Source organism: Sphingomonas sp. BK036 (assembly GCF_004216825.1).
GTDB lineage: Bacteria > Pseudomonadota > Alphaproteobacteria > Sphingomonadales > Sphingomonadaceae > Sphingomonas.
Window position 1 is genome coordinate 284,592 of the sequence record NZ_SGXR01000006.1, and the last position, 227,294, is coordinate 511,885.

General features: G+C 67.0%; 217 protein-coding genes, 1 tRNA gene and 2 pseudogenes (2 of these 220 cut by a window edge). 117 read left to right on the forward strand and 103 right to left on the reverse strand.

The genetic code is table 11. From position 1 onward, the window contains the following. Both EV283_RS14535 and EV283_RS19580 read left to right on the forward strand, forming a co-directional pair. Window positions 1–1,253 carry the 3' portion of a dihydrolipoamide acetyltransferase family protein gene (locus EV283_RS14535; RefSeq protein WP_130326534.1) on the forward strand. The gene continues 70 nt to the left of window position 1, outside the view, so the window shows 1,253 of its 1,323 coding nt (coding positions 71–1,323); its start codon lies beyond the left edge, outside the window; its stop codon occupies window positions 1,251–1,253. Continuing rightward, window positions 1,243–1,365 (forward strand): hypothetical protein, encoded by a 123-nt coding sequence (locus EV283_RS19580; RefSeq protein WP_278044227.1) that lies wholly within the window; start codon window positions 1,243–1,245, stop codon window positions 1,363–1,365. Before EV283_RS14535 ends, EV283_RS19580 begins: the two co-directional genes overlap by 11 nt. Window positions 1,366–1,371: 6 nt before the next feature. On the opposite strand, the gene EV283_RS14540 is transcribed toward EV283_RS19580, so the two are convergent. The 5 genes from EV283_RS14540 to pgi form a co-directional block, all read right to left on the reverse strand. Beyond that, on the reverse strand, window positions 1,372–2,148 hold the full coding sequence (locus EV283_RS14540; protein WP_130326536.1) for an SDR family oxidoreductase: 777 nt from the start codon (window positions 2,146–2,148) through the stop codon (window positions 1,372–1,374). 156 nt (window positions 2,149–2,304) lie between these two features. Further along, window positions 2,305–3,501, reverse strand: coding sequence for a thiolase family protein (locus EV283_RS14545; protein WP_130326538.1), 1,197 nt, complete (start codon window positions 3,499–3,501; stop codon window positions 2,305–2,307). A 72-nt stretch (window positions 3,502–3,573) separates the two neighbouring features. Continuing rightward, a complete protein-coding gene (gorA, locus tag EV283_RS14550; RefSeq protein ID WP_130326540.1) occupies window positions 3,574–4,929 on the reverse strand; it encodes a glutathione-disulfide reductase in 1,356 nt (451 codons plus the stop codon). A gap of 107 nt (window positions 4,930–5,036) precedes the next feature. After that, a complete protein-coding gene (locus EV283_RS14555) occupies window positions 5,037–5,414 on the reverse strand; it encodes a DUF4174 domain-containing protein (RefSeq protein ID WP_130326542.1) in 378 nt (125 codons plus the stop codon). Between the two features lie 175 nt (window positions 5,415–5,589). Next, window positions 5,590–7,080: a glucose-6-phosphate isomerase gene (gene pgi, locus EV283_RS14560; RefSeq protein ID WP_130326544.1), complete on the reverse strand. Its 1,491-nt coding sequence runs from the start codon at window positions 7,078–7,080 to the stop codon at window positions 5,590–5,592. Between the two features lie 125 nt (window positions 7,081–7,205). Here pgi and lepB point away from each other — a divergent pair, with 125 nt between their 5' ends. The 4 genes from lepB (at window position 7,206) to lgt (ending at window position 10,813) form a co-directional block, all read left to right on the forward strand. Next, window positions 7,206–8,015, forward strand: a complete 810-nt coding sequence (lepB, locus tag EV283_RS14565) for a signal peptidase I (RefSeq protein ID WP_130326546.1) — start codon at window positions 7,206–7,208, stop codon at window positions 8,013–8,015. After that, window positions 7,952–8,674 carry a ribonuclease III gene (gene rnc, locus EV283_RS14570; RefSeq protein WP_130326548.1) on the forward strand — a complete coding sequence of 241 codons (723 nt, stop codon included), beginning with the start codon at window positions 7,952–7,954 and terminating at the stop codon, window positions 8,672–8,674. Before lepB ends, rnc begins: the two co-directional genes overlap by 64 nt. Before the next feature lie 158 nt (window positions 8,675–8,832). After that, a complete protein-coding gene (era, locus tag EV283_RS14580; RefSeq protein ID WP_130326552.1) occupies window positions 8,833–9,774 on the forward strand; it encodes a GTPase Era in 942 nt (313 codons plus the stop codon). A gap of 196 nt (window positions 9,775–9,970) precedes the next feature. Beyond that, the gene (gene lgt, locus EV283_RS14585; RefSeq protein WP_130326554.1) at window positions 9,971–10,813 is read left to right on the forward strand and encodes a prolipoprotein diacylglyceryl transferase; all 843 of its coding nucleotides are present in this window, start codon (window positions 9,971–9,973) and stop codon (window positions 10,811–10,813) included. Here the strand turns inward: lgt and EV283_RS14590 are convergent, their stop codons facing one another. Then, window positions 10,814–11,515, reverse strand: coding sequence for an NAD-dependent deacylase (locus EV283_RS14590; RefSeq protein WP_130326556.1), 702 nt, complete (start codon window positions 11,513–11,515; stop codon window positions 10,814–10,816). It lies immediately after the preceding gene. 63 nt (window positions 11,516–11,578) lie between these two features. On the opposite strand from EV283_RS14590, the gene EV283_RS14595 reads away from it, so the two are divergent. From EV283_RS14595 to EV283_RS14600, 3 genes are all read left to right on the forward strand, one after another. Further along, the gene (locus tag EV283_RS14595) at window positions 11,579–13,096 is read left to right on the forward strand and encodes a fumarate hydratase (protein WP_130326558.1); all 1,518 of its coding nucleotides are present in this window, start codon (window positions 11,579–11,581) and stop codon (window positions 13,094–13,096) included. Continuing rightward, window positions 13,093–13,767, forward strand: coding sequence for a hypothetical protein (locus EV283_RS19190; protein ID WP_165391794.1), 675 nt, complete (start codon window positions 13,093–13,095; stop codon window positions 13,765–13,767). Before EV283_RS14595 ends, EV283_RS19190 begins: the two co-directional genes overlap by 4 nt. 82 nt (window positions 13,768–13,849) lie before the next feature. Then, window positions 13,850–14,326: a DUF2501 domain-containing protein gene (locus EV283_RS14600; protein ID WP_165391795.1), complete on the forward strand. Its 477-nt coding sequence runs from the start codon at window positions 13,850–13,852 to the stop codon at window positions 14,324–14,326. A 539-nt stretch (window positions 14,327–14,865) separates the two neighbouring features. Here the strand turns inward: EV283_RS14600 and EV283_RS14605 are convergent. Further along, window positions 14,866–15,444, reverse strand: coding sequence for a hypothetical protein (locus tag EV283_RS14605; protein WP_242615988.1), 579 nt, complete (start codon window positions 15,442–15,444; stop codon window positions 14,866–14,868). Between the two features lie 112 nt (window positions 15,445–15,556). On the opposite strand from EV283_RS14605, the gene EV283_RS14610 reads away from it, so the two are divergent. After that, on the forward strand, window positions 15,557–15,931 hold the full coding sequence (locus EV283_RS14610; protein WP_130326561.1) for a PRC-barrel domain-containing protein: 375 nt from the start codon (window positions 15,557–15,559) through the stop codon (window positions 15,929–15,931). Window positions 15,932–15,982: 51 nt separating this feature from the next. On the opposite strand, the gene uvrB is transcribed toward EV283_RS14610, so the two are convergent. Further along, window positions 15,983–18,181, reverse strand: a complete 2,199-nt coding sequence (gene uvrB / locus EV283_RS14615; RefSeq protein WP_107957827.1) for an excinuclease ABC subunit UvrB — start codon at window positions 18,179–18,181, stop codon at window positions 15,983–15,985. Window positions 18,182–18,485: 304 nt separating this feature from the next. On the opposite strand from uvrB, the gene EV283_RS14620 reads away from it, so the two are divergent. Then, window positions 18,486–19,316: a ferredoxin--NADP reductase gene (locus EV283_RS14620; RefSeq protein ID WP_130326563.1), complete on the forward strand. Its 831-nt coding sequence runs from the start codon at window positions 18,486–18,488 to the stop codon at window positions 19,314–19,316. A gap of 207 nt (window positions 19,317–19,523) precedes the next feature. After that, the gene (locus EV283_RS14625; RefSeq protein ID WP_130326565.1) at window positions 19,524–19,910 is read left to right on the forward strand and encodes a VOC family protein; all 387 of its coding nucleotides are present in this window, start codon (window positions 19,524–19,526) and stop codon (window positions 19,908–19,910) included. A gap of 209 nt (window positions 19,911–20,119) precedes the next feature. Here the strand turns inward: EV283_RS14625 and EV283_RS14630 are convergent, their stop codons facing one another. Continuing rightward, window positions 20,120–21,283 (reverse strand): MBL fold metallo-hydrolase, encoded by a 1,164-nt coding sequence (locus tag EV283_RS14630; RefSeq protein ID WP_130326971.1) that lies wholly within the window; start codon window positions 21,281–21,283, stop codon window positions 20,120–20,122. A 118-nt stretch (window positions 21,284–21,401) separates the two neighbouring features. On the opposite strand from EV283_RS14630, the gene EV283_RS14635 reads away from it, so the two are divergent. Further along, window positions 21,402–22,982 carry an amidase gene (locus EV283_RS14635; protein ID WP_130326567.1) on the forward strand — a complete coding sequence of 527 codons (1,581 nt, stop codon included), beginning with the start codon at window positions 21,402–21,404 and terminating at the stop codon, window positions 22,980–22,982. Between the two features lie 137 nt (window positions 22,983–23,119). On the opposite strand, the gene EV283_RS14640 is transcribed toward EV283_RS14635, so the two are convergent. Both EV283_RS14640 and EV283_RS14645 read right to left on the reverse strand, forming a co-directional pair. Further along, window positions 23,120–23,512: a DUF4345 domain-containing protein gene (locus tag EV283_RS14640; protein WP_130326569.1), complete on the reverse strand. Its 393-nt coding sequence runs from the start codon at window positions 23,510–23,512 to the stop codon at window positions 23,120–23,122. Beyond that, on the reverse strand, window positions 23,509–23,967 hold the full coding sequence (locus EV283_RS14645; RefSeq protein WP_056416547.1) for a DUF2721 domain-containing protein: 459 nt from the start codon (window positions 23,965–23,967) through the stop codon (window positions 23,509–23,511). The genes EV283_RS14640 and EV283_RS14645 overlap by 4 nt, the downstream gene beginning before the upstream one ends. A 93-nt stretch (window positions 23,968–24,060) precedes the next feature. Between EV283_RS14645 and EV283_RS14650 the strand changes: the two genes are divergently transcribed. Beyond that, window positions 24,061–25,155, forward strand: a complete 1,095-nt coding sequence (locus EV283_RS14650) for a GNAT family N-acetyltransferase (protein ID WP_130326571.1) — start codon at window positions 24,061–24,063, stop codon at window positions 25,153–25,155. A 9-nt stretch (window positions 25,156–25,164) separates the two neighbouring features. Here EV283_RS14650 and EV283_RS19585 read toward each other — a convergent pair whose 3' ends face one another. Then, the gene (locus EV283_RS19585; protein WP_130326573.1) at window positions 25,165–26,601 is read right to left on the reverse strand and encodes a methyl-accepting chemotaxis protein; all 1,437 of its coding nucleotides are present in this window, start codon (window positions 26,599–26,601) and stop codon (window positions 25,165–25,167) included. Window positions 26,602–26,624: 23 nt separating this feature from the next. Continuing rightward, window positions 26,625–27,968: a methyl-accepting chemotaxis protein gene (locus EV283_RS14660; RefSeq protein WP_130326973.1), complete on the reverse strand. Its 1,344-nt coding sequence runs from the start codon at window positions 27,966–27,968 to the stop codon at window positions 26,625–26,627. A 266-nt stretch (window positions 27,969–28,234) separates the two neighbouring features. Here EV283_RS14660 and sdhC point away from each other — a divergent pair, with 266 nt between their 5' ends. Genes sdhC through EV283_RS14680 form a run of 4 tightly spaced genes read left to right on the forward strand, consistent with a single transcriptional unit; the run spans window position 28,235 to window position 31,105 of the window. Continuing rightward, on the forward strand, window positions 28,235–28,645 hold the full coding sequence (gene sdhC, locus EV283_RS19480) for a succinate dehydrogenase, cytochrome b556 subunit (protein ID WP_278044228.1): 411 nt from the start codon (window positions 28,235–28,237) through the stop codon (window positions 28,643–28,645). After that, window positions 28,645–29,031 carry a succinate dehydrogenase, hydrophobic membrane anchor protein gene (sdhD, locus tag EV283_RS14670; protein WP_130326577.1) on the forward strand — a complete coding sequence of 129 codons (387 nt, stop codon included), beginning with the start codon at window positions 28,645–28,647 and terminating at the stop codon, window positions 29,029–29,031. The genes sdhC and sdhD overlap by 1 nt, the downstream gene beginning before the upstream one ends. Next, the gene (gene sdhA / locus EV283_RS14675) at window positions 29,031–30,833 is read left to right on the forward strand and encodes a succinate dehydrogenase flavoprotein subunit (RefSeq protein WP_056016680.1); all 1,803 of its coding nucleotides are present in this window, start codon (window positions 29,031–29,033) and stop codon (window positions 30,831–30,833) included. Before sdhD ends, sdhA begins: the two co-directional genes overlap by 1 nt. After that, window positions 30,833–31,105 carry a hypothetical protein gene (locus tag EV283_RS14680; protein ID WP_107957841.1) on the forward strand — a complete coding sequence of 91 codons (273 nt, stop codon included), beginning with the start codon at window positions 30,833–30,835 and terminating at the stop codon, window positions 31,103–31,105. Before sdhA ends, EV283_RS14680 begins: the two co-directional genes overlap by 1 nt. 88 nt (window positions 31,106–31,193) lie before the next feature. On the opposite strand, the gene EV283_RS14685 is transcribed toward EV283_RS14680, so the two are convergent. Then, window positions 31,194–31,484, reverse strand: coding sequence for a type II toxin-antitoxin system RelE/ParE family toxin (locus EV283_RS14685; RefSeq protein WP_242615989.1), 291 nt, complete (start codon window positions 31,482–31,484; stop codon window positions 31,194–31,196). Further along, complete coding sequence (locus EV283_RS14690; RefSeq protein WP_130326581.1) at window positions 31,471–31,719, reverse strand: type II toxin-antitoxin system prevent-host-death family antitoxin; 249 nt, start codon at window positions 31,717–31,719, stop codon at window positions 31,471–31,473. Before EV283_RS14690 ends, EV283_RS14685 begins: the two co-directional genes overlap by 14 nt. Window positions 31,720–31,816: 97 nt before the next feature. Between EV283_RS14690 and EV283_RS14695 the strand changes: the two genes are divergently transcribed. From EV283_RS14695 to EV283_RS14745, 11 genes are all read left to right on the forward strand, one after another. Further along, the gene (locus tag EV283_RS14695; RefSeq protein WP_130326583.1) at window positions 31,817–32,398 is read left to right on the forward strand and encodes an ATP-dependent Clp protease proteolytic subunit; all 582 of its coding nucleotides are present in this window, start codon (window positions 31,817–31,819) and stop codon (window positions 32,396–32,398) included. Window positions 32,399–32,528: 130 nt separating this feature from the next. Beyond that, a complete protein-coding gene (locus EV283_RS14700) occupies window positions 32,529–33,323 on the forward strand; it encodes a succinate dehydrogenase iron-sulfur subunit (protein WP_130326585.1) in 795 nt (264 codons plus the stop codon). Window positions 33,324–33,584: 261 nt separating this feature from the next. Then, window positions 33,585–34,061 carry a PaaI family thioesterase gene (locus EV283_RS14705; protein WP_130326587.1) on the forward strand — a complete coding sequence of 159 codons (477 nt, stop codon included), beginning with the start codon at window positions 33,585–33,587 and terminating at the stop codon, window positions 34,059–34,061. Window positions 34,062–34,183: 122 nt separating this feature from the next. Continuing rightward, on the forward strand, window positions 34,184–35,278 hold the full coding sequence (gene zapE, locus EV283_RS14710; RefSeq protein ID WP_130326589.1) for a cell division protein ZapE: 1,095 nt from the start codon (window positions 34,184–34,186) through the stop codon (window positions 35,276–35,278). A gap of 240 nt (window positions 35,279–35,518) precedes the next feature. Next, complete coding sequence (gene mdh / locus EV283_RS14715) at window positions 35,519–36,481, forward strand: malate dehydrogenase (RefSeq protein ID WP_130326591.1); 963 nt, start codon at window positions 35,519–35,521, stop codon at window positions 36,479–36,481. Window positions 36,482–36,553: 72 nt separating this feature from the next. Further along, entirely contained in the window at window positions 36,554–36,850 is a 297-nt protein-coding gene (locus EV283_RS14720; RefSeq protein ID WP_130326975.1) for a GIY-YIG nuclease family protein, read from the forward strand. A gap of 54 nt (window positions 36,851–36,904) precedes the next feature. Next, window positions 36,905–37,789, forward strand: a complete 885-nt coding sequence (sucD, locus tag EV283_RS14725; RefSeq protein WP_055873333.1) for a succinate--CoA ligase subunit alpha — start codon at window positions 36,905–36,907, stop codon at window positions 37,787–37,789. Between the two features lie 157 nt (window positions 37,790–37,946). Further along, window positions 37,947–40,883 carry a 2-oxoglutarate dehydrogenase E1 component gene (locus tag EV283_RS14730; RefSeq protein ID WP_130326593.1) on the forward strand — a complete coding sequence of 979 codons (2,937 nt, stop codon included), beginning with the start codon at window positions 37,947–37,949 and terminating at the stop codon, window positions 40,881–40,883. A 163-nt stretch (window positions 40,884–41,046) separates the two neighbouring features. Further along, window positions 41,047–42,294 (forward strand): 2-oxoglutarate dehydrogenase complex dihydrolipoyllysine-residue succinyltransferase, encoded by a 1,248-nt coding sequence (gene odhB / locus EV283_RS14735; protein WP_130326595.1) that lies wholly within the window; start codon window positions 41,047–41,049, stop codon window positions 42,292–42,294. Between the two features lie 127 nt (window positions 42,295–42,421). Continuing rightward, window positions 42,422–43,816 (forward strand): dihydrolipoyl dehydrogenase, encoded by a 1,395-nt coding sequence (gene lpdA / locus EV283_RS14740; protein WP_130326597.1) that lies wholly within the window; start codon window positions 42,422–42,424, stop codon window positions 43,814–43,816. Between the two features lie 863 nt (window positions 43,817–44,679). Continuing rightward, entirely contained in the window at window positions 44,680–45,822 is a 1,143-nt protein-coding gene (locus tag EV283_RS14745; RefSeq protein ID WP_130326599.1) for a GGDEF domain-containing protein, read from the forward strand. Window positions 45,823–45,984: 162 nt separating this feature from the next. Here EV283_RS14745 and EV283_RS14750 read toward each other — a convergent pair whose 3' ends face one another. Further along, on the reverse strand, window positions 45,985–46,470 hold the full coding sequence (locus EV283_RS14750) for a hypothetical protein (protein ID WP_130326601.1): 486 nt from the start codon (window positions 46,468–46,470) through the stop codon (window positions 45,985–45,987). A gap of 187 nt (window positions 46,471–46,657) precedes the next feature. On the opposite strand from EV283_RS14750, the gene uvrA reads away from it, so the two are divergent. Next, entirely contained in the window at window positions 46,658–49,558 is a 2,901-nt protein-coding gene (gene uvrA, locus EV283_RS14755) for an excinuclease ABC subunit UvrA (protein WP_130326603.1), read from the forward strand. Window positions 49,559–49,570: 12 nt separating this feature from the next. Here uvrA and EV283_RS14760 read toward each other — a convergent pair whose 3' ends face one another. Next, a complete protein-coding gene (locus EV283_RS14760; protein WP_130326605.1) occupies window positions 49,571–51,067 on the reverse strand; it encodes a hypothetical protein in 1,497 nt (498 codons plus the stop codon). 284 nt (window positions 51,068–51,351) lie between these two features. Here EV283_RS14760 and EV283_RS14765 point away from each other — a divergent pair, with 284 nt between their 5' ends. The 7 genes from EV283_RS14765 to EV283_RS14795 all read left to right on the forward strand — a co-directional run bounded on the left by EV283_RS14765 (window position 51,352) and on the right by EV283_RS14795 (window position 55,307). Continuing rightward, window positions 51,352–51,684: a hypothetical protein gene (locus EV283_RS14765; protein WP_107957866.1), complete on the forward strand. Its 333-nt coding sequence runs from the start codon at window positions 51,352–51,354 to the stop codon at window positions 51,682–51,684. 151 nt (window positions 51,685–51,835) lie between these two features. Next, window positions 51,836–52,105 carry a hypothetical protein gene (locus EV283_RS14770; protein ID WP_130326607.1) on the forward strand — a complete coding sequence of 90 codons (270 nt, stop codon included), beginning with the start codon at window positions 51,836–51,838 and terminating at the stop codon, window positions 52,103–52,105. Next, entirely contained in the window at window positions 52,102–53,433 is a 1,332-nt protein-coding gene (locus tag EV283_RS14775) for a hypothetical protein (protein WP_130326609.1), read from the forward strand. The genes EV283_RS14770 and EV283_RS14775 overlap by 4 nt, the downstream gene beginning before the upstream one ends. Before the next feature lie 115 nt (window positions 53,434–53,548). Further along, entirely contained in the window at window positions 53,549–53,992 is a 444-nt protein-coding gene (locus EV283_RS14780) for a DUF3597 domain-containing protein (protein ID WP_130326611.1), read from the forward strand. A 77-nt stretch (window positions 53,993–54,069) separates the two neighbouring features. Further along, complete coding sequence (locus EV283_RS14785; RefSeq protein WP_207223147.1) at window positions 54,070–54,483, forward strand: glycine zipper 2TM domain-containing protein; 414 nt, start codon at window positions 54,070–54,072, stop codon at window positions 54,481–54,483. Window positions 54,484–54,761: 278 nt separating this feature from the next. Further along, entirely contained in the window at window positions 54,762–54,974 is a 213-nt protein-coding gene (locus tag EV283_RS14790) for a cold-shock protein (protein WP_031394996.1), read from the forward strand. Window positions 54,975–55,076: 102 nt separating this feature from the next. Continuing rightward, window positions 55,077–55,307, forward strand: a complete 231-nt coding sequence (locus tag EV283_RS14795; RefSeq protein WP_056060610.1) for a hypothetical protein — start codon at window positions 55,077–55,079, stop codon at window positions 55,305–55,307. A gap of 101 nt (window positions 55,308–55,408) precedes the next feature. Here the strand turns inward: EV283_RS14795 and EV283_RS14800 are convergent, their stop codons facing one another. From EV283_RS14800 to hemW, 8 genes are all read right to left on the reverse strand, one after another. Then, the gene (locus tag EV283_RS14800; RefSeq protein WP_130326613.1) at window positions 55,409–56,407 is read right to left on the reverse strand and encodes a cell wall hydrolase; all 999 of its coding nucleotides are present in this window, start codon (window positions 56,405–56,407) and stop codon (window positions 55,409–55,411) included. Window positions 56,408–56,577: 170 nt separating this feature from the next. After that, the gene (locus EV283_RS14805) at window positions 56,578–59,415 is read right to left on the reverse strand and encodes a pitrilysin family protein (protein ID WP_130326615.1); all 2,838 of its coding nucleotides are present in this window, start codon (window positions 59,413–59,415) and stop codon (window positions 56,578–56,580) included. An 8-nt stretch (window positions 59,416–59,423) separates the two neighbouring features. Next, window positions 59,424–59,621 carry a hypothetical protein gene (locus tag EV283_RS14810; protein ID WP_056416621.1) on the reverse strand — a complete coding sequence of 66 codons (198 nt, stop codon included), beginning with the start codon at window positions 59,619–59,621 and terminating at the stop codon, window positions 59,424–59,426. Continuing rightward, window positions 59,618–60,766, reverse strand: a complete 1,149-nt coding sequence (tgt, locus tag EV283_RS14815) for a tRNA guanosine(34) transglycosylase Tgt (RefSeq protein ID WP_130326617.1) — start codon at window positions 60,764–60,766, stop codon at window positions 59,618–59,620. Before tgt ends, EV283_RS14810 begins: the two co-directional genes overlap by 4 nt. A gap of 4 nt (window positions 60,767–60,770) precedes the next feature. Continuing rightward, a complete protein-coding gene (locus EV283_RS14820) occupies window positions 60,771–61,226 on the reverse strand; it encodes an EF-hand domain-containing protein (protein WP_242615990.1) in 456 nt (151 codons plus the stop codon). Between the two features lie 8 nt (window positions 61,227–61,234). Then, window positions 61,235–62,260 carry a tRNA preQ1(34) S-adenosylmethionine ribosyltransferase-isomerase QueA gene (gene queA, locus EV283_RS14825; RefSeq protein WP_130326621.1) on the reverse strand — a complete coding sequence of 342 codons (1,026 nt, stop codon included), beginning with the start codon at window positions 62,258–62,260 and terminating at the stop codon, window positions 61,235–61,237. A gap of 7 nt (window positions 62,261–62,267) precedes the next feature. Then, complete coding sequence (locus tag EV283_RS14830; RefSeq protein WP_130326623.1) at window positions 62,268–62,990, reverse strand: peptidylprolyl isomerase; 723 nt, start codon at window positions 62,988–62,990, stop codon at window positions 62,268–62,270. A 110-nt stretch (window positions 62,991–63,100) separates the two neighbouring features. Beyond that, window positions 63,101–64,267 (reverse strand): radical SAM family heme chaperone HemW, encoded by a 1,167-nt coding sequence (gene hemW / locus EV283_RS14835; RefSeq protein ID WP_130326625.1) that lies wholly within the window; start codon window positions 64,265–64,267, stop codon window positions 63,101–63,103. 43 nt (window positions 64,268–64,310) lie between these two features. Between hemW and EV283_RS14840 the strand changes: the two genes are divergently transcribed. Next, complete coding sequence (locus EV283_RS14840) at window positions 64,311–64,868, forward strand: CAP domain-containing protein (protein WP_130326627.1); 558 nt, start codon at window positions 64,311–64,313, stop codon at window positions 64,866–64,868. A gap of 159 nt (window positions 64,869–65,027) precedes the next feature. Continuing rightward, a complete protein-coding gene (locus EV283_RS14845; protein WP_130326979.1) occupies window positions 65,028–65,738 on the forward strand; it encodes an EAL domain-containing protein in 711 nt (236 codons plus the stop codon). A gap of 81 nt (window positions 65,739–65,819) precedes the next feature. On the opposite strand, the gene rdgB is transcribed toward EV283_RS14845, so the two are convergent. Beyond that, complete coding sequence (gene rdgB / locus EV283_RS14850; RefSeq protein WP_130326629.1) at window positions 65,820–66,455, reverse strand: RdgB/HAM1 family non-canonical purine NTP pyrophosphatase; 636 nt, start codon at window positions 66,453–66,455, stop codon at window positions 65,820–65,822. Beyond that, window positions 66,452–67,168, reverse strand: a complete 717-nt coding sequence (gene rph, locus EV283_RS14855) for a ribonuclease PH (protein WP_056416653.1) — start codon at window positions 67,166–67,168, stop codon at window positions 66,452–66,454. The genes rdgB and rph overlap by 4 nt, the downstream gene beginning before the upstream one ends. 218 nt (window positions 67,169–67,386) lie before the next feature. Between rph and hrcA the strand changes: the two genes are divergently transcribed. The 4 genes from hrcA (at window position 67,387) to EV283_RS14875 (ending at window position 70,745) form a co-directional block, all read left to right on the forward strand. Continuing rightward, window positions 67,387–68,430: a heat-inducible transcriptional repressor HrcA gene (hrcA, locus tag EV283_RS14860; RefSeq protein WP_107957883.1), complete on the forward strand. Its 1,044-nt coding sequence runs from the start codon at window positions 67,387–67,389 to the stop codon at window positions 68,428–68,430. 25 nt (window positions 68,431–68,455) lie between these two features. Next, window positions 68,456–68,995, forward strand: coding sequence for a nucleotide exchange factor GrpE (gene grpE / locus EV283_RS14865; protein ID WP_056416658.1), 540 nt, complete (start codon window positions 68,456–68,458; stop codon window positions 68,993–68,995). A 179-nt stretch (window positions 68,996–69,174) separates the two neighbouring features. Further along, window positions 69,175–70,398, forward strand: coding sequence for a threonine synthase (locus EV283_RS14870; RefSeq protein ID WP_130326631.1), 1,224 nt, complete (start codon window positions 69,175–69,177; stop codon window positions 70,396–70,398). Window positions 70,399–70,505: 107 nt separating this feature from the next. Then, window positions 70,506–70,745 carry a hypothetical protein gene (locus EV283_RS14875; protein ID WP_056416663.1) on the forward strand — a complete coding sequence of 80 codons (240 nt, stop codon included), beginning with the start codon at window positions 70,506–70,508 and terminating at the stop codon, window positions 70,743–70,745. A gap of 142 nt (window positions 70,746–70,887) precedes the next feature. Here EV283_RS14875 and EV283_RS14880 read toward each other — a convergent pair whose 3' ends face one another. Together EV283_RS14880 and EV283_RS14885 are read right to left on the reverse strand one after the other, a co-directional pair. After that, a complete protein-coding gene (locus tag EV283_RS14880) occupies window positions 70,888–71,307 on the reverse strand; it encodes a vgr related protein (RefSeq protein WP_107958167.1) in 420 nt (139 codons plus the stop codon). A gap of 56 nt (window positions 71,308–71,363) precedes the next feature. After that, window positions 71,364–71,801 carry a copper chaperone PCu(A)C gene (locus EV283_RS14885; protein ID WP_207223148.1) on the reverse strand — a complete coding sequence of 146 codons (438 nt, stop codon included), beginning with the start codon at window positions 71,799–71,801 and terminating at the stop codon, window positions 71,364–71,366. Window positions 71,802–71,968: 167 nt separating this feature from the next. On the opposite strand from EV283_RS14885, the gene dnaK reads away from it, so the two are divergent. From dnaK to EV283_RS14900, 3 genes are all read left to right on the forward strand, one after another. Beyond that, on the forward strand, window positions 71,969–73,876 hold the full coding sequence (gene dnaK, locus EV283_RS14890) for a molecular chaperone DnaK (RefSeq protein ID WP_056416669.1): 1,908 nt from the start codon (window positions 71,969–71,971) through the stop codon (window positions 73,874–73,876). 121 nt (window positions 73,877–73,997) lie between these two features. After that, a complete protein-coding gene (gene dnaJ, locus EV283_RS14895; protein ID WP_056416672.1) occupies window positions 73,998–75,134 on the forward strand; it encodes a molecular chaperone DnaJ in 1,137 nt (378 codons plus the stop codon). Window positions 75,135–75,181: 47 nt separating this feature from the next. Then, entirely contained in the window at window positions 75,182–75,625 is a 444-nt protein-coding gene (locus EV283_RS14900; RefSeq protein WP_130326633.1) for a hypothetical protein, read from the forward strand. Between the two features lie 64 nt (window positions 75,626–75,689). Here EV283_RS14900 and EV283_RS14905 read toward each other — a convergent pair whose 3' ends face one another. After that, window positions 75,690–75,923, reverse strand: coding sequence for a hypothetical protein (locus EV283_RS14905; RefSeq protein WP_130326635.1), 234 nt, complete (start codon window positions 75,921–75,923; stop codon window positions 75,690–75,692). Window positions 75,924–76,032: 109 nt separating this feature from the next. Then, window positions 76,033–77,331, reverse strand: coding sequence for an adenylosuccinate lyase (gene purB, locus EV283_RS14910; RefSeq protein WP_130326637.1), 1,299 nt, complete (start codon window positions 77,329–77,331; stop codon window positions 76,033–76,035). Window positions 77,332–77,712: 381 nt separating this feature from the next. Here purB and EV283_RS14915 point away from each other — a divergent pair, with 381 nt between their 5' ends. After that, window positions 77,713–78,033: an EF-hand domain-containing protein gene (locus EV283_RS14915; RefSeq protein ID WP_242615991.1), complete on the forward strand. Its 321-nt coding sequence runs from the start codon at window positions 77,713–77,715 to the stop codon at window positions 78,031–78,033. An 18-nt stretch (window positions 78,034–78,051) separates the two neighbouring features. Here the strand turns inward: EV283_RS14915 and EV283_RS14920 are convergent, their stop codons facing one another. After that, window positions 78,052–78,315 (reverse strand): hypothetical protein, encoded by a 264-nt coding sequence (locus tag EV283_RS14920; protein ID WP_130326641.1) that lies wholly within the window; start codon window positions 78,313–78,315, stop codon window positions 78,052–78,054. Between the two features lie 55 nt (window positions 78,316–78,370). Continuing rightward, window positions 78,371–79,075 (reverse strand): annotated as a pseudogene (gene radC / locus EV283_RS14925) (DNA repair protein RadC). Between the two features lie 85 nt (window positions 79,076–79,160). Here radC and EV283_RS14930 point away from each other — a divergent pair. The 10 genes from EV283_RS14930 (at window position 79,161) to EV283_RS14975 (ending at window position 89,614) form a co-directional block, all read left to right on the forward strand. Further along, window positions 79,161–82,316, forward strand: coding sequence for a YdbH domain-containing protein (locus tag EV283_RS14930; protein ID WP_130326643.1), 3,156 nt, complete (start codon window positions 79,161–79,163; stop codon window positions 82,314–82,316). Window positions 82,317–82,360: 44 nt separating this feature from the next. After that, window positions 82,361–82,540, forward strand: a complete 180-nt coding sequence (locus EV283_RS14935; protein ID WP_082445295.1) for a YnbE family lipoprotein — start codon at window positions 82,361–82,363, stop codon at window positions 82,538–82,540. 1 nt (window position 82,541) lies between these two features. Next, window positions 82,542–82,922 carry a YdbL family protein gene (locus EV283_RS14940; protein ID WP_056416692.1) on the forward strand — a complete coding sequence of 127 codons (381 nt, stop codon included), beginning with the start codon at window positions 82,542–82,544 and terminating at the stop codon, window positions 82,920–82,922. Between the two features lie 280 nt (window positions 82,923–83,202). Then, entirely contained in the window at window positions 83,203–83,523 is a 321-nt protein-coding gene (locus tag EV283_RS14945; RefSeq protein WP_055873233.1) for an AtpZ/AtpI family protein, read from the forward strand. 70 nt (window positions 83,524–83,593) lie between these two features. Further along, the gene (locus tag EV283_RS14950) at window positions 83,594–84,352 is read left to right on the forward strand and encodes a F0F1 ATP synthase subunit A (protein WP_056417298.1); all 759 of its coding nucleotides are present in this window, start codon (window positions 83,594–83,596) and stop codon (window positions 84,350–84,352) included. A 40-nt stretch (window positions 84,353–84,392) separates the two neighbouring features. After that, the gene (locus EV283_RS14955; protein WP_055873230.1) at window positions 84,393–84,620 is read left to right on the forward strand and encodes a F0F1 ATP synthase subunit C; all 228 of its coding nucleotides are present in this window, start codon (window positions 84,393–84,395) and stop codon (window positions 84,618–84,620) included. Between the two features lie 57 nt (window positions 84,621–84,677). Next, window positions 84,678–85,172, forward strand: coding sequence for an ATPase (locus EV283_RS14960; protein WP_107957899.1), 495 nt, complete (start codon window positions 84,678–84,680; stop codon window positions 85,170–85,172). Beyond that, window positions 85,165–85,782: a hypothetical protein gene (locus EV283_RS14965; RefSeq protein WP_130326645.1), complete on the forward strand. Its 618-nt coding sequence runs from the start codon at window positions 85,165–85,167 to the stop codon at window positions 85,780–85,782. Before EV283_RS14960 ends, EV283_RS14965 begins: the two co-directional genes overlap by 8 nt. Before the next feature lie 156 nt (window positions 85,783–85,938). After that, entirely contained in the window at window positions 85,939–86,259 is a 321-nt protein-coding gene (locus tag EV283_RS14970) for an SMR family transporter (protein ID WP_056416700.1), read from the forward strand. A gap of 436 nt (window positions 86,260–86,695) precedes the next feature. Continuing rightward, window positions 86,696–89,614, forward strand: coding sequence for a TonB-dependent receptor (locus EV283_RS14975; protein ID WP_130326647.1), 2,919 nt, complete (start codon window positions 86,696–86,698; stop codon window positions 89,612–89,614). Between the two features lie 114 nt (window positions 89,615–89,728). Here EV283_RS14975 and EV283_RS14980 read toward each other — a convergent pair whose 3' ends face one another. Next, window positions 89,729–92,476 (reverse strand): [protein-PII] uridylyltransferase, encoded by a 2,748-nt coding sequence (locus EV283_RS14980; RefSeq protein ID WP_130326649.1) that lies wholly within the window; start codon window positions 92,474–92,476, stop codon window positions 89,729–89,731. Between the two features lie 91 nt (window positions 92,477–92,567). On the opposite strand from EV283_RS14980, the gene EV283_RS14985 reads away from it, so the two are divergent. Then, window positions 92,568–93,857, forward strand: coding sequence for a homoserine dehydrogenase (locus tag EV283_RS14985; RefSeq protein WP_130326651.1), 1,290 nt, complete (start codon window positions 92,568–92,570; stop codon window positions 93,855–93,857). A gap of 223 nt (window positions 93,858–94,080) precedes the next feature. Here the strand turns inward: EV283_RS14985 and EV283_RS14990 are convergent, their stop codons facing one another. From EV283_RS14990 to EV283_RS15010, 5 genes are all read right to left on the reverse strand, one after another. After that, entirely contained in the window at window positions 94,081–94,545 is a 465-nt protein-coding gene (locus EV283_RS14990; RefSeq protein WP_130326653.1) for a hypothetical protein, read from the reverse strand. 13 nt (window positions 94,546–94,558) lie between these two features. Continuing rightward, a complete protein-coding gene (locus EV283_RS14995) occupies window positions 94,559–94,930 on the reverse strand; it encodes a hypothetical protein (RefSeq protein ID WP_130326655.1) in 372 nt (123 codons plus the stop codon). 67 nt (window positions 94,931–94,997) lie between these two features. Then, window positions 94,998–95,333, reverse strand: coding sequence for a hypothetical protein (locus EV283_RS15000; RefSeq protein WP_130326657.1), 336 nt, complete (start codon window positions 95,331–95,333; stop codon window positions 94,998–95,000). Between the two features lie 55 nt (window positions 95,334–95,388). Next, window positions 95,389–95,820, reverse strand: coding sequence for a CoA-binding protein (locus EV283_RS15005; protein WP_130326659.1), 432 nt, complete (start codon window positions 95,818–95,820; stop codon window positions 95,389–95,391). 98 nt (window positions 95,821–95,918) lie between these two features. Next, window positions 95,919–96,869 carry an Mrp/NBP35 family ATP-binding protein gene (locus EV283_RS15010; RefSeq protein ID WP_130326661.1) on the reverse strand — a complete coding sequence of 317 codons (951 nt, stop codon included), beginning with the start codon at window positions 96,867–96,869 and terminating at the stop codon, window positions 95,919–95,921. A gap of 70 nt (window positions 96,870–96,939) precedes the next feature. Here EV283_RS15010 and EV283_RS15015 point away from each other — a divergent pair, with 70 nt between their 5' ends. The 5 genes from EV283_RS15015 (at window position 96,940) to EV283_RS15035 (ending at window position 103,760) form a co-directional block, all read left to right on the forward strand. Further along, on the forward strand, window positions 96,940–98,082 hold the full coding sequence (locus EV283_RS15015) for a protease modulator HflK (RefSeq protein ID WP_056416729.1): 1,143 nt from the start codon (window positions 96,940–96,942) through the stop codon (window positions 98,080–98,082). Next, window positions 98,079–98,945, forward strand: coding sequence for a protease modulator HflC (locus tag EV283_RS15020; protein WP_234422781.1), 867 nt, complete (start codon window positions 98,079–98,081; stop codon window positions 98,943–98,945). The genes EV283_RS15015 and EV283_RS15020 overlap by 4 nt, the downstream gene beginning before the upstream one ends. 101 nt (window positions 98,946–99,046) lie before the next feature. Continuing rightward, a complete protein-coding gene (locus tag EV283_RS15025; RefSeq protein WP_130326663.1) occupies window positions 99,047–100,600 on the forward strand; it encodes a Do family serine endopeptidase in 1,554 nt (517 codons plus the stop codon). A 111-nt stretch (window positions 100,601–100,711) separates the two neighbouring features. Further along, on the forward strand, window positions 100,712–102,355 hold the full coding sequence (locus EV283_RS15030) for a helicase HerA-like domain-containing protein (RefSeq protein ID WP_130326665.1): 1,644 nt from the start codon (window positions 100,712–100,714) through the stop codon (window positions 102,353–102,355). A gap of 175 nt (window positions 102,356–102,530) precedes the next feature. Further along, window positions 102,531–103,760, forward strand: a complete 1,230-nt coding sequence (locus tag EV283_RS15035) for a M20 family metallopeptidase (RefSeq protein ID WP_130326667.1) — start codon at window positions 102,531–102,533, stop codon at window positions 103,758–103,760. 154 nt (window positions 103,761–103,914) lie between these two features. Here the strand turns inward: EV283_RS15035 and EV283_RS15040 are convergent, their stop codons facing one another. Further along, the gene (locus tag EV283_RS15040) at window positions 103,915–105,027 is read right to left on the reverse strand and encodes a serine hydrolase (RefSeq protein ID WP_130326669.1); all 1,113 of its coding nucleotides are present in this window, start codon (window positions 105,025–105,027) and stop codon (window positions 103,915–103,917) included. A 118-nt stretch (window positions 105,028–105,145) separates the two neighbouring features. After that, entirely contained in the window at window positions 105,146–106,723 is a 1,578-nt protein-coding gene (gene nadB, locus EV283_RS15045; RefSeq protein ID WP_130326984.1) for an L-aspartate oxidase, read from the reverse strand. Between the two features lie 183 nt (window positions 106,724–106,906). Here nadB and EV283_RS15050 point away from each other — a divergent pair, with 183 nt between their 5' ends. Further along, window positions 106,907–107,575 (forward strand): DUF1275 family protein, encoded by a 669-nt coding sequence (locus EV283_RS15050; RefSeq protein ID WP_130326671.1) that lies wholly within the window; start codon window positions 106,907–106,909, stop codon window positions 107,573–107,575. A gap of 14 nt (window positions 107,576–107,589) precedes the next feature. Here the strand turns inward: EV283_RS15050 and EV283_RS15055 are convergent, their stop codons facing one another. Beyond that, complete coding sequence (locus EV283_RS15055; protein WP_130326673.1) at window positions 107,590–108,528, reverse strand: ABC transporter ATP-binding protein; 939 nt, start codon at window positions 108,526–108,528, stop codon at window positions 107,590–107,592. Window positions 108,529–108,808: 280 nt separating this feature from the next. On the opposite strand from EV283_RS15055, the gene EV283_RS15060 reads away from it, so the two are divergent. Continuing rightward, a complete protein-coding gene (locus EV283_RS15060; protein WP_130326675.1) occupies window positions 108,809–109,042 on the forward strand; it encodes a zinc-finger domain-containing protein in 234 nt (77 codons plus the stop codon). 18 nt (window positions 109,043–109,060) lie between these two features. After that, entirely contained in the window at window positions 109,061–110,488 is a 1,428-nt protein-coding gene (tldD, locus tag EV283_RS15065; protein ID WP_130326677.1) for a metalloprotease TldD, read from the forward strand. On the opposite strand, the gene EV283_RS15070 is transcribed toward tldD, so the two are convergent. Next, entirely contained in the window at window positions 110,485–110,775 is a 291-nt protein-coding gene (locus EV283_RS15070; RefSeq protein WP_130326679.1) for a CcdB family protein, read from the reverse strand. The genes tldD and EV283_RS15070 overlap by 4 nt on opposite strands. Beyond that, on the reverse strand, window positions 110,776–111,021 hold the full coding sequence (locus EV283_RS15075; protein WP_130326681.1) for a type II toxin-antitoxin system CcdA family antitoxin: 246 nt from the start codon (window positions 111,019–111,021) through the stop codon (window positions 110,776–110,778). It abuts the gene before it with no gap. Window positions 111,022–111,070: 49 nt separating this feature from the next. Here EV283_RS15075 and EV283_RS15080 point away from each other — a divergent pair, with 49 nt between their 5' ends. Beyond that, entirely contained in the window at window positions 111,071–111,631 is a 561-nt protein-coding gene (locus EV283_RS15080; protein WP_130326683.1) for a pyridoxamine 5'-phosphate oxidase family protein, read from the forward strand. A gap of 230 nt (window positions 111,632–111,861) precedes the next feature. Here EV283_RS15080 and EV283_RS15085 read toward each other — a convergent pair whose 3' ends face one another. From EV283_RS15085 to EV283_RS15140, 12 genes are all read right to left on the reverse strand, one after another. Continuing rightward, window positions 111,862–113,190, reverse strand: coding sequence for a sorbosone dehydrogenase family protein (locus EV283_RS15085; protein WP_130326684.1), 1,329 nt, complete (start codon window positions 113,188–113,190; stop codon window positions 111,862–111,864). A gap of 237 nt (window positions 113,191–113,427) precedes the next feature. Beyond that, a complete protein-coding gene (locus tag EV283_RS15090) occupies window positions 113,428–114,327 on the reverse strand; it encodes a hemolysin family protein (protein ID WP_130326686.1) in 900 nt (299 codons plus the stop codon). Window positions 114,328–114,335: 8 nt separating this feature from the next. Next, a complete protein-coding gene (gene ybeY, locus EV283_RS15095) occupies window positions 114,336–114,845 on the reverse strand; it encodes an rRNA maturation RNase YbeY (protein ID WP_130326688.1) in 510 nt (169 codons plus the stop codon). 122 nt (window positions 114,846–114,967) lie between these two features. Beyond that, a complete protein-coding gene (locus tag EV283_RS15100; RefSeq protein WP_056409148.1) occupies window positions 114,968–115,972 on the reverse strand; it encodes a PhoH family protein in 1,005 nt (334 codons plus the stop codon). Between the two features lie 411 nt (window positions 115,973–116,383). Continuing rightward, window positions 116,384–117,703, reverse strand: a complete 1,320-nt coding sequence (gene miaB, locus EV283_RS15105; protein WP_130326690.1) for a tRNA (N6-isopentenyl adenosine(37)-C2)-methylthiotransferase MiaB — start codon at window positions 117,701–117,703, stop codon at window positions 116,384–116,386. A gap of 284 nt (window positions 117,704–117,987) precedes the next feature. Further along, on the reverse strand, window positions 117,988–118,674 hold the full coding sequence (locus tag EV283_RS15110) for a lysophospholipid acyltransferase family protein (RefSeq protein WP_242615992.1): 687 nt from the start codon (window positions 118,672–118,674) through the stop codon (window positions 117,988–117,990). Between the two features lie 31 nt (window positions 118,675–118,705). After that, on the reverse strand, window positions 118,706–119,128 hold the full coding sequence (locus EV283_RS15115) for a Fur family transcriptional regulator (RefSeq protein ID WP_056047123.1): 423 nt from the start codon (window positions 119,126–119,128) through the stop codon (window positions 118,706–118,708). A 74-nt stretch (window positions 119,129–119,202) separates the two neighbouring features. Next, window positions 119,203–119,691: a GNAT family N-acetyltransferase gene (locus tag EV283_RS15120; protein ID WP_130326695.1), complete on the reverse strand. Its 489-nt coding sequence runs from the start codon at window positions 119,689–119,691 to the stop codon at window positions 119,203–119,205. Beyond that, complete coding sequence (gene tsaB / locus EV283_RS15125; protein ID WP_130326697.1) at window positions 119,691–120,308, reverse strand: tRNA (adenosine(37)-N6)-threonylcarbamoyltransferase complex dimerization subunit type 1 TsaB; 618 nt, start codon at window positions 120,306–120,308, stop codon at window positions 119,691–119,693. Before tsaB ends, EV283_RS15120 begins: the two co-directional genes overlap by 1 nt. Before the next feature lie 139 nt (window positions 120,309–120,447). Then, window positions 120,448–121,035, reverse strand: a complete 588-nt coding sequence (locus tag EV283_RS15130) for a malonic semialdehyde reductase (protein ID WP_130326699.1) — start codon at window positions 121,033–121,035, stop codon at window positions 120,448–120,450. Next, complete coding sequence (locus tag EV283_RS15135; RefSeq protein WP_130326701.1) at window positions 121,035–121,607, reverse strand: NifU family protein; 573 nt, start codon at window positions 121,605–121,607, stop codon at window positions 121,035–121,037. Before EV283_RS15135 ends, EV283_RS15130 begins: the two co-directional genes overlap by 1 nt. 100 nt (window positions 121,608–121,707) lie before the next feature. Continuing rightward, window positions 121,708–122,571, reverse strand: coding sequence for an aspartyl/asparaginyl beta-hydroxylase domain-containing protein (locus tag EV283_RS15140; RefSeq protein WP_242615993.1), 864 nt, complete (start codon window positions 122,569–122,571; stop codon window positions 121,708–121,710). Window positions 122,572–122,717: 146 nt separating this feature from the next. Here EV283_RS15140 and EV283_RS15145 point away from each other — a divergent pair, with 146 nt between their 5' ends. Further along, the gene (locus EV283_RS15145) at window positions 122,718–125,636 is read left to right on the forward strand and encodes a M16 family metallopeptidase (RefSeq protein WP_130326703.1); all 2,919 of its coding nucleotides are present in this window, start codon (window positions 122,718–122,720) and stop codon (window positions 125,634–125,636) included. 159 nt (window positions 125,637–125,795) lie between these two features. On the opposite strand, the gene EV283_RS15150 is transcribed toward EV283_RS15145, so the two are convergent. Together EV283_RS15150 and trmB are read right to left on the reverse strand one after the other, a co-directional pair. Next, window positions 125,796–127,583: an AMP-dependent synthetase/ligase gene (locus EV283_RS15150; RefSeq protein ID WP_130326705.1), complete on the reverse strand. Its 1,788-nt coding sequence runs from the start codon at window positions 127,581–127,583 to the stop codon at window positions 125,796–125,798. Between the two features lie 136 nt (window positions 127,584–127,719). Next, a complete protein-coding gene (gene trmB, locus EV283_RS15155) occupies window positions 127,720–128,400 on the reverse strand; it encodes a tRNA (guanosine(46)-N7)-methyltransferase TrmB (RefSeq protein WP_130326707.1) in 681 nt (226 codons plus the stop codon). On the opposite strand from trmB, the gene EV283_RS19485 reads away from it, so the two are divergent. Beyond that, window positions 128,384–128,890: a hypothetical protein gene (locus EV283_RS19485; RefSeq protein WP_242615994.1), complete on the forward strand. Its 507-nt coding sequence runs from the start codon at window positions 128,384–128,386 to the stop codon at window positions 128,888–128,890. The two genes, trmB and EV283_RS19485, sit on opposite strands and share 17 nt — an antisense overlap. Here EV283_RS19485 and EV283_RS15165 read toward each other — a convergent pair. The 4 genes from EV283_RS15165 to EV283_RS15180 all read right to left on the reverse strand — a co-directional run bounded on the left by EV283_RS15165 (window position 128,881) and on the right by EV283_RS15180 (window position 132,535). Next, entirely contained in the window at window positions 128,881–129,156 is a 276-nt protein-coding gene (locus EV283_RS15165; RefSeq protein ID WP_130326709.1) for a hypothetical protein, read from the reverse strand. The two genes, EV283_RS19485 and EV283_RS15165, sit on opposite strands and share 10 nt — an antisense overlap. A 58-nt stretch (window positions 129,157–129,214) precedes the next feature. Then, complete coding sequence (locus tag EV283_RS15170) at window positions 129,215–130,069, reverse strand: helix-turn-helix domain-containing protein (protein WP_165391798.1); 855 nt, start codon at window positions 130,067–130,069, stop codon at window positions 129,215–129,217. A gap of 214 nt (window positions 130,070–130,283) precedes the next feature. Continuing rightward, window positions 130,284–130,874 carry a response regulator gene (locus EV283_RS15175; protein ID WP_130326713.1) on the reverse strand — a complete coding sequence of 197 codons (591 nt, stop codon included), beginning with the start codon at window positions 130,872–130,874 and terminating at the stop codon, window positions 130,284–130,286. After that, window positions 130,871–132,535: a sensor histidine kinase gene (locus tag EV283_RS15180; RefSeq protein WP_242615995.1), complete on the reverse strand. Its 1,665-nt coding sequence runs from the start codon at window positions 132,533–132,535 to the stop codon at window positions 130,871–130,873. The genes EV283_RS15175 and EV283_RS15180 overlap by 4 nt, the downstream gene beginning before the upstream one ends. 180 nt (window positions 132,536–132,715) lie before the next feature. On the opposite strand from EV283_RS15180, the gene EV283_RS15185 reads away from it, so the two are divergent. The 4 genes from EV283_RS15185 (at window position 132,716) to EV283_RS15200 (ending at window position 137,482) form a co-directional block, all read left to right on the forward strand. Continuing rightward, window positions 132,716–133,513 carry a hypothetical protein gene (locus EV283_RS15185; protein WP_130326715.1) on the forward strand — a complete coding sequence of 266 codons (798 nt, stop codon included), beginning with the start codon at window positions 132,716–132,718 and terminating at the stop codon, window positions 133,511–133,513. Window positions 133,514–133,619: 106 nt separating this feature from the next. Beyond that, the gene (locus EV283_RS15190) at window positions 133,620–134,132 is read left to right on the forward strand and encodes a sigma-70 family RNA polymerase sigma factor (protein ID WP_130326717.1); all 513 of its coding nucleotides are present in this window, start codon (window positions 133,620–133,622) and stop codon (window positions 134,130–134,132) included. A 33-nt stretch (window positions 134,133–134,165) separates the two neighbouring features. Next, window positions 134,166–135,110 carry a FecR domain-containing protein gene (locus EV283_RS15195; protein WP_130326719.1) on the forward strand — a complete coding sequence of 315 codons (945 nt, stop codon included), beginning with the start codon at window positions 134,166–134,168 and terminating at the stop codon, window positions 135,108–135,110. Between the two features lie 2 nt (window positions 135,111–135,112). Beyond that, the gene (locus tag EV283_RS15200) at window positions 135,113–137,482 is read left to right on the forward strand and encodes a TonB-dependent receptor (protein WP_130326721.1); all 2,370 of its coding nucleotides are present in this window, start codon (window positions 135,113–135,115) and stop codon (window positions 137,480–137,482) included. A gap of 36 nt (window positions 137,483–137,518) precedes the next feature. On the opposite strand, the gene EV283_RS15205 is transcribed toward EV283_RS15200, so the two are convergent. Next, complete coding sequence (locus EV283_RS15205) at window positions 137,519–138,004, reverse strand: hypothetical protein (RefSeq protein ID WP_130326723.1); 486 nt, start codon at window positions 138,002–138,004, stop codon at window positions 137,519–137,521. A gap of 137 nt (window positions 138,005–138,141) precedes the next feature. On the opposite strand from EV283_RS15205, the gene EV283_RS15210 reads away from it, so the two are divergent. Further along, on the forward strand, window positions 138,142–141,348 hold the full coding sequence (locus EV283_RS15210; RefSeq protein WP_130326725.1) for an autotransporter outer membrane beta-barrel domain-containing protein: 3,207 nt from the start codon (window positions 138,142–138,144) through the stop codon (window positions 141,346–141,348). A 46-nt stretch (window positions 141,349–141,394) separates the two neighbouring features. On the opposite strand, the gene EV283_RS15215 is transcribed toward EV283_RS15210, so the two are convergent. The 5 genes from EV283_RS15215 to EV283_RS15235 form a co-directional block, all read right to left on the reverse strand. Next, complete coding sequence (locus tag EV283_RS15215) at window positions 141,395–142,795, reverse strand: TolC family protein (RefSeq protein WP_130326727.1); 1,401 nt, start codon at window positions 142,793–142,795, stop codon at window positions 141,395–141,397. A gap of 10 nt (window positions 142,796–142,805) precedes the next feature. After that, window positions 142,806–145,982, reverse strand: coding sequence for a multidrug efflux RND transporter permease subunit (locus EV283_RS15220; RefSeq protein ID WP_130326729.1), 3,177 nt, complete (start codon window positions 145,980–145,982; stop codon window positions 142,806–142,808). A 137-nt stretch (window positions 145,983–146,119) separates the two neighbouring features. After that, entirely contained in the window at window positions 146,120–147,298 is a 1,179-nt protein-coding gene (locus tag EV283_RS15225; RefSeq protein WP_130326988.1) for an efflux RND transporter periplasmic adaptor subunit, read from the reverse strand. A 95-nt stretch (window positions 147,299–147,393) separates the two neighbouring features. Next, window positions 147,394–147,792 carry a hypothetical protein gene (locus tag EV283_RS15230; protein WP_056416841.1) on the reverse strand — a complete coding sequence of 133 codons (399 nt, stop codon included), beginning with the start codon at window positions 147,790–147,792 and terminating at the stop codon, window positions 147,394–147,396. Between the two features lie 399 nt (window positions 147,793–148,191). Continuing rightward, window positions 148,192–148,806 (reverse strand): TetR/AcrR family transcriptional regulator, encoded by a 615-nt coding sequence (locus EV283_RS15235; protein WP_107957971.1) that lies wholly within the window; start codon window positions 148,804–148,806, stop codon window positions 148,192–148,194. Between the two features lie 132 nt (window positions 148,807–148,938). Here EV283_RS15235 and EV283_RS15240 point away from each other — a divergent pair, with 132 nt between their 5' ends. Next, window positions 148,939–150,831 carry a gamma-glutamyltransferase family protein gene (locus EV283_RS15240; RefSeq protein ID WP_130326731.1) on the forward strand — a complete coding sequence of 631 codons (1,893 nt, stop codon included), beginning with the start codon at window positions 148,939–148,941 and terminating at the stop codon, window positions 150,829–150,831. Window positions 150,832–150,900: 69 nt separating this feature from the next. On the opposite strand, the gene EV283_RS15245 is transcribed toward EV283_RS15240, so the two are convergent. Next, on the reverse strand, window positions 150,901–152,202 hold the full coding sequence (locus EV283_RS15245; RefSeq protein ID WP_130326733.1) for a UDP-glucose/GDP-mannose dehydrogenase family protein: 1,302 nt from the start codon (window positions 152,200–152,202) through the stop codon (window positions 150,901–150,903). Window positions 152,203–152,377: 175 nt separating this feature from the next. Between EV283_RS15245 and EV283_RS15250 the strand changes: the two genes are divergently transcribed. Beyond that, a complete protein-coding gene (locus tag EV283_RS15250) occupies window positions 152,378–152,824 on the forward strand; it encodes a phasin family protein (RefSeq protein WP_235516908.1) in 447 nt (148 codons plus the stop codon). A 247-nt stretch (window positions 152,825–153,071) separates the two neighbouring features. Further along, complete coding sequence (locus EV283_RS15255) at window positions 153,072–153,383, forward strand: PilZ domain-containing protein (RefSeq protein WP_056416852.1); 312 nt, start codon at window positions 153,072–153,074, stop codon at window positions 153,381–153,383. A gap of 75 nt (window positions 153,384–153,458) precedes the next feature. On the opposite strand, the gene EV283_RS15260 is transcribed toward EV283_RS15255, so the two are convergent. From EV283_RS15260 to EV283_RS15300, 9 genes are all read right to left on the reverse strand, one after another. Then, window positions 153,459–154,373, reverse strand: a complete 915-nt coding sequence (locus tag EV283_RS15260; RefSeq protein ID WP_130326735.1) for an SDR family NAD(P)-dependent oxidoreductase — start codon at window positions 154,371–154,373, stop codon at window positions 153,459–153,461. Between the two features lie 97 nt (window positions 154,374–154,470). Beyond that, entirely contained in the window at window positions 154,471–154,824 is a 354-nt protein-coding gene (locus tag EV283_RS15265) for a hypothetical protein (protein WP_130326737.1), read from the reverse strand. A 128-nt stretch (window positions 154,825–154,952) separates the two neighbouring features. Next, a complete protein-coding gene (phoB, locus tag EV283_RS15270; protein WP_130326739.1) occupies window positions 154,953–155,645 on the reverse strand; it encodes a phosphate regulon transcriptional regulator PhoB in 693 nt (230 codons plus the stop codon). A 5-nt stretch (window positions 155,646–155,650) separates the two neighbouring features. Then, window positions 155,651–156,334: a phosphate signaling complex protein PhoU gene (phoU, locus tag EV283_RS15275; RefSeq protein WP_130326741.1), complete on the reverse strand. Its 684-nt coding sequence runs from the start codon at window positions 156,332–156,334 to the stop codon at window positions 155,651–155,653. A gap of 14 nt (window positions 156,335–156,348) precedes the next feature. Further along, window positions 156,349–157,128 (reverse strand): phosphate ABC transporter ATP-binding protein PstB, encoded by a 780-nt coding sequence (gene pstB / locus EV283_RS15280; protein ID WP_130326743.1) that lies wholly within the window; start codon window positions 157,126–157,128, stop codon window positions 156,349–156,351. After that, window positions 157,128–158,426: a phosphate ABC transporter permease PstA gene (pstA, locus tag EV283_RS15285; protein WP_130326745.1), complete on the reverse strand. Its 1,299-nt coding sequence runs from the start codon at window positions 158,424–158,426 to the stop codon at window positions 157,128–157,130. Before pstA ends, pstB begins: the two co-directional genes overlap by 1 nt. Continuing rightward, entirely contained in the window at window positions 158,419–159,795 is a 1,377-nt protein-coding gene (pstC, locus tag EV283_RS15290) for a phosphate ABC transporter permease subunit PstC (RefSeq protein ID WP_130326747.1), read from the reverse strand. The genes pstA and pstC overlap by 8 nt, the downstream gene beginning before the upstream one ends. 268 nt (window positions 159,796–160,063) lie before the next feature. After that, window positions 160,064–161,122 (reverse strand): substrate-binding domain-containing protein, encoded by a 1,059-nt coding sequence (locus tag EV283_RS15295; protein ID WP_130326749.1) that lies wholly within the window; start codon window positions 161,120–161,122, stop codon window positions 160,064–160,066. A gap of 46 nt (window positions 161,123–161,168) precedes the next feature. Continuing rightward, entirely contained in the window at window positions 161,169–162,395 is a 1,227-nt protein-coding gene (locus EV283_RS15300) for an ATP-binding protein (protein WP_130326751.1), read from the reverse strand. A gap of 189 nt (window positions 162,396–162,584) precedes the next feature. Between EV283_RS15300 and EV283_RS15305 the strand changes: the two genes are divergently transcribed. Genes EV283_RS15305 through EV283_RS15320 form a run of 4 tightly spaced genes read left to right on the forward strand, consistent with a single transcriptional unit; the run spans window position 162,585 to window position 165,166 of the window. Further along, window positions 162,585–163,049, forward strand: a complete 465-nt coding sequence (locus tag EV283_RS15305) for a hypothetical protein (protein ID WP_234422595.1) — start codon at window positions 162,585–162,587, stop codon at window positions 163,047–163,049. 4 nt (window positions 163,050–163,053) lie between these two features. Next, entirely contained in the window at window positions 163,054–163,329 is a 276-nt protein-coding gene (locus tag EV283_RS15310; RefSeq protein WP_130326753.1) for an HPr-rel-A system PqqD family peptide chaperone, read from the forward strand. Then, window positions 163,326–164,186 carry an HprK-related kinase A gene (locus EV283_RS15315; RefSeq protein WP_130326755.1) on the forward strand — a complete coding sequence of 287 codons (861 nt, stop codon included), beginning with the start codon at window positions 163,326–163,328 and terminating at the stop codon, window positions 164,184–164,186. The genes EV283_RS15310 and EV283_RS15315 overlap by 4 nt, the downstream gene beginning before the upstream one ends. Beyond that, entirely contained in the window at window positions 164,183–165,166 is a 984-nt protein-coding gene (locus EV283_RS15320; protein WP_242615996.1) for a nucleotidyltransferase family protein, read from the forward strand. The genes EV283_RS15315 and EV283_RS15320 overlap by 4 nt, the downstream gene beginning before the upstream one ends. A 10-nt stretch (window positions 165,167–165,176) precedes the next feature. Here EV283_RS15320 and EV283_RS15325 read toward each other — a convergent pair whose 3' ends face one another. Continuing rightward, window positions 165,177–165,536 carry a hypothetical protein gene (locus EV283_RS15325; RefSeq protein ID WP_130326759.1) on the reverse strand — a complete coding sequence of 120 codons (360 nt, stop codon included), beginning with the start codon at window positions 165,534–165,536 and terminating at the stop codon, window positions 165,177–165,179. Beyond that, entirely contained in the window at window positions 165,533–166,201 is a 669-nt protein-coding gene (locus EV283_RS15330) for an HAD-IA family hydrolase (RefSeq protein ID WP_130326761.1), read from the reverse strand. Before EV283_RS15330 ends, EV283_RS15325 begins: the two co-directional genes overlap by 4 nt. Window positions 166,202–166,263: 62 nt before the next feature. On the opposite strand from EV283_RS15330, the gene glmU reads away from it, so the two are divergent. From glmU to glmS, 3 genes are read left to right on the forward strand one after another with little or no spacing between them, the layout of a single operon-like run. After that, complete coding sequence (gene glmU / locus EV283_RS15335; protein ID WP_130326763.1) at window positions 166,264–167,655, forward strand: bifunctional UDP-N-acetylglucosamine diphosphorylase/glucosamine-1-phosphate N-acetyltransferase GlmU; 1,392 nt, start codon at window positions 166,264–166,266, stop codon at window positions 167,653–167,655. Then, window positions 167,652–167,900 (forward strand): hypothetical protein, encoded by a 249-nt coding sequence (locus tag EV283_RS15340; RefSeq protein ID WP_130326765.1) that lies wholly within the window; start codon window positions 167,652–167,654, stop codon window positions 167,898–167,900. The genes glmU and EV283_RS15340 overlap by 4 nt, the downstream gene beginning before the upstream one ends. 17 nt (window positions 167,901–167,917) lie before the next feature. Beyond that, window positions 167,918–169,741, forward strand: coding sequence for a glutamine--fructose-6-phosphate transaminase (isomerizing) (gene glmS / locus EV283_RS15345; protein WP_130326767.1), 1,824 nt, complete (start codon window positions 167,918–167,920; stop codon window positions 169,739–169,741). 204 nt (window positions 169,742–169,945) lie between these two features. On the opposite strand, the gene EV283_RS15350 is transcribed toward glmS, so the two are convergent. After that, entirely contained in the window at window positions 169,946–170,554 is a 609-nt protein-coding gene (locus tag EV283_RS15350; RefSeq protein ID WP_056416898.1) for a DNA starvation/stationary phase protection protein, read from the reverse strand. Between the two features lie 189 nt (window positions 170,555–170,743). On the opposite strand from EV283_RS15350, the gene EV283_RS15355 reads away from it, so the two are divergent. The 3 genes from EV283_RS15355 to EV283_RS15365 all read left to right on the forward strand — a co-directional run bounded on the left by EV283_RS15355 (window position 170,744) and on the right by EV283_RS15365 (window position 175,563). Then, window positions 170,744–171,658 carry an ROK family protein gene (locus EV283_RS15355; RefSeq protein WP_130326769.1) on the forward strand — a complete coding sequence of 305 codons (915 nt, stop codon included), beginning with the start codon at window positions 170,744–170,746 and terminating at the stop codon, window positions 171,656–171,658. 94 nt (window positions 171,659–171,752) lie between these two features. Next, a complete protein-coding gene (locus EV283_RS15360; RefSeq protein WP_130326771.1) occupies window positions 171,753–173,654 on the forward strand; it encodes a GGDEF and EAL domain-containing protein in 1,902 nt (633 codons plus the stop codon). A 25-nt stretch (window positions 173,655–173,679) separates the two neighbouring features. Further along, entirely contained in the window at window positions 173,680–175,563 is a 1,884-nt protein-coding gene (locus tag EV283_RS15365; protein ID WP_242615997.1) for a CHASE4 domain-containing protein, read from the forward strand. Between the two features lie 25 nt (window positions 175,564–175,588). On the opposite strand, the gene dinB is transcribed toward EV283_RS15365, so the two are convergent. Continuing rightward, window positions 175,589–176,671, reverse strand: a complete 1,083-nt coding sequence (gene dinB, locus EV283_RS15370) for a DNA polymerase IV (protein WP_130326773.1) — start codon at window positions 176,669–176,671, stop codon at window positions 175,589–175,591. A gap of 100 nt (window positions 176,672–176,771) precedes the next feature. Between dinB and EV283_RS15375 the strand changes: the two genes are divergently transcribed. After that, window positions 176,772–178,199: a phospholipase D-like domain-containing protein gene (locus EV283_RS15375; RefSeq protein ID WP_130326775.1), complete on the forward strand. Its 1,428-nt coding sequence runs from the start codon at window positions 176,772–176,774 to the stop codon at window positions 178,197–178,199. A gap of 69 nt (window positions 178,200–178,268) precedes the next feature. Here the strand turns inward: EV283_RS15375 and EV283_RS15380 are convergent, their stop codons facing one another. The 3 genes from EV283_RS15380 to EV283_RS15390 all read right to left on the reverse strand — a co-directional run bounded on the left by EV283_RS15380 (window position 178,269) and on the right by EV283_RS15390 (window position 180,393). Next, window positions 178,269–178,970: a response regulator transcription factor CtrA gene (locus EV283_RS15380; RefSeq protein ID WP_056416917.1), complete on the reverse strand. Its 702-nt coding sequence runs from the start codon at window positions 178,968–178,970 to the stop codon at window positions 178,269–178,271. 175 nt (window positions 178,971–179,145) lie between these two features. Next, window positions 179,146–179,325 carry a hypothetical protein gene (locus tag EV283_RS15385; protein WP_130326777.1) on the reverse strand — a complete coding sequence of 60 codons (180 nt, stop codon included), beginning with the start codon at window positions 179,323–179,325 and terminating at the stop codon, window positions 179,146–179,148. 168 nt (window positions 179,326–179,493) lie between these two features. Continuing rightward, a complete protein-coding gene (locus EV283_RS15390) occupies window positions 179,494–180,393 on the reverse strand; it encodes a LysR family transcriptional regulator (protein WP_130326779.1) in 900 nt (299 codons plus the stop codon). Between the two features lie 120 nt (window positions 180,394–180,513). Between EV283_RS15390 and EV283_RS15395 the strand changes: the two genes are divergently transcribed. Together EV283_RS15395 and wrbA are read left to right on the forward strand one after the other, a co-directional pair. Next, complete coding sequence (locus EV283_RS15395) at window positions 180,514–181,233, forward strand: pirin family protein (RefSeq protein ID WP_130326781.1); 720 nt, start codon at window positions 180,514–180,516, stop codon at window positions 181,231–181,233. 123 nt (window positions 181,234–181,356) lie between these two features. Continuing rightward, window positions 181,357–181,959: an NAD(P)H:quinone oxidoreductase gene (wrbA, locus tag EV283_RS15400; protein ID WP_056416931.1), complete on the forward strand. Its 603-nt coding sequence runs from the start codon at window positions 181,357–181,359 to the stop codon at window positions 181,957–181,959. Window positions 181,960–182,007: 48 nt separating this feature from the next. Here the strand turns inward: wrbA and EV283_RS15405 are convergent, their stop codons facing one another. Further along, the gene (locus EV283_RS15405; RefSeq protein ID WP_130326990.1) at window positions 182,008–183,258 is read right to left on the reverse strand and encodes an arsenic transporter; all 1,251 of its coding nucleotides are present in this window, start codon (window positions 183,256–183,258) and stop codon (window positions 182,008–182,010) included. A gap of 91 nt (window positions 183,259–183,349) precedes the next feature. Continuing rightward, entirely contained in the window at window positions 183,350–184,507 is a 1,158-nt protein-coding gene (locus tag EV283_RS15410) for a metallophosphoesterase (RefSeq protein WP_130326783.1), read from the reverse strand. 260 nt (window positions 184,508–184,767) lie between these two features. Here EV283_RS15410 and EV283_RS15415 point away from each other — a divergent pair, with 260 nt between their 5' ends. Then, complete coding sequence (locus tag EV283_RS15415; protein WP_130326785.1) at window positions 184,768–186,045, forward strand: MFS transporter; 1,278 nt, start codon at window positions 184,768–184,770, stop codon at window positions 186,043–186,045. Between the two features lie 33 nt (window positions 186,046–186,078). On the opposite strand, the gene EV283_RS15420 is transcribed toward EV283_RS15415, so the two are convergent. Then, entirely contained in the window at window positions 186,079–186,957 is an 879-nt protein-coding gene (locus tag EV283_RS15420) for a LysR family transcriptional regulator (RefSeq protein WP_130326787.1), read from the reverse strand. Between the two features lie 90 nt (window positions 186,958–187,047). Here EV283_RS15420 and EV283_RS15425 point away from each other — a divergent pair, with 90 nt between their 5' ends. The 6 genes from EV283_RS15425 to EV283_RS15450 are packed head-to-tail and all read left to right on the forward strand — an operon-like array spanning window position 187,048 to window position 193,303. After that, entirely contained in the window at window positions 187,048–188,220 is a 1,173-nt protein-coding gene (locus EV283_RS15425) for an acyl-CoA dehydrogenase family protein (RefSeq protein ID WP_130326991.1), read from the forward strand. Then, window positions 188,220–189,830, forward strand: a complete 1,611-nt coding sequence (locus tag EV283_RS15430) for a carboxyl transferase domain-containing protein (RefSeq protein WP_130326789.1) — start codon at window positions 188,220–188,222, stop codon at window positions 189,828–189,830. Before EV283_RS15425 ends, EV283_RS15430 begins: the two co-directional genes overlap by 1 nt. Before the next feature lie 5 nt (window positions 189,831–189,835). Next, window positions 189,836–190,111: a barstar family protein gene (locus EV283_RS15435; protein WP_130326791.1), complete on the forward strand. Its 276-nt coding sequence runs from the start codon at window positions 189,836–189,838 to the stop codon at window positions 190,109–190,111. 2 nt (window positions 190,112–190,113) lie between these two features. Continuing rightward, window positions 190,114–192,003, forward strand: coding sequence for a biotin carboxylase N-terminal domain-containing protein (locus tag EV283_RS15440; RefSeq protein ID WP_130326793.1), 1,890 nt, complete (start codon window positions 190,114–190,116; stop codon window positions 192,001–192,003). Further along, a complete protein-coding gene (locus EV283_RS15445; protein WP_130326992.1) occupies window positions 192,003–192,455 on the forward strand; it encodes a MaoC family dehydratase in 453 nt (150 codons plus the stop codon). The genes EV283_RS15440 and EV283_RS15445 overlap by 1 nt, the downstream gene beginning before the upstream one ends. After that, window positions 192,452–193,303 (forward strand): CoA ester lyase, encoded by an 852-nt coding sequence (locus tag EV283_RS15450; RefSeq protein WP_130326795.1) that lies wholly within the window; start codon window positions 192,452–192,454, stop codon window positions 193,301–193,303. The genes EV283_RS15445 and EV283_RS15450 overlap by 4 nt, the downstream gene beginning before the upstream one ends. Window positions 193,304–193,445: 142 nt before the next feature. Here EV283_RS15450 and EV283_RS15455 read toward each other — a convergent pair. The 5 genes from EV283_RS15455 to EV283_RS15475 form a co-directional block, all read right to left on the reverse strand. Then, window positions 193,446–193,520: transfer RNA gene (locus EV283_RS15455), tRNA-Glu, on the reverse strand. Between the two features lie 61 nt (window positions 193,521–193,581). Further along, window positions 193,582–195,333, reverse strand: coding sequence for a single-stranded-DNA-specific exonuclease RecJ (gene recJ / locus EV283_RS15460; protein ID WP_130326797.1), 1,752 nt, complete (start codon window positions 195,331–195,333; stop codon window positions 193,582–193,584). A 175-nt stretch (window positions 195,334–195,508) separates the two neighbouring features. After that, window positions 195,509–196,192: a 2OG-Fe(II) oxygenase gene (locus EV283_RS15465; protein ID WP_242615998.1), complete on the reverse strand. Its 684-nt coding sequence runs from the start codon at window positions 196,190–196,192 to the stop codon at window positions 195,509–195,511. A 100-nt stretch (window positions 196,193–196,292) separates the two neighbouring features. Next, the gene (locus tag EV283_RS15470) at window positions 196,293–197,279 is read right to left on the reverse strand and encodes an RcnB family protein (RefSeq protein WP_130326801.1); all 987 of its coding nucleotides are present in this window, start codon (window positions 197,277–197,279) and stop codon (window positions 196,293–196,295) included. A gap of 396 nt (window positions 197,280–197,675) precedes the next feature. Then, on the reverse strand, window positions 197,676–198,221 hold the full coding sequence (locus EV283_RS15475; RefSeq protein ID WP_130326803.1) for a (2Fe-2S)-binding protein: 546 nt from the start codon (window positions 198,219–198,221) through the stop codon (window positions 197,676–197,678). Between the two features lie 104 nt (window positions 198,222–198,325). Between EV283_RS15475 and EV283_RS15480 the strand changes: the two genes are divergently transcribed. Beyond that, window positions 198,326–199,618: a sugar MFS transporter gene (locus tag EV283_RS15480; RefSeq protein ID WP_130326805.1), complete on the forward strand. Its 1,293-nt coding sequence runs from the start codon at window positions 198,326–198,328 to the stop codon at window positions 199,616–199,618. A gap of 79 nt (window positions 199,619–199,697) precedes the next feature. Here the strand turns inward: EV283_RS15480 and EV283_RS15485 are convergent, their stop codons facing one another. From EV283_RS15485 to EV283_RS19200, 4 genes are all read right to left on the reverse strand, one after another. Next, window positions 199,698–200,834, reverse strand: coding sequence for a CaiB/BaiF CoA-transferase family protein (locus tag EV283_RS15485; RefSeq protein WP_130326807.1), 1,137 nt, complete (start codon window positions 200,832–200,834; stop codon window positions 199,698–199,700). A gap of 76 nt (window positions 200,835–200,910) precedes the next feature. Beyond that, complete coding sequence (locus EV283_RS15490) at window positions 200,911–202,095, reverse strand: acyl-CoA dehydrogenase (protein ID WP_130326809.1); 1,185 nt, start codon at window positions 202,093–202,095, stop codon at window positions 200,911–200,913. A 78-nt stretch (window positions 202,096–202,173) separates the two neighbouring features. Next, window positions 202,174–202,494, reverse strand: coding sequence for a hypothetical protein (locus EV283_RS15495; protein WP_130326811.1), 321 nt, complete (start codon window positions 202,492–202,494; stop codon window positions 202,174–202,176). A 2-nt stretch (window positions 202,495–202,496) separates the two neighbouring features. Then, the gene (locus EV283_RS19200; RefSeq protein WP_165391799.1) at window positions 202,497–202,673 is read right to left on the reverse strand and encodes a hypothetical protein; all 177 of its coding nucleotides are present in this window, start codon (window positions 202,671–202,673) and stop codon (window positions 202,497–202,499) included. Between the two features lie 91 nt (window positions 202,674–202,764). On the opposite strand from EV283_RS19200, the gene EV283_RS15500 reads away from it, so the two are divergent. Next, window positions 202,765–203,397 carry a S24 family peptidase gene (locus tag EV283_RS15500; RefSeq protein ID WP_242615999.1) on the forward strand — a complete coding sequence of 211 codons (633 nt, stop codon included), beginning with the start codon at window positions 202,765–202,767 and terminating at the stop codon, window positions 203,395–203,397. Between the two features lie 208 nt (window positions 203,398–203,605). Here EV283_RS15500 and EV283_RS15505 read toward each other — a convergent pair whose 3' ends face one another. Then, on the reverse strand, window positions 203,606–203,803 hold the full coding sequence (locus EV283_RS15505; protein WP_130326813.1) for a hypothetical protein: 198 nt from the start codon (window positions 203,801–203,803) through the stop codon (window positions 203,606–203,608). Between the two features lie 144 nt (window positions 203,804–203,947). Here EV283_RS15505 and EV283_RS15510 point away from each other — a divergent pair, with 144 nt between their 5' ends. The 3 genes from EV283_RS15510 to EV283_RS15520 are packed head-to-tail and all read left to right on the forward strand — an operon-like array spanning window position 203,948 to window position 211,133. Continuing rightward, on the forward strand, window positions 203,948–205,942 hold the full coding sequence (locus EV283_RS15510) for an autotransporter assembly complex family protein (RefSeq protein ID WP_130326815.1): 1,995 nt from the start codon (window positions 203,948–203,950) through the stop codon (window positions 205,940–205,942). Next, window positions 205,939–210,084, forward strand: coding sequence for a translocation/assembly module TamB (locus EV283_RS15515; protein WP_130326817.1), 4,146 nt, complete (start codon window positions 205,939–205,941; stop codon window positions 210,082–210,084). Before EV283_RS15510 ends, EV283_RS15515 begins: the two co-directional genes overlap by 4 nt. Before the next feature lie 38 nt (window positions 210,085–210,122). Next, entirely contained in the window at window positions 210,123–211,133 is a 1,011-nt protein-coding gene (locus EV283_RS15520) for a glycoside hydrolase family 3 N-terminal domain-containing protein (RefSeq protein ID WP_130326819.1), read from the forward strand. Window positions 211,134–211,151: 18 nt separating this feature from the next. Here the strand turns inward: EV283_RS15520 and EV283_RS15525 are convergent, their stop codons facing one another. Beyond that, window positions 211,152–213,044, reverse strand: a complete 1,893-nt coding sequence (locus EV283_RS15525) for a HAMP domain-containing methyl-accepting chemotaxis protein (RefSeq protein WP_130326821.1) — start codon at window positions 213,042–213,044, stop codon at window positions 211,152–211,154. Window positions 213,045–213,137: 93 nt separating this feature from the next. Between EV283_RS15525 and EV283_RS15530 the strand changes: the two genes are divergently transcribed. The 6 genes from EV283_RS15530 to tatC are packed head-to-tail and all read left to right on the forward strand — an operon-like array spanning window position 213,138 to window position 217,361. Beyond that, window positions 213,138–214,319 (forward strand): carbohydrate porin, encoded by a 1,182-nt coding sequence (locus EV283_RS15530; protein ID WP_242616000.1) that lies wholly within the window; start codon window positions 213,138–213,140, stop codon window positions 214,317–214,319. 56 nt (window positions 214,320–214,375) lie between these two features. Continuing rightward, window positions 214,376–215,101 carry a ScpA family protein gene (locus EV283_RS15535; protein WP_130326823.1) on the forward strand — a complete coding sequence of 242 codons (726 nt, stop codon included), beginning with the start codon at window positions 214,376–214,378 and terminating at the stop codon, window positions 215,099–215,101. After that, window positions 215,098–215,688 (forward strand): SMC-Scp complex subunit ScpB, encoded by a 591-nt coding sequence (scpB, locus tag EV283_RS15540; protein WP_130326825.1) that lies wholly within the window; start codon window positions 215,098–215,100, stop codon window positions 215,686–215,688. The genes EV283_RS15535 and scpB overlap by 4 nt, the downstream gene beginning before the upstream one ends. Before the next feature lie 35 nt (window positions 215,689–215,723). Next, entirely contained in the window at window positions 215,724–215,969 is a 246-nt protein-coding gene (locus EV283_RS15545; RefSeq protein WP_056416986.1) for a Sec-independent protein translocase subunit TatA, read from the forward strand. 38 nt (window positions 215,970–216,007) lie between these two features. Next, a complete protein-coding gene (gene tatB / locus EV283_RS15550) occupies window positions 216,008–216,523 on the forward strand; it encodes a Sec-independent protein translocase protein TatB (RefSeq protein WP_130326827.1) in 516 nt (171 codons plus the stop codon). Between the two features lie 43 nt (window positions 216,524–216,566). Continuing rightward, the gene (tatC, locus tag EV283_RS15555) at window positions 216,567–217,361 is read left to right on the forward strand and encodes a twin-arginine translocase subunit TatC (RefSeq protein ID WP_130326829.1); all 795 of its coding nucleotides are present in this window, start codon (window positions 216,567–216,569) and stop codon (window positions 217,359–217,361) included. Window positions 217,362–217,424: 63 nt separating this feature from the next. Here tatC and EV283_RS15560 read toward each other — a convergent pair whose 3' ends face one another. The 3 genes from EV283_RS15560 to EV283_RS19490 form a co-directional block, all read right to left on the reverse strand. Continuing rightward, complete coding sequence (locus tag EV283_RS15560; protein WP_056055798.1) at window positions 217,425–217,559, reverse strand: entericidin A/B family lipoprotein; 135 nt, start codon at window positions 217,557–217,559, stop codon at window positions 217,425–217,427. 326 nt (window positions 217,560–217,885) lie between these two features. Next, on the reverse strand, window positions 217,886–219,415 hold the full coding sequence (locus EV283_RS15565) for a sensor histidine kinase (RefSeq protein ID WP_056416992.1): 1,530 nt from the start codon (window positions 219,413–219,415) through the stop codon (window positions 217,886–217,888). Between the two features lie 107 nt (window positions 219,416–219,522). Then, the gene (locus EV283_RS19490; RefSeq protein WP_056416995.1) at window positions 219,523–219,702 is read right to left on the reverse strand and encodes a NepR family anti-sigma factor; all 180 of its coding nucleotides are present in this window, start codon (window positions 219,700–219,702) and stop codon (window positions 219,523–219,525) included. A gap of 283 nt (window positions 219,703–219,985) precedes the next feature. On the opposite strand from EV283_RS19490, the gene EV283_RS15570 reads away from it, so the two are divergent. The 3 genes from EV283_RS15570 to EV283_RS15575 all read left to right on the forward strand — a co-directional run bounded on the left by EV283_RS15570 (window position 219,986) and on the right by EV283_RS15575 (window position 221,831). Continuing rightward, window positions 219,986–220,789 (forward strand): response regulator, encoded by an 804-nt coding sequence (locus tag EV283_RS15570; RefSeq protein WP_130326831.1) that lies wholly within the window; start codon window positions 219,986–219,988, stop codon window positions 220,787–220,789. A gap of 120 nt (window positions 220,790–220,909) precedes the next feature. Then, entirely contained in the window at window positions 220,910–221,047 is a 138-nt protein-coding gene (locus tag EV283_RS19210; protein WP_056417000.1) for a hypothetical protein, read from the forward strand. A gap of 130 nt (window positions 221,048–221,177) precedes the next feature. After that, on the forward strand, window positions 221,178–221,831 hold the full coding sequence (locus EV283_RS15575; RefSeq protein WP_056417352.1) for a sigma-70 family RNA polymerase sigma factor: 654 nt from the start codon (window positions 221,178–221,180) through the stop codon (window positions 221,829–221,831). Between the two features lie 60 nt (window positions 221,832–221,891). On the opposite strand, the gene EV283_RS19215 is transcribed toward EV283_RS15575, so the two are convergent. Next, window positions 221,892–222,065: a hypothetical protein gene (locus tag EV283_RS19215; protein WP_165391800.1), complete on the reverse strand. Its 174-nt coding sequence runs from the start codon at window positions 222,063–222,065 to the stop codon at window positions 221,892–221,894. A gap of 76 nt (window positions 222,066–222,141) precedes the next feature. Between EV283_RS19215 and EV283_RS15580 the strand changes: the two genes are divergently transcribed. The 6 genes and pseudogenes from EV283_RS15580 to xth form a co-directional block, all read left to right on the forward strand. Next, entirely contained in the window at window positions 222,142–224,826 is a 2,685-nt protein-coding gene (locus EV283_RS15580) for a bifunctional [glutamine synthetase] adenylyltransferase/[glutamine synthetase]-adenylyl-L-tyrosine phosphorylase (RefSeq protein ID WP_130326833.1), read from the forward strand. Continuing rightward, complete coding sequence (locus EV283_RS15585; protein ID WP_130326835.1) at window positions 224,819–225,271, forward strand: peroxiredoxin; 453 nt, start codon at window positions 224,819–224,821, stop codon at window positions 225,269–225,271. Before EV283_RS15580 ends, EV283_RS15585 begins: the two co-directional genes overlap by 8 nt. A 17-nt stretch (window positions 225,272–225,288) precedes the next feature. Continuing rightward, window positions 225,289–225,441 (forward strand): hypothetical protein, encoded by a 153-nt coding sequence (locus EV283_RS19220; protein ID WP_165391801.1) that lies wholly within the window; start codon window positions 225,289–225,291, stop codon window positions 225,439–225,441. Between the two features lie 298 nt (window positions 225,442–225,739). After that, window positions 225,740–226,330: pseudogene (locus EV283_RS15590) on the forward strand (M23 family metallopeptidase); the annotation flags it as partial. 171 nt (window positions 226,331–226,501) lie between these two features. Beyond that, a complete protein-coding gene (gene erpA / locus EV283_RS15595; RefSeq protein WP_130326837.1) occupies window positions 226,502–226,840 on the forward strand; it encodes an iron-sulfur cluster insertion protein ErpA in 339 nt (112 codons plus the stop codon). 7 nt (window positions 226,841–226,847) lie between these two features. After that, window positions 226,848–227,294, forward strand: the 5' portion of a protein-coding gene (xth, locus tag EV283_RS15600) for an exodeoxyribonuclease III (protein ID WP_130326839.1). Its footprint extends 324 nt past the window's final position; only the first 447 of its 771 coding nucleotides appear in the window; its start codon is at window positions 226,848–226,850; its stop codon lies off the right edge, out of view.

A 227,294-nucleotide genomic window follows, 5' to 3' on the forward strand; every position in this document is an offset into this window, starting at 1 on the left:
ACGTCGCGATCGGCGACCGGGTCGAGGAAGATTCGCCGATCGCCGACATGATGACCGACAAGGCCACCGTCGAGATGGAGTCGCCGGTGTCCGGCGTCGTCGTCGAACTCGCGGGCGAGGTTGGCGACCAGGTGTCGATCGGCGCTGCGCTGGTCGTGATCGAGACGGATGCGGTCGAAGTGGCGGACGAGGTGGTGGCCGCGCCCCTGACGTCGGCGCAGGCCGAAACCGCCGAGCAATACGAAGCCGAGAACCCAGGCGTCGAAAAGGTCGCACTAGAATCTCCCCTCCCGCTCGCGGGAGGGGTCGGGGGAGGGGCGTCGATCACGCCCGCAACGCCGGCCGTCGACGCACCAACCCCTCCCCCGACCCCTCCCGTAAACGGGAGGGGAGAAGCGGCGCTCGCATCGCCCGCGGTCCGCGCCCGCGCGCGCGATCTCGGCATCGACCTCGCCTCGGTAAAGACCGACTCCGACCGAGTCCGCCACGCCGATCTCGACGCGTACCTCCGCTACGGCTCCGGCGAGGGCTATCACCCCCCGCACGCCAGCCGCGCCCGCGAAGATCAGCCGATCAAGGTCATCGGCATGCGTCGCCGCATCGCCGAGAACATGGCCGCGTCGAAGCGCGCCATCCCGCACTTCACCTATGTCGACGAGATCGACGTCACCGCGCTCGAAGCCATGCGCGCCGACCTCAACGCCAACCGCGGCGGCCGCCCCAAGCTGACGATGCTGCCGCTGATGATCGTCGCGATCTGCAAGACGATCCCCGACTTCCCGATGCTCAACGCACGCTACGATGACGAAGCGGGCGTGGTGACTCGCCACGGCCAGATCCACCTCGGCATGGCCGCGCAGACCGACGCGGGGCTCACCGTCCCCGTGATCCGCGACGCACAGGACCGCAACGTCTGGCAGCTCGCAACCGAGATCACGCGCCTCGCCGAAGCCGCACGCGCGGGCAAGCTCGCCCCCAGCGAGATGGGCGGCGGCACGATCACCGTCACCTCGCTCGGCCCCCTCGGCGGCATCGCGACGACCCCGGTCATCAACCGCCCCGAAGTCGCGATCATCGGCCCCAACAAGATCGTCGAACGCCCCGTGTTCAAGGGTGACGAGATCGTACGCGCCAAGCTGATGAACCTGTCGATCAGCTGCGATCACCGCGTCGTCGACGGCTGGGATGCGGCCAGCTTCGTCCAGGGGCTTAAGAAGTACCTCGAAACCCCCGTCCTCCTGTTTGCAGACTGAGACGCGGGGGAAGCGCACGCACTGCGCTGCGCTGACGATCAAAGTCCGGTTCGACGCGATGCTTCAGGGCATCGCGATCGCACCGGCCGTCACCGAGTTCGCCGACCGCTGACTCGCCTCAGTCGCGCGCCTTCTGCAACGCGCCCGCGATCCGCCGCGCGAGGCTTCTCGGGGTAAAGCGTATCCCCTCGGCCATCGCGAAGTTCAGTGCGCCCGACACCTTCACCGCCCGGTTCGCGGCCAGCGCCGCCAGCCCGTCGCGCACCACCGCGCCCGGGTCGCTCGCCAGCCGTTCGAACAGCGCGGTGTCGCCCAGCCCCGCGATATCGGCGAACTCGGTGCGCGTGGGGCCGGGGCACAAAGCGGCCACCCGCACGCCCTTGGCCTTCACCTCCTCGTGCAGCGCCTCGGAAAAGCTCAACACGAACGCCTTGCTCGCATAATAGACCGCCATCCACGGTCCCGGCTGGAACGACGCGACCGAGGCGAGGTTGAGGATCCCGCCGGACCCGCGCGCGATCATCTGCGGCAGGACCGCATGCGTCAGCGCCACCAGTGCGCGGCAATTGAGATCGATCATCCCCAGTTGCAGCGCGCTGTCGAGGTCCGCGAAATCCCCCCGCGCGCCGAACCCGGCATTGTTGATCAACACGTCGACCGGCAGCGCGGCGGCCGCGATCGCCGCGATCAGCGTCGTCGGGCCGTCCGGGTCCGCGAGATCGGCGGCAAAGACATGCACCGTAACGCCGTGCGCCGCGCGCAGTTCGGTCGCGAGCGACTCGAGCCGCTCCACCCGCCGCGCGGTGAGGATCAGCGTGGTCCCCTCGGCGGCCAGCGCGCGCGCAAAGCCTTTGCCGAGCCCCGCCGATGCGCCGGTGATCAATGCCGTCGTCATAGCCCAGCGTCCCCATCGAGAATGCGCAAACCTGCGCCCGGCTCAGGACGTTGGCAATGCCCCGCACGCGCATCTCCCTCTCCCATCAGGGAGAGGGAAGGGGCCCGCGGCGTCTTCGCCGTGGGAAGGGTGAGGGCCGCCCGCGCCGGTCCAACCTCAAACGATCTCGAACAACCCCGCGGCGCCCATCCCGCCCGCGGTGCACATCGACACCACGACATAGCGCACGCCGCGCTTGCGCCCCTCGATCAGCGCATGCCCGACCAGCCGCGACCCGGTCATCCCGAACGGGTGCCCCACCGCGATCGCGCCGCCATTGACGTTATACTTCTCCGGATCGATGCCGAGATGGTCGCGGCAATAGAGGCACTGCGACGCGAACGCCTCGTTCAGCTCCCACAGCCCGATATCGCCGACCGACAGCCCCGCGCGCTCGAGCAGCTTCGGGATCGCGAAGATCGGCCCGATACCCATCTCCGCCGGGCTGCATCCCGCCGCCTGGAATCCGCGATAGATACCGAGGATGTCCTTGCCCTCGGCCTCCGCGGTCCTGCGATCCATCAGCAACTGCGCGGACGCGCCGTCCGACAACTGGCTGGCATTGCCCGCGGTCACGCTCGTGCCGGGGCCCGAAAATTCGCCGCCCGCCCACACCGTCTTCAGCCCGCGCAGGCCCTCCAGCGTCGTTCCCGCGCGGATGCCCTCGTCCTGCGACAGCGTAACGCTCTCGATCCCCGCGTGATTGCCCTGCTTGTCGAACAGCGCCTTCTCGACCGTGATCGGCACGATCTCCTCGGCAAACGCGCCGCTCGCGAGCCCGGCTGCGGCGCGCTGCTGGCTCATCGCGGCATAGGCATCCTGCGCCTCGCGGCTGATGCCATAGCGCTCGGCGACGATCTCCGCGGTCTCGATCATCGGGATATAGGCGGCCGGCTCCTTGGCGATCACGCTCGCATTGACGTAGCGCGGCGCGTCCTTGGTGACGGTGTAGCTGATCGACTCCATCCCGCCAGCCAGCGCGACATCGGCCTCGTCGCAGATGATCGTCCGCGCCGCCATCGCCACCGCGGTCAGGCCTGATCCGCATTTCCTGTCGAGCGTGAACGCCGGCACGGATTGCGGCAATCCGCCCGCGAAGATCGCCATGCGTCCTGCGTTACCGCCTTGCGTGCCCCACTGGTTGCCGATGCCCCAGAACACCTCGTCGATCCGCGCCGGATCCACCCCGGCGCGCTCGACGACCGCGTTCATCACATGCCCCGCCAGCACCGGGGCTTCGGTCGCATTGAACGCGCCGCGATAGGCTTTGCCGATAGCGGTACGGGCGGTCGATACGATGGCGGCTTCACGCATGCTGGAACCTTTCGAGGATCGGGTATGCGCCCGATCTACCGAATTGCGCGCAGGACGCAAAGCCCGAAGGCGTTACTTCATCAGCACGAGCTCTTCCGCCATCGTCGGATGCAGCGCGACCGTCGCGTCGAAATCGGCCTTGGTCAGCCCTGCCTTTACCGCCACCGCGGCCGATTGCAGGATCTCGGGGCAGTCGGGCCCGATCATGTGGATGCCGACCACCCGGTCGGTCTCGCCATCGCAGATCATCTTGTAGAGCGATCGCTCGTTGCGCCCCGCCAGCACGTTCTTCATCGGCCGGAAGTCAGACGTGTACACCTTTACTGACCCGAGCGCCTGCTTGGCCTGCGATTCGGTCATGCCAACGCCGGCCATCGGCGGGTGGCTGAACACCGCAGCGGGCACGTTGGCGTAGTCGACGCGAGTCGGCTTGTTGCCGAAGAAGGTGTCGGCGAACGCCTGCCCTTCGCGGATCGCGACCGGGGTCAGCTGGATCCGGTTGGTGACGTCGCCGACCGCGAAGATGCTGTCGCAGCTCGACCGGTTGTCCTCGTCGACCACGACCGCGCCCGCCGCGTCGAGTTCGACGCCCGCGCTCTCGAGTCCGAGCCCCTTGGTGTTCGGCAGGCGCCCGGTCGCGAACATCACGAGATCGACGACGATCGGCTCATGCCCGTGCGTGTGCACGGTCAGGCAGCCATTCTCGCCCTTCTCGATGCGCTCGAACGCGGCGTTGAAGCGGAAATCGATGCCCTTGCTCATCGAGATCTGGAGCAGCCGGTCGCGGATCGACTCGTCATAGCCGCGCAGGATGACGTCGGTGCGGTTGACCAACGTCACATGCGATCCGAACTGGTGGAAGATCCCGGCGAATTCATTGGCGATATAGCCCGCGCCCGCGATCAGCACGCGCTTCGGCACGTCGTCGAGGTGGAACACTTCGTTCGAGGTGATGCCGTGCTCGGCACCGGGAAACTCGGGCACCAGCGGGTGCGCGCCGACCGCGATCAGGATCTTCGCCGCGGTCTTCTTGCTGCCATCGGCGAGCGTGACTTCGTTGGGCCCTGAGACGACCGCGCGCTGGTGGATGATATCGACATGGTTGTTCTCGAGCGTGGTCGTGTAGGCGCCGTTGATCCGGTCGACCTCTTCCATCACGTTGTCGCGCAGCGTCGGCCAGCTGAACGCGCAATTGTCGGGCACCTGCCAGCCGAAGCGTTTCGCGTCCTTCAGATCCTCGGCGAAATGTGCGCCGTAGATCAGCAGCTTCTTGGGCACGCAGCCGCGGATGACGCAGGTCCCGCCGACGCGATATTCCTCGGCGACCGCGACGCGCGCACCATGCGCGGCGGCGACGCGCGACGCACGCGTACCGCCCGAGCCGGCGCCGATGACGAAGAGGTCATAGTCGAATTGGGTATCGGTCACGGGCTATCCTTGTACGTCGCGCCGCCGCGCTGCGGCTTTGGGTGCCATCTGGGGCAGGGGGGATGCGCGGACAAGCCCGGCGCGGCGATCAGGGTGATCGGCCGGCTCTATCGCCGACCCGCCCTGCGCATCGGCATCGCGTCGATCGTCTGCTCCAGCACGGCAGTGGGGAAGGGCTTGGCGCTGCGCAATTTCTCACCGCCGTCCTTGCCGATGAGGATCGCGGTGAAGGTGGCGGTCAGGTGGAATCTGCGGCGCAGCGCGGGAGCGGTGTCGCCAGCGCCGCGGACCTGATCGCCGACGACCTCGACGATGGTGAGGTCGCGCTCGTCGCCCTTCGCGGTCCAGCTGCCGAGGATGCGGCGCTGTTCGGCGAGCGCCGGATCCTGCGGGAAGGGGGCCGCTACGATCAGCACCCGCCGGTCCCACTTCATCTGCGCGAGGGTGGGAGAGGCGGCGAGCACTGCGGCTAAGAGGATGGACATGGAGGCGTAACGCAGAAGGTGCGGGCGCGCTCCCTCTCCTACCACCCCGGCGAAGGCCGGGGCCCAATTGGCAAGGCGTTCGTTTGGGAAACCACGGTTCGCCCAATTGGGCCCCGGCCTTCGCCGGGGTGGTGCAAGGTTGAGGTTGGGGGAAGCGCGTTCCCCCAGACCCAGCTTACCCGAACGCGCGCGTGATCAGGTCATCCGTCGAAGGATCGAACGTCTGTCCGCCCTTCTCCGCGGCCTTCGCCATCTCCTTGCCCAGCTCCACCCCGAACTGATCGAACGAGTTGATCCCCAGCAGCACGCCGTTCACGAACACGCGGTGCTCGTAGAACGCGATCAGCGCCCCCAGCGTGCGCGCATCCAGATCGTCGAGTAGCAGCGTCGACGATGGCCGGTCACCCGAATAGCTCCGCGCCGCATCCTCGACCTGCTTGCCCGCCATCAGCGCCGCACCCTGTGCAAACGCGTTGAGCAACAGCGCCTTGTGATGCTCCTCGGGCAGCGTGTCGCCGGCCTCGATCGACGCGACGAACTCGACGGGCACCAGATGCGTGCCCTGGTGGAGCAGCTGGAACACCGCATGCTGCGCCTCGGTGCCGACCCCGCCCCAGGTGATCGCCGCCGACGGCCGCCCCAGCGGCTCGCCGTCCGCGGTCACCGACTTGCCGTTCGACTCCATCTCCAGCTGCTGGAGATAGCTCGGCAGCAGCCGCAACCGCTCGTCATAGGCGAACGTCGCGCGCGTCTCGGCATGGCGGATCTGCGTGTAATACAGGTCGGCGAACGCCGCGAGCGCGGGCGCATTCTCGTGCAGCGCGGCGAGGCGGAAATGGCGATCCATCTCGGCCGCCCCCTCGAGCAGCTCCTCGAACCGGTCCCAGCCGAGCGCGATCGCGGCCGGGAACCCGATCGTCGACCACAGCGAATAGCGCCCGCCGACGCTCTCGGCGAACGGCAGGATGCGAGTCTCGTCGACGCCCCATTCCATCGCCTTTTCGGGCGCCGCAGTCAGCGCGATCACGCGACCGTACGGATCCTCGACATTATGCTCGGTCATCCACTGCAGCACCGCCTCGGCGTTCATCAGCGTTTCGGTCGTGGTGAAGGTCTTCGACGCGACCACCAGCAACGTCGCGGCCGGATCGAAGCGTTCGAACACGTCCTCCAGCGCGACGCCGTCGACATTGGCGACGATCCCGACATCATAGCGCTTGTCGTCACGCCCCAGCGAGTCGACCAGCAGCTGCGGCCCCAGCGCCGATCCGCCGATGCCGACGTGCAGGATATGCCGGACCGGCCCCAGCGCATCCGCCTCGATCGCGTCGATCAGCGTCCGCATCCGCGAATGGCTCGCCTGCGCGATCGCGACGCTCTCGGGCTTGCCCTCGCCGCGCTCGGCGGTGTGCTCGACCGCGCGACCCTCGGTGACGTTGACGACCTCGCCCGAGAACAGCGCCTGGCGCTTGCCCGACAGGTCCTGCGCCTTGGCCATCTGCTCGAACGCCGCAACCATGTCCGGGGTCAGATGCGTCTTCGACCAGTCGAAATGGATACCCGCGACGTCGAGGCTCAGCTTCGAAAGGCGCTCCGAATCCTGCGCGAACAGGTCGGTCAACTTAGTTGCGGGCAGGGCTTCGATCTTGGACCAGTCGGCGGTCATGCTACTTCTCCGAATAGACGTGCGCGCCGGTCATGCTGCAAGCGCGAGACCGCGACAACGCTCTTTCGGTGACAGGTATCCCGCGCAAGCTTGACGACGCGCGCCGTCTGCGCAAACCCGCAGACATGGCAAATGACGTGAAGACGAAACCCAAGCGGTCTGAAACGGCAGAGACGTTCCGCTTCCTGCTGAAGCTCGCGGTGGTCGTGCTGATCCTGCGCAGCTTCATCTTCGCGCCGTTCAGTATCCCGTCCGAATCGATGCTGCCCCGGCTGCTGATCGGCGACTATCTCTTCGTGTCGAAATGGAATTACGGCTATTCGCGCTGGTCGCTCCCCGCCGGCGTGCCGCTGATCCCGGGCCGCATCCTCGGCAGCACGCCGACGCGCGGCGACGTCGTCGTCTTCCGCGCGCCCGAGGTGCTCGATCACGACGTCATCAAGCGCGTCATCGGCCTGCCCGGCGAGACCGTCCAGATGCGCCAGGGCGTCGTCTATCTCAACGGCAAGGCGATCCCGAAACTCCGCATCGCCGACTTCACGATCCCGCTCACCGCCAATTTCGACGCGGAGAAATGCGGCGCGCCGTTCGTCGACGTCGCGAACGGCGTCCAGATCTGCCGCTACCCCCGCTTCCGCGAGACGCTGCCGGGTGGCCGCAGCTACGAGGTTCTCGACCAGGCCGAACTCCCCGATCGCGACGATACCGGGCTCTACACGATCCCCGCCGGCCACATCTTCGTGATGGGCGACAACCGCGACGACAGCGGCGACAGCCGCTTCCCCGCGCCGAGCGGCATGGGCTACGTCCCGCTCGAGAATGTCGAGGGCAAGGCGGTCGTCAACTTCTTCTCGACCGACGGCAATGCCGAATGGCTGAAGCCCTGGACCTGGGTCAGCGCCGCGCGCTGGAGCCGCATCGGGGAAGGCTTTTGAGCGACCTCGCCGGCTGGCTGAAGACGCTCTTCGGCCGCACACCCGCCAACCTCGCCCCCTATGAGCGCGCACTGACGCACGGCAGCCAGGCTGCGGCGAACTACGAACGACTCGAATTCCTCGGCGATCGCGTCCTCGGCCTGATCATCGCCGAGTGGCTGTACGAGCTGTTCGCGACCGACCCCGAGGGCTCGCTGTCGAAGCGTCTCAATGCGCTCGTCACCGGCCCCGTCTGCGCCGACGTCGCCCGCGAACTCGGCGTCCGCCCGCACCTCAAACTCGGCAAACAGGCGCGCGACGACGGCGCCAGCGACAGCGACAACGTGCTCGGCGACGTGATGGAGGCGCTGATCGGCGCCTGGTATCAGGAGGCCGGCCTCGACGCCGCACGCGCCTTCGTCCGCGGCGCCTGGGGCGACCGCGTCCAGGCCGGCGCCAAGGCCCCGCAGCACCCCAAGTCCGCGCTCCAGGAATGGGCCGCCGCGCACAACCGCAAGCCCCCCGAATACACCGTCGTCGAACGCTCCGGCCCCGGCCACGCGCCCAAGTTTACGATCCTCGTCTCGATCGGCAAGCTCGCGGAAGCGACCGCCATGGGATCAAGCAAACAGGAGGCCGAAACCGCAGCAGCCAAGGCGTTGTTGGAAAAGCTCGGCTGACCCGACCCTCTCCGTCATCCTGACGAAAGTCAGGATCCAGAGCCAAAAGCGACACCCTGCGTGACCCTGGATCCTGACTTTCGTCAGGATGACGGATGCGGCGGGTGCGGGAATGACGGCCGCGCGTTTTATCTGTATGACCGGCGCCGAATATCCCGATGCCGAAAAGAACCTGCGTGACCGAACCCACCACTTCCGAGACGTCCACCCCCAAGCATTGCGGCCTAGTCGCCATCGTCGGCGCCCCGAACGCCGGCAAGTCGACGCTCGTCAACGCGCTCGTCGGCCAGAAGGTCGCGATCGTCAGCCCCAAGGCGCAGACCACGCGCGCCAAGCTGATGGGCGTCGCGATCGAGGGCGACACGCAGATCCTGCTCGTCGACACCCCCGGCATCTTCGAGCCCAAGCGCCGCTTCGACCGCGCGATGGTCGCCGCCGCCTGGGGCGGCGCGGAAGGGTCGGACATCATCGCGCTGGTGGTCGACGCCAAGGGCGGAATCGGCGGTAAGGTCACGACGATCGTCGAGTCGCTGGTCGGTCGCACCGAGCCGATCTGGCTGATCCTCAACAAGGTCGATCTCGCCGACAAGACCAAGCTGCTGATCCACGCCGAAAAGCTGAACGCGCTGCTCCCCTTTGCCGAGACGTTCTTCATCAGTGCCGGCACCGGCGACGGCCTTGCGCACTTCAAGACGCAGCTCGCCAAGGCGATGCCCGAAGGCCCGTGGCATTATCCCGAAGACCAGGTGTCCGACTCGACCGAGCGCGCGCTCGCGTCCGAGGTGACTCGCGAGCAGCTCTACCTCCAGCTCCACGCCGAGCTCCCCTATGCGAGCACGATCGAGACCGAGCAGTATATCGAGCGTCAGGACGGATCGTTGGAGATCCACCAGCAGATCCTCGTCGAACGCCCGACGCAGCGCGCGATCGTGCTCGGCAAGGGCGGCGTCCGGATCAAGGAAATCGGCGCGCGCTCGCGCATCGAACTCGCCAGCATCACCGGCAAACCCGTCCACCTCTACCTGCACGTCAAGGTCAAACCCGGCTGGGACGAAGACCGCGAAACCTACCGCGACATCGGCCTCGACTGGGTCGACTGACCCGCGAGCTCACTAACCGCACTACCCTGTTCCCCCGCGAAGGCGGGGGCCCAGCCTGGGCTCCCGCCTTCGCGGGAGAACAGATTTTGGCCCGGCAATTGGCAACGCCTATGCCTATTGTATCAAACCCACGACGTCCTGAAATCTATTGATGCTATCACAGACCTCGCCCGCTGAGCGGCACGAGGATCACGCGATGCAGACCCTGATCGATGCGACGTCCGCGATCCGCTACGACCAGCTTCATCTATCCCCGGTGGCGCTGGATCTTGGCCTGTTCCAGCTCCGATGGTACGCGATCAGCTATGTCGCGATGATCGCGCTGGGCTGGTGGTATCTGCGGAAAATACTCCGCCGGTCCGGCGCGCCGATGGCGGCGGAGCATGTCGACGATCTCGTCTTCTACCTGACGCTCGGCATCATCATCGGCGGCCGCCTCGGCTATTGCCTGTTCTACCGGCCCGAGATCTGGCGCGCGCCGCTCGACGTGCTGAAACTCTGGCAGGGCGGCATGTCGCTGCACGGCGGGTTCCTCGGGGTGATCGTCAGCCTGATCCTGTTCGCGCGGCGTCACCGGCTGCGGCTGCTGCGCGTCTGCGACTATGTGGCGTGCGCGACGCCGTTCGGCCTCGTGCTGGTGCGGATCGCCAATTTCGTGAACGGGGAATTATGGGGCCGGCCGAGCTCGCTGCCCTGGGCGGTGATCTTCCCCGGCACGCAGGACGGCATCCCCCGCCACCCGAGCCAGCTCTACGAAGCCGCGCTCGAGGGCGGGCTCAGCATGATCGCGCTGGCCTATCTGTTCTGGCGCACCGACGCGCGGCTGCGTCCCGGACACCTGCTCGGGGCGGGACTGATCCTGTACGGCACCGCGCGCGTCCTGCTCGAATTCGTCCGCCAGCCCGATGCCGGGCTCGACCATCTGTGGTGGGGGCTGACGATGGGGCAGACGCTGAGCGTGCCGATGATCGGTGCCGGCATCTGGTTCTATGCCCGGTCGCTCGGGGGATCCCGCGTCGCGACCGTCCCCGCGGCATGATCACCCGCCCAGCACCTCGCTGACCCAGGCAGGCACCAGCACCCCGGCCGCCCCGATCCGGGTCTCCTCGAAGAACACGCTCCCCATCGACGGATCGAGGTTCAACTCCAGCGTCTGCGCGCCGTGATACGCCGCGGTCTGCACGAACCCCGCCGCCGGATACACCGCCCCCGACGTCCCGATCGACACGAACAGATCGGCGCGCGCCAGCGCCGCCTCGATCCGCTCCATCTGGTACGGCATCTCGCCGAAGAACACGATGTCGGGCCGAAGCGCCGCCGCGCCACACGCACCGCACACCGATCCCTCGGGCAGCGCGCCCGCCCAAGGCTCGCGGCGCCCGCAAACGCCACACAAGGCCGAGAGCAACTCGCCGTGCATGTGCAGCATCCGCGTCGCCCCCGCGCGCTCATGCAGGTCGTCGACATTCTGCGTGACGATCAGCAGCTCGCCGTCCCAAGCCCCATCCAGTCGCGCCAACGCCCGATGCGCCGCGTTCGGCTCGACCGCCGCCAACGCCGCGCGGCGAAGGTCGTAGAACCGGTGCACCAGCTCCGGATCCGCAGCGAGCGCCTCGGGCGTGCAGACGTCTTCGACCCGGTGCCCCTCCCATAACCCGCCGGGTCCGCGGAACGTCGCGATCCCGCTTTCTGCCGAAATGCCAGCGCCCGTCAGCACCACGATGGTCCGAATATCCTGCATGACCTTCAATAACCCGGCCGGGCACGGTAAGGCACCCCATACCCGCATCTGCAAAGGCGTTGCATGACCGTCATCACCGAAGCCGACCTGATCGAAAGCGTCGCCGACGCGCTCCAGTTCATCAGCTACTATCACCCGATGGATTACATCCGCGCGCTCGGCGTCGCGTACGAGGCCGAGCAGAGCCCCGCCGCCAAGGACGCGATCGCGCAGATCCTCACCAACAGCCGGATGTGCGCCGAGGGCCACCGCCCGATCTGCCAGGATACCGGGATCGTCACGATCTTCGTCAAATGGGGCCAGGATTGCCGTCTCGACTCGACGCGCTCCTTGCAGGAGGTCGTCGATGAAGGCGTCCGGAAAGCCTATCTCAACCCCGAGAACAAGCTGCGCGCCTCGATCCTCGCCGATCCCGCCTTCACCAGGCGGAACACCAAGGACAACACGCCGAGCGTGATGCATGTCGAGATGGTGCCCGGCAACACCGTCTCGATCGACGTCGCGGCCAAGGGCGGCGGCAGCGAGAACAAGTCCAAGTTCAAGATGATGAACCCGTCCGACTCGATCGTCGACTGGGTGCTCGAGATGATCCCGCAGATGGGCGCCGGCTGGTGCCCGCCGGGAATGCTCGGCATCGGCATCGGCGGCACCGCGGAAAAGTCGATGATCCTCGCCAAGCAGTCGCTGATGGGCGCGATCGACATGGCGCAGCTGAAGGAACGCGGGCCGAAGAACGACATCGAGGCGCTGCGGATCGAGATCTACGACAAGGTCAATGCGCTCGGCATCGGTGCGCAGGGGCTGGGCGGGCTATCGACCATCCTCGACGTCAAGATCTTCGACTGGCCGACTCATGCCGCGTCGAAGCCGGTCGCGATGATCCCCAACTGCGCCGCCACGCGCCACGCGCATTTCGTGCTCGACGGCTCGGGCCCGGTCTATCTCGAAGCGCCGAAGCTCGAGGAATGGCCGGATGTGAACTGGACGCCCGACAAGGCCGCTATCCGAGTCGATCTCGACACGCTGACGCCCGAGGTGGTCCAGACTTGGAAGCATGGCGACCGCCTGCTGCTGAGTGGCAAGATGCTCACCGGCCGCGACGCCGCGCACAAGCGGATCGCCGACATGCTGGCCAAGGGCGAGGAGCTCCCCGTCGATTTCCGCGGTCGCGTGATCTATTATGTCGGCCCGGTCGATCCCGTCGGCACCGAGGTGGTCGGCCCCGCGGGCCCCACCACCGCGACGCGGATGGACAAGTTCACGCGCATGATGCTCGACCAGGGCCTGCTCGCGATGGTCGGCAAGGCCGAGCGCGGCGGCGACGCGACCAAGGCAATCGCGGAGGCCAAGTCGGCCTATCTGATGGCGGTCGGCGGTGCGGCGTATCTGGTCGCGCGCGCGATCAAGGGATCGAAGGTCGTCGGTTTCGAGGATCTCGGCATGGAGGCGATCTACGAGTTCGAGGTCGCCGATTTCCCGGTGACCGTCGGGGTCGATTCGGCGGGCGAGAACGTCCACCAGCTCGCCCCGCTCGTCTGGCGCGAGAAGATCGCGCGTGAAGGGCTGCTCACCCCCGCATGATCACGCGCGCGGGCAGGAGGCGGGTTGGCCCCGTCGGGTGGACGCTTGCCGCGCTCCTCCTGCTCGCGCTCATGCTGGCCTATGCGCCGCAGGTCCTGGCGTTTCCGTTCAGCCAGCGGGTCGGCGACGTCACCGTCTATGCCGAGCGCCCGATCGACGCGCGGATCGTCGACGAACTGTCGCGCGCGGAAACGCTGTTGCGATCGAGCCCGATCTACCCGGGCCCCGTGCGCCGGTCGCTGTTCCTGACGAACGGCGGCTGGCGCTGGCGCGTACTCGCGCTCCAGTCGCCGCACGTCTTCGCGTTTCGTCGACCGTTCGGGTCGGCGATCGTCTTCAATCGGAGCGATATCGCCGCCGACCGCGTGACGACCGATCGCGACATCGGCAACACGCGGACGCTGACGGGCGTGATCGCGCACGAGACGACGCACATCATGATCGCCGACCACCTCGGCGAACTGCGCGCGGCGCTGCTCCCGACTTGGGTCGCGGAAGGCTATGCCGATCATGTCGCGGCCGAAAGCAGCCTCACCGATGCCGAAGCCGGGCATCTGCGGCGGACCGATCCCCATGCCCCCGCGCTGGCCTATCACGACGCGCGCCATCGCGTGGCGACGGTGCTGGCGAACACTGGCGGATCGGTCGACGCGCTGTTTGCGCAGCGCTGAGCCGGGGCTACCATACGGCAACGCATCGGAACGGGGCAGGCGCTCTACCGTTGGTCAACCGAACCCATCGGAGTTGCGTATCATGAAAACCGCCATCGCTCTTGCCGCCGCGCTGAGCCTGACAACAGGCGCCGCCGCGCAGACGGCCGCATCCCAGACCGCCGCACCGCAAACGGAGCGCGGGGCGCAGGGTGGTTTTGGCGGGCTTAGCAGCCTTGGTGGCCTGCTCGGTGGCGGGTTGCCGAATGTCGGGTCGGTCGGGGCTGGCAATGCGGCGGGGTTGCTCGGCTATTGCCTCAAGAACAGGCTGCTCGGGCAGGGCGGCATGCTCGGCGGCTTGACCGGCGGCCAGACCGGCACGCAGGCCAGCGGCGCGCAGTCGATCCTACAACAGCTGACCGGACGCAAGGACGTCCAGACCTCGCCGGGCTATGCCGCGGGGCAGGCGGGGCAGGTCCAGGCCGGCAATGGCCAGACGCTGTCGCTCGGTAATCTCGGCGGCCAGGTGAAGACGCAGCTCTGCAACGTCGTGCTCAAGCGCGCGAAGGCGTTCCTGTAACGCTCGCCCGCGTTCAACGCTCTCCGTCATCCTGACGAAAGTCAGGATCCAGGGTTAAAAGGCGCGTCGTTGTGGCTCTGGATCCTGACTTTCGTCAGGATGACGGAGGGTGTGGTGAGGGTAGCTGTGCCTTCGAAGATCACCAGCGCCATTCGCGCCCGCACCACCCACAAAAAACCGCCCCAAAATGAAAAGAGGCTGCCGGCTCGTCTCCCGACGAACCGACAGCCTCCTGACATGGTCAGCGGCCGGAGAGCTCCAGCCCGGAGGACCATGCGTACCACCTATCCTATGGCTCACGTGTTGACTGGGAGAGGATACTCCCCACGCAAACCGGCGGAATTAGCGGTGCGTCCCCCGAACGAACCGAACCGAACTCACTGCTGAACCATGAGACATCGGATCACCTCCTTTCGCTTGTGGAAAAAAACGCGGCCAAGCCTGACCGCAACGCCAATGTGTGCCGGACGGCGACGCGATACAAGCCTTGTTTTACAGAAGTTTTCGGGCAATCGTTCAAGGCTGTCGTTTCGTCGATTTCAGCCGCGGCAATCCTCGGTGACGCGCTCGATCTCGGCCCAGGCGGGCACCACCAGCGGCGGCAGACCGGCCTGCTGGACGACGAACCGCCCACGACTGAACCCCATCGCCTCCAGCAGCGAATCGTTCGGCATCAGCGCCGCGGCGACATAGGCGGGCGTGCTGCCCGTCGGCTGGACCGGCACGGCGCGGGTCACGCTCGACGTCCGGATCGTCAGCGGCGTCGCCGTGCTGCCCGCGCGCGACAAATAGATTTGCCGTGCGCCGGTATCGCAGCGCACCGTCAGCGCGGCGTCGGCATTGGCCGGCCCGAACAACGCGATCGAGCCGCGCGCGTCGCGCCGATACACCCAGGTCCCCGGCGAATAGGGCCAGTCGCGCCAGTCGGCGGCGATCGGCACGGGGCGCGGGGCCGGGGCGGGCGCCGGGGCCTCCGTGCGCGGCGGCGGTGCCTCGGCGCGCGGCGGCGGGACGCAGCCGGCGATCGATGCGAGCGTCGCCAGACCGGCAAGTCGCGCCAGGACGATGGGGCTGGCAAGCGATCGCAAGCCGACGGAACGGGGGGACTGGGTACGCATCGCATCGCTATGCGGCACGCCCGGCGGCGGCTCAAGCACGACGAAGCGCGCTAGCCGGGAACCGCCGCACGGTGATACCGGTTCAGCGACGGAAGATATCAGGAGAATGTTCATGTCCGACGCCGCCCAGACCCCGACCCAGCTGCTCGTCCAGGCGAGCGTTTCCGGCACGATGAAGGTCGAGAGCCGCGACGGCGATACTGTCGGCTCGGTCCACGCCTTCATGGTCCACAAGGGCACCGGCCGCGCGACGCATGCCGTGCTCAGCCTCGGCGGTTTCCTCGGCATGGGCAAGAGCTTCTACCCGCTGCCGTTCGCGCTGCTCCAGTTCGACGCGGTCCGCGACCTCTACGTCGTGACGATCGACAAGCGCGTCCTCGAAGGCGGCCCGAGCTGGGCGAACAACGCCCCCGTCTTCGACCAGGCCTATGCCGACCGCGTCGCAAGCTATTACGGCTCGAACAGCGAAGACCTCGTCGTCGGCTGATCACCAAATCGTCGGGTGCGCGTGGATCACACGCACCCGACGCCCGGCGCTTCAACGCGAGCGCGAACCGCCCATCCGCATCTTCTGGCTCTTCCCGTAGCGCGTTTTCCGCGTCCCCGGCTTGCCCTCGTTCGAGCGGCCCATGACCGGTGCCTTTTGCTGGTCCACCGGCAGCCCCAGTTCCTCGTTCTCCAGCTGGCGGATCTCGTCGCGCAGCCGCCCCGCAGTCTCGAATTCGAGATCGCTCGCCGCCTTGCGCATCTGCTTTTCCAGATCCTCGATATACGCGCGCAGGTTATGCCCGACCATGTGCGGCCGGTCCTCGTCGATCGGGATCGTCACCTGATCCTGACTCGCCACATGTGCGATGATGTCGCCGATGTTGCGGCGGATCGTCGTCGGCGTGATGCCATGCTCGGTGTTGTACGCGACCTGCTTCTCGCGACGCCGCGCGGTCTCGTTCATCGCGCGCTCCATAGAGCCCGTGACGCGATCGGCGTACAGGATCACGCGGCCATCGACGTTACGCGCCGCACGACCGATCGTCTGGATCAGCGAGGTCTCGGAGCGCAGGAACCCCTCCTTGTCCGCATCGAGGATCGCGACCAGCCCGCATTCGGGGATGTCCAACCCCTCGCGCAACAGGTTGATGCCGATCAGCACGTCGTACACGCCGAGCCGCAGATCGCGGATCAGTTCGATACGCTCGAGCGTCTCGACATCGCTGTGCATGTAGCGGACCTTGATCCCCGCCTCGTGCATATATTCGGTCAGATCCTCCGCCATCCGCTTCGTCAGCGTCGTGACGAGCGTGCGATAGCCGAGCGCCGTGGTCTTCCCGACCTCGACGATCAGGTCCTGCACCTGCTCCTCGACCGGCTTGATCTCGACGGGCGGATCGATCAGCCCGGTCGGGCGGATGACCTGTTCGGCGAACACGCCGCCGGTCTGCTCCATTTCCCAGCTTCCCGGCGTCGCCGAGACATAGGTCGTCGGCGGGCGCATCGCGTCCCATTCGTTGAAGCGCAGCGGCCGGTTGTCGATCGCCGAGGGAAGGCGGAAGCCATATTCGGCCAGCGTCAGCTTGCGGCGGTGATCGCCGCGCGACATGCCGTTGATCTGGCCGATCGTGACGTGGCTCTCATCAACGAACAGCAAAGCGTTGTCGGGCAGATATTCGAACAGCGTGGGCGGCGGCTCACCCGGCATGCGGCCGGTGAGGAAGCGCGAGTAATTCTCGATCCCCGCACAGCTGCCGGTCGCCGCGATCATCTCGAGATCGAAGTTCGTCCGCTGCTCCAGACGCTGCGCCTCGAGCAATTTGCCCTCGAGCACCAGCTCCTTCAGCCGCTCGGCCAGCTCGTGCTTGATCGCCTCGCCCGCCTGTTTCAGCGTCGGGCCGGGCGTCACGTAATGCGAGTTCGCATAGACGCGCACCGAGTTGAGCGACGCGACCTTCTTGCCGGTCAGCGGGTCGAACTCGGTGATCTCCTCGATGTCGTCGCCGAAGAACGAGATGCGCCACGCGCTGTCCTCGTAATGCGACGGGAAAATCTCGAGCGTGTCGCCCTTCACGCGGAAATTGCCGCGCTGGAACGCCGCGTCGTTGCGCTTGTACTGCAACGCGACGAGCTTGCGCACGATCTCGCGCTGGTCGACCGTCGTGCCCTTTTTCAGGTCGAAGATCATCGCCGAATAGGTCTCGACCGAGCCGATGCCGTACAGGCACGAGACCGACGCGACGATGATCACGTCGTCGCGTTCGAGCAGCGCGCGCGTTGCCGAATGCCGCATCCGGTCGATCGACTCGTTGGTCGACGATTCCTTCTCGATATACGTGTCCGACCGCGCGACATACGCCTCGGGCTGGTAATAGTCGTAGTAGCTGACGAAATATTCGACCGCGTTGTCGGGGAAGAACGACTTCATCTCGCCGTAGAGCTGCGCCGCGAGAATCTTGTTCGGCGCCAAGATCAGCGCAGGCCGCTGCACGCGTTCGATCACGCTCGCCATCGTGAAGGTCTTGCCCGAGCCGGTAACGCCGAGCAGCACCTGGTCCTTCTCGCCCTCGCCGATCGCGGAGACGAGTTCGGCGATCGCGGTCGGCTGGTCGCCCGCAGGGGCGTAGTCGCTGACGAGCTTGAACCGCTTGCCGCCCTCGACCTTGGCAGGCCGCGCGGTCGGGCGGTGCGGGACGAAGCTTTCGCCGGTTTCGGGCTCGGCGAGACTGGTGCGGATCTGAATGGCCATCGAGGGGGAATATGGGGAACAGCCATGGCAACGGCAACGGCGTTGGATGCTCCATCATTCCACTAACCACCCGTCATCCCCGCGCAGGCGGGGATCCATAACCTACGCCGTCAGCAATTTAAGGGAGAGCGTTGCCAGTCTGGATTCCCGCCTGCGCGGGAATGACGAGCGTTTTGATGCACCGCCGCTTTGTGCCCCCCCAAGCTTTGCTGTTGTTGACCCATACCCCGCGCGCCAATAATGCGACCGTTTCGCAAGCCATCGATCCGCCGACGCTCCGCCGCGCAGGCCAAGGAAAAGACGCATGACCGCCCCTATCGTCGCCGAAACCCGCGCGCCCGCGCTGATCCCCGAAACCCCCGCGTTCCTCAACGCCAAGGTGCTCTGGGTCCGCCACTGGAACGAACATCTGTTCAGCTTCGCGATCGAGCGCCCGTCGAGCTTCCGCTTCCGCTCGGGCGAGTTCGTGATGATCGGCCTTCCCCAGGAGGGCGGTAAGCCGATCATGCGCGCCTATTCGATCGCGTCCCCGCATTATTCCGAAGAGCTCGAATTCCTCTCGATCAAGGTCGAGGACGGCCCGCTGACCTCAAAGCTCCAGCTGATCCAGCCGGGCGACGAGGTGTATCTCGGCAAGAAGCCGACCGGCACGCTCGTGCTCGACGCGCTGCTGCCGGGCAAGCGCCTCTTCATGTTCTCGACCGGCACCGGCCTTGCGCCGTTCCTCAGCCTGATGCGCGATCCCGACGTCTATGCGGCCTATGAGCAGGTCATCGTCGTGCACAGCGTGCGCCGCGTCAGCGATCTCGCTTATCATGACGAGATGGTCGGGCTGCTCGCCGAGGATCCGCTGATCGCCGACGAGGCGCAGACGCAGTTCCACTATATCCCGACCGTGACGCGCGAGCCGTTCCGCACCACGCGGCGGATCGGCGCGCTGATCGAGGATGCGTCGCTGTTCGGCCACCCGGTGCGCGGCGATCAGAGGCTCAACCCCGAGACGGACCGTGCGATGCTGTGCGGCTCGACCGAGATGATCAAGGAATTCGCGGTTATGCTCGAGGCGAACGGTTTCGAGGAGGGCGCGAATTCGAAGCCCGGCACGTTCGTTATCGAGCGCGCCTTCGTCGGCTGACCCCCCGTCATCCTGACGCCCCCCCCGTCATCCTGACGCCCCCCGTCATCCTGACGAAAGTCAGGATCCAGAGCCACATAGCGCGAGCATCGTGGCTCTGGATCCTGGGTCGAGCCCAGGATGACGGACTGGGTGGCGGGCCAAGCGCATTGTCTCCGCCGCAGAACCGTGTCGATATGCCTCCTCAACCCCCAAGAGGAGAGAGTGATGATCGGCTACGCAACGCTCGGCACCAACGATATCGACGCCGCGCTCACCTTCTACGACGCGCTGCTCGCGACCGCCGGCGGCAAGCGCCTCATGCAGATGCCCGACGATCGCAAGCTGACCTTCTACGGCGCCGCCGCGGCCAAGCCGATGCTGGCGATCGGCAAGCCCTATGACGGCCAGGCCGCGACCGCCGGCAACGGCACGATGGTCGCGCTGGCGGCGGACTCGCGCGCGCAGGTCGACCAGGTCCATGCCAAGGCGATCGAACTCGGCGGCGCGGACGAAGGCGCCCCCGGCATGCGCGGGCCGGAGGAAATGGGCTTCTACGGCGCCTATTTCCGCGATCTCGATGGCAACAAGCTCTGCGTGTTCAAGATGGGGTGAACGGCACGATCGAGCGATTACCGCTCCGCCTCAATAGCACCCCGGCCTAATATACCACCCCGGCGAAGGCCGGGGTCCAGTTGGAAAGGTAGCAGTAACGAAGCGCTGTTCCCTGCCAGCAGCCGCCCCCAACTGGACCCCGGCCTCCGCCGGGGTGGTGGCTCTATCGGTGCGATGACGCGCCAAGCCTTTGAGACAAATACCCCGGCCTACCGCAGCGCCCGAACCGCTGCCGTATCGAGGCACGTCAACAACGCCGCCCGCGGCATCGGCGTCCCCGTCGCCGGCTTCACATACCCAGCAACCTCCACCGGCCGCCCGATCGCCACCGGCGCGAACCCACTCTGCCCAGTACACCGCATCGCCGCCGCGAGCAGCTTGGGCGGCGTGTCATACCCCTCGAACGACAGCCGGAACGTCCCCCAGTGGATCGGGATCGCATGCGCCGCGCCCAGCCGGCGATAGACCTCGACCGCATCGACCGGCCCGATATGGCTGCCCGACTCCATCTGCCCGTCGACGAACCGGAACGCGCCGATCGGGATCAGCGCCAGCCGGATCGGGCCGAGCGCCGCAGCCTCCACCGGCCATTGCCCGTCGCCCATCCCCGTATCGCCCGCAAAGAACACGTTCCCCCCCGGCAGCGTCACCACGAAGCTCGACCACAAGGCCCGGTTCCGATCGCTGAACCACCGGCTCCCCCAATGATGGTTGCGAGTCACGCTGACCGACACGCCCGGCTTGATCGCCACGCGCTGCCCCCAATCGAGCGCAGTCGCCGTCGCGCCGGTCTGGCCGATCACGCTGTCGTTCCCCAAACTTGTGACGATCCGCGGCCGATCGCGCTGCCAGAGCCGACCAAGCGTCGCCTTGTCGAGATGGTCGTAATGATCGTGGCTGACCAGCACGAGATCGATCTTCGGCAGCGCATCGAACGCGATCCCGGGCTCGGCGACCCGGCGCGGCCCCGCGCCGAGCGGCCCCGCCTTCTCCGCCCAAACCGGATCGGTCAGGATGTTGAGCCCCTGCGTCTGGATGAGAACACTGGCATGGCCGACCCACGTCACGACCATCCGCTCGCCCTCCACGCGCGCGGGCGGCGCGATCGGTCGCACCGCCACCGACTTAGGCCAGGCCGGCCGCCCGTCGCTGCCCGTGAAATAGTGCCAGAAGAAGCTGGCCCGACCGCCCCCCGCCGGCTGGATCTGCTGCGTATCGGCGTCATTGTCGGGGTTCGCGAAGCGCTCGCCGTCGAAGTGCGCCGTCGCCGGCCCGCGATAATAGATCCGGTCGAGGAACCTCGGGACGATCGTCACGGCCAGTGCGACGACCACGATCGTCAGCAGCACGACACCCCCGACGATCTTCAACACCAGCCGCACGTCGTTCCCCTATCCGTTGCCGGTGCGTAACGCATCGTCGCGGCCATCGTTCAGACCGCTTGGCGCGAGGCTGCAACCTCGATAGCCTCGCGCCAAAGGGGATTCCAAAATGCGTAAGCTTATCATCGGGCTATTGCTCGCGACCGCGATTCCAACGGCGGCATATTCGAAGACGGTCATGGTCGAGGAACAGTCGATCGACCAGCTCCAGGCGATGATGACCGCGGGCAAGGCCAACAGCGTCGATCTCGTCCGCGCCTATCGCGCGCGGATCGCGGCGATGGACCGCACCGGCCCGGCGTTGCGCAGCGTGATCGCGCTAAACCCGGACGCGGAGGCGCAGGCCAGGGCGCTCGACGCCGAACGCAAGGCGGGGCGCCTCCGCGGTCCGCTCCACGGCGTGCCCGTGCTGATCAAGGACAATGTCGAGACCGCCGACGCGATGCCGACCACCGCGGGCAGCCTCGCGCTCAAGGACAACATGACCCGCCGCGACGCACCCGTGGTGGCGCAGTTGCGCGCGGCAGGCGCGGTGATCCTCGGCAAGACCAACCTTAGCGAATGGGCGAACATCCGCTCGACCCGGTCGATGAGCGGCTGGAGCGCGGTCGGCGGTCTGGTGCGCAACCCCTATGCGCTCGATCGCACCGCCTGCGGCTCGTCGAGCGGCTCGGGCGCCGCGATCGCGGCGAGCTTCGCGGCGGCGGCGATCGGCACCGAAACCGACGGCTCGGTCGTCTGCCCGTCGTCGATCAACGGGCTCGTCGGGCTGAAGCCGACGCTCGGCCTCGTCAGCCGCACGCACGTCGTGCCGATCAGCCACAGCCAGGATACGCCCGGCCCGATGGCGCGCAGCGTGCGCGATGTCGCGACGATGCTCTCGGCGATGATCGCGGCCGACCCGGGCGATCCGGCGACCGCGGGGGCAGGGGCCTATCAGCGCGACTATGCCGCAGCGCTCTCGACCAGCGCGCTGTCGGGGCTGCGCGTCGGCGTGCTCCGGCCCGAGATGACCGCGGACGTCGCCGCCAGATACCAGACTGCGCTCGACGTGCTGAAGGCTGCGGGCGCGGTGCTGGTCGAGGTCAAGCAGCCCAAGCTGGACGGTCTCGGCGAGGCCGAGTTGTTCGTCCTCCAGACCGAGCTGAAGGCCGACCTCGACACCTATCTCGCGACCACCCCCGCGGCGGTCCGCACGCGCTCGCTCGACCAGGTGATCGCGTTCAACACCGCGAACGCCGCGACCGAAATGCCGTTCTTTGCGCAGGAAACGTTCGACGCGGCGGCAAGGACCAAAGGCCTGAACGACCCCGCCTACAAGGCCGCCCGCGCGAAATCGCTGCGTCTGGCAGGTGCGGAGGGGATCGACGCGATGCTCAAGAGCGCCGGCGCGACCGTGCTTGTAGAGCCGACCTACGGCCCCGCCTGGCTCAGCGAACCCGTCTACGGCGATCAATATGGCGGCCCGAGCTCAAGCGAACTGCCAGCGGTCGCAGGCTATCCGAACCTGACCGTGCCGATGGGTCTGGTCCGCGGCCTGCCGGTCGGCCTGTCGTTCATCGCCACCAAATACGGCGACGCGGCTGTGCTCGGCGCCGGCTATGCCTATGAGCAGCGCGCAAAGGCCCGCGTCGCCCCCCGCTACCGACCGACCGCCGACGTCGGCCCCGGCTTGGAAGCGGTCCGCTAGCCTCGCAAACCTACCGTCATCCTGACGAAAGTCAGGACCCAGAGTAAAGAGCGTGGCGCCAATGGCTCCGAGTCCTGACTTTCGTCAGGATGACGGGTGGGGGACTGTGTGCGTCGAAGCGGACGGGGGAAAAGGGTTCAGCTCGCCCGCCGCGCGAAATTCCACTGCCACAGCATCAGCAACGGCACGACCACCGTCTCCATCACCAGCCCGAGCACATGCCCCTGCGACGGCACCCCCACCGCCAGCAGCGAAACCCCGCGCGACAGTCCCCCGACGAAGATCAACCCGCCCAGCAACCGGAACCGCGCGCCCTTGCGCTCGACATCCGGAATGCAGCTGACGAACCCCAGCCCCGTCGCGAAGAAGATCCCCGAGATATAGCGGAAATGGCTGTCCAGATCGCGCGGCACCTCGGTCAGGTGCCCGAACGGCGCAGGCCCATGCAGCACGCCCTGGCCGCCGACGATCAGCGGCAACAGGCACGCGACCGCGATCACCGCCTGCAACAGCCGCTTTTCGACGATCACGACAGGTCCTTCAGCAATTCCGGCCGGATCCGGAACGCGCGCAGCGAGATCCGCACCTCGACGATGAACGACACGAGCGCCGCGATCAGCAGGATCATCGCGAGGATGAAGCACAACGCGACCGCGGTGCCGAAATGCAGCTTGGCGAGCTCGGCGATGAACAGCAGCGCGATCAGCACGCAGGTCATGATCGCGCTCGACACCGCGAGGAACAGCGCGGCGTTGATGATCGTCATCCGCCGGTCGAGCAGGCGAAGCTCCCAGACGTAGCGATGATGGTCGGGCCCGGTAATGCTGCCGTGCATCAGCTCGAGCTTCCGCGCGCGGTCGATCACGCGCGACAGGCGCCCCGCCAGCACGTTGAGCAGCTGCCCGATCCCCGCCAGCATGAACACCGGGGCAAGCGAGAGCTGGATCGTCTGGGCGATGGTCGAGATGGCTGGGATCGTCGGCATGATGCCACCATGGTGGGGAATGCGCGCGATTGCAAAAGGCCGCATCAGCAAAAGAGCATGCAATCGTAACCTTCTGCGCGGTATCCAGGGGCCATGTCCAAGCCGATGCTCCTGGCCGACTTCGTCCGGCTGCCCCCCATCGTCCGCGGCGACGTGGTCGAGGGGCTGGCCGCCGCGATCGATATCGTCGCCGAGCGCGGCGCGCAGAGCCACCGCTTCCTCCGCTTCGGCTGGTACGCCGCCGCGCTCGCCGCCTATGGCGGGCAAGCGCGGACGCTGGTGGTCGAGCAGGAGGACGCGCCCGTATTGGCGCTGCCGTTCGTGCCGCTCGGTCCTCGCCTGTTCCGGCTGGCGACGATCCCCGGCTGCTACTGGCCGTTCCGCAGCTTCTGCCTCGCGCTCGACGCCGGCGAGGCTGCGCTCAAGACCGCGCTGTCGACGCTGGGGGCACACGTCAACGGCCTGCGGATCGGCCCCGTCCATGACGACGACCCCGCCGCCACCGCGCTGGTCGCGGCGGCGCGCGCAAGCGGCTGGGCCGCGATCGACCGGCCGATCGGGCAGAACTGGTCGCTCGATCTCCGCCCCGCCGCCGACGGCCAGCCCTGGCCGCGCAATTCGACGCTGCGCAAGAATCGCTCGCACGAAAAGCATCTCGCCGAGCATGGCGCGCTCGACTGGCGCTTCTTGTCGGGCACGGACTGGCCCGCCGCGTTCGCAGACCTCGGCGCGGTCGAGCAGGCAAGCTGGATCGCGCACGCCACCGATCGCACCGACATGAAATTCACCACCGACGGCCATCTCGCCTTCTGGCAGGCCGCGGTCGCCGACCCGGTGCTGGCGGGCATGTTCCGCGCCGCGCTGCTCAGCGTCGAGGGCGTGCCCGCCGCCTTCTCGTTCGACATCGATACCGGCGCGCTGCTGTACGCGATCGCCAACAGCTACGATCCGCGCTTTGCCAGGCAGTCGCCGGGCAAGCTGCTCTACTGGCGCAACCTGGTCGCCGCGCAGGCCCGCGGCATCCAGCGGGTCGACTGGGGCGCGGGCGACAGCGGCTACAAGCAGGTCATCGGTGCCACCGCCGGCGCGCCGATCCGCGACTGGATCCTGTTGCGCCCCGGCCTGTCCGCGACGATCGGCCGCCTGCTCGGCTGGCTATGGCGCCGGAGCGGCCAGCACGCTCGTTAAAGCGCGCGCTTACCCCACGCTCGCCGAGAACCCGTCCGCCGCCCCGCGCAGCACGCCGAGCTGGTCGTCGACATCGCCGAACGCATGCCCCAGCTGGTCGATCTCGGTCGCCACCGCTTCGGTCTCGACCCGGATCGTCGCGATCGTCGTCGACATCAGGTCCGCCGCCAGCGCGGTCTCGTCGACCGCGGCGGTGATCGCGGCGGCGGTGCGGGCCTGTGCCTCCATCGCGTGGCGCAGGCGTTCGGCGCTGTGCTGCACCTCGGTCACCGTCGTCTTGATCAGGGCATTGGTCGCGACCGTCGCCGCGGTCGCCGACTGGATCGCGGCGATCTTGGCGGCGATATCGTCGGTCGCGCGCGCAGTCTGGTTGGCGAGGCTCTTCACCTCCTGCGCCACTACCGCGAAGCCACGCCCGGCGTCGCCCGCGCGCGCCGCCTCGATCGTCGCGTTCAGCGCGAGCAGGTTGGTCTGCCCGGCGATGCTGCGGATCAGCCCCAGGATCGATTCGATCGATTGCGCATGGTCGCTCAGCACCCTGGACACGCCCACCGCCTCGCCGGTCTGCGTGCAGGCGCGGTCGGCGATCGCGGCGGCGGCCTCGACTTCGGTCCGCGCATCCTCGATCGCACGGATCAGCCCGGCGGTGGTCCGCGCGGTTTCGCGCATCGCCACCGCGGACTGCTCCGCCGCCGATGCGACTTCGCTCGCCTTGCCGAGCATCCCGCGCGTCGAGTCGGAGGCGCCCGCCGCCTGCACGCGGATCCGCGCGCCCAGCGCGGCGGTCTGCTCGATCGACGCGGCGATGCTCCCGCGAAAGTCGGTCGCCCTGGTCTGGCGTTCGACCCGCGCGGCTTCGGCATCGCTGGCGCCGAGATGCGACGCCATGATGTCCGCCTCGATCAGCGCCAGCCGCTGCACCACGTCGCTCAATGTCCGCATCGTCGCCATGTCGGTGCCCAGCCGATCCGCGACCAGCGTCAGCGTGACGCTGTGCGCAAAGGCGAGCGACGAGAGCAGGGCGGGCAGGGGGATTCCCGATCGATACGAATCCTCGGCATGGCTGATCGCCATCGCCTTCCACGCATCGTCGGTGGGGTCGCCGTAGCGCAGCCGGACATAGTCCGCGCTCGAGGCGATTCGCCGTTCGATCGCCTCGGGCGTGAGATGACGCACGATATGCCGCGCCGACTCCAGCGACAGGTAATGCCGCCAGAACGTCTCGGCGATCTGGCGGCAATCGGCGGGCGTGAGCAGCACGCCCAGCGTCGCGCAGGCGGGGCCGATCGCCCCGTCCCAGTCGTAATCATGCACGCGGTCGCGCAGCGGCCGCTGATCCGCGCCCCAGTTCCGGGCGGGATTGCGCGTGGCCCGGCTGGCTTCGGAACCGGTCTGTGGCCCCCCGTCTTTGACGGGTCGGCCGGATATCCCCTCCTGATACTCCATTATTGCCCCCTCCTGAGGGTCCGTTATGCAGCGACCTTCGCGACGAACACGCCCGCGCTGGTCTTGAGATTGCCGAGCCGCGTATCCAGCACGTCGAACCCGCGCCCGACGCCGTCGATCTCGGTCGCGACCGTCTCGGTATCCTCGCGGATCGCGGCGATCGTGGTCGACATCGAATCGGCCGCCAGCGCGGTCTCGTCGACCGCCGCGGTGATCGCGGTCACCGTCTGCGCCTGCGCTTCCATCGCATAGCGGATCCGGTCGGCGCTCTCCTGCACCTCGGCGACGGTCGCCTTGATCGACGCGTTCGTATCGACTGTCGAGCGCGTGGCGGCCTGGATCGCGGCGATCTTGGCGGCAATATCGTCGGTCGCGCGCGCGGTCTGGTTGGCGAGGCTCTTCACCTCCTGTGCCACCACCGCGAAGCCGCGCCCGGCATCGCCCGCGCGCGCCGCCTCGATCGTCGCGTTCAGCGCGAGCAGGTTGGTCTGCCCGGCAATGTCGCGGATCAGCCCCAGGATCGACTCGATCGACTTGGCATGATCGCTCAGCGTCTCGGACATGCCAACCGCCTGGCCGGCCTGCGCCGATGCGCGGTTGGCGATCTCGGCCGCGGCCTCCACCTCGGTGCGCGCATCCTCGATCGCGCGGATCAGCCCGGCGGCGGTCTGCGCGGCCTCGCGCATGGCGACCGCGGATTGCTCGGCGGCGGCCGCGACTTCGCTCGCCTTGCCCAGCACCACGCGAGTCGATGCCGAGCTCCGCAGCGCCTGTTCGCGCAGGATATGGCCTTCGTCGGTCGCGGTCTCGACCATCGCCGCGATCCCGTCGCGGAACTCCGCCGCCAGCGTATCGCGTGCAACCCGCGCCGAATGCGTCCGGTACGCGCTGTAGATCGCCACGGTGATCTCGCCCTCCAGCGCCGACAGCCGCATCAGCGTGTCGACATAGGCCGGCAGCCGGGCATCCGACCGGTCGACCCTGCGCATCAGCACCTCGAGCGCGGCACGGTCGCTCGCGCTGATCATCGACAGCAGCGCCATCGGCGAGACGTCGGCGACATAGGCCGCAGCGACCGCTCGCTCGACCGACTCGACCCAGGCGCGCCCGCTCGTCTCGAGGAACCGGTTGCGCAGGAACGTGCAGCCGACCTCGATCATCCGCTCGGTCTCGTGCGGCGCCCAGATCCGTTCGTCGGAGAAGCAGCGCAGCCACTGCTCCCAATAGGCCTTCGACACATGCGTGATCTCGGGCGCGAGCGCAGCCCATACCTCGCGGCTCGCGCTGGCAAGGCTGCCGTCGAAATCGAAAACCCGCAGCCGTGCCGCCAGGTCGACAGAGGCGGCAATCGTGCCGGGAACCGGCAGGTCGGTGGTGGTCAAGATGCTCGGCTCCGGTTCGGGAATACCCGTCCAGCGCTACAGCCTATGTCTTAAGGGCTGGTTAGGGATCGGGGGTACCCGCTGGCGCCGCCGCAGAATCATTTCCGGCCCGGCTATGCGGTGTCATGGGTTATCGGACCGGCCCCAATGGGTTGCATCGCAGCACGCGCTGGCTAATAGGTCGCCCGATATATATTTTCCGGACCAAGACCGTTTTTGGTTCGTCATCTTCTGGTTCGAGGACTCCGCCCTTGGCATCGCGCAACCCGGCACGCCCGCTCTCTCCCCATCTGCAGGTCTATAAATGGGGCCCGCACATGCTGGTCTCGATCCTGCACCGCGCGACCGGCAGCGGGATGGCGACCGTCGGCAGCCTGCTGCTCGTCTGGTGGCTCGCCGCCATCGCGTCGGGCGATCAGGCCTATGCCACCTTCGTCGACGTGTTCACGCGCGATACCGGCGGCCTCAACATCCTCGGATACATCGTTGCGGTCGGCCTGACGCTCTCGCTGTTCCAGCACATGATGACCGGCATCCGCCACATGGTGCTCGATATCGGCGCGGGCTACGAACTCAAGCGGAACAAGATGGGCGCGATCGCGACGATGGTCGCAAGCGTGGCGCTCACGGTCGTGTTCTGGCTCTACATGGGGATCAAGTAATGGGTAGCGGTACGGCAGTCGGTCGCGTCCGCGGCCTCGGCAGCGCCAAGCACGGCACGCTTCACTGGTGGCGGCAGCGGCTGACCGCGGGATCGAACCTGTTCCTGATGCTCTGGCTGATGATCTCGGTCGCGCGGATGCCCGGCTATGACTACGCCGCGGTCCATATGTGGCTGCAATCGGCCTGGGTCGCGGTGCCGATGGCGCTGCTGATCGCGTCGGTCTTCTATCATTTCCGTCTCGGTCTTCAGGTCGTGATCGAGGATTACCAGCATGGCGAGAGCCGTGTCGTGGCGATGATCCTGCTCAACCTGTTCACCTTCACGCTGGGCGGCATCGCCCTGTTCGCGATCCTGAAGGTCGCCTTCTCCGGAGCCCCTGCGTAATGTCAGCTGCCTACAAGATCATCGATCATACCTATGATGCGGTCGTCGTCGGGGCCGGCGGCTCGGGCCTGCGCGCCACGATGGGCATCGCCGAGAGTGGCCTGAAGACCGCGTGCATCACCAAGGTCTTCCCGACCCGCTCGCACACCGTCGCAGCGCAGGGCGGCATCGCCGCCTCGCTCGGCAACAACTCGCCGGATCACTGGACCTGGCACATGTTCGATACCGTCAAGGGCTCCGACTGGCTCGGCGACCAGGACGCGATCGAATATCTGTGCCGCGAGGCCCCGCAGGCGGTGTACGAGCTGGAACATGCCGGCATGCCGTTCAGCCGTAACGAAAACGGGACGATCTATCAGCGTCCGTTCGGTGGCCACATGCAGAACATGGGCGAAGGCCCCCCGGTCCAGCGCACCGCCGCTGCCGCCGATCGCACCGGCCACGCGATGCTCCACGCGCTGTATCAGCAGAGCCTGAAGTACAATACGGACTTCTTCGTCGAGTATTTCGCGCTCGATCTGATCATGGAAAACGGCGTCTGCCGCGGCGTGATCGCCTTGTGCATGGAAGACGGCTCGATCCACCGCTTCCGCAGCCACCAGACCGTGCTCGCGACCGGCGGTTACGGCCGTGTCTATTTCTCGGCGACCTCCGCGCACACCTGCACCGGCGACGGCAACGCGATGGTGCTCCGCGCCGGCCTGCCGCTCCAGGACATGGAGTTCGTCCAGTTCCACCCGACCGGCATCTACGGCGCCGGCGTTCTCATCACCGAGGGCGCACGCGGTGAGGGCGGCTACCTGACCAACTCCGAAGGCGAGCGCTTCATGGAGCGCTACGCCCCGTCGGCAAAGGACCTCGCCTCGCGCGACGTCGTCAGCCGCTCGATGGCGCTCGAAATGCGCGAAGGCCGCGGCGTCGGCAAGAACGGCGACCACATCTTCCTGCACCTCGATCACATCGATCCCAAGGTGCTCGCCGAGCGCCTGCCGGGCATCACCGAGACCGGCAAGGTCTTCGCGGGCGTCGATCTCACGCGCCAGCCTTTGCCCGTCACGCCGACCGTCCACTACAACATGGGCGGCATTCCGACCAACTTCCACGGCGAGGTCGTCAACCTCGTCGACGGCAACCCCGACGCGGTCGTCCCCGGCCTGTTCGCGGTCGGCGAAGCGGCGTGCGTCTCGGTCCACGGCGCCAACCGCCTCGGCTCGAACAGCCTGATTGATCTCGTGGTGTTCGGCCGCGCGACCGGCCTGCGCATCAAGGATACGCTGAAGCCCGGCACCGCGCATGCGCCGCTGCCCAAGGGGTCGGAAGATCTGGCGCTCACGCGTCTGGATCATTTCCGCAACGCGAGCGGCGGGTCGCCGACCGCGCAGATCCGTCTCGACATGCAGCAGACCATGCAGAAGCATTGCGCCGTGTTCCGCGACACCGAACTGCTCAACCAGGGCGTCGAGAAGATGGCCGGGATCTACAATCGGATGACCGACGTCGCGGTGAAGGATCGCAGCATGATCTGGAACACCGATCTGGTCGAGACGATGGAGCTCGACAATCTGATCGGCCAGGCGGTCGTGACGATGAACTCGGCCGCCAACCGCACCGAGTCGCGCGGCGCGCACATGCACGAGGATTTCCCCGAGCGTGACGATGCCAACTGGATGAAGCACACCATCACCACCTTCAACGGCTGGGGCGGCAAGGGCGGCGAGACCAAGATCGATTTCCGCCCGGTGCACGACTACACGCTCACCGACGACGTCGACTACATCAAGCCCAAGAAGCGGGTATATTGATGATCTGGGCCATCATCGCGATCGGGTTCCTCGTGCCCGTCGCGGTGGGGCTCCTGACGCGCTTCCCACCGATGATCGCCGGCTTTCTCTGGCCGGCGCTCGTCGCGATCCTGACCGCGATCTACGTCTTCGGGATAGAAACCCCCGGCGCCGGCGAAGAACCCCAAAAGATCGCGATCACCTTCTACGCGCTCTTCTCGCTCGTCGGCGGTGTGCCCGGCGGGCTGGTAGGCTGGATCCTCCAGCACAAGCGCACGAACCGAAAGATCTAACGTCCCTGCTTGTTCTCCCGCGAAGGCGGGAGCCCAGTCTGGATCCCCACCTTCGCGGGGAAACAATTTTCGTGCGAGACGTCGGTGATTACTCCAATCGCCCCGCGGCGATCTTGTACACTAGGTTCCGGTCCCGCCGCCCGACCGCCACGACGATCACCGTCACCAAGCCGTCATCGACGCGGTACACCAGCCGATACCCCGCCGCCCGCAGCTTGATCTTGTAGCACCCGGTCATTCCGCTCAGCCGCGCGCTGGCGATATGCGGCTCCTCCAACCGTTCGATCAGCTTCGTCTTGAACTGCGCACGGACATTGGCACCCAGCTTCTCCCACTCCCGCAGCGCGCTCGGCAGGAACGCGAGGCTATAGGTCGCCAAGCGACACCGCGACCGGCGTCTCATCGGCACGCGCACGCACCAGCTCCGCCAGCTCGACGTCCTCCAACCGGTCCATCAGCTCTTCCCACGCCGCAGCGGGGACAAGATACGCGGCGGGCGTATTGCGATTGAGCACCGCCACCGGAAATCCGCCCGCGGCCTCGATCACGCCCGATGGGTTCTTTTTCAGGTCGCTGATGCTGACCGTTGCGCCTGCATGGATTGTCTCGATCATGACTGTTTAATAGCACGTCGAAGAGGTCGTTCCAATCGTGCTGCTGATCTGCAGTAACCCGTCTGGAACCCCCGGCGCGGCGATCGGTTTGCCGCGCATGACCGACACATCCCCCACCTCGAACGCGCGCAACTACCCGTTGCTCGCCGTCCCCCATATCCAGATTCACGGCCCCGTCGACGACGCGATGTACGACAATTTCACGTCGCAGCTCGTCGCCGCCCCCGCCGATGGCCCGCTCGTCGTTTCGATCACCACGCTCGGCGGCGATCCCGAGGTCGCGCGCGCGATGGGCGACAATATCCGCCTGCTCCGCGACTATACCGGCCGCGAGACGCTCTTCCTCGGCAAGGTCGCGGTCTATTCCGCTGGCGCGACCTTCATGTCCGCCTTCCCGGTCGACAGCCGCTTTCTCACACGCGGCAGCCGGATCATGATCCATGAGCGCCAGATGCAGAGCACGATCCAGCTCAACGGCCCGCTCAACACGCTGTCCTACGCACTGAAAGCCAAGCTCCACGAGATCGAGGACTCGATCAACATCCAGGAGGAAGGCTTCCGCGCGATCGTCGAGGGCTCGAAGGTGTCGCTCGAGGAGCTGAAGGAAAAGGCCCCCTCCAACTGGTACATCGAAGCCGAGGAAGCGCGCGACCTGGGCCTCATCCTCGACATCATCTGACGGCGCGCTTCGGCAGTGGCGGGCAGGTGTGACGCATGTTGCACCTGCTAAGCTAAGGGTTTGCGGGGAGGGCCGCTGTCATGTATCGGCTCTGACAACCTATCATCACACCACGGACGGACCGCTCGCAATGGCCGAATTCTCGCTCCCGAAGAACAGCGTCGTCAAGAAGGGCGTCAAGCACGCCCCGGTGACCCATGGGACCAGCGGGGGCCAGCGTCTGAAATCCTTCAAGGTCTATCGCTACGATCCGGACTCGGGCGAAAACCCGCGCTACGACACGTTCGCGCTCGATCTCGACGAGACCGGCCCGATGGTGCTCGACGCGCTGATCAAGATGAAGAGCGAGCAGGACAGCTCGCTCACCTTCCGTCGTTCGTGCCGCGAGGGCATTTGCGGCTCGTGCTCGATGAACATCAACGGCAAGAACGGCCTGGCCTGCACGACCGCGATCGAGGATTGCAAGGGCGAGGTCCAGATCACGCCGCTGCCGCACATGGACGTGATCAAGGACCTCGTCCCCGACTTCACGCATTTCTACGCGCAATATTCGTCGATCAAGCCTTGGCTCCAGACCGTCACCCCGCCGCCCTCGGGCAAGGAGCGCCTCCAGTCGCCTGCCGACCGTTCGAAGCTCGACGGCCTGTACGAGTGCATCCTATGCGCCTGCTGCTCGACCTCGTGCCCGAGCTATTGGTGGAATTCGGACAAGTTCCTCGGCCCGGCGATCCTGTTGCAGGCCTATCGCTGGCTCGCCGACAGCCGCGACGAGATGACCGGCGAGCGGCTCGACGAGCTCGAGGATCCGTTCCGCCTCTATCGTTGCCACACGATCATGAACTGCGCCAACGCGTGCCCCAAGGGCCTCAACCCCGCCAAGGCGATCGCCGAGATCAAGAAGATGGAAGCCGAACGGGTCGTCTGACCCTGGGAAGGGGCGGGGGCGAACCTTCCCCTGACCCAATCCTTCCCCCCGCCCCCAACCCGTTCGTGCTGAGCGAAGTCGAAGCACCGCTCGGGGGGGAGCGGGGGTGCCTTCCCCCAGTCCCGTTCGTGCTGAGCGCAGTCGAAGCACACGCCAGGGGCGCGGGGCACATCCGCCAAGGTCCTTCGACTTCGCTCAGGACGAACGGGGTGGGGGACGGAACAGGAAACGGTGGTCTTGGAAGCTTCAAAGGACGTGCCGTTGACCACCCCCCATTTCGTCGAAGCCGAAGACCCGGCCAACCCCGGCTGGCGCAGCTGGTCGCTCTCCGACCCGACCCGCTTCAACACGCTCCTCGGCCCCATGCTCTACCGCGTCGACGGCGAGATCGTCCGCGTCCGCATCACCCCCGAGCATCGCCACTCCAACCTCCAGAACAACGTCCATGGCGGCGCGCTCCTCGCCTTCATCGACGTTGCGCTGTTCGCGGCCGCGCGCGGCTTCGGCCTGATCACCGCCGGCACCGCGGTGACGCTCGATCTCAACACGCAGTTCATCGGTGGCGGCCGCATCGGCGAACCGATCGAGGCGCAGGTCGAGGTGCTGAAGGAAACCGGCCGCCTCTTGTTCCTGCGCGGCCTCGTGGTGCAAGGCGACGACGAAGCAAAGATCGCCGCCTTCTCGGCCACGATCCGCAAGCCGTCCGGCAAGCTTTCAAGCGCCGGCACCGCCGCATAACACCACCCCGGCGAAGGCCGGGGCCCAATTGGGACACGATCATTGTTCAACCGCCCCGCTCCGTTATCGAAGCCTTCCCAATTGGGCCCCGGCCTTCGCCGGGATGGAAAAGCGGTGGCGGCATGACCGTCCTCGCTGCCTACGACGCCCTCGTAGCCTCAGGCGAACTCCGCCCCGACCCCGAGCAAGCCGCCGCCGCCGCGCGCCTGAACACGCTCGCCACCGAACTCGCCACCCCCAAGCCCACCGGCTTTTTCGCCCGCCTCACCGGCAAGAAGGCCGACCCTCGCGGCGTCTACCTTTGGGGCGGAGTCGGCCGCGGCAAGTCGATGCTGATGGACCTGTTCTACGAGAACGCCGCGGTCGAGAAGAAGCGCCGAGTCCATTTCGGCGAGTTCATGCTCGAGGTGCACGCGCGCATCGCCGCCGAGCGTCGCAAGGAGGTCGGCGACCCGATCGTCCCGGTCGCCACCGCGATCGCCGACGAGACTCGCCTGCTCGCGTTCGACGAGATGATGGTTACCAACAGCCCCGACGCGATGATCCTGTCGCGGCTCGTCACCTCGCTGCTCGACTCGGGCGTGACGATCGTCACCACGTCCAATCGCCCGCCCGCCGATCTCTACAAGAACGGCCTCAACCGCGAGCATTTCCTCCCCTTCATCGCGACGATCGAACAGCGCCTCGACGTCCTCCCCCTCAACGGCCCCGTCGATTACCGCCGCGACCGGCTCGGCAGCCAGGACACCTGGCTCGTCCCCAACGGCGCCGAGGCGACCGCCCAGCTCTCCGCCGCGTTCTTCCGCCTCACCGACTTCTCGACCGACGACAGCGAGCACGTCCCCTCCGAAGACCTCGTGGTGCAGGGCCGCACGCTCCGCGTCCCCAAGTCGCTCAAGGGCGTCGCGGTGTTCAGCTTCAAGAAGCTGTGCGGCGAGGCGAGGGGGGTGGCCGACTACCTCGCCATCGCGCGCAAATTCCACACGATCATCCTCGTCGGCATCCCCAAGCTCGGCCCCGACAGCCGCAACGAGGCCGCGCGCTTCGTCGCGCTGATCGACGCGCTTTACGAACACAAGGTCAAGCTCCTCGCCGCCGCCGACGCGCAGCCCGGCGACCTCTACGAAACCGGCGACGGCCGCTTCGAATTCGACCGCACGATCAGCCGTCTCGAGGAGATGCGCTCCGAGGACTATCTCGCCGAGGGGCATATTTAACCCCTCCTCTCCGTCATCCTGACACCCTCCCGTCATCCTGACGAAAGTCAGGATCCAGAGCCTCAGGCGGTACCGATTGTTACCCTGGATCCTGACTTTCGTCAGGATGACAAGGTTATTGCTCTTGCGAACGAATTGCAATAACACCCTTACTTTTCCGCTTTAGAGGTTGCCGTAAGGGCATAATGCGCGTAACCGGCGTCACCAATCACCCCGCACATCAGACGGAGACGGATTGGAATGGCTCGCAAGAAGATCGCGCTGATCGGCGCCGGTAACATCGGCGGCACGCTCGCGCACCTCGCAGCCCTCAAGGGCCTTGGCGATATCGTCCTGTTCGACGTCGCCGAGGGCATCCCCCAGGGCAAGGCACTCGATCTGTCGCAGTGCGGCCCGGTCGAAGGCTTCGACTCGCAGATCACCGGCTCGAACGACTATGCCGACATCGCCGGCGCAGACGTCATCATCGTCACCGCCGGTGTCGCGCGCAAGCCCGGCATGAGCCGCGACGACCTGCTCGGCATCAATTTGAAGGTCATGAAGGCCGTCGGCGAGGGCATCGCTGCCAACGCACCCGACGCATTCGTGATCTGCATCACCAACCCGCTCGACGCGATGGTTTGGGCTTTGCGCGAATTCTCGGGTTTGCCGCACCACATGGTCGTCGGCATGGCCGGCGTGCTCGATTCGTCGCGCTTCAGCCATTTCCTCGCCGACGAGTTCAAGGTCTCGGTCAAGGACGTCACCAGCTTCGTGCTCGGCGGCCACGGCGACACGATGGTCCCGGTCATCTCCTACTCGACCGTCTCGGGCATCCCGGTTCCCGATCTCATCGCGATGGGCATGTCCACGCAGGAGAAGATCGACGCGATCGTCAAGCGCACGCGCGGCGGCGGCGGCGAGATCGTCGCACTGCTCAAGACCGGCTCGGCCTATTACGCGCCCGCCACTAGCGGCATCGCGATGGCCGAAGCGTATCTCTACGATCAGAAGCGCGTCCTGCCGGCAGCGGCCTATGTCTCGGGTGAGTATGGCCTCAACGATCTGTACGTCGGCGTGCCGGTGGTGATCGGTGCCGGCGGCGTCGAGAAGATCGTCGAGATCAAGCTCGACGACGAAGCCAAGGGCAACCTCCAGGTCTCGGTCGACGCGGTCAAGGAACTGATCGTCGCCTGCAAGGGCATCGACGGTAGCCTGAACTGATTTGAGGAACTGAACTGAGGTAGCGAATACCACCCCGGCGAAGGCCGGGGCCCAATTGGGAAGGCCCCCGTGATGGAAGACCAAGCGTGCGTCTACATCATGGCAAGCGGGTATAACGGTACGCTCTACCTCGGCTCGACGGTGAACCTGGCGAAACGCGTGTGGGAACACCGCAACGGCGTCGTCGCAGGGTTCACGAAGAAGTACGACTGCAAGCTACTCGTCTGGTACGAATTGCTCGGCAGTTGGGAAGCCGCCCGGCAGCGCGAGCTGCACATGAAGGAGTGGAAACGGGACTGGAAATTGCGAGAGATCAACGGTTTCAATCCCGCCTGGGACGACCTTTACGATCGCATCGCACGACCATGACCGCTTTCCCAATTGGGCCCCGGCCTTCGCCGGGGTGGTAAGGAACGAGACAAGATGAGCATCCTCGTCGACAAGAACACCAAGGTCATCACGCAGGGCATGACCGGCGAAACCGGCAGCTTTCACACCAAGATGGCGCTGGAATACGGCACGCAGATGGTCGGTGGCGTCACCCCCGGCAAGGGCGGCACGACTCACCTCGACCTCCCCGTCTACAACACCGTCGCCGAAGCCAAGGCGATGACCGGCGCGACCGCGTCGGTGATCTACGTGCCGCCCCCCTTCGCCGCCGACTCGATCCTCGAGGCGATCGACGCGAACATCGAGCTGATCGTCGCGATCACCGAGGGCATCCCGGTGCTCGACATGGTCAAGGTCAAGCGCGCGCTGTCGGGCTCCAAGTCGCGCCTCATCGGCCCGAACTGCCCCGGCGTGCTGACCCCCGGCGAGTGCAAGATCGGCATCATGCCCGGTTCGATCTTCAAGAAGGGCTCGGTCGGCGTTGTCAGCCGTTCAGGCACGCTCACCTATGAGGCGGTCTTCCAGACGTCGAACGCAGGCCTTGGTCAGACGACCGCGGTCGGCATCGGTGGCGATCCGGTCAACGGCACGAACTTCATCGACGTGCTCGAGCTGTTCCTGGCCGACGACGAGACGCAGTCGATCATCATGATCGGCGAAATCGGCGGCGACGCCGAGGAGCAGGCCGCGCAGTTCCTGATCGACGAGGCCAAGCGTGGCCGCAAGAAGCCGATGGCCGGCTTCATCGCGGGCCGCACGGCGCCTCCGGGTCGTCGCATGGGCCATGCCGGTGCGATCGTCTCGGGCGGCAAGGGCGATGCCGAGAGCAAGATCGCGGCGATGGAAGCTGCCGGGATCCGCGTTTCGGAAAGCCCCAGCCTGCTCGGCGAGACGCTGCTGAGCGTGCTGAAGGGTTAAGTTACTACCCCTCTCCCCCCGGGGAGAGGGAAGGAGCTGCCACTTGGCAGCGGAAGGGTGAGGGCACGTGACCGCCCGTGCCCTCACCCTCCCACCCGCAAGTGCGGGCGGGCCCCTCCCTCTCCCCCGTGGGAGAGGGAATTTGAGGATCGAGACGATGGGCTACGAAGGCCAGGATTTCAGCGATATCGCAGCCGGCGTCAGCCCGGCGTTCGTAGAGACGCTCTACGCCAAGTTCACCGCCGATCCGGCCTCGGTCGAATCCGGCTGGCGGACGTTCTTCGAGGATCTCGAAGGCTCCGCGCAGGGCCCGAGCTGGGAAAGCGCGCGCTGGCCGCTGACCACCACGGACGACCTCACCGCAGCACTCGACCCCACCCAGATGGAGCCCGCGCCCAAGCCCGCAAAGGGTGGCAAGCCCGCCCCCGCAGCCGCCGCGCCCGCGCCCGTCTCGAAGGATGAGATCGCCAAGGCCGCGGCCGACGCGATCCGCGCGCAGATGCTGATCCGCACCTACCGCGTCCGCGGTCATCTCGCCGCCAATCTCGATCCGCTCGGCCTCTCGAAGCGCGAGATGCCCGAGGATCTCAAGACCGAATATCACGGCTTCTCCGACGCCGATATCGACCGGAAGGTCTATCTCGGTGGCACGATGGGCTTCGAATGGGCGACCATTCGCGAGCTCGTCGACACGCTGCGCAAGAATTATTGCGGCAATGTCGGCCTCGAATATATGCACATCGCCGATGTCGAGGAGCGCCGCTTCCTCCAGGAGCGCATGGAAGGCCAGGACAAGGCGATCGAATTCTCCGTCGACGGCAAGAAGGCGATCCTCAACAAGGTCATCGAAGCCGAGCAGTGGGAGAAGTTCCTCGGCAAGAAGTATGTCGGCACGAAGCGCTTCGGGCTCGACGGCGGCGAATCGATGATCCCCGCGCTCGAATCGGTGATCAAGTACGGCGGCCAGATGGGCGTGCGCGAGATCGTCATCGGCATGGCGCATCGCGGTCGTCTGAACGTGCTCGCCAACGTGATGGCGAAGCCCTTGCGCGTCATCTTCCACGAATTCGCCGGCGGTTCGGCCAACCCCGATGACATCGGTGGCTCGGGCGACGTGAAGTACCACCTCGGCACCAGCACTGATCGCGAGTTCGACGGCCACAAGGTTCATATGAGCCTCGTCGCCAACCCGTCGCACCTCGAGGCCGCCGACCCCGTCGTGCTCGGCAAGACGCGCGCGATCCAGACGCTCAACAACGACCTCAAGGACCATGTCGCCTCGCTCCCCGTGCTGATCCACGGCGACGCGGCGTTCGCAGGGCAGGGGATCGTCTGGGAGTGCCTCGGCTTCTCGGGCATCCGCGGCTACAACACCGGCGGCTGCGTCCATTTCATCATCAACAACCAGGTCGGCTTCACGACGAGCCCGCAGTTCGCGCGCTCGTCGCCTTACCCGTCGGACGTCGCCAAGGGCGTCCAGGCGCCGGTCTTCCACGTCAATGGCGACGATCCCGAGGCGGTGACCTTCGCCACCAAGATGGCGATGGAATTCCGCCAGAAGTTCCACCGCGACATCGTCATCGACATGTGGTGCTATCGCCGCTTCGGCCATAACGAGGGCGACGAGCCCTCCTTCACGCAGCCGCTGATGTACGACATCATCCGCAAGCATCCCGGCGTCAGCTCGGTCTATGGCAATCGCCTGATCAAGGAAGGCGTGATCGACCAGCCCTGGATCGACGAGAATGTGAAGCAGCTCACGCTCCGTCTCGAGGGTGAGTTCGAAGCGGGTTCGTCGTACAAGCCGAACAAGGCCGACTGGTTCGGCGGTCGCTGGACCGGCCTCAGCGCGCCAACCGATGGTGCGTCCGCGCGCCGCAACGTCGAGACGGGCTTGAGCCAGAAGCTGTTCGACTCGCTCGGCCGCACGCTGACGACGGTTCCCGACAGCGTGAAGATCCACAAGACGCTCGCGCGCGTGCTCGATGCCAAGCGTGAGATGTTCAAGTCGGGCAAGGGCTTCGACTGGGCGACCGGCGAGGCGCTCGCGTTCGGCGGGCTGCTCTCCGAAGGATACGGCGTCCGTCTGTCCGGCCAGGACTCGGGCCGCGGCACCTTCTCGCAGCGTCACGCGGTCTGGGTCGACCAGACCGACGAGCACAAGTACGTGCCGCTCCAGGAAATCGAGCACGGCAATTTCGAAGTGCTCGACAGCCCGCTTAGCGAATATGGCGTGCTCGGCTTCGAGTACGGCTACGCGCTCGCCGACCCGAAGACTTTGGTCCTCTGGGAGGCGCAGTTCGGCGATTTCGTCAACGGCGCGCAGATCATGATCGATCAGTTCATCACGTCGGGCGAGTCGAAGTGGCTCCGCGCCAACGGCCTCGTGATGCTGCTCCCGCACGGCTATGAGGGGCAGGGGCCGGAGCATAGCTCGGCGCGTCCCGAGCGCTTCCTCCAGTCGTGCGCGGACGACAATATCCAGGTCGCGAACTGCACCAGCCCGGCGAACTATTTCCACCTGCTCCGCCGGCAGATGCATCGCAACTTCCGCAAGCCGCTGATCGTGATGACCCCCAAGTCGTTGCTCCGTCACAAGCTGGCCGTGTCGAACGCCGAGGACTTCCAGGGCGACAGCCACTTCCGTCGCCTCCTGTCCGACACCAACGGTGCGGCGGACGTCGATACGAAGCGTCTCGTCCTGTGCACCGGCAAGGTCGCCTATGACCTGATCGAGGCACGCGATGCGGCGGGCGACACCGACACGCAGATCGTCCGCGTCGAACAGCTCTATCCCTTCCCCGGCAACCCGATCGCCGAGCGCGTCGCGAAGATGCCGAACCTGGAAGAGATCGTCTGGGCGCAGGAAGAGCCGAAGAACAACGGCTACTGGTTCTTCGTCGAGCCGCTGATCGAGGAGGCGCTGGCCAGCGTGAATTCGCCGGTCAAGCGTGCACGCTACGCCGGGCGCAGCGCCTCGGCCTCGCCCGCGACCGGCCTGATGAAGCGTCACCAGGCCGAGCAGGGCGCGCTCGTCGCCGACGCGCTCGGCCACAGCGTCCGCGACGAAATCCGCCGCACCCGCGCGAACTGAACCTTTTCTACCACCCCGGCGAAGGGGCACCCATCAAAGTAATACTTTGATGGGACCCAAGCCGGGGCCCAGTTGGGATGGTAGATATAATTGAGCGAAACGCCGGCCAATCAGCGTTTCGTAACTGGACCCCGGCCTACGCCGGGGTGGAGGAACCGAGAAAATGGCAACCGAAGTCACCGTCCCCGTCCTGGGTGAATCGATCACCGAAGCCACCCTCGGCGAGTGGCTGAAGCAGCCCGGCGATCCCGTCGCCGTCGACGAGCCCATCGCCAGCCTCGAGACCGACAAGGTCTCGGTCGAGGTGCCCTCGCCGGTCGCCGGCGTCATGGGCCAGCACGCGGTCGCGGTCGGCGACACGGTCCAGGTCGGCGCGATGCTCGCCACGATCGACGCCGGTGACGGCGCGGCCGCTGCGCCTGCGAAGGCCCCCGAGCCCGCCGCAACCGCAACGCCCGCGGCACCCGCCAAGGACGAGTCCGGCGCAGGTTACGGCGACCAGCCCGGCGCCGGCACCAGCGACTCGCCCGCAGCCCTCTCGCCGTCGGTCCGCCGCGCGGTGCTCGAGCACGGCGTCGACCCCGGCACCGTCAAGGGCACCGGCCGCGACGGTCGCATCACCAAGGAAGACGTGACCGCCGCCGCCTCGAGCAAGCCCGCGCCTGCCGCAGCACCTGCGCCCGCACCGGCCGCAGCCCCCGCCGCCTCGGGCCGCGGCGAAGAGCGCGTCCGCATGACGCGCCTGCGCCAGACGATCGCCAAGCGCCTCAAGGAAGCGCAGAACACCGCCGCGATGCTGACGACGTTCAACGACGTCGACATGACCGCGGTGATCGAGGCGCGCGCCAAGTACAAGGACCTGTTCGAGAAGAAGCACGGCGTCCGCCTGGGCTTCATGGGCTTCTTCGTGAAGGCCGCCACCATGGCGCTGCGCGACATCCCGTCGGTTAACGCGTCGATCGACGGCGACGACATCGTCTATCACGACTATGCCGACATCTCGGTCGCGGTCTCGTCGCCGGGCGGCCTCGTCGTCCCCGTGATCCGCGATGCCGATCAGATGTCGGTCGCGACGATCGAGAAGACGATCGGCGACTTCGGCAAGCGCGCCAAGGACGGCGCGCTCAAGATGGACGAGATGAAGGGCGGCACGTTCACCATCTCGAACGGCGGCGTGTTCGGCTCGCTGATGTCGACCCCGATCATCAACCCGCCGCAGTCGGCCGTGCTGGGTCTTCACCGCATCGAGGAACGCCCGGTCGCGATCAACGGCCAGGTCGTCATCCGCCCGATGATGTACCTCGCACTCAGCTACGATCACCGCCTGATCGACGGCCGCGAAGCCGTGACGTTCCTCGTCGCGCTCAAGAACGCAATCGAAGACCCGACGCGCATCCTGATCGACCTGTAAGTATCTAACCACCCCGGCGCAGGCCGGGGCCCAGTGGGGAAGGCCGCGATGACGAAGCGCCTCGCCCTCCCCATATATCTCCCAACTGGGCCCCGGCCTGCGCCGGGGAAGTAAGAGAGAAGCGACAATGGCTGACTATGACTATGACGTCCTCGTAATCGGTGCAGGCCCCGGCGGTTACGTCGCGGCGATCCGCGCCGCGCAGCTCGGCCTGCGTACCGCCTGCGCCGAAGCGCGCGACACGCTCGGCGGCACCTGCCTCAACGTCGGCTGCATCCCGTCCAAGGCGCTGCTGCATGCCTCCGAGCTGTACGAGGAGGCCAAGGGTGGCCACATGACCAAGTTCGGCGTCGAGTTCACCGGCGTCACCCTGAACCTCGACCAGATGCACGCCGAGAAGGCGAAGGCCGTCAAGGAACTGACCGGCGGCGTCGAATTCCTGTTCAAGAAGAACAAGGTGACCTGGCTCAAGGGCAAGGCCGCGTTCCAGGACGCGCACACTGTGGATGTCGCAGGCCAGAAGGTCACCGCCAAGAACATCGTCATCGCCACCGGCTCGTCGGTGATGCCGCTCCCCGGCGTCGAGGTCGACCAGACCACGGTCGTCGACTCGACCGGCGCGCTCGCGCTCCCCAAGGTCCCCGAGCACATGGTCGTCATCGGCGGCGGCGTGATCGGCCTCGAGCTCGGGAGCGTCTGGCGTCGCCTCGGCGCGAAGGTGACCGTCGTCGAGTTCGTCGACCAGATCCTCCCCGGCTTCGACGGCGAAGTCCGCCGCGAGAGCGCCAAGCTCTTCAAGAAGCAGGGCATGGAATTGAAGCTCTCGACCAAGGTTACCGGCGTGACCGTCGAGAACGGCGTCGCGACCGTCACCGTCGAGCCCGCTGCAGGCGGCGCGTCCGAGACGATGACTGCCGACGCAGTGCTCGTCTCGATCGGCCGCAAGGCGAACGTCGACGGCCTCAACCTCGACGCGATCGGCCTAGATCTCAATAAGCGCGGCCAGATCGAGACCGACCACAGCTTCAAGACGAAGGTCGACGGCGTGTGGGCGATCGGCGACTGCGTCCCCGGCCTGATGCTCGCGCACAAGGCGGAGGACGAGGGCGTCGCGGTGGCGGAGAACATCGCCGGCCAGACCGGTATCGTCAACGAGGACGTCATCCCGTCCGTCGTCTACACGATGCCCGAGATCGCCGGCGTCGGCCTCACCGAAGAGGCCGCGAAGGACATGACCGAGATCAAAGTCGGCAAGTTCCCCTTCGCCGCGAACAGCCGCGCCAAGACCAACCGCGACACCGACGGCTTCGTGAAGGTCATCGCCGACGCGAAGACCGACCGCGTCCTCGGTGTCTGGATCGTCTCGAGCCTCGCGGGCACGCTGATCGCCGAAGCCGCCATCGCGATGGAATTCGGCGCAACCAGCGAAGACATCGCCTACACCTGCCACGCGCATCCGACGCATGCCGAGGCGATGAAGGAAGCCGCGATGGCGGTGCAGGGCAAGCCCATCCACATCTGAGTCCGACCGCGCGAGGCCGTAGCGCAAGCTACGGCCGAGCACCCCGCGGTCGGACCGGCCGGCGGCGCTCCAGCGCCGTCCGACGACTGGGGCTTCGCCCCTGTCCGGCCAAGCCAAGGTCGAGCCGAGTTTAGGAGGGCGTCGGTGGTAACCCCACCGGCGCCCTCTCTGCGTTTGCTGGGCGCGGGCGCGGGCGCGGGCGCGGGCGAGGGTGCGGGCGCGGGCGTGACCGCGGGTGTGGCGTGGACGTGGACGGAGATAGCGGCACGAGAACGCAACCGCGCTTCGCCTCAACCGCAACCACCCTCCCAAACACCGCGAGGGACCCTCAACCCCACCCGTCATCCCGGCGAACGCCGGGACCCATGGACACGGCGGACCCGGCGATACCGTGCTGCCATCACCCGGTCCGCAACCATGGGTCCCGGCGTCCGCCGGGATGACGGGGAAGGGGTGGGGACCGAAGGCCGAGGTGGCGGGGAGTGGAGGTGGAGGTGGTCGGAAGCAAACGCGGAGATAGCGGGGAGCGAGGGCATAGGTGGCGGGGAGCCAAGGCCGAGGTAGCGGGGAGCGAAGGCGGACCTAGCGGCGTGCAATCCAACCGCGCTCCGCCTCAACCGCAATCACCCTCCCCAACCCCGCAAGGGACCCTCAACCCCCCTCCGTCATCCCGGCGAACGCCGGGACCCATGGACACGGCGCACCCGGCGATACCGTGCTGCCATCACCCCGCCCGCTACCACAGGCCCCGACGTCCGCCGGGATAACGAGGGCAGGGAAGCCACACCCCCCCCCCAAACCAAAACCAATCCTTAGCAAAGCCGCCCTAAGACGCCGCCTAACGAACCAACAAGCAGGTTGCCGTGGCGCTGGATCTTACTACTCTTTACGTCGTCGCTGGCCTCGGCATGCTGGTCGCCGGTTTCATCCACCTCATCCCGCTCGCGACCGGTCGGTTTGGCGCATGGGCCGGGCTATGGGGCACGGGCCATCTGATCGCCGGTTGCGGGGCGCTGATGGCGGTGCTGAACGATCGGATCGGTCTTGCCTGGCTGCCCAGCATCGGCAACCCCGCGGTGGTGATCGGCTATGCGTTGATCGCGGGCGCGGTGATGCGGTTCAGCCGCCCCGACGCGCGCGTGATGCCGTTGCTCGGGATCGCCCTGGTCTGCGGACTGCCCTTCTGGGGCATCCGCGACCCCGCGCAATTCCACCTCCGCGTCGCCTATCTCAGCGTCATCCGTGCCGCGTTCGACCTCGTCGTCGTCATCGTCGCGATCCGCATGGCGCGCCGCGAGTCTCTCCAGACCGGCTGGATCGTCGCCGCGCTGTTCGCCATCACCGTCCCGATGTTCCTCGCCCGCGGGTGGCTCGCCTATGGCGACCGGATCGGCACGCGGCTGACCGGCGTCCACGACGATATCGGCGCGTGGTTTGCCGCCGGCCAGATCGCCTTCATCATATTCCGCGCCTTCTCGTTGCTGATCCTCCAGGCGGAGCGCGGCCAGAATGCGCTGCTCGACCAGATGGAGCGCGACTGGCTCACCGGCGCGCTCAACCGCGCCGGCCTAGACCGCGTCGCGCGCACGCTCGCGGACAGCGGGCGCGTGTCGGTGATGATGATCGACGTCGATCGCTTCAAGATGCTCAACGACACGCAGGGCCACGCCGCCGGCGACGCCGCGCTGCGCATGCTCGCCGACATCGTCCGCGACGTCCTCGGCACGCAGGGCCATCTCGCCCGTTGGGGCGGCGACGAGTTCGTCTGCCTGCTCCCCGGCATCCCCGTCGAGCAGGCGAGCGCACTCGGCACCCGCATGGCGACCGCGTTCGCGCAGAGCATGACGCATCACGTCCCGGTCGGCATCGCCCCCAGCATCAGCGTCGGCCTCATCGAGGACGCCGCCACCACGCCGCTCGCCACGCTCATCGCCCGCGCCGACCAGGCGATGTACGCCGTCAAGAGCGACCGTCGCGCACCAAGGCTCCTCGCCAAGGTCGCCTGACCAGATCGCGCGCCAATCCCGGCCCAAACGATCCTCCCCCGCCAGGGGGAGGTGGCAGGCGCCAGCCTGACGGAGGGGGCGGCAGGCGACGCACTATGTTGCGCGTCCTCCCCGTCGCCTAACCGCGCCACCTCCCCTTGGCGGGGGAGGGTTCAACTCCGGTCAGGCTTTCGGCGAGTCCGGCTTGGCGGGCTTGGTAAAGCCGGCGGCGAAGCGCTCGATACCCGCAGCGACCGAATCGATCACCTTGGACAATTCAGGCGGCAGCGCGGGAGCCTCGCTTTTCGGCGGGGTGCCGGTGTCGCCGGCGAAGGGCCCGGTCGCCGCAGACTCCCGCGGCGATTGCGAGGGCGACTCCGGCGTCGCCGCAGGCTTTGGCGGCTCCGGAGGGCGCGGCGCGGCGCCACGCGCGTCCTTCGCGGTAATCGCGTTGGCCGCCATCATCAGCCCGGCCGCGATCACCTGCCGCCCCGCCGGCGTTCCCATCTGCCGTGTCAGCGCCGCCGCAATCCCAGCGAACGGAGCAGCGCCACCATGCTTGTGCTTCCCATGCTTGTGCGAGTCATGCGTGTGCTCGCCGCCCGCAGCCTGCGCCGTCCGCTCGGCCTCGCGTTCGCGCCGCTTTCGCTCGTCCTTCTTCTTGCCCATGCCGGCCTCCAAAGCTGTATTGTATATCCAATACACCATGTAAGTATCGCGCCGACGCACGACAATGCCCCCTTTCGCCGGCCGCCGACGTTACCCATCTCAGCACCCGATCGAATGGCGCCGCGCAGGCGTCGCTGCGCGCGAACACGTCTTGCCGCACGCGAACAAATATGGAACAGACCGCCTTATGCTGACCAAGATTTCCGTACGCGGCGCGCGCGAGCACAACCTCAAGGACGTCGACATCGACATCCCCCGCGACACGCTGACGGTGATCACCGGGCTGTCGGGCTCGGGCAAGTCGAGCCTCGCGTTCGACACGATCTACGCCGAGGGCCAGCGCCGCTACGTCGAGTCGCTCAGCGCCTATGCGCGCCAGTTCCTCGAACTGATGCAGAAGCCCGATGTCGACCACATCGAAGGCCTCTCGCCCGCCATCTCGATCGAGCAGAAGACGACGTCGCGCAACCCGCGCTCGACCGTCGCGACGGTCACCGAGATCTACGATTACATGCGCCTGCTCTGGGCGCGCGTCGGCATCCCGTACTCCCCCGCGACCGGCGAGCCGATCGCCGCGCAGACCGTCAGCCAGATGGTCGACCGAGTCATGGCGCTCCCCGAGGGCACGCGCCTCTATTTGCTCGCGCCCGTCGTCCGCGGCCGCAAGGGCGAGTATCGCAAGGAACTCGCCGAGTGGCAGAAGGCGGGCTTCACCCGCGTCCGCATCGACGGCACGATCCACGACATCGACGAGGCGCCCGCGCTCGACAAGAAGTACAAGCACGACATCGAGGTCGTCGTCGACCGCCTCGTCGTCGGCGGCGAGATCGCCACGCGCCTCGCCGAGAGCTTCGAAACCGCGCTGAAGCTCGCCGAGGGCCTCGCCTATGTCGACCCCGCCGACCCGGTCGAGCCGCACACGCCAAAGTCGGAAATTCTCGGCAGCAACGCCCCCGACGGCCGCATCGTCTTCAGCGAGAAGTTCGCCTGCCCGGTCAGCGGCTTCACCATCTCCGAGATCGAGCCGCGCCTGTTCTCGTTCAACGCCCCGCAAGGCGCGTGCCCGGCCTGCGACGGCCTCGGCGAGAAGCTGCTGTTCGACGAAGACCTCGTCGTCCCCAACCACATGCTCAGCATCAAGAAGGGCGCGGTCGTCCCCTGGGCAAAGTCCAACCCGCCGAGCCCCTATTACATGCAGGTCCTCGGCAGCCTCGCGCGCGAGTACAAGTTCGACATCGAGACGCCCTGGTCCGACCTCCCCGAAGAGGTCCAGCGAGTCATCCTGCACGGCTCGAAGGGCAAGCCCGTCACGCTCACCTTCATCGACGGCAAGAAGAAATACGACGTCTCCAAGCCGTTCGAGGGCGTCATCGGCAACCTCAACCGCCGCCTGCTCCAGACCGAGAGCGCGTGGATGCGCGAGGAGCTGAACAAATATCAGTCCGCCGCCCCGTGCGAGGTCTGCGCCGGCGCGCGCCTCAAACCCGAAGCGCTTGCGGTCAAGATCGCGATGAAGGACATCAGCTACGCCACGCACCTGTCGGTCGTCGACGCGCTCGAGTTCTTCACCGACATGCCGCAGCATCTCGGCGACCAGCAGAACGCGATCGCCGAGCGCATCCTCAAGGAAATCGTCGAGCGCCTCGGCTTCCTCAACAATGTCGGGCTCGACTATCTCAACCTCGATCGCACGAGCGGCACGCTCAGCGGCGGCGAGAGCCAGCGCATCCGCCTCGCGTCGCAGATCGGCAGCGGCCTGTCGGGCGTGCTCTACGTCCTCGACGAGCCCTCGATCGGCCTGCACCAGCGCGACAACGACATGCTCCTCAAGACGCTGCGCCGCCTGCGCGATCTCGGCAACACCGTGCTCGTCGTCGAGCATGACGAGGATGCGATCCGCACCGCCGATTATATCATCGACATGGGACCCGGCGCGGGCGTCCGCGGCGGCCAGGTCGTCGCGCAGGGCACGCTCAAGCAGATCCTGAAGTCGAAGGGCAGCATCACCGCGGACTATCTCAACGGCACGCGCGAAGTGCCCGTCCCGGCCACGCGTCGCAAAGGCAACGGCAAGAAGCTCACCGTCCACAACGCCACCGCGAACAACCTGACGGGCGTCACCGCGAGCTTGCCCCTCGGCACCTTCACCTGCGTCACCGGTGTCTCGGGGTCGGGCAAGTCGAGCTTCACGATCGACACGCTCTACGCCGCCGCCGCGCGCGAGCTGAACGGCGCGCGCATCGTGCAAGGGAAACACGACAAGATCACCGGCCTGCAATATCTCGACAAGGTCATCGACATCGACCAGTCGCCGATCGGCCGCACCCCGCGCAGCAACCCCGCCACCTATACCGGCAGCTTCACGCAGATCCGCGACTGGTTCGCAGGGCTCCCCGAAAGTCAGGCGCGCGGCTACAAGCCCGGCCGGTTCAGCTTCAACGTCAAGGGCGGCCGCTGCGAGGCGTGCCAGGGTGACGGCGTGCTCAAGATCGAGATGCACTTCCTCCCCGACGTCTATGTGCAGTGCGACGTCTGCCACGGCGCGCGCTACAATCGCGAGACGCTCGAGGTGAAGTTCAAGGGCCACAGCATCGCCGACGTGCTCGACATGACCGTCGAGGACGCCGCCGAGTTCTTCAAGGCGGTCCCCCCGATCCGCGACAAGATGGCGATGCTGGTCGAGGTCGGTCTCGGCTACGTCAAGGTCGGCCAGCAGGCGACGACGCTCTCGGGCGGCGAGGCGCAACGCGTCAAGCTCGCCAAGGAACTCTCGCGCCGCGCCACCGGCAACACGCTCTACATCCTCGACGAACCCACGACGGGGCTGCATTTCGAGGACGTCCGCAAACTCCTCGAAGTCCTCCACGCGCTGGTCGAGCAGGGCAACACCGTCGTCGTGATCGAACACAATCTCGACGTCATCAAGACCGCGGACTGGGTGCTCGACCTCGGCCCCGAAGGCGGCGTCAAGGGCGGCGAGATCGTCGCCGAGGGCACGCCGGAGAAGGTCGCCAAGGCCAAGGGGAGCTTCACGGGGAAGTATCTGGCGCCGTTGCTGGAGAAGAAGGTGGTGGTGGCGCCGGGATAAAACCTTCTCGGTTTATGCAGGCGATCCGTCTGCCAGTTCGGTCGGCTCTTCCGATTGATCCGCCAAGAATGGTGAGTTCTCTAGTGATTCCTGTTTTGGAAAATCTATTGGGGTAAGTGGTTCTCCAAAAAGGTTTTGATACTGTTCAAGGAAGTCGGCGTTGTCTCTCAGCGCATCAAAGGCGGGCCATTCACGAAAATTATCTGAGTTCATACTTCCCGATTTTACTGCAGGTTCCATGAGTTCCACTACTCGGGATATGTCGTTTCGTATTGCAGCTATACATATACTGTAGTCTAGGGATACGGCCGACCAGTCTGTATCTGCGAGAACCTTTTCAGCCTCGTCTTTTTTATTGAGTCTAAACAAGCCGTTTGCAAGGTTTACCGTTGCCATCTTGCGGCTCTGATCTTTGAATCTTGAAGACTTAATCTTTATAATATAGGATAAAATCCTAGTAGAGGCTAAGTTTCGATTTTCCGATATAGCCTTAGTGCTTATGATGTTGACCCAATCGAAGGAAGACTCTTCGCTTGATTTTAAATGCTTTCTCCAAAGGGAGAATATCAACAATACCCCATACTCAAGAAGAATGTCTGAAGACTGTCGGAGGTATTTAGATGTAATTTGTATTTCGCTGCCGACTATGCCGGCGTTGGTTATTTTCTTGTAAACGGTGAGCTTCGAGGCGTACCGAGCAGTATATAGTTTTTCTCCATGAGCGATTAGATTTCTTCTTTCAAATAGCTCAATAAAATCACCGTAGCGAGGCCAGTCGGTCTTTATATCTACGTCTAGCTTGTCTTTTACAAAATCGGTTTGCTCGTCGTGACTGCCCCGCATAAGTTCAAATAATTCGTCCTTGATTATGCTATCTATTAACGCGTCTACGCTTCCAAGTTCGATAACTCGGCTAACTGCAATTTCGGTGGACTGATTCGAAAACCGCTGTGGATATAACTTGAGGAAAAAGTATATTATCTCGGCAAAAATTGAGTCAAAGCTGGCAACAATTGACAGAAACGAGGCATTAGGAAGAGCAGATAGTCCTCTTTCTAAAGACCAAAAACTAGCAACCTTTTTGTTAACCATCGCTATTGCCGCTGCGTTTAGTTCAAAGACCTCGCCAATGTCCGACTTGTGTACGCTAGGGAACATCGACCTGGCGGGTGTAACGAGACTTGTGTCTATGGAAGCTGCGGTTATTGGCGCTTTGAGAGTCGTACCGATAGCGATCAACGGGTAAAATGAGAATACGAGATTTACATATCGTAGCATTAGGGCAATGACTTGGTCTTCCAGACCCTCATCTGTTACACTTTTTTCTAGGGAAGTGTCTGCCTGAGTGGCGGCGTCTTCTGTGTAAGGTGAGCTGTCTTTCGAAGGTTTTGTAGGGTTGGGATCTAAAAAGTTGATCGCTTCTTCTCTGGTCTTTAAAACGCTAAATCCCATGGCTAGCGTTCCCGTTGTTTGCCTTACCGCGAGGTATGCCTTTGTGTGACCCGTCACGCCTATCTTCCTACTGTTATGTACCGCTACCTTTCATGGCTCGCGTTTCAGATCAACAGAGCTGTCGTTGATCAATATCAGGTGGCTGCAAGGATTCCTTTGAGTAGCGCCCTTGCATTCCGGCTCGGGCCGCCGGGGCGGAATCGATCGTCACGCGGGAAAGGTCTGCGAAAGTCATCCTCAGCGAGGTCTTGAGCACGGTTGTCCTTCTCAAGCACGGCACCGGAACACGCCAGCGCCCCGACCCGTTGAGCCTCCCGAGCCAACAACACCGGACCAACCGCATGCCCAAATTCGACCACCGCCACCCCCACCAGCCTGACCGCAAGCCCAAGCCCAAGACGTTCGGCCGCAACGCGCTCTCGATCGGCGCCGCCGCGATCGGGCTCGGCGGTGCGTTGCTCGCCGTCTTCCTGCGATCGAAGAAGAATCCCGCCGAGCATGCCGCGCCCGATCTCGCGCTCGACAAGCCCCGCCCCGGCGCGGACGATCGCGCGCCCGACGCGTTCCGCCCCGATCCCACCGCGGTCCCGACTAAGGCTGAGCGCGAGTCGCTCCGCCCCGCCACCGGCCCCGCGCCGTCGTTCGCGGCCGATCGCGGCTCGACGCTCGGCTGACGTCGCCGGCGGCGGATCCAGGCGTCACCGAGCGATCCTCCCCCGCCAGGGGGAGGATTGGAAAGGGCGCGCCCCCGTTAAAAACCGCTGTCCTACACACCCCGACCCGGCATATCTGATCGGTCCTCTTCGCACAGCAGGAGGATCGATCATGGCGAACGCACCCACCGCCCCGCAACCGCCCCGCGCGCAAACCGAACCGCCGATCCCTGCGCCGCCACCCCAGCCAGCGCCGCCACCGACGCCCCCACGCGCGCCCGAACGACCGATCCCCGATCACGTCGCCGAGGAGGTCCGCCACGTCCTCGCCTGGATGGCGCATGTCGACGCAGGCCGGATCGGCCACCGCATCCCGGTCTCGCCCGAGATCGCCGCCAACCGCGATGCCTCGACCGCGCTGTTCCGGCGCCTGCGCAAGTGACCGCCGCCCTCGCACCCCTCGGCGCCAGCGACGCACCCCCACACGCCACCCCCACGCCCCCGCAAACCGCCGCCCAACCCGAAACCGCCACCCCGCCAGACGCCGCGCCCCTCCACGGCTACGCCCCGGCCACGCCCGCGCGCTACAGTCAGCGCAGCGACGGCTGGACGCCCGATCGCCAGCGCGGCTTTCTCGAACGCATCGCCGAGGGCGCCACCGTCGACGAGGCCAGCGCCAACGTCGGCCTCTCGTCCGGTGCCGCCTATGCGCTGCGGCGTCGCGCGGCGGGCGCGGCGTTCGCGCTCGGCTGGGACGCCGCCAGGCTCGTCGCGCGGCCGGTCGTCGCCGAGACGCTCTTCCTCCGCGCGATCGCCGGCCAGACCGAGCGGGTCACTCGCCCCGACGGCGAGGTGATCGAGCGCCATCGCTATGACAACCGCCTCGCCATGTCGCTGCTCAACCGGCTCGATCGACACGCCAACGCGAGCGAGACCGCGACCGCCGCCACGCGCATGGTCGCCGCCGAGTTCGACGCGTTCCTCGACATCATCGCGCGAGACGCCGGCCCCGCCCGCGCCGGCCTGTTCCTCGGCGAGCGGCTCGACGCCGACGCGATGGCGGCACTCCAAGGCGACGGCGAGCGGGCAGGGGAGCGCCCGGGGGAGCGCGCTACGGCCGCGGAGGCGGCGATGGCGCCGATCGTCGCGCTCGCCCGCGCGGACCGCTGGTTGCGCAGCGCCTCGGGCGTCGCGTCGGGGATCGTCGTCGCCGATCTCGATCCCGCCGCCCGCGCCGGCTGGACCGCCGAGCAATGGACGCGTGCCGAGGCCGCCGGGCTGCTCCAGCTCGCGCCCGATCCCGTGGCCCCACCCGTGCCGGACCCCGCGCCGGACCCCGCGCCACCCGCCGACGACGCGCCGCACGATGCTGCGCCAGCGTCTGCACTTCCTATACTTCACTCGGGGGTGGAGGAGGGCCGCAACCCCGATTGCCCGGTCTGGTACGATCATGGCGCGGACCGCTGGCGCACCTGCTTCCCGCCGCCGCCGGGCTTTTTCGGCTCGGAATCGGGCGTCTTCGGCGACGACGACTATAGCCGCGAATGTTCGGACGAGGAGGGGATCATCCTCGAGGCGCCGCGCGACCGCGAGATCGCCGAACGTCTGGTTGCCGAGGGCGCGGACCGCGACAGCTGGTTCGTCGGCTATGCGGTCGATGCGGGGCTCGTCGACGAAGCGGGGGCGGCGGCGGTCGGCGACACCGACGCGGATCGCATCGCCGGGCTCGCCTGGACGTTCGATCCACTGCGCGCCGACCCTCCCGTTTAGCCCGCCCGTCTAGCCGCACCCCGCGGCCAATCCGTCGCAGCGGTCGTGGCGGCTGCACCCAAATCCCGCACCGGACGTTCTGCCGCCGTAGTTCACGACAACGACGGAGCCTCCCATGAGCATCTTCAGCAAGATCAAGTCCGCCATCTTCGGTGAAAAGGGCCCGCTCGGCAGCGGCCATTTCGGCACGCCCAAGCCCGAGGCAGCGCCTGCACCGGCCCCGCAGACCACTGCCGCCCAGCCCGCGCCGACGCCCGCACCGGCCGCGCCTGCGCCGACTCCGCAGGCTGCCCCCGCCCAGTCGGTCGACGTCGAGGCTGTCCTCTCGGGCATCGCGTCGAAGAAGGGCTCCGACCTCAACTGGCGCACCTCGATCGTCGATCTGATGAAGCTGCTCGATCTCGATTCGAGCCTCGCCAACCGCAAGGAGCTTGCCACCGAGCTCGGCTATACCGGCGCCAAGGACGGCAGCGCGGAGATGAACATCTGGCTGCAAAAGGCCGTGATGCGCGAGCTTGAGAAGAACGGCGGCACCGTGCCGGCGAACCTGAAGGATTGAGGCTATTTCGGCGCCGGCAACCAAACCCTGGCGCCGATCATTACGCTTTCAGTATCAACCCCCTGAAAGGACACGAAATGCGCGTTGCGATGCTGGGCCTGCTGGCCGCCTCGACCCTGGTTGCCGGCTGCGTTGGCGACGGAGGCAGCCGCTACGGCGTCGACCCGCGCTACCGTGCCTATGACTATAACGCGCCCGACCCGTCCTATGGCGGCTACGACGCCGGCCGCTACTACCGCGACGACCGCCGCTATCGCGAGCGCCGCCTGTCGCGAAACGACCGCGTCTATCGCGGCAATGACGGCCGCTATTACTGCCGCCGCAACGACGGCACGACCGGCCTGATCGTCGGCGGAGTCGCCGGCGGCGTGCTCGGCAACGTCATCGCGCCGGGCGGCTCGGGCCTGCTCGGTACCGTGCTCGGTGCAGCCGGCGGTGCGCTGGCCGGGCGTGCGGTGGATCGCTCGAGCAACGACACCCGCTGTCGCTAAATCCCTCGACCGGCGTTGAAATATCGGCGCCGGTCGACCCAAGATTTTTCCGCGCCGAACCGCGGTTCCGAAAATATCCTATGTGATATTCGATGTAATTCTGGACCGATTTTTCCGGCAAGATTTGCAATTCCGCCGGTCTTGGCCCATATAGCGCTCAGCTACAGTCGCACATCGACGGTTCTTGGCGCTTTGCGGCACCTTTCTCCTTCTTTCCCTGCTCCGCGGCACAGGGTCGCTCGAACGTCGGGTTACCCATACTAAGAAGGAGCCAATTCATGGCTATCACCGGAACCGTCAAGTTTTTCAACGCCGACAAGGGCTATGGCTTCATCGCGCCGGATGGCGGCGGCAACGATGCATTCGTGCACATCACCGCGGTTGAGCGCGCCGGCATGCCGACGCTGAACCAGAACCAGCGCGTCACCTACGAGCTCGAGCCCGACAAGCGTGGCAAGCAGTCGGCCGTGAACCTCCAGCCAGCTGATTGATCTCGTCGGCGGAGCAATTCGCCACCTGATCTCGGTTGCGGTGCGGCGGTCTTCGGATCGCCGCACCAACTCTTTCTCTACCTCCCGCAGGAGCGCATCAGCATGGCCGATAATCCAGAATTTTACCGGGCCCGCGCTGATGAAGAGCGTCGCAACGGCGATGCCGCCCTCCTCGACAACGTCCGCGATCGCTGCCGCCGCGCCGAAAAGGCCTGGGACGACATGGCATCGCGCGCCGAACGCACGCAGATCCTCCGCGCCGCTCGCGAAGCCGCCCCTCCCGGTGGCGAACGCATGATGATCGGCACCCCGTCGATGGTCCCCGCGGAATAAATTCAGATCAGCCCGCGCTCAGTAAGCTGACAGCAACCGAAACCCGGACGGCACCGCCTCCGGGTTTTGTTGTGTCTGGCGTCCGAGGTTGGATCGGCGCGCTATTTCAGCGGCTTGCCGGAGTCCTTCCACCGGTCGAGGATCTGCGATTCCGGCGGCAGCATGTCCGTGACGACTGCCGCTGCGGGTTTCGAAGGCACCGGACTGGACTTGGCTACCGCAACCGGCACGCTCGGTGTCACGGCGGCCGTCTCGCCAGCCGAAGCGGCCGCTACCGCCGCAGCCCCGGCCGCCGCAATCATCTCCGGCGTCGGCGGCGCCAATGGCTGGATGTCCCGATGCGGTCCCGGCACCGGCTCGCCGCCGACATAACGCTGGTTGAACGCCGCGCTCGTGCCCCAATAGCCCTTCCACCGGTGGAAGAAATGCGCACCCACGACATCGGTCATCACCAGGCTGCGGTTCCACGCCGGGGTCACCGCATAGGTATGGTAATGCGTGGCGAGCCCGACGGGTGCGTAGACATAGCCAGCCAGCGCCATCCCGGCAGCCCGCGCCGCCCGAACCCATGCCGCCCGCGCCGGCACGCGAGCCATCGCCCCGTCACAAGCGAAGCTGAACTGGCAACCCGCATGCTCCGATCCCTGGTACACCACGCCGCACACGGTGCCGGGGAATGCCGGATGCCGCGCGCGGTTGAGGATGACCTGCGCAACCGCCTGTTGCCCCGCATCAGGTTCCGACGCCGCCTCGTAATAGATCGCGGCGGTCAGACATTGCCGCGCCCGGTCGCGGTCGATCGCCGAGGCGCCCGCCATCGAGAAGGGCCGTGCAGGCACGACGCCGGAATCGAGAGCCACGCCCGCGGGGATCGGCAAGTCGGGCAGGTCGATCGTCCCCGTCACGCCGGCTGCAGGCGCTGCGGTTTCCTGGTCGGCGAAAACCGTGGAGCCAAGGGCGGCCGCCCGCGCATCCGCCGCGACCATGGCGCGATCCCGCGCCGCGTTCCGTTCGGAGATCACGCGCAGAGCAGCGTGCGCGGACATGCCGGCGCCGATCACCAGCAACACGGCAACCATCGCAAGCCAGATGCGGCGCATCAGTCGAACCGTCTGCAACCGAACGCGCAACGCTGTTACCTTCTACCTGCTCCGGGGCAAGACTGCCGCAAGGACCATGAACGTCGCGCATAGCCGATTGGACGCGCACGATCCTCCACCGAATCCGTCCGTCCCAGCACGGGACGACACGGCACCCTAACAGGCATGGCTTACCGCAACGTTGCCGTGTCGAGCTTCAACGCGGCTTCGGGGATCACCTCGACCGACGGATAAGCCTTGCGCAGCGGTTCGATGAACTGCTTCGCATCGCCGACCACGACGATGCTCGCTTCCTTCGGATCGAGCAGCGCGGTGGCTGCCGCCTGCACCGCCGCCGGATCTACGGCGCCGACCGCGCCCGTGTACCGCTGCAATTCACCGAGTGGCACGTCGTTCTGGACATAGGCTCCGAGAATGCCGGCGACACCGGACGTGGTCTCGATCCCGCGTCCGAAATTGCCGACGAGCACCGCCTTGCGCGTGTCGAGTTCGGCGGTCGGGACGGGCGCCGATCCAAGCCGCGTCATCTCGGCAGCGATCAGCGTCACGACCTCGGCCGCCGTGGGATTCTTGGTCTGCGTCCTCGCGGCGATCGTGCCCTGCGTCTTGCCCGCGTCCAGACCGCTGCTCGCGCCATAGGCCAGCCCCCGCTTGATGCGGATCTCCTGGTTCAGTCGCGATGAAAATCCACCGCCAAGCACCGTGTTACCGACCGCGAGCGGATAATAGCGCGGGTCGCGTCGCGCGATCGCCGGCCGGGCCACGACGACGCCAGCCTGACCCGCCTCGGGCATGTCGACGACGATGACACGAGGCTTCGGGTACACGACGGCGGGCGCCGTGGCCGCCGCTACGCCGGCAGATTTCCAGCCACCGAACCTTGCCTCCGCCAAGGCCTTTGCGCGCGCCGTGGTGACGTCGCCGACCATAATGAGCGTCGCCTGACTCGGCTGGAAACTCCGCGCATAGGCAGCGAGAATGTCCGGACGGGTGATCGCCCGCAACGACAGCGGCGTACCCCCGGTCGGCGCGCCATAAGGCGAGGCGCCGAGCACCGCACGATCGGCCACGAGCCCTGCGACCTGCGCCGGGTCCTTCAACGCCAGCGTGACCGCGTCGATCTGCTGCGTCCGGGCGCGCTCGATCTCGTCGGGCGCGAAGGCGGGGTTTACGGCAACGTCCGCGAGGATCGCCATCGCCGGATCGAGCTGGTCCGACTTCACCGTCACCGCGACCGACGCGCCGTCGCTCCCTGCGTCGCTGCCGATCGCGCCGCCAAGGCCTTCGATAGCGCGCGCGATCTGCGTCGCGGAGCGCGTCTTGGTACCCTTGGTCATCAACTCGGCGGTCAGGTTGCTCACGCCGGGGCGGTTAGCCGGATCGGTCGCTGCACCGCCGGCGGCTACGAGATAGGCGGTGACGATCGGCAGGTCGTGCCGCTCCACCGTGACCAGCCGCATACCGTTGGCGAGCCGGACCTCGACGGGCTGCGGGATCGTCGGCGATACGGGTGCGCTAGGGGCAGGGGGCTGGACGCGTTGTCCGTCCGGCGCAGGCGTCACGATCGCGACATTGGCCGGCGCCGTCAGGTCGGCAACCCGTACGGTCGGCGCCACCGCGATCGTATCGGCGACCGCACCGGCGGGCTTGTCGCCGATCGGCAGATACCGGATCGTCGCCGACTGCGTGTCGCCGAGATATTTCCGCGCGACCCGCTGGATATCCGCCGCGCTGACCTGGGCGATCGCTGCGAGCTGCTTGTCCGCCGCCTGTGGATCGCCATCGATCAGCACCGCGGCCGCCAACGTGCTCGCCTTGCCCTCCGCGGTCTCGCGCGACTCGATCGACTGAGTGAGGATCTCGTTCTTCGCCTCGGCCAGTTCGGCGGCGGTTACCGGGGCATCGCGGAACCGGGCGATCTCGCGCTTCAGCGCTGCTTCCCCGGCCTCGGCCGTCTTGCCGCTTGCGAGGATCGCATAGACCACCAGATTGCCGGTCGCCTGCTTCGTATCGAGGAAGGCTTCCGCGGACTGCGCGAGCTGATCGCGGTACACGACGCTCTCGTACAGCCGCGAACTCTCGCCCGTCGCCAGCACCGCCTTCAGCACCGTCAGCGCAGCGATGTCCGCATCGCGATCCGCGGGGACATGGTAGCTGACCAGTACCGCAGGTAGCGGCGTGTTGGGCTCGTACACGGTACGCGTCACCGCCTTGGTGCGCGCAGGCTCGGCCACCGTTACCCGCGGGATCGCCACCGATGGCTGCTTGATCCCCGCGAAATACTGGTCGACCCAGCCGTTCAGCTGCGCAGGATCGAAATTGCCGGACACGACCAGGATCGCATTGTCCGGCCGATAGTAGGTTGCATGGAAGGCACGTACGTCGTCGATCCCGGCGGCTTCGAGATTTTCAAGGCTGCCGATCGTGCCCCGCGCATAGGGATGCGCCGTGTAGGCAAGCGCCGGATAATAGAGCGAGAACAGCTTGCCATAGGGCCGCGAGAGCGTGCTCTGGCGCAGTTCCTCTTTCACGACGTCGCGTTCCGAGCCGAAGCTCTTGGGCTCAACGACAAGGCTCGCCATCCGGTCGGCTTCTGCGAACAGCAGCCGCTGGAGATGATTGGCGGGGATCACCTCGTAATAATTCGTATAGTCGTCGTTGGTCGACGCGTTGTTGTAGCCGCCGACGTCCTCGGTCAGCCGGTCCATCTGTTCCGACACCAGGTTGCGCGTCGACTTGAACATGAGATGTTCAAACATGTGCGCGAAGCCGGACTTGCCCTTGGGGTCGTCCTTCGATCCGACATCGTACCATACTTGCACCGACACGTTCGGCGTGCCGGTATCGCGGATCGCATAGACGCGCAGCCCGTTCGGCAGCGTGCGCTGGGTATAAGCGATCGGCTTGACCCCGATCTGTCGGGGTGCCTGGCCGGGCGCAGTCTGCGCCACCGCCGCTACGGGAAAACATGCCGCGGTGAGCAGCAGAGCGGAGCGGAGGAGGCGCATCGAGGTCCCTACTTGTTGCGGTTGGCGAACAGCACCGCACCGGCGATGGCCGCAGACCCGATTCCGACGCCGAGACCGATCTTGGCGAGCGGCCAGCTCTTCGCCTTTTCGACCGCGTTGTGTGCGACCGCTTCCGCCTGCAGCTTCGCTTCCTTCGCTGCCGCGAGGATCTCGTTCGGGGTGTCGCTATCGATCGGCTTGGTCATGTCTGTTCTCCTTCACTCTTCCGCACGTACTGCGCACGGAACGCGTTCGCGAACTGCGTCAACGCACCAGCAGCGATCGCCGCCCGCAGGTCCGCCATCAATGTCTCATAAAACCAGATATTATGCTCGGTCATCAACATCGCGCCGAGCATTTCACCCGATCGGACGAGGTGATGCAGATACGCCCGGCTCCACGTCGCGCACACGGGGCAGGGGCAGGCGGGGTCGAGCGGCCCGGTATCCTCGCCGAACTTCGCGTTGCGGATATTGATCGGCCCGGTCCGTGTGAAGGCCTGGCCGGTGCGGCCCGACCGGGTCGGCATCACGCAATCGAACATGTCGATCCCGCGCTCGACCGCGCCGACGATATCGTCCGGCTTGCCGACGCCCATCAGATAGCGCGGCTTGTCGACCGGCAACTGGTCCGGCGCGAAGTCGAGGCAGCCGAACATCGCTTCCTGGCCCTCGCCGACCGCCAGCCCGCCGACCGCATAGCCGTCGAAGCCTATGTCGATCAGCGCATCTGCCGAGGATTTGCGGAACCCCTCGTTCAGCGCACCCTGCTGGATCCCGAAGATCGCGTTGTTCTCGGCATGCGCGTCGCCCGCGTCGAACGCTTCGCGCGATCGCTTTGCCCAGCGCATCGATCGCTCCATCGCCGCGGCCTGCACCTCGCGCGTCGACGTCGTCGGCACGAGTTCGTCGAACGCCATGACAATGTTCGAGCCGAGCAACCGCTGGATCTCGATCGACCGCTCGGGGCTCAGCAGATGCCGCGTCCCGTCGAGATGCGACTTGAACGACACGCCTTCCTCGGACCGCTTGGTCAGGTCGGCGAGACTCATCACCTGGTAGCCGCCGGAATCGGTCAGGATAGGCTTCGACCAGCCTGAAAACGCGTGCAGCCCGCCCAACCTCGCAACGCGCTCGGCGCCCGGCCGCAGCATCAGGTGATAGGTGTTGCCGAGGATGATGTCCGCGCCTGCGCCCACCACGTCGGCGGGCTTCATGCCCTTGACGGTGGCGGCCGTGCCGACCGGCATGAACGCGGGCGTGCGGATATCGCCGCGCTGCATCGCGATGACGCCGGTGCGCGCCTTGCCGTCGGTGGCGGAGATGGTGAAGTCGAAACGGGGACGGGTCATGATGTCAGTTTTTCTTGCGGATGCCATAGCGTTCGCCGGGGGCGGCGGCGCGGATCGTGATGAGTTCGGAGCGGGTCAGGATGCCGTCCTTGTCGCGGTCGAACCGCGTGAAGAACTGCGCGAACCGGGTCTGCAGTTCGGCGAGCGTGATCCGGTTGTCGCCATCGCGATCAACCTCGAACGGGCTCGGCAACGCGTTGCGATCGCCCAGCCAGGCCTGCGCCCAGTCGGCATAGGCAATATAACCGATCGAACCCGATGCGGCCCCCTCGGCGGTTGCATAGCTGCGCGCGACGCATGCGGTCAGCTCGGGCTGGGTGACGCGGCCATCTCCGTTCGCATCGCACGCGGCGATGAACAGCGCGGCCGGCTCGGCAAAGATCGTTGCTGGCGGCTGCGGCGTGCCTGCGGGCGGCGGCGCAGCGACGATGGCCTGAAGCAAGGCTAGAGCGAGCAGCATGCCGCCCGTCATGGCAGCAGAAGCGAGGCGTCGCCATAGCTGTAGAAGCGATAGCCGCCTGCGATCGCATGGGCGTACGCCGCTTGCATCCGCTCGCGTCCCATCAGCGCGGAGACGAGCATGAACAGCGTCGAGCGCGGCAGATGGAAATTGGTCATCAGCCCGTCGACCCCGCGAAACCGGTAGCCCGGGGTGATGAAGATCGCGGTGTCGCCGTCGAACGGCCGGATCACGTCGTCCTCGCCGGTCGCGCTCTCGATCAGCCGCAGCGACGTCGTCCCGACCGCGATCACGCGACCGCCGCTCGCGCGCACCGCGTTCAGCCGGTCGGCGGTCGCGGCATCGATCCGGCCCCATTCGGCGTGCATCCGGTGCTCGGTCGTGTCGGTCGCCTTGACCGGCAGGAACGTCCCCGCGCCGACATGCAGCGTCAGCGTGGCATGACCGATCCCGGCCGCCTCGAGCGCCGCCATCAGCGCGGGCGTGAAATGCAGCGCCGCCGTTGGTGCGGCCACCGCACCCGGTTCGGCAGCGAACATCGTCTGATAATCGTCCGCGTCGCGTTCGTCGGTCGGGCGCTTGCCCGCGATGTACGGGGGCAGGGGCATGTGACCCGCGCGTTCGAGCAGCAGTTCGACCGGCTCGTCGCCCGCAAACACCAGCGCGTAGCTGCCGTCGTCCTCGCGATCGACGGCCGCCGCGCTGACGCCGTTGCCGAAATCGATCACGTCGCCGTCGCGCAGTCGCCGCGCGTTGCGAATGAATGCTCGCCACCGCCGCGGCCCCTCACGCTTGTGCAGCGTCGCACCGATCTTCGCATCGCCGCGCCGCCCGTCGAGCTGCGCCGGGATCACGCGCGTATCGTTGAAGACGAGCATGTCGCCGCGCCGCAGCGACGAGGGCAGGTCCGCGACGCCCGCATCACGTGTGGCGTCACCTTCGAGCACCAGCATCCGCGCAGCATCGCGCGGCGCCGCGGGGCGGAGCGCGATGTTGGCAGGTGGCAGGTCGAAGTCGAAAAGGTCGACGTTCAACGGAGTCTCACTTCTTCGCAGGAGCCTTCTTGGCCGGTGCCTTGCGGGTGGCGGGCGCAAGCTTCGGCTTGGCCGCATCCGGACCGCTGGCCGTGCCCGGCAACGTCACCGGCGCACCCAGAGCTGGGGCCGGGGGACCGGCGACATAAGCGGGCGGATTGTCGGCGGCAATATAGGCATGGACGATCCGCGACGGGTTCGCCGGCGGCTCGCCGCGCTGGATCGCGTCGACATATTGCATCCCGTCGAGCACGCGCCCGAACACGGTGTACTTCTTGTCGAGGCTGAGGCGCGGCTGGAAGACGATGAAGAACTGGCTGTTCGCGCTGTCTTCCTTGTCCGATCGCGCGGCCGACACCGCACCGCGGACATGCGGCAGATAGTTGAACTCGGCCTTCACGTCGGGCAGCGTCGAGCCGCCGGTGCCGTCGCCCTTGGGATCGCCGCCCTGCGCCATGAAGCCGTCGATCACGCGGTGGAACGCCAGGCCATCGTAGAAATGCTGGCGCGTCAGCGTCTTGATCCGCTCGACCATCAGCGGCGCGACGTCGGGCCGCAGCCAGATCGTTACACGGCCGCCGGTCGAGAGATCGAGCAGCAGCAGGTTCTGCGTATCGGTCGTGAGGGGCGGCGTCGCGCGCGCGGGGGCGGCGACGACATTCTTCTGCGCCGCGACCGGCACCGTGACCAGGCACCCGAGCAACGCGAACATTCCGACGAAAAAGCGCATCAAATTCCCACTCGCAAGAGGCCCGGCGCAACCAGGCTGCCGCCACTTAGAGCAAATCCCCGCTTGCGCCAATCTGAACGTGCCGGCTCTTTGTCTCGAGCATGCCGGCGTTATGCGGTCACGATTTCCGGCAGGATCGCGTCGAGCAACAGGGCGCCTGCGTCCGTGACTCGCAGCCGACCCGGCGTGTGTTCGATCAGCCCCAGCTGTTCCAGGCGTGCCACGGCTGCCATATCGACCGGAACCACGCCGGCATTCAGCCCGGTGATCCGGTCGAGGTCGACGCCTTCGGCCAGCCGCAAGCCCATCAGCAAGGCCTCGGTCGCGCGGGTCGCGGGCGAAAGCGGGTCCTCGACTTCCATGCCATGGCCATTGCGCTCGATCGCCGCCAGCCAGTTTTCCGGCTTTTTCCGCCGTACCGTGGCCAGCCCGCCACGCCGGCCATGCGCGCCTGGTCCGATCCCGGCATAGTCCTGATACCGCCAGTAAGCGAGGTTGTGGCGGCTTTCGGACCCCGGCCGTGCGTGGTTCGACGTCTCGTAGGCGGGCAGCCCGGCTGCGGCGGTATCGGCACGCGTCGCCTCGAACAGATCGGCGGCCGAGTCGCCGTCGGGAATCACGATCCGCCCCGCCAATGCCTCGGTCGCGAACCGCGTGCCGGGTTCGATCGTCAGCTGGTACAGCGACAGATGCTCGGTCCCGAAACTCAGCGCGCGCGCCAACTCGGTTCGCCACGCGGCGAGCCGTTGCCCCGGCAGCGCATAGATCAGGTCGAAGCTCACGCACGGGAATACGCTCTGCGCGGTCGCGAGCGCGGCCTGCCCCTCGTTCACGTCATGCGCGCGTCCGAGGAACTTCAACGCCACATTGTCGAGCGATTGTAGTCCGAGCGAGACCCGGTTCACCCCGGCGCGTGCGAGATCCGCAAACCGCGCGGCCTCGACCGAAGAGGGGTTGGCCTCCAGCGTGATCTCGATCCCGTCGGCGAACCCCCAGGCCTTCTCCGCGGCCTCCAGCACCGCTGCCACCGTTGCCGGCGGCATCAGCGACGGCGTGCCGCCGCCGAAGAAGATCGACTGCAATTTCCGCCCGGGCAGTACGCGCGCCTCATGCGCAAGGTCGGTGATCAGCGCGGCGCGCCACGCGGCCTGGTCCACCTCCTCGCGGACATGGCTGTTGAAATCGCAATAGGGGCATTTCGACACGCAGAAGGGCCAATGGACGTAGAGCGCCAGATCGGACGAGCGCGGAGGGCTTGGTGTTTGGGATGCGGGCATTATCTGGCGCATATGGTCGCACGAGGCGGTCGAAGGAAGCGCTATGACGGGTCGGTTGGGTTTGGCGGTCGCCGCAGCGCTGATGGTGGCAGGGTGCGCGCAAGGCCCCGAGCGCGTGGTCGAGCGGCGCGAAACGCAGGCCCCGGCACCGCGTGGTGCGAGCCTGTTGAAGGCGGCGATGATGGACGGCCACAACGCGGCGCGTGCGGCCGTCGGCGTTGCGCCGCTGACCTGGAGCGACACGCTGGCGACCACCGCGCGCGGTTATGCGGAGGAAATGGCGAGGACGGGCAAGTTCGCCCATGCTCCCCAGCCGCAGGGCATGACCCGCGAGGGCGAAAACCTCTGGACCGGTACGCGCTACGCTTATGCCTATCCGGAGATGATGGGGCATTGGGTCGCCGAGCAGCGTGACTTCATCAACATGCCGACGCCCGGGTTCAGTCGCACCGGCAAAGTCGAGGATGTGGCGCATTATACGCAGATCGTGTGGCGCGGCTCGACCCAGGTCGGCTGCGCGATGGCGAGCAACAAGACCGACGATTATCTGGTGTGCCGCTATTCGCCGCCGGGGAACGTGTTCGGCCAGAAAGCCTATTGATCCCAATCAATATGGGTCTGATCGCTGATTGAATCGGTGGTATTTTATTAAGTCGTTCGGGGCTAACGCATATTAATGAGTTCAGTAACCCCGTCTGACGGCGCGCGTGGCGGCTGTCCCGGATGTCGCGACGGCGCCGGGTTGTCCTTTACCTTCTCGATGGCGTTCCAGCCGATCGTCGATGCCGACACCGAGACGGTGTTCGCCTATGAGGCACTTGTCCGTGGCCCCGAGGGTCAATCGGCGCAGAGTGTTCTCAGTCAGGTCGACTCGGCGAACCTGTATGCGTTCGACCAGCAGTGCCGCGTGCGCGCGATCGAGACGTCGGTGAAGGCAGGGCTACTCGATACGTCCGCGCGGCTGTCGATCAATTTCCTGCCGAACGCGGTCTATTCGCCGGCGGCGTGCATCCAGCTGACGCTGAAGACGGCGGGGGCGGTGGGGATGCCGACCGACCGGCTGATCTTTGAGTTCACCGAGAATGAGGAGATGCTCGATCCCGCGCATGTCGCCAACATCATCGCGACGTACCAGAAGATGGGCTTCGGCACCGCGCTCGACGATTTTGGCGCGGGGCATGCCGGGCTCAACCTGCTCGCGCGGTTCCAGCCGGACATCATCAAGCTCGATATGGAGCTGATCCGCGATATCGACACCAGTTCGCCGCGGCGGATCATCGTCGAGGGAATGGTGCGGATGTGCGCCGCGCTCGGAATCCAGGTGATCGCCGAGGGAGTCGAGACGCTCGGCGAATACGACGCACTCCGCGCGCTCGGCGTACGATATATCCAGGGATATCTGCTGTCGAAACCGGCGTTCGAGGCGCTACCCGCCGTCCAATGGCCGGTGCGGCAAAAGCTGGCTGTCTGAACGCTTCACGTCCGTCATCCTGACTTTCGTCAGGATGACGTAGAGGGGGTAGGCGGCGGTATGTTGTCCGCCGCCAACAGCTCAGAACACCGCGGCTTCGAGCAGCTTGAACGCCTCGTTGCGGTGGCTGATCGCGTTCTTGGTCTCGTGCGGCAGTTCGGCATAGGTCTGGTCGTAGCCGAGCGGCACGAACACCGGATCATAGCCGAACCCGACGTTCCCGCGCGGGGGCCAGACGAGCGTCCCCTCCGCACGTCCTTCGAACCATTCGACATGGCCATCGGGCCACGCCAGCGCGAGCACGCTGACGAAATGCGCACCGCGGGTCGCTTCGGGGCCCTTGGCGACCACCGCGTCCTCGACCTTCTGCATCGCCATCATCCAGTCGCGACCGTTCGGCGTCTCCGCCCAGTCGGCGGTGTAGACGCCCGGATCGCCGTTCAGCGCATCGACGCATAGCCCGCTATCGTCCGCGAGCGCGGGATAGCCCGACAGGTCGGCCGCCGAGCGCGCCTTCAGTTCTGCATTCGCGAAGAAGGTCGTGCCCGTCTCGATCGGCTCGGGCAGGTCGAGCTCGGCGGCCGAGACGACCTCCAGACCGCGTCCTTCGAGCAACGCCGCGATTTCGCGGACCTTGCCCTTGTTGTGGCTGGCGATGACCAGCTTGCCCGGCTGCAGCTTGCGGATCGCCTGCGGCTCTTTACCTTCGCCGCTCACTTGGCGACCGCCTTCGCCTGCGCGGCGAAGATGTCGGTGCAGCCGATCCGCGCGAGACGCAGCAGGCGGAGCAGCGCCTCCTCGTCATAGGTCGCGCCCTCGGCGGTCGCCTGCGCCTCGGCGATGTTGCCGTTTTCCAGCAGCACGAAGTTCGCGTCCGCATCCGCGCCCGAATCCTCGATATAGTCGAGGTCGAGCACCGGATTGCCCTGGTAGATGCCGCAACTGATCGCCGCGACCTTCTGCGTCAGCGGGTCGGCGGTCAGCTTGCCGCTCGCCAGCAACCCGTCGATCGCGAGCCGCAGCGCGACCCAGCCGCCCGAGATCGACGCGGTGCGCGTGCCGCCGTCGGCCTGGATCACGTCGCAATCGATCACGATCTGGCGCTCGCCGAGGAGCTTCAGGTCGACGACGGCGCGCAGGGAGCGCCCGATCAGCCGCTGGATTTCCTGCGTTCGGCCCGACTGCTTGCCCTTGGCGGCTTCGCGGTTGTTGCGCGTGTTGGTCGCGCGCGGGAGCATGCCGTATTCTGCCGTCACCCAACCTTCGCCCTTGCCGCGCATGAACGGTGGGACCTTTTCCTCGACGCTGGCGGTGACGAGCACCTTGGTGTCGCCGAAGCCGATCAGCACGGAGCCTTCGGCATGCTTGGTGAAGCGCGGCTCGATCGTGATCTCACGCATCTGGTCTGGGGCGCGGCCGGATGGGCGCATAGTTGGTATCCTAAAAGCGAAGTGAATGATTGTCCGCTGCCTAGCCTTTCGTCTGGTCGCTCGCCAGCCCAACTACCGCCGTCATCCTGACGAAAGTCAGGACCCAGGGTGACCGAACGGCGTCCTGTGTGGCTCTGGGTCCTGACTTTCGTCAGGATGACGGGGACGGGGGGCGCATTCCTCTTTGTACGCCCATCGATCCGCCCTAGATCAAAGCGATGGCCACGCCCCCCGTCACCGAACTGACCGACCGCGCGCGCGATATCTTCCGTGCGGTCGTCGACAGCTATCTCGCCAGCGGGACGCCGGTTGGATCGAAGACGATCGCGCAGCTGACCGGCCTGAGCCTGTCGCCCGCCTCGATTCGCGGCGTGATGGGCGAGCTCGAAGGCCTGGGTCTGCTCGCCAGCCCGCATACCAGCGCCGGCCGGATGCCGACCGATCGCGGGCTGCGGCTGTTCGTCGACGGGATGATGCAGGCGATGGAGCCCTCGTTCGAGGAGCGTCAGACGATCGAGGCGCGTGCGGGAGTCGGCGGCCCGGTCGAGGAGGCGCTGGCCGCCACCACGCTCGCGTTGTCGGGGCTCTCGGCGTGCGCAGGGCTGGTGATGGTCCCAAAGCGCGAGCTAAGACTGCGCCAGATCGCGTTCGTCGCACTGTCGCCCGAACAGGCGCTCGCGGTGCTGGTCAGCGAGGACGGCTCGGTCGAGAACCGCGTAATCGCGCTGCCCAAGGGCATGTCGCCGTCCGCATTGGTGGAGGCGGGCAACTACATGTCGGCAACGCTTGGGGGCCTCACGCTCGCCGAGGCGCGTACCAGGATCGATCGCGAGATGGCGGACGGGCAGGCGGCACTCGACGGCGCGGCGCGCGCGCTGGTCGAGCGCGGGATTGCGGTGTGGAGCGAGGATGCGGATCGCCGTCCGGTGCTGATCGTGCGCGGGCAGGGGCGGCTGATCGATGCCGCCGCCGCCGCCGATCTCGACCGGGTCCGCGACCTGCTCGACGATCTTGAGGGAAAGCAGGAAGTCGCGTCGCTTCTCGACAGCGCGCGGGCGGGGGATTCGACGCGGATCTTCATCGGTGCGGAGACGAAATTGTTCGCACTTTCAGGGTCTTCGGTCATTGCACGGCCGTTCCGTGGGCTCGACGGCCGGGTGGTGGGCGTGGTGGGCGTGATCGGCCCCACGCGGTTGAACTATGCGCGCGTCGTGCCCATGGTGGATTTCACGGCTGCAACGCTCGCCCGGTTGATGGGTTGAGCCGGCCCAACTTATAGGGAAAACTATGTCCGAGACTGATCAGAACGCCCCTGCCGACCTGCGCGAAGAAACCGCCGAGGACGCACCCGAAGTCGCTACGAACGATCGCGTCGCCGAGCTCGAGAATCAGCTCGCCGAAGCCAAGCAGAACGTCCTCTACGCGCAGGCCGAGATCCAGAACGTCCGCCGCCGCGCGGAGAAGGAAGCGCAGGACGCGCGTGCCTATGCCGCCACGGCGTTCGCACGCGACGTGCTGTCGGTTGCCGACAACCTCGCGCGCGGCCTGTCGGCGATCCCGGCGGACCTGCGTGCGGACGACAAGATGAAGGGACTCGTCACCGGGCTTGAGGCGACCGGTCGCGAGCTGGAGAGCGTATTCCAGCGCCACGGCATCACGAAGATTGCCGCCGAGGGCCAGATGCTCGACCCGAACAAGCATCAGGCGATGCTGGAAATCCCGAGCGACCAGCCGGCCGGCACGATCGTGCAGGAGATGCAGGCAGGCTACATGATCAAGGACCGCTTGCTGCGGCCCGCGATGGTGGGCGTCGCCAAGGCGGGGTAAATCCTCCCCGGAACGGGGAGGGGGACCGCCGCGCGCTTGCGCGGTGGTGGAGGGGGTTCTCTTCCGGCGTCCCCTCTGCGGCCGGAACGCCTTCGTCGAGCGTGACGTTCTTGGCGCGCCCCCTCCACCAGCTGCGCTGGTCCCCCTCCCCTTGCAGGGGAGGATTTGAAAGTCAGTCGATGAACGAGAACCTCACCACCGATCGCCAGACCTTCGTCACGCATCTCGAATGCTCGATCACTGGCGAGCGGTACGAGGCGGACCAGCTGCACGGCCTGTCACGCGCCGGCCGGCCGCTGCTCGTCCGCTACGACCTCGACGCGGTGCGTTCGGCGATTTCGCGCGACACGATCGAGGCACGGCCGACGGATCTGTGGCGGTGGCGCGAACTGCTGCCCGTGCGGCAGACCGCCAACATCGTCAGCCTCGGCGAGATCGAGACGCCGCTGGTGCCGCTGACCAAGTCCGGCGGTCCGAACGTTCTGGTCAAGGACGAAGGCCGCCTCCCGACCGGCAGCTTCAAAGCGCGCGGGCTCGTCATGGCCGTCGCGATGGCCAAGGAACTCGGCGTCACGAAGATCGCGATGCCGACCAACGGCAATGCCGGCGCGGCGCTGGCCGCCTATGCGACGCGCTGCGGGATCGAGACGATCGTGTTCTGTCCCGACGATACCCCCGAGATCAACGTCCGCGAGATCGCGATGCAGGGCGCGCGCGTCTGGCGCGTCAACGGCCTGATCGACGATTGCGGCGCGATCGTCGGCAAGGGCGCCGCCGAAGGCCGCTGGTTCGACTTCTCGACGTTGAAGGAGCCCTACAGAATCGAGGGCAAGAAGACGATGGGGCTCGAACTCGCCGCGCAGTTTGGCTGGAAACTCCCCGATGCGATCTTCTACCCGACCGGCGGCGGCACCGGTCTGATCGGCATGTGGAAGGCGTTCGACGAACTTGAGAAGCTCGGCTGGATCGGCTCGGAGCGCCCCAAGATGTTCGCGGTGCAGGCCAGTGGCTGCGCACCGATCGTCCGCGCGTTCGAGGCGGGCGAGGAGCATGCCGAGCGCTGGGAGGATGCGAGCACGGTCGCGGCGGGCATTCGCGTGCCGAAGGCGGTCGGCGACTTCCTGATCCTCCGTGCGGTCCGCGAGAGCGGCGGGCAGGCACTGGCGGTCGGCGATCCTGCGATCCTAAAGGCAGTCGAAGCCGCGGCGAAGCAGGACGGCCTGCTATTGTGCCCCGAAGGTGGTGCGACGCTCGCGGCCTATCATCAGGCGCTGAACACCAGGCTCGTCGACGAAGACGACAAGGTCGTTCTTTTCAATTGCGCCACCGGCCTGAAATATCCGATGCCCGAAGCACCGCAAGCGCTTGATAGAACACAACCTATCGATTTCGACGCGCTGTAAGCCGTGGACCGACGCGGATCTGGCAGATCGCGATCTACCAGATCCGTGGTTGAAATTGATCCATGTTGTCTGCAACGGGGCGCCCTTCATTACAAAAGGGGTCTTCAATGCAGAAAATCATTCAGGTCGTTTGCGTCGTCCTCATCGCCGCAGCGGTGATGTTCGGCGGGCGCTGGTACATGTACGTCGCGCAGGGCTCGAGCCCGTATGACGAGGTCGGCATCGCGTTGAACGGCTATGCACCGGGGCCGATGCGGGCGTGGGGCTGCCACAAGATGCAGGCGCGGTTCCCGGGCCAGTTGCCGCCATATGGATGTGGCGGGCCGGATGGTCGTAGCTGGCTCTGAGCCCGCTACCGTCATCGAATACCATCCGTCATCAAAGCGATAGCTGGGATCTCCCCGTAATAGCGCGCGCATTTGCGGCTTAAGATCCCAGCTTTCGCTGGGATGACGGTGGGAGAGCAGACCGGGGGCGGGGTGGTGGACGTCAGGCCAACGCTAACGGCGTGAACGGCAACACGCTCTCATACTGCGCAAGCGGGGGCGCACCCGCCACCGTCGCCCCCGCACGCAACAAGAACGCGTGCCGCACGATCTCGCCCTGCTGCTCGATCCCATAGCGGTGCAGCGCCACCCCCGGCCGGAACGCATAATCGTACCGGCACCACGGATGCCGGGCGAGCGGCAGGAACACCCCGCGCTGATGCTGCCAGATATGCGTCATCTCGTGGACGAACAGCCCCTGCAGCGTCAGGTTCGCGTGCGTGAAATCGTCGCACCACAAATCGCCCTTGGGATGGAAGTGGATGCACCCGCGTGGTGCCATCACCGTGTCGCGCGGCTGGAAAAACGCCCATTTGCTGCGCGACAGGCGCACTTGCGCATAGTCGATCGCGCCCCCGAACATTGACGCGGCCAGCGCCGTCTCCCCCTCGGTCAGCGCGCGCCTTGCGTTTTTGCAGGTCACTTGCCCGCAGGCGTCCCCGCAGCCACGACGTTCGCGTTGTTCAGGATCCGCGTCCCGTCCGCGAACGCAAACGTCAGCATCACGCGATCACCCGGCTTGATCCCCGAATTCATGCTGAACAGCATCACATGCCGCCCACTCGGCGCAAAGCTCACATTGGTGTTCGCCGGGATCTCGACCTTGGCGATCGGCGCCATCGTCGACATGCCGCCCTTGTCCATCGTCTCGTGCATCTCGGCCTTGATCGCGACGTCGGTCGTGACCGAGATCAGCGTCGCCGCCGCAGGCCCGCCATGCACCGTGAAATAGGCCGCCGCCGGTCGCCCCGTCACCGCGCCCAGCCGCACCCACGCGCCGTCGACCGACAGCTCCTTGGGCTGCGAGCACGACGCCAGTGCCATCGCGGCGACACCCAGTCCGAAAACGATACGCATAGGTTACTTTTCTCCGGGCCCTGCCTCTTGTGCATCCTATGGTCGGTACAATCTTGCGGCAAGCGCGAGGCCACCTATATCGCGCCCATCATCAGAAAGGTTCCACTCCCGTAACGGGGCGGATCCGATTTCGTATTTTGTTTCAAGTGAGGGGCTAATCAGAACTCATGGCTAAAGTAATCGGTATCGATCTCGGCACGACCAACAGCTGCGTTTCCGTCATGGAAGGCGGCAAGCCCAAGGTCATCGAGAATTCCGAAGGCGCGCGCACCACGCCGTCGATCGTCGCGTTCGCCAAGGACGGTGAGCGACTGGTCGGCCAGCCGGCCAAGCGCCAGGCAGTGACGAACGGCGACAACACCATCTTCGCGGTGAAGCGCCTGATCGGCCGTCGCTTCGACGATCCGATCACCAAGAAGGACACCGAGCTGGTCCCGTACAAGATCTCGCGCGGGCCGAACGGCGACGCATGGGTCTCGGCCGGCGGCAAGGATTATTCGCCGTCGCAGATCTCGGCGTTCACGCTGCAGAAGATGAAGGAAACCGCGGAGTCGTATCTGGGCGAGACGGTCACGCAGGCGGTCATCACCGTTCCCGCGTACTTCAATGACGCGCAGCGGCAGGCGACCAAGGACGCCGGCCAGATCGCCGGCCTCGAAGTGCTGCGCATCATCAACGAGCCGACGGCTGCGGCGCTGGCCTACGGCCTCGACAAGCAGGACGGCAAGACGATCGCGGTCTACGATCTTGGCGGCGGCACGTTCGATATCTCGGTCCTCGAGATCGGTGACGGCGTGTTCGAGGTGAAGGCCACCAACGGCGACACCTTCCTCGGCGGTGAGGATTTCGACAACAAGATCGTCCAGTTCCTCGCCGACGAGTTCAAGAAGGCGGAGGGCATCGACCTCGCCAAGGACAAGCTCGCACTGCAGCGTCTGAAGGAAGCCGCCGAGAAGGCGAAGATCGAGCTCAGCTCGGCGCAGTCGACCGAGGTCAACCTGCCCTTCATCACCGCGGACCAGAACGGCCCGAAGCATCTGGTGAAGTCGATCACGCGCGCCGATCTGGAGCGGATGGTCGAGGACCTCGTCAAGCGTACGCTCGAGCCTTGCCGCAAGGCGCTGGCTGATGGCGGCCTGAAGCCCGAGGACATCTCGGAAGTCGTGCTCGTCGGCGGCATGACGCGCATGCCGCGTGTCCGTGAAGTCGTGAAGCAGTTCTTCGGCAAGGAGCCGCACACCGGCGTCAACCCGGACGAGGTCGTGGCCATGGGCGCCGCGATCCAGGCCGGCGTGCTGCAGGGCGACGTCAAGGACGTGCTGCTGCTCGACGTGACGCCGCTGTCGCTCGGCATCGAGACGTTGGGTGGCGTGTTCACCCGCATGATCGATCGCAACACGACGATCCCGACCAAGAAGTCGCAGACCTACTCGACCGCGGACGACAACCAGGGCGCGGTGACGATCCGCGTGTTCCAGGGCGAGCGCGAGATGGCGGCCGACAACAAGATGCTCGGCAATTTCGATCTCGTCGGCATCCCGCCGGCACCGCGCGGCGTGCCGCAGATCGAGGTCACGTTCGACATCGACGCCAACGGTCTCGTCAGCGTCTCGGCCAAGGACAAGGGCACCGGCAAGGAGCAGCAGATCCGCATCCAGGCGTCGGGTGGTCTTTCGGACAGCGACATCGACCAGATGGTTCGCGATGCCGAGACCTTCGCCGAGGAGGACAAGAAGCGTCGTGCGGGCGCCGAGGCGAAGAACAACGCCGAGTCGCTGGTTCACACTACTGAGCGCCAGCTCGCCGATAACGGCGACAAGGTCGACGAGTCGCTCAAGACCGAGATCCAGGCCGCAATCGACGCGACCAAGGCAGCGGTCGAGAGCGGCGATGCGGATGCGATGACCGAGAAGAGCACCGCGCTCGCCCAGGTCGCGATGAAGCTCGGCCAGGCGATCTACGAGAAGCAGGCTCAGGCGGACGCATCGCCGTCGGCCGATGGCGATGCGGCGAAGAAGGACGACGATGTCGTCGACGCCGAATTCTCGGAAGTCGACGACAACCCGAAGGCGTAACCGAAACTCCCTCTCCCCCTTGGGGAGAGGGCCGGGGTGAGGGGTCGTTCCGCGCGCTGCCGCCCGGAACAGCCCCTCACCCAACCCTCTCCCCGGAGGGGAGAGGGCTAAGAGGGCCGCTATGAGTACCCAGACAGACTATTACGAACTGCTCGAGATTGAGCGGACCGCGGATGCGGGGACGATCAAGTCGTCCTACCGCAAGCTCGCGATGAAATATCACCCGGACAAGAATGCCGGCTGCAAGGATTCCGAGGCCCAGTTCAAGGCGGTCAGCGAGGCGTATGACTGTCTCAAGGACCCGCAGAAGCGTGCGGCCTATGATCGGTTCGGCCATGCCGCGTTCCAGAACGGCGGCGGCGGCGGTCATGGTGGCGGCGCGCAGGATTTCGGCGGCTTCAGCGATATCTTCGAAAGCGTCTTCGGCGAATTTATGGGCGGCGCGCAGCGCGGCGGTGGTGGCCGTAGTTCGGCACGCCGCGGCGCGGATCTGCGCTACGACATGGAAGTCAGCCTGGAAGAGGCGTATCACGGCAAGGCGACCGAGGTTACGATCGACGTCTCGGCACCCTGCGATACGTGCGACGGCAGCGGCGCACGCGCGGGCACCCGCGCGAAGACGTGCCAGCATTGCGGCGGCCACGGCAAGGTGCGTGCGCAGCAGGGCTTCTTCGTCGTCGAGCGCGCCTGCCCGGTCTGCAACGGCGCAGGCCAGGTCATCGCCGATCCGTGTCCCGATTGCCGCGGCGAGGGCCGCGTCGACAAGACCAAGACGCTCTCCATCAACGTTCCCCCCGGCGTCGACGAAGGTACGCGCATTCGCATGACCGGCGAAGGCGAAGCCGGCGCGCGCGGTGCTCCAGCGGGCGATCTGTACATCTTCCTGCACGTGACGAAGCACAATCTGTTCGAGCGCGAGGGCACGACGCTCTTCGCGCGCGCGCCGATCAGCTTCACGGTCGCGTCGCTCGGCGGGTCGCTGTCGATCCCCGGCCTCGACGGCCGCACGCACGAGATCAAGATCCCCGCGGGGATCCAGTCGGGCAAGCAGCTTCGTCAGCGCGGTGCCGGCATGCCCGTCCTGCAGGGCCGCGGGCATGGCGACCTCGTCGTCCAGATCGATGTCGAAACGCCGACTCGTCTCAGCAACCGGCAGAAGGAACTGCTCGAGATGTTCCGCGAGACCGAGACCGGCGATGAATGCCCCGAAAGCCAGGGCTTCTTCGCGAAACTCAAGGGCGTGTTCGCAGGCGAATAGGTCGGATCAGGTATCAGGGGGGCGCAATGCTGGCATGTCTTTTTACGATGATCGCATGCTGGGTGGTCATTGCCGCCTTCCCCAAGACGCCGGTCGGTATCGCCCTCCGTCACGCCCTTATCGAAAACCCGGCGGCACGGTTGCTACGCGTGACCCGCGGTGATGCCGCCGTGCTGTTCATGCTGATGATGACGGCGGCAATGGTCACGCTTGTTGGCGAAGGTGATGGCATTGGGATGTTGGCGATGGGCACGCCCGACGTCGCAGTCTGGATCACCACGTTCGAGGTGTCGGCGTATGTCGAGATCCTCATCGCTCTCGGCGCAGCCGCCTCGGGTCTCCGCCTGCGCGGTGCCATGGCGCGGTATGCAGGCATTTTTGCCCGCGGTGGCCGCGCTCGCGCGACTGGTCGTGCGCGCCGGTCGCGGAGGGTGCGCCCGTCCGCAGCCAATAATGACGACGAGCCGGGGCTGCTGGCGCACGCGGCCTGAACAAGACTAGGATCTGTGCCAGCCTAGCCGCGCCCCCTCGCAAGGGGGCGGGCGGGCCGATGCGTCAGAGGGTGGAAATGACCACCCCGACCACCAGCGCCTGAGCCGCGATCGCCAGCATGGTGCTGGACACGGTTTCGAACATGCGCATGGGAAGGTCTCCGATGCCGGAACAATATCCGGCAACCGGGATATGGATATAGTTGCGCGTTGTCGCAATTTTGTAACACGTAATCGCAATTGCGTTACGCGCACTTTGGCGGGGCCGTGCCGTGAACGTCTTTTCCCCACCCGTCATCCTGACGAAAGTCAGGATCCAGAGTACCGATACGCGGCGGTGCTTGGCTCTGGATCCTGACTTTCGTCAGGATGACGAGATTGGGTGACTGGTAGGCTAAACCGCGCTCTTACGCCGCGCCAAACACCCGCGCAAAAATCGTGTCGACGTGCTTCAGATGATAGCCGAGGTCGAACTTGTCCTCTAGCTCTGCATCCGACAGCGTCACTTCGGGATCGGCCTTGAGCAACTCCAGCAGCGACAGCGCGCCGTCTGAATCCCACACCTTCATCGCGTTGCGCTGGACGAGGCGATACGCGTCCTCGCGGCTCACGCCTGCCTGCGTCAGCGCGAGCAGCACGCGCTGCGAATGGACGAGTCCACCCATCTTATTGAGGTTCTTCAGCATCCGCTCGGGATACACGACCAGCTTGTCCATCACCCCGGTCAGCCGCGCGAGCGCGAAGTCGAGCGTGATCGTCGCGTCCGGCCCGATATAGCGCTCGACCGACGAGTGCGAGATGTCGCGCTCATGCCACAGCGCGACATTCTCCATCGCAGGCGTGACATAGCCGCGAACCATGCGGGCGAGGCCCGTGAGGTTCTCGGTCAGCACCGGGTTGCGCTTGTGCGGCATCGCCGAAGACCCCTTCTGGCCGGGCGAGAAGAATTCTTCCGCCTCGAGCACTTCGGTGCGCTGCAGATGCCGGACCTCGGTCGCGAGCCGCTCGATCGAACTGGCGATAACGCCGAGCGTCGCGAAGAACATCGCATGGCGATCGCGCGGGATGACCTGCGTCGAGACCGGTTCGACCGACAGGCCGAGCTTGCCGGCAACATACTCTTCGACGAACGGATCGATGTTCGCGAACGTGCCCACGGCACCCGAGATCGCGCAGGTCGCGACGTCGTCGCGCGCTGCGATCAGCCGCGCGCGGTTGCGCGCGAATTCGGCATGCGCCTGCGCGAGCTTCAGCCCGAACGTCACCGGCTCCGCGTGGATGCCGTGGCTGCGGCCGATCGTCGGCGTCATCTTGTGCTCGCGCGCGCGGCGTTCGAGCACCACCAGCAGCGCATCGAGATCGGCGATCAGGATATCGCTCGCCTTGGCCAGCTGCACCGCGAGGCAGGTGTCGAGCACGTCCGACGAGGTCATGCCCTGGTGCATGAAGCGCGCCTCGGGGCCGACATGCTCGGCGACGTTGGTCAGGAAGGCGATGACGTCATGCTTGGTCTCGCGCTCGATCTCGTCGATCCGGTCGACCTCGAACGCACCCTTTGCCCAGATCGCGGCCGCGGCCTCTTTCGGCACGACGCCCAGCTCGGCGAGCGCGTCGGTGGCGTGTGCCTCGATCTCGAACCAGATCTTGAAGCGCGCTTCGGGCGTCCAGATCGCGACCATGTCGGGGCGGGAATAGCGGGGGACCATGGGTTTCCTCGGGGCTGATGACGGGCGTGATGGCAATGCTGCGGTGGCGGTCTCCGTTCGGAGGTCTCGCCGATGCAGGCGGAAAACGCGGTAGCAGGACGCAGGAAAAGGTTCAAATACCCCTCACCGCGTATAAAAGTCTCGATCCGGCGCGTATAGAGATGGTGAGCGGTTCGCACCGCCGAGTATATCTCAGGCTTGGTTGCAGAGCGGCTTAGTGGATCTGTAGAACAGCATCGGAGAGACGTAATGTTGAAATATGCTATGTTGGCAGGCGCGGCTCTGATTGCTGCCCCCGTATTGGCGCAGAGCGCCACACCATCCTCGCAAGCTTCTGCGGCCGGTGGCGGTGTTGCCGCGCAGACGTCGCAGTCTGGAGCGATGACGACTCCGCAGTCCAGCGCGCCGACCGACCCGGTGCCGATGCAGTCCGCCGCGCGCGAACAGCCGGCAACGGGCAGCCAGGTCGCGCAGGTCGTCGACAGCGAGTTCCCGACCTATGACAAGAATGGCGACGGCAAGCTCAGCGCGGCCGAATTCGGCGGCTGGATGGTCGCGCTGAAGACCAAGACGGACCCGGCTACCAAGCCCGACGCGCCCGAGACGAAAAAGTGGGTGTCCGCGGCGTTCGCCCAGGCGGATGCCGACAAGAACAAGTCGCTGACAAAGGCTGAAGTCACGGGTTTTCTGACGCAAGGCTGACCGTAGCGGCACCTTGGATTATGGTGGCGGATCGACGATCGTCGGTCCGCCACCACCTGGGCGCCGTATGTCAGAGGGCCTGCGCGCCGCGCGTTCCTTCTCGACCCGCGCCTCGCCAAGCATCTGACCCTGCGCCTCGACCGCTGCCTGTAGCAGGCGCTCGGACGTCTCGACCGCCGCGTCCGGTGTCAGCGAAACGGCCACCCCGTCCGGGCCGTCGACGAGAACCTGCCCGTTTTCCGCGATCACCGTCGAGGGCTCGTCGTGAATCTTGTTGTCCATTGTACACGTCCTTCGCGGCGACAACGATGGAGCACGTAAAACGGCCCGGCCGCCGTCAGATCAAGCCTTGCGCACGCAGGCTGACATGGCCGCCAGTGCCCATCACGATATGGTCGTGGACCGTGATGCCGAGCCGCTTGCCCGCTTCGGCGATCGTGCGCGTGATCTCGATATCGGCGCGGCTCGGGGAGGGGTCGCCGCTCGGGTGATTGTGGACGAGGATGATCGACGCCGAGCCGAGATCGATCGCGCGGCGGATGACCTCGCGGACATAGACCGCGGCCTGGTCGATCGACCCCTTGCTCATCACCTCATCGCGGATCAGCATGTTCTTGGTGTTGAGGTGGAGCACGCGGAACCGCTCGATCGCATGGTGCGCCATGTCCGCGCGGAGATAGTCGAGCAGCGCCTGCCAGTTGGCGAGCACCGGGCGATCGCTGACTTGCGATTGCAGCAGGCGGATCGCGGCAGCGTGCGTGATCTTGATCGCCGCGGTCGAGATCTCGCCCATCCCCTTCACGCGGCCAAGTGCCTCGGCATCTGCGGTGAGCACCCCGCCGATCCCGCCGAACTAGCGCATCAGCGCCTTGGCGAGCGCCTTGGTGTCGCCGCGGGGAATCGCGATCGCGAGCAGATATTCGATGAGTTCATGGTCGAGCAACGCCTCGCCGCCGCCTTCGAACAGGCGTTTGCGCAAGCGTCCGCGATGACCCTTCAGATCATTCCCCAGGGCAGCGGCGTCGTCGTCCGGTTCGGCCATATCGCGATGCTAGCACATCGCTGCGCAATTGCATGACGCCCCTGCACCCGCCTATGCAGGGCTTCGACTGTAGCGGAGTGCGTGGGTGAGCGAGACGAGCGAGACAGGGGGCAACCCTCGCCGTCCTGCGACTGCCCGCCGCGTCGCGCTCGTGATCGCGCTGCTTCTTCTCGCCGGGCTGTTCGTCTTGTGGCTGGTGCGCAAGCCGATCGCCGAAGGGTTCATCGACCGCGAGCTTGCCAGGGCCGGCGTGCCGGCGCGCTACGCCATCGCCGACCTTGCGCTGGGCGGCCAGCGGTTGACCAATGTCGTGATCGGCGATCCGGCGCATCCCGATCTCGTCGCCGACTGGGTCGAGACCCGCACCGGCGTCGGCTTGTCGGGGCCCTATCTTGAGGGTGTGCGTGCGGGAAAGGTCCGGCTGCGCGGTCGGCTGGTTGACGGGAAAGTCTCGCTCGGCGCGATCGACAAATTGCTGCCGACGTCGTCGGGCAAGCCGTTTGCGCTGCCCGCGCTCGATGTTTCGGTCGCCGATGGTCGGATGCGGCTCGAGACTCCGCAGGGGATCGTCGGGCTGAAGCTGGCCGGATCGGGTAAGCTCGACGACGGGTTCCGCGGCACGCTCGCGGCGATCAGCGAGCGGCTCGATATCGGCGGGTGCGCGATCGACCGGCTGGCGGCGACCGTCAAGCTGCGGATCGACTCGGCCAAACCGACCGTCACGGGGCCGGTGCGCGTGTCGCGGCTCGCCTGCGGCAAGACGCGAGTCGACCGGCTGGTGGCAGACCTCGACGTCGGCCTCTCCGCTGCGCTCGACCACTGGCAGGGCAAGGCGACGCTCAAGACGGGCGCGGCACGGACGCCGGGCGGCACCTGGGCGGGCGCGAGCGGCACGATCGCCTTCACCGGAAGCGCGGCGGCGACCGCAGGGAAAGTGGACATTGCCGCGGATACCGTGCGCACCCTCGAAGGTGGCGTGCGACGCGTTTCGGTCGCAGGCGCCTACCGAATCGGCAAGCAGTTCGCATTCGACGGGCGCGTCCAGGCGAGCGGTGCCGCCGTGGCGCAAAAACGACTCGCTGGACTGACGGGGATCGGCGGCGCGGCCGCGGGGACGCCCGTTGCACCCTTGGCGGCCGCAGCGGCGCAGGCGATACAGAAGGCAAGTCGCGGGTTTGCGGCGGATGCCGACGTGCGCGTGCAGATCGAGGGCGGACGCGGCAAGGCTTTGCTGTCCCGTCTCGCGCTCGCGTCTGCCAGCGGTGCGCGCATGGCGCTCGGCGGCGGGAGCGGGGTCGCGCTGAGCTGGCCGAATGGCGGGGTCCGGCTCGACACGACCCTCGCGATGCGCGGCGGCGGCTTGCCCGAGGCGCGTGTGTCGCTCGCGCAGGCGAAACCCGGTGCGGCGATCCGCGGCGTGGCCACCATCGCGCCTTATGCGGCGGGGGCCGCGCGTCTGGCGCTGACCCCCGTCACCTTCAGCGCGACTCCGGGCGGCGCGACGTCGATCGCGACTCGCGTGACGCTTTCGGGACCGATCGGCGGCGGCGGGGCCGCCAACCGGGTCGACGGCCTGGCAATGCCGGTCGCCGCGCTGTGGGACGGTCGCGGGCGACTGGTCGTCAACACCGGTTGCACGCCGCTGGCGGTGCAGCGGTTCGCGCTATCCGGACTGGTGCTTGACCCGTCGCGACTGACCTTGTGCTCGGTCTACGGCGCGCTGGTGCAGGTGAAGGGCACGCTGATCGGCGGCGGTGCCCGGATCGCGGCGGCAAGCCTGACCGGACGGCTCGGCAGCACCCCGATCACGCTCGCGACCGCCGGAGCAACCGTGCGGCTCGCCGATCGCGGGTTTGCGATCGAGCGCGTGCAGACGCGGATCGGCGCGCCCGAGCGAGTCACGCGACTCGACTTCGGCACCGTCACCGGCCGCATGACCGCGCGAGGGCTGGCGGGCGCGTTCACCGGCGGCGGCGGGCAGATCGCCAACGTGCCGCTGCTACTCGGCGACGCGGCGGGCGATTGGACGCTGGTCGGCGGTGCGCTCAACCTCACCGGCGCGATGGGGGTGTCCGATGCCGCGCCGACCCCGCGGTTCAAGCCGCTCGCCGCGCGCACCGTGACGCTCGCGCTGGTCAATGGCAGCATCACCGCCGCGGGCACGCTGGTCGAGCCGACCACGAACACCAAGATCGCCGACGTCACGCTCACCCACGCGCTCGGGGCAGGGGCGGGCAAGGCCGACCTCACCGTCCCCGGAATCGCGTTCGCCAAGGACAGGCTGCAACCCGACGCGCTCACCCCGCTGACCTTCGGCGTGATCGCCGACGTCAACGGATCGGTTAGCGGCGAGGGGCATATCGCCTGGACGCCCGATGGCGTGACCAGCACCGGCGTGTTCCGCACCGCCGGCACCGACCTCGCCGCCGCGTTCGGCCCGGTCACCGGCATCGCGACCGAGATCCGCTTCACCGATCTGCTCAATCTGCAGAGCGCGCCGGGGCAGGTGGCAACGATCCGCACGCTCAATCCCGGTATCCCCGTCACCGACGGCACAATCCGGTACCAGACGCTGCCCGGCGCGCGCGTGCAGGTCGAGGGCGGCGCGTGGCCGTTTGCGGGCGGATCGTTGACGCTCGACCCGACGCTGCTCGATTTCTCCGCGGCGTCCGAGCGGCGGATGACGTTCCACGTCGCCAACATGGCCGCCGACCAGTTCCTCCAGCAGTTCGATTTCAAGAATCTCGATGCGACCGGGATCTTCGACGGCGTGCTGCCGATGATCTTCGACGAGACCGGCGGCCGAATCGAGGGCGGCGACCTGCGCGTGCGGCCGGGCGGCGGGACGCTCGCCTATGTCGGCGATCTGAGCCAGAAGGATCTCGGCATCTGGGCGAACATCGCGTTCCAGGCGCTCAAGTCGCTGCGCTATCAGTCGCTGCGAGTCGGGATGAACGGGCCGCTGGCGGGCGAGATGGTCACTGATGTGCGGTTTGCCGGGATCAGCCAGGGCGAGGGTGCGAAGTCGAATTTCATCGTCCGCCGCCTGCAAAAGCTGCCATTCGTGTTCAATATCCGCATCAAGGCGCCGTTCCGCGGGCTGCTCGATTCCGCGCAGAGCTTCTACGATCCGAAGCGGCTGATTCAGCGCAACCTGCCTGCGCTGCTCCAGCAGCAAGCCGCGCCGCCGCCTCCGAAACTCCCCACCATTCAGGCCCCGGAAAGCAGTATTGTGCCATGACCGAAACAGGATTGAAGAAGCTGGAGCAAAGGCCGATCTTGCGGATGATGACGAGGACGATCGCGATTATCGGGCTGACCGCCGCCCTGCCGGGCTGCATCAACGTGTCGGCACCCGACAAGCCGATCGAGATCAACCTCAACATCAACGTGACGCAGGAAGTGGTCTATCGTCTCGATGGCGAGGCGAAGTCGCTGATCCAGCAGAATCCAGGGATATTCTAAGATGAAGACCAAGGTCATGATGATGGTTGCCGCAGCGGTGGCTCTCGGCGGCCTTTCGGTGGCGGCCTCGGCGCAGCGCGACCCGGCCTATGCCGCGGCGCGCGCGGGCGGCGAAGTCGGCGAGCAGCCCGACGGCTATCTCGGCCTCGTCGGCGCGGCGAGCGGCGATCTGCGCGCGCTGGTCAACAACATCAATATCCAGCGCAAGTCGGCGTACACGCAAAAGGCGCAGGCGAGCGGCGCGACGGTCGAGCAGCTGGCGTTCACCAGCGGCTGCAACCTGATCCTGCAGACCAATGCGGGCGAGAAGTACAAGACGCCCGGTGGTGTCTGGAAGACCCGCACGGCGGCCGCACCGGAGCGTGATTCGCGCTGCGTATAAACGCGCTACGCTCCGACAAGCCGTCATCCTGGGCTCGACCCAGGATCCGGAGCCAGTCACGGTTCGCTGGTGGCTCTGGATCCCGACTTTCGTCAGGATGACGGCGGGGTGTATGGTGTCGAACGGCTACCAAGCGTTCGCGACCGACGACCACATTGATGACGCGCCTGTCACACCGGTTGACTTGCACCCCCCCCTTTTCTAAACGGACCGCGCCTTGGCGGGATCGCTCGTCGCTGCTTGCTTCCTCCCCGATGCGAATTCAGGTGGAGGAACGTGCGTGGCGGAGATCGAACCCGGACAGGACCCCCAGGGTGTTGACGATCCGCGACTTTCCGCGCTCGATGAGCGATTGAGAGAGGTCAAGGCTCGGGAGACGCTCGCTAAGGGGCAGAAGGGGGCGGACGCCGAGCGGGGATACTCGCAAGGCAATCGCGTCATTTCCGCCCTGATCGGGAGTCTCGTCGGCAGTGCGCTGATCGGCTGGTTGATAGACCGCTGGTTCGGTACTGGCCCTTGGGGACTGATCGTGTTGCTGTTCCTCGGGATAGCGGTCGCGTTCAGGCAGATCATTCGAATTTCAGGCGAACGCCCGGAGTAACCGGGCGTTTGTCGTATCAAGACGGCAGGGATTCCACGTGGCGGCAGAACAGGGCGGCAAGATCGATCCGATGCACCAGTTCCTGATCGAGCCGGCGTTCGGCTCGCACTGGATCGTAGGTGGTTACGACCTGTCCTTCACCAATTCCGCATTGTGGATGGTGGTGACGCTGGTCGCATTGTGGGCGTTCATGATCGGCGGGATGAAGCGCGAGCTCGTCCCCGGCCGGTGGCAGATGGCGGTCGAAGGCTTTACCGGCTTCATTTCGGGCATGCTCGAGCAGAATGTCGGCCCGGGCGGCAAGCGCTTCGTGCCCTATGTCTTCTCGCTGTTCATGTTCATCCTGTTCGCCAACATCATCGGCCTGCTGCCGTTCGGCATCGTTCCCGGCGTCCACCCGTTCACGGTGACCAGCCACATGACGGTGACCGGCGTGCTCGCGCTGATCAGCTTTGCGATCGTGCTCATCGTCGGCTTCGGCAAGCACGGGTTCCACTTCTTCTCGCTGTTCGTGCCGAGTGGCACGCCCGCGCTGATGATCCCGCTGATCTTCGTCGTCGAGCTGATGTCGTTCCTGGTGCGTCCTTTCTCGCTCGGTCTGCGACTGTTCGTTGCGATGACCGCGGGCCATATCCTGCTCAAGGTGCTGGCCGCGTTCGTGATCAACGGCCTCAACCTCGGCGGGATGTATATCGGTCTGGTGACCGCGCCAAGCATGCTGCTGATGATCGGCATCACGCTGCTCGAGCTGCTGGTCGCCGCGATCCAGGCCTATGTGTTCGCGTTGCTGACGTCGGTCTATCTGAACGACGCCGTCAACCTTCACTAAGTTTTTCCATCACCTAACTGTTTTTCAAAGGGAATTTATCATGGACGCACAAGCAGCAAAGATGATCGGTGCCGGCCTCGCAGCGATCGGCATGGGCCTCGCCGCACTCGGCGTGGGCAACGTGTTCGCTCAGTTCCTCGCCGGCGCTCTCCGCAACCCGGGCGCAGCCGACAGCCAGCAGGGCCGTCTGTTCATCGGTTTCGCAGCAGCCGAGCTTCTCGGCCTGCTCGCCTTCGTCACCATGATCATCCTGGTGTTCGTCGCCTAACCACTCGGTGATTTGGCCGGGCAACCGCGCCCGGCCGGATTAACGCAGGACAGACCAATGCCCCAGATTGCCCAGATAGCCGCTACCTACGCCTCGCAGATCTTCTGGCTGCTGCTCACCTTCGGGATCCTGTATTTCGGGATCGGCAAGGGAATGGTGCCCAAGATCGTGTCCAACGTGGACTCGCGCGAAGGCCGAATCGCCGGTGATCTGGCGGCGGCTGTCGCTGCCCGTGCGCAGGCCGATACGGTCCAGGCGAACTGGCAGGCCGAAATGGACGCAGCGCGCGCGGCAGCCCATGCCGAAACCGCCGCGGCGGCAAAGCGTGCGGCGACGGCGTTCGAGCAGCAGGTGCATGCCGCCGACGCAGAGCTAGCCGAGCGTCTGGGTCATCACGATCTCGCGGTCGCGAACGCGAAGGCCGAGGCACTCTCGAACCTTCAGGGCGTCGCCGCCGAAGCAGCACAGCAATTGGCCGCCAAGGTCGCCGGACTCCAGGTAAGCCTGGATGCGGCGAGCGACGCGGTACGCAGGACGACGGCGCATGGCTAATCCCGACGCAGCAGCCAAGGTGATCCACGAGGAGGGCATGGCGCCCGAAGGTGCGATCGACAAACAGGGCATCCAGGGTCACACGACAGCACCCGGCGGCGTCGAGCACGTCGCCGATCCCACCGCGCTCGGCCTGAGCTCCACCGGCTGGGTTGCGGTGGCGATGATCGTCGTCATCCTGCTGATGATCTGGAAGAAGGTTCCGGGGATGATCGGCAAGATGCTCGATGCGCGCATCGCCGGTATCCGTACGCAGCTCGACGAGGCTCAGGCGCTCCGTGCCGAAGCCGAGGCGATCCGCACCGAATATGAAGCAAAGGCCAAGACCGCGCATGCGGAGGCCGAGGCCATGAAGGCCCATGCGCATCACGAGGCCGCCGCGATCATCGCGAAGGCCAAGGCTGGCGCGGAAGACCTGATGACCCGCCGTGCGAAGATGGCCGAGGATAAGATTGCTGCTGCCGAGCGCGCTGCGATTGCCGAAGTCCGCGCGCGCGCAGCCGATGCCGCCGCCAAGGCTGCTGGTATCCTGATTGCCGAACATCACGACGCCGCCGCCGACCGCCTGATGGTCGACCGCTCGATCTCGGGCCTGGCGCGCTTGAACTAAGTCTTCTCCTCTCCCCTCGGGGGAGAGGAAGGGGCACGCTGCGCAGCAGCGGGACGGTGAGGGCACGTGTCCCTCCCACGCAAACATGTTTGACGGCCGTCTCTTCCCGGGTTTCCGGCGGCCGAGTCTCCAATCTGAGCCCGTTGGAGAAGAATCATGTCCTGGCTCATCCTCGCGGTCGCCGTCGTCACTGAAATCTGTTGGGCGCTCAGCCTGAAATGGGCAGCCACCATCGCCACGTGGCAGGCATCGAGCGTCCCGATCATCCTCAGCTTCGTCAACATGGGCCTGCTTGCGCTGGCGATGCGCGGCCTGCCTGCGGGCACGGCCTATGCCATCTGGACGGGGGCCGGCGCGATCGGCGTCATCATCGGCGGCGTCCTGCTCTTCGGTGACAAGGTCAGCGGTATCCAGGCCTGCTTCATGGCGCTTACCGTCGTCGGGATCGTCGGCACGAAGGTCTTCGCGCAGGCCTGACCCGGCGGCGCGGCGCTCTCTAATAGTTTGATCGTGCCTAGCGCCCTCCGCGTCTGCGGGGGGCGCTTAGTGCTGTGCGGCGTGCGCGAGGCGCCCCTACGGGGCTGATAGGCCTGCTCTGCAGCCCCCCTGGCGGACGAATGCCTGGAAGAGTTCCTGCGCCTAATGGCGGCGGCCTGTCTGCACCGTCACATTGCTACGCTCGCACGTCCCTGCAGGGTGCTTCCAGCCGCCGCACCGGCTCACGACAATCCCGTCAAACCAGTTGTGATTTGAAACTAGGGTTTGCTGTCTGTCACTCTGTGGCGGTTTTGAGACACAATGTTCAAAAATCAGTTTCCGTTTGCGGAAATTGCTAGACGTCAACAGCAGAAGGCCTCTACCTAACGTCCAAACCATAAGTTCGAAAAGTTCGAACACTCAGGAGAGAACGCCGATGCGCATGATCGCATATCTGTTGTCCGCAGCAGCAACCACGACGCTCGTCACGCCGGTCTTTGCACAGCAGGCGACGTCGACCGTCGAGGCGCAGACCACGCCGTCGCAGGGGACGGCGAATGCATCGGTAGACGGCCAGACCAACGCAGCGACGGACGCCGACACGACGCGCGCAGCCAGTGCTGCCAGCGCAGTCAGCGAGACCGGCAACTCGAGCGACATCGTCATTACCGCGACCCGCCGTTCGGAGCGCCTGTCGAACGTACCCATCGCGGTATCCGCGGTCGGCCAGGCCGCGCTGCAGAATTCGGGCGGCAGCGACATTCGCTCGCTCAACCAGCTCGCGCCGTCGCTGCTGATCTCGTCGACGGGCAATGAATCGAACGCGTCGGCGCGTATTCGCGGTATCGGTACGGTTGGCGACAATCCCGGCCTCGAAAGCTCGGTCGCGGTGTTCATCGACGGTGTCTATCGCAGCCGTACCGGCGTCGGCCTCAACGAACTCGGCGAAATCGACCGGGTCGAGGTTCTGCGCGGTCCGCAGGGAACGCTGTTCGGTCGCAACGCGTCGGCCGGTCTCATCAACATCATCACGCGCTCGCCCGAGTTCGATTGGCACGGCAATGCCGAGGCGACCTATGGCAATTATGACCAGAAGCGCATCGCAGCCGGCATCACCGGGCCGCTGATCGCCGAGAAGCTCGCCTTCCGCGTCGACGGTGTCTATGTGAAGCGCGACGGTTTCTATAAGAACGTCACTGCCGCCAACGGCACCGAAAGCCGCATCAACGATCGCGATCGCTATTTCGTTCGCGGCCAGCTGCTGTTCAATCCGACTTCCCAGCTGAGCTTCCGCGTGATCGGCGATTATTCGCATCGCAAGGAAAGTTGCTGCGGCGCGGTCTATTACAGCCAGGTCGAGACGACCGATCCCACGGCGAATGCCGCGGGCGTCGCGCCGTTCTTCGGCACCGTCAACACCGATGGCGCGGTCACGAACAATGCGAGCAACCGCATCGTCGATATCCTGCGTCGTCAGGGTGCGGTGTTCCCGCTCGCGGGCAGCAAGGCTGATCCGTTCAGCCGCCAGGTCGCGGTGACGCCGGGCCAGACCTATCGCAACACGACCAAGGATTATGGCGGCTCGGTGCAGGCCGACTGGGATCTGGGCGGCGCGACCTTCACCTCGATCACCGCATACCGCGAGTATAAGTCGGGTAATGCGAGCGACATCGACTACACCAATATCGATCTGACTAACCGTGCCGACGACGGCAACGCCTATCGCCAGTTCCATACCTTCACGCAGGAAGCGCGGCTGCAGGGCTCGCTGTTCAACGACAAGCTCGATTGGCTCGTCGGTGGCTTCTATTCGAAGGAGACTCTGAAGCTCGTCGACAACGCGAAGTTCGGTTCGCAGTATGGCCAGTTCGCCGCGTGCCGCCTCGTCGCGACGGTCAGCCCGGTTGCCGCGCTGCAGAACCAGAACAACCCGGGTTGCATGAGCGCGCTGGGGCGGGCGACGATCAACGGGGCGTTCGGCGCGGCTGGTGGGCTGATCACTTCGGCGCTCGATCGCCTGACGGGTGGTCCGGGGCTTGGCGGCGGCGTGAACAACGTTGGCGATTCGGGCTCGATCTATCGGCAGAAGAGCGAGAACTACGCGTTCTTCACGCACAACATCCTCCACCTGACCGACAAATTGTCGCTGACGGGCGGTCTTCGCTACACGCACGAAACGAAGAAATTCAACGCCAATTTCAACAACAACAACAGCGTTTGCCCGATCCAGCAGGCGGCGCTTGCGCCACTGACCCGGACGCAGAGCGGCGCGACGGCGTTCGCACAGGGCATCGTCACGCTGACCTGCACGGGCAATTCGAGCACGGCGCTGAACGGGTTGAACCTCAACGACAGCTTTGGTGACGGCGAATTCACCGGCACCGCGGTCCTGTCGTGGAAGCCGTTCACGAAGCTGCTGACCTATGCCTCCTATGCCAAGGGTTACAAGGCGGGCGGCTACAATCTCGACCGGTCCGATCTGGGCGGGGTCAACGGCGTGCTCTCGGCGCGCAGCAACGCCGATGCATCCGGCCTGCGGTTCAACGCCGAGAAGGTGAACAATTACGAGATCGGGGCGAAGTTCAACACGCGTCAGTTTACCTTGAACGTCGCTGCGTTCCGCCAGGAATTCACCGACTTCCAGCTCAACACGTTCAACGGCTCGATCTTCGTCGTGCAGAACGTCCAAGGCTGCAAGGACAACCTCAACGGTCTCGACAGCGACAACGGCTTCAACCCCGTCACCGGTGCGCAGACCGGCACGTGCACCCCGAACCGGGCGAAGAAGGCAGGCGTGATCTCGCAGGGTGTCGAGCTCGAAGCGACGATGTCGCCGATCAAGCAGGTCACCTTCACCGCGGGCTACACCTATGCCGACACGTTTGCCCGCAAGAACCTGGTCGGCAGCTCGACCACCGGCGAGGCGCTCGACCGCGCGCTCTTCCTGCTCCCGGGAAGCCAGTTGTCGAACGCGCCGAAGAACGTCGTGACCACGTCGTTCGCCTGGACGCCGGACATCGGTAAGAACGGCCTGTCGGGCTTGTTCTACGTCGATAGCCGCCTGTCGTCGGACTATAACACCGGGTCGGATCTGGCGCCGGAGAAGAAGCAGGATGGCTTCGCGGTGGTCAACGCCCGCGTCGGTCTGCGCGGCAAGGACCAGATCTGGGCACTCGAGTTCTGGGCACAGAATGTGTTCAACAAGAACTACATCCAGGTCGCGTTCAACACGCCGTTCCAGGGTGCAGGGTCGTCGGCCAACGTCGCAGCCTATGGCGGCACCGGCAACGCGCTCTACTCGGCGTTCCTCGCCGAGCCGCGCACCTACGGCCTGACGCTCCGCTCGCGCTTCTGATCGCGTAGCACTACGTGAAAAGCCGGCTCGCAGGTCTCTGCGGGCCGGCTTTTTCGTGTCTTACGCCCCGCCATTCCCGTGGGCGCGGGGATGACGGAGGATGCGCCGCGATCGCTACGCCGCGAGGTCGATATCCTCGCCCGCTGCCGCCGCGAGCAATCGCCGCTCCAGCGTCTTCAACCGCGCAGGCTGGGTGATCCGGTCGCCCGTCAGGTCGGTGATGTAGAACGTATCGACCGCGCGCTCGCCATAGGTGGCGACATGCGCGGAATGGATCGTCACCTTCGACTGGAACAGCGCATTGGCAAGCTGGTTCAGCAGCGCGGGCCGATCGCGGGCGTTGACCTCGACCACGGTGAACCGGTTCGACGCCTTGTTGTCGACGAGCGCGTTGGGGACTATGTCGAACGCCTCCGCGCGCGTGCGGGGCAGGGGTTTGGCGACCAGCCGGTCGGCAAGCTTGCCGCGGTTGGCCAGCGCATCCTCGATCGCGGTCTTCAGCCGCGACAACTGGCCGGATTCGTCGAATGGCCGCCCGAACGGATCCTGGACGAGGAAGTTGTCGACCGCCATGCCGTCGCGCGTCGTGTGGATGCGCGCGTCGATGATGTTGCCCCCCGCGACGTGGATCGCACCCGCGATGCGGTAGAACAGCCCGGGATGATCCGCCGCGTAGATCGTCACCAGCGTCGCGCCGCGCCCCGGATAGACATGCGCGTCGATCGCGAGCTGCGCATCGAAGGTGGTCGCGAGGAAGCGCGCATTGTGCGCGAGCACGTCCTCGGGCTCGGCGATCCAATAGGCTTCGGGCAGGCGGTGGACGAGCGTGGCAAACGACTCCGCGTCCCAGCCGAGCGCGTCGCGCAGATGATCCTGCTTGGCAGCGATCCGTTCGGCGCGCCCCTTCTGCTTGTGGCCCAGCCGGAGGACCTCTTCGGCGGCTTCGTACAGATCGCCGAGCAGCTGGCGTTTCCAGCCGTTCCACACACCCGGACCGACCGCACGGATATCGACGATCGTCAGCGTGAGGAGCAGCCGCAAGCGCTCCGGGCTCTGCACCACGTCGCAGAAATCGAGGATCGTCTTGAAGTCGCTGAGGTCGCGCTTGAACGCGGTCGCCGACATCAGCAGGTGCCAGCGGACCAGCCAGGCGACCGTCTCGGTTTCCGCCGGCGTCAGCCCGAAGCGCGGGCACAGCCGCCGTGCGACCTCCGCCCCGAGGATCGAATGATCGCCGCCACGCCCCTTGGCGATGTCGTGCAGCAGCACCGCGACGTACAGCGCGCGGCGCGACACGATCTGTTCGAAGATCGCGCTGGCGAGCGGATGATCCTCCTTTAGTACGCCATTCTCGATCCGCGCGAGCAGGCCGATCGCGCGGATGGTGTGCTCGTCGACGGTGTAGTGATGGTACATGTCGAACTGCATCTGCGCGACGACGCGCGCGAAATCGGGCACGAACCGGCCGAACACCCCCGCCTCGTTCATCCAGCGCAGCACGAGCTCGGGATCGCGCGGGGACGTCAGCACGTCGAGGAACAGCGCGTTGGCGGTCGGACTGGTGCGGACGTCGTCGACCAGCTTTGCATCGCGCGCGGCGGCGCGCATCGCGAGTGGATGGATCTCGACGCCGTGCTTGTCGGCAAGCTGGAAGATCTCGATCAGGCGTTCGGGATCGGCCTGGAAAAAGTCGTCGCTCGGCAGCGCGAGCCGGCCGCGATCGAGCACGAACCCGTTGAGCTTGCGCGGGGAGCGGCGGATCGTCGGCAGGCCGAAGCGCCGCCCGCGCGCGGCGAACTTCTCGTCGAGATGCGCGAGGAAGACGCCGCTGAGCGTGCCGACGGTCTTGGCCTGCAGGAAGTAGAACTGCATAAACCGTTCGACCTTCGATTTGCCGGGGCGATCGGAGAACCGCATCCGGTCGGCGATCTCGCGTTGCAGGTCGAAGGTAAGGCGATCCTCGGCGCGGCCGGTGATGCTGTGCAGATGACAGCGCACCGCCTGGAAGAAGTTGTCGGCGCGGTGGAACAGGCGATATTCGGCCTTGGTGAACAACCCGACCTCGACCAGTTCGGCCGCACGCTGGACGTCGTAGATATATTTGCCGATCCAGAACAGCGCATGGAGATCGCGCAGGCCGCCCTTGCCCTCCTTGACGTTGGGCTCGACGACGTAGCGCGTGTCGCCCATCTTGCGGTGGCGCGCATCGCGTTCGGCGAGCTTGTCGGCGATGAAAGTGCGCGCAGTGTCGGCCTGGACCTCGGTCTTGAACCGGTGCGAGGCCTGTTCGTACAGTTCGGTGTCGCCGCAGACGAACCGCGCCTCGAGCAGCGCGGTGCGCACGGTGACGTCGGCCTTGGCCTGGCGTACCATCTCGTCGAGCGAGCGGCTGGACTGGCCGAGCTTCAGGCCGAGATCCCACAGCGCGTACAGCATCGATTCGATCACGCGCTCGGCCCAGGGCGTCTGCTTGCCGGGCGTCAGGAAGCCGATATCGACGTCCGAATGCGGCGCCATCTCGGCCCGCCCATAGCCGCCGACAGCGATCAGCGTGAGCCGTTCCCCGGCGGTGGGATTGGGGAGCGGGTAAAGCCGATGCGTGGTGAAATCGAACAGGATGCGCAGCAGCTGGTCGATCAGATAGGCCTGCGCGCTGGACGCTTCGAGCCCGCGCGACGGATGTTCGACGAGGCGGCGCTCGACCTCGATCCGGCCCTTCTCGAGCGCGGCCTTGAGCAGGGTGGTCGCGTCGCGGCGGAGCGCGGTGGGATCGACGCCCTCCAGCGCTGCGATGGTTTCGGCGACGGCGCGGCGATCGATGATCGTGCGACGGTTGGGGAGGTGATCGAAGCGGCCAGACATTGCGCCCAGATAGGGCGCGCGATGCCATGCGTCATCAGGATTGCGCAAACTGCCCGCGAAACGTAACCGGACGCGCGAGTGGAGGACGAAAATGAGCGAACCATTGCGTGTGGCCCTTGCCGGGCTCGGGACCGTCGGTGGCGGTGTGATCCGATTGCTGGATGCGAACCGCGAGTTGATTGCGCGGCGGGCCGGGCGCGAGATCGAGATCGTCGCGGTCTCCGCGCGCGATCGCGGCAAGGATCGCGGCGTCGATCTGTCGCGCTTCGCATGGGTCGACGACACGACCGCGCTCGCCAAACAGCCGGGCGCCGACGTGGTGGTCGAGCTGATCGGCGGGTCGGACGGCCCGGCGCTGACGCTGGCGCGCAGCACGCTGGCGGCGGGACGCAATTTCGTCACCGCGAACAAGGCGATGATCGCGCATCACGGGCTTGAGCTGGCGCAGGCGGCCGAAGCCGCGGGGGTCGCGTTGAAGTTCGAGGCGGCGGTCGCAGGCGGGATCCCGGTCATCAAGGGCCTGCGCGAAGGCGCCGCGGCGAACGAGATCGCGCGCGTCTACGGCATCCTCAACGGCACCTGCAATTTTATCCTGTCGAAGATGGAATCCGAAGGCCGCGATTTCGCCGAGGTGCTCGCCGAGGCGCAGGCACTGGGGTTTGCCGAATCCGATCCGAGCTTCGACATCGACGGCGTCGACGCGGCGCACAAGCTGTCGATCCTGGCGGCGGTCGCGTTCGGGACTCAACCGGCGTTCGACGATGTCGCGATCAGCGGCATTCGGCACCTGCTGGGCGCGGACATCGCCGAGGCGGCGGCACTCGGCTACCGCGTGCGATTGCTCGGGCTGGCGGAGGCGGGCGCGGATGGGTTGTTCCAGCGCGTGCATCCGCATCTCGTGCCGATCGATCATCCGCTCGCGAACGTCACCGGATCGCTCAATGCCGTGGTGGCCGAGGGCAACTTCGTCGGCCGGCTGCTGTTCCAGGGCGCAGGGGCGGGCGATGGTCCGACGGCGAGCGCCGTGGTCGCCGACCTGATCGACATCGCGCGCGGTGAGTTCGGACCGCCGTTCGCGATGCCGGTCGCCTCGCTGTCGGCCGCGCCCAAGGCGGACAGCGGAGAGCGGCGGGGACGCGCCTATCTGCGCTTCACCGTGGCGGACCGGGTCGGCGTCCTCGCGGAGATCGCGGCGGCGATGCGCGATGCAGGCGTGTCGATCGAGAGCCTGATCCAACGCGGGGCGATTTCGGATGGCAGCGTGCTGGTGGCGATCGTCACGCATGAAAGCCCCGAACGCTCGATCGCGCAGGCGCTGGAGAAGTTGCGCGGGTCGCAGAGCCTCGTCGGTCAGCCGATGTGGATGCATATCCTGGATTGAGCGGGGCGGGCGGCTACCTTCATGGCCTCCACCCCGGCGAAGGCCGGCGCCCAATTGGGGGACGGTACTAAAGAAGGGCACGCGTCGTTACTGCGTCCACGCCAATTGGGCCCCGGCCTTCGCCGGGGTGGAGGACAGTAACGCAGTCTCCTGCTTGTTCTCCCGCGAAGGCGGAAGCCCAGACTGGGTCCCCGCCTTCGCGGGGATACATGGAAGGCCGAACTTACCTAACCGGTTCGTCCAGCACGATCGGGACTCGGTTCGCCTTGTCCGGCTTCTTCCGGAATTTTCGCCCGACGTCGCGGAGCAGCGCCATCGGATCCTTCCCTTCGCCATTCTCGCAACAGCTGTGCGGATCTATCAGCGCGCCGATGCCCCGGATCAGCACGACCGGGACGGTCAGCAGGTCGACCCCGGTGCAGCCACCCGGCGGGCAGACGGGGCCGGCATTGTCGAGCGCCGCGCGCGGATCGCCGGTGGGCTGGCGCGGGCGATCCTGCGGCAGGCGTTCGTCGGGGAGCGGGAGGCGTGGCGCGGGGGTACCGTTGGTACCGCAGACGACGACCTCGGACGGGCTCGAACCGGGGCAGGCGGGCGGGGTGAGGATCGACCAGCTTTGCGGCGGCGGGGCGACTATCGGGGTGGCGGATGCGGTCGCGGATGGCAGCACCAAGGCCGCCAGGATCATCGCGCGCGCCATCCTAGTTTACGGTGCCGACCGGGCCATCGAGGTCGATCGGTACGCGGCCCCGCTTGTCCGGCGCTTTCGCGAGTGCGCCCTTGATCAGCCCGACCGCCGCTTTGGCGATCGGGGCGATCGGCGGTCCGAAGCCGACCCGGCACCCCCATTGGGTGGCCGCACAGGGCGTGTTCTCCAGTTGCAGCGCGCGCACAGCGCTCAGTTCGGGATTGGAGGCGACCGCGTGGTCGGATGGCCCGCGATCGTCGCGCATCGGCAGGCGTGGCGTGGTCGTCGCCGATTTGCCGCAGACGACCACCTCGTTGCCGTCCTCAGTCTGCGTGGCGCACGGATCGACGAGGATCGAGAATCGCTGGGGGACAGGCGGCGACACGGGGCGGCAGCGGTTGCGGACAGCTGAAGCAGCGCGGACAGGACGGGAGCGAGTATGATCGGAATCCTTAGGGCGCAGGCTTGCGGAACGACGTGCCGCCCCCGCCGCCAACGGTCATGGTGACGCCCGCCATGCCGCCGCCGACCTGGAACGGGCCCAGATCGGCAAGCGGCGTGGTACGGCGGAGCAGGCGGGTGCGTTCGTCGCGGAGGCTTTCATGCGCCGGATCGCCGGGATCGTGGACGATGAAAGGAACGCGGAACCGATCGGCGGTCCGCAAACCGCAGACCGTGATGTCGGTCGCGTCCGCGCTCGGGGTACAGGTCTGCTCGGCCGCCATCCGCGCCTTGGCAACGGCCATGAGCGGGTCCTCGATCAGCATCGACAACAAGATCGCGAGCATCGGCGCCTCCCGGACAGACGCGTAGACTGAGCGCGTTCGTCGACGGGGGCAAGCGTCATTCGCCGATCGGGGCGACGCCGAGCCGTGGAATATCGATTGCGGGGCAGCGGTCCATCACGACCTGCAAGCCGGCCGCCTCAGCACGCGCAGCCGCCTCCTCGTTGATCACCCCCAGCTGCATCCACACCGCCTTCGCGCCAGCCGAGATCGCCTGGTCGACCGCGTCGCCAGCCGCGGCCGAATTGCGAAAGATGTCGACGATATCGATCGGGTCGCCGAGCTGCGACAAGTCGCGAAACACGAACTCGCCATGGACATGCTCGCCGGTAATCTGCGGATTGACCGGGATCACGCGGTACCCATGCGCCTGGAGCTTGGCCATCACGCCGTAGGAGGGCCGGTCGGGACGATCGGAGGCGCCGATCATCGCGATCGTCCGCGCGCCCTCGAGCAGCGCCTTGATGTCGGCATCGGCGGTCAACGGCATCGATGCCTCCTATCGGGGTAAACCTGGTCCGCTCGTACCGCAACTCTACGCGTCGGGTACGACCGGTAATGAGACAACGTCGATCAGCCCCGCGGGTTTCACAGTTTTCCGAGCCATGCGACGACCTGAGCGGCAATCGGCATGAATATCCGATCGTCGGGGTCCGCCGCGGGCGGCGTACCCGCGTCGGAGGCGGTGCGGATCCCGATTTTCAGCGGCACGCGGCCGAGGAACGGGATGCCCAGTTCGCGGGCCGCCGCCTCCGCGCCGCCATGGCCGAACGGGTCCGACGCCTCGCCGCAGTGCGGACAGACATAGCCCGCCATGTTTTCGACAAGGCCGATGATCGGAATCCCTGCCTTCTCGAACAGGTCGATCGCGCGGCGCGCGTCGATCAGTGCGAGATCCTGCGGGGTGGACACGATCACCGCACCCGCGGGCCGGTATTTCTGGACCATCGTCAGCTGCACGTCGCCGGTGCCGGGGGGCAGATCGAGCACGAGCGTGTCGGTCACGCCCCAGTCCGCCTCGACCAGCTGGCCGAGCGCGCCTGCCGCCATCGGTCCACGCCACGCGATCGCCTTGCCCGGCTCGACGAGCTGCCCCATCGACAGCAACGGTACGCCATAGGGCGTCGGGACCGGATCGAGCACCTTGTCCTTGGCAGTCGGGCGGGTGCCTTCGACGTTCATCAGGCGCGGCTGCGACGGTCCGTAGATATCGGCATCGACCAGCCCGACGCGGCGCCCGGCGCGCGACATGGCGATCGCCAGGTTGGCGGCGAGCGTCGACTTGCCGACGCCGCCTTTGCCGCTGGCGACCGCGATCAGCCGGCGCGTCGAGCGTTCGGCGGTGACGGCGATCCGCACCTCGGTGACGCCGGGCTGAGTCGCTGCCATGCGGACGGTCGCCTCCAGCGCATCGCGGGCCTGCGGGTCTAGCCCGGTCGCATCGATGATGATGCCTGCACGCGTTCCTTCAAGCCGGACGGTCGCCCGCTTGCCCGCCACTGCGGCAACTGCCGCCTTTACCGCTTCTAGATCGATCATCGGGGCCAGATAGGGCCGCCGGGGCCGCTTGGCACTGTTTTTCCGCCGCCGCCTACCTATAAAGGTTAGCATGACGATCTTCTCGCGCTGGTTCCAGCGCCCCGATATCCTTGCCACCGAAACACCGAAAGGCCCCTGGGGCGGCTCGGGCGACGACGGCAAGACTGGCGGCAACGGTCCGCGCAATCCATGGGCGCTCCCCCCCGGCGGACGCAAACCTGCTGCCAAGCCCACCGCGCTCGACGAATTCCTGCGCAAGGCGCGGGGCTCGGGCGGCGGCGGTGGCGGCAATGGCGGTTTCGGCGGCATGCCGTCGGGCGCCAATGCTCGTGCGCTCTGGGCGATCGGCGTCGCGATCATCGCGGTCGTCTGGATCCTGTTCACCTCGGTGCACCAGATCGGCCCGCAGCAGCGTGGCGTCGTCACCTATTTCGGAAAATATGCCGGTACGCTCGATCCGGGCGTTCGCCTGACGATGCCCGCGCCGATCGCCGACGTGACGGTGGTCGACGTCCAGAAGATCCGCACCGACAATTTCCCCGTCGGCGATGGCGAAAATCTGACGCTGACCGGCGATCAGAACATCATCGACCTTGCCTATTCGGTGCGCTGGGACATCGCCGATCCGCGCGACTATGTGTTCCAGCTTGCCGAGCCGAACGACACCGTCCGCGCCGCCGCCGAGAGCGCGATGCGCGCGGTGGTCGCGACCACCACGCTCGACCAGGCAATCGGCACGGGGCGCACGGTGATCGAACAGCGCGTCGCCGAACTCACCCAGCAAATCCTCAACGACTACAAGTCGGGCGTCCGCATCCAGGGCGTCGCGATCAAGCAGGCGGCCGCGCCCGCGCGGATCGTCGAGGACTTCAACGCCGTCACCGCCGCGCAGCAGGAGGCGATCGCCAACCTCAACCAGTCGCGCTCCTATGCGCAGCAGGTCGTTGCGCGCGCGCAGGGCGAAGCCGCGTCGTTCGACAAGGTGTACGAGCAGTATAAGCTCGCCCCCGAAGTGACTCGTCGCCGCATGTATTACGAGACGATGGAGGCGGTGCTCGCCAAGAGCGACAAGACGATCGTCGAGACGCCGGGTGGGGTGGTGCCGTATCTACCGCTGTCGAACGCCAAGCGCCTGCCGAACCCAGAGGCTGTCCAGGCGACGCCAGCGCCGGCCGCGGCGACGGCTGCCCCCCAGTCTGGAGCTGCCCAGTGAACGCCGTGAGTTTCCGCAACCCGATCGTCGCCGGCATCGTCGCGCTGCTGTTGGTCATCCTGGCCGCATCGACATTCGCGATCGTCCCCGAGACCAAGCAGGCGGTGATCCTGCGGTTCGGCCAGCCGATCCGCACGGTGAACGCGTGGCAGCCCAACACCGCGTTCGGCCAGACCGGCGCGGGCCTGATCGCGCGCATCCCGTTCGTCGACCGGATCGTCTGGATCGACAAGCGCGTGCAGGATCTCGAACTCGACAATACGCTCGTGCTGTCGACCGACCAGCTTCGGCTCGAGGTCGATGCCTATGCGCGCTACCGGATCGTCGATCCGCGCAAGATGCGTAACGCGGTGGGCAGCGAGGACCGGATCCCCGATCAACTGCGCCCGATCCTCGGATCGGCGCTGCGCAACGAACTCGGCAAGCGGCGCTTCGTCGAACTGCTGAGCCCCGAGCGCTCCGAGCTGATGGACAACATCCAGAAGGGCCTCCAGCGCGTCGCCAGCCAATACGGCGTCGAGATCGTCGACGTCCGCATCAAGCAGGCGAACCTGCCCGTCGGCCTGCCGCTCGAAAGCGCGCTCAAGCGCATGTCGAGCGCGCGCCAGCAGGAGGCGATCACGATCCGCGCCGAAGGCCAGAAGCAGGCGCAGATCGTCCGCGCGCAGGCCGACGCGGATTCGGCGAAGATCTATGCCGAAAGCTTCGGCAAGGATGCCGACTTCTACGACTTCTACCGTGCGATGCAGTCGTACCGGCACACGTTCGGCGCGGATGGCGGGGCGGCACCCGAAGGATCGACGTCGATCATTCTTTCGCCGAACAACAGCTATCTGAGGGAATTCGAGGGCCGCGGGCGTTAAGCCTGCGGAACCTTCGAACGCCGTTCATATTCAAGCATCATTCAGGACGGCGTACCTACAGGGTACCTGTTTCGATTGATGAAACGAGAGGACAACATCTAGTGCGTTACGCCTACGCCATTACCAGTGCTCTTCTCCTCGGCGGCGCGACCGCCACGCTCGCGCTTCAGCCGAGCGGTGCGCAGGTCGCGCAGAACGAGCCGGGCGCGATCCAGGCCGTCTCCCCCAAGCCCGGCGCGCCGATGAGCTTTGCCGACATGGTCGCGCGGCTCCAGCCCGCCGTGGTCAACATCTCGACCAAGCAGACGATCGTCCAGAAGCAGCAGGCCAATCCGTTTGCGGGTACGCCGTTCGGCGACCTGTTCGGCGGCATGGGCGGCGGTGGCCAGGGCGGCGCGCCGGTCAAGCGCGAGGGCGCCTCGCTCGGCTCGGGCTTCCTGATCTCGCCCGACGGCTATGTCGTCACGAACAACCACGTGATCTCGCCGGGCGCGCAGGGCGCGACGGTCGATTCGATCACGGTGACGCTCAGTGACAAGAAGGAATATGTCGCCAAGGTCATCGGCAAGGATCAGGAATCGGATCTCGCGCTGCTCAAGATCGATGCCGCCAACCTGCCGTTCGTGAAGTTCGGCGATTCGAACGGTGCGCGCGTCGGCGACTGGGTCGTCGCGATCGGCGAGCCGTTCGGCCTGGGCGGCACCGTGACCGCGGGCATCGTCTCGGCGATCAACCGCGTCACCGGTCAGGGCGGTGCGTATGACCGCTTCATCCAGACCGATGCGTCGATCAACCAGGGCAACTCCGGCGGCCCGATGTTCGATCTGAACGGCAACGTGATCGGCGTGAACTCGCAGATCTTCAGCCAGTCGGGCGGCAATATCGGTATCGGCTTCGCGATTCCGGCGGCCGTTGCCAAGCCGATCATCGCCACCTTCATGAAGGGCGGCACGATCGAGCGCGGCTATATTGGCGTCCAGCTGCAGCCGGGCGGCACGATCAACGAGGATACCGCAGCCGCACTCGGCATCGCCAAGAACCAGGGCGAGCTGATCAACGACGTGACCGCAGGTGGCCCCGCGGCGAAGGCCGGCGTCCGCGCAGGCGACGTCGTGACCAAGGTCAACGGCCAGGTCGTCACGGTCGACCAGTCGCTGTCCTATCTCGTCTCCAACGTGAAGCCGGGCCAGACCGCGCGTCTCGACATCCTGCGCAACGGCAAGCCTGTCGTGGCCAACGTGGTCGTCGTACCACGTCCGAGCGCGGACAAGCTGGCAGCGACGCTGGGCGGCGATGCACAGGGCTTCGGCACCGACGATGGCGATGACGGCGATGATGCCACCACCGCCGCACCAACGGCCGGCGCGGTGCTCGGGATCGGCGTACAGCCGCTCACCCCGGCGATTGCGCAGGCGGTTGGCGTCGAGGCGAGCACGCAGGGCGTCGTCATCGCGGTCGTTGCGCAGACCAGCGACGCCTTTGGCAAGCTGAAGCGTGGCGACGTCATCATCTCGGTCAACGGCTCGCCCGTTCGCACGGCGGCCGACCTCCAGAACGCGGTCAACACCGCGAAGGCCGCGGGTCGCCCGCAGGTCCTGCTGCAGGTCAAGCGTGGACGCAGCCCTGCACAGTTCCTGCCGGTCAAGATCAAGTAATCCACGACCGACACGACTGACCCGAAAAGGACCGTCGCTCACCCGAGCGGCGGTCCTTTTTCTTTGCAGGCTACGGGGATAGGGTCGGTGCCGGATAACGAGGACGAGAGCATGAGCGACGGCATCTTCATCGGCGCGAGCGTGGACGGCAAGCCGCAGACGCTGGCGTTGAAGCGCGCGAACCGCCACGGCCTGATCGCGGGTGCGACCGGCACCGGCAAGACGGTGACGCTGCAGGGCATCATCGAGGGGTTCTCCGCAAACGGCGTGCCGTGCTTCGTCGCCGACGTGAAGGGCGACCTGTCCGGCCTCGCGATGGCGGGATCGCCGACCGCCAAGACGCATGCGACCTTTGCCGAGCGCGCGAAGGCGATCGGCGACGATGGCTGGGCCTATGCCGACACGCCGGTGCAGTTCTGGGATCTGTTCGGCGAGCAGGGGCATCCGATCCGCACCACGATCAGCGAGATGGGGCCGCTGCTGCTGTCGCGGCTGATGGATTTGAACGACGTGCAGGAGGGCGTGCTGACGATCGCCTTCCACGTCGCCGACAAGGAGGGGTTGCTACTGATCGATCTCGACGATCTGCAGGCGATGCTGACCGAATGTGCTGGCCGTGCGGACGAGCTGACGGTCACCTATGGCAACGTGTCGAAGCAGTCGATCGGCGCGATCCAGCGGTCGCTGCTCCAGTTGCGCACGCAGGGCGCGGAGAATTTCTTCGGCGAGCCCGCGCTCGACATGAACGATTTCATCGGCGTCGATGATCGCGGTCGGGGGATCGTCAACATCCTCGCCGCCGACAAGCTGATGGCTTCACCCAAGCTGTACGCGACGTTCCTGCTGTGGCTCATGAGCGAACTGTTCGAGCATCTCCCCGAGATCGGCGATCCCGACAAACCGGTGCTGTGCTTCTTCTTCGACGAGGCGCATCTGCTGTTCGACGACGCCCCCAAGGCGCTGCTCGAGAAGATCGAACAGGTCGTCCGGCTGATCCGGTCGAAGGGGGTGGGCGTGTATTTCATCACGCAGAACCCGATCGACATTCCCGACACCGTTGCAGGCCAGCTCGGCAACCGCGTCCAGCATGCGCTGCGCGCGTTCACGCCGCGCGATCAGGCGGCGGTGCGCGCGGCGGCAGAGACGTTCCGCGCCAATCCGGGCGTCGATGTCGCCACGATCATCACCGAGCTGAAGGTGGGCGAGGCGCTGGTGTCGCTGCTCCAGCCCGACGGCGCGCCGACTCCGGTCGAGCGGACGCTGATCAAGCCGCCCGCGTCGCGCGTCGGACCGATCACGCCCGCCGAGCGGAAAGTGATGATTGAGACCGACGCGATCGGCGCGAAATACGACACTTTGGTCGATCGCGAATCGGCGGAGGAATTGCTCGCCGCCAAGACCCAGGAGGCGAGCGCCGCAGCGGCCGAGGCGAAGGCGACGACTGAGGCGGAGAAGGCCGCGGCGGCGCAGGCGAAGGTCGACGCGCGGGCGGCGAAAGAGGCGGAACGCCAGCGCGTCGCGGACCAGCGCGAGGCGGACCGCCAGCAACGTGAAGCCGACCGCGAGGCGGCGAACTCGCCCTGGACCAAGATGGCGACGTCCGCGACGCGCGCGGCAAGCTCGTCGATCGGCCGGCAGGTGGCGAACGAGATCGGCAAACAGGTGTTCGGCACGACATCGCGCCGGCGGTCGTCGAGCGGCGGCCTGGTCGGCACCGTGCTGCGCGGGGTTTTAGGCGGCCTGTTCCGGGGGTAAGCTGTTAGCGTGACCGGGGGCGGGCTGCCCTAAAAACAACTATACCACCCCGGCGGAGGCCGGGGCCCAATTGGGAAACGGAGGTAACGTCGGGAGGCGTTCCGTTACATCCACCTTCCCGATTGGGCCCCGGCCTTCGCCGGGGTGGTGGTCAAGCCGTTCAAGGAGCCAAACCATGTCCCTCGATTTTGAATCCACAACCGACTGGACCAGCATTGGCGAGGACAGCCTCGACGATGCGATCACGCTGCGCCGCGCGATCCATGCCGACCCCGAAGTCGGCCTCCACTGCCCCCGCACCTCGGACAAGGTGAAGGCCGCGCTCGCCGGCCTCCCGCTCGAGATCCGCGAAGGCACGTCGACCACCGGCTTCGTCGCGATCCTGCGCGGCGGGCGCGGCGGCACCGCCGGCGGTAACGGGCGCACCGTCCTGCTGCGCGGCGACATGGACGCGCTGCCGATGCAGGAGGAAACCGGGCTCCCGTTTGCGTCGAAGATCGACGGCGCGATGCACGCCTGCGGGCATGATTCGCACACCGCGATGCTGGTCGGCGCGGCGAAAGCCTTGTGCGCCCGCCGCGACCAACTCCCCGGCACCGTCGTCTTCATGTTCCAGCCCGGCGAGGAGGGGCATCACGGTGCCCGCCACATGATCGCCGACGGCCTGCTCGATGCGCCGCTGCCCGAGGCCGGGTTCGCGCTGCACATCTCGCCCAACATGCCGATGGGGCATGTCGTCAGCCGCGCGGGTACGCTGATGGCCTCGACCGATACGCTGCGCGCGACGATCACCGGGCGCGGTGGCCATGCCGCGATGCCGCACGACTGCCTCGATCCGCTGCCGATCGCCTGCGAGATCGTCACCGCGCTCCAGACCTATGTCGCGCGGCAGGTGGCGGTCACCGATCCCGCGGTGCTGTCGATCACCAAGCTCAACGCCGGTAGCGCGCACAACGTCATCCCGTCGACCGTCGAGATGCTCGGCACGATGCGCACGCTGTCGGAGCGGACCCGCGAACAGGTCCGCGCGGCGTTCATCCGCATGGTCGAGGGCATTGCCGCCGCACATGGCGCAGTCGGTACGCCGACGATCGAGGAAGGCTATCCGGTCACCGTCAACGACGAGCGTGCGACCGATCTGATGAAGGCGTGCGCGACCGCGATCGGCGGCGAGGGCGCCTATCAGGTGATGCCGCCGATGATGGGCGCGGAGGACTTCTCGTACGTGCTCCAGAAGCTCCCCGGCGCGATGGCGTTCATCGGCGCCGCGCCCGAGGGCAGCGACCCGCGCACCAACCCGCCGCTCCACAACACCAAGATGACGATCGACGAACGCGTGATGGCGCACGGCATCGCGATGCACTGTGCGGTGGCGGAGCGGTTCCTGACGAACGGCTTCGACTGAGCCGCTCGCCGCATCCCCCCATTCCGCGGCGTCCTCCCACTCCGTCATCCTGACGAAAGTCAGGATCCAGGGTTACGGGCGATGCCGTGCTTGGCTCTGGATCCTGACTTTCGTCAGGATGACGGGGGGTAGTGACCGGGTTCTAGGGGCGGGCTCAGTTCAACGGCCGCGTAGTCCCCGCGTAATTCGCGACCGCGGCGGCCGCGTTCTGGATCAGCTTCTGCCGCTCCGGCATCGGCCGGATCGTGTCGCCGATCATTACCGCGATCGCATAGCGCCGGCCGTCGGGCGCGGTCAGCAGGCCGACATCGTTGAAGCCCGCGTTGCGCCGGCCGAGATCCTGCCCCGTCCCGGTCTTGTGCGCAATCTCCCACCCGCCGGGCAGCGCCGCGCGCAGCCGGGCACGGCCGGTGACCGACCGGCCCATCGTATCGAGCAGGATCTTGGTCGACGTCTCGGACAGCAGATCCCCCTTCGCCAGCCGCGCAATGGCATCGGCGATCGCGATCGGCGCAGCGCCGTCGGGCGGATTGCGCACATAGGCGTCGAGCGCGGCGGCGCGCACTGCCGGCGACAGCTGGTTGCGCGCAGTCAGGAAGCCGCCATTGACGGCGTAGGAGGGCTGCCAGACGAGCCCCGCGGTCCCGCTCTGCAACAGCCGTTCGCCGGGCCCGAACCGGATCGCGCCGAGCTGCTTGCGCGCAATCATCGACCGCACCGCGGCCGACCCGCCGACGCGCGTGAGCAGCCGGTCGTTCGCGGTATTGTCGCTATGCGTCAGCGCGCGCGTGAGCAGGTCGCCGACCGTCGTGCGATAGCCATCGCCCTTGACCAGCATCGCGATCGGCTGGTGGAAGAGAGTGAGGTCCTGCGGGCGGACCACGATCGGCTCGTCGAGGCGGATCCTGCCCTGGTCGCGCAGGTCCATGACGGTCAGCGCGACCCAAAGCTTGCTGACCGATTGCTGCGGCAGCAGCTGGCGCCCGCCCGCCTCGACCGTCCAGCCGTCGTCGACCGCGCGCACCGCGATGCCTGCCTTGCCCTGGAAGCCGCTTTGTAGTTCGGAAATCGCGTTGACCAGGCTGGCAGGCGCGGGGCGCGCCGTGCGCGGCAGCGGCGGCGGCACCGGAATCGAGACGAATCCCCCGGCCTGACTCACCGGGCTGACCGCAGGCGGGGTGGGCCGCGATGCCGATCCACATCCGGCGAGCGCCACACCGAATAGGGTGGTTGCCAGAAGACGCTTGAACGCACTCGCCGATGTCATGATGGATTGAAGGCCCTGCACTGGAGCATCGATCCTTATCGGTTGCTCGGGCGCGCGAAACAGCACCTCCGCACCGCTGCGACGAAGCGCGCGGGGGTTGCGCCCAATCGCGCCGCGATCAGGGAACGAGAACCGTGTCGACCGCATCGGGCAACGTGTCGGGATAATCGAGCGTGAAATGGAGCCCGCGGCTTTCATGCCGGTGCAGCGCGGACCGGACGATCAGCTCGGCGGTCTGGAGCAGGTTGCGCAGTTCGATCAGGTCGGGCGTGACGCGAAAATGCTGGTAATATTCGGCCACCTCGTCGTTGAGCAGCTTGATCCGGTGCTGCGCGCGTTCGAGCCGTTTGGTCGTGCGGACGATGCCGACGTAATTCCACATGAATCGGCGGATCTCGGTCCAGGTCTGCTTGATCACCACCTCTTCGTCGGAATCGGTGACGCGGCTTTCGTCCCAGGGACGGATCGGCGGGGGCGGGGGCAGGCTGTCCCACGCGGCGGCGATGCTGTCCGCGGCCGCCTCGCCGAACACGAAGCATTCGAGCAGCGAGTTGGACGCGAGCCGGTTCGCGCCGTGCAGACCCGATTCGGTGCATTCGCCCGCGGCATACAGGCCGGGCAGGTCGGTCTTGCCATGTTCGTCGACGACGATCCCGCCGCACGTGTAATGTTGCGCAGGGACGACCGGGATCGGCTGCGTGGTCATGTCGATGCCGACCGTCAGCAGCTTCTCGTGGATGTTCGGGAAGTGGTGGCGGATGAAGTCGGCGGGCATGTGGCTGATGTCGAGATGGACGTAGTCGAGACCATAGCGCTTGATCTCCGCGTCGATCGCGCGCGCGACGATATCGCGGGGGGCAAGTTCCATCCGCGCAGCGTCGTAATAGGTCATGAAGCGCTTGCCCGTCGACGGGTTGATCAACCGCCCACCCTCACCGCGAACCGCCTCGGTGATCAGGAAATTCTTGACCTCCAGATTGTAGAGGCAGGTCGGGTGAAATTGCATCATTTCCATGTTTGAGACCCGCGCACCCGCCCGCCACGCCATCGCGATCCCGTCGCCGGTCGCGCCGCGCGGCGCGGTCGAGAACAGATAGGTCCGCCCGGCGCCGCCCGTCGCCAGGATCGTCGCGCGCGCCGTGTAAAGGCCAACGCGCTCGGTCTTGCGGTCGACCGCGTACACCCCCCACACATTGCCCGCGCCCGAATAGCGTAGCTCGTGCCGCCCGGTCGCGAGGTCGATCGCGATCTGATCGGGCACGAGCGTGATGTTGGGATGCGCCTCGGCCGCGCGTTGCAGCGCCTCCTGCACCGCCCACCCGGTCGCATCGGCGACATGGACAATCCGGCGATGGCTGTGCCCGCCTTCGCGCGTCAGGTGGAGCGCGTTGCCCTCGGTCTCGAACGGCACGCCGAGATGGCTGAGCCGCTCGATCGCGGCGGGGGCGCCCTCGACGACCATCTCGACGATCGCGCGGTCGTTAAGGCCGGCGCCCGCGACCATCGTGTCCTCGACATGATTCTCGAACGTGTCGCCGGGTTCGAGCACCGCGGCGATCCCGCCCTGTGCCCAGGCGGTCGACCCTTCGTTGAGCGCGCCCTTGGCCAGCACCGTCACGGTAAAGCGGTCGGCGAGGGTGAGCGCGGCGGTCAGTCCGGCGGCACCCGATCCGACGATGAGGATATCGCTGGTCATGCCGGTCGTGACGGAAGGCTGCGCATCGTCGCGCGACAAGGGGAGAAAATCCTGCATTGCGCCGCTGTGGCACAAAAGTGGGGCGACAGGACAGGCCGCGTGCGTCGATCGCTTTGCACGTCGATGCGCGAACCCGGATGCCGGGGGTCGAACATGGGTCGGATCGCGCCTAGGCTGTAGCGCGTGACGAATTATGACGCGCGCTTCTGGAGTCTCGCCGCCGGCCTGTCGGGCATGGCCGGCTATGTCGACGCGATCGGCTTTCTCAAGCTGGGTGGCCTGTTCGTCTCGTTCATGAGCGGCAATTCGACTCAGCTCGCGGTCGGTGCCGTGCTCGATCCGCCGATGGCGGCGATGGCGGGGCGGCTCGTGCTCGGGTTCATCGGCGGGGTCGTCGTGGGCACGTTGCTGTCCGAGATCGCCGGCCGCTATCGCAAGCCCGCCGTCCTGGTCTTCGTCGCCGCAGTCCTGGCGATCGCCGCGGGCATCGACGGCCGCGCCTCGATCGGCTGGACGACGACCATGATGGCAGCGGCGATGGGATCGGCGAACACCGTCTTCCAGCGCGCGGGCGAGGTCAGCATCGGCGTGACCTATATGACCGGAACGCTCGTCAAGTTCGGCCAGCGGCTGGCGGGCGCGATGATTGGCGGGCCGCGCTGGGCGTGGCTGCCTTATCTGGTGCTATGGGGCGCGCTGGTTGGCGGGGCGGTCGGCGGTGCGCTCGCCTATGCGCGGCTGGGCACCGACGGGTTGTGGATCGCCGCCTTGGTCGCGATCGCGCTGGCTGGCTATGCCGCAGCGCTCGGTCCTGCCGAACCTGCAGGCGCCCGACACCTGCCCGCGGTTTAGCACCTGCCGCGACGTCAGGCGTTGGCGGCGCGCGTCAGGCTCAGGAACACGTCCTCGAGATCGGGTTCCTTGGTCGAGACGTCGACGATGCCGAACCCGCCGCCCTGGATCGCGGCCAGGACTTCGCCGGCGTTCACGCGATCCTTCTTGTAGGTGATCTCGAGCGTGCGATCGCCCTTGAGCGTGATCTTCTCGAAGCAAACGTTCGCCGGGACATCGGTCACGTCTCGGTCGACGGTGACCGCGACGATCTTTTCCTGCGCTTTGCCGACCAGCTCACGCGTGGGTTCGTTGGCGATCAGGCGACCGTTGTTGATGATCGCGATCCGGTCGCAGAGTTCCTCGGCTTCCTCGAGATAATGCGTGGTGAGGACCACCGTCACGCCCGCCGCGTTGAGGCTGCGGACATAGGTCCAGAGTTGCTGGCGCAGCTCGATATCGACGCCCGCGGTCGGCTCGTCGAGGACGAGGACGGGGGGCGAGTGGACCATCGCCTTGGCCACCATCAGGCGGCGTTTCATGCCGCCCGACAGCGTGCGCGCATAGGCGTGCGCCTTGTCCTCGAGATGCACCGCGCGGAGCAGCTCCATCGTGCGGCGCTTCGCCTTGGGCACGCCGTAGAGCCCGGCCTGGATCTCCAGCGTCTCGAACGGCGAGAAGAACGGATCGAACAGGATCTCCTGGTTGACGATACCGATCGACGCCTTGGCGTTGCGCGGATGCTCGTCGGTGTCGAAGCCCCAGATCGCCGCGCTGCCGTCGGTCTTGTTGACCAGGCCAGCCAGGATATTGATCAGCGTCGACTTGCCCGCGCCGTTCGGGCCGAGCAGCCCGAAGATCTGGCCGCGCGGCACGTCGAACGTCACGCCGTCGAGCGCGCGCTTGGGTGCCGCCGTGCCGACGGGGGCATAGGTCTTGCAGAGATTGGTGATGGCGATCGCGGCTTCGGTCATGGTGGCGGCATAGCGGGGCGGGAAGGGCGGGTCATCCCCTCGGGTGTCGCAAAGAAGATTTGTTCGCGCGGAGGCGCGGAGACGCGGAGTTGTCGCATCCAGCCTGTCGGTCGGGAGACCCACCTCCTGTTCCGCCGTTCCTAATGTGGAGGTCGCTTCGCGATAAGCGCTACACCTCCGCGTCTCCGCGTCTCCGCGTCTCCGCGCGAACCCATTCTTCCTTCTTGCCGACACAGAAGAACCAATTGCCCGCCCCGCCCGCGCTTGCTATCGCGCCCGCATGCATCCGCCGCTCGAAATCACCCGCGTCACCCACGCCCGCGTCGCCTGCGATGGCGCCACCGACATTCCCGGCGGCGCAGCGCTCGGCCACCCGCGTGTCTGGTTGCAGATCGACGAGACCGGCTATGTCGATTGCGGCTATTGCGACCGGCGTTTCATCTTGGTTGGCGGGGCCGCCGATGGCGCGGACCAGTCGACATTGCGCGACCATGGGGATGGCGCGGGCCGCTAAGCCCCTTATATCTATCGGATGACGATAGCTGCAGACCCCCGCTCGTTCCTCTACCGCGACACGCTCGACCCCGAGCAGGCGCAGGCGCTGACCGCCAAGGCGCTCGGCAAGGCCGATGACGGCGAACTCTATCTCCAATATCGCAAGGCCGAGGCGTTCGGGTTCGACGACGGCCGGCTGAAGACCGCGTCCTACGACACGAGCTCGGGCTTCGGCCTGCGCGCGGTGTCGGGCGAGATGACCGCGTTCGCGCATTCGAACGAAATGACCCCCGCTGCGATCCGCCGCGCCGCCGAGACGATGGCACTGATTGAGCCGGGCGTCGCCGCGAAGGCGGGGCCGCCACAGGGTACCAACCGACACCGCTACACCGCCGCTGACCCGCTCGATCTCGTGCCGTTCGCGGACAAGGTGAACCTGTGCCAGACGATCGACGCCGCCGCGCGCGCGCGCGATCCGCGCGTCGCGCAGGTGTCGGTCAGCCTGTCGGGGACGTGGTCGGTCGTCGAGATCGTCCGCGCCGACGGCTTCATCGCGACCGACGTTCGGCCGCTGGTGCGGCTCAACGTGTCGATCGTCGCCGAGCAGAATGGCCGGCGCGAGACGGGCAGCTACGGGATCGGTGGCCGCTATCTTTACACCGACCTGTTCCAGCCCGAGACGTACAACCGCGCGATTGACGAGGCTCTGTCGCAGGCGCTGGTCAATCTCGAGTCGATCGCGGCGCCGGCGGGCGAGATGACCGTGCTGCTCGGCAATGGCTGGCCCGGCATCCTGCTGCACGAGGCGATAGGCCACGGGCTCGAGGGCGACTTCAACCGCAAGGGGACGTCGGCCTTCTCCGGCCGCATCGGCGAGCGCGTCGCGGCCGAAGGCGTGACCGTGGTCGATGACGGATCGCTCCAGGATCGCCGTGGATCGTTGACGATCGACGACGAGGGTACGCCGACGCGCGAGACTGTGCTGATCGAGGACGGCATCCTCAAGGGCTATATGCAGGACCGGCTCAACGCGCGGCTGATGGGCGTCGAGGCGACGGGCAATGGCCGCCGCGAAAGCTATGCGCACGCGCCGATGCCGCGGATGACCAACACCTTCATGAAGGCGGGCAACGACGATCCCGCCGAGTTGCTGAGCCGGGTCAAGAAGGGCATCTTCGCCAAGGCGTTCGGCGGCGGGCAGGTCGACATCGTGTCGGGCAAGTTCGTGTTCAGCTGTACCGAGGCGTATCTGGTCGAGGACGGCAAGCTGGGCGCGCCGATCAAGGGCGCGACGCTGATCGGCGACGGACCGAGCTCACTCACAAAGGTGCGCGGCATCGGCAACGACTTCGCGCTCGACGAGGGTATCGGGATCTGCGGCAAGGGCGGGCAGTCGGTGCCGGCCGGCGTTGGGCAGCCAACGTTGCTGGTCGACGGGCTTACGGTCGGCGGGACGGCCGCTTAATAGCCTGAGATCAGCATATCGAGTGCGGCCTTGATCTCGAACTGTGCCGCCTCGAGCGTGGTCACGATGGCTTCGATATCGCGGACGTCGATTGCGCGGGCTAGCGGCGTCGCCATCGTCAGGGCTTGGCCGTTGATTGTGAAGCTCGGTGTCAGCCTCTTGAAGATGACGGCGTCGGTTGGACGGAGCGGCACCACGAAGCGCGTCTGCAGGTCTGACAGCAGGTCTGATTGGCAATCAATGGCCAGCACGTTGCCTCGGATTCGATAGACGTCGAACTGTGCCATTCAGAGCGGCCGCAGATGCGCGAGCGGATCGCCATTCTCGTCGTACCAGCGGTTCCAGCTGTCGAGCGCTTCACGATTCTCTTCCTTCCAGCGCCGCTCCTGCTCAACCTTCGTGGCGTGCCGGATCGCTTGTTCGCTGATCTGCGAAAGGTTGAGTCCCGCTTCCCGTGCCGCCGCGACAATGCCAGTATCCAGCGACATATTGACCGATTTGCGCTTGCCGGTGGCGATGGGATCATGCTTCATGCGCACAAGTTATGCGCGTAGCTGGCGCGCGTCAATTCGGAGTCGATCGATGGAATTCTTTCCCGCGCTCACCGACGACCACCGCGCGTTCGTCGCGCGGCAACCGGTGTTCTTCGTTGCGACGGCGGCGGAGGGCGCGCGGATCAACCTCAGTCCGAAGGGGATGGACAGCTTTCGCGTGCTCGATGCGAACACGGTTGCGTATCTCGATGTCGGGGGCTCGGGGAACGAGACCAACGCACATCTGGCCGCGGATGGGCGGATCACGATCATGTTCTGCGCCTTCGATCAGCCGGCGCTGATCTTCCGCATCTATGGCACGGGTCGCCCGGTGCTGCCGCAGGATGCGGAATGGGCGGACCTGTATGCGAAGTTCACGCCTCTGCCGGGCACGCGACAGATCTTCGTGATCGCGGTGAGCGAAGTGCAGACGAGTTGCGGCTGGGGCGTGCCGTTCATGACGCTGGAGCGCGAGCGGCAGACGCTGTCGAAATATCACGCGAAGCAGACCGAGGCCGAACGGATCGAGGAATTCGCCGGCCCCGTCGCGAGCATCGACGGGTTGCCGGTTCGGCTTGCGACGGTCTTGCCGGACGGTGGCGGAGTGTGACCTCTGGCATCTGGGTGTCGGCTATATCCGTAGCAATCGCACCACCCCGGCGAAGGCCGGGGGCCAGTTGGAAAGGTCCAGGTAAACGGGGGACCGTCCGCCGTTACGTCTGTTCCCCAACTGGGCCCCGGCCTTCGCCGGGGTGGTGCTTGCTGCCGAGTGGGGACACACGCTCCCCTACGACGGCTTGGTCCCTACGACGGCTTGGCGCGATCCTCGCGGGCGTAGTCTTACCGCCCCGCGCTGACCCGCCAGATCACGTTGCCGACGTCGTCCGCCACCAGCAGGCCACCGGTCTTGTCCGTGATGACGCCAACCGGGCGGCCCTGCGCGTCGCCGTCTTTGTTCAGGAACCCACCGAGCACATCGACGGGCTTGGCGTTCGCTGTAGGGAAGCCCGTGTCGCCGAACGGCACGTAGACCACCTTGTAACCCGAGACGGGCTTGCGGTTCCACGAGCCATGTTCGCCGACGAACACCCCGTTGGCGAACTTCTCGCCGAGCTTTGCATCGGCCGAGAAGGTCAGGCCAAGTGCCGCGACATGCGGCCCCAGCGCATAGTCCGGACGCTTCGAATATTGCTGGAGTGCCGGATTCTTTGGCTCCACCCGGCTATCGGGATAGCCGCCCCAATAATACCAGGGCCACCCGAAGTTATCGCCAAATTCGACCTGCGTCATGTAATCCGGGGCGAGGTCGGAGCCAAGCATGTCGCGCTCGTTGACGACGGTCCACAGCCCGCCCGACTTGGGGTTGATCGCCATGCCATTGGGGTTGCGCAGCCCCGCGGCGTAGATCCGCCAGTTCTTGTCCTTCGGCCAGACCTGCAGGATGTTCGCGCGGTATTTCTCGGCATCCATGCCGTTCTCGGCGATGTTCGACGACGAGCCGACGCCGACATACAGCGTCTTGCCGTCCGCGGCCGTGATGACGTTGCGCGCCCAGTGGTTGCCGCCTGGGTTGAGCTTGATGACGAGCTCGGGCTTGGCGGTGATTTTCGTCGCACCGTCGGTATAGGGCACGCGGACGAGCGCGTCGGTGTTGCCGATATAGAGCTGGCCATCGAGCAGCGTCATGCCGAACGGCGAGTTGAGGCCGGTCATGAACACGGACTTCGTCTCCGCGACGCCATCGCCGTTCGCGTCACGCAGCAGCGTGATACGGTTGGCCGAGGGCACGCCGGCGCCGGCGCGGCCCATCAGCACCTTCATCACCCAGCCGGTGATCCCCCCGCCTTCGCGCGGCGGCGAGTTGGTCTCGGCGACCAGCACGTCGCCATTGGGGAGGCGGTACATCCAGCGCGGGTGATCGAGGCCGGTCGCGAATGGCTGCACCTTCAGCCCGGCGGCGGGGGTCGGCATCGCGCCGTTCTGCCAGCCGACGACCTTGGCGACCTTGACGGTGGGGATCGTCTGGATGCGCGGATCGGTGATCTTGGGCAGCTTGCCGGCGACCTGATCGACCGACAGCTCGGCCGTGTCGGGCCAGGCGAGATAGGTAACGCCCCCGGCGATCACGAGAAGGATCAAGCCGAGGACGATGAGGATGTGTTTGCGCATGAGGAGGAGATTAGGGGGGCGAGAGGGCGGGGGCAATGGTTACGGTGCCCCCGCGTTGCCCCAACACTTGCCCCCTCCGTCATCTCAGCGAAAGCGGGGATATCTACGAGGCAAATGCGGTGGCCCGAACCCGAATGTCCCAGCTTTCGCGGCGATGTTTGTCGGAGCGCCGTGGTAGCGTTGGGCGCTCTGGAACGACCATGACGGCACGGGGGTAACAGCACGGCGACACGTCCGTCAGTCGTCATCCTCAACCGGCACCACCGGCGGATGCAGGCGCAACCGATTGATGCGCCGCTCGTCCGCATCGGTGATCTCCAGCTTCCACCCGCTGGGATGATCGACGCATTCGCCGACTTGCGGCACGTGGCCGGCCAACAACGCCGCCAATCCACCCAGCGTGTCGATATCGCCATCGACCTCGGCCAGGCGCGCATCGATCAGCTCGGCTGCGTCTTCCAGCTCGGCGCGCGCGTCGACGTCCCAGGCGCCGCCTTCGATCGGTGTCATCAGGACCTGCGGCGCGTCGTCATGCTCGTCCTCGATATCGCCGACGATCTCCTCGATCAGGTCCTCGAACGTGACGAGGCCTTCGGTACCCGAATATTCGTCGAGCACGATCGTCAGGTGGACATGCTTCTGCCGCATATCGGCAAGCAGATCGAGCGCGCCACGCGACATCGGCGCGTATAGCGGCTCGCGGATCAGCCCCGCGATCGACGCAGGGTGTTCGACGCCGGTCGCCAGAATGTTGAAGACGTCCTTAATGTGGACCATGCCGATGATCGTATCGAGGTTGTCGCGGTAGACGGGCAGGCGGCTGTGGCCGGCTTCGGCGAACAGCTTGACGAGGTCGGCGAACGGGGTGTCCTCCTCGACCGCGATGATGTCGGCGCGCGGCACGCCGACATCGCCTGCGTCACGCTCGCTAAAATGCAGCAGGTTGCGGACCATCTGGCGTTCGAGCGGGGTGAGATCGCCCTTGGCATCGGGGGCGGGATCGCCCTCGTGCCGGTCGATCGCCTCCTCGAGCTGGTCGCGCAGCGATTCGTCGGGGGCGCCGAAGATCAGGCCTTTCAGCCCGCGCCAGATACTGTCGGTACTATCGCCGTTTCCGGCAGTGGGGCCATCGGCCATCGTGGTCGTCAGTCCTCTGTGATGAGATAGGGATCGTGGAGCCCGAGCGTGGCGAGCGCGTCGCGTTCGATCTGCTCCATACCCTCCGCCTCGTCGTCGTCGATATGGTCATAGCCTAGCAGATGCAGCGTACCGTGCACCATCAGATGCATCGCATGATCCTCGACCGAAATGCCGCGCTCCGCCGCCTCGGCGACGCAGACGCCGTGCGCGAGGATGATGTCGCCGAGCAGCACCTCGCCATCGTCCGAATTCTGCGTGATGGTCTCGAGCAGGTCGGCCTGCACCATCGGGAACGACAGCACGTTGGTCGGCTTGTCCTTCTGGCGATACTGCTTGTTGAGCGTGTGGACCTCATCGTCCGAGGCGAGCCGGAACGAGATCTCGACCGTGGCGGCGCTGGTCAGCAGCTGGCCGTGCGGCGTGCGCTCGATCGCCGCGGTCGCGGCGCGCTGGGCGAGGCCGTCCCAGTCCTGGTCGGGCCAGGGAGCCTCCGAAGAGAGCGCGATTTCGAGCATGCGGGTCCTTCCGGCGGAAACGTCAGGGCGAAATCATTACACATGCGGCAAAGTTCCGCACGCTTTACGGTATGCGGATGTCCGGCGGCTATCCCGGGGTCTCCGGAATAGCCGCGCGCGGATCAGGCGTCGCTGCCCTCATAGGCTTCGACCACGCGGCCGACGATCGGGTGGCGGACGACATCGCCGACGGTGAAGCGGCACATCGAGATGCTCTCGACCCCCTCCAGGCGCCGGACCGCGTCCGCCAGACCCGACGCCGCGACGCCGCCGGGAATGTCGACCTGCTTGGGATCGCCGCAGATCACCATCCGGCTGTTCTGGCCGAAGCGGGTGAGGAACATCTTCATCTGCGCGGGCGTGGTGTTCTGCGCTTCATCGAGGATCACGAACGCGTCCGCCAGCGTGCGGCCGCGCATGAACGCGATCGGTGCGACCTCGATCTCGCCGCTCGCGATGCGGCGTTCGACCTGCTCGGCGGGGAGGCAGTCGTAGAGCGCATCGTAGAGCGGGCGAAGATAGGGATCGACCTTCTCCTTCATATCGCCGGGCAGGAAGCCCAGACGCTCGCCCGCCTCGACCGCGGGTCGCGACAGGATGAGCCGCTGGACGCTGCCGGTGATGAGCTGCTGGACCGCCTGCGCGACCGCGACATAGGTCTTGCCGGTGCCTGCTGGTCCGAGCGCGAAGATCATGTCGTTGTTGGTCAGCTCGCGCATGTAATGCGCCTGGGCCGGCGTGCGGGGGACGATCGTCTTTTTCCGCGTGCGGATCATGATCGGGGGGGCAGCGCCGCCGCCGGCATCCGCGCGGATGATCCCTTCGAGCACGGGTTCGTCGGCCATCGCGATCGAGGCGTCGACGAGGCCGGTGTCGACATCCTCGCCGCGCTGGATCCGAGCATAGAGATCGTGGAGCACGTCGCGCGCCTTGGCGACCTGTTCCGCGGTGCCCTCCAGCCCGATCTTGTTACCGCGTGCGGTGATGTACACGCCGAGGCGATTTTCGAGCGCCACGAGATTCTGGTCGTACTGGCCGAAGAGCCGGACGAGAAGTTGGGGCTTGTCGAACAGCAGTTCGACTCGGGCGCGGTCACCGGACTGGGCGGGAACGGGTTTACGGCTCATGCGGTCCTTTCGGGGGCAGGCGTGTCGGATCGATGATCGGGTATGGTCGAGCCGGCACGCATCACGCCTGGGATGGCGTTCGACCAGAGATGAGCATGGGAGCCCGCGCGTTCAAGCGGCGCCGGGGCGCCTGCGTAGAGATGATTCGAGTCGCGTGGGCGAAGCTGCATCGGGGGCGAGTGTGGCAGGGGATTTGGGTGGGGGACAGCGAAATCGCGGGGGGGCTGTGGGGACGGCCGTCGGGTGTTGCCGTGGGGACTCAGTCGGAGGCTGCTTGATCCTACCCCGTAAGGGGGAGGTGGCGCCGTAGGCGACGGAGGGGGAGGATGCGCAACGGCGGTTTCCCTTTCCTCCCCCTCCGTCAGGCTGCGCCTGCCACCTCCCCCTGGCGGGGGAGGATCAGAACGCAGCTTAGGCGGCTTCGGCGATGCGTTCGATGCCGGTCAGCGAGTTGGGGCCGGCGGCGGCGAGGGTTACCTCTACCAGGTCGCCGATCGCGTGGTCGCCGATCAGGTGGACCGATTGCAGCCAGGGCGACTTGCCGATCAGCTGGCCGGGGAGCTTGCCGGGGCGTTCGAGCAGCACGGTGCAGGTGCGGCCGACCGTGGCGGCGTTGAAGGCGTGCTGGTCGCGGTTGAGCGCGGCCTGGAGGCGCTGGAGACGCTCGTCCATCACCGCCTCGGGCACCTGCTCGACGATCGACGCGGCGGGGGTGCCGGGGCGCGGGCTGTATTTGAAGCTGTAGGCCTGCGCATAGCCGACCGCGTCGACCAGGCTCAGCGTATCCTCGAACTCGGCATCAGTCTCGCCGGGGAAGCCGACGATGAAGTCGCCCGACAGCGCGATGTCGGGGCGCACCGCGCGGACTCGGTCGAGCAGGCGGAGATAGGAGTCGCGGGTGTGCGACCGGTTCATCGCCCTGAGCACGCGGTCGCTGCCCGCCTGGACGGGGAGGTGGAGGAACGGCATCAGGCTTTCGACGTCGCGGTGCGCGTCGATCAGGCCCTGCGTCATGTCGTTGGGATGGCTGGTGGTGTAGCGAATGCGCGCGAGGCCGGGGATGCGGTCGAGGTCGCGGATCAGGTCGTGGAGGCCGCGCTCGTCTTCGCTCCACGCGTTGACGTTTTGCCCGAGCAGCGTGATCTCGCGCGCGCCGGCGTCGACCAGGGCCTTGGCCTCGTCGACGATCGCCGCGAAGGGGCGGCTGATTTCGGCGCCGCGCGTGTAGGGGACGACGCAATAGGTGCAGAACTTGTCGCAGCCTTCCTGCACGGTCAGGAACGCAGACGGCGTGACTTTCCGGCGGGTCGGGAGCGCGCCGAACTTCGACAGCAGCGGCATGTCTGTGTCGAGCGACGGCGTGCCCGCGGCGGCCTTGGCGACGAGGTCGGGGAGGTTGTGATAGGCCTGCGGACCGACGACGACGTCGACCTTGGCGCGGGTGAAGATCTCCTGCCCCTCGGCCTGCGCGACGCAGCCGGCGACCGCGATCATCGGCGTCTTGCCGTTCTTGCGCAGCTGGTCCTTCCGCAGGCGGCCGATGTCCGAATAGACTTTTTCGGTCGCGCGTTCGCGGATGTGGCAGGTGTTGAGCACGACGATGTCGGCGTCGACCGCATCGGCCTGGGTCATCCCGTCGGCGGCCATCAGTTCGGCCATGCGCTCGCCGTCATAGACGTTCATCTGGCAGCCGAACGACTTGACGTGGTAGGTCTTGGGTTTCGAGGTCATGCGCGCGCCCTATCAAATTTGCGGCGGCGGGGGGAGGGGGCGTCTTCGGGGCGCGGTATCAGAGAGTACCTCCCGGCGTCAGAAGCACCGCCCCGGCGGAGGCCGGGGTCCAATTGGGGAAGGTCGCCAACCGAGGGCGGCGCTTCGTTACTGCGACCTCTCCAATTGGGCCCCGGCCTTCGCCGGGGTGGTGTTTGCGGTTTGGAGGGCAACTCGCTCCCCCCAGGTCTCCCGCGAAGGCGCGAGCCCAGCCTGGATCCCCGCCTTCGCGGGGAAGCATAGGGTCAGAGCGCTTCCATGCGGCGGCGGGCTTCGGCGGCGATGGCCTTGCGGTAGCCATAGTCCGCCGGATCGAAGTCTTTCGCGAAGTGCAATGTTGCCACGAAGCTGCCTTTGCGTTTCAGGACGCGGGCGGCGTGGTGCTGCCCGGGTTCGTCGCCGACCCAGGCGAGTTCGTGCGTCGCCGCGCCATAGTCGATGCGGACCGGCTGAATCCTGACGCCGGGCGGCGGCGGATCGAGCGCTGCCAGCAGCGCGGCCTTGAAGGGCAGGAGCGTGGTGCCGTCGCCGGTCGTGCCCTCGGGAAACAGGGTGACGGGCCAGTCCGCCGCCAGCGCGTCGCGAATTTCGGCGATCTGTGCGGTCACGGCCATGCGGTCGGCCCGGCTGACGAAGATAGTGTGGTTGAGTGTGCAGAGCCAGCCGACCAGCTTTATGCCGCGAAGTTCGGATTTCGCCACGAACGCGCTGCCGGTCGCGCCGGACAGGAGCAGGATGTCGATCCAGCTCAGGTGGTTCGAGACGAAGACGACGTCGTGGCGGAGCGGGGTGCCGGCGACACGGGCCTTGGCGCCGACGATTCGCGCGACCAGCCCCAGGAACCGCGGCGGCCAAGGTGACTTGCGACCGAACACCCGCCAGGCGCCATGCAACGGCAGCGCGACGAGCAACGCCAGCAGAAGCGCCGCCAACCGCGCGCCAAGGCGGAGCCGGCCGATCGCGTCAGTCCTTGCGGGTCAGCGCGACGCCGTAGAGTTCCATGCGGTGGTCGACGAGCCGGAAGCCGAGCTTCTCGGCGATCGCCTTTTGCAGCTGTTCGAGTTCGGGATCGACGAATTCGATCACCTTGCCACTCTCGACGTCGATCAGATGATCGTGATGTGCCTCGGGTGCAGGCTCGTAGCGCGCGCGGCCATCGCCGAAATCGTGGCGGTCGAGAATGCCGGCTTCCTCGAACAGGCGAACGGTGCGGTACACGGTCGCGATCGAGATACCGGGATCGATCTGCGACGCGCGCTCATAGACCTTCTCGACATCGGGGTGGTCGTCCGCCTCGGATAACACGCGGGCGATGACTCGGCGCTGCTCGGTAATGCGCAGGCCCTTCTCGTTGCAGAGGGCTTCCAGATCGATCTTGCGCGGCATGTGTCTTTCCCTTGTTAGGGGCCATGTAGGGCGTTCGCGCTGTTGCGAAAAGGGATAGTGACTCGCAATAAGGTTTAGCTGTTGATATCTCTCGAATATGTATGTGCGTCGTGCGCGACGCCGGTCTTGCCGCGGTAATAAGCGCGGCGTTCGCCGACCTTGGTGAAGCCGTGTGCCCGGTACAGCCCGACCGCGTCGTTGCCGGCGCGCACCTCGAGGTGAAGCTTGGCGATGTTGCCTGTCGAGCATTCGGCGATCGCGGCACGGATCAGCGAGGTGCCGACGCCGCGCCGACGCTGCGCGGGTGCGACCGCGATCAGCAGCAATTCGGCCTCGTCGGCGACCGCACGGGTCATCGTGAAACCCGCGGGGACATCGTCGACAAAGGCGAGCGTCAGCTGCACGCCGGTCAGCGCGAGCACGCCGAGACACTGGCTGCGCGTCCACCCCTCGCCATAGCGCGGGTCGAACGCCTCGGTCATCAGCGCGTCGACGATCGCGAGATCGCGTGCGTCGCCGGTGCGCAGCGCGACTGCGCGGGTCGCGACCTGACGCGTGGCCATTATTTCGGCACCGACGGCTTGGCGTCGGGCGCGCGGCCATAGATCGGGCTGGGGGGCAGCGCGGTTAGCGAATCCGGGAGCAGGATCGCCGCGGCGGCATCGGGCAGCGCCTCGGTGAGATCGAGCGCGGGATCGAGTGCGGCGAGCCAGCGGACGCCGTTGCCGACCGCGCGGCGTCCGGCCAGCGCGGCAAGCGCAGCGTCCGGCCTCAGCGACACCATGTCGGTGCGCGGCGACAGATCGGCGGAGAAGGCCTGCATGAAGACCTCGCCATGCCCGCCTTCCATGACGACCGCAATATCGTGGGTTGGTCTCTCGGAAAAAGCGGCGGCGGCGATCAGCGGGAGCGAGGAGAAGCCTGCGATCTCCGCGCCCCATCCGAGCGCGAGCCCCCGCGCGGCGGCGATCCCGACACGGACGCCGGTGAAGCTGCCGGGGCCGCAATCGACGAGGATGCGGTCGGCGCGGCCGCCATCGGGGAGGTCGGCGATCATCGGGATCAGGCGTTCGGCATGGCCGCGGCCGACAACGTCATGCGTGCGGGCGATGACCGCGCCCGCTTCGATGAGCGCGACCGAGCAGGCGGTGGTGGATGTTTCGATGACTAAGTTGCGCATGTCTATTCCGTCACATCCCAACGTCCGTCACCCCAGCGAACGCTGGGGTCTCCCGGTTGGCGGAGGCCGTGGCCAGAACCAGAAGACCCCAGCTTTCGCTGGGGTGACGGTGTTTGGCTAGCGCAGTCGGCTAGCGCGTTCAGGCTATCGTATTGAACTTCGCGAAGTCGGGGCGGGGCGAGCGGCCGTAGATCGTCGCGGGATCGCCGTGGCCGAGCGTCGAGATGAAATTTGTCCGTACTGCTGGCGTCTCGTGGAAGAACGCGGCGTCGACCTTTCCGGCATCGAACCCCGACATCGGCCCGGTATCGAGCCCCAGCATGCGCGCCGCGATGATGAAATAGGCGCCCTGCAACGTCGAGTTGCGGAATGCGGACGCCTCACGCAGTTCGGCATTGCCGTCGAACCAGGCCTTCGCATCGGCGTGCGGGAACAGCTCTGGCAGATGCTCGTGGAAATTGGTGTCCATGCCGATGATCACCGACACGGGCGCCTTGAGGATCTTGGGCTGGTTCTGTGCACTGCACGCGTCGGCGAGCTTCTGCTTGGCCTCGTCGCTGACCACCCAGATCAGCCGGGCCGGAAGCTGGTTGGCCGATGTCGGGCCCCATTTCATCAGGTCCCAGATCGCGTGCAACTCCGACTCGGCGACGGGCTGGTCGGTGTAGCCGTTATAGCTGCGCGCTTCGCGGAAGACGCGGTCGAGGACGCTATCGTCGAGGATCATCAGACGGCTCGCACTTCGGTGACTTCGGGGACGTAATATTTGAGGAGCTGCTCGATGCCGTTCTTGAGCGTGGCGCTCGACGAGGGGCAGCCGGCGCAGGCGCCCTGCAACTGGAGGAACACCTTGCCCTTGTCGAAGCCGCGATAGACGATGTCGCCGCCGTCGTTCGCAACGGCAGGGCGGACGCGCGTGTCGATCAGTTCGCGGATCTGCGCGACGATATCGGCATCGGCGGGATCGTCCGACAGCGCGGGCTCGTCCGAGGGGACCGAGAAGCCGGCGCGTGCGGGCTTGAAGAGCGGCATCGCGGCAGAGAAATGATCGAGCAGGATCGCGAGCACGTCGGGCTTCAGGTCCGACCAGGCGACGCCCGGCGCGGCGGTGACCGAGACGAAATCGCGGCCGAAGAACACGCCGGTCACGTCGCCGAGATTGAAGATCGCCTCGGCCAGCGGACTGGTCTCGGCCTCCTCGGGCGTGGCGAAGTCGCGCGTGCCGGCGTCCATGACGGTACGGCCCGGCAGGAACTTCAGCGTCGAGGGGTTCGGGGTGGATTCCGTTTCGATCAGCATGAGGTGCATGTGGCCCGGCGGACGCGGGGGATCAAGCGGCGAACGGGAAACGGTTTCTTTCGGGCGGTGTGGGGAGGGTCGCGCAGCCTGGTCTTTAACGTCAGACGTCGAGCTGTTTCACCGCGGCGTTCCAGCTGCCGATGTTGCGCACCGCGTCCTGGACGAACGCCGAACGGCGGACGATCCCGAGGAACAGGTCGGCGATCCACTTGCCCGGGTTCCGCAACGGGCGTTCGAACTGGATGAGCAACACCACGCGCGTCCCGTTCGTGTCGTTCCACACTTCGTGCTGGTAGGTGTCGTCGAATACCAACGTCTCGCCCTCCGCCCAGCGGACGGTGCGATCGTGGACGCGCATCCGGACGTCGCCGTCGCGCGGAACGATCAAGCCGAGATGACAGGTGATCAGCCCCTTGGTCACGCCGCGATGCTCGGGGATATGCGTGCCGGGCGCGAGGATCGAGAAGAACGCGCTGTTGAGCCCGGGAATGCGCGCCACCGCCGCCGCCGTGTGCGGGCAGCGCGCGAGGCTGTCCTCGATGGGGTAGCCATAGCCGTAGAGGAAGAAGGACCGCCATTTGTCGACCTCGGCGATCGAGCGATGATCGGGCGAGATCGTCGCGAGGCTGGGCGATGCCTCGCCTTGGAGCGCGACCTGCACCGCCTCGTCGCGGATCGCGGTCCAGCTTTCGCGCAGGTCCGCGGTCCAGGCAAAGTCGCGGACGTCGAGCACCGGGTCGTTCGACACCAGCGAGGATGAGGCGATCATCCGGTCGAACACGCCGCGCAGATGCTTGCCGACGCGGATGATCAGCGGGCGGTTAGCCTCCGCGACCATCGGTGCGCCGGGTTTGGGCGCGCCGGAGATGATGGTGAGATCAGGCTTGCGGGCGCTGCGCCGAGCGCTGGGTTCGCCCAAATCCCGCCACAATGACGATTGCTTCAGTTCGGCTTCGACCGTCATCTCTACCCTGCATCCAGGCGCACCGCAGCGCCGATCCCCTTGTTCCTGCACGACATACCGCCGGTGTTGGACGAAATGATGGCAGTTGCGACGGCCAGCGGGGCGCGGCGCTGGCGATGCGTGCGCGGGGGCGCTACAGATGCGCGATGGTATTCTTCCCGCGCTTGTATCGCGCTCCCGTCCTGCTCCCCCTCGTGCTCGGTCTCGCTATCCCGGCGAGCGGGCAGATGGCGACGCAGCAGGCCGCGTCCACATCTGCCGAGGGGGGGCCAAAGGAAGCGCCGACGCTTCCCGAGCTGCAGGGCGTCGATACGACCGCATGGCTCTACAAGGGCAGCGACCTCACCCGCGACCCCGAGTGGAAGTTCGGCACGTTGCCCAACGGCCTGCGCTTCGCGGTCCGCAAGAACGGCGTGCCGCCGGGCCAGGTCTCGGTGCGCGTACGGATCGATGCCGGATCGCTCAACGAAACCGACAGCGAGCGCGGCTTTGCGCATTTCATCGAGCACCTCTCGTTCCGCGGGTCCGAATACGTCCCCGATGGTGAGGCCAAGCGCGTCTGGCAGCGGTTCGGCGCGACCTTCGGGTCCGATACCAACGCGCAGACCACGCCGACCTCGACCACGTTCAAGCTCGATTTGCCGTCGGCGACCGAGGCTGGGCTCGACGAAAGCCTGAAGATCATGTCGGGAATGATGGAAAAGCCCGTCATCACCGATGCGTCGGTGACCGCCGAGCGTCCGGTCGTGCTCGCCGAGCAGCGTGAGCAGCCGGGGCCGCAGGTGCGGTTCGGCGATGCGATCCGCGCGACCTTCTTTGCCGGGCAGCCGCTCGCGGATCGTTCGCCGATCGGCAACATCAAGACGCTGGAGGCCGCGACCGGCGGCAGCGTGAAGGCGTTCCACGATCGCTGGTACCGCCCCGAGAACACCGTCGTGATCATCTCGGGCGACATGGATCCGGCGCTGTTCGGGCGGCTGATCGTCAAGAACTTTGCCGACTGGAAGGCGATCGGTCCGTTCACCCCCGCGCCCGATTTCGGTAAGCCAGATCCCAAGGCGCCCGTCTCCGCGACGATCGCCGAGCCGGCGATTCCCGCGGTGGTGACGCTCGGCGTCGTGCGCCCGTGGGAGTATAAGGACGACACCGCGATCATGAACCAGAAGCGGCTGGTCGACGTGCTGGCGACGCGGCTCATCAGCCGCCGTCTCGAGACGCGCGCGCGGGCGGGCGGGAGCTTCCTGCAGGCGGGCGTGTCGATCGACGACGTCTCGCGGTCGGCGAACCTGACGAGCGTCAACATCGTGCCCATCGGTACCGACTGGGCGGCGGCGTTGAAGGACGTCCGCGCGGTAATCGCCGACGCGCAGACCAACGCGCCGAGCCAGGCCGAGGTCGATCGCGAATATGCCGATTTCGACACGATCATGCGGACCAGCGTCGAGACCGCGAAGGTCGAGGCAGGATCGAAGCAGGCGGACGACATGGTCGGCGCGCTCGATATCCGCGAGACGGTGGCGGGGCCGGAGACGTCGTACAAGATCCTGCAGGACGCGAAGGCGAAGGGCATGTTCACCCCCGCCACGCTGCTCGCGTCGAGCAAGGCGATCTTCGAAGGCACCGCGACGCGCGCGCTCGTGAACACGCAGACGCTCGATCCGGGCGCGGCGAGCAAGCTGGCGACGGCGTTGAAGGCCGACGTCTCGGGGCTGGCGGGCAAGCGGCGTGCGCAGGCCGCGGTCGATTTCTCGAAGCTGCCGTCGCTCGGCAAGCCGGGCATCGTCGCGAGCCGCGAGAAGATCGCCGCGTTCGACATGGAGCAGGTGAACTTCGCGAACGGCACGCGCGTGCTGCTGTTCCCGAATGCCGGCGAGACCGGGCGCGTCTATGTGCGCGTGCGGTTCGGCGGCGGCTATACCGCGATCCCGTCGAACCGGCCGACACCGGCCTGGGCGGGCGATCTTGCACTCGTTGCTGGCGGTATTGGCAAGCTGGACCAGGGCGATCTCGACCAGCTGACCGCAGGGCGTCGGATCGGGCTCGATTTCGGTATCGACGACGATGCGTTCACGCTCGGCGCGATCACCTCGCCGGCGGATTATGCGGACCAGCTACGGCTGATGGCGGCCAAGCTGGCGTTCCCGGCCTGGGATCCGGCGCCCGTCGCGCGCGCGCGCGTCGCGGCGCTGGCCGGGTTTGCGGGCTATGATTCGTCGCCCGACGGCGTGTTGTCGCGCGACCTCGAAGGCCTGTTGCGCGCGGGCGATCCGCGCTGGGGGACGCCGTCCAAGGCGACCGTCGAGGCGTTGAACGCGAAGGACTTCCGCGCGTTCTGGGAGCCGATCCTGAAGACCGGGCCGATCGAGGTCTCGATCTTCGGCGACGTGAAGACCGAGGACGCGATCGCCGCGGTCGGCAAGACGTTCGGCGCGATGAAGCCGCGGACCGCGGTGAGCACGATCGGCGCGCCGGTCGGCTTCCCGGCGCACAACGCGACGCCGGTGATGCGCGCGCATACGGGCCCCGAGAATCAGGCGGCGGCGGTGATCGCCTGGCCGACCGGCGGCGGGATTGACAACATCGTCGAAGCGCGCCGCCTCGACGTGCTGGCGCAGGTGTTCAGCGATCGGCTGTTCGAGCGGCTGCGGCAGGCGGCGGGCGCGAGCTATAGCCCCAACGTGTCGAGCCAGTGGCCGGTCGGGATGAGCACCGGTGGCCGGATGGTCGCGATCGGGCAGGTGGCGCCCGACAAGGTGTCGTTCTTCTTCCAGATCGCGCGGCAGATTGCGGCAGAACTGGTGTCGACGCCGATCGCCGCGGACGAACTCGACCGGATCAAAAAGCCGATGGGGCAGTATATCCTGCGCGCATCGACCGGGAACCAGTTCTGGCTGCAGCAGCTGGGCGGGGCGACGTTCGATCCGCGCCGGATCGCCGCGACGCAGCGGATCGCGAGCGATCTGGTCGCGACGACGCCGGTCGAGTTGCAGGCGACGGCAGCGAAGTATCTGCGGCCGGAGAAGGATTGGACGATGGCGGTGGTGCCGACTGCAGCGGAGAAGTGATCGCCTAGTCCCTCTCCCCCTCGGGGAGAAGGAGGGAGGAGCCGTAGGCGACGGAAGGGTGAGGGGCGTTGGGACGGGCGGTCCGAGCCTCACATGCCCTCACCCTCCCACACGCAAGAGCGTGCGGGCCCCTCCCTCTCCCCCGAGGGGAGAGGGGTTTTAGGGTTTGTACAACGCGTCCAGGCGCTCGCCATAAACCTGCTTCAGGACGTGGCGGCGGATCTTCAGGCTGGGGGTGAGCTGTTCGTTCTCGATCGTGAACGGACCGTCGGCCAGCACGAACCGGCGGACGCGCTCGGTCACCGTCAAATCCTTGTTCACCCGCTCGATCGCGAGGCCGATCGCGGTGCGGAACTCGCTGTTCTCGGCCAGCCGGGCAAAGCTGCACGCATCGCCGTTCGCCGCGCACCATTCCTGCGTCCATTCGGGATCGGGCACGATCAGCGCCACCATATAGGGCCGCTTGTCGCCGACGATCATCGCCTGCGCGACCTCGCGCTGGAGCGTGAGCATCCCCTCGACCTTTTGGGGGGCGACGTTGTCGCCCTTGTCGTTGATGATCAGGTCCTTCTTGCGATCGGTGATCCGGATCCGGCCGTTCGCATCGATCTCGCCAATGTCGCCGGTGTGCAGCCAGCCGTCCTTGAGCACCTTCGCGGTCTCGGCATCGTTGCGCCAATAGCCGTGCATGACGAGCTCGCCGCGGACCAGGATCTCGCCGTCCGCGGCGATCCGGACCTCGGTGTCCTTGAGCGGCGGGCCGACCGAGTCCATCCGCACACCCGCCTGCGGTCGGTTGCACGAGATGACGGGGGCGGCCTCGGTCTGGCCATAGCCTTGCAGGAAGGTCAGGCCGATCGATTCGAAGAACAGCCCGACCTCCGGGTTGAGCGGTGCGCCGCCCGAGATCATCGCCTTCATCCGGCCGCCGAACTTCTTGGCGATCTTCGGCTTGAACAACGTCGCGACGGCGGCTTGCATCGGCCGGTCGATCAGGCGCAGCCGGCCGGCATAGCGCTTGCCGCCGATATCGAGCGCGCGGGCGAGCAGATAGGCGGACGCGCCGCCCTGTTTCTCGATCGTCTTCGAAATGCGCGTGCGCAGCACCTCGAACAGGCGGGGCACGACGAACATGATCGTCGGGCGGGTCTCCTCGATATTGGCAGCGAGCTTTTCGAGGCCTTCGGCATAATAGATCTGGCCGCCGAGCGAGATCGGGAAATGCTGGCCGCCGGTATGTTCATAGGCGTGGCTCAAGGGGAGGAACGACAGGAACACCTCGTCGTCCCAGCCGAAATCCTCCGAGATCACCGCCGCACAGCCCGCGCAATTGTGCAGGATTGCGCCGTGATGCTGCATCACGCCGCGCGGCGCGCCGCCGGTGCCCGAGGTGTAGATGATGCAGGCGAGATCCTCGCGGGTAAAATTCGCGCGGGCGGCGGCGGCCTCGGGCGCGGTCGGGTGCGCGGCGATCAGCGCGTGCCAGTTGTGGAAATCGATCGCGGCGGGGACTCGCATGTCTTCGAGCCCGATCACGATCTGCGCCTGGTTCGAGCGCAGGACCGCGGGCAGCACCGTCTTCGCCAGCTTGGCGGTCGAGACGATGATCGCGCAGGCGCCCGCATTCTCGATGATGTGGAGATGATCGCGTTCGGTGTTGGTGACGTAGGTCGGCACCGTAACGCAGCCCGCCGCCATGATCGCCAGATCGCTGAGGCACCATTCGGGTCGATTCTCGCTGACCAGCATGACGCGGTCGCCGGGCTTGAGGCCGATCGCGGTCAGCGCGGTGGCGAGGCTGGCGACCTGGCGGGCGGAGTCGGCCCAGCTGGTCGAAACCCAGGCGCCGCCGGTCTTCGTCCACAGGAAGGGCGCATCGCCCTTTTCCGCAGCGCGCGCGAAGAACATCGTGACGAGGTTCGGGAACCGTTCGAGCTGGCGCGGCATGATCTCTCCCTGGGCGCACCGCGAGCCGACGCGCCTCGTTACCGCCCTTGTAGGCGAGAAGCCGCATGCCGGACAATCACCGACGCCGTCGATGATTGTCCCGGCGTGTCAGAGATATGCGCAGGCCTGCCGGCGGTCAGACCCGGACGTAGCGGTAATACCAGACCTCATGGCCCTGCCGCCGTGCCTTGCGTTCGTACCGCGTCTCGGGCCAGTCGCCGGGGCGCGTGAGGAAGTCATGCGGCGTCTTGGCCTGCCAGACGAAATCGCGGCGCGCGGCCATGATCATCATCGACCAGCGGCAATAGGTCGGATCGTCCGTACCGAGCCTGAATTCGGCCCCAGGCTTCAGCTTGGCGGCGATCGTGTCGAGCGGCCCGTGATTGACCATGCGGCGTTTCGCGTGGCGCGCCTTCCGCCACGGATCGGGGTGCAGCAGATAGAGCCGGTCGAGGCTTGCATCGGGCAACCGCTCGATCACTTCGAGTGCGTCGCCCATGTACAACCGCACGTTGGTCAGCGCGCCATCGCGGATGTGCGACAGCGCGCCGACGACGCCGTTGAGGAACGGTTCGCAGCCGATGAAGCCGATATCGGGGTTTGCGGCGGCCTGTGCGGCGAGATGCTCGCCTGCGCCGAAGCCGATCTCGACATGCAGCGGACGGTCTTCGCCGAACAGCATCGCGGCGGTGATCGGACCCTCTTCGGGCACCGAGAGGTCGGCGAGCGTTTCCTCGACAAGGGCGGCCTGGCCGAGGCGAAGCTTGTGGCCTTGGCGTCGCCCGTAGAGGCGGCGGATAATGGAAGGATCGGTCATCGCCGCGCGCTCTAGCGACCTGCGTGCCGCGCGCAAAGCGTCGTCGGCGCGTTTGTCCGGCCCGGCGCAGCGCGAACTGGCGTATCCGCCCGCTGTCGATCGCCGTACGGTCGCGGACAGGATGTTGATTGCAGGCGATTTTCGGTACCGGGTGGATTGCGCCCGCTGCACGCTGGCATTGGCGTGGCGCTTGCCCTACCGGATGCGGATGGGCGATCTAGACAGGCTGGTTCCATCGGGAATCATTGAACAATGGGTCTTTCACCTGCGCCGGCAACGTGCGCGGGCGGCGGATTCGATCTGGTTGATCGACCAGGGTTTTACCCTGCACGACGGTCATGGCGGCACGCCGCAGCACGACGCCACCGCGCGGTGGCGCGCCGAGCAGGAAACGGTCGTCGAGGAAGTGACCGCGCTGCTGGCGCTGTATGACGGGATCAACTTGGGCAAGATCGATACGGACGCGTCGCCGGACGACAGTCAGCCCTGATCGCCATAGCTTTGCCGCATGAGCCAGCCGGTCATGTGGAGCGAGGTGCTCTCCGGCATTTCCGGATCTGCCATTGTCATCGCGAGTTCGGCGGACCGCATCATCTGCCGGTGCCGGTCGGCGAGGAGATGGTGCGCGGCACGGCCAGCCTCGGTCTGCGAACGCTCGGCGAGCAGCGTTTCCTGAACCGCGCGGTCGCGGTGATAGGCGACCCGGTCCGACCAGGCCTGCGCCGGGGTAGGGGGATCGCGCCGGTCGCTGGTCATCCGCATGTCCTTATAGGTAAACTTGATCTGGGTTAGTCTGATGCCAGATCCGCTACCGTCAAACGGTCCTGATGGATGCCGCCTTGCCACCAGACGAGCCGCCCATGCGGCGAAGATAGCGGCGCGGCGTGGTGCCTAGAAACCGGTTCGCGTCGCGCAGGAAGTGCGAGGCGTCGAAATAACCGAACTGGGTGATCGCTGTGAAATCCATCCCGGTTTCCTGAAACCGTCCGAGTGCGGCGATGAAGCGGCGGCGCATCAGCAATGTCTTCGGCGGAAAACCGAACCAGCGCAGCGCGATACGGCGAAGGTTATGCGCCGTCGTCGAGACCTGCTCGGCGGCGGTCGCTGCATCATAGACCAGCCCCTCGTCGATCAGCGCCGTCAGCTGCGCGATCAGCGTCGTCGTTGTCGCGTCGAGGGACGCGGTGCCGCGCGCGACCACGGCGTCCGCGAGCCGGGTGATCGCGAGTTGGGCGATGTCATTCGCCTCCCGGTCGGCCACGCCGTCGAGGCACTTTATGCCCAGATCCTGCGCGGCGACGATCCGGTCGGATACCGCCGTGGCGGCGACGGCGGTCAGCCGCGCCCAGTCGAGCGGGCTCAGCGGGATCTCGACCAGCGGTGCGCCTTCGATCTGCAACGTGACCGGGCGGCTCGACGGACCGACGACGACGACGTCGGTCAGCCGGTCATAGAAGCGGTTGCGGATCCGCGCCGATACCCGGGTGCTTTCCGGGATGATCAGGATTCGCGCAGTTCCTGGCAGGCGCGACATTTCGAAGGCGCCAGTCGACCGGGGGTGGACGATCCCGAGCGCATCGATCCGCGACCGCAATTCGCCCTCGACCGAGCGGGCCGTCACCAGCACCCCGTCGGTGGTCGTCGTCGATCGCATCGGAACAATCAGCATCGTCACATCCATTTTTGAGCCTGGGCCATTTTCAAGCCTGGGCGACCCCCGCCGCACCGCCATCGCCACGGCCAATGTTTGATCTCAATTGTACAATCGCGAAATGCCTACCGGGCTCAATTGTGAGACAGGGAGGCATGATGCCGCCAAATAAAAGAAAGCTTTTCCGCGGCTTGGCGAGGTTTGTGCCGCGCATCGGCAATCAGGCCCCCGGTCATGAGACGAGCGCGATCAATTGGGCGAGACCGTTGGTGCCGGTCTTGGTGACGACCGCCGCACGGTGGTTCTCGATCGTCTTGATGCTAAGCCCCAAGGCGCCCGCAATCGCCTTGTTGCTGTGGCCGCGGACGAGCATGTCGAACACCTGGCGTTCGCGCGCCGTCAGCAGCGCGGTGCGCCTGTTCAGCAGGCGGCGGCCGTTCGACCATGCGACGCCTTCGGCCACCGCGGTCAGCAGTCGATCCTCGTCGATCGGCTTTTCGAGATAGTCGAGCCCGCCATACCGCCGGACGCTGTCGACCGCATTGGCGGTCGTCGGCCATGCGGTCATGAACACCAGCGCGACGTCGGGATCGAGCTCGCGCACCGCATCGGCAAAGGTGAAGCCGTCCATGTCGCCCATCATCACGTCGGAGATGATGCACGCGGCCGGATCACGGGGATAATCGCGGAGCAGCGCGACCGGTTCGACGAAGGCGCGCGCGGCATGGCCGTGCCGCACGAGCAGGCGCGCGACGCTGGCGCCGAGATCGGCATCGTCGTCGAGGACGTACACCGTCGCCGGTGCGGAGGGAGAAAGGGTCACGCGGCGTCTCCGGTGAGCGTTCCGACGAGGGGAAGGGTGACGACATGCGCGATCCGCAAAAGCCCGCGATCGGCGCGCGACAGCGTGCCGCCATGCGCCTCGACGATCGCCTTGGCGACGAGCGAGCCGACGCCCATGCCTTCATGGACGAGGGGGTGATCGGCACAGTGATTGACCACTGCGATCGCAACCCGTTCGTCGCGGCGCGTGACGGCGATCTCGACCACGCCGTCGTCGGTCGCCTGCACCGCGTTGCGGACGAGATTAACCAGCGCCTGCGCGATCTCGATCTCCTGCGCGAGCACGGTCCATTCGGGATCGACGGGGGCGATCCGGATCGCGACGCCCGCGACGCTCGCCTCTGGCCGGGCCAGCGCTGCGACGGTGTCGACCAGGCCGCCGACCGGCAGCAGTGATGGCTCGTCGACCGCGCGTCCGCCGAACCGGCGGAGGCGACGGACGAGCGTCGACAGCGTCACGGTCTTGCGCTCGATGAGCCGCGCGGTCTCGGCGATATCGGGATCGGCATGGGCGCTGATCTCGACCAGATGGCGCGCCTCGATCGCCAGCGTCGACAAGGGCTGGCTGATCTCGTGGATGACGGCGACCGACATCGCGCGCAGCGTCTTGAGGCGTTCGGCCTGGAACAGCATCCGGTCGCGCCGGGCGACAGCGGCCAGCGCGCGCGCTTCGGCATCGGCGAAACTGCCCGCGAGATAGCCGACCACGGTGACCGCGGCGAGGCTCATGTGGAGCGCGAGCCGCTGGTCGACCGGGATCGCCCCGACCGTCTCGGGCAGGACGAGGATCGCGGTGACGACAATCGCGGCCCAGGCGGCGGCGCGGCCGAACCGGAGCCCGATCCAGGCGATCGCCAGCAACACCGGCGTCGCGGGAAGACCCAGGCCGATCGATGCGAGCATCCCGACCAGCCCGAGCGCGAGGCCGAGCACGATGACGGCTTCGGCGATATCCCGGCGCGACGGGACCATCGCGGGCATTGCCGTGCTGCCGCTCGACAGATCGGCGATCCACAACAGCGGCGGCGCGACGAGCAGCACGCCGAGCATGTCGCCGACCGCGAACCCGGTCAGCGAGACGATGACGTCGCGGACATTGGCGACGTTGGTGATGTCGGGCCTGACGATCGACCAGGGCAGCGCGAACGCGACGGCGATCAGCGGCGCGAGAACCGAGGCGAGCCCGAGCGGCATCGGCGCGGTCGCCAAGCTGCCGGTGGCGCCGTCGGCAACCCGGCGCACCACCGCGACCGCGATGCCATAGGCCAGGACCGGGCTGGCAACGCCGAAGATACCGCGCGGCCATTCAGGCTGCGTAAAGACGATGATCCCGGTCAGGCACTGGACGATGATCTCGGTCAGCGCCGTGGCAGGCGCGAGGCGTGCGCCGAACCGCCAGAACAGGGCGAGGCGGACGCCGGCCGCCGGAAACCAGAGCGAATAATAGCCGACGCCGCCCCACAGGATCGCGAGCCGGTGGAGCGCGAGGAAGGTCACGCCATAGCCGGCCAGTACCAGCCATTCGCGATCGCGCGGCAGCCATGGCGAACGGCTGCGAAGCGACGGCGCCCCGCCGGATGCGTCGACAGCGTCGATGTCGGCAGACGCACGATCGGCAGGAGGAAGGGGGACGGAAGCCATCCCCACCTCGATACCGCGATCCACGCGCGGCAGAACTAGGGAAATACCCGGAATGAACCGGATTGTACCCGCCGGCGCGCCCGACCGGGGGTTTTTCCCTGACTGACGACGCCATCGCGTCACGCCTACCGACGGGCTTCAGATCCAGTGTCCGGGAAATGCGATGTCGGCCCACGCACTATGAATTATTATCACAATATCGAGGGCGAGCAGATCAGCCCGATGGTGCTGCCGACGATCTCGGTCCGCGGCGACGACCTGCTGGCACTGCGGCACACGACCGCCCCCGGCACGCATGCGCTGGCAAACCTGCGCGTCGACTATCGACCGACCGACACCGGCGAGCGGGCGATCGCGCGCGACGGGCATAGCGGGCCGGGGCTCTATGCGTGCTTCTGGGACCGGCAGCTGTTCTACATCGGCACGTTTGCCGGCACCGGGCGACCGACCAACGGCAACGTCGCGCGCGAGCGCTGGACCCGACACGTCGCTGGCATGACCTTTCGCGGCAACGGCGTCACGATCGGCGAGCGCGCGCTCCACCAGATTGCCGAGGATGCGCCGTCGACTCTTGGCGCGCTGCTACTCGAGGCGGATCGGGCGCGGCTGTCGAAGACTGCGGGGATGCTGCAGACGCAGTATGCGACGTTCCGGTTCGCGTCGCGGCACTGGGACGATTTCGCGCTGCTCGACTCGGCGATGCTGGCGCGCTTTGCCTTTGTGTATCTGCGGCCGTCGCTGCACGGCCGGCTGGCGGGAATGGACAAGGCGACGCTCGATCCGCACCTGCGCGCGATGGAGCGGGGGATCGTCACGCTGCTCGATCCGCCGTGCAATGCCGCCTCGACCAATCGCGACGGGACGCCTGGGCCCGGGATTGCCGACACCGAGAAGACGATGCGGCAGGTGATGGATTCGCATCTCGCCGCGGTGCAGAGCGATCACCCGGACTATCAGCTGCGGTCGCGCCGGAGCTAGCCGGGGACCGGCGTCCGGATTGTGTGGTTGGCCCAAGCGCGGTAGGTCCCGCCGCGAACACGGCGCCGTCGCGCGCCGATCGGCGGCCTATCGACACGGGCGAAACATGGACTCCTCGGGCCTTGAGGCCGTTTTCCTCGCGAACCGTGACACGCTGCTGCGGTTCCTCCGTTCGCTGGGCGCGAACGATGCGGAGGATCTGTTGCACGAGCTGTGGGTGCGGATCCAGTCGGCGCCGACCGGCCCGATCGCCGCGCCGCTCTCGTATCTGTACCGGATGGCGAACAACGTGATGCTCGACCGGCATCGCACGGTGCGGCAGGCGGAGAAACGCGATCGCGCCTGGACCGAGGCGACGGGCGGCGCGACGCTCGATCGCTCCGAGGAACCGTCGGCGGAGCGCGTCGTGATCGCGCGCGAACAGGCGGCGCTGGCGGAGGCCGCGCTGCAATCGGTCGGCGACCGCGCCGCGCGGATCTTCCGGCGCCACCGCATCGACGGGGTCGAACAGCGCGCGGTCGCGGCGGAGTTCGGGGTGAGCCTCAGCACGGTCGAGGGCGACCTGCGCAAGGCGTATCGCGCGATGATCGAGGCGAAGCGGCAGTATGATGAGGCTTGATCCGATCGTCTCCGTCTTCGGCTATAGGAGGCCATGATGGCGGAGCATGAGGATACGGGCGCACCGGCGCTGACCGCGCTGGAGACGCGCGCGCTGGACTGGGGCGTCCGGACCGGCAGCGATGCGTTCGACGATTGGCCGGCATTCCATGCGTGGCTGGAGGCGGACCCGAGTCATGCGGCGGCCTATCATGCGATGGCGCTGGATATCGAGGATATCGCGGCGACGGTGCCACCAGTGCCGGTCGCGTTGGTCGATGTGCGGCCGGCGCGTCGCCGCTGGCCGGTGTGGACCGGCGGCGCGATCGCCGCGTCGCTGGCGCTGGTCGTCGGGTATGAGGCAATCGAAACGCGGTCCCATCCCTATGCGGTCGAGACCGCGGCCGGGGCGATGCGGACGATCCGGCTCGCCGATGGCAGTTCGATCGCGATGGGCGGTGCGACGCGGCTGGTGCTCAATCGCGACGATCCGCGCGCCGCGACGCTGGAGCATGGCGAGGCGATGTTCGTGGTTCGGCACGACGCGCGCGATCCGTTCGAGGTGCGCGTCGGGAGTGCGCGGCTGGTCGATGTCGGTACCGCGTTCGACGTGAAGCACGCGCGCGGCGAGATTCGCGTCGCGGTGTCGGAGGGCGCGGTCGATTATAACCCGGGGCGCGACGCCATCCGGCTCGTGCAAGGGCAGGGGCTGCTCGTGCGCGGCGGCAAGGCGACCGTGACCAGGGTCGACGTGGCCAGCGTGGGATCGTGGCGCGACAGCGTGCTGGCCTATGACGGCGTGCCGCTGGCGGAGGTCGCCGACGATCTGTCGCGCGCGCTCGGCGTCGATCTGCGCGCCGATCCGACTGTGGCGAAGCGCGCGTTCAGCGGCAGCATCGCTACCGCCAAGCTGGCGGGTGACCCGAGGCTGGCCGCGCCGCTGCTGGGCGTCGCGATCCGCAAGCGGGATGGCCACTGGGTGATGTCCGCACGCTCGTGAGGATGCGGGGGTGTCTGGTCGTCGCGGCGCTGGTCGCGGCCGCGCCTGCGGTTGCGGGGCAGGCTTCGGTCGACCTGCCGGCGGGGCGGTTGGGCGATGCGGTGCTCGCGCTCGGGCGGCAGTCGGGGACGAGCATTGTCGTCGGCGACCCGGGGCTATGGTCGCGGCGCGTGCCCGCGGTGCGCGGGCGGATGAGCGCGCGCGACGCGCTCGATCGGCTGGCGGATGCGGCGAACGCCGATGTCGTCGCGGCGGGATCGGTCGGCTGGCGGTTGGTGCCTCGCGTGGAGCGGCGTGCGCCGGTCCGGGTGGCGCGGACCAAGGTCGTTCGCGTCGCAGCGCCGGTGGTGTTGGGCGCGGAGATCGTCGTCACCGGCAGCAAGCGCGACGTGGCGCTGCGCGACTTTGCGGGGCAGGTGGCGTTGCTCGACGGCGTCGATCTCGCGCTAGGCGGTGCGGGGGGGACCGAGGCGATCCTCGCGCGGCTGGCGAGCGTGTCATCGACGCATCTGGGCGCCGGACGCAACAAGCTGTTTATCCGTGGGATTGCCGATTCGAGCTTTACCGGGCCGACGCAGACGACGGTCGGGCAATATTTCGGTGACCTGAGGCTCAGCTACAACGCGCCCGATCCGGACCTGCGGCTGTACGATATCGCCTCGGTCGAGGTGCTCGAAGGGCCGCAGGGGACGCTGTATGGCGCCGGCTCGCTTGGCGGGATCATCCGCACCGTGGCCAACGCGCCCGAGATGGGCGCGGTGTCGGCGTCGATCGCGGGGGGGCTGTCGGCGACGTGGCATGGCGATCCGGGGGCCGATCTGGGCGCGACGCTGAACCTGCCGCTGGGCGAGCGGGTGGCGCTGCGCGTGGTCGGCTACGGCGTCAGCGAGGGCGGTTATATCGACAATCCCGTGCTCGAACGGCGCGACGTGAACCGGACGCGGATCGGTGGCGGTCGCGCCGCGCTGCGGCTCGATGCGGGAAATGGCTGGAGCGTCGATCTCGGCGGGATCGGGCAGTGGACCAAGGGCGATGACAGCCAATATGCCGACCGCGACGCACCGAGCGTCGGCCGCGGCGCGCTGACCCGGTCGAGTGCGATCGTGCAAGGGTTCTCGGCGGACTATGCGATGGGGCAGGCGGTCGTGTCGGGCGCGATCGGCGGGGTGAGGGTCAAGTCCTCGACCGGGATCGTCGGGCAGACGCTGACCGAACGCTATGACGCGACGATGCCCGGTGGCGATGCGCGAGTGTTCGCGCAGCGCAATGCAACCATGCTGATCGCCAACGAGACCCGGGCGTGGCGGCCGATGCGGCACGGCTTCGGCTGGGTGGTAGGCGGCAGCTTCACGCACAACCGGACGCAGCTGTCGCGCTCGCTGGGGCCGATCGACTCACCCGCGCCGGTGACGGGCGTCACCAACAGCATCGACGAAGCGACGTTGTATGGTGAAGGCAGCGTGCAGCTTGTCCGCGGGCTGACCGCGACGGCGGGCGCGCGGGTGACGCGGGCATCGCTGGCGGGCACCGGCGAGGATATCGCGCCCGCGCGGCTGGAGGCGGTCGCGGCGGCGCGCGCGCGCGTGACCGCGGACCGGATCGAGACGAGCGTGCTGCCGACCGCCTCGCTGATCGCGGCGGTGCTGCCCAAGGTGTCGCTCTACGGGCGGTATCAGCAGGGATTCCGGCCGGGCGGGCTGGCGATCGAGGGCGATTTCGTGCGGCGGTTCGAGAATGATCGCGTCGCGACGCTCGAAAGCGGCGTCCGCTACGGGCTGGCGGGCGTCGACACCGCCTATCTGTCGGCCAGCGTGTCACACACGGTCTGGAAGGATATCCAGGCGGATTTTATCGATGCGACCGGGCTGCCGAGCACCGCAAACATCGGCGACGGGCGAATCTGGACGTTCAGTGCGGCGGGCGGGTGGAAGCCGGTGGCCGGACTGACGCTCGACGCGGGCTTCACCTACAATGACAGCCGCGTGACCGAGCCGAGCGCGGCGCTGTTCGTGGCGCTCGCGCGGATGAGCCAGGTGCCGAACATCGCGCGCTATGCCGGACGGCTCGGCGCGGATTACTGGCGCGATATGGGCAAGGATCTGGAACTGCGCGTGTACGGTTGGGCGCGCTATGTCGGGCGGTCGCGGCTGGGCGTGGGCCCGGTGCTCGGCGAGGAGCAGGGGGATTACCTCGATACCGCGCTGACCGCACGGGTCGGGCGGCCGTCGCTGGGGGTGACGCTCGGCGTGACGAACCTGACGGACAGCGTCGGCAACCGGTTCGCGCTGGGGACTCCGTTCCAGCTGGGGAACGGACAGATCACGCCGCAGCGACCGCGGACGATCCGCATCGGTCTGGATGCTGCGTTCTAGCATCACAATCCTCCCCCTTGCGGGGGAGGATTGGGGTCAGGCGTTCGCCAGCGCGCGCTGGTCGGCAGGGAGCAGCGCGAGGGCGGTCTTGTAGCAGTCGTCGACGTGGGAATTGCCGGCGAGCTTCATCGCGCCGAAGCTGATCGACGCGGCGACTGCCGAGCCGGCAAACGGGATGAACTTCGCCATCGATCCGACCGCGATACGCGCACCCATGCGGCGGAGCAGCGCGACGACGATGCGCTTGGTGACCATGCGGCCGATCATCGTGTTGCCCAGGCTAGACGCCATGACGAACGCCTGCTGCGCGAGCTGTGGCTCGAGCTTCTGAACCTGATCGTGGTCGAGCCCGAAGCGCTTGCTGATTTCCGGCAGCAGCTTGGTGAGCAGGCCGATGTCCGCGACGATGTCCGCCCCCGGGATCGGCACGACCGCGGCCCCCGCCGACGCCATCGCCCGCGTGGTGACGAGCTTCTTGCTGTCGTCGCGGATGCGGTCGAGTTCGGCGATGGTGTTGATCATGGCGGTATAAATCCCTCGATATGTCGGCCGACAACGCGCCGCCGCGATCCTGGTGCCGTGCGATAATGCGACGGGCTCCAAGGTTGGCCGCGGACGCCTCCGTCCTCCTTTCGAAAACACATCGAAAAGGGTTCCGTATGCGTCGTCTCCTGCTGACCACTACCTGCCTGTTCGCGATCCCCTCGTCGCTGCACGCGCAGACCGTGATCGATACCAAGCGGACCGACGCGGTGCGCACGTCGACGATCAAGGCGGGCGCGCCGGACAATCTGAAGATCGTCGCGGCGGGATCGGTGACGCCGACCAGCGGCACCGCGGTGACGATCGACAGCGTCAATTCTGTCGCCAACGAAGGCACGATCCAGGTGACCAACGCCGACGGATCGACCGGCATCCTGGCCAACGCCGGCACCGGCGGCGGCATCACCAACGCGGCGGCGGGCAAGATCATCGTCGACGAGAGCTATGTCGCGACCGACACCGACAAGGACGGCGACCTAGACGGGCCGTTCGCGGCGGGCACCGGGCGGACCGGGATCCGCACCGCGGGCGCCTATACCGGCGCGATCGTCAACAGCGGCGCGATCACCGTGAAGGGCAATGACTCCGCGGGCATCTGGCTGGGTGGCCCGCTGACCGGCGCGTTCACGCATGACGGCCAGACATCGGTCACCGGCGATCGGTCGACCGGCGTGCGGATCGCGGACGTCACCGGCAACGTCCGGCTGGCAGGCACGATCGCGGCGATCGGCCAGAACGCGGTCGCCGCGCGAGTCGATGGCGACATTGCGGGCGCGCTGGTGGTGCAGGGCGCGCTCGGGTCGACCGGCTATCGCTATGTGACGCCGCCGGCCGACGTGTCCAAGCTCGATGCGGACGATCTGTTGCAGGGCGGGTCCGCGCTGGTCGTTGCGGGCAACGTGTCGGGCGGGATCATCTTCGCGGTGCCGCCCAAGGATGCGAGCACGACCGATACGGACGAGGACAAGGACGGGCTGCTCGACAGCACCGAAGGTTCCGCGGCGATCACGTCGTACGGCGCGGCGCCGGCGGTGCAGATCGGTTCGGCCACGCGCGCGGTCGCGATCGGCGCGGTGGCGGGAACGGGCACCGGGTTCGGCCTGATCGTCGACGGCGGCATCGCGGGAAGTGGCGTCTATGGCGGCATCGAGGGCAATGGCCTGGCGATCGGCGGGCTTGGCGGAGCGGTGACGATCGCCGGCGGGATCGGCGTCAACGGCACCGTCGCGGCGACCGCGAACGGCGCGAGCGCGACCGCGCTGAAGTTGGGCCGCGGTGCGTCGACTTCCGAGATCCGCAACGCCGGCACGATCTCCGCGGCGGGCGGCGGCACGACCGCATCGGTATCCACCGCGGTGCTGGTCGACAGCGGCGCGTCGGTCGGCACGATCCGCAACAGCGGTACGATCAAGGCGACCGCGCAGGCCGCCGACGGCACCGCGATCGGCATCATCGACCGGTCGGGCACGGTGACCCTGGTGGAGAATAGCGGCGCGATCGGCGCATCGGGGGCGCTAGCCACCTCCGAGCGCAACGTCGCGATCGACCTGTCGGCGACCACGACCGGGACGATCGTCCGCCAGACCGCGGTCGCCACCGGCATCGCCGCGCCGGCGATCGTCGGCGACGTCCGCTTCGGCAGCGGCAACGATGTGTTCGAGGTCGCCGACGGCACCGTCGCGGGCATCGCGCGGTTCGGCAGCGGCACCAACCGCCTGGCGCTGTCGGGCGACGCGATCTTCACCGGCGGGACGGTGTTCGGCGCGGGCAACGATACGCTCGCGCTGGCCGGCACGTCGGTCTTCAGCGGCGCGGCGGACTTCGGCGGCGGCAGCGATACGCTGACGCTGGGCGGCACGTCGCGCTTCTCGGGGACGCTGGCGAACGCCGGCGGGCTGGCGGTCGCGGTCACTGGCGGGACGCTCGACATCACCAAGGCGGCGTCGATCGCGTCGTTGTCGGTCGGCGGCGGCGGGGTTCTCGCGGTGACGCTCGACAAGACCGGCGGCACGGGCACGATGATCCAGGTCGCGGGGACCGCGTCGTTCGACCAGGATTCGAAGCTCGCGCTGAAGCTGACCAGCGTGGTCGACGCGGAAGGCCGCTACGTCGTGCTGAAGGCGGGGACGCTGACCGGCGCTGCGAACCTGACCGCGACCACGACATTGCTGCCGTTCCTGTACAAGGGGAGCATCGCGACGGGCACCGGCAACGACCTGGCCGTCGACGTCGCGCGCAAATCGGCGACCGAGCTCGGGTTCAACCGCTCGCAGGCATCGGCCTATGACGCGGTGTACAAGGCGCTCGGCAACGACGCGAAGGTCGGCGGTGCGTTCCTGAACATCACCGATGGCGACGCATTCCGGGGCTCGGTTCGCCAGATGCTGCCCGACCATGCCGGCGGCACGTTCGAGGCGGTGACGATGGGCTCGCGCGCGACCGCCCGCGTGCTCGCCGATCCGCACGGGCCGTTCAAGGACGAGGGCAGCTGGGGCTATTGGGTGACTCAGGTCGCATGGGGCACGTCGAAGAGCGTCGCCGATACCGCGGGCTACGACATCAGCGGCTGGGGCGTTTCGGCGGGCGCCGAATACAAGACCGGGGTGGGCAATTTCGGCACGTCGCTCGCCTATCTCAACGGGCAGGACGCGGACGACGGCACCGACAACGAAGTCCGGTCGGGCCAGTATGAACTGGCCGGATACTGGCGCGGGCATTGGGGCGACCTGCAGGCGAATGCACGCGTGTCGGGCGCGAAGATCACGTTCGACGGCACGCGCCACTTCACAGGCGCGATCGGCAGCGAAGTCGTCGACCGGACGTCGCGCGGCGACTGGAACGGGACGCTCTACTCGGCGTCGAGCGGCGTCTCGTGGGACGGCGGCAAAGGCATCTTCGTGTTCCGGCCGGTGCTCGCGATCGACTATTACATGCTCAAGGAGGATGGCTACAGCGAGACCGGCGGCGGCAAGGCGATCGACCTGGTCGTCCAGTCGCGGACCAGCGACGAGCTCGCGGTGACCGCGAGCACCGCGCTGGGGCTGAACTTCGGCGGCACGAGCCCGGACGAGGGCTGGTTCCGGGTCGAGGCCGAGGGTGGCCGGCGCGAGCTGGTCGGCGGCGGGCTGGGCGCGACGACCGCGTCGTTCGAAGGCGGGCCGTCGTTCATACTGACGCCCGAGGAGCGGACGAGCGGCTGGGTCGGCAAGCTGCGCGCGGTCGGCGGCGGGTCCGCGTTCCGGATGGGCGGCGAGTTCGGTGCCGAGCAACAACAGGGTCGCGTCGCGCTGTCGCTGCGCGCGAGCCTGCAGATCGGGCTGTAGGGCTGGCATGGCCTGATCCTCCCCCGGGCGGGGGAGGATCATGGGGTCAGGTCCGCGTCTGCCAGCCGCCGCCGAGTGCGCGGAACAGGTCGACCTGCGCGCCGGCGATCCGTGCGTCCGCGGCGGCCAGCTCGGTATCTGTGTCGGCGAGCGTCCGCTCGGCGTCGAGGACGTCGAGAAAGTCGATCTGGCCTTCACGCTGGCGTGCGCGGGTGATGCGCGCGGCGGTGGCGGCGTTGTCGTGCGCGGATTGCAGTTGCGTGCGGCGATCGAGTTCGCGCGCGTAATTGGACAGCGCGGTCTCGGTCTCCTCGAGCGCGGTCAGCACGCTGCCGTCGAAATTGGCGAGCGCGCCGCGCGTGTCGGCCTCCGCACCGGCAATGCGCGCGCGCGCGGCGGACTGGTTGACCGACCAGTTGAGCAACGGGCCGAGCAGCCAGCGGATCGGGCCCCCGCTGAAGACGTCGCCGATGCTGAGTGCGGTCGAGCCGATCGACCCGCCGAGCGCAATCTGCGGATAGAGCTGCGACGTCTGCACGCCAATCCGCGCGGTGGCGGCGGCGAGGCGGCGTTCGGCGGCGTGCACGTCGGGGCGACGCGCGAGCAGACTCGCACCGTCACCGATCGGGATCGGCCGGTCGAGCCGCGGCGTGGTGGTGCGCGCGCCGGCGCTGGCGGGCAGGTCCTGCGGCGTGCGGCCGGTGAGTGTGGCGAGGCGGAAGAGTGCTGCCTGACGCTCAGCTTCGATCTGCGGTATGTTCGCGGCGCGCTGGTCGCGCAGTGCGGCGATCCGGACCTGATCGAGCCGCGCGGCACGGCCCGCGTCGACGCGCTTGCCGGTCAGCGTGTTCGATTTGTCGAGCAGCTCGACGATGCGCCGGGCGACCGCGAGGCGTTCTGCGGACGAGGCGGCATCGACATAGGCGCGCGTCGTGGCGGCGACGATCGAGACCCGGACCGCGTCCGCATCGGCCTGCGCCGCGCCGACGTCGCCGCGCGCGGCCTCGACGTTGCGGCGGACCCGGCCGGCGAGATCGACCTCGTAGCTGACGTCGAGCCCGACATCATAGGTGGCACGCTCGCGGTCGAGACCGGGGAGGTTCTGGAGTTGCGAGGTGCGCGCGTAACTGCCGCTGCCGCTCGCGTTCACCTGCGGCTCGCGATCGGTCTTCGCGCCGCGCAACGACGCGCGCGCGCTGTCGAGGCGGGCGACAGCGACGCGCAGGTCGGTATTCGCCGCCAGCGCGTCGGCGACGAGGCCGTCGAGGACCGGGTCGCGGTACATCCGCCACCAGTCGTTATCCGGCACCGTCGTGACGGTTGCCGTGTTGGCGGTGACGAACGACGCCGTCGCCTTGGGCGGAGTGATCGGCGCGACATAGTCGGGGCCGGCGGCGCACGCGGCGAGCGTCAGCGCCGAGAGGCTCGCGAGAAGCAGGGACTTCATGAGGCTGGTCCTATTCGGCTGGCTGAAGCGTCGCGGCGGGGGCAGGGCGGCGGCGTTCGAACCGCATCGCCAGCGCCCGAGCGACGACATAGAAGGTAGGAGTGAAGAGCAGCCCGAACCCGGTCACGCCGATCATCCCGAAGAACACCGCGGTCCCGAGCGCCTGGCGCAGTTCGGCGCCGGCCCCGTCGGCGATCACCAGCGGCACCGCGCCGAGGATGAACGCGAAGCTCGTCATCAGGATCGGCCGCAACCGGTCCTTCGCCGCGCGCACCGCCGCCTCGACCGGGGACAGGCCATCCTGTTCCTCGGCCTGCTTGGCGAACTCCACGACCAGGATCGCGTTCTTCGCGGCCAGCGCAATCAGCACGACCAGCCCGATCTGCGTGAGAACGTTGTTGTCCATCCCGCGCAAATTCACCCCGGTCATCGCGGCCAACAGGCACATCGGCACGATCAGGATGATCGCGAGCGGTAGCGTCAGGCTCTCATATTGCGCGGCGAGAACGAGGAAGACGAACAGCACGGCCATCCCGAAGACGAGCGCAGCGGTGCTGCCCGCGGCCTTTTGCTGATAGGCGATGCCGGTCCACTCATGCGCATAGCCGGCGGGTAGCGACGCATCGGCGAGCTTTTCCATCGCGACCAGCGACTGGCCCGACGAATAGCCCTTGGCAGTGTCGCCATCGACCTCGACTGCGGGGAACAGGTTGTAGCGCACCACGCGGTACGGGCCGGTCTTGTCGCGGAACGTCGAGACCGAGCCGACCGGGACCATCTGGCCCGAATTGGAGCGCGTCTTGAGGTTGGCGATGTCCGCGGTGGTGTTGCGGAACGGTGCGTCGGCCTGCGCGGTGACGCGGTAGGTGCGCCCCAGCAGGTTGAAGTCGTTGACGAACGCCGATCCGAGATAGACCTGCAACGCCTCGAACACGCGCTCGGGGGGGACGCCCAAGAGGTTGGCCTTGGCGCGGTCGACGTCGGCGAAGATGCGCGGCGTGGCGGTGTCGAAGAAGGTGTAGACCTGCGCGAGGCCCTTGGTCTGGTTCGCCTGGCCGATCAGGTCGTAGCTCGTCTTGCCGAGGTCGCCATAGCCGTGGCCACCCTGGTCCTGCACCATCAGGCGATAGCCGCCGGCCGAGCCGATACCCTGGATCAATGGCGGCGGGACGATCAGCAGGCGCGCTTCGGTGATGTCGCCCGTCGCCTTCTGCGATTCGGCCATGATGCTGGCGAGCGTGACGCCGAGCTTCTTGCGCTCCTCGAAGCTCTTAAGCGGGATGTAGGCGGCGGCCGAGTTGGGGGCGAGCGTCTGCGACGGGCCGTCAAAGCCTGCGAGCATGACCGCGCCCTTGACGCCGGCGAGCGGCAGGATGCGTTTGGCGACCTTCTGCATCACCGCGTCGGTGCGCTCGACCGACGAGCCGGGGGGCAGCTGGATGACGGTCAGGAAATAGCCCTGGTCCTGCGCGGGGACGAAGCCCGACGGGGTGACCATGAACACGCCGACCGTCACCGCGATCAGCGCGGCATAGGCGATCATCATCCGCTTCGGCGCGGCGACGAGGCGCGCGGTGAGGCGGCCATAGCTTTCGCTCATCCGCTCGAACCCGCGGTTGAAGGCATCGCCGGCGCGGCGCAGCGAGCGCGTGACGCGGTTGCCCGAACCTCCCGGGGCGGTGGGCTTGAGCAGCATGGCGGCAAGCGCTGGCGACAGCGTCAGCGAGATGAGCAGCGAGATGATCGTCGCGGTCGAGATCGTGACCGCGAACTGGCGGTAGAACGCGCCCGACAGCCCGGTCAGGAACACCGTCGGGATGAACACCGCGCACAGCACGAGCACGATCGCGACGAGCGCACCCGACACCTCGTCCATCGACGTGCGCGCGGCCTCCAGCGGCGAGAGCCCGTGTTCGAGGTTGCGCTCGACATTCTCGACCACGACGATCGCGTCATCGACGACGATCCCGATCGCGAGGACGAGGCCGAACAGCGACAGGTTGTTGAGGCTGTAGCCGAACGCGGCGAGCACCGCGAAGGTACCGATCAGCGAGACCGGGATCGCCACGATCGGGATGATCGCCGCGCGCCACTTCTGCAGGAAGACGAGGATGACCAGAACGACGAGGATCATGGCCTCGAACAACGTATGCTTCACCGCGTCGATCGACTGCGCGATGAACTCGGTCGGGTTGTAGATGACCTTGTATTCGAGGCCCTTTGGAAAGCGCTTCGACATGCTCTCCATCTCGGCGGTGACGGCTTGCGCGGCGCCGAGCGCGTTCGAGCCGGGACGCTGGAAGACCGCGGCGATGACGGTGGGCTTGCCGCTGAGATAGGTGTTGGCGCCGTAATCCTGCGCGCCGAGCTCGACGCGCGCGACGTCCGAGACGCGGACCTGGCGGCCTTGCGCGTCGGTGCGGATGACGACATCGGCGAACTGCTTGGGATCGGTGAGGCGGCCCTGCGTCTCGACGTTCAATTGGAACGCGCTGTTGCCCTTGTCGTAGGGCGGCTGGCCTAGCGTGCCGGCGGCGACCTGGACGTTCTGCGCGCGCAGCGCCGCGACAATTTCGCCCGCGGTCAGGTCCAGCGCGGCGGCACGACCGGGGTCGATCCACACGCGCATCGAATAATCGCGCGCGCCGAACAGCTGCACGTCGCCGACGCCGTCGATGCGGCTCAGGCGATCGCGGACCTGAGTCAGCGCGTAGTTGGAGATGTAGCCGCGATCGAGCGAGTTGTCGGGCGAGACGAGGTTCACGACCATCAGGAAGTCGGGTGACGTCTTGCGCGTCACGACGCCTAGGCGCTGCACGTCCTCGGGCAGGCGTGGGACCGCGACCGCGACTCGGTTCTGGACGAGCACCTGCGCGGCATCGAGGTCGGTGCCGATCTTGAAGGTGACGGTGATCGTCACCTTGCCGTCGCCGGTCGATTGCGACGACTGGTAGAGCATGTTGTCGACACCGTTGATTTCCTGCTCGATCGGCGCGGCGACGGTTTCGGCGACCGTCTCGGCCGATGCGCCCGGATAGGTCGCGCTGACGGTGACGGTGGGGGGGACGATGTCGGGATATTGCGACACCGGCAGTGCCATATAGGCGATCGCGCCGACGATCGTGATGATCACGGCGATCACGCCCGCAAAGATCGGCCGGGTGATGAAGAAGCGCGAGAAGCGCATGGTTTGTGTCCTCGAAGAAGAGCGACGCGCACGCGCCAACACCACCCCGGCGAAGGCCGGGGCCCAATTGGGCGAACCGCAGTAATGAAGTCGAAACGCTATCCCATTTGGGCCCCGGCCTTCGCCGGGGTGGACGGCTACTTGGCGAGCGTGGCCTCACCCGAGATGGGCTGGACCGAGGCCGGCGCAGCCGTACCGGTCGCCACCGTGATCCGGCCCGCCTTCGGCGCAACCGTCGCACCCGGCATCGCCATCTGCGTGCCCTGTATGATGACCCGGTCGCCCGGCCCGATCCCCGAGCGGACGATCCGCAGCCCATCGACCACCGGCCCGAGCTCGACCGGCTTCTGGCTCACGACGTTCTTCGCATCGATCGTCAGCAGCACTTTGCGCGCCTGATCGGTCTGCACCGCATCGTCGGGCACCAGCAGCGCCTGCCGCGTCCCCGCACTGGCGAGGCGCATGTTGCCGAACATTCCCGGCGTCAGGAAATAGCCCGGGTTCGCAATCACCGCGCGGCCACGGATCGTGCCCGAGCGCTGGTCGAGCCCGTTGTCGGTGAAGTCGAGCTTGCCCTTCCAGCGATGCTCGGTCTCGTCCTGCAACTGGATCTCGACCGCCGCGGGGGCCGCGCCGGGATGCCGCGCGCGCTGCGTCTTGAGATACAGCGCCTCCGACCCGTCGAAATTGAAGTAGATCGGGTCGAGCGCGTTGATCGTCGTGAGCACGGTGCCGCCGGTGCCTTCGCCACCCGCGACCTGGTTGCCCGCATCGACTCGGCGATCAGAGATGCGCCCGCCGATGGGTGCACGAACCTGCGTGAAGCCGACGTCGAGCGCGCGCGCGCGTTCGCGCGCCTGCGCGGCGGCGAGCGCGGCCGTGGCGGCTTCGAGCTTGCCACGCAGCGCGTCGACTTCGCCCGCCGAGACGGCTTCGTCGGAAACCAGTCGCTGCGCGCGGCCGAGGTCGGTACGCGCGAGCGACAGGGCGCTCCTCGCACTCGCGACGTTGGCGTGCGCTTCGGCCAGCGCGGCGGCGAACGGACGCGAGTCGATCGTGAAGAGCAGCTGCCCCTTGCGGACGATATCGCCGTCGTGGAAGTGGACGCCGGTGACTTCGCCCGCCACGCGCGGCCGGATCTCGACGCTGCGGCTCGGCGCGAACCGGCCGACATAATCGTCCCACTCGCTCACCTGTCGCACGAGCGGCGCGGCGACCGTGACCGATGCGGGCGGAGGCGCGGCCATCGCCGCGTCGGGATGGTCGAACAGCTTCACGCCGACCGCGCCGAGCAGCGCGACCGGCACGAGCACCATCGCGCCGCGCTGCCATGCGGGCCGTCGATGCCGGCCGGCGGGCGGCGTCGCGACGACATCGGCGTCGTTCGCGGCCGTGATCGTGGTCAGCATGTTCATGCCGCAATGCTCCGCTTCTGCTGCGCACCGACGCGCATGCCGGTCACGCTTTCGACCAGAGTCTCGATCTGCGCCTCGACGAAGCCGGCGGCGAGGAAGCCCTGGATCTCGGCCATCGGCAGCGCGAACCCGCGGCGCCAGGCGTACACCGCCAGACGGCGCAACGCCTCCAGTCGGGGATCGGCGAGCCTCGATGCGGTGCTGAGGCCGAACAGGCTGCCCATTGCGCGCGACATACGGCTGGGGCCGGCGAGGCTACGCAACGTGTCGCGCTTGGCGAGCGCGATGACGCTCCATTCCAGCGCCGAGAAACCGGTCGGGGCAGGGGCGGCCGCCGTCTGCGCGCGGCTGGTGACGGGCGAAGCGAACATGTTGTCGAGATCGAGATAGGCCATGGGAGTGTCCCCCTTTTGATTTTGGGCAAGCGCTGGCGTTCGTCGGTGGGCGGTCCACCGACGGCAGCTGGTCGCAAGGCGTGCGCGGTCGTTGCCGGCACGGGATCGTGCCGCGCTTGCCCGCTTGGATGGTTGGAGAATTGGTCCGGGCGATGAGGCCCGGTCTTGGATCTGTCTTAGGTTTGAACCGTGGTCATGGATGCGTGTCCCCGGTTGCCTCTTCCGAAGTAGGAGAAAGCTTCGATACCAGTCGGTATATAAACCTGGCGTTCATCTCGTCAACACAGTTTTGTACCGGACGGTATTATTTATCGCGCCCGTAACGAACCGTGACTTGTATGGGGGAGGTGCCCGGTCGGCGGTGCCGACGGATCTGGCGTGTCGGCAAACCGACGGGGCTTAGCGGGTCGGCCATACCGACAGGCTGGTCTCGACGAGCTGGTTCAGCTCGGTGCACGTCGCGCCCGATCCGGCCTGGATCGAAAGGCCCTGCATGATCGCGAAGAGATACCGCATCAGCGCGTGCGATTCGAGGCCGTCGGGGAACTCGCCCGCAGCCTTGGCCTCGTCGAAACGGCGCATGAGCGCGGCCTCCGACGAGGCGCGCCGCTTGGCGACCTCGGCCTTGATCGGCTCAGCCTCCGCGCTGCACGCCACGCTGCTGATCACGCTGAGGCACCCCTTGGGATCGCAGGTGCTCATCTGCATCTGGAGCGCGCCGCGCAGCAGCCTTTCCGCTACGGCGCGCGCGGTCGGCGCTTCGAGTGCGGAGGTCATATAGGCCAGCTTCTCGCGCTCGTAGAGGTCGAGCGCCTTGTGGAACAGCGCCTCCTTGTTGCCGAACGCCGCGTAGAGACTGGGCTTGGTGATGCCCATCTCCGCGGTGAGTTCGGCCATCGACGCGCCCTCATAGCCATTGCGCCAGAACACGCGCAGCGCACCCGCCAGCGCCACGTCGAGATCGAACTCGCGGGGGCGGCCCTTGGGGGCGGTGAGCGTGCAAAGCCTATTCATACCGTTCGGTATATAGAGATGCGCGGCCAAAGGTCCAGCGAGTAGAATGCGTTGAGATGCGCGCGATAGACCTTCGGGGTTGCCCTTCGCGTCGACGCGGGGGAGGATGCGCCGCAGTCACGGGAGTAGAGCATGCAACGTCGGACTTTCATCGCGGCTTTGCCCGCCGCGGCCCTGTTGCCGGCGATGGCGCAAGCGCAAACGGGCACGCGGGGGACGCCGGGCGCCCAAGGCGCGCAGGGGCCGGGGCAGGGCGGTGCGCCGCAGCCCGCGACCGCCGCGGAAGCGCCCTTGCCGCCGGTGTGGGAGGCGGGCCAGGATCGCTTCATCCGGCCCGACGTGCATGCGGGCGATCGGCCGGTGGGTGCGAGCTTTGCGTCGCGCACCGCAGCCTATGGGCTGAACGGCGCGGCGGGGACCGCGCATCCGCTGGCGACGCAGGCGGGGATCGACATTCTCAAGCGCGGGGGATCGGCGGTCGATGCGGCGATCGCGATCAACGCGTGCCTCGGCTTCCTCGAACCGACGTCGAGCGGGATCGGCGGCGATGCCTATGCGATGATCTGGGATCCCAAGCTTAAAAAGGTCGTCGGACTGGCCGGGTCGGGCAAGAGCCCGCGCGGGCTGAGCCTGGAGACAGTCCGCGCGCGGGCGAAGAACGGCGCGCTGCCGGCCTTGGGTGCGCTCAGCGTCTCGGTGCCGGGGGCGGTGGATGCCTGGTGGACGATGCACCAGCGCTACGGCAGATTGCCTTGGGCCGAGCTGTTCCAGCCGGCGATCGGGCATGCCGAGGCGGGCGCGCCGGTGCCCGACATCATCGCCTATTATATCCGCCGCAGCCTCGCCGCGTTCCGGCGACCGGGCAACGGGCTGGAGGAAGTGGCCAACGCGCTGCGCACCTATGGCCTGGCCGACGGCAAGGGGCCTGCGCTCGGGCAGGTGTTCCGCAATTCCGATCTCGCGCGGACCTATCGTGCGATCGCCGCGGGTGGCCGCGACGCGTTCTACCAGGGCGATCTGGCGCGGACGGTCGACCGGTATTTCAAGCGGATCGGCGGCTGGCTGCGCTACGAGGACCTCGCCGCGCATCGGTCCGAATGGATCGAGCCCAACCGCACCGACTATCGCGGGACGACGGTGCATGCGCTCGGCGCGAACACGCAAGGACTGGCGACCTTGCAGATGCTCAACATCCTCGAACGCTTCGACCTGAAGGGGGCGGGGTTCCAGTCGGCGCTGTCGATCCACCTCCAGGCGGAGGCCAAGCGGTTGGCCTATGAGGATCGCGCGCGCTATTATGCCGATCCGCATTTCGCCAAGCAGCCGGTCGAGTGGCTCATCTCGAAGGACTATGCGGCCGAGCGCGCGAAGCTGATCCGGCCGGACCGGATCCTGACGCCGGTCTATCCGGGGCAGGCGCCAAGCCGCGGCGACACCACCTATTTCAGCTGTGCCGACAAGGACGGGCTGATGGTGTCGATGATCCAGTCCAATTTCCGCGGGATGGGATCGGGGCTGGTCGCGGACGGCCTCGGCTTCATGTTCCAGGATCGCGGGCAGTTGTTCAGCCTGAAAGACGGGCATCCCAACATCTATGCGCCGGGCAAGCGGCCATTCCAGACGATCATCCCGGGTTTTGCGACGCGGGGCGGCGATCCGTGGATGAGCTTTGGCGTGATGGGCGGCGACATGCAGCCGCAGGGGCAGACGCAGATCATCGTCAACCGAGTCGATTACGGGCTGGAGATACAGTCGGCGGGGGATTCGCCGCGCTGGCATCACGAGGGTTCGTCGCAGTCGATGGGCGAGGATTCGCCCGGGCTGGGCGCGACCGGGCTGTTGCGGCTGGAGAGCGGCGTACCGCTCGCGACGCGGCAAAGGCTGGCCGAGATCGGCTGGACGATCGGCGACCCCGATGGTGGGTTCGGCCGCTACGAATGCGTCGAGCACCGGATGGATGGGCCTACACGCGTTTATGCGGCGGCCAGCGAGATGCGCGCGGATGGGTGCGCGCTGGCGTATTGATGGAGTCGCCTAGCCAGCGCCGTCACCCCGGATCGAATCCGGGGTGACGGCACGGAGATGGGCTCGGCCTTAGCGGCCGACCGCGGTGTAGGTGAACCCGGCCTGCTCGACGTCGGCGCGCTGATAGACGTTGCGCAGATCGACCATGATCGGGCCGGCCATCAGCCCCTTGAGCCGCGGCAGATCGAGCGCGCGATAGGCATCCCATTCGGTTACGATCACGACCGCGTCGGCGCCTTCGGCCGCGTCATAGGCGTCGGTGCAATAGACCAGATCGGGCATCATCGCCTTGGCCGGGCCCATGCCCTCCGGATCATGCGTCCGCACCGTGACGCCCGCATCGGCGAGCGCGGTCGCGATCGCGAGGCTCGGCGCGTCGCGCATGTCGTCGGTATTGGGCTTGAACGTCAGGCCGAGCAGCGCGACGGTCTTGCCGCGTGGGTTGTCACCGAGCGCGTGCAGGACCTTGCGGCCCATCGCGCGCTTGCGGCTGTCGTTCACCTTCACCACCGCTTCGACGATGTGGACCGGGGTCTGGTAGTCCTCGGCGGTCTTCAGCAGCGCGAGCGTGTCCTTGGGGAAGCACGAGCCGCCATAGCCGGGCCCGGCATGGAGGAACTTCTTGCCGATACGGTTGTCGAGGCCGATCCCGCGCGACACGTCGCGCACGTCGGCGCCGACCGCCTCGCACAGGTCCGCAATCTCGTTGATGAAGGTGATCTTGGTCGCAAGGAACGCGTTCGCGGCATATTTGATCAGCTCGGACGTGCGACGGCTGGTGAACAGGATCGGCGATTCGCCGAGGTACAGCGGCCGATACACGTCGCGCATCACCTGCCGCGCGCGGTCGTCGTCGGTGCCGATGACGATCCGGTCGGGACGCTTGAAATCGCCGATCGCGGCGCCCTCGCGCAGGAATTCGGGGTTGGAGACGACCGCGACGTCGATGTCCGGCCGCTTTTCGCGCAGGATCGCCTCAACCCGGTCGCCGGTGCCGACGGGGACGGTCGACTTGGTCACGACCACGGTCGGCCCGGTGATGGCCGCGGCGATTTCCTCGGTCGCGGCAAAGACATAGCGCAGATCGGCATGACCGTCGCCGCGGCGCGAGGGGGTGCCGACCGCAATGAAGATCGCATCCGCGCCCGCGACCGCGCTGGCGAGATCGGTGGTGAAGGTGAGGCGGCCCGCCGCGACGTTCGAGGCAACGAGCAGGTCGAGCCCGGGCTCGAAGATCGGCATGCGGCCCGCGTGGAGCGCGTCGATCTTCGCCTGGTCCATGTCGACGCAGCAGACGTCATGCCCGAAGTCGGAGAAGCACGCGCCGGACACCAGACCGACATAGCCCGAACCGATCATTGTGATGCGCATAATCAAAGTCCCTCGAAACCCGCGCTCCCTATTGGGTCAAAACCGGGGGCATGCAAGCGACCCTCGGGCAAGTTGTAAGGACCGGGGCCTCGGGGCAGCGCGGCGACCGCGCAACCAAATGGTACCGCACCGGTTGAACTGGCATCAACATCCTTCACCGCAGAGGAGCGATAGCATGGCAGAGGATATCAAGAGCGCGATCGACAAGGGTGCGGAGCAGAGCAAGGCGGCGACGGACCGTGCGGCGAGCGCCGCCAAGGATGCGACCGACAGGATGCGGCAGGGCGCCGAGCAGGCGCGCGATGCCTTTACCGAGAAGGTCGTCGATCCGGCCAAGCGCGCGGGCGAGGCGATGAAGGAAACGGGCGGCAAGATCGCCGAGGGCGGCGCGACGATCGGCAAGACGATGATCGACCAGGCCGAGCAGAATGCGCGCGAGGCGTTCGCGGCGATGCGCGAGGCGGCCAGCGCGAAGGATCTGACGCAAGTCATGAAGATCCAGGGCGATTATCTGCGCGAGCAGAGCCAGCGCAGCATGACCCAGGCGCGCGAGATCGGCGAGATGATCATGCGCTTCGGCAAGGACGCGGTCGCGCCGCTGCGGGGCGACGGTCCGAAGTGATCGAGCCGCCTGCCGGATGGTCTCGATCGACTCGCGGCAGGCGTCAGGCAATGGGTGGAGCGACGTACGGACGAGCAAGAACGCCGTCGCTCCAATCCCAAGACGGAGCCGAACGACGGCAACCTTGACGGCACGCGGAATAATATTGCGCTGCGCGGCCGAGCTTGCGATTAGCACCTCGAGCGTAACGATCGAGTGACTGATGGACCGGGCCGTTCCCTTATCGCGCGCGACGCGAACGAGTGTCATGCTGAGGGCGGACATATTTCGCCTGAACCGCACCGGCGCCGAAAGCCACCGGGTCACCAATATATCCGAGACCGGGCTTTGCATCGTGCAGGCCGAGGCGCTCGAAGTCGGCAGCGCCGTGGTCGTGGCGATCGGCCAGATCGCACCGGTCGCCGCGGACGTGGTCTGGGTGCGCGGCGGGCTTGCCGGATTGCGGTTCCACAAACCGATCGATGTCGCGCAGGCCCGGTTGCGCCGCAGTGCCGGCGATGTCGTCACGCCACCGGCAGCGGGATGGCTCGCCGAGTTGAACGACCCCTACGCGAAATAACGGCGTCGCTGCGCGCCAGTCCGTCATCCCGACCGGTGCGCCGGGGCGGGATGACGGTGTAGATGGCCGAGTCGGTTACCGGCCCTGGAGCTTGGTCAGGATGGTCATCGACTGTTCCGACCCCGATTGCGGGACGATCTCACCCGCGCGGTCGATGATCGAGTCCCAATGCGCCGCGACGCCTTCCGCCGACAGATCGTCGCCCGTCAGCAGCGCGCCCTGCGTCAGCGTCACATAGGCTGCCTGGAACACGCCCGCGCCTGCGCCGACGATCATGTTGGTGGGCGCGTCCTCCGAGACGAGGAACACCGCCGCGGGCGCGACCTTGTCGGGGCAGAAGGCCTTGAACGCCTCTTCGGGGAAGATGTCCTGCGTCATGCGCGTGCCCGCGGTCGGGGCGATCGTGTTGACCCGGATGTTGTTTTTCGCGCCCTCGATCGCGAGCGTCTTGGTCAGCCCTGCCAGACCGAGCTTGGCGGCGCCGTAATTCGCCTGGCCGAAATTGCCGTAGAGACCGGTCGAGGACGCGGTCATCAGGATGCGGCCGTAATTCTGCGCGCGCATCATGTCCCACACCGCCTTGGTGGCGTTGGCCGAGCCATTGAGATGGACGTCGACGACGAACTTGAAGTCCGCGGGCTCCATCTTGGCAAAGCTCTTGTCGCGCAGGACGCCGGCATTGTTGATGAGGATGTGGATGCCGCCCCAGGCCTCGGCGGCTTTTGCGACCATTTCGACCATCTGGTCATAATCGGTGACGCTGCCGCCGTTCGACATCGCGGTGCCGCCGGCGGCCTCGATTTCCTCGACGACCTTCAGCGCGGCGTCGGAATGGCCGGTGCCGTCGCGCGAGCCGCCGAGATCGTTGACGACCACCTTCGCGCCACGACGGGCGAGTTCGAGCGCATATTCGCGACCGAGACCGCCGCCAGCGCCGGTGACGATCGCCACCTTGTCGTCAAAGCGAATGGACCCAAAGTTTCCGGACATGGAAAAGGCGCTCCTCTCTTATCGTTGGAGCGCCTTTCCTAGAACGTAAAGCTGGCCGTGCAAGCGGCGGATGGTCCGCCGCCTGCATGGATGTCAGTTACTTGCCGCCGCGGTTACGGCAGCCGTCCTTGACCGTCTTCGAGCACACCGGATACTCGGCGGGGGCCGGCGTCGGCGGCGTCACGGTCGGCTGACCGAAGGTAACGCGCCCTGCGCCTGCCATCGGTGCGGCTGCCATCGGCGCGGCGGGGGCTGCTGCCGGATCTGCCGGTGCGGCCATCGCCGGATCGGCGGGTGCTGCGGGATCCGCGGGAGCGGCCTGGTCCGCCGGTGCCGTCTGCATCGCGGGATCGGCCGGCGCGGTCTGCGCGGCGGGGTCTGCCGGCGGCGTCGTCTGGGCGATCACGGGCGACGCGAGAAGAGCGGCAGCGGCGAGAAGGATGGACTTCATGAGAATCTCCTAAATGGGTGCACCATTTTGGTAGCGCGACGTCTGAACGCACTAAGTCGCGCTTGGGTCCTTCGTTTCGCATCCGATTCCATTCGCCCCGCCGCCAGACCCGTATCGGGACAGAGTCGTCAGCCCCCCGTATCGAGCGAATAGCCCGCCGAACGGACGGTGCGGATGATGTCGGGACGCTCGCCGATGTTGATCGCCTTGCGCAGCCGGCGGATGTGGACGTCGACGGTACGGCTCTCGATGTCGCTGTCGTGGCCCCACACCGCATCGAGCAGCCGCTCGCGCGAGAACACCCAGCCGGGATGCTCCAGGAAATGCTTGAGCAGCCGAAATTCGGTCGGCCCGAGCGAGACGACTTCGCCCGAGCGGCGAACCTTGTGGCCGACCGTGTCCATCTCGATGTCCGCATAGCTGAGTGCCTCGCCGGCGAGCGCAGGCCGGACGCGGCGCAGGACCGCGCCGACGCGCGCAACGAGTTCGCGCGGGGAGAAGGGCTTGGTGACGTAATCGTCGGCGCCGGTTTCCAAGCCACGGACGCGGTCTTCTTCCTCACCCCGCGCGGTGAGCATGATGATCGGCACGTTCTGCGTCTCGGGTGCGCGGCGCAGGCGGCGGCACACCTCGATCCCCGACAGCCCCTCGACCATCCAGTCGAGCAGGACGATGTCGGGCACCTTCTCCTTGGCGAGCAGCAACGCTTCCTCGCCATCAGGAGTGTGCGCGATCTCGAAATCCTCACGCTTGAAATGCCAGACCAGCAGTTCGGCGAGCGCGGCGTCGTCCTCGACGAGCAGCATCTTTGCACGGGCCATGTCGATTACTCCTGCAGACCGCCGCGGTCGCGGTCGGTCATCTGCGTGCCGGTGGCGGCGAAATAGACCATCTCGGCGACGTTGGTGGCATGATCGCCGATCCGCTCGAGATTCTTGGCGACGAACAGCAGATGCGCGACCTGACTGATCGTCTTCGGATTCTCGACCATGTAGGTGACCAGCGTCCGGAAGATGCTGTCGTAGAAATCGTCGAGCGCGGCGTCGCTTTCAACGACGCGTACTGCTTCCGCGGAATCACGCTTGGCGAACGCGTCGAGCACGTCGTGGACCATCTCGCTAGCCATCCGGCCCATCGCGGGCAGGATCGAGATCGGCTCGATCCGGTGCTCGCCATCGATCATCGGCACGCGCTTGGCGATGTTCTTGGCGTAGTCGCCGATCCGCTCGACGACGCCCGCGATCTTCAGCGCGGCGACAACTTCGCGGAGGTCGACCGCCATCGGCGCGCGCAGCGCGATGATCCGGACCGCGAGCCGCTCGACCTCCGCTTCGATTGCGTCGATCTGCTTGTCGGCGACGCGCACCTGTTCGGCGAGCGCGAGGTCGTTGCGTTGTAGCGCCTGCATCGCCTTGTCGATCGCGTCCTCGGCGAGCCCGCCCATCTGCGAGATCAACCCGCGCAGTTCGCCGATATCGTTGTCGAAGGCCTTGACCGTATGCGTGTTCATGCGTGGTCCTCCACTCAGCCGTAGCGGCCGGTGATGTAATCCTTGGTCCGCTCTTCGCGGGGATTGGTGAAGATGTCGGAGGTGTTGCCGTATTCGACGAGCGTGCCGAGGTGGAAGAACGCGGTCTTCTGGCTGACGCGCGCGGCCTGCTGCATGTTGTGCGTGACGATCACCATCGCGTAGCGGCCGCGCAGTTCGTGGATGAGTTCCTCGATCTTGGCGGTCGCGATCGGGTCGAGCGCGCTGCACGGTTCGTCCATCAGGATGACCTCGGGGTCGACCGCGATAGCGCGGGCGATGCACAACCGCTGCTGCTGGCCGCCCGACAGCGCGGTGCCGCTGTCGCTGAGCCGGTCCTTGACCTCGTCCCAAAGGCCTGCGCGGCGCAGCGACTTCTCGACCATCCGATCGAGATCCGCCTTCGCGCCCGCCAGCCCGTGGATGCGCGGGCCGTAGGCGACGTTCTCGTATATCGATTTGGGGAAGGGGTTCGGCTTCTGGAACACCATGCCGACGCGCGCGCGCAGCTGCACCACATCCATGTCGGGCGAATAGATGTCCTGGCCGTCGAGCTTGATCTCGCCGGTAACGCGCGCGCTGGCGACCGTGTCGTTCATGCGGTTCAAGGTGCGCAGGAAGGTCGACTTGCCGCAGCCCGACGGGCCGATGAACGCGACGACCTCGTCCTGGTCGACATCGATCGACACGTCGTTGATCGCGATCTTGCTGCCGTACGCGACGGAGACGTTGCGCGCCGTCATCTTCAGGACGGGGGCTTTATAAGGTTTTGGCATCACCAGCGGGTCTCGAATCGGTTGCGGAGGTAGATCGCGACGCCGTTCATCGCGAGCAGGAAGACGAGCAGGACGATGATCGCTGCGGACGTCTTCTCGACGAAGCCGCGGCTGACCTGATCGGACCACAGGAAGATCTGGACGGGCAGCACGGTCGCGGGGTCCTTGAGGCCCGACGGCGGGGCTGCGATGAACGCGCGCATGCCGATCATCAGCAACGGCGCGGTCTCGCCCAGCGCGCGCGCCATGCCGATGATCGTCCCCGTGAGGATGCCGGGCAGCGCGAGCGGCAGGACGTGGTGGAACACGACCTGGACGGGCGATGCGCCGATGCCGAGCGCGGCGTCGCGGATCGACGGTGGCACGCTCTTGATCGCGTTGCGGCCGGCGATGACGATCACCGGCATCGTCATCAGCGCGAGCGTCAGCCCCCCGACGATCGGCGCCGAGCGCGGCATCCCGAACGTGCCGAGGAACACCGCGAGGCCGAGCAGCCCGAAGATGATCGAGGGGACCGCGGCGAGGTTGTTGATCGACACCTCGATCAGGTCGGTCCAGCGGTTCTTGGGCGCATATTCCTCGAGATACAGCGCTGACAGCACGCCGATCGGGAAGGCGAGCAGCAGCGTGACGACCATCGTCAGCAGCGATCCCTTGAACGCGCCCCAGATGCCCACGCGCGTGGCATCGGTCGAGTCCGCCGCGGTCAGGAAGCCCGCGTTGAAGCCGCGCGTCAGCACGCCCTTGGCTTTCAACCGCGCGACGACGGCCTCTGCATCGCGCGTGCCGTTGCCCTTGGCGGCGACGTCGATCGGGCTGGAGACGGGGACGTCGAACACCGTCTTGCGCTGGAGCAGCGACGGATCGGCCTTGATCGCGTCGCGGACCACCGCCCAGGCGCCGTCGGAGAGAAGATCGGTGCCGTCCTTGCCGAACGCCTTGGTGGCGGCGAGGTCGACGGTGCCCTCGAGCCCGGCGCCCGCCAGCGCGAGGTCGGCACCGCGCCCGACGAGGCGGGCGGGCTCGATTGGCAGCTTGGCGGCGGCGAGATCGACCGGGAGCGACACGCGCGTCGCGACGAAACCGCTCGCGCCCTGGCTCACCATCGAGAACAGCAGATAGGCGAGGAACGCGGCGGACAACCACACGGCGGCGAGCCCGGCGAAGCGGAAGCGGCGCTCCGACGCATAGCGGCGGCGGATCCGCGACTGCATCGCCTGCGTCGTCCAGTCGGTCGGCACGCGGCGCACCGGCTCGGCGTTCGTCGTAGGACTCTGGGGCACGAGCGTGTCACTCATAGGCTTCGCGGTACCGTTTCACGACGCGCAGCGCGACGATGTTGAGAAGGAGCGTGACGACGAACAGCGTCAGGCCCAGCGCAAACGCGGCGAGCGTCTTGGGGCTGTCGAACTCCGCCTCGCCGGTCAGCAGGTCGACGATCTGCTTAGTGACGGTGGTGGTGCTGGCGAACGGGTTGAGCGTGAGTGTGGCGACTCCGCTCGCGGCCATGACGACGATCATCGTCTCGCCGATCGCGCGCGATACGGCGAGCAGCACGCCGCCGACGACGCCGGGCAGCGCGGCGGGCAGCAACACACGGCGGATCGTCTCGGACTGCGTCGCGCCCATCGCCAGGCTGCCATCGCGCATCGACGAGGGGACCGCGGCGATCGAATCATCCGCCATCGACGACACGAACGGGATGATCATGATGCCCATCACGAGCCCAGCGGCGAGCGCGCTCTCGGACGAGGCCCAGCTGATCCCGATCGACACCGCGACATCGCGCACCGCGGGGGCGACGGTGAGCGCGGCGAAATAGCCGTAGACGACGGTCGGCACGCCCGCGAGCATCTCAAGGATCGGTTTCATCCACTTGCGCGTGGTCGGCGCGGCATATTGGGTGAGGTAGATCGCGCTCATCAGGCCGAACGGAATGGCGACGATCATCGCGATCACCGCGCCGATGAAGAACGTCCCCCAGAACAGCGGCACCGCGCCGAGCGACGCGCCCGGATCGCGCGCGTCGATCACCTGCGGGCTCCAGTGCGTGCCGAACAGGAAATCGGTGATCGGCACGACCGAGAAGAACCGTGCGGATTCGTACAGCAGCGAGGCGACGATGCCGACCGTCGTCAGGATCGCGATCAGCGACGCGCCGAGCAGCAGCAGCATGACGACGCGCTCGACCTGCGTGCGCGCGCCGAAGCCGGGCCGGACGCGGGTGAACGCGAACGCACCGCCGGCGAAGGCGAGCAGCAGCGCGAGCGCGGTCGCGATCCAGTCGTAGCGCGTCTGCGCGGCGGCATAGGCGGGGGCCAGCGTTTGCGCGAGCCCGTGGAACGCACCGAAGCTGCGGCCCTCAGCGAGACTGCGCGCCTCCGACAGGATCGACGCGCGATCGAAGCCCGGCGCGGGGAGCTGCATCGCGGCGGGGGTGGCGAGCACCGCATCGGTGACGAGCGCGGGCGCAGTCATCGACCAGATCACGAGGAAGACGAGCGGCGGGATCGCGGTCCACAGCGCGACGTACCAGCCGTGGTGCGAAGGCAGCGAACTGAACCGTGCGGTGCTGCCGGCACGAAAGCGCGTGGCGCGGACGCGCGCGGTGAGCCAGCCGATCAGGCCGAGACCAAGGACGAGAAAGATGAGCGCGATGGCCGACATCAGGCGTTGCCCACCGTGTCATCCACCCCGGCGAAGGCCGGGGCCCAAATGGGAAGGCCGAAATAAGCGCGCGCAGGGTGAGCCAAGGGAAGGTTGCCCAATTGGGCCCCGGCCTGCGCCGGGGTGGTGGTTTTGGTGTGCGAGGTCTTTATCCCATTTCCGTTCCCCCGCGGACGCGGGGGCCCAGCTAAGTTCGGATTGCTCACGTGGCGCTTGGGCCCCCGCTTTCGCGGGGGAACCAGAAAGAAGAAAGGGGCGGGGGACCGCATCACTTCAACACCGCCGGATCGAGCACCGTCTCGTTCGCGATGATCGCAGCCGAGCGCGCCTGGATCGCGGGCGGTGCCGCGATCAGCCCGCGCTTAACCAGCGGTCCGGTCATCCCCCAGTTCGCCGCGTACAGCTTCAGCAGATTGCGCAAGCCTGGAATCGCGGTCAGATGCGCCTTCTTCACGTAGATATACAATGGCCGGGACCCCGGATACGCATTGTCCGCGATCGTCGCATAGGTCGGCGCGACCCCCGAGATCGACACGCCGTTCACGTCGTCCTTGTTCTCTTCGAGATAGCTGTAGCCGAACACGCCGATCGCATTGGGGTTCGACTGGAGTTTCTGGACGATCAGATTGTCGTTCTCGCCCGCATCGACATACACGCCGTCCTCGCGGACGCGCGTGCACAGCGCCTTGTGCGCCTCCGGATCGGACTTGGCGAGCGGCAGCGCGGTCGGATCGCTCGCCTCGCACCCCTTGGTCAGGATCAGCTCGGCGAGCGCATCGCGCGTCCCGCTGGTCGCAGGTGGCCCGTAGATCTGGATCGGCACCGCGGGCAGCGCCGGGTTGACGTCGCGCCAAACGCGCGCGGTGTTGGGCTTGCCGCTGGGACTGGCGGCGAGCGCCTTGTAGAGATCGGTCGGCGTCAGCTGCATCTTCGGGCCGTTCTTCGCCTCGGCAAACGCGATGCCGTCGATCCCGACCTGGATTTCCATGACGTCCTGCACGCCGTTGGTAGCGCAGCTCTTATATTCGCTTGCCTTCATCCGGCGCGAGGCGTCCTCGATATCGGGATGCGCGGCGCCGATCCCGGCGCAGAACAGCTTCATTCCCGCGCCGGTGCCGGTCGATTCGATCACCGGCGCCTTGGCATCGGGATCGTTGGCGACGAGCTGTTCGGCGATCATCGTCGTGAACGGATAGACGGTCGACGATCCGACCGCGGTGATCTGGTCGCGCGAGCCCGCACCGCCGCCATTCGCCTGATCGACGCACGCGGCAAGGGCCCCAACCAGGCCGAGAAGAACAAACCGCTGCACCAGAATCCCCGTCATGCACCGGCCTTAGCGGTACTAAAGACGCTCCTGTGTGACAGTTGGGTTACCCTTTTATGACAGCGCCTTTGGGCATCGCGCTGCTCGGCGGCAGGATGACCGAAACGGTGGTGCCGACGCCGACCTGGCTGACGATATCGAGCCGCCCGCGATGCCGCTCGACGATGTGCTTGACGATCGCGAGACCCAGTCCGGTGCCGCCGAGAGACCGGCTGCGACCGGCATCGGCACGATAGAAACGCTCGGTCAGCCGGGGGATGTGCACCGCGGCGATCCCGTCGCCCTCGTCGCGAATCGACAGGCGGATCATGCCGGCATCGTCGCGCTTCAACGCGATCGTCACCGGCGTGCCCGCGCGGCCATATTTCATCGCGTTGCCGATCAGGTTGTGGAGCATCTGCGACAGCTGGACCCGGTCGCCCGACACCGGGGCCAGGTTCGGGGCGATCGTCGCGACCAGATCCTGCCCGCGATCGCCCGCCGCATCGGCCAGTTCCTCGCGCGTGTCCTCGACGAGCTGCGCGAGATCGACCGCTTGGTCGGGCAGGCGGAATTTCTCCGCCTCGATCCGGCTCAGCGAGATCAGATCCTCGACGAGCCGCTGCATCCGCCGCGCCTCGTCGTCCATCACCTTGAGGAAGCGCGCACGGACCTCGGCATCCTCGCCCGCCTCGTCGCGCAGTGTCTCGATGAAGCCGAGGATCGAGGCGAGCGGCGTGCGCAGTTCGTGGCTGGCATTGGCGACGAAATCGATCCGCATCCGCTCGGCGGCATAGTTGCCGGTCTGGTCGACGAGATAGACGATGCGCTGCCCCTCCGACGTCTCGCTGAGCAGCATCTCCCATCGCTGGTCGCGCGTGCCCAGGCCGACGAGTTCGATCGGACGCTCGCCGTCGATCGGCCCTGGCGTCCCCAGCCGCTCGGCGGCGGCGGGGTGGCGGATCGCGACTCGCGCGTCCTCGCCGAGGATATGCGTGCCGAGCAACGTCCGGGCGGCGCGATTGGCGAGCACCACGCGGCCGTCCTGCACCAGCATCACCGGCGCGACGATCGCATCGAGCACGTCGTCGAGCACCGACGGAGTCATCGCGGTGGATTCGTCGGGCGTCGCGGTCTCGTCGCCGGTGCCGGCCGCGACCAGCGCTGCGGCGATCCCGCCGACGACCGCTACGATCGCGCCTTGGATGTCGTGCGTGATCGCGAACACCGCGATCGCGGCGACGATGACGACGACAATCGCCCAGAAGGTGCGCAGGCCAAATCCGGAAAGCATCTCGGTCTCCTGGGACGGAAATGGCGTCCACCCGGCCGCCTTACAGGCATCGGACGCAATCCGATATTCCCCGTCGTGTCGCTGCGCACCGCCACCGCTCACCACGACCGTCCTGCTTCGGCACGATCGGCGGGGCCATATTGTCAGCGCTTCAGGATTGTGAAAGGGCTGTCGTCTAGCAGGGGTAGCATGAGCGACGATACGCGATCCGATCAGGACCCGATTCCCGAAGCTGGCCCAGATACTGGCTCGGCCGCTGGCCCAGCCACGGGTGACTCGGCCGGCACGCCGACGCGTCGCCGGGTGCTGGCGCTTGGCGCGGTGACGGCGGGGGCGGTCGTGTCGATCCGCCCGGCGCTGGCGCAGACCGTCGGGTCGGTGCTCAACTGCGAGATCCCGGTTCCCGATCCGAGCCGCGCGGGCAGCTATATCGATCCGGATGGCAAGACCGTGCCCGCACGGACGAAAGGCGCCTTCCCGCCATCGCCGCGCGCGTTCAAGGGCGAAGAGGTGAAGCGCGCGATGGCCAATGGCAGCACGTTGCCCGGCACCGATTCGCAGCGCAGCCGAGCATACGTCAATTATATCCGCCGGTTGCAGCGTGGTCAGGGCGGCTTCACCTGCTTCGCATCGTTGCAGATGCCGCGCGGCTGACGCCGTGCCCGATGCGCTTTACCGCGGTCCGCCCGAGGACGGGCTGCTGATCACGCCGCTCGACGCGTTCACCGCGGTCTATCACCGGGCATCGGGCATAACGCATCTGCTGACAGAGCCCGCGCCGCAGATCCTGGCGATCCTGCAGGAGGGCTCGCTCTCGCTCGGCGCGCTGCTCGACCGGCTCGAGCGGGACTATGATCTGGCCGATGGCACGCGCGAGGCGTTGGCCGCGCGGCTCGACGAGCTGATCGAGGCCGGGCTCGTCGCGCGGCTATGAGGCATGCCTTCTCCGTCCGCATCGGCCCGATCGGCTTTCGCATCGGCTCGGACTGGCGCGCGCCGATCGCCACGCTCGAGACGCTGTACCGCGACTATCCCGGCCCGCGCGACGGCGTCGCTGACTTTACCGTCCGGCTGTTCGCGCGGCGGCCGTGGCGGCGGTTCGTTCGGCCCTCGGTCGAGATTGGCGGCGACTACATGCTCCCCGAAGCCGCGCCGCTGCCGCTCAGCCAGGGGCTGCTGGCCGCCGAAATGGCGATGAATCTACAGATGGCGCTGGGCGCACGGCGCTATCTGCTGCTGCATGCGTCGGCGGTCGAGCGCGATGGCCGTGCGGTGCTGATGACGGGCATATCGGGGGCGGGGAAGTCGACGCTGGCGACGCTGCTCGCGGCCAAGGGCTGGCGGTTCATGGGGGACGAGTTCGCGCTGCTCAACCCGGCGACCGGGCTGGTTCATGCCTTTCCTCGGCTGATCAGCCTGAAGAACGAGGGGATTGCGGCGGCCGAGGCGGCGTGGCCCGCGGCGCGGATGGGGCGGCTGATGCGCGCGACGCCGAAGGGCGATATCCGCCACATGGTGCCCGACACGCGGGCGATCGCGGCGATGGACACGCCCGCCACGCCCGCATTGCTGGTGTTTCCGCGCTATGGTTTTGCGGCCGAAACCCGACCGGTGCCGCCGGCCGAGGCATTCGTGCGGATGACGCAGGCCTCGACCAATTACGTCGCGCTCGGCGAGGCGGGGTTCCGCGGGCTGACCGGGCTGATCGCGCAGGTTCCGTCGGTCGCGATCGATTATCCGGACGGGGCGAGCGCGATCGCGCAGGTCGAAGCCTTATGGTCCGCGTTGTGAACGACGCTCGGGTACTGGCGCGCGCGCTGGCCGATCCTGGGAGCGTCGCCGGGCTCGATGCGGAGGGCTGGACCGCGTTGCTGGCGATGGCGCGTGCGGAGCAGCTGATCGGCACGCTGGCGATGCGGGTCGACGGATTGGCGATGCCGGCGGCGGTGAAGGCGATCCTCGACGACGCCCGCGCGGCCGCTGAGCATGGGCGCCGCGCGGCGCTGTGGGAGGCCGAGATGGCGCGGCGCGCGCTGGCCGCGGTCGACTGCCCCGTCGTGCTTCTGAAGGGCACCGCGTTCGTCGCGGCGGGACTGTCGGCGGGGCAGGGGCGCTCAATCGGCGATCTCGACATTCTGGTGCCGCGCGAGTCGATCGACACGGTCGAGGCGGCGTTGCTGGCGGCGGGGTGGGAATGGGTGAAACCCGACCCGTATGACGACGCCTATTATCGACGCTGGATGCACGAACTGCCGCCGCTGATCCACCGCGAGCGCGACCGGATGATCGACGTCCATCACACGATCCTGCCGCTGACCGCGCGGATCACGCCCGATCCGGTGGCGCTGATCGACGATAGCGTGACGCCGGAGAACGGGCTGCGGACGCTGTCGCCGAACGGGATGCTGATCCATGCGGCGGCGCATCTTTTCGCGGATGGCGACTTGGCGGGGGGCCTGCGCAATCTGTGGGACATACGCTGTCTGGTCGAGGAGTTCGGGACCGATGGGCTCGCCGCGGATGCGGAGCGGCACGGCCTGTCCGCACAGGTAGCGCGGTCGCTGCGGATCGTCGATGCGCTGTTCGGGGCTGGCGAGGCGACGGGGGCGGGGGTAGACCGGCTCTACGTTCGACGTGTCACCGCGCGCGATGGCTGGGGCAGGCCGACCCGGCCGGTTACCCGTCTGGCCTTCTATATCCGCTCGCACTGGCTGCGGATGCCGCCAGCGATGCTCGCGCGGCATCTCTGGACCAAGTTCCGCAAGGGTTAGAGCACGAGGCCTAAGGCAGCCGCGCACCACGCTGGCGTCGGACCGCCCACACGATCAGCAGCACCACGGTGATCGCCAGCGTGTCGGCGATCCAGTCGTGGATGTCGCAGTCGCGGTGGAGCGATGGGATCGATTGCAGCACCTCGATCAGCGCGCCGAGGAACGACAATCGCTCGCCGATCCGGAACAGCCGCGCGGTCGGATAGGAGAAGGCCGCGAGCAACGCGATCGTCGCGAAGGCGAGCATATGCTCGAACTTGTCGCCGAACTGATCGATCGGCACATGCGGCGGCTTTGGCAGCAGCGCCATCGTTACCGCGAACACGAGCGCGGCAACTAGTACAAGGCGCAGGAGCAGCGTGCGGTTCATGCGCCGAGCTTCTCGAGCGTCGGGATCAGCGTGTCGAACCCGTCGATCACCGCGTCCGCGCCGAGGTCTTCGACGGGCTGCATCAGGAAGCCGTAGCTGCACGCGACCGTCGGCAGTCCCGCGGCTTGCCCCGCCTGGATGTCGAAGATCGAATCGCCGACGAACGCGGCGCGGCCGCCGCCGCATTGCCGGACCATTTCGTGGATCGGCATCGGCGAAGGCTTCGATTCCGACATCGTGTCGCCGCCGAGAATGCAGGCGAAGCGATCGATCAGGCCAAGCTCGCCGAGCACCGTCCGCGCGAAGCGTTCGATCTTGTTGGTGACGATGCCGAGCGTGACGCCCTTTGCCGCGAGCGCGTTGAGCGCGTCGACCACGCCGGGATAGGGCCGGGTCAGCACGCAGATATTGGCTTCGTAATAGGCGAGCAACCTGGCGTGGAGCGTATCGAGCATCGCCTCGTCATAGCCGCCGGTCGCGGTCAGGCCCTGCTTGAGCATGTGGCGCGCGCCACCGCCGATCATCGGCTTGACCTGTTCGACACTGAGCGCAGGACGATCGACCGATGTCAGCGCGTGGTTGACCGCCGCCGCAAGGTCGCCGCTGGTGTCCAGCAAGGTGCCGTCGAGGTCGAAGCCTACGATATTAAATAAAAATTGCGTCATTGCGCGCGGACCTGCCAGCGACACTATGGAATTGGCAAGGCTTTCGTGGCAGCGATCCTTCCATGACGACGCATTCCAACGACCAGCCGATTCCGATCCACCCCAATGCGGCCCCCGTCGCTGTCGTCATCCTTGCCGCGGGCAAGGGGACGCGGATGAAGTCGGACCTGCACAAGGTGCTTCATCCCATCGCGGGGCGGCCGATGCTGCTGCACCTGGCGGCGAGCGCAGGCGCGTTGCATCCGGCCAAGACGGTCGTCGTGACGGGCGCGGGGCGCGAGCAGGTCGAGGCTGCGGTCGCGCCGCTCGGCATCGCTACCGCGCTCCAGGTCGAGCAGCTCGGCACCGGCCATGCGGTCGCGCAGGCGCGCGCAACGCTGGCTGGGTTCGAAGGCGACGTGCTGATCCTCTACGGCGACGTGCCGCTGGTCACCGCCGCGACGATGCAGCGGATGATCGACCGGCTGCACGGCGACTACACGCCGGCCGTCGTGGTGCTCGGCTTCCGTCCCGCCGATCCCGGCGCCTATGGTCGCGTTATCGCGGACGCCGAGGGCCGGATGGACCGGATCGTGGAATATAAGGACGCGTCGGCGGCGGAGCGGGCAGCGACCCTGTGCAATTCCGGACTGATGGCGGTGCGGTCGAGCGACCTGTTCGCATTGCTCGACAGGCTCGGTAACGACAATGCGGCGGGCGAATATTACCTGACCGATATCGTCGGGCTGGCGGGAGCGGATGGCCGCGCGTCCGCGGTCATTGAAACCGGCGCGGACGAGGTGGCCGGCGTCAACAGTCGCGGCGAACTCGCCGGGGTTGAGGGCGCGTGGCAGGCGATGCGGCGCGCGCAGGCGATGGCCGACGGCGCGACGCTGATCGCGCCCGATACCGTCTGGTTCGCGCATGACACCGTGATCGGCCGTGACGTCGTGATCGAGCCTAACGTCGTCTTCGGCCCCGGCGCGCGGGTCGATGACGGCGCGACGATCCACGCGTTCAGCCATGTCGAGGGCGCGACCGTTGGCAAGGGCGCCAGCGTGGGTCCGTTCGCGCGGCTGCGGCCCGGCGCCGAGCTGGGCACGGACGCCAAGGTCGGCAACTTCGTCGAGGTGAAGAAGGCGATCATCGGCGACGGCGCGAAGGTCAGCCACCTCACCTATATCGGCGATGCCGAAATCGGCGCGGGCGCGAACATCGGCGCGGGAACGATCACCTGCAATTACGACGGCTATTTCAAATACCGGACGGTCGTGGGCGCGGGCGCGTTCATCGGATCGAACTCCGCACTCGTCGCGCCAGTGACGATCGGCGCGGGTGCGATCGTCGCGGCGGGATCGGTGGTGACCTGCGACGTCGAGGCCGACGCACTCGCGCTCGTCCGCCCGCCGCAGGTCGCCAAGCCGGGCTGGGCCAAGAGCTTTCGCGATTTGATGCTGGCGAAGAAGCGCGGATGAAGGCCGCCGCGCTGACACCTGCGCTACTTGGCGTGCCGGCGCTGGCGGGATGCGCGCCGGGCCGGCAAGGCTCGCGCCTGTATCTCAATTCGGACACCGCGTCGCAGGGACGCACGATCCGGGTCGACGACGAGGCGCGCCGCGCGCGGATCGATTCCCTCACCGGCGGTTGCCCGACAGGCAAATATTATTACCAGACCCATGTCGTCATCGAGCGGGGCGAGCAGCTCCGCTCGGTCGACTGAACGAACGGACAGAAGTTATGTGTGGTATCGTAGGCATTCTCAGCACGACCGACGTCGCCGAGCGGTTGCTCGACGGGCTGAAGCGGCTCGAATATCGCGGCTATGATTCGGCGGGAATCGCAACCGATTTCGACGGCGCGATCGAACGGCGGCGCGCATCGGGCAAGCTCGTCAACCTGGCGAACGAACTCGCCGCGCACCCGTTGCCGGGCAAGACCGGCATCGCGCACACGCGATGGGCGACGCATGGCGGGCCGACCACGAACAACGCGCATCCGCACGCGACCGGCGAAGTCGCGGTCGTCCACAACGGGATCATCGAGAACTTCAAGCCGCTACGCGACGAACTGACCGCGCGCGGCCGCACCTTCACCAGCGAGACCGATACCGAGGTCGTCGCGCATCTGGTCAGCGAGAAGGTCGAGGCGGGGATGGACCCGGTGTCCGCCGTCCGCGAGATCCTGCCGCGGCTGCATGGTGCGTTCGCGCTAGCGATCCTGTTCCGCCAGCATCCCGACCTGCTGATCGGCGCGCGGCTTGGTTCACCGTTGGTGGTTGGGCATGGGGAGGGCGAGATGTATCTCGGCTCGGACGCGCTCGCGCTCGCGCCGCTGACGCAGCGTATTGCCTATCTCGACGAGGGCGACTGGGTCGCGCTGACTCGCGACGGCGCGCAGGTCTATGACCGCGACAACACGCCCGTCGAGCGCGCGATCACGCTGTCGGGGATCACCAGCGAGGTGATCTCGAAGGGTAACCACAAGCATTACATGCTCAAGGAAATCTACGAGCAGCCGATCGTCGTCGCGCAGACGCTGCGCTCGTACCTCAAGCGGATGGAAGGCGAGGTTTCGCTGCCGATCCCCGAATTCGACCTGTCGACCATCAAGCGCGTGACGATCGTCGCGTGCGGGACGAGCTTCTACGCGGGCATGGTCGCCAAATACTGGTTCGAGCAGTTCGCGCGCGTCCCCGTTGACCTCGATGTCGCGTCCGAATTCCGCTACCGCGCGCCGGTGATGGAAGACGGCGGCCTCGCGCTGTTCATCTCGCAATCGGGCGAGACCGCGGACACGCTGGCGGCGCTGCGCCATGCCAAGGCCGAGGGGCAGAAGATTGCGGTCGTCGTCAACGTGCCGACCAGCTCGATGGCGCGCGAGGCGGACCTGCTGCTGCCGACGCATGCCGGCCCCGAGATCGGCGTCGCCTCGACCAAGGCGTTCACCTGCCAGCTCGCAGTGCTGGCCGCACTTGCCGCCAATCTGGCGCGCGCCAAGGGCTTGCTCACGAAGGAGCAGGAGCGCGAAATCGTCCGGCATCTGGCGGAGGCGCCGGCCGCGCTGAACGGTGCGCTGGCCTATGACGAGGCGATCGAGGCGATGGCGCACAACATTGCCGGCGCGCGCGACGTGCTGTATCTGGGGCGTGGGACGGATTACCCGCTCGCGCTCGAGGGTGCGCTGAAGCTCAAGGAAATCAGCTATATCCACGCCGAGGGCTATGCCGCGGGCGAGATGAAGCACGGGCCGATCGCGCTGATCGACGAGCATGTCCCCGTCATCGTCATCGCGCCGTCGGGGCCGCTGTTCGACAAGACCGTCAGCAACATGCAGGAAGTCATGGCGCGCGGCGGCAAGGTCGTGCTGATCTCGGATTATGACGGGATTCAGGCGGCGGGCGAGGGCTGCATGGCGACGATCACGATGCCCAAGGTGCATCCGCTGATCGCGCCTCTGGTCTATGCGGTGCCGGTGCAGTTGCTGGCATATCACGTCGCGGTGCTCAAGGGCACCGACGTGGATCAGCCGCGTAATCTGGCGAAGAGCGTTACCGTCGAATAACGGGCTCGGTTCTACCGCGTACTAATCCGCCTCCGTCATTCTGACGAAAGTCAGGATCCAGAGCCACGGAGGGCGACGCTTGGTACCCTGGGTCCTGACTTCCGTCAGGATGACGGTGAAGAGGGCGGAGCGGGCGACCACGCGTGAGCCGAGTGCAGTATTTCCCCGCATCCCCTCAATTGAGGGGATGCGGGGTAGTGCCCGTTACTTGTCGTCGCGGACCAGTTCGGTGGCGGCAAGGTGCTCGGCCAGGAACCAGACCTGCGGCTCGTGCGTGCGGATGATGTTGCTCACCAGCAGGTCATTCGTGCCGTCATCGCCCGACTCGTCGGCGGCTTCGGCACCTTCATGAGCCTGCCGCAGGATGATCTCATGCGCTTCGAGCAGCCGCGCGAGCTGCGTCGGTACGTCCTCGCGGCCCTTGGGCGGACGGGGGATCGTCGTCATTTCGGCAACGTCGTGCGACATTGCGATTGAGATGCCGCCTAGGGCCATGATGCGTTCTGCGACAAGATCCACGAGGGCAGCCTGCTCCTCGTAATGCTTGTCGAGCAGCAAATGGAGTTGATAGAAGGTCGCACCCGACATCTGCCAATGATGCTTCTTGTACATGTCGCGAAGCGTCATCGTATCCGCGAGGACCTGGTTCAGCGTCGCCACGCTCTGCGCGCGGGCATTGTCCTCGAGCGCGATCGGCAGGCGCTTGAGCGTGCCGTAGGGCTGGATCTCGCGATACTCGACCTTGTACTGCGGCTGTGCCTCGGCCGAGACGGCGCCGGCGAGATCGGTGGGTTTGGTGGGCTTCTTTGCCATCGCAAATTCCTGTCTGTTTGGATGAACTCGACAGGCATAACGCACGATCGGGCAAATCGACGGCAGACGAAATCATCGTTTACTGTGAGTGGCCAGACCCGCCTCGCAACGCGAGCGCGCCGCGCGTCCCTCTTGACGGGAGGCCACGGGCAAAGGAAGCGGGCGGGCGCAAAATGTTGGGAGTTTGGGATGACGGAAGCACCTCTGGTCGCAGGGATCGAACTCGGCGGGACAAAATGCATCTGTATTCTTGCGCGCGGGCCCGATCAGATCGAGGAAACCGTGCGTATCCCGACGACCCGCCCCGACGAGACGCTCGCCGCGATCGAGGCGGTGCTCGACCGGTGGAGCGGGTTCGTCGCGATCGGCATCGCAAGCTTCGGTCCGGTCTCGATCGATCGCCACGCGGCCGATTATGGCCATATCACCTCGACCCCCAAGCCGGGCTGGGCGGGCACCGATATCGCGGGCCGGTTGCAGCGGCGCTACGGCGTGCCGACCGGCTTCCATAGCGACGTCGTCGGCGCAGCGCTCGCCGAGGCGTTCTGGGGAGCGGCAAAGGGCCTGCCCGACATCGCCTATGTCACCGTCGGCACCGGCGTCGGCGCGGGGATGATCGCGAACAACCGCCCGGTCGACGGGCTGACTCATTCCGAGCTGGGCCATATCCGCCCCGCCCGGTTCCACGGCGACGACTGGATCGGCAACTGCCCGTTCCACGGCGCGTGCATCGAGGGGCTGGTCGCCGGCCCGGCGATCGCCGCGCGGATCGGCCATCCCGCGGACGAGGCACCCGCCGACCATCCGGTATGGGATTCCGTCGCCGACGCGCTGGGACAGCTGTGCCACACGCTGGTGCTGACGGGCATCCCGCGGCGGATCGTGATGGGCGGCGGCGTGATGGGCGCGTCGCATTTGTTTCCGCGCGTGCGGGCAGCGATGACGCGCAGCCTGGGCGGCTATATCACGCTGCCCGAGGTGGCGCTGACCGACACGTTCATCGTGCCGCCGGCGCTGGGCAACAATGCCGGGCCGCTGGGGGCGATAGTGCTGGGCGGACAGGCACTTGGCCAGCAAATCGAAACATCGTTTACGGCGTCTTAACCGTATCTCACTAACACATGATTGCGAGAACTAAGGGCACGTAAGCCATCGCTGGACGGCGACGGTCGTGCCTCCCCCGGGGAGCGGTGTTCGAATGCGTATTCTGATCGTGGACGACGAGCCGCCGATGCACGACAGCTACCGGCGCAGCTTCGCCGGGCCGCGATCGAGCGACGGATCCGCACTGGACGCTATGGCCGCCGAGCTGTTCGGCGACGATCCGGGCAATAGCGTCGCCGACGCGCCCGCGTTCGCGCTGACCTATTGCGAGCAGGGGCTCGAGGCGATCGCCGCGGTCGAGCAGGCGCTGGCCGATGCGGATCCGTTCGCGGTCGCGTTCATCGACGTACGGATGCCGCCGGGGATCGACGGCCGCGAAACCGCCAAGCGGATCCGCGCGCTCGATCCCGACGTCAACATCGTGATCGTCACTGGTTTCTCCGATTTCTCGCCGGTCAAGATCAGCAAGGTCGCAGGCCCCGCCGACAAGATCTTCTACATCGCCAAGCCGTTCGAGGTCGCCGAGATCCTGCAGACCGCGACCGCGCTCGCGCAGCGCTGGCGCAATGACTGCGACCTGGCGACCGCGCGCAACCTGCTGGCGGCGCAGGTCGTGCAGCTCGAGGAGCAGGCGGCCGAGCTGGCGGCGAACGAAAGCCGCGCGCTGCACATGGCGACTCACGATTCGCTGACCGACGCGCCCAACCGGCTCGCCTTCCTGCGCGCGTTGGCGGCGCGGACTCGCGATGACGGGCTGTTTGCGACGGTGATGATCGATCTCGACCGGTTCAAGCTGGTCAACGACACGCTCGGGCATCTCGCCGGCGACGCGCTGATCCGCGAGATCTGCGCGATCCTCAACCGGTCGACGCCCGATGGCGCGCTCGTCGCGCGGCTTGGCGGCGACGAGTTCGGGGTGCTGTTCGAAACCGCGGGCGAGGCGGCGGCGGTGATGGCGTGCGAGCTGATCGTGGCGGCGTGCTCGGTCAGCCTGCAGGTGTTCGGCAGCTCGGTGCAGGGCGGCGCTTCGGCCGGGCTGGTCGTGACGCCCGGCGGGCAGGGCCGCGACCCGGTCGACGTGATGCGCCGGTCCGACCTTGCGCTGAACGATGCCAAGCGCGGCGGACGGGGTATCGTGCGCGTGTTCGACGAGAGCATGGACGAGGGCATCCGCTTTCGCCGCCGGGTCGAATCGGGCCTGAGCCAGGCGATCGCCAAGGGCGAGCTGAGCCTCGCCTATCAGCCGATCGTGTCGCGCGATGCGATCGACGTGGTCGGGTTCGAGGCGCTGGTGCGCTGGAACACGCAGGAATATGGGCTGATGAGCCCGGCGACCTTCATTCCGATCGCCGAGGAATCGAACCTGATCCACGAGCTTGGCGACTGGGTGCTTGGCCAGGCGCTCGACGTGCTGCAGCAATGGCCGGGGCAATATGTCTCGGTGAACTTCTCCCCGCGCCAGTTCCGCCGGCACAATTTCGTTGGCCACATCATGGAAAGCGTCCAGCGCGCAGGAATCGCGCCGGCGCGATTGCAGATCGAGATCACCGAGACCGCGATTTTCGACGATGCCGAACGCGCTGCCGAGACTTTGTACAAGCTGCGCCAGATGGGCTTCCGGATCGCGCTTGACGATTTCGGCACCGGCTATTCGAGCCTGTACAATATCCGCAAGTTCGCGCTCGACTGCCTCAAGATCGACAAGTCGTTCATCGACGGCATGGGCCGCGAGCGCGAGAGCGCGGCGATCGTCCATTCGATCATCCACCTGGGCCGGGCGCTCGGCCTGGGCGTGATCGCGGAAGGCGTCGAGACCGAGGCGCAGGTCCAGGCGCTGCGCCTTGCGGGCGCGAGCCACATGCAGGGTTATTTCTTCTCGCGTCCGGTAAACGCCGAACGCGCGCTCGAGATGGCGCGCAAGGGCACCGTCAGCGGCAGCGACGACGTCTCCACCGACGATCACCGGATCCGCCAGACGTTCGGTATGCGCAGCTGATGGCGCGAGTAGGAATGCACGGCTGATGCCGTCGGCCGGGATGGGCCGGCTGCCGCCCATCCTCGGGCGGCAGTTTGGACGGATGCGGACACGCTCGTCGCTCGGCGCCAAGCTGGTGGCGATCATGACCGCGGTCGGGCTGGTCGCGACGATCGCGATCACGCTGCTGCTCGCGGGGATCATCACGCCAAGCTTCACCAAGCTGGAGGGCAAGGCGATCGCCGGGCATGTCGGGCGCGCGCGCACCGCGCTGTCCGACTATGCTGCCGGCGTCGAGAGCGCGGTGCGCGACTATGGCGACTGGAACGCGAGCTACGCCTATATGGCCGACCCTGACGCAGGGCCGGATCGTGCGTCACCGTTGCCGCGTACGATGACCGATCTCGGGATCAACGGCATGGCCTATGTCAGCCCTGCGAGCCGGGTAGTGATCGCCCGCTGGCACGATCCGGTCCGCGGCGCGCAGGGTAGTGTTCAGCGCGCGCGGCTGACCGCGATGATCGCGCGGACCGATCTTGCCGCGGTGCTCGGGCGGCGCAGCTCGGGGCGGTTCTACGCCCGCATCGGCGATAGGGTCGCGGCGATCGGGGTGGCGCGAGTCCGGCGGTCGGACGGCAGCGGCATCCCGCGCGGCTATGTCCTGATGGCGCGCGTGATCACGCCGCAGCAGCTCGCGACGCTGCTTCCGGCCGGCGCGCGGATCGACACCGCCGCACAGGGCGACGGCGTCGCGGTCACCGCGGGGGCGTCCAAGCTGACTCTCGTCGTGCCGCTGATCGGCGCCGATGGCCATGCGGTTGCCAGCGCGCGGTTCAAGATTCCGCGCGACGTTTCGCTGCTGGGGCGCCGCGTGCTGCTGCTCGCGGTGGCGGGGTCGACGTTGCTGTTGCTGCTGGTGCTGGTGATGCTCAGACGAATGATCACGCGCCTAGTCCTCCGCCCCCTCCACCGCGTCGAGAGCCATATGCAGCGGGTCCGCGTATCGGGATCGCTGACCTTGCTGGACGAGGACGGGCGGCGCGACGAGATCGGCTCGCTCGGGCGGAGCTTCAACGCGATGCTGCGCCAGCTGAAGGATCTGCGCGAGCAGATCGAGGCGCAGTCGTTCGACCTGGGACGGAGCGAGAGCGCGGTCGCGGTCATGCACAATGTCCGCAACGCGCTGAACCCGATCAGTACGATCCTGAGCCAGGGCATCGCGCAGTCCGCCGCGATCGACCGGACGACGATCGATCGCGCGATCGCCGAACTGGCGCAGGGTGATCTAGCCGATGCGCGTCGGCGCAAGCTCGCCGCGTTCGTCGCCGCCGCGGTCGAGGCCGAGAGCGCGGATCGCGATGCCATGCGCCGCGAGATGGTCGTCGGTCGCGAAGCGATGGCGGACGTGCTGGAGATCATCGGCCAGCAGCAGCGCGCCGCGCACGAACGCCCCGCGCTGGAGGTGTGCGACGTCAGCGACATCATCGCGCGCAACGCGACGATCGCGCGCTATGCGCTGGACGCTTCGATCGCGTTCAGCTTTCCCGCCGGGCCGAGCCCGGTGATGGCGAGCCGGGTGATCCTGAGCCAGGTGATCGGCAATCTCTTCGGCAACGCGGTCGAATCGATCGTCGCGCGCGGGACGGGCAGCGGATCGATCGTGGCGACGATCACCCGGGCGCAGGGCCGGGTTACCGTCGCGATTCGCGACGATGGCGAGGGCTTTTCCCCCGAGGCCGGGGCGCTGCTGTTCCAGCGCGGCTTCTCGACCCGGGCGCACAAGTCGGGCGGGCTGGGGTTGCACTGGTGCGCCAATTCGATGGCGGCGATGCGCGGCGCGCTGCGACTGGAGAGCGATGGCCCGGGACTTGGCGCGGTCGCGACGCTGACGCTGGATGCGGCGGATGCGACGATGTCGAAGGCGGCGTAGCTCGACCGGGTTCGGACGGCGGCCGTCACAACAGGCTCGGCTGTACCTCGTCCTCGTCGCCCATGATCCCCGACAGCGTCAGCCCGAGCAGGCGTACGCCGTCGGGCACGGGCAATTGCGCCATCAGCAGGTCGAGCCCCGCCGCGAGGAACGCCGTCTTGTCGGTGACCGCCGCCTGCGACGAGCGGGCCCGCGTGATCGTGCGGAAATCGGCGTGGCGCAACTTCAGCGTGACCGTCCGGCCGCGCGTGCCGTGTCGTTCGATTCGCACCCAGGCCGCATCCGCCACGCGGTGCAGCGCGGCGCGAAGATCCTCGGCGGTGCTGAGATTGGTCTCGAACGTGCGTTCCGCGCCGACCGACTTGGCCGCGCGGTTGACGCGCACCGGGCGGTCGTCGATCCCGCGCGCGGCGCGGTAGAGATAGTCGGCATAACTGCCGAAATGCGCCTGGAGGAAGGCGAGGCTGCGGCCGAACAGGTCCGCGCCGGTGAGGATGCCGAGCCGCTCCATCTTCTGCGCGGTCACCGGCCCGACGCCGTGGAAGCGCTTGACGGGCAGCGACTGGACGAACGCCGCGCCGCGCTTCGGCGTGATGATGCAGATCCCGTCGGGCTTGTTCTGGTCCGAGGCGAGCTTGGCGATGAACTTGTTGTAGCTGACGCCCGCCGATGCGGTCAGCCCAGTATCCGCCTTGATGCGCGCGCGGATCTCCTCGGCGATCGCAGCGGCGGTGCCTAGCCCGCGAATATCCTCGGTGACGTCGAGATAGGCTTCGTCGAGCGACAGCGGCTCGATCAGGTCGGTATAGTCGGCGAAGATCGCGCGGATCCGGTCGGACACCTCGCGGTAGACGTCAAAGCGCGGGGGGACGAAGACCAGGTCGGGGCAGCGGCGAATCGCGGTGACCGACGGCATCGCGCTGCGCACCCCGAACGCGCGCGCCTCGTAGCTCGCGGCTGCGACGACGCCGCGCGCGCGCGACCCGCCGACCGCCACAGGCCTGCCCCTGAGCGACGGGTCATCGCGCTGCTCGACCGAGGCATAGAAGGCATCCATGTCGACATGGATCACCTTGCGCTGGGCGGGAGGCTGGGTAGGAGGAAGCATCAGCGCCCTAGATAGGCGTGCGGGCGGCGGCGATACAGGGTGCATCCGCAACCAATCGCGCGGCTGTGGGTACTGCCGACGGGTAAATAAAGGGACGCGAATGCAGGTCGGTAAGGAATGCTGGCGGGTCGAACGCGCCGAACAGATGGCGGTGATCGTCGATGCGGAGAAGTATTTCCGTACCGCGCGAGTCGCGATGATGGGCGCCAAACGCCGCATCCTGCTGATCGGGTGGGATTTCGATGCGCGCATCGAGCTCGAGCCCGGCGTCGACCGCCCCGGCGAACCCAAGAAGCTCGGCGACTTCATGCTGTGGCTGGTCGAGCGCGAACCCGATCTGGAGGTGTTCGTGCTGCGCTGGGATACCGGCGCGATCAAGTCACTGTTCCGCGGCTCGACGATCTTCACGATGATGAAATGGATGAAGCACAAGCGCATCCACACCAAGCTCGACGGGCATCATCCAACCGCGGCGTCGCATCACCAGAAGATCGTGATCATCGACGATGCGCTGGCGTTCTGTGGCGGGATCGACATGACCGGCGACCGCTGGGACACGCGCGATCACCGCGACGACGATCCGCACCGTATCCAGCCATCGGGCAAGCCGTACAAGCCGTGGCACGACGCGATCAGCGCGGTACAGGGTCCCGTCGCGCATGCGCTGGGCGAGCTGTTCCGGCGGCGCTGGCATCTGGCGGGCGGCAAGAAGATGGCGGCCGGACAGCCGGGCGGGACGTTCTGGCCGGATGGGCTGGAGGTCGATTTCCATGATGTCGACGTCGCGATCGCACGCAGCGAACCCGAAATGTCCGATCAGGAGCCCGTGTACGAGAGCGAGGCACTGTTCCTCGGCCAGATCGCGCGGGCGAAGAAGCATCTGTACATCGAGAGCCAGTATTTCGCGTCGCGCAAAATCGCCGAGGCGGTCGCCAAGCGGCTCGACGAGGCGGATGGCCCCGAGATCGTCATCATCAACCCGACGACCGCGCAAGGCTGGCTCGAGCCGATCGCGATGGATACCGCGCGCGCGCGGCTGATGGAGGCGCTGCACCGGCGCGACACGCACAACCGGCTGCGCATGTATCATCCGTTCACGAAGGGCGGCGAGGCGATCTATTGCCATGCCAAGATCCTGATCGCCGATGACGACGTGTTCCGGCTGGGCTCGTCGAACATGAACAACCGCTCGTTGCGGCTCGATACCGAATGCGACCTCGCGATCCGTTCGACCGACGATGCCACGTCGGCGGCGATCACCGCGATCCGCGACGGGCTGATCGCCGAGCATCTGGGCGTCGAGCAGCAGGTGGTGAGCGACCTGATCGCCGAGACGGGCTCGCTGATCAAGACGATCGAGCGGCTGCGTGGCGAGGGCAAGACGGTGCAACCCTATGAGGTGCCCGACCTGACGTCGGTCGAGGAATGGCTGGCCGACAACGAAGTGCTCGATCCCGAGGGGCCCGAGGAGATGTTCGAGTCGCTCGACAAGCGCGGGCTGTTCCGGCGACTGCGGCGAAAGAAGTAGGCCGCGAACGCAAAAGGCCGCGGCACCCCCCGGTACCGCGGCCTTTAGCGCTCCCAAAAGACTGGGGAGTTACGCGACCTGGGCTTCGAGTGCCTCGTCGGGCTCGCGCAGCACATAGCCGCGACCCCAGACGGTCTCGATGTAATTCTCACCATCGCATGCCAGGCTGAGCTTCTTGCGCAGCTTGCAGATGAACACGTCGATGATTTTCAGTTCGGGCTCGTCCATCCCGCCATAGAGGTGGTTGAGAAACATTTCCTTGGTGAGCGTCGTGCCCTTGCGGAGCGACAGCAGCTCGAGCATCGCATATTCCTTGCCGGTCAGGTGGACGCGGCTGCCATCGACCTCGACCGTCTTCGCGTCGAGATTGACCGCGAGCTTGCCTGTGCGGATGACCGACTGGCTGTGCCCCTTCGAGCGGCGGACAACGGCGTGGATGCGCGCGACGAGTTCCTCGCGGTGGAACGGCTTGGTGACGTAATCGTCGGCACCGAAGCCGAAGCTGCGCACCTTCGAATCCATCTCGTTGACGCCCGACAGGATCAGCACCGGCGTCGAGACCCGCGCGACCCGGAGGCGCTTGAGCACGTCATAGCCGTGCATGTCGGGCAGGTTCAGATCGAGCAGGATGATGTCGTAATCATACAGCTTGCCCAGATCGAGGCCTTCTTCTCCGAGATCGGTGATGTAGACGTTGAACCCCTCGGTCGTCAGCATCAAGTCGATAGCCTTCGCCGTGGTCGGCTCGTCCTCGATCAGCAGCACCCGCATGCGTCGTCCCCTTGTCGCGAGACCGCTCGACACCCCATGTCTGCAGCTCGACTTCGATTCATTAACCACACAACTTCTGAAGGCAAAAGGTTAATTTCGAACTAAGGCTCGCCGGCGATGACCGACGCGGTAGACCGCAGACCATGACCGGGCGTCGGGAAAGACTGCGGCGAGGTCAATGGCTTCGCGCAGGTTGCTGGCTGAGCTTGCGGCGAATCCTCTCGCTGCGGGTCGCATAGACCGAAGCCCGGTCGAGATGCGCGCGGCGCTGATCCAGCGTTTCGGCGGCGGCGGCGGCGTTAAGCTCGGCATCGGCCAGCCGATCGCAGTCGGCGGCGGTAACGGTAGGGGACAAGATGATCTCGATCGTTGGCAGTTGCGTGCAGGACGTCGTGAGACGACGCCGGGTTGAAGCGGCAACAGGAACGGTGCCTCGTGTCCCAGGGATGCGCTTGCGACGCCGAGCCGAGTCGCTGGCGCGTTAGGACGAGGTTGGGCGGGTGCGAAACATGCGCCACGCGCGTCAGGCCGGAAGCGGATCGCGGAGGCGTCGCGTGAGGAACTCGATCAGCGCCTCGACTCGCGCGGGGCGAAGCGGGCTCGGCGGCGTGAGCAGGTGCAGGCCGATCGGCGCGGGCGCCCAGTCGCACAGGATCGTCGTGAGCGCGCCGCTCGCAAGACATGTCTCGATGATGAAATCCGGCAGCCGGGCGATACCGAGCCCGGCGACCAGCGCAGGCATGATTGCCTCGCCGCTATTGGCGGTCAGCGGGCCGTGCACGCGAACCGAAACCTCCGCACCGCCCGGGCCGTGGAAGCGCCAGGGGCCGACGACGTTGGAATAGCCGAACAGCTTGTGCTCGCCGAGCTGCGCGGGATGCGTCGGCGTGCCATTGACCTCGAGATAGCGCGGGGCGGCGACGATATGCGTGCGGATCGTGCAGAGCCGGCGCGCGCGCAGCGAGCTGTCGGGCAGCTCGGCGATGCGCAGCGCGATGTCGAACCCCTCGGCGACGATATCGACGCGTGCATCGGACAGATGCAGGTCGACCTCGATCCCGGGATGCGCGGCGAGGAATTCGGCAAGCAGCGGCGCGACGTTCTTGACCCCGAAGCTCATTGGGGCGGCCAGCCGGACCCGGCCGGTGGGCGCGCTGGCGGCGTCGTTGGCGGATTCCTCGGCGAGTCGCGCTTCGGTAAGGATGCGCGCGGCGTGCTCGGCGAGCGGCTTGCCCGCCTCGGTCAGCGCAAGGCGGCGCGAGGTGCGGTGGAACAGCGACTGGCCGAGATGCGCCTCGAGCCGCGTGATCGCTTTCGACACGGTCGCCTTGCTGAGCCCGATCGCGTCCGCCGCGGCGCTGAACGACTTGTGCTCGACCACGCTGGCAAAGATCGCCCAGGCTTCGAGGTCGGGCAGGCGCATGATGATCTCCGCGATGATTGGGACGATCGTAACGCTAGCACCGAAACGATCGGTTTCCAGCGTTTCTATTTACGTTCCTATCGGTGCGCTTATCTTGGGATCAACCAGTGGAGACCTCTCATGACGACCACGACGATGACCAAGATCGACCGCCGCCCCTTTGCCAGCCTCGGCCATGCCGATCACGGCTGGCTGAACGCGCGGCATCATTTCTCGTTCGCCAGCTATTATGATCCTTCGCGGATGGGCTGGGGTGCGATCCGCGTGTGGAACGACGACCAGATCGCCGCGAACTCGGGCTTCCCGCCGCATCCGCACCAGGACATGGAGATCATTACCTATGTCCGCAGCGGCGCGATCACGCACCAGGATTCGCTCGGCAACAAGGGCCGTACCGAAGCGGGCGACGTCCAGGTGATGAGCGCGGGTACGGGCGTCCGCCATGCGGAATATAATCTGGAGCCCGAGACGACGACGATCTTCCAGATCTGGATCGAGCCATCGCGCAAGGGCGGTTCGCCGAGTTGGGGCGCCAAGCCGTTTCCCAGGGGCGAGCGTTCGGGCCAGTTCGTGACGCTGGCCAGCGGGTTCGACGGGGATGCCGATGCCTTGCCGATCCGCGCGAATGCCCGTGTGCTGGCGGCGACGCTGAAGGCCGGCGACAGCGTCGACTATGCGATCGACGATGGCCGCCATGTGTATCTGGTGCCCGCGACCGGTGCGATCACGATCGGCGGCGAAGCCTTTGGCGCGCGCGACGGAGCGGCGCTGCTGGGCGGCCAGACGGTGACGATCACGGCTCAAGAGGACGCTGAGATCGTTCTGGTAGACTCGGAATAAACGCGCGCGGCGACCTTAGCCGTCACCCCAGCGAAAGCTGGGGTATCCCGGTTCGGGCCGCCGCACTCGCCTCATGAAGACCCCAGCGTCCGCTGGGGTGACGGACTTTCCAGGAGACTGACAATGACCAAGGTTCTCGTGCTCTATTACTCGTCCTACGGCCATATCGAGCAGATGGCGGACGCCGTCGCCGAGGGTGCGCGCGCGGGTGGCGCCGAGGTTGACATCCGTCGTGTCGCCGAGACCGCGCCGCAGTCGGTGGTCGAGGCCGCGCATTTCAAGACCGACACCAAGCATGCCGAGATCGAGGGCCCCGACGCGCTCGTGAACTATGACGCGATCATTGTCGGCGCGCCCACCCGCTTCGGCCGGATGCCCGCGCAGATGGCGCAGTTCTGGGATACGACGGGTGCGCAGTGGTTCTCGGGCGCGCTGGTCGGCAAGGTCGGTGGTGCGTTCACTGCAACCGCGAGCCAGCATGGCGGCCAGGAAACGACGTTGTTCTCGATCATCACCAACCTGCTGCATCACGGCATGACGATCGTCGGCCTCGACTATGGCTTCCAGGCGCAGATGGGTGTCGATGCGGTCAAGGGTGGCACGCCCTATGGCGCGTCGACGATCGCCGATGGCGACGGCAGCCGCCAGCCGAGCAAGGACGAGCTCGACGGTGCGCGCTATCAGGGCAAGCGGATCGCCGAGACTGCGGCCAAGCTGGCCGCCTAAACCCGAAGCGCGACGCGGGCGGCAACGCTCGCGTCGCGCTTGCACGCGTCAGCCGATGAGCAGGCGCACGCCCAATGCGGCGAACAGCGCGGGGGGCATGACTGCCGCGCCGACCTTCAAAAAGCGCCAGAACCCGACATCCTCGCCCTCGCGACGGATCGCGGTCAGCCACAGGATTGTCGCCAGCGAGCCGGTGATCGACAGGTTCGGCCCGAGGTCGACGCCGATCAACAGCCCGTCGGTGACGATCTGCGGGACATGCGCCTGGCCGAGCGTGGTGCTCGCGATCAACCCTGCCGGCAGGTTATTCATCAGGTTCGATCCGAAGGCGAGGATCGTGCCGGCGATCCCGGCGGTGGCGGTCGGCGAGGCGGCGGCGCCTTCGGCCAGCCAGCGCGCGAGCATCGCGATGACGCCGGTGCTCGCCAGCGCCTCGACCAGCACGAACAGCCCGGCGACGAGCGGCAGCACCGCCCAGGACACCGACCGCATCGTCTCGACGGGCGACTTGCGACCGCCGATGCAGATCGCTGCGGTGGTCGCGATACCGGCGAGGCAGGTCGGCAGTCCCAGATCATAGCCGCGCGCCGACGCGACGATCAGCAGCACCGCGGTGGCGACGATCCCGCACAGTGCGACGAGGCCGCCGCGGGGAAGCGTCATCGCTTCGACCTCAGTCTCGCAAGTCCCGGAAAGTCGGTCGCGCTCGATCCAGCGGAGCACCAGGAACGTGACGCCGATCGCCATCAGCGAGGGCAGCGCGAACGACGCCATCCATGCGCCCAGCGTCGGCATCTTGCCGCCGTACAGGACGAGATTGGCGGGGTTCGAAATCGGCAGCACAAAGCTGGCGGCGTTGGCGATCAGTGCGCAGGCGAAAAGCATCGGCAGCGGATCCGCCTTCGCCTTTTTCGCCGCGGCATAGACTGCGGGCGTCAGCACGACCGCGGTCGCATCGTTCGACAGGAAGGTGGTCACGACGATGCCGACGCCGAACACGAGCACGAACAGCCGGCTGGTCGACCCCTTGGCCAGTCGTACGGCATGGACAGCGACCCAGTCGAACAACCCCTCGGCCCGCGCGACCTCGGACAGCAGCATCATGCCGATCAGGAAGAGATAGACGTCGCCGCCCTTCAGTACCGCGCGCCAGGCGTCGCTGATCGGGAGCAGGCCGAATACGACGAGCACCACCGCGCCAAGCACCGCCCAGACCGCTTCTGGAAGCTTGAAGGGCCGCGAGATGACGCCGAACGTCGCGATTCCGCAAATTGCCCAGATCGCGAACCGGGCCACCATGTCGGGCTGCGTCACGCGCGCGGTGCTCGGTTGGGGGCGTTGCGTCGCAGGGGGGCGCCGATCGAGTCGGTCGGTCGCATCGTCATTCCGCTCACCAGTCCATGCCGTTCTTGTTGGGGCCACGCTGCGCGCCGTCGATGCCGCGCGAGGGCCAAGCGCCGATCGCGGTGACGTCGCGGCCGAGTGCGGTCGGGGCGTTGCGTTTCAGTCGGGGCGGGCCCGGACGGTCGAACGCGCGGGGGGCGCGGACGAGGATTTCTATGACGTCCTCGCTGCTTGCGATGGACACGGTCAGCCGGTGGAGGCCGTCGGTGGCGTTCTCGATCGTGGCCTCCCACAGACCGGCCGCGTTGCGGGTCATCGGGACAGTAGCGCCGTCATCGAGCCGTACGGATGGCGTGGCGGGGGCGGAGTGGCCGAACACTTTCGCGCGAACGACGACGGTGTCGGTCGGGACATGATCGACGCGGTCCGGATCGGTGAGCAGGCGGCGGTCGGCGGGCGAGGTGATCTGGACGAGCGGCCAGGACTCGTCGATCGCCTGGAAGCGCCAGCTCGGGACGCCGTCGTCGAGCGTCACGATCGAGAAACCGGGCGCGCCCTCCTCGATCTGGCCGGTCGAGCGGGTGGCGCCATAGACGACGCGGCCGTCGTTGAGCAGCTCGTTGTAATGCGTGTGCCCGGTGTCGACGAACGCGACGCGGTGCGCGGCGAACAATCCGGCGATCCCGTCCGGATCGTCGCGGAGGTCGCCGGGATAGGCGTGCATGAAGACGACGCTACGGAGATCGGCGGCGGTCGCGGCGCTCAGTTCGCGTTCGATCCAGCTGCGCTGGTCGGGGGCGATACGGAAATCGGGGCCGCCCTTGCCGGCCGAGACGATGTCGAGGAACAGGCAGCGATACCCGTTGAGCGTGACCACATAGGGGGCGAGCCGGGACGTGATGGCGCGCATCGCGGTCAGGTCGCCGGGCTCGAAATCATGATCGCCCGCCAGCACATGCCAGGGCAGAGTCAGGCCACGCATCGCATCGGCAATCCCGGCATATTGCGCGTCGGTGCCGTGATTGGCGTTGTCGCCCGGCAGGAACGCGAAGTCGACCTTGCCGCTTGCGCTGTCCGGACCGGGATTGCCCAAGTGGTGCTGCGCAATCGCTGCGAGTTCGCGAAAGCGCGACAGTCCTTCGTACCCATCTGCCTCATCGACATGCAGGTCGCCAAAGTGAATCCAGGTAAGGCACCCTGCCATTATAATTGCTTTCAACTCGAGCGTAGCGATCGCTCAAAAGCGAGAAGGTGCCGCAATCGTTCCGTGACATAATGTTCATGATACGAGGCTTAACGAGCTCGTTCAGTTTCGGTTTAACTTATCGGTATCTTTGGAAATTATCCTATCAACTATATTTGGACCGACCTGAAACTTTGCCCACTGCGAAGTCTTTAGCGCTCGACCGACATCGCCCGCCATGATGCGCGCCGGTCGACTGCAACCGACGAGAGGGACCGGCCATGGCAACCATCACAGACAGCAAGGCGGACGCCGACGGGGTTAGCACCGGCCGCGACGACAAAGTGCCGACGCGGACGCTGGATGCACTCAACTTCTTCCTCGCCGATGTTCGCGACGGGCTCGGGCCGTATCTGGCGATCTACCTGATCGCGGTGCGCGGGCCGGCGCATGGCTGGAACGAGGCGACGGTCGGTGCGATCCTGACGATCGCCGGGATCGTCGGGTTGATCTCGCAGACGCCCGCGGGCAGCCTGATCGACCGCGGCAAGAACAAGCCGCGGATCGTGATGATCGCCGCCTTGCTCGTCACGCTGAGCAGCATCTCGCTGCCGATCGTCAGCGGCTTTACCGCGGTGGCCGTCACGCAGTCGATCGCGGCGGTCGCCGGCGCGGTGTTCGCGCCCGCCATCTCGGCGATCACGCTCGGGCTGGTCGGGCCCAAGTTGTTCGCCAAGCGCGTCGGTCGCAACGAGGCGTTCAACCATGCGGGCAACGCGGTGTCGGCGGCGCTGGCGGGCGTGCTGGCGTGGAAGTTCGGGCCGGTCGTGGTGTTCTGGCTGATGGGCGGGCTGACCGTCGCGAGCATCATCACCGCGTCGCGGCTGAAGAACGACGATATCGACAATGCAGTCGCGCGCGGGCTCGACTGCGAACCCGAGGACGGGGACGAGGCCTGCGAGGAACCGAGCGGCTGGAAGACGCTGCTCGAGAACAAGCCGCTGATGATCTTCGCGGTTACTGCCTTTCTGTTCCATCTGGCGAACGCGGCGATGTTGACGTCGGTCAGCCAGTTGCTCGCGCGGACGGTGGGCAAGGATCAGGCGACGTCGCTGACCGCAGCATGCATCGTCGCGGCGCAGCTGGTGATGGTGCCGGTTGCGATCGTCGTCGGGCGCAATACCGATCGCTGGGGAACCAAGCCGCTGTTCCTGGTCGCCTTCGCCTTCCTCGCGGCGCGCGGTGCGCTGTACACCGTCTCGGACAATCCGTGGTGGCTGGTCGGCGTGCAGGCGATGGACGGCGTGGGCGCGGGGATCTTCGGGGCGCTGTTCCCGGTCGTTATCGCGGACCTGACCAAGGGAACCGGGCGGTTCAACGTCAGCCAGGGCGCGGTGGCCAGCGCGCAGGGGCTGGGTGCGGCACTCTCGGCGACGCTGGCGGGCGGGATCATCGTCTGGGCCGGCTATACTGCCAGCTTCCTGACGCTAGCGACGATCGCTGCGCTTGGGTTGGGCCTGTACGTGCTGGCGATGCCGGAAACGAAGGACAAGAAGTAAGGCGATCCGCGCGCAGGCCTGACGAGCGCCAGATCAGGCGACCTCGTCGGGGCCGATCGCGGTGACCAGCGCTGCGATCGTGGGTGACTGAGCGAGCTCCTGCGGGTCGGCGTGCGGGGCAAAGACCAAGCCAATGTCGCGGGTGAAGTCGAAGCCTTCGAGATGCGCGCGGACAACGCCGGGCTCGCCGAAACAATCGGGCATCACCGTGACGCCAAGTCCTGCGCGGACATAGCTGAGCGCCTTGTCGTCGCTGGTGGTGCGCGACGCGAAGACCGGGCGGACGCCGCGCGTGGTGAAGAAGCGGCTGGTCTCGGGCAGCAATTCGCAGTGGCGGCGCACGATCATCGGATCATTGCCGAGCTCCTCCGCGCGGATCACGTCGCGACCCGCGAGCGGGTGCGCGGTGCCGAGCGCGAGGCTGTACCCCTCGGTGAAGAGGCGCTGGCTGGCGTAATCGTCGCCGTCGCGCAGCAGCATCAGCGCCACGTCGATCCGGCCGCGCGCGAGCCGTTCGCGAAGGTCGCGCTCCTTGCCTTCGACGATCTCGATCTGGTTGCCTGCGCCGCGCGACCGATGCTCGCGCAGGAAATCCTCGATCCAGCGGCGCGGCGTCGTCGCCAGCACGCCGAGCCGCAGCGTCTGCTGCGTCGGCGTACCGATCACCTCGCGCTCGGCGGCGGCGAAGGTCGCCTCGATCGTGCGCGCATGCGATACCAGCCGCGCGCCCGCATCGGTCAGCGCAACGCGTCGGTTGGTGCGGTTGAACAGCGGATGGCCCAGCGCGGTTTCGAGCTTGGCGATCCCGACGGAAAGCGTAGGCTGCGACACGTTGCACGCGGCCGCGGCGCGGGAGAAATTGCCGGTGTCGATGACCGACAGAAAATACCGGAGATGATAGCGTTCGATCATAGCTTTTATCTATAGCGTAGATCGCGATCTTTCAATTTTCCAGCGATCGGGGGATCCCGTACACAGCCGGGAAAAGACCGACAGGAGATGATGATGGCAGACCTGAATTTCGCGCTTGGCGAGATGGCCGACACGATCCGCGAGACGACTCGGCGGTTCGCGCTCGACCGGATCGAGCCGATCGCGGCGCGCGTCGATGCGGAGGACAGTTTTCCGCGCGAGCTGTGGCCCGAAATGGGCGCGCTGGGGCTGCACGGCATCACCGTCGAAGAGGCCGATGGCGGCCTGGGGCTCGGCTATCTCGAGCATCTGATCGCGTGCGAGGAGATCAGCCGGTCGTCCGCATCGATCGGGCTGAGCTATGGCGCGCATTCGAACCTGTGCGTCAACCAGATCCGCCGCTGGGGCAATGCTGAGCAGAAGGCGAAATATCTGCCCAAGCTGATCTCCGGCGATCACGTCGGCAGCCTCGCGATGTCGGAAGCGGGCGCAGGGTCGGACGTCGTGTCGATGAAGCTGCGCGCGGACAAGGTCGATGGCGGCTGGCGGCTGAACGGCACCAAGTTCTGGATCACCAACGCGACCTATGCGGATACGCTGGTCGTCTACGCCAAGACGATCCCCGATGCCGGATCGAAGGGCATCACCGCATTCCTGATCGAAAAGGACTTTGCCGGCTTCTCGATCGGGCAGAAGATCGACAAGCTCGGCATGCGGGGGTCGCCGACCGCCGAGCTGGTGTTCGACGATTGCTTCGTGTCGGACGCGCAGGTGATGGGGCCACTTCACGGCGGCGTCGGTGTGCTGATGTCGGGGCTGGATTACGAGCGCGTGGTGCTGTCGGGTATCCAGCTGGGGATCATGCAGGCCTGTCTCGACGTCGTGCTGCCCTATGTTCGCGAGCGCAAGCAGTTCGGCCGGCCGATCGGCGAGTTCCAGCTGATGCAGGCGAAGGTCGCGGACATGTATGTCGCGCTCAATTCGTCGCGCGCCTATGTCTATGCGGTCGCCAAAGCCTGCGATGCGGGCCAGACGACTCGGTTCGACGCGGCCGGGTGCATCCTGCTGGCGTCCGAGAACGCGGTGAAGGTCGCCAACGAGGCGATCCAGGCGCTGGGCGGCGCCGGCTATACCAAGGACTGGCCGGTCGAGCGCTATTGGCGCGACGCCAAGCTGCTCGATATCGGTGCGGGGACGAACGAGGTCCGGCGGATGCTGGTCGGGCGCGAGCTGATCGGCCACGATGCGCCGAAGGCCCAGTAATGCCGACGCTCACGACCCAGGCCGATGCGACGTCCGAGGGGTTCAGCGCGAACGCCGCGCATAACCGGGCGCTGGCGGAGTCGCTGCGCGCGACCGTCGCGACGACCGCACTCGGCGGGTCGGAGCAGCATCGGGCGCGCCATGTTTCGCGGGGCAAGCTGTTGCCGCGCGACCGGGTCGAGCGGTTGCTCGATCCGGGATCGCCGTTCCTCGAGATCGGCGCGCTCGCCTCGAACGGCATGTACCTGGACAAGGACGGGCAGGGCGGCGCGCCCGGCGCGGGGATGATCGCAGGGATCGGCCGCGTGTCGGGACGCGAGTGCATGATCGTCGCGAACGATCCCACCGTGAAGGGGGGCGCCTATTTCCCGATGACCGTGAAGAAGCATCTGCGCGCGCAGGAGATCGCGCGCGAGAACCGGCTCCCCTGCATCTATCTGGTCGACAGCGGCGGCGCCAACCTGCCGCATCAGGCGGAGGTGTTTCCCGACCGCGATCATTTCGGCCGCATCTTCTTCAACCAGGCGCAGATGTCCGCCGAGGGGATCGCGCAGATCGCCTGCGTGATGGGCAGCTGCACCGCGGGCGGCGCCTATGTCCCGGCGATGTCGGACGAGAGCGTGATCGTCCGCAACCAGGGCACGATCTTCCTCGCCGGCCCGCCGCTGGTGAAGGCGGCGACGGGCGAGGTGATCTCGGCCGAGGAACTGGGCGGGGCGGACACGCATGGCCGCAAGTCGGGCGTGGTCGATCATGTCGCAGAGAATGACGAGCACGCGCTGCTGATCGTCCGCGATATCGTTGCGACGTTAAACCGACCCAAGTCCGTCGATATCGAGATCGCCGCGCCGCGCGCGCCGAAACTTGATCCGGCGGAGCTGTACGGCATCGTGCCGCAGGACGTCCGCGCGCCCTATGACGTGCGCGAGGTGATCGGGCGGATCGTCGACGGGTCCGAGTTTCACGAGTTCAAGGCGCTGTACGGCACGACGCTGGTCTGCGGCTTTGCGCGGATCTGGGGGATGCCCGTCGCGATCCTCGCCAATAACGGCGTGCTGTTCTCCGAATCGGCACTGAAGGGCGCGCATTTCATCGAACTGGCGTGCCAGCGCCGCGTGCCGCTGCTGTTCCTCCAGAACATCTCGGGCTTCATGGTCGGCGGCAAATACGAGGCCGAGGGGATCGCTAAGAACGGCGCCAAGCTGGTGACCGCGGTGGCGACCGCATCGGTGCCCAAGATCACCGTGTTGATCGGCGGCAGCTTCGGGGCGGGCAATTACGGCATGTGCGGCCGGGCCTATTCGCCGCGCTTCCTGTTCACCTGGCCCAATGCGCGGATCTCGGTGATGGGCGGCGAGCAGGCGGCGAGTGTGCTGGCGACCGTCCACCGCGACGCCGATCGCTGGACGCCGGAAGAGGCCGAAGCCTTCAAGGCGCCGGTCCGCCAGAAATACGAGGACGAGGGCAATCCTTATTACGCGACCGCGCGGCTGTGGGACGACGGGATCATCGACCCGGCGCAGACGCGCGACGTCCTGGGCCTCGCTTTTGCCGCCACGCTGAACGCGCCGATCCCCGAGCGCGCGCAGTTCGGCCTGTTCCGGATGTGAGCGGCATGGACCTGACCATCGACGGCGCGACGATCCCCGACGAAGCCGCCTTCCATGCGCTGATCCGCGAGGCATCGGGCGTGGACTGGTATGGCGGCAGCCTCGATGCGCTGTTCGACCTGCTCGTCGCGGTCGTCGCGCCGCCGATCCGCCTGCACATCGTCAACGCCGCGGCGGCGCGCGCGACGATCGGCGCGCGGTTCGATCGCATCGTCACCGTCATCATGGACGCGGTCGCCGAACGCGGCCCCGCCGCCGTCGCGCTGCGCCTGGAGAGCTAAGCATGATCCAGAGTCTCCTCATCGCCAATCGCGGCGAGATCGCCCGTCGCATCATCCGTACCGCGCGGCGGCTGGGCATCCGCACGATCGCAGTCCATTCCGACGTCGATGCCGGCATGCCGTTCGTCCGCGAGGCCGACGAGGCGGTGTGTATCGGCACCGCGCCCGCGACCGACAGCTATCTGCGGCACGATCGCCTGCTGGAGGCTGCGCGCGCGACCGGCGCGGCGGCGATCCACCCGGGCTATGGCTTCCTGTCGGAAAATGCCGAGTTCGCCGAGCGTGTGATCGACGCCGGGCTCGTCTGGGTCGGTGCGCCGCCCGCCGCGATCCGCGCGATGGGGCTGAAGGATGCCGCCAAGCAACGGATGATCGCCGCGGGCGTGCCGGTCACGCCGGGCTATCTCGGCGCGGACCAGTCGCCCGAGCGGCTTCAGGCGGAGGCCAACGCGATCGGCTATCCGGTGCTGATCAAGGCGGTGGCGGGCGGCGGCGGCAAGGGCATGCGCAAGGTCGATGCGGCGGCCGACTTCGCCGAGATGCTCGAAAGCTGCAAGCGCGAGGCCGCGGCATCGTTCGGCAACACGCAGGTGCTGATCGAGAAATACATCCTCTCGCCGCGCCATATCGAGGTGCAGGTGTTCGGCGACACGCATGGCGGCGCGGTCCATCTGTTCGAGCGCGACTGTTCGCTGCAACGCCGCCACCAGAAGGTGATCGAGGAAGCGCCTGCGCCCGGCATGGACGCGGCGACTCGCGCGGCGGTGTGCGAGGCGGCGGTCAAGGCCGCGCGCGCGGTCGACTATGTCGGCGCGGGGACGATCGAGTTCATCGCCGACGGATCGGAGGGCCTGCGCGCCGACCGCATTTGGTTCATGGAGATGAACACGCGGCTGCAGGTCGAGCATCCGGTGACCGAGGCGATCACGGGGCAGGACCTGGTCGAATGGCAGCTGCGCGTCGCGTCGGGCGAGCGGCTGCCGTGCGCGCAGGAGGCGCTGTCGATCACGGGCTGGGCGATGGAGGCGCGGCTCTATGCCGAGAATCCGAGCACCGGGTTCCTGCCCTCGACCGGGCCGCTCGACCGGCTGCGCTTTCCCGCTGGCGTCCGTATCGACAGCGGCGTCGAGGAGGGCGGTGAGGTCACGCCGTATTACGATCCGATGATCGCCAAGCTGATCGTCCACGGCGCGACGCGGAGCGAGGCCGCGGGCAAGCTGGCGGCGGCGGCACGCGGGACGCAGGTCTGGCCGGTCAGGACCAACGCCGCGTTCCTGGCGCGTGCCGCCGCGCATCCGGACTTCGTCGCGGGGCGCGTGGATACCGGGTTCATCGAACGCCATGCCGAGACGCTGATCCCACCGGCCGAGCCTTCGCCGGCCGTGCTCGCGGCGGCGGCGGCGGCGATCCTGCCGGATGTGGCGGGCGATCCGTGGACAAGCCTGCGCGGGTTCCGCGCCAACGCCGAGGCGTCGCGCCGGATCGAGGTCGAGGTTGCAGGCAAGCCGTATCTCGTCACCGATCAGCCGGGGTCGGCAGCGGTCGTCGCGGACGGCGTGCTGTTCCTCGACGGCGAGGCCTGGCTGTTCTGTCCCCGCCGCGCCGACCATATCGCCGGCGCAGGCGAAAGCGACGGCGCGATCCTGGCACCGATGCCGGGCCGGGTGATCGCGGTGCTCGTCGAAGCCGGGCAGGCGGTCGCCAAGGGCCAGCGGATGCTGGTGCTGGAGGCGATGAAGATGGAACAGGCGCTGCTGGCGCCGTTCGACGGCGTCGTCGCGGCGCTCAAGGCGAGCGAAGGCGCTCAAGTCGCCGAGGGCACGATGCTGGCGCGGATCGAGAAGCCCGCGGCGATCGACGTGCCGGCGACGACCGACAGGGAGAGCGAATGATGGCCGGGCGTTTCTATGACGACTGGACGGTCGGCGACACGATCGTCCACGAGATCCGCCGTACCGTGACCGAGACGGACAATCTGCTGTTCACGGTGATGACGCACAATCCGCAGCCGCTGCATCTCGACGCCGAGGCGGCGCGCGCGAGCGAGTTCGGGCAGATCCTGGTCAACGGCACCTTCACCTTCGCGCTGATGGTCGGGCTGTCGGTCGGCGACACCACGCTCGGGACGCTGGTCGCCAATCTGGGCTACGACAAGCTCGTGATGCCCAAGCCCGTGTTCATCGGCGACACGCTGCGCGCCGAGACCGAGGTCCACGCGCTCAAGGAAAGCCGGTCGAGACCCGATGCGGGGATCGTCACCTTCGCGCACCGCCTGCACAACCAGCGCGACGAGATCGTGTGCCAGTGCCTGCGCAGCGCGCTGATCAAGCGATCGGCGGCATGAGGCTGCGATCGCTGTTGTTCGTGCCGGGCGACCGACCCGAACGGTTCGACAAGGCCGCCGCCAGCGGCGCGGACGCGCTGATCCTCGACCTGGAGGATTCGGTGGCGGCGTCCGCCAAGGATAGCGCCCGGGCGGCGGTCGCGGCACGCTTGCGGGCAGCGCGCGGCGACGTCGCGGTGTTCGTGCGGATCAACCCGCTTGATACCGATCTGAGTGTGGCAGACCTTGCCGCGCTGCACGGCCTAACACCCGACGCGATCTTGCTGCCAAAGGCGGAAGGCGCGGCGAGCGTCCGCCTGCTCGCCGATCGGCTGGCGGCGGCGGGGATCGACTCGCCGATCCTGCCGATCGCGACCGAGACGCCGGCTGCGATCTTCCAGCTCGGCAGCTATGCCTGGGCGGGCGTGCGGCTTGCCGGACTGACCTGGGGGGCGGAGGATCTGCCCGCCGCGATCGGCGCGGCGACGTCGCGCGAGGACGATGGCCGCTATACCCCGCCCTATGAGATGGTGCGTTCGCTGGCGCTGTTCGGCGCGCATGCCGCCGGGGTGCCGGCGATCGAGACGGTCTATCCGGCGTTTCGCGATGACGTCGGGCTGGCGGCCTATGCGCGGCGTGCGGCGCGCGATGGCTTTACGGGGATGATGGCGATCCACCCGGTGCAGGTCGCGACGATCAACGCCGCGTTCACGCCCGACGCCGCGCAGGTCGCGCACGCGCGCGCGATCGTCGCCGCCTTCGCCGCCCAGCCGGACGCGGGCGCGTTGCAGGTCGACGGCAGGATGGTGGACGCCCCGCATCTGAAACAGGCGCGCGCGATACTGGACCGGGCCGGCGAGGCACCGTGATTACGGCCGTCGCCTGCCGATAGCAGAATGGTACGACGTCTGAAGGCTGGTCGCACACGCTGTTCAGATGATGAAGAAAATCAACGCACTAAGGGGGGCAGGCAGACTCTGCACCATCATGAAAACCCGCTGGTTTCGATGATGGTGACCCCTACGGGAATCGAACCCGTGCTTCAGCCGTGAAAGGGCCGCGTCCTAACCGCTAGACGAAGGGGCCTGCGTGGTGGAGGCCGACTAAGGGGAAGGGGGCGGTGCGTCAAGCGTTTCGGTACAAGAATTTAGTCGGCCCATGCCGCATCCTCGACATGAAGTTCGGCCGAGGGGCGCGAGGACCAGTCGTCGATCTTCGCGCGGCCGGCGAGCCAGAGCTTTCGGTGCGGCGCGGCACCCAGCAGCGCCTGGCCGAGCGGGGTTTCGGCCGCGCGGAACGCCATCGCCTTGATGCTGCGGCCATCGTCACCCGCGACGATCGTGCGGACATGGCCGTTGCCGACGATATCCGCTTTGATGACGCGCACCGGCCCCATCGCGACGCGCGGCGCGGGCCAGCCCATGCCGTAGGGGCCGCCCGCTTCCATCGATTCGACGAGCCCGGGGTTGACCCCGCCCGCCGCCAGCACCGCGTCGAGCAGGAGCGCGCGGTCGCCGTTGGAGCGCTCCACCGCGTCGGCGAGCCGCTCTTCGAGGAAGTCGGTGAAGGCGGGGATGGCGGCCTCCGCGATCGTCAGGCCGGCGGCCATCGCATGGCCCCCGCCCGCGACGAGCAGGCCGTGCTCGCGCGCGGCCATTACCGCCGCGCCGAGGTCGACCCCGGGGATCGAGCGGCCCGAGCCCTTGCCGATGCCGTTCTCGTCGATCGCGATGACGATGGAGGGGCGGCCGAGCTTTTCCTTGAGGCGGCCGGCGACGATGCCGATGACGCCGGGGTGCCAGCCATGGCCGGCGACGACCGCGACCGCGCGGTCGCGGCTGGCGAGCAGGTCTGCGGCCTCCTGCACCGCGGTCTCGATCGCGCGACGCTCCTCGTTGAGGCGGTCGAGTTCGGTGGCGATCTCGTGGGCCTCGTCGGGGTCCTGCGTGGTGAGCAGGCGGACGCCGAGATCGGCGCGTCCGACGCGGCCGCCGGCGTTGATGCGGGGCCCGAGCGCGAAGCCGAGATCGGTGCAGGTCGGGTTGCGCGTCAGGCGCGACGCCTCGATCAGCGCGGCGACGCCGATATTCTTGCGTGCGCCCATGACCTTCAGGCCCTGAGCCACGAACGCGCGGTTGAGCCCGCGGAGTTGTGCCACGTCGGCGACGGTGCCGAGCGCGACGATGTCGAGCAGGTCGATCAGCTTGGGCTCGGCGCGATCCTTGAAGAAGCCGCGGGTGCGCAGTGTGCGGACGAGCGCGGCGGCGGCGAGGAAGCACATGCCGACTGCGGCGAGATGGCCGTGCGCGGCGCCCTCGGTCTCGTCGAGGCGGTTGGGGTTCACGAGCGCGAGCGCGTGCGGCAGCGCGGTCGAGCATTTGTGGTGGTCGATGACGATCACGTCGACCTGCGCGTCGCGGGCTGCGTCGAGCGCGTCGAATGCCTGCGCGCCGCAATCGACCGTGACGATCAGCGAGGCGCCCTCGGCGGCGAGGCGGACGAGCGCTTCGCCCGACGGGCCATAGCCTTCGAGCAGGCGGTCGGGGATGTAGGCGCGCGCCTCGATCCCGAGATCGCGTAAGGTGAGGATCATCAGCGCGGCGGAGGTGGCGCCGTCGACGTCGTAATCGCCGAAGATCGCGACCTGCTCGCCGGCCTGCACCGCGTCGGCGAGGCGCTCTGCAGCGCGGTCCATGTCGCGGAAGATCGACGGGTCGGGCATGAACGCGCGGATCGACGGCGTGCGGTGCGCGTCGAGCGCGTCGCGCGGACAGCCGCGGGCGAGAAGCAGCGTGGTGACGAGATCGTCGCTGGTAAAGCCATCGCGCCCGTCGGCGGCGAGTGCGCGCCAGCGCCAGGGCTGGCCGAGGATGGACGAGGTTACGCCGAGAACTGTCATGGCGTGGAGGTAGTGGCTGCGGGGGGATTGTCGAGCGGGTTGACCGCGATCCTCCCTCTGGCGGGGGAGGTGGTGACGGAGGGAGCGGACACGCAACCGTCGTTCTCCTTTCCTCCCCCTCCGTCAGGCTGCGCCTCGATCCTCCCCCTGGCGGGGGAGGATCGAGGCGGGGGCGTCACTTGATCCAGGGGCGCTCGCGGAACCACTTGGTCACGATGTACTTCACGCCCTCCATGACCGGCATGCCCTCGTGCAGCGTCAGGCCGTTGGGGGTGCCGTCGGGGTTCATGTTGTTCCACGCGAGCAGCATGCCGCGCTTCGGGGCGATCTTGATGCCTGCTTGCGGGAACCAGGTCGCGCCGCCTTCGGGGACGTCGTTGAGGAACACCATCGCGGTCCAGGTGCGCTGGCCGCCTTGCTCCTGCATCTTGGCCCAATAGCTTTCGGATTCGTGGAAATAATCGTGGTGCGCGCGGAATTGTTGACCGGGGGCGTAGCGCTGGCCCTGCATCGTCTCGCCGTGGAGCAGGTCGATCCCGAGCAAGGTCGCGATCGCCTCGTCGGTCGGCTGCACCTCGGGGGACCAGCGATCCATGTCGCAGCTCTCCGATGTGCGGAAGCTGCTGTTGGGGCGGTCCGAGAGCAAGGTCGACGGCCGCCGCTTGGCATCGATCATCGCGATCAGCTGCTTGCAGGTCTTGGGGTCGAGGAAGTCTGGTTGGTAATAGAATTGGACCGTCGCCATCGCGATGCGCTGCACCGCCGGGTTGGCGTCGAGCCGGGCGGCGACCTGCGATCCGGCGGCCTGGCGGAGTGCCATGGCCGGATCGGCTTTCTTGGCTTTTGAAAAGATACCCACGTCGCAGGATTTGGCGAACTGGGCCCGAAACGCAAGAGCCCCGCGGCGAGTGTATCGCCGCGAGGCTCTCCCCTGTTACTGCGTGACGGGCAGGCGACGCCTACCAGAAGATGTCGTACACTGTGTCGACCACGCGGCCGCTGTCGAGATCGACCAGCAACGCGTCGTTGTAATAGCGCACCCAGCGATACGGGCCGTACGCCTCGGGCAGGCGATAGGTGTACGGGTCCTGGATCCAGTAATTCTGGTTGTACAGGATCCGGTTCAACGAAAAGCCGACCCCGAAGCGGCGATAGCCCGACCCCCAGCCGCTCGGCGCATAGTAGCGCGGGAGGCGATAGGCGCCGCGGTTCGACGCGCGGTAGTTGCTCCACGCATAGCGGTTGTCGGTGCGCCAGCCGCGGTTCCACGCGCCGCCCTGGTTGTAGCGGCGCTGGTCGTAGCCGCCCCGGTCATAGCCACCGCGGCCATAGCCCTGGACGTTGCCATAGGCGCGGTTGGGCTGCCGGTTCTGGTAGCCGTCGCGGCCCCGTCCGTCCCATCCGTTGCCGCGCGGATCCGGACGGTCGCCGTCGCGATCGAACCGGCCGCGATCCGCCTGCTGGTCGCCACGATCGAAACCGGGGCGGCCTGAGTCGGGGCGATCGAAACCCGGGCGATCGGGGCCGGGGCGGCCCGGGCCGCGGTTCCAGTCGCCGCGCGGCTGGCCTGCCTGCTGATCGGGGCGCGTCTGGCCGTTCCGACCCTGACGGTCGCCGCGCTGGCCGTTCCAGTCGGGACGGCCGCGGCCATCGGGGCCGCCGCTGCGGACTTGCGGCTGCGTACCGAGATCGGCGCGTTGCGGGCGCAGGCCTTCGTTGGGCGCAACGGGACGGTCCGGGCGTTGCTGCTGAAAGGTTTGGCCGTCCGGTCGCGGTCCGCGATCGGGGCGCTGGCCGCGATCCTGACGCGGACCATCGTTGCCGCCGCGGTCACCGCGCTCACCGCGGTCTTGGTCGATTTGCTGCGCGGTGGCGGCGGTCGCCATCGTGGTTGCCGGCACCAATGCCGACGCTGCCATCAAGAGTTTGAGAAACTTCCCCGTCATCGCCGTCGTCCTCGACTGCCGGCGCACGAGCCGGCTCCTATGATGGAGCCTGTCTAGGCGAAGCGGTGTGTGGGAAGGCTGAATGGAATCGTCAGCGATCAGACAGGTTTGGTCGGGATACCTGGCACCCGTTCGAAATTATCCACCCCGGCGAAGGCCGGGGTCGAATTGGGGATGATAGGTAACGAAGCGCGCGATTCATTACTGCGGACGTTCCAATTGGGCCCCGGCCTTCGCCGGGGGGGTAAGGCGGTGGAGGCGCCGGGTACGCTGGTGGCAGTCGGGTGTGGTACACAGCGCAACGCGTCGGATCGCTCCTCCTTGCCCGCGAAGGCGGGAGCCCAGACTGGACTCCCGCCTTCGCGGGAGAACATGCCTGGTTCTGAGCGGCGTGCGCTACCGTGCCGGCGGCGGCACCAGTGCTGGGACCAGTCGTGCGGAGTCCGCGGGATCTATTCCCGGCCGGGGCCCCGCGGGGATGACTTCCTCCCCACGCATCGCCCGCCCGGCACGCTGGATCGCCTCGACCACGCGCGGATACACGCCGCACCGGCACAAATTGGTAATCTGCGCACGGATCAGATCCTCACTCGGGTCGGAATTCCGTGCCAGCAACGCTGCGGCTGCCATGACCATGCCGGGGATGCAGAACCCGCATTGCGGGACGGCCTCCGCGATGAAGGCGAGCTGCACCGGATGATTGCGCTCGCGCGACAGTCCTTCGATCGTCGTGACGTAGGTCCCTTCGATCGAGCCGATCGGGACTCGGCAACTGCGCACCGCTCGCCCGTCGATATCGACCGTGCACGCGCCGCACTGCCCGGTGCCGCAGCCATATTTGGTGCCAGTCAGGTTCGATGCGTCCCGCAGCGCCCATAACAGGGGCGTGTCGGGATCGAGCTTATAGTCGATCGGTTCGTCGTTGACGGTAAGGCGGCTCATGGCGGCCGTCCTAGCCCGCGGGGCGGGATCGCACCACGCGGCATTGCCACGCGTCGCCACCCCGGCTTATGTCGCGCGCAAATACCGCGAGAGGGCGCTACACGATGCACGTCGATACCAAATCCACCGCAGCAGCCGGGGGCGATGCCAGCCACGGCTATGACGCGCCCGACCTGCGCGTGTTCGTGTTCGCGCTGTTCTTCATCTTCGGCGGCATCACCTCGCTGAACGACATCATCATTCCCAAGATGAAGGAGCTGTTCACGCTCGACCATGCGACCGCGATGCTGGTCCAGTCGGCGTTCTTCCTCGCCTATGCGCTGTTCTCGATCCCCGCCGCGGCGATCGTGCGCAAGGCCGGCTATATGCGGACCGCGTCGATCGGCCTCGTGACGATGACTGCGGGCTGCCTGTTGTTCATTCCCGCCGCCGGGCAGGCGAGCTTCGGCATGTTCTTGTTCGCGCTGTTCGTGCTCGGCGCAGGGATCACCGTGGTGCAGGTGGTCGCGAACCCGCTGATCTCCGCGCTCGGCCATCCCAAGTCCGCTTCGAGCCGGCTGACGTTCGCGCAGGCGTTCAACTCGCTCGGCACGACGATCTTCCCATATGTCGGCTCTGCGCTGATCCTCGGCGGGCTGGCCACGGTCGACTCGTCCAAGCTCACCGGCGCCGCGCTCGACGCGTATCGCAGCGAATCGTCGAGCACGGTGGTGCACACTTATATCGGCCTCGCGATCGCGCTGCTGATCGTCGCGGCGGTCGTGTGGACGAGGCGCAACCGGCTCAACGAGGAGCAGGACCAGACCGGCAGCATCTTCCACGCGTTCACGCTGCTCAAGCGCCCGCGGTTCGCGATGGGGGCGGCGTGCATCTTCCTGTACGTCGGTGCCGAGGTCGCGGTCGGCTCGCTGATCGTGAACTATCTGATGCAGCCGAGCGTCATGGGCCTGAGCGACGTCGCGGCGGGCAAGCACGTGCCGTTCTACTGGGGCGGCGCGCTCGTCGGCCGGTTCATCGGCGCGTATATCCTCAACAAGGTTTCGCCGGGCAAGGTGCTCGCGGGCGTCGCGACGGGGACGCTGGCGCTGATCCTGATCTCGGCGAACACCGAGGGCGCGATCTCGGGCTGGGCGCTGCTCGCGATCGGGTTAATGAATGCGGTGATGTTCCCGACGATCTTTTCGCTGGCGTCCGAAGGTCTTGGCAAGCGCGCGGCCGAAGGGTCGGGCGTGATCGCCACGGCGATCGTCGGTGGTGCTATCATCCCGTATCTGACGGGCATGCTGGCGGACACGTCGGGCAGCCTGCACTTTGCGCTGCTGCTTCCGGCGATCTGCTATGCGCTTATCCTGGCCTATGGGTTGTATGCGCGGAAGCCGGTGGTCGCGGTCGCCTGAACCCATTCGTCATCCAGGGCTCGACCCAGGATCCAGAGCCACGGCGGATGACGCTCTTGGCTCTGGATCCTGACTTTCGTCAGGATGACGGACGCGGAAGGGTCGGTGCCGCGCGGCCGGTCGCGAGATCGGCGTCTGAGAAGCGGATCGGTGTGCGGAGCCCGGGCACGCTTGACCCATCCGGACGCTCCGGATCTATCCGCATCCCTCGCGCAATCACTTGCGGATCGTCGAACGCCTGCGCGACGGTGTTGATCGGCCCGGCGGGCACGCCGACCGCCTCGAACCGCGCGAGCAGCGCGAGCTTCGGCACCTGCGAGGTCGCTGCCTCGATCCCCGCGAACAAGATGTCCTTGAAGGCGAGGCGCCCGGCATTGGTCGCGAACCGCGGATCGTCGCGCATCGCGGGCAGGTCCATCGCATCGCAGAAGCGGCGGAACTGGCCGTCATTGCCGACCGCGAGGATGAACCACCCGTCACTGGTCGGGAAGACGGCGTAGGGGCACACGTTCATGTGCGCGTTGCCGACGCGGGTCGGCGAGACGCCGCTGGCGAACCAGTTCATCGCCTGGTTGGCGAGCACCCCGGTCATCGTGTCGAGCAGCGCCATGTCGATCTGCTGTCCGCGGCCGGTGCGTTCGCGCATCGCAAGTGCGGCCTGGATCGCGATGACGGAATACAGCCCCGTCATGATGTCGGCGAAGGCGACGCCGATCTTCTGCGGCGCGCCTTCGGGCTCGCCGGTAAGGTCCATGATTCCGCTCATCCCCTGGACGATGAAGTCGTAGCCGGCGCGGGGGGCATAGGGGCCGTCCTGGCCGAATCCGGTAATCGAGCAATAGACGAGCCGCGGGTTGAGCGCGGTGAGGCTGGCGTAGTCGAGCCCGTATTTGGCGAGCCCGCCGACCTTGAAATTCTCGATGACGACGTCGGCGTCGGCGATCAGGTCGCGGACGATCGCCTGGCCTTCGGGGGTGGTGAAGTCGGCGACGACGGAGCGCTTGCCCCGGTTGGCGGCGTGGAAATAGGCGGCGTCGCGGGTGCCGTCGGGGTTGTCGATGAAGGGCGGGCCCCAGCTGCGCGTGTCGTCGCCGGCGGGGCTCTCGATCTTGACGACGTCGGCGCCGAGATCGGCGAGCACCTGCCCCGCCCACGGGCCGGCTAGGATGCGGGCGAGTTCGACGACTTTCAGCCCGGCGAGGGGGGTGTCCTTCAACTATGTTCTCCCGCGAAGGCGGGAGCCCAGACTGGGTCCCCGCCTTCGCGGGGACACATGGGGGAGGGGGCCGTTCTCAAAACGCCGCGATACCTGTGATCGCGCGGCCGAGGATCAGCGCGTGGACGTCGTGCGCGCCCTCGTACGTGTTGACCGTCTCGAGGTTCATCAGGTGGCGCATCACCTGATACTCGCCCGAAATGCCGTTGCCGCCGTGCATGTCGCGGCTCATCCGCGCGATATCGAGCGCCTTGCCGACATTGTTGCGTTTCACGATCGAGACCATTTCCGGCGCGAACCGGCCCTCGTCCATCAGCCGCCCGACACGGAGCGAAGCCTGCAACCCGAGCGCGATCTCAGTCTCCATGTCTGCCAGCTTCTTCTGGAACAGCTGGCGTCCGGCGAGCGGCGTGCCGAACTGGTTACGATCGAGCCCGTACTGCCGCGCGGCATGGAAACAGAATTCGGCGGCGCCGAGGGCGCCCCACGAGATCCCGTAGCGCGCACGATTGAGACAGCCGAACGGCCCCTTCAGCCCCTGCACGTCGGGGAGCAGCGCGTCCTCGCCGACCTCGACCTCGTCCATCATCACCATGCCGGTGATCGACGCGCGCAATGACAGCTTGCCCTCGATCTTCGGCGTCTCCAGCCCCTTCATGCCGCGTTCGAGGATGAAGCCGCGGATGCCGCCGCCATGCTCGTCGGACTTCGCCCAGATCACGAACACGTCGGCGATCGGCGAGTTCGAAATCCACGTCTTGGCGCCCGAGATGAGATAGCCATTGGCCGTCTTCTTCGCGCGCGTCGTCATGCCACCCGGATCGGAGCCTGCATCGGGCTCGGTCAGCCCGAAACAGCCGATCCACTCGCCGGTCGCGAGCTTGGGCAGGTATTTCTTCTTTTGCGCCTCGGAGCCGAACGCGTTGATCGGGTACATAACGAGGCTCGACTGCACCGACATCATCGAGCGATAGCCTGAGTCGATCCGCTCCACCTCGCGCGCGACCAGACCATAGGCGACGTAGGAGGCACCAACGCCGCCATATTCCTCGGGGATCGTCGGCCCGAGCAACCCGAGCGCGCCCATTTCACGGAAAATCGCGGGATCGGTATGCTCGTGCTGGAACGCGTCGATGATCCGCGGCGCGAGCTTGTCGTCAGCATACGCCTTCGCGCTGTCGCGGATCATCCGCTCGTCCTCGCTCAACTGATCGTCGAGCAGGAACGGATCTGCCCAGTCGAACTTGCCCATCCCGGCCATCGTCATCTCCTTCGTTGACCGCCGACTTCGTGGTTCGACGGTCGAAAGTCCACCCCCCACGGCGAGCGCGTGGGCGGTTTACGTATCGATCAGCGTAAGTATCGCGAGGGTCACATGCTGCCGGCCGTCGATTGACTCGACGCGGTCGATCGCCAGATCCGCGACGATATGCCCGCGTATCGCGAACTCCGCATCGGGGAGCGAATCGATCCAGTCTCGAAGACCGGGTACGGGATCGGCGGCGATCGTCAGCTGGTGCTGCGTGCCGACGAACGTCGCGCTCGCCCATGGCGTGCACGCGATCGTGGCGATGTGCATCGTCACGCCAGCCGCTAGCGCGTTGTTTCGAAGTGCGCGGATCAACAGCGTGCCGGCGTCGGGGCCGCGGAGCGCGTCCATCCTCATGCTCCGGTGCCTTCGATGAACGATTCGATCCGCGCCACCATCGGCGCGCGCGCCTGGCGGCCGCGGCGCAGGTCGTGGACGAGTCGCGGATCGCCCACCGACAGCCGTCCGAACTTGGTCATCGGCATACCTGTCTGCCGTAGATATCGATCGATCTTCACCAGAATCGTCACGGTCGCTCCTCCCGAGTCTTGTACCTCGCGTTCCTGATCTGTTCCCGCAAATCCTACTTGTCTAGGAAATTTCCTACGCTACGATCCGACGGTGTCGAAAACCGCATCCGATCCCGACCCGAGAACCGCGCTCACCGCGCTGGCGGCGGCGCGCGGCGACAGTCTGGCGGCGCTCTCGGCGATGCTCGGGCGCAACCCGGCCTATCTCCAGCAATATGTGCGGCGGGGGTCGCCGCGGGTGCTCGGCGAGCGCGATCGGCGACTGTTGTCCGCGTATCTCGGGGTGAGCGAGGGCGTTCTCGGCGCCCCGGCCGACCGCGTGGCAGCGTTCCGGATCCGCAAGCTCGACGTCGCGGCGTCGGCGGGGCCGGGCGCGCAGGTCGATGGCGAGATCGTGCTGGGGACCGATACGCTCGACCCCGGCCTCGCGCGCAGGCTCGGGCTGAAGGACGGACAGGCGGCGATCATCCGCGTCCGCGGCACGTCGATGGAGCCGGGGCTGTTCGACGGCGATCACATCGTGGTCGACACCGCCGATCGGACGCCGCGTAGCAAGGGCGGGCTCTACGTGATCCGGATCGACGATGCGGTGATGGTAAAGCGGGTAGCGCTCTCGGGCGGGAGTCTGGTGGCGACCAGCGACAATCGGGCGGCGGGGCCGGTTCCCGACGGGCCTATCGTCGTGATCGGCCGGGTCGTCTGGCAGATGCGCGAGCCGCGCTGACGGGAGAAGCTAGCGGGTCCGAGTGATCCTCCCCGCAAGGGGGGGTGGCAGGCGTAGCCTGACGGAGGGGGAGGTAGGCGCCAACCTTTGTTCCGTGTCTTCCCCCTCCGTCACCTGCGGTGACACCTCCCCCTGGCGGGGGAGGATTAGAAGTTACGCCGCCTGCGGCCGCTACTCAGGAAGAACGGATGGGGCGGCGGCGGGGCCTTTAGCGCCGGTCGCGCAACCACACCAAGACCGCCGCCGCGACGCCGATCGCGGTGCCGATCAGGAACCCCGGTGTCGCCTGACCGATCGCGAAGCCGACTCCGACGCCGCCCAGCATGCCGAGCGCGACGAGGAACCCGCCCGCGGCGCTGGGATCCTTGTGGGGGGGGAGGGTGTCGCGGGAAGTGGGATCGGCCATCGGCATGTCCTGCCACGGGCGACCGTGCGATGCCAGCCACCCCCATAGGCGCCTGCCACGCGTGATCGGTCGCGCCGACGAAACGTGGCGGAAATACGGCGTTACATACTGTTCCGCCACGACAAGCCCGGCTAGGAGCCGGACATGGTGTTCCGCGTCGGGCGAGCCGGGCCGGCCGCCGCCTTTTTCGTTCTGACGACAGCCGGGGCCGTGTCCCTGGGTGGCGTTCCGGGCGCGAGCGCGCAAACCGCGCCTGCGGTGGCACAGACTCCGGCACGCGCACCCACCGACACGCCGATGTCGCTCGACCCCAATTCGCCGCTCGCCGCGCTGCCCGATATCGGCGTCGACTGGACCGATCTCGCGTCTGCGCCGATCGATCCCGCCGCCACGGTCGCCGCCATCGATGCCAATACCGAAAGCCGCTATGCGTGGCGGATCGACGGGATCGATGGGATCAACGACACGCTGCTGCGCCAGCGCTTCGCCGCGCTCTCGACGCTCGACGCGAACGATCGCCAGGCGGCCAACGCCGCGCAACTCGATCGTCGCGCGCGCGAGGATGCCGACCTGCTCAACAGCCTGTTGCGCGCCGAGGGCTATTACGATGCCAGCGTCGTCACGCGGGTCGAGCCGGGCGCCAAGCCGATGGTCGTGCTCGCGGCGAGCCCGGGCACGCTCTACACCTTCAAGGGCGTGACGATCGACGGCATCGCCGCGGCGGGCGACAAGGCGCCGGGGCTGGTGACCGCGTTCGGCGTGAAGCCCGAGGATCCGGTCAATTCGGACGCGATCGTCGCGGGGCAGGCCAAGCTGACGACGCAGATCGGGCGCGAGGGCTTTCCGTTCGCCAAGGTCGGCGATCCGGCGATCGTCGTCGATCACGCGACCCGCACCGCGACGCTCGACCTGTCGGTGCAACCCGGCGGCCAGCGCAAGTTCGGGCAGGTCGTCGCGCTGCCCGGCAACCGCGTGTTCGGCGCGGACCATGTCGCGGAGATCGCGCGCTTCTCGCCCGGCAACGTCTATGATGCGGCGAAACTCGACGATCTTCGCCGCGCGCTGATTCAGACCAGCCTGGTCTCCGCGGTCGATCTGAAGCCGGTCCAGGGCGCGACGCCCGACACCGTCGATGTCGCGGTAAAGCTCGATCGGGCGCCGCCGCATACCGTCGCGGGCGAGCTCGGCTACGGCACGGGCGAGGGCGCGCGCGCGGAACTCAGCTGGACGCACCGCAACCTGTTCCCGCCCGAGGGCGCGCTGACGGTCCGCGGCGTGCTGGGGACGCAGGAGCAGCTCGGCTCGATCGTGTTCCGGCGCAACAATTTCCACGCGCGCGACCGGGTCCTCACGCTCCAGGCGTCCGGGGTGCACACCAACCGCGATGCGTATGACGCCAAGACCTTCTCGCTCGCCGGCAGCCTCGAGCGGCAGACCAACATCTTCTTCCAGAAGACCTGGACCTGGTCGCTGGGGGCCGAGCTGATCGCGTCGGACGAGCGCGACGTCATCGTGTCGACGGGCGACCCGCGGCGGCGGACGTTCTTCATCGGCGCGTTGCCGACCAGCCTGAACTATGACGGGTCGGACGATCTGCTCAATCCGACCAAGGGGTTCCGGCTCGGCGGGCGGCTCAGCCCCGAGGTGTCGCTGCAGGGCGCGGTGTTCGGCTATACGCGCACGCAGTTCGACGGCAGCGTCTATCAGCCGTTCGGTGACAGCGTGGTGCTCGCCGCGCGCACCCGGCTCGGCACGATCGTCGGCGCGCCGCGCGATCAGGTGGCACCGTCGCGGCGCTTCTATGCAGGCGGCGGCGCGTCGGTGCGCGGCTATGGCTATCAGTCGATCGGCCCGCGCGATCCCAACAACGATCCGATCGGCGGCCGCAGCCTGACCGAATTCTCGATCGAGGCGCGGATCAAGGCGTTCGGCAATTTCGGCATCGTGCCGTTCCTCGACGCGGGCAACATCTATACTTCGCCGCTGCCCAAGTTCACCGGGCTGCAATATGGCACCGGGATCGGCGTGCGCTATTATTCGAACTTCGGCCCGATCCGGCTCGACGTCGGCACGCCGATCAACCCGCAGCCGGGCGACAGCCGCATCGCGGTGTACGTGTCGCTGGGGCAGGCGTTTTGACCGAGGACGCACCCGTTCCCCGGCGTGGCGTTCGGTGGTGGCGCTGGATCGTCGGCGCAATCGCCGGGCTCATCGCGATCCTGGGCGCGGCGCTTCTGATCGTCGATACCGATATCGGGCACCGCTTCGTTGCGGACCGGATCGCGGCGATCAGGACCGCCAACGGCCTGCGCTTCACGGTCGGGCGGATCGACGGATCGCTGTACGGCGATACGCGGCTTGCCGATCTGCGCGTGTATGATCTCGAGGGACTCGTGTTTGCGGCGCCCAACGTCACGCTCGACTGGTCGCCGTTCGACTGGTTCTCGAACCGGCTCGAGATACGCCGGCTGATCGTCGATCGCGCGGTGCTGACGCACACGCCGCGCACCCGGCCGTCGAAGACGCGCGGACCCATCCTGCCCGAGTTCGACATCCATATCGGCACGCTGTCGGTCGGGCGGCTGACGCTGGCCAAGCGCGTGCTGGGGACCGAGCGGGTCGCGCAGGTCGCGGGACGGGCGGACATCCGCGCGGGCCGCGCGCTGGTCGATCTGAAGGCGCGCGTTGCGGGCAGCGACAATCTGAAGCTGCGGATCGACGCCGAACCGGCGCGCGATCGCTTCGATATCGACGTCGCGGCGCGCGGGGCCGCGAATGGCGTGCTCGCGCGGATGGTCAGGGCGAAGGGCCCGGTCGCGCTGGCGGTGACTGGCGATGGCAGCTGGGCCAAATGGACCGGGCGCGCCAACGGCATGATCGGCGCGACCCGAGTCGTCGATCTCGCGCTGGCGCAGGTTGCCGGGCGCTACACGCTGTCGGGTACGCTCGCGCCGTCGTCGCTGCTGAAAGGGCGGCTGCAACGGCTGACCGCACCGCGCGTGCTGGTCGCGGGCAGCGCGACGTTCGCCAGCCGCCGGCTCGAGGGGCAGCTCTCGCTGCGCACGCCTGCCCTGGCGGTCGATACGACGGGCATTGTCGACCTGGGGGCGAACGCGTTTCGCGACGTGCGGATCAAGGCGCGGCTGCTGAAGCCGCCCGCGCTGTTCGACAATATGAGCGGGGCGATGGTCGAACTCCGCGCGATCCTCGACGGACCGTTCGCGACCGCGTCGTTCGACTACCGGATCGACGCGCGCCGCTTCGCCTTCGACCAGACCGGGTTCGAGGATGCGCATGCCGCGGGCAAGGGGCGCCTGTCCGCCGCGCCCGTGACGGTGCCGATCCGCTTCACCGCCGCGCGCGTGACCGGGGTCGGCGCGGTCGCGGGGGGGATCCTGCGCAACCTGTCGGTCGACGGTCAGCTCCGCGTGACGCCTACGCTGCTCACTGGCGATGCGCTCCGGCTGCGGTCCGACAAGCTTACGGGCAGCATCAACCTGATCGTCGATCTGCGCAACGGCCAGTTCGAGGTGGGCGTCAATGGCGGGCTCGGCCGGTATTTGATCCCCGGGCTCGGCATCGTCGACGTGAAATCCACGTTGCGAGTCGTGCCCGGCCCGAACCGCAAGGGCACGCGCGTGATCGGGCAGGGCAGCGCGCAGATGGTGCGGCTGGACAACGCGTTCTTCCGCAGCCTTGCGGGTGGTCTGCCGCGGATCACCACCAATCTCGAACGCACCACGGACGGCGTGCTGCACTTCACCAACCTGGTGCTGACCGCGCCACAGATCCGGCTGACCGGCAACGGCTATCGCCGGCGCGACGGGACGTTCCACTTCGAGGGCGGCGGGCGCCAGCAGACCTACGGCCCGGTGACGCTGAATCTCGATGGTCAGATCGAGAAGCCGACGCTCGACCTCCTGTTCGCGAGCCCCAACGCGACGCTCGGCCTGTCGAACGTCCGCGCGCATCTCGATCCGACGCCGCAGGGCTTCGCGTTCACCGCGGCGGGCGGATCGCGGCTCGGGCCGTTCACCAGCAACGGCGCGATTCTGCTGCCGCCGGGCGCGGGGGCGACGATCCAGGTCGCCGCGCTGAACGTCGCCGGCACGCGCGCGAGCGGCAACGTCGCGGTCGTCGATGGCGGCTTTAACGGGCAGCTGGCGGTCGCCGGCGGGGGCGTCTCGGGCGAACTCCTGTTCCGCCCGGTCGGCCAGATCCAGCGGATCGAGGGGCATCTCGCCGCCAGGGGCGCGACGCTCGACACCGTCGTGCTGCGCCAGGGCAAGCTCGATTTCGTCACCTTGCTCGATCCTGCCGGCACGTCGATCGAGGCGACCGCGACGGGGCTTGGGCTGCGGCGGGGTACGCTGAGCCTTGCGCGTTTCAACGGCAGTGCCTCGCTGCGCGGCGGCGTCGGCACGATCCGTGCGTCGATCGCGGGGTCGCGCGGGCGGGCGTTCGACATCCAGAGCGTCACGCAGGTCACCGCGACCAGCTATGCGATCGCGGCGCAAGGCACGTTGGACGGCCGCCCGCTGAAGCTGTTGACCCCCGCTATCGTCATGCAGGCGGAGGATGGCTGGCACCTCGCGCCGACCAAGCTCAGCTTTTCGGGTGGCGAGGCGCAGATCGGCGGGCTCTTCACGTCGGCCAGCACCGCGATCGATGCGAGCCTGACGCGGATGCCGCTTGCCATCCTCGACATCGCCTATCCCGGACTCGGCCTCAGCGGGAGCGCGTCGGGCAGCGTCAGAGTCGCGACCGCGAACGGCGCCGCGCCGACCGGCAAGGCGAACGTGACGATCCGCGGTCTCAGCCGCGCCGGCCTCGTCCTGTCGTCGCGCCCGATCGACGTCGGTGTCGCGGCGGTACTCTCGCCCGACAAGCTCGGCCTGCGCGCGGTCATCGCATCGGGCGGCAAGACGATCGGGCGCGCGCAGGCTCAGCTATCTCCGCTGGGGCCGGGAGATTTCGCGTCCCGCATCAGCAACGCGCGGCTGTTCGGGCAGCTGCGCTACAGCGGCCCCGCCGATACGCTGTGGCGGCTCACCGGAGTCGAATTGTTCGACCTGTCCGGCCCGGTCGCGATCGGCGCGGACGTCGTCGGCACGCTCGCCAACCCGACGCTGCGCGGGGTCGTCCAGGCGAACGGCGCGCGGATCGAGAGCGCGACCACGGGCACCGTCCTCACCAACGTGCAGGCAACGGGCCGGTTCGGCGGATCGCGGCTCGTGATCGACCGGTTCGGCGCGGATGCGGGCAAGGGCGGGCGAGTCACCGGCAGTGGCCAGTTCGAATTCGCCGCCGCCGCGGGGATCGGGCTCGACCTGACGCTGCAGGCCGACAAGGCGGTGATGATCAACCGCGACGATATCGGCGCGACCGTGTCCGGGCCCCTGACGTTTAAGTCGAACGGCTCGGGCGGCACGATCGCGGGCGACGTGGTGTTGAACAAGAGCCGCTACCGCCTCGGTCAGGCCACCGCCGCCAGCGCGGTGCCGCAGCTCAACATCCGTGAGATCAACCTGCCCGACGGCGGCGAGGAGGTCGCGACGCCGGCCAAGCCCTGGGCACTCGCGATCAAGGCGCGCGCGCCGAACCAGGTGATGGTCAGCGGCCTGGGGCTGACCAGCGAATGGTCCGCCAATCTCCAGATCGCGGGCCAGCCCGAAAACCCCGCGATCACCGGCCGCGCGACGCTGATCCGCGGCGATTACGAGTTTGCCGGCCGCCAGTTCGAACTCGCCCGCGGCGTCATCCGCTTCGACGGGCAGGTGCCCGCCAACCCCGCGCTCGATATCGAGGCGAACGCGGATTCGACCGGGCTCAGCGCGTCGATCCGGGTGACCGGCTATGCGCTCAAACCCGAGATCGGCTTCACCAGCACGCCCGCGCTGCCCGAGGACGAACTGCTCTCGCGGCTGTTGTTCGGCACCTCGATCACCAATCTGTCCGCGCCCGAGGCGTTGCAGCTGGCCGCGGCGGTGGCGGCGTTGCAGGGGGGCGGCAATGGCCTGAACCCGATCAACGCGGTGCGTCGCGCCGCCGGGCTCGACCGCCTGCGAATCCTGCCCGCCGATCCGCAGACCGGGCAGGGCACGTCGATCGCGGCGGGCAAATACGTCACGCGCCGGCTGTATGCGGAGATCGTGACCGACGGGCAGGGCTATTCAGCGACGCAGGTCGAGTTCCAGGTCACGCGCTGGCTGTCGCTGCTGTCGAGCATTTCCACGCTCGGCCGGCAGAGCGCGAACGTTCGCGTGTCGAAGGATTATTGACGGATGATCGCGCGCGTCCGTTTCGCTAGGGGAGGCCAATGAAGCCCGTCATCTTCGGCCTGTCCGGCCCCGTCCTCACCGCCGCCGAGCGCGCGTTCTTTGCCGCGTGCGAGCCCGCGGGCTACATCCTGTTCAAGCGCAACATCGTCGACCGCGGGCAGGTCCGCGCGCTGACGGATTCGCTGCGCGCGCTGGCGGGTCGCGACGATCTGGCGATCCTGATCGACCAGGAGGGGGGCCGCGTCGCGCGGATGGGGCCGCCCGAATGGCCGGCGTTTCCGGCGGGGCCGGTGTTCGATGCCGCCTATGAGCGCGCACCGATGACCGCGATCCAGGCGGCGCGCGCGAACGGGCAGGCGCTGGGGGTGATGCTCAGCGAGGTCGGCATCACCGTCGACTGCGCGCCGCTGCTCGACGTGTCGCAGCCCGATACGACCGAGGCGGTCTCCTGTCGCACTTACGGGTCGGACCCGATGCGCGTCGCGGCGCTGGGGCGGGCTATGCTGGAGGGGCTGGCCGAGGGCGGCGTCGTCGGGATCGTCAAGCACATGCCCGGCCATGGTCGCGCGAAGCTGGACACGCATCATCACCTGCCGACCGTCACCGCGACCGACGCCGAGCTCGCGGTCGACCTCGAACCCTTCCGCACGCTCAATCAGGCGCCGATGGGGATGACGTCGCACATCGTGTTCGACGCCTGGGATGCGGACCGCCCCGCGACCTTGTCGCCGATCGTGATCGATCGGATCATTCGCGACCGGATCGGGTTCGACGGGCTGTTGATGACCGACGATATCGACATGAAGGCGCTGTCGGGGACGGCGGGCGACAAGGCGGCAGGCGCGATCGCGGCGGGGTGCGACGTCGTGCTCGATTGCTGGGCGCGCATGGACGAGATGGTCGAGATCGCCGACCGGCTCGCGCCGATGGCTGCCGTGTCGCGCGCGCGGCTTGATCGCGCGATGGCGTCGGTCGGCACCGCCAACGGCAATCTCGCGGCGCTCATCGCCACGCGCGACGCTTTGCTAGAGGCGTCGCGCGCGGCGTAGCGGGCGGCCGGGGCAGCGTTAGAAGGACTCGAACCCGTCGTCGTCGAACGCGCCGGCATCCGCCATGGCGGGGACCTTCGCCGCCGGCACCCGAGCTTCACGCTGTGGTGAGTTCGCCCGAAGCGCCGCTCGGCCAGCCCCGTACCCGCTCGCGAACCGGCTCGCCTGTCCTGACGACGCGCCAACGCGGAACTTCGCGGCCTGTTCGGTCAGCGCGGCGACCTCCGAGGTGAGGTTGCGCGCGGCGGCCGAGGTCTGCTCGACCATCGCCGCGTTCTGCTGCGTCGCCTGATCCATCGCGGTGACCGCGGTGCTGATATCGGTGATCGCGGTCGACTGCGCGCGGTTGTCGTCGGCGATCTCGGCGAGCAGCGTGTGCACGCCGCGGACATCCGCCGAGATTGCCGACAGGGCACCGTCGACGCGCTGCACGCGTTCCACCGCGGTGCCGATATCGGCCTGCGTCGCGGTCAGCTGGTCGCGTGCGCGTCCGGCCTCTTCCTCGGCGCGCATCGCCAGCGCGGATACGAGATCGGCGACGACCGCGAACCCGCGTCCCGCCTCGCCCGCACGCCCCGCCTCGACTGCGGCGTTCATCGCGAGCACGCGCGTCTGGAACGCGATCTTGTCGAGCCCCTCGATCACGCTGTCGATGCCCTTCGCGCTTTCGCTGACCCGGGTCATCGCCTGGACTGCCTCATCGGCGATCTCGCGTCCGCCGGCGACCGTGGCGATCGCGCCGTCCGCGCGCTCGACGGTCTGCCCGGCGGCGACCGCGGTCGCCTGCAGGCGCTGGTCCATCTGCGCGATCGCGGCGGCGGTCTCCTCCAGGCTGGCGGCATTGCCTTCGGTGCGGCGGGCGAGATCCTCGCTCGCCTGCGCGATCTCCTGCGATCCGGTGCTGATCATCATCGTCCCCTGCGCGACCGAACCGATCAGCCCGCGCAGGCTGTCGATCGCGCTGTTGAAATTATCCTTCAGCCCGGTGAACGGCGCGTGGAGATCGGCGACGATCTTGGCGGTCAGGTCGCCATCCGCCAGCGCAGTGAGGCCCGTGCCCAGGCTGTCGACGATCAGCGCGGCCTGCGCCTGTTTCGCTGCCTCGGCCGCCTGCAACTGGTTGCGGAACGCGAGCATCGCCTTGGCCATGTCGCCCAGTTCATCGCCGCGATCCGCGCCCGTCACCTCGGCGGCGAGGTTCCCGTCGCCGAGTTCGCGCATCGTGTCTGCCAGCACGATGATCGGCTGGACGACGCGGCGCACCGCCAGCACGACGAAGGCGATCGTGCCGGCAATGCCGATCGCCAGCGTGATGACGAGAAGGATCATCGCGATCTGGCCGATTCGCTTCGCATCATCCGCGGACCGCTGCGAATTCGCCTCGATCGCCTCCGACGCCGCCCCCATCGCAACCTCGAGATGGCGGAACTGTACGAAGAATCCGGGCAGCATGGCGCGCGCGGTGTCCGGACGGCGCTCGATGCGATCGATGATCTGCGTGGCGGACCGGACATACGCCTCCATCGGCGCTGCCAGTTTCGAGGTGACCGCAGCGACCGAGGCGTCGCCGGTATAAGCCGAGTCCGCGGCGATGCCCTTGCGCAGCTCGACGAGATGGCCGCGGAAGTCGGTCAGGATGTCGGTGCTCTTGAGCGTGCTGCCCGGCTCCGCGGCCTGGAACGCGGCCAGTACGTCGCTGCGGATGGCATCGTGCATCATGTCCGCGCCCTCGTGGTTGGCGAACAGCGCGGCTGCCGTGGTCTGGCGCTGCAGCGCGGCCGTCTGCATCCAGGCGGCGACGATGCCGGTCGCGCCACAGAGCAGCATCAGTCCGAACAGGACCGCTCCTGAAATACGAATGGCACGGTTCAGCGACATCGCATCGCGCGCTCTGGACTTCGAGTGTGACATGTTTTGGCGACCTCTTCCGGACTCGGGCAAAATTACAATCCTATAATAGGACAAGCTCGATTGGCCGGAGGATAGCGCGTGAATATTGTGGCAGTGTCTCGATTTGCCCTGCCGGCACTTTTACTGTCGGCGGCCTGGACTCATCCGGCTGCCGCGCAGTCCGACGCACTTGAATCCGCGCCCCGCGCCGTCACGGTCGAGGGGCGGTACGTCCTTGATCTGATGGGCAACGTCGCGGGCGGGGACAAGCGAGGTGCGCGTGTGCTGGGCAATGCCGAGCTGACCGCGGATGGCGATCTGGACCGGCTGGCGGGCTGGGGCGGCGCGCGCGCGCATCTGCATCTGCTGGGCAATCATGGCGGGGCGATCAACGCGCTCGCGGGGACGTTGCAGGGCGTCGACAATATCGAAGTCGCCGAGGGCCGCGCCAAGCTGTACGAGGCGTGGGTCGAGCAGGACATTGCCGGTGGTCGTGCGGCATTGCTGGTGGGACTGTCCGACCTGAACGTCGATTTCTACCAGAATGATTCGGCGGGGCTGTTGGTCGCGCCGGCGTTCGGCATCGGGTCTGAACTCGCGGCGACCGGTCCCAACGGGCCGTCGATCTTTCCCTCGACCGCGTTGACGATGCGGCTGAACGTGGCGATCGCCAGTTCGGGCTATATCCGCGCGGCGGTCGTGAATGCGCGCGCGGGCGTGCTGGGCGATACCGCGGGGATCGACTTCGGGATGCACGACGGCGCGCTGCTGATCGCCGAGGCGGGGACGCGAACGAACGGCAAGCTGGCGATCGGCGCCTGGGGCTATACGCGGCATCAGGACGACATGGCGGCGTGCGACGGCAGCGGCGTGCCGCTCCGGCGGACCGCAGCAGGCGCCTATGTCCTGATCGACCAGCATCTGTCGGGTGACGAGCATCACGGTGTCGATCTCTTCTTTCGCGCTGGCGTGTCGGAAGGGCGGACAACGCCGTTCCGCGGCGGATTCCAGCTGGGTCTGCTCGCGAACGGGCTCGTTCCGGGCCGCCCCGACGGCCAGCTGTCGGTTGGCCTCGCACAGGGCCGGTTGTCGAATGCGTTCCGCCGCATGCGCCGCGATTCGGGCGGGTCCGCCGATGCCGCCGAGACGGGCGTCGAACTCACCTATCAGGACAAGGTGGCGCCGTTCCTGTCGGTCCAGCCCGACGTCCAGTATATCCGTCGCGCGTTCGCCGATGGTGGGCGCAAGTCGGCCCTGGTGGTCGGCTTTCGCCTGATCGCTGCCTTCTCCCGCTGAAGATCGCGCCGACATCCACCGCTGCCCAATCGAATGCGATGCTGTACCGTCGGGCGATGGACGACGCACAACTGACGCTGGAGCTGGACGGGTGGGAAGGGCCGCTCGACCTTTTGCTGACGCTCGCGCGCGGGCAGAAGGTGGATTTGCGGCGGATCTCGATCCTGGCGCTGGCCGAGCAGTATCTGGGCTATGTCGAGTCCGCGCATGCGCTCAAGCTGGAACTGGCGGCCGATTATCTCGTGATGGCGGCGTGGCTCGCCTATCTGAAATCGGCGTTGCTGCTGCCGCGCGATCCGCTGGCCGAACCCGATCCGGAGGCACTGGCGGTCAGGCTGCAACGGCGGCTCGAGCGGCTGAGCGCGATGCGAGAGGCGGGCGCGCGGCTGATGGCGGGCGATCGCAGCGGCCGCGACGTGTTCGCGCGCGGCGCCCCCGAAGGCTTGCGGACGGTGCGCAAGGCGGTGTGGCAGGCGGGGATCTTCGACCTGATCACAGCCTATGGCCGGATCTCGGCGCGGACCCGGCCGGTGATGCACGTCGTCGCCGATCGCGAGGTGATGACGTTGGAGGCGGCGCTCGACCGCGTCTCGACGCTGGTCGGCGAACGGATCGACTGGAGCGCGATCGAGAGTTTCCTGCCCGAGGCGGGCGAAAGGCTGCGTCGCTCCGCGCTCGCGTCGAGCTTCGTCGCGGCGCTCGAACTCGCGCGGCAAGGGCGGATCGAGCTGCGCCAGGCCGAGCCGTTCGCGCCGCTCTATCTGCGCGCCCGCGCATCGTGACGCCGCCTGACGACTTCACCCGTGCGGTCGAGGCGGTGCTGTTCGCCGCCGATGCGCCTCTGACCGTCGATCTGATTCGCGCGCATGTCGGGGCAGGCGACGTCCGCGCCGCGCTGAATCGGCTCGTCGACGACTATGCGGGCCGCGGGATCGCCATCGTCCAGCGCGGCGATCGGTGGCAGTTCCAGACCGCGCCGGAGATGGCGCACATGCTCCGCCGCGATCGCGAAGAGCCGCGCCGGCTCAGTCGCGCAGGGATCGAGACGCTGGCGATCATCGCCTATCACGAGCCGGTCACGCGCGCGGAGATCGAGGCGATTCGCGGCGTGCAGATCTCGAAGGGGACGCTCGACGTGCTGATGGAGGCGGGTTGGGCGAAACCGGCGGGGCGGCGCGAGGTGCCCGGGCGACCGCTGATGTTCGCGACGACGCCCGAATTCCTCGTCCATTTCGGCCTGACGAGCCGCCGCGACCTGCCGGGGATCGACGATCTGCGCGCCGCGGGGCTGCTCGATCCGGTCGATCTCGCCTTCGATCGGCTCAACGACGGTGAAGATGGCGAGGTGGCTGGCAATGCGGCGGGATGAGGCTTAGATAGGGTTCAGTTTCCAGGAGAATTGCCATGGGCGGTTTTAGCCCGATTCACTTGCTTGTGCTCGCGGTCGTCGCGATCCTCCTTCTCGGCGGTGGCCGATTCTCGAACCTGATGGGCGACGTCGCCAAGGGCGTGAAGAACTTCAAGAAGGGCATGTCCGAGAACGACGACGAGACGCCCGCCAAGCCTTCGGCACGGATCGAAGCGCAGAAGTCGGCCGATCCCGCGTTCGACCGCGACGGCAATCGCGTCCGCGACGACCGTCCTGCCTGAAGCCGGCGGACTTGAAGACTTTAGATAGGCGCGGCTGAATGTTCGATATCGCGCCCTCCGAGTTTCTGCTCGTGGCTTTCGTCGCGCTGGTCGTGATCGGCCCGAAGGATCTGCCAAAGGCCATGCGCGTGGTCGGCTATTGGGTCGGCAAGGCGCGTGGCGTCGCGCGGCAGTTCCGTTCGGGTTTCGATTCGATGGTCCGCGAGGCTGAACTCGAGGAAATGGAAAAGCGCTGGGCGTCGGAAAACGAACGCATCATGCGCGAGCATCCACAAACGGGTGCGGCCGCGGACACCACGCAGGTCGTGCATTCGCCGGAGACGGAGGAGCATCGCCGCGATTATCGCTCGATCGACGAGGTCGACGATCATACGAGCGAGCCGGTGATGGTCGAAAAGCCTGTGGTCGCCCCGGCACCGACGCACGCATCGCCGGCGGCGGAGGAAACGTCCGTCGGCGAGCGCGGTCCCGACCCGGTCGAGGCACCGGTGGCTGCCCCGGCAGCACCCCATCCCGACGACAAGACCGGCAAGTCCGACGTAGCGTCATCGTGAGCGCTCCCCGCGGGATTGCCCCCCATAGCGCCGAAAGCACAGCATGAGCGAGATCGACGAAAGCCGGGCACCGTTGCTCGACCATCTGATCGAGCTGCGGCGGCGGCTGCTCTATTGCATCGCCGCGCTGGTCGTGACGTTCGGGATCGCGATGTATTTCGCCGAGGATATCTTCGGCTTCCTCGTTCACCCGCTGCTCGCGGCGGGGCAGAACAAGGTCATCTATACCGAGATATTCGAGGCGTTCTTCGTCCAGATCAAGGTCGCGTTCTTCGCCGCTATGATGTTGTCCTTCCCGGTGATCGCGAACCAGCTTTGGCAGTTCGTCGCGCCCGGCCTGTACAAGAAGGAGAAGCGCGCGCTCCTGCCGTTCATCCTCGCCACGCCGGTGCTGTTCCTGACCGGCGCGGCCATGGCGTATTACGTCGCGATCCCGATGGCGCTGCACTTCCTGCTCGGGTTCGACGGGATGGTCGGCGGCATTCACCGCGAGGCGCTGCCCGCGATCGGCAATTACCTGTCGTTCACGATGCAGTTCCTGTTCGGCTTCGGCATATCGTTCCTGCTGCCCGTCCTGCTGATGCTGCTCGAGCGGGCCGGGATCGTCACGCGCAAGCAACTGATCGGCGCGCGGCGCTATGCAATCGTCGCGGCGTTCGCGATCGCCGCGGTGCTGACTCCGCCGGATATCGGCTCGCAGCTGCTACTCGCGATCCCGCTGGTGATCCTGTACGAGCTGGCCCTAATCGGGATTTGGTTCACCGAACGCAGCCGCGCCAAGGCCAAGGCCGATGAGGGTGACGGCGAGAGCGACTCCACGGATCTCGTCGAGCGCTGATACGAAAACGGGATCCGGTGCGCGTGCACCGGACCCCGTGTCCTTACCAATAGCGCGAATGGCTTACTTGGCGTTATCCGCGGTCTTGGCGACAGTCTTGCCTGCCGAAGCCACGTCCTTGCCTGCACCCTCGACCGTGTTGCATGCCGACACCATCAGAGCGCTGGCCACAATCGCCAGACCAACCAACTTACGCATGATAATTCCTCCTAGCATAGGCACGAATGCCACCGGAGGTGAAATGATCGGGATCGCGGTTCGTTCCTGACAAACCGCACAATTTCCGTAGGCTGGGCGCGGTGCACCCGGCGATACCAGCAAAACGATAAAGGCCCGGACGTATCACCAGGGGGGGGGAAGAGTGATGCGTCCGGGCCTATGACTTGGACAGCGAGAGCGGGGGGGCATAAAGTCGCTGTCCGAAACATCCAACGGCGATCGCGGTAAAGTGTTCCGGGGTTCCGCAGATCATTTGAAAAAAACTAGAGTCAAACAAACGGTAACTGTAATTCGCCTGCTCTAGATTAATCGCGCCCCTTGATCGCGAACGCAATCTCGTACGCCCCGACCAGCGGATCGTGATGCAACGGGGATCGTAGCTGGCGTGACAGGCCCTCCATGACGCGGCCATACCGCGTTGCCGCTTCGCGCAGGGCGTCGCTCTCGACCAGCGCGCGCGAGACGACACGCAGCAGCGCGCGGTCGGGCGTGTCGGCGGGCTTTACGACGATCCGGATCTGCGCCGCGGGGTCGCACGACATCGCCAGCTCGATCGTCTCGGTCGCGAGGAACGCGATCGCCACGGCGACGTCCTGGTTGACCAGATACGGGTCGATATCGAGCGTTATGCCAAGTCCGTGCGAGCGATCCGACGCGGTCGCGCGAATGTTCGCGGACAATTCGCCGATCATCGTCCGCAGGTTGAGCCCGCGATTTTCCTCGAGCTCGGCGAAATGGTTGCGGTGGACCACCGCGAGAGCGTCGACTCGACGCTGGATCGAGGCATAGGCCGCAGTTGCGTCCGCGCTTGGTGCGCTGCGCGCGTGAAAATTGATGAGGCTGGAGATGACCTGCAAGTTGTTCTTTACCCGGTGATGGACTTCGCGGGTCAGCTTGGTCTGGCGGACCAGCCCTTCGGCCAGGCCGGCTTCGTGGAGCGCAACGGTCTGGCTGATCGCCTGGAAGGTCTCGCCGAGATCGCGGATCTCCTGCGCGGGCAACGTGCGGACCGCGCCGAGATCGAGCGTCTCGCCAGGCGTGAACGCGGCGACCGCGCCGCGCAGGCGGCGCAGCGGACGGATAAGCAGGCGGTCCACCACGAACCACGCAATGCTCGCCGCGGCGATCCACATCAGCAGCGGGAGGAGCATCGCGACCACGAGCGACGAGGTTACCGGTGCGCTGCGGATGCTCGTGCGCAGACCGATCCCGGCGACGCCGAGATCGGTGCGCATCGTCTCCATGCGATCGAGCGGGCGTTCGTCGGGAATAGTCTCCAGCGTCAGCGCGTCCTCGTCGAGCACCAGCGCACTGCTGAACGTCAGCGCACGGCTGGAGGGGCGGCCGATATTGCGGAGGAAGGACTGGGGGAAATAGGCGCGGGCAAAGGTGTCGCCGCTCGGCCCCGAGATCGCCAGCACGAGGCCGCGATGCGGGATGATGTCCGCGGTGATCGGCATGTCGACCTGGCGGAAGGCAGCGGACATCGGGATCGGCGTCCCGCAGAGGACGGCACCTTCGCGGTCGGTGATCACGAACCGTGTGCCAGCAGAGGATTGTTGCGCGAACACGCCCTGCGCCCTTGCACAGCTCGGCGCGTCGGCGGGATCGTTGCCCAAAGCGTTTACCGCCACGCGAAGCGCGGTCATGTCGCCGACGAGTTCGATCGCGATCGCGCGTGCGCTTTCGTTGGCGGTCACGCGCAGGCGCGCGCGGGCCTCGGTATCGGCAAGCCGGGTCGTCTGGAATGTCGCGAAGACGGCGATCAACGCGAGCGGCAGCAGCGCTGCGCTCAGGATCAGGAACAGCTTGGCACCGGTCGGCAGCCGTCCCATCGCCGAGATCAGGCGTGGCTCAGCCGATCCGACGGGGGTACCGTTGGCGTCTGTCGCAGCGATCGGGACGGGTTCTTGAGTGTGCGGCGAGGCCATCCGGCCCGCGCTCAGTCGAGCTTGCCGAGGAGGTCGAGCAGATCGTCCGGAATCGCCTCATCGACGGTCTTCTGGTAAACCGAGCGAAGAGCCGAGCCCATTTGCTGATCCTTGTCCGGCACCTTGGCGGACTTGGAGGCAGGCACCGTCTTTTCCGTGTCGTGGCCCAAACTCAAAACTTCCCCCTGCACGACGCAACGCTGATCATCTGGTATACCGTGTCACAAATAGACGAAATCCTTGCCTGTCCAGACAAAGTCTGACGGGGTCCGGATTCGCCAATGATGTCGGTGAAACCAAACTCGCTCTCGTTAGTTCCATGTACAAGCGAAAATCGAACCTTCGTATCCCGACGACGCGCGCAACCCGCCGGCGCAGCGGAGACGGGGGTGCTTTTTCGGCTACCGCCATTGCAATGACGCGAGCCACCCGACACATGAGGGGCCGCGTAGGATCAGGGAGTATTCGTTACCCATGTCGCTTGGACAGCAACTCGCACCGCATCTTCCCTTCTTGCGGCGCTACGGCCGGGCCCTGACCGGCAGTCAGATGCACGGTGACAAATATGTGCGCGCGACGCTCGAGGCGATCGTTGCCGCACCGGAAGAATTTCCGCGCGACGTCGATCCCCGGCTCGGCCTGTACCGCATGTTCCAGGTCATCTGGAACTCGGCCAATTTCGACGAGGTCGCTGACGAGAGCGTTCAGGAGTCCGGCGGTCATGAGGCGGTTGCTCGTGCGCGTCTCGCTCGGATGACCCCGCTGTCGCGCCAAGCGCTGCTGCTGACCGCAATGGAAGGCTTCACGCCCGAGGACGCCGCCTATCTGATCGAGGTGGAGTCGAGCGAAGTCGACGATCTGGTCGCCGAGGCACTACAGGAGATCGAAAGCCAGACTCGCGCCAAGGTCCTCATCATCGAGGACGAGCCGATCATCGCGATGGATATCGAGACGATCGTTCGCGACCTGGGTCATGACGTTACCGGCGTTGCCGTCACGCGCGACGAGGCGGTTGCACTGGCGATGGAAACGCGGCCGGGCCTCGTGCTTGCCGATATCCAGCTTGCCGACGACAGCTCGGGTATCGACGCGGTCAAGGATATCCTTGCCGAGTTCGAGGTTCCGGTGATCTTCATCACTGCGTTCCCCGAGCGCCTGCTGACCGGCGAGCGCCCCGAGCCGACGTTCCTGATCACCAAGCCGTTCCAGCGGTCCACCGTGAAGGCCGCGATCAGCCAGGCGCTGTTCTTCGACCAGGCGACCGTTCCCGTCGTCTGATCGCAGCGGGGCTTGCCTCGCGAAACCAATGGGTTGATCGCGCGGCCATAACACTGCATCTTGGGTTCGCTTCCGTAAATGGTTGCGGACCCAAAACGGTTTTCGGGGGTTTAACTCGACATGGCTGACCCGAACGAACGCATCCACATCTCGACCGAAGAGGCCCGCGCAGGCTCGACGCCGCACATGACGCGATATATTCTCGTCATCTCGCTCGTGCTGATCATCGCGATTTTCGGCTTTCTTATTATACGCTGACATAAGTTAAGCGCCGGCGTATAGGTTCGGCGTTGCGAGTGCTTATGTTCGCCCACACAAGGCGACGTGTGATCGAGGCCATGCCTGACGGTGTGCTGTCGAGATCATGATCGAAACTGACAGGATTTTCATGGTTCAGCCTGCTCCCCATACCGATGGCGAGGACGATATCGACGAAGTCGTCGCACCGGTGGAGCATGTCTCGCTGTCCGACGCCGAGTTCAAGGTCCAGCTGGCGCAGGTGATCCCGCATCTGCGCGCGTTCGGGCGCTCGCTGTCGGGTAGCCGCGATCTTGCCGACGATCTGGTGCAAGAGACGTTGCTGAAGGCTTGGGCGGCGCGGTTGCGCTTCCAGGCAGGCACGAACATGCGCGCATGGACCTTCATCATCCTGCGCAACCTGTATCTCTCGCAGATGCGTCGTGCGCGCTTCAAGGGCGAGTGGGACGATCTCGTCGCTGATCGCATTCTCGCCGCGCCGGCGAGCCAGGATCGGCATGTCGAGCTCGGTGATATGCAGCGTGCGCTGATGCACCTGCCGCAGCCACAGCGCGAGGCACTGATTCTCGTCGGGGCAGGTGGCTTTGCGTATGAAGAGGCGGCCGAGATCTGCAACGTCGCAGTCGGCACGATCAAGAGCCGCGTCGCACGTGGCCGTGTCGCGCTCGAGACGATCCTTACGGACGGATCACTGCCGTCGCGTCGTGATCATGAAACCGATACCAGCAAGACGGCGCTTGATTCGATCATGGGTGATGTTGAGCATCTGAGCCGCGGTCGCTGATGTCTTGGCGCCGCGCTCGTCGCGGCGGCTGTCTATACCTAGTCTAGCGAGCGCACGGTTTTAGTGCGCGACCCCGTCGAGCGAGCGCAGCAGGCAATCGATATCCTGCGGCAAGCGCGCACTATGGCTGAACGCGTCACGTAGCGAATGGCCGATGACGTCGGTCGGACGAGGACGACGAACGACCTGTTGGCCGCTTGTGTCGGGTTTGATGGTGAGGAACGAGTACGTCATGCCGCTAATAACGAGCTCATGGCGAATTCGTTGCTTTCATATGTCAAGTAACACTTGACTGCGATACTATTCTGCGATGACCGGCATGAATACTGAACAGGTGATAAACAGCGCCGTGGATCGCGCTCGGCAATGGTCGCCCTTCCTGTCGATGATCCTCGATCGCGAGGCCGCGCTCGCCGCGTCGCTGTCCGACGGGCAGCTCGATCTGACGCTGTCGAGCGCGACCCCCGATATGCCGGTGGCCAAGCGGCTGAGGCTCGAACGCCGTGCGATGGCGCTCAACGTCGCGATCGGCGACCTTGCGGGGATCCTCGATCTCACCGCGGTGACCGGCGCGCTGACCCGGTTTGCCGATTATGCGCTCGACACCGCGATCCGGACCGCGATCGAGGAGCGGACGCCCGGCGCCGAACCGGTCGGCTTCACCGCGATCGCGCTCGGCAAACAAGGCAGTGGCGAGCTCAACTACTCGTCCGACATCGATCCGATCCTGCTGTTCGATCCGCTGACTCTGCCGCGCAAGCCGCGCGAGGAGCCCGAACAGGCCGCGGTGCGGATCGGCAAGCGTGTCGTCGAACTGCTCCAGGCGCGCGATGGCGACGGCTATGTGCTGCGAGTCGACCTTCGCCTGCGACCCTCGCCCGAAATTACGCCGATCGTCCTGCCGGTCGAGGCCGCGATCGGTTATTACGAAGCGCAGGCGCTGCCCTGGGAGCGCGCGGCGTTCATCCGCGCCCGCGCCGCCGCTGGCGACATCGGGCTCGGCCAGGGCTTTCTCGATGCGATCCGACCGTTCGTTTGGCGGCGCACGCTCGATTTCGGCGCCATCCGCGAGATTCGCAGCATCTCTGCGCGCATCCGCGATCACCATCTGCAGGGCCAGGCCTTTGGCCCCGGCTACGACCTCAAGCGCGGGCGGGGCGGCATTCGCGAGGCAGAGTTCTTCGCACAGATCCACCAGCTGATCCATGGCGGGCGCGATCCGACGGTCCGCGCGCCCGCGACACGTGATGCGCTCGCCCGTCTGGCGGAGGCGGGGTGGATCGGCGGCGAGGAAGCGCGTGCGCTGACCGATGGCTACACGCTGTTGCGGACGATCGAGCACCGCGTCCAGATGATCGACGACCGGCAGACGCATGCGCTGCCGACCGGCGACGCGCTCGACCGCGTGGCGAGGCTGCACGGCGTGGAGGATGCGGGCGCGTTGCTCGCCCTGCTGGCGCCGCGGGTGGCGGCGACGGGGCGGATCTACGATGCGCTCGACGACACAGTCCGGCCTGCCTTCTCGCACGATCCGGTGACGCTGGAGGCCGACCTCGCGGCCGCCGGGTTCGTTGCGCCCGAGCCCGCACGGCAGCGGATCGAGGCGTGGCGCGCCGGCGCGTATCCAGCGCTGCGCAGTCCCGCCGCGCGCGAGGCGCTGGAGGCGGTGCTGCCGACCCTGGTGACCGCCTTTGCCACCGCGCCGGTTCCGCAATCGGCGCTGTTGCGGCTCGATGCGTTGCTCGAACGTCTGCCCAGCGCGATCAACATCTTCCGCCTGCTCGAGGCGCGGCCGGGACTGGCGACGTTGCTGGCCGCGATCCTCAGCCATGCGCCGACGCTTGCCGACGATCTGGGGCGTCGGCCGACGTTGCTCGACGGGCTGATCGATGCGACCGCGTTCGCACCGGTGGGCGATATCGCGGCGCTGGAGACCGCGATGCGCGCGGACGATGCGGGCAGCGATTACCAGGCGCGGCTCGATCACGTGCGCCGAGTCGTCGGCGAGTTGCGGTTCGCGCTCGGTACTCAGATCGTGGCGGGCGCCTCCGATCCGCTGCATGTCGCGGCCGGCTATGCGCGCGTCGCGGAGGCGGCGATCGGCGTGCTCGCGGGCGCAACCATTGCGGAATTCGCCAAGGCGCACGGGACGGTGCCGGGCAGCGAGCTCGTCATCCTGGCGCTCGGCCGGATGGGCGGCGCGATGCTCACGCACGCGTCCGATCTCGACCTCATCTATCTGTTCACGGGCGATTTCGCCGCGGAATCGGATGGTCCCAAACCACTCGGCGCGACGCTCTATTACAACCGCCTCGCGCAGCGCGTGACGGCTGCGCTGTCGGTCGCGACCGCGGCGGGCCCCCTCTACCAGATCGACACGCGGCTGCGGCCGTCGGGCGGGCAGGGGCCGCTGGTCGTGACGCTCGACAGTTTTGCGCGCTACCAGCGCGACGATGCCTGGACGTGGGAGCATATGGCGCTCACCCGCGCGCGCGCGGTATTCGGATCGACCGGTGCGCAAGACGCGGTGGCCGCGATCATCCGCGGCGTGCTCGAAGGGGAGCGGCCGGTGCGGGACGTGGTCGCCGATGCCAGGTCGATGCGCACCGAGATGGCCGCGCACAAACCGCCCGCGGGACCGCTCGATGCCAAGCTGCTTCCGGGCGGCCTGGTCGATCTCGAATTTGCGGTGCACGTCGTCCAGCTCGTGAACCGAGCGGGGTTCGATCCCAATTTGGGGACCGCGATCGATCGGCTGGTCGAGCAGGGGCTGGCTCCGCCTGCACTACGTGCCGCGCATGATGTGCTGACCCGGCTGCTGGTCACGCTGCGGCTGGTGGCGCCCGATGCGACGCCGCCGGGTCCTGCGACCGAAGCACTGATCGCGCGCGCGATCGGCGTGGCGGATTGGGCGGCGGTTGTTGCCACGCTCGAATCGACCCGGCAGGAGGTTCGCGGTTTCTGGATGCAGGCGACGGGAGAGCAGCATGGATGACGGTTCGACGATACCCGATGTGACGGTGACGATCGACGACGCCGTCGTGTCGCTGGCGACGCTCGGCAGGCCGCTGGTGGTGTATTTCTACCCGAAGGACGACACGGCGGGCTGCACCACCGAAGCGAAGGACTTTTCCGCGCTGGCCCACGCGTTCGGGGCCGCCGGCGTGACGGTCGTTGGGGTATCGAAGGATACGCCTGCGTTGCATGCCAAGTTCACTGCCAAGCATGGCCTTTCCGTACGCTTGGGCAGCGATGTCGAGGGCGCCGCGTGCGAGGCGTTCGGCGTCTGGGTCGAGAAGGCGATGTACGGCCGCAAATATATGGGGATCGAGCGCGCGACCTTCCTGTTCGGAGCCGACGGGACGCTGGCAAAGGCGTGGCGCAAGGTCCGCGTTCCCGGCCATGCGGAGGCGGTTCTGGCAGCCGCAAAGGCACTCTGAAGACTAGGTAGTAACACATGGAGATTCGCCGACATTTCGCGCCGAAGATCCGCGGTCTCATCCTGTTCCACGGCAATCGTATCGATTCGCTTCAACTCGCCGCAACAACCTGCCGCTCCGCCGCGCGGATGGCGCAATGCTATTGCTCGGGGCAGTGGGATCCGGCCTAACCCACAATGTCTGGTGCGCGGAGGGGCTGCGAGTCAGGACAGAGTTTCGGAGCCGTCCGCTGCAAAAGCGAACGGCCCTGCATTTTTTTGTCGGGGACCAATGGTCGATTTTACCGGTGCAGCGATCGTGACCCGTCTCAAGGGCGTGATCGTGGTGTATAAGGCGTTTACGGGTCGCCGGTTGGCAATGGCCGCGACGGTGATGGGTCTGGCCGCTTTCGGCGCCACGGCCGAGGCGCAGGTCGCGCCGCACGCGACCGCGGAAAAGGTCGCTTACCGCACGGTCGAGACCGGCAAGGGCGGCCCGATGATCGCCGCCAACACCGAAGAGGCAAGCGCCGATCTGCGCGCCGACGCGCAGTTCCGCACCTTGTTCCAGACCTGGAAGAAGCTCGACGCCACGCAGCAGGGCGTGATCGCGATCCCGTCGGTGCAGCCGGTTCACTCGCTCTCGTTCACCAGCAATTTCGGTATTCGTTCGGATCCGTTCCGCGGCACCGCGGCGATGCATGCCGGCGTGGACATTCCCGGCCCGATCGGCACGCCGATCTACGCGACCGCCGATGGCGTCGTCGCGCATGCGGGACGCCAGGGCGGGTATGGCAACATGGTCGAACTGAGCCACGGCAAGGGCATCGCCACCCGTTACGGCCATCTCTCGAAGATCCTCGTCGCCGACAATACGCGCGTCACCCGCGGGCAATTGATCGCGCTGATGGGCTCGACCGGCCGTTCGACCGGTTCGCATCTTCATTACGAAGTCCGCATCGACGGCCACGCCGTCAACCCGATCCCGTTCCTGACGACGGCGGATTACCTGCTCGCGGCACAGGATCGCTCGGTCAACGCGATCCCGGTATCGACCGGCGGCCCCGCCGCGCAGGACTGATACGGGCACAAGCCCTCGCCAAACCTAACCCGTCACCCCAGCGAAAGCTGGGATCTCCCTCCACGGGGACGGACAACCAGTATAAGACAGCGGCGCCCCGGCGAGCCAGCCCTCCGCCCGACGGGCAAGCCCAAGGTTGCCGCGGATAGCGCAACCTCCTATCTCCAGCCCATGGCAACGCTGGCTCCCGACATCATCCTCACCCCCTCCGCCGCGGCGCGCGTCGCCGCGATCGCCGTCAAGCAGGGGAAGCCGGCGATCCTCCGGCTCTCCGTCGACGGTGGCGGCTGTTCGGGGTTCCAGTATAAATTCGGGTTCGCCGATGCGGTGGAATCGGACGACGTGATCGCCGAGCGTGACGGCGTAAAGCTGGTCGTCGACAGCGTGAGCATCGATCTGGTCCGCGGGTGCGCGGTCGATTATGTCGAGTCGCTCGCCGGCGCCGCGTTCAAGGTCGAGAACCCCAACGCCGCCTCGGGCTGCGGCTGCGGCTCCAGCTTCTCGGTCTGAGTTTTCCATGAAAATCGTCACGTACAACGTCAACGGCATCAAGGCGCGACTGCCGCGGCTGATCGAATATCTCGTCGAAGAGCAGCCCGACATCGTCTGCCTCCAGGAACTCAAGTCAAGCGACGACACCTTCCCGATCGCCGATATCGAGGCGGTCGGCTATGGTGCGGTCTGGCATGGGCAGAAGGCGTGGAACGGCGTCGCGATCCTCGCCAAGGGGCGTACGCCCGACGTCCGCCAGCGCGGTCTCGACGGGGAGCCCGAGGACGAGCACAGTCGCTATATCGAGGCGGAGGTCGACGGCCTGGTCGTCGCCGCGCTCTATCTGCCCAACGGCAATCCGCAACCGGGGCCCAAATTCGACTATAAACTGCGCTGGATGGACCGCCTGGCCGCGCGGGCGCGCGTGCTGCTGGCTGAGGAAGTGCCGGCGATCCTCGCAGGCGACTATAAC

Bases quoted from the DNA above. Each gene is read 5' to 3' on its own strand.
- EV283_RS15395 (WP_130326781.1), top strand. From the start codon at position 180,514: ATGACGACCACGACGATGACCAAGATCGACCGCCGCCCCTTTGCCAGC.
- dinB (WP_130326773.1), bottom strand. From the start codon at position 176,671: ATGCTTCCTCCTACCCAGCCTCCCGCCCAGCGCAAGGTGATCCATGTC.
- EV283_RS15430 (WP_130326789.1), top strand. From the start codon at position 188,220: ATGCCGACGCTCACGACCCAGGCCGATGCGACGTCCGAGGGGTTCAGC.
- EV283_RS15295 (WP_130326749.1), bottom strand. From the start codon at position 161,122: ATGACGGGGATTCTGGTGCAGCGGTTTGTTCTTCTCGGCCTGGTTGGG.
- EV283_RS15340 (WP_130326765.1), top strand. From the start codon at position 167,652: ATGAAGGCCGCCGCGCTGACACCTGCGCTACTTGGCGTGCCGGCGCTG.
- EV283_RS14810 (WP_056416621.1), bottom strand. From the start codon at position 59,621: ATGACCAAGCCGATCGATAGCGACACCCCGAACGAGATCCTCGCGGCA.
- erpA (WP_130326837.1), top strand. From the start codon at position 226,502: ATGGCAACGCTGGCTCCCGACATCATCCTCACCCCCTCCGCCGCGGCG.
- EV283_RS15505 (WP_130326813.1), bottom strand. From the start codon at position 203,803: ATGGCCGATCCCACTTCCCGCGACACCCTCCCCCCCCACAAGGATCCC.
- EV283_RS15015 (WP_056416729.1), top strand. From the start codon at position 96,940: ATGACGATCTTCTCGCGCTGGTTCCAGCGCCCCGATATCCTTGCCACC.
- EV283_RS15510 (WP_130326815.1), top strand. From the start codon at position 203,948: ATGGTGTTCCGCGTCGGGCGAGCCGGGCCGGCCGCCGCCTTTTTCGTT.
- EV283_RS15040 (WP_130326669.1), bottom strand. From the start codon at position 105,027: ATGACATCGGCGAGTGCGTTCAAGCGTCTTCTGGCAACCACCCTATTC.
- EV283_RS15080 (WP_130326683.1), top strand. From the start codon at position 111,071: ATGGAATTCTTTCCCGCGCTCACCGACGACCACCGCGCGTTCGTCGCG.
- EV283_RS15260 (WP_130326735.1), bottom strand. From the start codon at position 154,373: ATGTCCGGAAACTTTGGGTCCATTCGCTTTGACGACAAGGTGGCGATC.
- EV283_RS14990 (WP_130326653.1), bottom strand. From the start codon at position 94,545: ATGATCCTGGCGGCCTTGGTGCTGCCATCCGCGACCGCATCCGCCACC.
- zapE (WP_130326589.1), top strand. From the start codon at position 34,184: ATGACCGTCCTCGCTGCCTACGACGCCCTCGTAGCCTCAGGCGAACTC.
- EV283_RS15090 (WP_130326686.1), bottom strand. From the start codon at position 114,327: ATGGCCGATGGCCCCACTGCCGGAAACGGCGATAGTACCGACAGTATC.
- EV283_RS15475 (WP_130326803.1), bottom strand. From the start codon at position 198,221: ATGAGCCGCCTTACCGTCAACGACGAACCGATCGACTATAAGCTCGAT.
- EV283_RS15170 (WP_165391798.1), bottom strand. From the start codon at position 130,069: ATGCTGATTGTTCCGATGCGATCGACGACGACCACCGACGGGGTGCTG.
- EV283_RS14555 (WP_130326542.1), bottom strand. From the start codon at position 5,414: ATGTCCATCCTCTTAGCCGCAGTGCTCGCCGCCTCTCCCACCCTCGCG.
- EV283_RS15560 (WP_056055798.1), bottom strand. From the start codon at position 217,559: ATGCGTAAGTTGGTTGGTCTGGCGATTGTGGCCAGCGCTCTGATGGTG.
- EV283_RS15445 (WP_130326992.1), top strand. From the start codon at position 192,003: ATGGCCGGGCGTTTCTATGACGACTGGACGGTCGGCGACACGATCGTC.
- EV283_RS14985 (WP_130326651.1), top strand. From the start codon at position 92,568: ATGAGCGAACCATTGCGTGTGGCCCTTGCCGGGCTCGGGACCGTCGGT.
- EV283_RS15360 (WP_130326771.1), top strand. From the start codon at position 171,753: ATGCGTATTCTGATCGTGGACGACGAGCCGCCGATGCACGACAGCTAC.
- pgi (WP_130326544.1), bottom strand. From the start codon at position 7,080: ATGACCGCCGACTGGTCCAAGATCGAAGCCCTGCCCGCAACTAAGTTG.
- EV283_RS15545 (WP_056416986.1), top strand. From the start codon at position 215,724: ATGGGCGGTTTTAGCCCGATTCACTTGCTTGTGCTCGCGGTCGTCGCG.
- EV283_RS14540 (WP_130326536.1), bottom strand. From the start codon at position 2,148: ATGACGACGGCATTGATCACCGGCGCATCGGCGGGGCTCGGCAAAGGC.
- EV283_RS14770 (WP_130326607.1), top strand. From the start codon at position 51,836: ATGGCGAACGCACCCACCGCCCCGCAACCGCCCCGCGCGCAAACCGAA.
- recJ (WP_130326797.1), bottom strand. From the start codon at position 195,333: ATGACAGTTCTCGGCGTAACCTCGTCCATCCTCGGCCAGCCCTGGCGC.
- EV283_RS14955 (WP_055873230.1), top strand. From the start codon at position 84,393: ATGGACGCACAAGCAGCAAAGATGATCGGTGCCGGCCTCGCAGCGATC.
- EV283_RS15570 (WP_130326831.1), top strand. From the start codon at position 219,986: ATGTCGCTTGGACAGCAACTCGCACCGCATCTTCCCTTCTTGCGGCGC.
- EV283_RS19210 (WP_056417000.1), top strand. From the start codon at position 220,910: ATGGCTGACCCGAACGAACGCATCCACATCTCGACCGAAGAGGCCCGC.
- EV283_RS14880 (WP_107958167.1), bottom strand. From the start codon at position 71,307: ATGTTCGGGGGCGCGATCGACTATGCGCAAGTGCGCCTGTCGCGCAGC.
- lepB (WP_130326546.1), top strand. From the start codon at position 7,206: ATGGCAAATGACGTGAAGACGAAACCCAAGCGGTCTGAAACGGCAGAG.
- EV283_RS15420 (WP_130326787.1), bottom strand. From the start codon at position 186,957: ATGATCGAACGCTATCATCTCCGGTATTTTCTGTCGGTCATCGACACC.
- EV283_RS15255 (WP_056416852.1), top strand. From the start codon at position 153,072: ATGCTGAGGGCGGACATATTTCGCCTGAACCGCACCGGCGCCGAAAGC.
- tgt (WP_130326617.1), bottom strand. From the start codon at position 60,766: ATGACCCGTCCCCGTTTCGACTTCACCATCTCCGCCACCGACGGCAAG.
- EV283_RS15350 (WP_056416898.1), bottom strand. From the start codon at position 170,554: ATGGCAAAGAAGCCCACCAAACCCACCGATCTCGCCGGCGCCGTCTCG.
- EV283_RS15165 (WP_130326709.1), bottom strand. From the start codon at position 129,156: ATGACCAGCGACCGGCGCGATCCCCCTACCCCGGCGCAGGCCTGGTCG.
- rph (WP_056416653.1), bottom strand. From the start codon at position 67,168: ATGCGCCCATCCGGCCGCGCCCCAGACCAGATGCGTGAGATCACGATC.
- era (WP_130326552.1), top strand. From the start codon at position 8,833: ATGCCGAAAAGAACCTGCGTGACCGAACCCACCACTTCCGAGACGTCC.
- wrbA (WP_056416931.1), top strand. From the start codon at position 181,357: ATGACCAAGGTTCTCGTGCTCTATTACTCGTCCTACGGCCATATCGAG.
- EV283_RS14790 (WP_031394996.1), top strand. From the start codon at position 54,762: ATGGCTATCACCGGAACCGTCAAGTTTTTCAACGCCGACAAGGGCTAT.
- EV283_RS14820 (WP_242615990.1), bottom strand. From the start codon at position 61,226: ATGCTGCTCGCTCTAGCCTTGCTTCAGGCCATCGTCGCTGCGCCGCCG.
- EV283_RS14680 (WP_107957841.1), top strand. From the start codon at position 30,833: ATGATCTGGGCCATCATCGCGATCGGGTTCCTCGTGCCCGTCGCGGTG.
- EV283_RS19485 (WP_242615994.1), top strand. From the start codon at position 128,384: ATGGAAGGATCGGTCATCGCCGCGCGCTCTAGCGACCTGCGTGCCGCG.
- EV283_RS15580 (WP_130326833.1), top strand. From the start codon at position 222,142: ATGACCGGCATGAATACTGAACAGGTGATAAACAGCGCCGTGGATCGC.
- EV283_RS14950 (WP_056417298.1), top strand. From the start codon at position 83,594: ATGCACCAGTTCCTGATCGAGCCGGCGTTCGGCTCGCACTGGATCGTA.
- EV283_RS14780 (WP_130326611.1), top strand. From the start codon at position 53,549: ATGAGCATCTTCAGCAAGATCAAGTCCGCCATCTTCGGTGAAAAGGGC.
- EV283_RS14900 (WP_130326633.1), top strand. From the start codon at position 75,182: ATGATCGCATGCTGGGTGGTCATTGCCGCCTTCCCCAAGACGCCGGTC.
- EV283_RS15220 (WP_130326729.1), bottom strand. From the start codon at position 145,982: ATGCGCTTCTCGCGCTTCTTCATCACCCGGCCGATCTTTGCGGGCGTG.
- EV283_RS15565 (WP_056416992.1), bottom strand. From the start codon at position 219,415: ATGGGACGGCTGCCGACCGGTGCCAAGCTGTTCCTGATCCTGAGCGCA.
- EV283_RS15425 (WP_130326991.1), top strand. From the start codon at position 187,048: ATGATGGCAGACCTGAATTTCGCGCTTGGCGAGATGGCCGACACGATC.
- sucD (WP_055873333.1), top strand. From the start codon at position 36,905: ATGAGCATCCTCGTCGACAAGAACACCAAGGTCATCACGCAGGGCATG.
- EV283_RS14785 (WP_207223147.1), top strand. From the start codon at position 54,070: ATGCGCGTTGCGATGCTGGGCCTGCTGGCCGCCTCGACCCTGGTTGCC.
- EV283_RS14975 (WP_130326647.1), top strand. From the start codon at position 86,696: ATGCGCATGATCGCATATCTGTTGTCCGCAGCAGCAACCACGACGCTC.
- tatC (WP_130326829.1), top strand. From the start codon at position 216,567: ATGAGCGAGATCGACGAAAGCCGGGCACCGTTGCTCGACCATCTGATC.
- EV283_RS15190 (WP_130326717.1), top strand. From the start codon at position 133,620: ATGGACTCCTCGGGCCTTGAGGCCGTTTTCCTCGCGAACCGTGACACG.
- EV283_RS14690 (WP_130326581.1), bottom strand. From the start codon at position 31,719: ATGATCGAGACAATCCATGCAGGCGCAACGGTCAGCATCAGCGACCTG.
- EV283_RS15210 (WP_130326725.1), top strand. From the start codon at position 138,142: ATGCGTCGTCTCCTGCTGACCACTACCTGCCTGTTCGCGATCCCCTCG.
- EV283_RS15375 (WP_130326775.1), top strand. From the start codon at position 176,772: ATGCAGGTCGGTAAGGAATGCTGGCGGGTCGAACGCGCCGAACAGATG.
- EV283_RS14905 (WP_130326635.1), bottom strand. From the start codon at position 75,923: ATGACGGGTGGGGAAAAGACGTTCACGGCACGGCCCCGCCAAAGTGCG.
- EV283_RS14610 (WP_130326561.1), top strand. From the start codon at position 15,557: ATGTCCGACGCCGCCCAGACCCCGACCCAGCTGCTCGTCCAGGCGAGC.
- phoB (WP_130326739.1), bottom strand. From the start codon at position 155,645: ATGGCCCGTGCAAAGATGCTGCTCGTCGAGGACGACGCCGCGCTCGCC.
- EV283_RS14870 (WP_130326631.1), top strand. From the start codon at position 69,175: ATGAACGAGAACCTCACCACCGATCGCCAGACCTTCGTCACGCATCTC.
- phoU (WP_130326741.1), bottom strand. From the start codon at position 156,334: ATGAACACGCATACGGTCAAGGCCTTCGACAACGATATCGGCGAACTG.
- EV283_RS14650 (WP_130326571.1), top strand. From the start codon at position 24,061: ATGTCCAAGCCGATGCTCCTGGCCGACTTCGTCCGGCTGCCCCCCATC.
- tsaB (WP_130326697.1), bottom strand. From the start codon at position 120,308: ATGCGCAACTTAGTCATCGAAACATCCACCACCGCCTGCTCGGTCGCG.
- EV283_RS19215 (WP_165391800.1), bottom strand. From the start codon at position 222,065: ATGACGTACTCGTTCCTCACCATCAAACCCGACACAAGCGGCCAACAG.
- pstB (WP_130326743.1), bottom strand. From the start codon at position 157,128: ATGCCAAAACCTTATAAAGCCCCCGTCCTGAAGATGACGGCGCGCAAC.
- EV283_RS14625 (WP_130326565.1), top strand. From the start codon at position 19,524: ATGATCGGCTACGCAACGCTCGGCACCAACGATATCGACGCCGCGCTC.
- EV283_RS15300 (WP_130326751.1), bottom strand. From the start codon at position 162,395: ATGCTTTCCGGATTTGGCCTGCGCACCTTCTGGGCGATTGTCGTCGTC.
- EV283_RS14800 (WP_130326613.1), bottom strand. From the start codon at position 56,407: ATGCGCCGCATCTGGCTTGCGATGGTTGCCGTGTTGCTGGTGATCGGC.
- EV283_RS14645 (WP_056416547.1), bottom strand. From the start codon at position 23,967: ATGCCGACGATCCCAGCCATCTCGACCATCGCCCAGACGATCCAGCTC.
- sdhD (WP_130326577.1), top strand. From the start codon at position 28,645: ATGGGTAGCGGTACGGCAGTCGGTCGCGTCCGCGGCCTCGGCAGCGCC.
- EV283_RS15575 (WP_056417352.1), top strand. From the start codon at position 221,178: ATGGTTCAGCCTGCTCCCCATACCGATGGCGAGGACGATATCGACGAA.
- EV283_RS15115 (WP_056047123.1), bottom strand. From the start codon at position 119,128: ATGCCGCGCAAGATCGATCTGGAAGCCCTCTGCAACGAGAAGGGCCTG.
- EV283_RS15100 (WP_056409148.1), bottom strand. From the start codon at position 115,972: ATGAGCCGTAAACCCGTTCCCGCCCAGTCCGGTGACCGCGCCCGAGTC.
- EV283_RS15070 (WP_130326679.1), bottom strand. From the start codon at position 110,775: ATGGCACAGTTCGACGTCTATCGAATCCGAGGCAACGTGCTGGCCATT.
- EV283_RS15180 (WP_242615995.1), bottom strand. From the start codon at position 132,535: ATGGCTTCCGTCCCCCTTCCTCCTGCCGATCGTGCGTCTGCCGACATC.
- EV283_RS14635 (WP_130326567.1), top strand. From the start codon at position 21,402: ATGCGTAAGCTTATCATCGGGCTATTGCTCGCGACCGCGATTCCAACG.
- uvrB (WP_107957827.1), bottom strand. From the start codon at position 18,181: ATGGCCATTCAGATCCGCACCAGTCTCGCCGAGCCCGAAACCGGCGAA.
- EV283_RS14935 (WP_082445295.1), top strand. From the start codon at position 82,361: ATGATGACGAGGACGATCGCGATTATCGGGCTGACCGCCGCCCTGCCG.
- EV283_RS15240 (WP_130326731.1), top strand. From the start codon at position 148,939: ATGCAACGTCGGACTTTCATCGCGGCTTTGCCCGCCGCGGCCCTGTTG.
- EV283_RS15130 (WP_130326699.1), bottom strand. From the start codon at position 121,035: ATGATCCTCGACGATAGCGTCCTCGACCGCGTCTTCCGCGAAGCGCGC.
- EV283_RS15000 (WP_130326657.1), bottom strand. From the start codon at position 95,333: ATGCTCGCGATCTTGTTGTCGATGCTGATCGAGGACCCGCTCATGGCC.
- EV283_RS14970 (WP_056416700.1), top strand. From the start codon at position 85,939: ATGTCCTGGCTCATCCTCGCGGTCGCCGTCGTCACTGAAATCTGTTGG.
- mdh (WP_130326591.1), top strand. From the start codon at position 35,519: ATGGCTCGCAAGAAGATCGCGCTGATCGGCGCCGGTAACATCGGCGGC.
- EV283_RS14840 (WP_130326627.1), top strand. From the start codon at position 64,311: ATGACGGGTCGGTTGGGTTTGGCGGTCGCCGCAGCGCTGATGGTGGCA.
- uvrA (WP_130326603.1), top strand. From the start codon at position 46,658: ATGCTGACCAAGATTTCCGTACGCGGCGCGCGCGAGCACAACCTCAAG.
- EV283_RS15005 (WP_130326659.1), bottom strand. From the start codon at position 95,820: ATGCCGTTGACCGCCGATGCCGACATCAAGGCGCTGCTCGAGGGCGCG.
- EV283_RS15185 (WP_130326715.1), top strand. From the start codon at position 132,716: ATGAATTATTATCACAATATCGAGGGCGAGCAGATCAGCCCGATGGTG.
- EV283_RS14940 (WP_056416692.1), top strand. From the start codon at position 82,542: ATGAAGACCAAGGTCATGATGATGGTTGCCGCAGCGGTGGCTCTCGGC.
- dnaK (WP_056416669.1), top strand. From the start codon at position 71,969: ATGGCTAAAGTAATCGGTATCGATCTCGGCACGACCAACAGCTGCGTT.
- rnc (WP_130326548.1), top strand. From the start codon at position 7,952: ATGGCTGAAGCCCTGGACCTGGGTCAGCGCCGCGCGCTGGAGCCGCAT.
- hrcA (WP_107957883.1), top strand. From the start codon at position 67,387: ATGGCCACGCCCCCCGTCACCGAACTGACCGACCGCGCGCGCGATATC.
- EV283_RS15030 (WP_130326665.1), top strand. From the start codon at position 100,712: ATGAGCGACGGCATCTTCATCGGCGCGAGCGTGGACGGCAAGCCGCAG.
- pstA (WP_130326745.1), bottom strand. From the start codon at position 158,426: ATGAGTGACACGCTCGTGCCCCAGAGTCCTACGACGAACGCCGAGCCG.
- EV283_RS15195 (WP_130326719.1), top strand. From the start codon at position 134,166: ATGATGGCGGAGCATGAGGATACGGGCGCACCGGCGCTGACCGCGCTG.
- EV283_RS15010 (WP_130326661.1), bottom strand. From the start codon at position 96,869: ATGATCGATCTAGAAGCGGTAAAGGCGGCAGTTGCCGCAGTGGCGGGC.
- EV283_RS15235 (WP_107957971.1), bottom strand. From the start codon at position 148,806: ATGAATAGGCTTTGCACGCTCACCGCCCCCAAGGGCCGCCCCCGCGAG.
- EV283_RS14600 (WP_165391795.1), top strand. From the start codon at position 13,850: ATGAAAACCGCCATCGCTCTTGCCGCCGCGCTGAGCCTGACAACAGGC.
- pstC (WP_130326747.1), bottom strand. From the start codon at position 159,795: ATGTCGGCCATCGCGCTCATCTTTCTCGTCCTTGGTCTCGGCCTGATC.
- EV283_RS19190 (WP_165391794.1), top strand. From the start codon at position 13,093: ATGATCACGCGCGCGGGCAGGAGGCGGGTTGGCCCCGTCGGGTGGACG.
- purB (WP_130326637.1), bottom strand. From the start codon at position 77,331: ATGGTCCCCCGCTATTCCCGCCCCGACATGGTCGCGATCTGGACGCCC.
- EV283_RS15325 (WP_130326759.1), bottom strand. From the start codon at position 165,536: ATGAACCGCACGCTGCTCCTGCGCCTTGTACTAGTTGCCGCGCTCGTG.
- glmU (WP_130326763.1), top strand. From the start codon at position 166,264: ATGACGACGCATTCCAACGACCAGCCGATTCCGATCCACCCCAATGCG.
- EV283_RS14720 (WP_130326975.1), top strand. From the start codon at position 36,554: ATGGAAGACCAAGCGTGCGTCTACATCATGGCAAGCGGGTATAACGGT.
- EV283_RS15315 (WP_130326755.1), top strand. From the start codon at position 163,326: ATGAGGCATGCCTTCTCCGTCCGCATCGGCCCGATCGGCTTTCGCATC.
- tatB (WP_130326827.1), top strand. From the start codon at position 216,008: ATGTTCGATATCGCGCCCTCCGAGTTTCTGCTCGTGGCTTTCGTCGCG.
- EV283_RS15415 (WP_130326785.1), top strand. From the start codon at position 184,768: ATGGCAACCATCACAGACAGCAAGGCGGACGCCGACGGGGTTAGCACC.
- EV283_RS15585 (WP_130326835.1), top strand. From the start codon at position 224,819: ATGGATGACGGTTCGACGATACCCGATGTGACGGTGACGATCGACGAC.
- EV283_RS14920 (WP_130326641.1), bottom strand. From the start codon at position 78,315: ATGGACAACAAGATTCACGACGAGCCCTCGACGGTGATCGCGGAAAAC.
- EV283_RS15230 (WP_056416841.1), bottom strand. From the start codon at position 147,792: ATGGCCTATCTCGATCTCGACAACATGTTCGCTTCGCCCGTCACCAGC.
- EV283_RS15035 (WP_130326667.1), top strand. From the start codon at position 102,531: ATGTCCCTCGATTTTGAATCCACAACCGACTGGACCAGCATTGGCGAG.
- lgt (WP_130326554.1), top strand. From the start codon at position 9,971: ATGCAGACCCTGATCGATGCGACGTCCGCGATCCGCTACGACCAGCTT.
- EV283_RS14595 (WP_130326558.1), top strand. From the start codon at position 11,579: ATGACCGTCATCACCGAAGCCGACCTGATCGAAAGCGTCGCCGACGCG.
- EV283_RS19220 (WP_165391801.1), top strand. From the start codon at position 225,289: ATGGAGATTCGCCGACATTTCGCGCCGAAGATCCGCGGTCTCATCCTG.
- EV283_RS15250 (WP_235516908.1), top strand. From the start codon at position 152,378: ATGGCAGAGGATATCAAGAGCGCGATCGACAAGGGTGCGGAGCAGAGC.
- EV283_RS14620 (WP_130326563.1), top strand. From the start codon at position 18,486: ATGACCGCCCCTATCGTCGCCGAAACCCGCGCGCCCGCGCTGATCCCC.
- EV283_RS15265 (WP_130326737.1), bottom strand. From the start codon at position 154,824: ATGAAGTCCATCCTTCTCGCCGCTGCCGCTCTTCTCGCGTCGCCCGTG.
- EV283_RS15205 (WP_130326723.1), bottom strand. From the start codon at position 138,004: ATGATCAACACCATCGCCGAACTCGACCGCATCCGCGACGACAGCAAG.
- EV283_RS15355 (WP_130326769.1), top strand. From the start codon at position 170,744: ATGACGGAAGCACCTCTGGTCGCAGGGATCGAACTCGGCGGGACAAAA.
- nadB (WP_130326984.1), bottom strand. From the start codon at position 106,723: ATGACCAGCGATATCCTCATCGTCGGATCGGGTGCCGCCGGACTGACC.
- EV283_RS15525 (WP_130326821.1), bottom strand. From the start codon at position 213,044: ATGTCACACTCGAAGTCCAGAGCGCGCGATGCGATGTCGCTGAACCGT.
- EV283_RS15520 (WP_130326819.1), top strand. From the start codon at position 210,123: ATGAAGCCCGTCATCTTCGGCCTGTCCGGCCCCGTCCTCACCGCCGCC.
- EV283_RS15215 (WP_130326727.1), bottom strand. From the start codon at position 142,795: ATGAAGTCCCTGCTTCTCGCGAGCCTCTCGGCGCTGACGCTCGCCGCG.
- EV283_RS15410 (WP_130326783.1), bottom strand. From the start codon at position 184,507: ATGGCAGGGTGCCTTACCTGGATTCACTTTGGCGACCTGCATGTCGAT.
- EV283_RS14965 (WP_130326645.1), top strand. From the start codon at position 85,165: ATGGCTAATCCCGACGCAGCAGCCAAGGTGATCCACGAGGAGGGCATG.
- EV283_RS15225 (WP_130326988.1), bottom strand. From the start codon at position 147,298: ATGGTGCTCGTGCCGGTCGCGCTGCTCGGCGCGGTCGGCGTGAAGCTG.
- miaB (WP_130326690.1), bottom strand. From the start codon at position 117,703: ATGACCTCGAAACCCAAGACCTACCACGTCAAGTCGTTCGGCTGCCAG.
- EV283_RS15120 (WP_130326695.1), bottom strand. From the start codon at position 119,691: ATGGCCACGCGTCAGGTCGCGACCCGCGCAGTCGCGCTGCGCACCGGC.
- EV283_RS14845 (WP_130326979.1), top strand. From the start codon at position 65,028: ATGGCGTTCCAGCCGATCGTCGATGCCGACACCGAGACGGTGTTCGCC.
- EV283_RS14590 (WP_130326556.1), bottom strand. From the start codon at position 11,515: ATGCAGGATATTCGGACCATCGTGGTGCTGACGGGCGCTGGCATTTCG.
- dnaJ (WP_056416672.1), top strand. From the start codon at position 73,998: ATGAGTACCCAGACAGACTATTACGAACTGCTCGAGATTGAGCGGACC.
- EV283_RS15245 (WP_130326733.1), bottom strand. From the start codon at position 152,202: ATGCGCATCACAATGATCGGTTCGGGCTATGTCGGTCTGGTGTCCGGC.
- EV283_RS14915 (WP_242615991.1), top strand. From the start codon at position 77,713: ATGACGACTCCGCAGTCCAGCGCGCCGACCGACCCGGTGCCGATGCAG.
- EV283_RS14750 (WP_130326601.1), bottom strand. From the start codon at position 46,470: ATGGGCAAGAAGAAGGACGAGCGAAAGCGGCGCGAACGCGAGGCCGAG.
- EV283_RS14730 (WP_130326593.1), top strand. From the start codon at position 37,947: ATGGGCTACGAAGGCCAGGATTTCAGCGATATCGCAGCCGGCGTCAGC.
- EV283_RS15495 (WP_130326811.1), bottom strand. From the start codon at position 202,494: ATGGACGCGCTCCGCGGCCCCGACGCCGGCACGCTGTTGATCCGCGCA.
- EV283_RS15330 (WP_130326761.1), bottom strand. From the start codon at position 166,201: ATGACGCAATTTTTATTTAATATCGTAGGCTTCGACCTCGACGGCACC.
- EV283_RS15490 (WP_130326809.1), bottom strand. From the start codon at position 202,095: ATGGCCGGGATGGGCAAGTTCGACTGGGCAGATCCGTTCCTGCTCGAC.
- EV283_RS14885 (WP_207223148.1), bottom strand. From the start codon at position 71,801: ATGCGTATCGTTTTCGGACTGGGTGTCGCCGCGATGGCACTGGCGTCG.
- EV283_RS15135 (WP_130326701.1), bottom strand. From the start codon at position 121,607: ATGCTGATCGAAACGGAATCCACCCCGAACCCCTCGACGCTGAAGTTC.
- EV283_RS15405 (WP_130326990.1), bottom strand. From the start codon at position 183,258: ATGGTGGCCCGGTTCGCGATCTGGGCAATTTGCGGAATCGCGACGTTC.
- EV283_RS19585 (WP_130326573.1), bottom strand. From the start codon at position 26,601: ATGGAGTATCAGGAGGGGATATCCGGCCGACCCGTCAAAGACGGGGGG.
- EV283_RS14875 (WP_056416663.1), top strand. From the start codon at position 70,506: ATGCAGAAAATCATTCAGGTCGTTTGCGTCGTCCTCATCGCCGCAGCG.
- EV283_RS15140 (WP_242615993.1), bottom strand. From the start codon at position 122,571: ATGACGGTCGAAGCCGAACTGAAGCAATCGTCATTGTGGCGGGATTTG.
- glmS (WP_130326767.1), top strand. From the start codon at position 167,918: ATGTGTGGTATCGTAGGCATTCTCAGCACGACCGACGTCGCCGAGCGG.
- sdhA (WP_056016680.1), top strand. From the start codon at position 29,031: ATGTCAGCTGCCTACAAGATCATCGATCATACCTATGATGCGGTCGTC.
- EV283_RS15150 (WP_130326705.1), bottom strand. From the start codon at position 127,583: ATGCCGCGCCAGCTCGAACGGTTCCCGAACCTCGTCACGATGTTCTTC.
- EV283_RS14960 (WP_107957899.1), top strand. From the start codon at position 84,678: ATGCCCCAGATTGCCCAGATAGCCGCTACCTACGCCTCGCAGATCTTC.
- EV283_RS15055 (WP_130326673.1), bottom strand. From the start codon at position 108,528: ATGACCGAAGCCGCGATCGCCATCACCAATCTCTGCAAGACCTATGCC.
- EV283_RS15060 (WP_130326675.1), top strand. From the start codon at position 108,809: ATGCATCCGCCGCTCGAAATCACCCGCGTCACCCACGCCCGCGTCGCC.
- EV283_RS15470 (WP_130326801.1), bottom strand. From the start codon at position 197,279: ATGACGGGGAAGTTTCTCAAACTCTTGATGGCAGCGTCGGCATTGGTG.
- EV283_RS15450 (WP_130326795.1), top strand. From the start codon at position 192,452: ATGAGGCTGCGATCGCTGTTGTTCGTGCCGGGCGACCGACCCGAACGG.
- EV283_RS15535 (WP_130326823.1), top strand. From the start codon at position 214,376: ATGGACGACGCACAACTGACGCTGGAGCTGGACGGGTGGGAAGGGCCG.
- lpdA (WP_130326597.1), top strand. From the start codon at position 42,422: ATGGCTGACTATGACTATGACGTCCTCGTAATCGGTGCAGGCCCCGGC.
- EV283_RS15305 (WP_234422595.1), top strand. From the start codon at position 162,585: ATGAGCGACGATACGCGATCCGATCAGGACCCGATTCCCGAAGCTGGC.
- EV283_RS15435 (WP_130326791.1), top strand. From the start codon at position 189,836: ATGGACCTGACCATCGACGGCGCGACGATCCCCGACGAAGCCGCCTTC.
- hemW (WP_130326625.1), bottom strand. From the start codon at position 64,267: ATGCCCGCATCCCAAACACCAAGCCCTCCGCGCTCGTCCGATCTGGCG.
- EV283_RS14545 (WP_130326538.1), bottom strand. From the start codon at position 3,501: ATGCGTGAAGCCGCCATCGTATCGACCGCCCGTACCGCTATCGGCAAA.
- EV283_RS14830 (WP_130326623.1), bottom strand. From the start codon at position 62,990: ATGCGCTTTTTCGTCGGAATGTTCGCGTTGCTCGGGTGCCTGGTCACG.
- EV283_RS15380 (WP_056416917.1), bottom strand. From the start codon at position 178,970: ATGCGGGTGCTGCTGATCGAGGACGAGCCGACCACGGCGAAGGCTATC.
- EV283_RS15085 (WP_130326684.1), bottom strand. From the start codon at position 113,190: ATGCGCAAACACATCCTCATCGTCCTCGGCTTGATCCTTCTCGTGATC.
- EV283_RS14805 (WP_130326615.1), bottom strand. From the start codon at position 59,415: ATGCGCCTCCTCCGCTCCGCTCTGCTGCTCACCGCGGCATGTTTTCCC.
- EV283_RS15075 (WP_130326681.1), bottom strand. From the start codon at position 111,021: ATGAAGCATGATCCCATCGCCACCGGCAAGCGCAAATCGGTCAATATG.
- grpE (WP_056416658.1), top strand. From the start codon at position 68,456: ATGTCCGAGACTGATCAGAACGCCCCTGCCGACCTGCGCGAAGAAACC.
- EV283_RS14795 (WP_056060610.1), top strand. From the start codon at position 55,077: ATGGCCGATAATCCAGAATTTTACCGGGCCCGCGCTGATGAAGAGCGT.
- EV283_RS14695 (WP_130326583.1), top strand. From the start codon at position 31,817: ATGACCGACACATCCCCCACCTCGAACGCGCGCAACTACCCGTTGCTC.
- EV283_RS15440 (WP_130326793.1), top strand. From the start codon at position 190,114: ATGATCCAGAGTCTCCTCATCGCCAATCGCGGCGAGATCGCCCGTCGC.
- EV283_RS14980 (WP_130326649.1), bottom strand. From the start codon at position 92,476: ATGTCTGGCCGCTTCGATCACCTCCCCAACCGTCGCACGATCATCGAT.
- odhB (WP_130326595.1), top strand. From the start codon at position 41,047: ATGGCAACCGAAGTCACCGTCCCCGTCCTGGGTGAATCGATCACCGAA.
- EV283_RS15365 (WP_242615997.1), top strand. From the start codon at position 173,680: ATGCCGTCGGCCGGGATGGGCCGGCTGCCGCCCATCCTCGGGCGGCAG.
- EV283_RS15390 (WP_130326779.1), bottom strand. From the start codon at position 180,393: ATGCGCCTGCCCGACCTCGAAGCCTGGGCGATCTTTGCCAGCGTGGTC.
- EV283_RS15480 (WP_130326805.1), top strand. From the start codon at position 198,326: ATGCACGTCGATACCAAATCCACCGCAGCAGCCGGGGGCGATGCCAGC.
- EV283_RS14605 (WP_242615988.1), bottom strand. From the start codon at position 15,444: ATGCGTACCCAGTCCCCCCGTTCCGTCGGCTTGCGATCGCTTGCCAGC.
- EV283_RS15200 (WP_130326721.1), top strand. From the start codon at position 135,113: ATGCGGGGGTGTCTGGTCGTCGCGGCGCTGGTCGCGGCCGCGCCTGCG.
- EV283_RS14765 (WP_107957866.1), top strand. From the start codon at position 51,352: ATGCCCAAATTCGACCACCGCCACCCCCACCAGCCTGACCGCAAGCCC.
- trmB (WP_130326707.1), bottom strand. From the start codon at position 128,400: ATGACCGATCCTTCCATTATCCGCCGCCTCTACGGGCGACGCCAAGGC.
- EV283_RS14700 (WP_130326585.1), top strand. From the start codon at position 32,529: ATGGCCGAATTCTCGCTCCCGAAGAACAGCGTCGTCAAGAAGGGCGTC.
- EV283_RS15145 (WP_130326703.1), top strand. From the start codon at position 122,718: ATGGTATTCTTCCCGCGCTTGTATCGCGCTCCCGTCCTGCTCCCCCTC.
- tldD (WP_130326677.1), top strand. From the start codon at position 109,061: ATGACGATAGCTGCAGACCCCCGCTCGTTCCTCTACCGCGACACGCTC.
- ybeY (WP_130326688.1), bottom strand. From the start codon at position 114,845: ATGCTCGAAATCGCGCTCTCTTCGGAGGCTCCCTGGCCCGACCAGGAC.